This is a genomic window from Pseudoalteromonas sp. T1lg10, assembly GCF_002964545.1.
In the GTDB taxonomy this organism is placed as follows: Bacteria; Pseudomonadota; Gammaproteobacteria; order Enterobacterales; family Alteromonadaceae; genus Pseudoalteromonas.
In genome coordinates, this window is record NZ_PQBV01000051.1 from 305231 (window position 1) to 535916 (window position 230686).

Genomic DNA, 230686 nt, shown 5'->3' on the forward strand with positions numbered 1-230686 from the left:
TCTTTGTTACCGATGTTGATACCGCCAAAACCCTGCTCGGTATCCTCGCCGGCGGCCTGATCTCGCTCACCGTGTTTAGCTTTTCCATGGTTATGGTGGTGTTAAACAATGCCGCCGCTACCTTGTCGCCACGGGTGTTGCCTGGGCTTATCTCCATCAAGGCGCACCAGTATGTGCTCGGCATGTATCTGGGCAGCATAGTCTTTACCCTGCTTACCCTGATGAATATCCACACCGAGGGGGAGACCTTGCAAACTCCGGCTTTAGGCACTTTTTTCGCTTTGGCCATAGGTATTTACAATCTGGTGCTCTTTGTATTCTTTATCCATTCCATTTCACGCTCCATCCAGGTCGACAGCGTACTGAATACCCTGTTTGCGCAAACCAATAAGCAACTGCAAAACCTGATCGCCTACCAAGATCCGAGAATTGCCGCCGCGGTGCCGGATTATTGTGATTGGTATCGACTCAAAAGCCCTCGCGCCGGCTACTTTAAGGGTGTGCATACCCAGCAACTGAGTAAGTTGTTAGCACAACATGAGCTGCGTATGGTGACCGAGGTGGAGCCGGGGTTTTTCTGTGTTGAAGGCTTTCCCTATCTGGCGCTGGACAGAGATATTAGCGCCGATGAAGAGCTCTGCGAGCAAATTCATAAATGCAGCGTATTTTATATCGAGGAATACATAGGTGATCATTACAGTTATGGTCTGCGGCAAATTGCCGAAATTGCCATTAAGGCGCTCAGCCCGGGCATTAACGACCCAGGCACAGCGGTCAAAGCCATAGATATGCTTAGCATACTGACCATTGCCCGCCTGCATGTGGCGGATCATAACTACACCCTACTCAATACCGAACAGCAACAGTCGCCTTTGCTCTGGTTTTATGAGCCCAGTCTGGCCTCCCTGCTGGAAGAGAATTTCGACCCCATCCGCCACTATGGCTGTAATGACACCACGGTACTGGTCAACCTGATTGAGGCGTTAAAGAATATTCTGTTTGTTTGTGAGCACAACCGAGAATATACCCAGGCGCTGTATCGTTATGTGCAGGCCACGGTTTATGACGCCGAGCACTGTATTGACAACCCCTATGAGCGCGAGCGCATTAATCGCATGCTTACCCGTATGAATGAGGTCGCCAACAAGCGTGGCGACGATATTCATTTCAGCCTAAGCGACAAAGACGCCGAGCCCAGAGTTACCTTGCACAACTAAGCTTGGCCCTAGGCAAACTGCTGTTTCAGGGGAGGCGCATGGGCTGCTGCTCAGAGTTACGAGCGTGAGCGTTAGGAGTTGCGAGCGCACGTGCGATAACTGGAAAAAGAAAAGGCTGCCTTATTCATAATAGGAACAGGTAGCCTTCATTACTTAGCCTTTAACCAGTACTTAGCGTTTAACCAGCGTGCCTTTTAGGGAAACGCCCGCCATTAAGAAGCCGGCGCCACATTCGAACTCGGTTTCACTGACAAATTCACGCTTTTTATAATAAGACTGGATATTCACCACCGCATTCATACCCTCACGCTTGGCGCGCTCCTGCAAGGCCTTTAGGGCACTTAGCATCACCCATTGGCAGGCTTCCTTGTCGGACTTATTAAAAGCATTGGTCTTTTGGTTGGTGGTCACCTCGCCGTAGGTTTCCTGCACCTCGCCATAAGCCTGATTACCGAAATACAGCGGCACATCAAGCAGGGCATTTTTAGCCTTAGTAGTTTCCAGCAATTCGGCGATATTATATTGGCCTATATCGTCACGAGCCATGGCCGTATTTGCCGTTAGTGCCAGTCCCAGTGCTAAAAATACTGATTTTTTCATCGTTAATTTCCCTCTACGTTATAAAACTTCCATGCCAGGCCGATGCCAAAGGCAAGATTATGATGTCGCTCAACCAAGGGGCTATCGCGCCACACCGCATCCTTAATGCGGTAATACTTTACAAAACCACCAAGCCACCAGCGCTTGCTGTCGTAATTGACACCCACGGACAACTCGCTGCCGCTGTAACCGGATTGCGGCTTATATGCTTGGCGCTGCACCGTGCTTTGGTGCTCACCTACGCCGTAAAAATAATCAACATACTGGCTGCTGGCATAGTTAACTGCGCCGCGGGCGGTGATGCTCACCGTCTGCTCAGACTCTTGCCAAAGTAATTGCTGCCATTGCATATAAGGGCCCATTCGAAAGCCGATATCATCAATGGAGGTGAAATCAGTAGCCAGCGCCTTTCGCACAAACAAACCGCTTTTCAGGTAGTTATCACTACGTGGCTGTCCGGCAAAATAATAATCCAAGGCTGGACCTAATTCAAATACCCAATCCAAGTCGTCCATGCCCGAGCGGGCTTGATTGTCCTTGCTGTCCACCGCCAAACTGGCGGTCGCTGACACATCCAGGTGCCAGTTATCACTTTGCCACAAATAACCCACAGCGCTGTTGCGGTCGACACTCATGCGTTCACTGCGATAACGCACATAGGGCAAGGGCACGGTATACTTGTTATGCTCACTCGAGCCGAGATAATGAGGTAAGGAGGTGGTAAAAATTCCCACGCCCAATTCCAGCTCACGGCTGCTTTTAACTGCGTCTTTCCCTGCCTTGTCTTCGACGGTTTTAACACTGTCCTCATTAACCCCCTCGGCAAACGCGGGGGTCAATGAACATAGCAAAAGCAGCACATAGACCATCAATCCCTTGCGCATGGCTTAAACTCGCTTAAAGATCAAAGAGGTATTAATACCGCCGAAGGCAAAGTTATTACTCATCACGTAATCACAATCTAGTTCTGTGCCTTGTGTTAAGTAATCAAGCGGCGCGCATTGCTCGTCCACCGAGTCTAGGTTGATGGTGGGCGCAAACCAGCCATCACGCATCATCTCGATACTGGCCCAGGCTTCAATGGCGCCACAGGCTCCCAAGGTATGGCCGAGGTAGCTCTTTAACGAGCTGATGGGCTTGGCACCCAGGGCATTAAAGGTGGCATGAGATTCGGCGATATCACCGCGATCCGTGGAGGTGCCATGAGCGTTAACATAACCTATCTGATCGGCACTAAGCTCGGCGTCTTGCAGCGCCATTTCAATGGCCACCTGCATGGTCTCACTGGTGGGCTGGGTGACATGCTGACCGTCAGAATTACAGCCAAAGCCGACGATTTCCGCCAATATGGTGGCACCGCGCGCCTTGGCGTGCTCATATTCTTCTAAGATCAGAGTCCCGGCCCCCTCGCCTATGACCAAACCGTCCCGTTTGCTGTCGAAAGGACGCGGCGTTGCCTTAGGGTTATCGTTGTTGCAACTGGTGGCGTACAGGGTGTCGAACACCGCCGCCTCGGTAACGCACAGCTCTTCGGCACCCCCGGCCACCATCAGCTTTTGGCGGCCGTACTTAATGGCTTCATAGGCATAGCCTATGCCCTGAGAGCCCGAGGTACAAGCGGAGCTGGTGGTGATCACCCGGCCCTTAAGACCGAAAAATACACCGATATTCACCGGCGCCGTGTGCGCCATCATCTGAATATAGCTGGTGGCAGTCACGCCACTCATCTGCCCCGACTTCATCATATCGGCAAAGGCAATGAGCGGTGGTGTTGAGCCGGTAGATGAGCCATAGGCAATACCGGTATCACCATTGGTCAACGCCGGATGCCCCAGCAGCTCGGCCTGTTGCAAGGCACGTTCGGTGGCCACTGTGGCCATTAGGGCCACACGGCCCATGGAACGCACCATTTTGCGTTTATAATGGCTTGGGCGCTCAAAATGGGTGACAGGCGCCGCCAACTTGGTATTGAGATCGCTGATATCATCCCACTGCCCCATGGTTTGCACGGCATTTTCGCCACGCTCAAGGGCTGTACGGAAGCTCGACCAATCATCACCCAAGGCCGTAATACAGGACATGCCCGTAATCACCACACGTTTCATTATACTAATCCACCATTGACGGAAATAACCTGACGGGTAATGTAACCCGCCTGATCCGAGGCCAAGAAGGCCACGGTTGCAGCCACTTCATCGACACTGCCCATGCGTCGCATCGGCACATGTTCAAGCAGCATCTTGGTATCGAGCTCGGCGGTCATCTCGGTTTCAATCAAACCTGGCGCCACACAGTTTACCGTGATTTTACGCTTGGCCAGCTCCAGCGATAACGCCTTAGTAGCACCGATAATACCGGCCTTGGCGGCACTGTAGTTTACCTGACCACGGTTTCCGGCAATACCCGACACAGAAGCCAAGGTAATAATGCGCCCACCCTTGCGGGCACTGACCATGGGCATAACCACAGGGCGTACGACATTATAAAAACCATCAAGGCCTGTGCTTATCACAGTATCCCATTCTTCGTCTGTCATCGCCGGAAAGGCGGTGTCTCGGGTAACGCCAGCATTACAGACCACGCCATAATAGGCGCCGTTGGCAGCGATATCCGCTTCCAGCTCTTGCTTGGCCTGGGCTCGGTCGGTGACATCAAAAACAAGAATATTAACCGCTCGACCTAAGGCGCTAATTTGCTCGGCTACCTGCTCGGCCAAGGCCACCTGCGAGCGGCAATGCAGCGTAATATCAAAACCTTGCTCTGCCAATTGCAGCGCCACGGCCTTACCGATCCCACGGCTAGAGCCGGTCACTAAAATACGTCTGTTCATTGATTTTCCTTAATAAATTTCATTGGATCGGCGGGTTGGAAAACATTAATTTTGGCTTCGACCAAACAATCACCCTGATCTTCAATACGACAAGCAAATACACTTAAGCCGGACTCGTCCTGGATCACCTTTTCGACCAGAATATCCAACAAGATGCCCTTGTCAAAGCGCGGTTTATGACAGCGAATTTTACGACTGCCGAGAAGAAAACCAATTTTAATTTCCCGACTCTGATCCAGGTCATGGGCGCCGGCATAGGCGGCAATGGCCTGCGCCATATATTCGCTGCCGATATAACTTGGCACCGCACCCACCTGGGCATCATAAAAGGGGCTATTTTCACGGATGCGCACCTGACAATGGGCACTGTCGTCGTCAAACGCAACGAGAGAGTCGATCAACACCATGGGCGGGCGATGAGCGATAAGTTCCGTCATGCTTATCTCACGCATCGACTGCTCCGATAATTAAACTGGCATTATTGCCACCAAAGGCAAAAGAATTACTCATACAGATTGTTGGAATTTTCATTATTGGTTGTTGTAATACATGGATTGGTGCCAAGTCGGCATCCAGCGCATAACCACTGTGCCAAGGCAAAGGTGTTACCGATGGCGGTGCCTGCGCCCCTAAACGCTGTTGTTCGATAAGCAGCCAGCACAAGCCCGCTTCTATGGCGCCGGCAGCGCCCAAGGTGTGCCCGGTTAAGTGCTTGGTCGAGCTTACAGGCACAGCGTCGGCGAACAGCTCGGCGATGGCCTTGGCTTCCATTTCATCATTTTTCGGCGTCGCCGTGCCATGAGCATTAACATAATCTATCTCGGCTGGGCTTAACTTGGCTTGTGCCAAAGCCTGACGCATGGCCGCAAGAGCACCGCTGCCGCTGGGCTCTGGCGCCGACATATGGTGGGCATCAGAGCTGGCACCGCTACCTAATAGGACACAAGAACTCTCGCCCAAATCGCGCTCGCGACTCATCACAAAGAGCGCGGCTCCCTCACCTATATTAATGCCATCACGCTCAGCACCAAAGGGCTGACACAGGCCGCTGCTGGTCGACGCCAGGGCACTAAAGCCATTAATGGTAAGCTGACACAAGCTGTCGGCGCCACCGCAGATCACCGCATCGGCCAAATCGGCGGCCAATAAACCCTTGGCACTGCTCAACGCCTTGGCGCTGGAGCTGCAGGCGGTGGAAATACTGTAGGCAATGCCCTCTAAACCGAGCTTTTCCTTGATATAGGCGGCGGGTGCGTCAAGAGCCTGCTGATCATAATGGTAATCCTCGGGCCAGTTGCCGGTTTGTGCTTTATGCTTGCGGGCCAGCTCACCGTCGTAAATATCGGCGGTGCTGGTACCGACAACCACGGCAATGCGCGCCGGACTATAGCGCTCGCGCATGCGCGCCAGCGTCGGTGCCAATTGCTGCAACGCAAGGTCTATAAGGCGGTTATTGCGCTGCTTGGCAGTTAAAGGAATTGCCTGCACCAGGCCCACATAAGGGTCTTGCTGATCCGTTTGGTCACCGTAATGTAAACCACTGCCCTGTGTTAGCGGAGTGATAGCACCGCCGGCTAACTCCTGGTTGGATAGCGCCTGTAAATGCTGCGCCTTATCCGTGCCCAAGGCGCTTACTATGCCTAAATCATTTAACCATGCCCTCATGGCTTCACCTCTTCAAAGCGGATCTCGTAGTGATGAATTTTATTGTTCAATATGATCACCTCGCCGCCATAACGTATATCCAGCAAGCTGGTATCATTTTGGCGCAGCTCGCGGATAAGTTCGCCACCTTGGCGATATTCAATCAAGTGCGCCCCTTTTAAATGTTTATTTAATTGGGCCACAGGCCAATGTACCAGTTGAATATCGGCCAGGATATAACTTGGATCCAAATCCTCGGCGGCAATAAAGCGCTGGGCCGCCACGCCTTGCTCGGCGTTGTAGCTCAAGGTAAAAACGGGTAAACCGGCAGCGCTCATCAAGGCTAAACGCAGCTCGCCTTCGCCATTGATGGCCAATTGACTCAGCAGAGCCTGCTGAGTTTGTGCCTTGGTAACAAACATACGCTTTTGCCACTGACTGTTAAGCAGCTCAGAAGGCGGCGCGCTCAGTGCTAAGCCAACCTCGGCACTGAACATCACGGCTTTATCCTTTACCTCCGGCTCCACGGGGCTGTAACTGGCGCAACCGCTAAGCACTAAAAGTAGCAGCAGACATAAGCAGCGCATTAACAGGGCTCCATTTGGCACAATTGTGCCAACACATCTAATCGGCGCTCGCTTTGCACCACATAAGGGTTGTTCGCATCCCAGGCATAACCGGCGAGGATAGCGCTGATCATACGGCGCACTTCATCGCTTTGCTCGGGATAGAAAATCACGTCCTGAAAGCGGGTGTCATACCAGGCATTAACAAAGGTTTTGAAGCACTCAACTCCGCGTTTAAGCGGGGTAGAAAACTCGCCTTCAAAGTCCGCCTGCTCACCGCGCAAATGCGCATCGACCACCGGGGCCACCAAGGAGGCGGATTTTAGCGCTATAGTCACCCCAGATGAAAATACCGGGTCTAAAAACTCTCCGGCATTGCCCAGCAAGGCGTAGTGTTTGCCGTATAGGCTGGATACATCGGCGGAATAGCCGCCCAGGGTTTGCACCGGGTTAACGGCTTCGGCATCAGCCAGCAGGTCGGCCAGATTCGGCTCTGCCTTCACCTTAGCCCAGAGGTTCTCCTCATTGCTGATAGAGGTATCAAAATGATGAGGCTCACCCACCACCCCCAAACTTGCGGTGCCATCGGCAAAAGGGATCAACCAATACCAGATATCCCTGTGCTCGGGGTGCACGCTAATAAGGATTTTATTACGGTCAAAACGCGATGCCTTAATGCCGTCTTTAACATGACAAAAGTAGGCACTGCGCGGCGGTAAACTTGAGGGCTTATCTAAATCCAATAAGCGTGGCAATACCCGACCAAAACCACTGGCATCAAGGACAAAGCGACTATGCAGCTGGTATTGCTCCTCGCCCTGAGTTACCGTCAGTAGCATGCCATCATCTTGCTCTGTGATCGCCTGCACTCTATGGCCGTAACAGATATCCACGCCCTTGGCGGCGGCGGCATCGGCAAGCAGCTTATCGAAATTAGCGCGCTTTACCTGATAGGTGGTGCCGCGACCAGGGCTGAATTTATCGGTAAAGTCGATTTCGGTGTCGGTACCACGATAATGAAAGGCGGCGCCATTTTTATATTGAAATGCCTGAGTTTCGGCATGCTCGTCCACCACCTTGTCCATGCCGGCCTCGGCGAGAAAGTGCATACACTGAGGTAACAGGCTCTCACCTATGGAAAATCGCGGAAAATGCTGCCCTTCCAAGACCTTTACCTGCCAACCCAATTGCTGTAACAAGGCACTGGCCAGGGCGCCTGATGGGCCCGCACCTATCACTACTACATCCACTGTACAATCATTGTTTGTCATTATTATTCTCGATACTTAAAGGTGCCAAAAAGTAAACCACCAGCAGCCCCAGTAATACGGCACCACCAAATTGGCTTATCGCAGGCGTTTTGGAAAAAATCAGCATGGCAAAGACCGCCAGCGACGACAGTGCCGACAGGCTAATTGCCACCAGGGTATGGGCACTGTGGCCGCCCTGACGATAGAAAATAAAGTAATCCACTGCCAGTGCCAACACCAGAATAAGCCCCAGGGTATGAAACACGGATATGGCGCTGAACTGGGCAATCACACTGACGATCAGCGCCGTGGCCAAAGCCAGCCAAGCCGCCATTTTAAGGCCATGACGCCAGCCAAAGCTAAATACGAAAATCAATATAATGGCCACTGCCGCCAATAATAAGGCAAGGTGAATTCCACGATGAAAATGCGCCAACATGGCACTGAGCTGCCCCGGCACATCGACAATCGCCACATAATCGTAATGGGTACCTAGGATCTGTAATTGTGCTGCACTGACGGAGCTGACATTGAGCAGGGAATAGACAGCGCCATCAAGGTGCACCACATCGCTAAAGGCTTCATTCAGGGGGCCGCTGACAAAGGCATCATAATCCAATAGCGCTGCGCTCGTCGGTGCAATGGCTTGGCCGCTAAAGGCTTGCAATGGCGTAAATACGCCGCTTGCCACCGCCTTATTATAGGCCGCTGCATTCTCCTGCTGACGAGTCAGACTGGGCAAGGCACGGCTAAGGCCTTGTGCCCGAGCACCTTGCTCTTCCAACCAGGCGCTAACTTGCTCTTCGCGCCTCAGCAGCTGCTGCACATCCTCGCCCTTAAGGATTAAGCGCTGTATCGGCTCGGAGCCTTGTAAATACATCTGATGCTTAACTTGGGTGTCCATCAACTCGGCACTGCTGGCATTAAAGCTGGCGATGGAGTCATTACTGGCAGGCATACGCCACCAGCTCAGTAGCACGCACAGCAGCGCCAGGACCAGGTAAACCTTGCCACTGTGGCATCTAGCCTGGCTTTGCCACTTAAGGCCAAGCTCGGCACCCGATACTACAGAAGCACGAAAGCTCAAGGTCATGGCCACAGGAGCCAGACAGAAGCGGGTAAACACCCAGGCACCTACTAAGCCGGCGACCACAAAGATGGCTACATCTTGCAGCAAGACCAAGGGCGCGCTAAGAAAACACAAATAGCCGATGGCGGTTGAACACAGCGCCAACAGCAGGCCACGTTTAAGGGCACGGGAATATCGGCCTTGCTGCGCGGCTTTGTCCGCTAAGGCATGAAACGCATAGTCTATGGCGACCCCAATCAAGGTGGTGGCAAAGACCAGGGTCAGTAGATGGATCTCCTGGCGCAGTAATAACAGCGCCAAAAGACCACTGAGTATGGCGGTACTCACCGTCAGCATACTCACCCACAAGGGCCAGGCACCGCGCAAGGACAAGAATACAAAAAGAGACAACAAGACAACGCTGGCAATACCAAAGCGGTTCATTTCCCATTTTGCCTGAGTGGCATTTTCGGCATTATGAAACAGTAAACCGGAATGACGCACTTGCACCCGGGGATAGCTTAGTTGTAACTGGTCTAAAAGCTCATCTATGGCCGCGGCGGTACGCTCTGTGGCACTGATGCTGCTTACACTTTCATGCGTTTGCGCCAGCAAAATCCACACCGGCTCACCCTGCTCATCCCGACCTTGTAATTTACCATCCACCAGGGTCAGGGCTTGCTCGCCACTGAGGGCACTGACAAAGCTGTAGGTGGCCAAGGACGTATCCCGGCTCAGGCTCTGGCTTAACCAGGGCGAGGCAGTTTGCGCCAACTGGCGCTGAAAGTAGTGATTAAATTGCGCGGGGTCGGCAATGGCCTGAGCATATTCAGGGCTCATAAGAGCGCCGCGATAAGGCGCATAAAAGTCAATTATTTGCGTTAACTGCGGCTGCTGCTCTTGCACCTTAAGGCCAGCGTGCGCCAAACCCTGAGCCAACTCTAGATAAGCTTGCTCACTGTTTGCACCTTGCAGCGAAAAAACCAGACGCTGTTGCTGTTCACCAAGCAGCTGTTGCTGGGCTCGATAAAAGTCTTGAGCCTGCTTGCCTGGGCTTTGCTCATTTGAAACGGGTGTCAACAAGGCCAGCATATCGCTTTTAATGGCAATAGGTTTGAGCTGCCACAGCAAGGCGATGCCTGCTACCAGCAGCAGAGGCATAAAAGTCAGGACCAAGGCGCGGCTAACCCAATGTTTCATAGCTACTCTTGGCTTACACCGAGCTCAAAGTTAAGACTGATTTCAGTGACCGTGCCGCTGTGCTCATACAAGCCAATAAAACGCACCCGCTCTTGGCTATCCAGGCAACTGATAAAGTGGCTAAACAGACCTTTGAGCTCTTGTGTGATGGGCTCGAGTTGCTGACATGAATAGGCGCTCTCTAACAAAGATGCCGGTGGCTGGGCCTCGCTGCTGGTAAAGAACTGCGCCAACTGCGCCTGATCTTGGGCTAATAAGGCTTGCAACAAACTGCTGTAAGGTCCGCTCTGGCCTTGACGGCGAAATTGACCATCCGCTTGGCGCTCAAACACACCATCACCATCGATTTTCAGCAAGGAATCGATGGGCGTCAGGGTATGCCATAACAGCTGCTCACTGCTTAGGGTAAATTCACCCTTGCTGATAAAGGGCTGGTTAAAACCGGCAAAGGTTTTCGCCTGGCTAAAATTGCCGTGCTCACTTTGGACCTTAGGCTCATTTGCAGCTGCGCTTGGAGCACACATAAGCGTAAGCCATAGACTGACTAAAAGCTTTTTCATTACAGTACCTTGGCCAGTTTCTGCATTAAAATCGGCGGTGACACATATTGCATTTCACCGCTGTCTTGCTCAACAGCGACCTGCACCGTATAGGCCTTGGTCAGGCGCTTATTACTGGCGGCATCGAAGATCACATAGTCGATTTTTAAGCGTTGCTCATATTCTTTAAGGTAAGCCTCGACACGTATACGCTGGGTGAACAGCGCCGAGTCTATGTATTTTATGCGCATATCAACAATGGGCCAGGCATAGCCCGACTCAAGCATTTGCAAATAATCATAATCGAATTGGCGCAACAACTCACAACGCGCCACCTCAAGGTAGCGGGCATAGTTACCATGCCAAACGATATTCATGGGATCGCAATCGTGAAACGGGATCTCTATTTCAACTGAGCTAACCAGCAAGGCATTTTTATTATTCATATAGGTCCCAACGTTGCTGCACTATGTAATCCACCGTGGTGCGCAGGGTCTGCTCCAGTGGTCTGTCCTCAGTCAGGTTATCAAAATAGCGACAAACATCGCTATACATGGCACGAATATTTGTGCTCAAACCCTGCTCATCCACCTCACCACGAGCAATACGAATACGCAGTCCTTGTACTGCCGCCAACAGGGTACAGGCCAGCACCTGCTCGGTTAGTTGCAGCACCCGCATACAATCGCGAGCGGCTATGGTACCCATGCTTACCTTATCCTGGTTATGGCATTCGGTGGAGCGCGAAAATACGCTGGCGGGCATGGTCAGTTTCAAGGCTTCGGCGGTAAAGGAGGAAGCACCGATCTGCACCGCTTTAAAGCCGTGGTTGATGTACTTGCGCTCGTCATGGGCATCGCTCAAGTTGCTCGGCAGGCCATTGTTGTACTTGGTGTCCACCAAGGAGGCGATTTGTCTGTCGGCCAAGTCGGCCAGATTCGCCACCGCAGTTTTCATGCTGTCCATGGCCATGGCGATATGGCCGCCGTAGAAGTGACCACCATGCAACACATGCTCGCCCTGCCCATCGATAATGGGGTTGTCATTGGCGGAGTTCAGCTCGTTCTCGATAAACTGACGCAACCAGGGCAAGGAGTCCGCCAACACGCCAATGACATGGGGCGCGCAGCGAATCGAATAACGGTCCTGCAAACGCTCGGCATTGCGAGGATGACTATGATGATTCAGGTCATCGCGGATCCAGGCCGCGACCTGCTGCTGACCGCTGTGCGGTTTCACCGAGAATAAGATTTCATCGAAATGATGACTGTTGCCCTTGAGCGCCAAGGAGCTTAATGCGGTGATACGGGTTGCCAACTTATGCAGGTAATTGGCGCGGTCAAAGGCCAAACAGGCAATGGCGGTCATCACCGCGGTGCCATTCATAATCGCCAAGCCTTCTTTGGGGCGCAATGTGATGGGTTTCAGCCCCACCTTGGCAAAGGCGTCTTTGGCGGCCATCACCTCGCCTTGAAAATACACATCGCGCTCGCCTACTAATGCACCGGCCACATAAGAAAGCGGCGTGAGGTCGCCACTGGCGCCCACCGAGCCCTCTTGCGGGATCAAGGGCAGGATTTTATGGTTGAGCATATCGCGAAGCAAATGCAGCAGTTCCCAACTCACCCCGGAATAGCCCTGAGTCAGGGAGGTTAATCGGGTTGCCAAAATGGCGCGCGACTCGGCATGAGAAAAGTGAGCGCCCATGCCACAGCCGTGAAAACGGGTGAGATGCAAAGGCAGCTCTTGCACCAGCTCAAGGGGGATGCCTACGGTCACAGAGTCGCCGTAACCGGTAGTGACGCCGTAAATCACCCCTTCTTTTTCGAGCAGTTCATCTAAAAAGGCCACCGCCGAGTCTATTTTGCGCGCCAAGGCTTGGTCATTACTAATGTGTGCTAACGTATCAGTGCGGGCAAAAGCAACGATATCTTCTATACGCAGCGGCGCAGCGCCAAACTCGATGGATTGAATACTAGACACGAACTACTTCTCCTTGTGGCGCACGCTGTCTTCATCGCGTTGCCAAAAATCGTAAAAATTGAACCATTGATAAGGGCATTGCAGCGTCACGCGCTGCAACTCTTGAGCGTAATCATCTATTACCTGAGCCAGGGCCTGCTGCCGGGTTTTACGCGGCAAGGATAAGGCCTCGCTGTAATGACTGAAATGGACGTCAAAGCCATCACCACTTCGGGTACAGAATAGCCAGTATATTGGGCACTCCAGTAGCGCCGCAAGAATAAAGGGCCCCTGCGCAAAAGGCGCCGGCTCGCCAAGGAAGGACGCATAGTGCACCCGCCCAACCGCACTGGTGCTAGTGCGATCGCCGACAATCACTACAAACTCACCCTGCTCGACCTTGCTTTTAAGTAAAATCGCCAGATCCGGGCCCATATCGCTGACCTGAATAAGGTTGACGCTGACATTGGGGTTAATGCGCCCCAAGGTGCGATTAAATTCCACCGCGTGCTCGGTAAACACCAGTACATTGATCACACAGTTTTGATGACGCATGCCCAAGGCCCGGCATACTTCCAGGTTGCCCAAGTGCGAGCCGATAAAAATGGCGCCTTGGCGGCGGGCCACCAAGTCATCAAACAGATGTTGATTCTGATAACGCAATTGCGCCGGCGTAATACGCCCAAGCCAGGCATCAATCTTATCAAAGGCGCTGTCGGCAAAGGTACAAAAATGTTTTAACCCAGTGCCAAAACTAGGCTTAGGTTGACTGGGGTCAAACGTGTGGAGACGGCGCCAATAATCAAGGGACGCACGGCGTGCTTTTCTGCCGCTGACATAGAAATAAAACACCACCACAAACATAAACAGCCAGAGCACCCGGCGGCCAAAGAGCTTATACACGCCAAGTAAAAACTGCATGCCAAGATAGCTGCCACGCTCTTGGGTTTTTGACCAATGTTGTTCGCTCATATCGCGCCGCTTACCTTTGACCACTGAGCTTACGCCACAGCAATTTAGGCAGGCGTACCAACATGCCGAAAAACAAGCGGGTGTGCAGCCAGCTGATCTTAAGGTTATCGGCCAGCGGCTGAAAATGCGACACCCCGTCTTCTGGGTAAATCACTTGGGTGTCGACAAAACGCGAGGGCGTACCGCGCCAATACATGCGCACCATGATCTCAATATCGAAATCCATGCGTTTACCCAGCTCGCAGCGTGCAAATAGCGCCATACAAGGAGCCAGCGGATATACGCGAAAGCCGCACATGGAGTCTTTAATGGACAGACTCAGGGTTTCTACCCAGACCCAAAAATGGGTGATATAGCGACTTAAATATCTGTGTTTGGGGACCGAGTCGTCATACAGGGGGCGACCACTGATAATCGCCTCTGGATTTTCCCGGGAACATTCTACCAGTCGGTTCATATCCGCCAGGCAATGTTGGCCATCGGCGTCCACCTGCAGGGCATGGCTGTAACCGTTTTCATATGCCCAGCGCAGACCGGTTTGCACCGCTCCGCCCTTGCCCTGATTGATTTTATGGCGTAGCAGGGTCAAATCACTGTATTGCTGCGCCAGCTCGTCGAAGTATTTTTGCGCCTCGGCATGACTGCCATCATCGACCATGACTATCTTGTAACCGGCACCACTTAATTGCGCCAGCACCTGATCAATGGCATGGGTATGGTTGTAGTTAGGAATGACGATACACAAGTTCATGGCTTAGCTCGCAAAGACCAGGCGGCCACTGGCATGCTGACCCTTTTCAGAGTGATAACTAAAGAGTACCTTTTCGTTATTTTTCTTCGCCAATTGCAGCGTCACTTCCAATTCTGGGGTCATCACCACCTGAAACTTCAATACCTCAATATCGGCTATCTCCCCGCTCATGCCCAGATACTGACGAGCGTATTGCACCGCCCAATCCAGTTGCACGACACCGGCAAGGATAGGCGCACCCGGAAAGTGGCCACGAAAATAATCGAGCTCGGGTTGTAAATACAAGGTCAGCGCAACCTGGTCGTCCGTTTGTTCAATGGCGCGGATCTGCGGCTCGGTTATCACTAGATCAGACAAAATATTGCTCCAATTGCGAATAAATCAGCTTGCCCTGGCTGTTGTAGGGGAGCTGCTCAACATAACGCCACTTACGCGGTACACACACGGCTTCAAATTCCTGCCCCAGCCAGGCCTTTAACTGCACGGTTATTTCCCTGCTGGAAGCCTGCGATTCACCTGCATTGCCAAGTGCCACCAAGGCACCTAAACGCCCCGAAGAGAGTTGCAGCAGCGCACAGGCGCACACCAGAGGGTGCTGGCGCAAACGCGCTTCCATACCAACCAGGTCGACCCTTTTTTCCGCTACCTTCACGGTTCTATCGGCGCGCCCGAGTAACAAAAATCGACCATCACTCAATACCTGGCCCTTGTCATCCAACAGCCGGATTGGCTCGTCTATCAAGGGGGATTGCAGCGCCAAGCGGCCCTCGTCTGTGCTTAGACTGATGCCAGCAAAAGGCTGCCAGGGCGTTGCCGTCGTCGAAAGCACACTGCGATAGCCTATGCCGCCGGTTTCCGTGCTGCCATAAACCTGCACTACGCCTTGATGTAACTGCTCCGCCAAGGTAATGGCATCTGAGTCCGCCAAGGGTCCACCGGAGGAAAATATGCGCTCTATCTGTGCACGCTTCGGCACCAGAACATTGTCATCCACAAGCCTGGATAGCTGAGCTGGCGAGGCCACCACCTGCCAACGCCGATGATCGCCAAGTCGCTTGGCTAAATGCTCTGGGTATTGGTAACTGCTGGCTTCGAAGAAGTGCCCAAAACGCAGCGGCCACAGCAGTTTAAATAACAGCCCATAAATATGCTGGTGCGACACCATGGCCACAAAGGACAGATGTTCGGGCTTAGGCTCGGCGCAGATAAAGGTCTGCTCCAGGGTTTCTAGTTCACAGTTAATGGCATCCCAAGATTTATAAATGGCCTTGGCAGGACCGCTAGAGCCCGAAGTGAAAAACACCAGGCTGCCGGAGCCCTGAGCGCTGCCGGGCCAGTGTAAATCGCACGCCAATGAAGAATCTGGGGCAAAGGCGTCCACACAGGTAAAGCCAGGCGGGCTATCCGCCTCCAACTCACCGGCATAGAAACTGGTGATCTTTTGCAAATCACACAAGGTTTGTGGCTGAGCGTTAGGAGGTAAAACAATATCCAGCGGCAATTGCGCCAATGCCAGCAAACGCGCTGCAAACTCTATGCTATCGCTGTGATACAGCAACACCGAGGAGCCGGCTTCAAGAGACGCATAACGGCGATAAAAACTCTCGACTAAAGCAAGAAATTGTGCGCTGCTAAAAGCACAGCCGTCACGGCTGGCCATGTGCTCACCGAGGAGGTTTTTTAAGTTATACAAGCTTGCCCTGCCTTTTTAACCACAGCCTATAAGTCCACTCGCTGGCGGCCAAAAGGCCGATAAGCACATAGGCGATAAAGCCGTTATACCAGGTCCACAAAGCCACATCACCAAGCCAGACCGTGTAGGTGGCGGCGATACCATTGAGGACAAAAAAGGCACACCAGATCATGGTCACCTTACGGGTATAGCGTACGCCTTGCTCACTCAATTGTGGCTCCTGCAAGCGGGCAAAACGCTCCACCATGCTCTGCTTTTGCAGCAAACTTAGGGCAAAGGTGATGGCCATAATCAGGTTCACCATAATCGGGTAGAGTTGCAGCCACAGGGATGAGCCGCGCATTAGCGCCATCAACACCAGCAGCAAGCCAACGGCGGAGATAGGTAATAGCCAGTTGCCAATAGCCTTGTGGCGCAGCGCCAACAGCACGCGCCCTGTTAATAAGGCCGCCAACAGCCAGGCTACCTGTTGCTCATACCCCCGGCTTAAGCCCAGGTAAACCAAGACAGGATAAGCCAAAAGGCACAAGGAGATCAGTGCATTCACTATGCCTTTAAGCATGATTAATTAACGAGTTGTTCTACTTCTTTTACTACGTCCGCTACGGTACGCACCTGTTTAAAGGCTTCCGGCTCGATTTTCTTACCGGTGATTTCTCTTAGTTTCACAACCAAATCAACGGCGTCGATACTGTCTAAGTCCAGCTCTTCGTATAGGTTGGCATCCATACTGATGTCGTCGGCGTCGATTTCAAAGTCATTCTCTAAAATGCCACGTAATACGTCGTAAATTTCAGCAGCAGTTTTCATCTTCTATTCCACTATTAAGCGTTGTTGCGCGATTGTTCAATAAACTCAGCCAATGCATTGATAGATGCAAAGTGAGCCTTCGTTTGTTCTGAGTTAGCGTCGATTTTTACATCGAATGCCTTTTTAATGGCCAGACCCAATTCCAGCGCATCGATACTATCTAGGCCAAGGCCGTCAATGAACAAGGGCTCACTGTCGTCTATGTCTGCTACTTCGATGTCTTCCAGATCTAAGCTGGTAATAATTAGTTGTTTTAGTTCTAGTTTTAAATCACTCATAAATTCGCTACTTGATTATGAAAATAAGTTTCTAAGTGTTTGGTCAAGCCCCGCGATTGCATGCTCATGGGTTCATGCTCATGGCCCTGCCAGGGCTGCGGTTGCTCGGCGGCAATATGCATCGAAAAATGCGCTTTCTTCGGTGCCACCTTATACCAGGGCGTGCCCTTGGTCAGGGTGCTGGGCTTCATGGTGATCAGCACCGAGGTGATCACCGAGCCCGAAGGTAAACCACAGCGCAAAGCGATATTGGCAGCCCCGCGTTTAAATTTTTGCAGTGAGCCTTTGTCAGAGCGCGTTCCCTCGGGGAAAATAATCAAATTATTGCCCGCGGCTAACGAGCGACAACAATCCACCAGCAAGCCTTCGGGATCATCATTACTGATATAGCCGGTGCTTTGAATAACGCCGCGCATAAAGGGGTTTTTAAACAAATGCGCCTTAACCACGCAATCGGCCCTTGGCACAGAGGCAATCAGCACCACCACATCAATTAAACTTGGATGATTGGCAAGGATCAGCTGACCGCGTAAATTTTTAAAGGCATCGCGGTTGTGAACATGAAAACCTATCACCCCCAAGGTATCCATCACAGCCACAAAAAAGCGAAAAGTGTAATGCACCAGCTTTCGCGCCTTGCGCTGACGCACCTCGGTTTGCCGGTAAATTAACCGCTGCAAAGGCAGGATGGTCAGGCTTAAGATCATACCACCGAGACCAAAGAGAGCAAAACAAAAACCCGTGCCAAGCACGCGCCAACAGTAGTTGAGCTTGCTAATCATAGTGCAACCGCCATCCACTAAGCTCAATGCTTTTTTGCTCGTGCAGGGCCAGCGCTAAACTCAGCGCTGCAGCCACTGTAGGCTTGGTTGTTCCATCGCCTTGTTCAAGGCGTACAGCAGCACCATTATTTATGGCCTCAGAGTTTGTGCTCAGCACCAAGGCAAGGCAATGATCCACTTGCGGCTCATCGGCAAACTCCTGATACAGCTCGGGCAAGGTTTGATCGGCATGGATCACCATCACCCGCTCAACCTCTGGGTCTTGCAGCTGAATATAGGCCTCACACAGGGCGCTGTTAATGCTGTTGTTGCCGCCGGCCAAGGCGACAATGGGCGCCTTGTTATTGGTCAGAATCGATAAGAGTCCGGCTACGGCGTTATGTACCGACAAGCCAAACTGAGTAGGTGATAAGGGTTCATGCGCTTGAAGTTGTGCCAGCAAGTCCGACGTTTTATGCAGATCACCATGGCGGGATGAGAAAATAATCGGCAGCGGCTGAGCATCAGGGTTTACCTTATGGGCACAACTGAGGATCATCTTGGCAAAAGCGCTTAAACGGCGACGTTGAATGGGCTTGACCCAACTGACATCAAGCGCAATAAATTCTGACGCCAATGCATCTAAGAGTTTATTGAGCTCAATATTTTCTGTTAAGGCTGGCTGCGCCGCATATACGGCCAACTTTTCGACAGCACACTTCATCGCCAAAAGTCCGTTTATTCATAAGGCGCAAATAGTAATGGATTGTAAAAAAAATAGCAAAAAAGCCGGTACAATTAACCGGCTGTTAAGTCTTAAAATGTTACTGCTTGGCTAACTTAGTACAATTTAAACGCATTTTCAGCGATGATAGCCGCTGTTTGCTCACCAACCAGGTACTTTTCATCCAATTTGGACATAAGTTCAACACCCAGTTCTTGTTGTTTTTGTGTTAATGGCACATAGGGTAAACGCAGCACAGGTTTTACCGCGCCTGTCATCGCCAACGCCGTGTTAATGGCAATGGGGTTAGGTTCACAAAACAGCCAATTCATCAGCGGTGTAAGCTCGGCATTGAGCTCAGGTTGAGGTGATTTCAGCAAGTCACAAAACAGCTCGGGGATCAGGTTAGTGGCCACCGAAATCACACCATGGGCACCGTGCTGATGCACCGCATCATGAGCTTCATCATCATTACCTGACCAACAGGCGATGCCTTGGCTTTCATAGGCGGCAATGCGCTCGTTGCCCTGGCACTCTTTCATACCGATGAAGTTTTTGTGCTGGGCCAATGAGCCGATAAAGTCAGGGGTGAGATCCTGACCTGTGCGCCCCGGAACGTTATAGATAAAAGCAGGGCCGATATCGAGTACGGCATTAAAATGAGCTTGTAAGCCCAGCACAGAGGTACGGCCATAGTAAGGATTGATCTGCAAGGCGGCATGCATACCTGTGGCAAAACCGTATTTAGTGGCTTTAATAGCTTCACGGGTGTTGTTGCTGCCGGTGTTACCTATGATCAAGATACGTTCGGCAAAGGTAGCGACGCTGTGAGCAATCAGCATTAAATGCTCTTCCCAATTCATCAGTTGCCCTTCGCCGGTAGTACCGCCAACAACTATACCATCGACACCGGCGGCAATCTGGCGCTCCACCAAAGCATCAAAGGTTTCCAGGCAAATTTCGCCATCGTCGTTATACGGGGTCTTTATCGCAGTAATCACCCGTGCCTGTCTTAATTGCTCCATAGTTCCCATGCTATTGGCTTCTCTCACTAACTATTTTTACTAATTTAATCATATTCAAACGCCTATGCCGAGAGGAACGACACCTTTGCGTAATAATTTCTCCATTTTAAGGCTTGCAACTTAATCGGGTTTGAATCAAGATAACTGTATAAATATACAGTTATCGATTTACCTATGCATCTTTTGGATTATTTGGAACAATTTTTCTACCGGGAAGATCAGCTTTGCCAACACCTGGGTGTAGACCGTGAGCAACTTGAGCACTGGCAGCATCTGTGCATTTTTCCTCAGGCCAGCTATAGCCTGGAAAACACCATTCAATGCCACTCGGTACAGGGGATTTATGACTGTCAGGTATTTTGGCAGTACTACCCTATCGCTATGCAGGACTGGGGACGGCAAATTGCCAAGGCAAACATAGAGTCGGCCAGTGTAGCCTTTAACCTCTTTGCCCAGCGGGCGATGCAGGCGCTTTACTCTTTGCAAAACGAGGGGCTCTACCTGGTTGACGACTACCTGGAAGATATTGACGAGCGACTCACCCACCTGTGGCAGCAATTTTTAAGCGGCCAATTCGGTACCCAAACCCGACAAGGGCAGATTGAAGAAATTATCCATATGGATGCATTACGCTACAGCATAGACACCCTTACCGAAGGGATGACGGTCACCGCCTTAAGTGCCGAGCAAAGGCAGCAATTACACCCAATTATGAAACAATTTTCCAAAGCGATTATTGAACCGCCTGGCCATGAATACAAGCATTCGCTGCGCGCCAAATACCTGGATGCCCTGGTGCTCAAGTATGATTTATCGTTAAAACGCTAAACTAAAGCGGAAATTGTCGACCCTTCCTTTACTGATGCACGCACGCCACATACACTAGGGTCTATATCAGTTATATGTTGAAATAATGACGATTTTCCGCTTTTTACTCGTTTCGTTCACCCTCAGCTTGCTGCTTATCAGTGCAGGCGCTCAAGCCGATCCCGATGCCCAGCCGCTTAAGGTACGCTTTGTGAACCCCGGTCACCAGTTCGATAATTCGACCGGCCTGTTTTGGCGTAACGTGGCCCTGGCGATGGAAGCTGTGGCCGAGGATCTCGATATTAAATTGTCGGTCACCTATGCCAATCGCAATCATATTTTAATGAAGTCGCAACTGAACGACGCGCTCAGAAGCAATGCCGACTATGTCATAGTGGTTGACGAGAAAAAAGCCATAACCAAACTGATCAAGGCCGATGCTGAATTAGATAAGCCACTGTTATTTATTTATAATGCTCCGCAGGAGCACATTCTCACCACTAAACCAGATTGGCTGCTCGGCTATATTCTTCCCAATCATTTCGAGGCCGGTTATAAGCTGGCCCGCGGTCTGTTTGAGCGCGCCATTGAGCGTTTTGGTGAAGATGCCAAACTCAATATGCTGGCACTGTATGGCGATCACACTACCGATTCGGCACTCAGCCGCCAGCGTGGCCTGGAATTGTTTTTACGCCAGCACCCGGAAGTAAACCTGGTATACCATGAAGTGGCAAATTGGTCCGCAGAGCAAGGCTATCGCAAAAGTATTCGCGTGCTTAGTCATATCAAGAATATCAATATGATTTGGGCAGCCAACGACCCCATTGCAGGGGGCGCTCTTAGAGCTGCTGCGAGTGTAAACTCGGCGCAGCTACCGGTCGTCGGCGGTATCAATTGGGATAAGATGGACACCGATGAACACCTTGATGTTTCCGTCGGTGGCCATGTGTTATTGGGGGCTGCGGCCTTGATCATGTTGCACGATGCCCATCATCAGGGCGATACCTTTATCTCTAGCAGTAACTTCGCCATATTTGAGCCCGATTCCGAGCAATATCAAATACTGATCAAGGCCATACAAGAACGCACCCTGGGCAATATTAACTTTAAGCGCTTTAGCAGCTTACACCAAGAGCCCTGGCCCTTTACCTTGCAAAACCTAGCTCTGTGTATACAAAAAGGCTGTTAGCCAAAAAACAACTTGCTTCCAAGGGCAACCCGTAGTTAGCTGAATAATAAAAAGAATAACCCATGGGCAGGGACAGCAAATGTTAATGACATCCATCACGGCGCTGATCGTTTTAGGTCTGAGCGTCTATTTATACCAGCGCCGCAAAAAGCAAGCACAGCGAGTGTATATAGAGCGATATCAGTTTGCCCCGGCGATAGCCGCCAAAGTAAAGCACGCTTACCCCCATCTCAAAGACAAGGACGTAGAGCTGGTATTGCAAGGGCTAAGGGATTACTTTTATATCTGTCATCAAGCTGGCAATAAAATGGTAGCCATGCCCTCGCAGGTGGTCGACGTGGCCTGGCATGAATTTATCCTCTTTACCCGCAACTATCAGCAGTTTTGTAAAAAGGCACTCGGGCGCTTTTTGCACCATACCCCAAGCGAGGCCATGAGAACCAAGGTGGTCGCCCAGGATGGTATCAGGCGCGCTGGCGTTTAGCCTGTGCCAAAAGCAACTTACCCGCTGCGGCACCCACGCAGTTGCCCCTACTGTTCGCTCTCGATAGCCAGCTTGAAATTAAAGATGGCTTTGTCTACGCCTTAGATTGCAAGAATAAAAAGTCGCCCCTGTATGGCGATGGCTATTGTGCCGCCCATATAGGTTGTTCATCGGGATGTGCAGGTGACAGCGGTTCAACGTCGAGCTCGAGCGATAGTGTCGGCGGTGACTCAAGCTGCGGTGGAGGCTGTGGCGGCGGCGATTAACACCGCAACCAGTGAGAAACTAATACCAAATCTGTTAAGTATGTGATCAGATATAGCGCTGGATAAATTCCAACGCGGTGAGCACGACATTTAGCCCGCTAGGGTGATTAGCTATTTAAGTGAATTGGTATAAATATTATTGACCAAACAATAATTGCCACAAGCCCGGTGGCTCATGAAGCTCGTGGTATTCCTTGCGCAGTGAGTCAATGCTTTTTAGGGCCACGCTCGCTTGCGCCAATTCGTTGTTCTGCGTCAAGGTACGAGCCAGTGCAATCTGCTCCAACACCTTGTCCAACCCCAACTGAGACTTTTCCGGCTCTTTGTTAAAGCGAGTCTGCTTGGCTTGCTCTACCAAGGTCTCTAGCTCGTCCAAGGCCATAAGCATTTGCCCTTGATCTTCGGCTTTAACCGCTTGTTTAAAGCTGTGGCCCATTTTCTTCATCACGGCTTCGAGATCAACGCTCTGCTGAGCCGTTGTCTGCATTGACGCAAGACCAATAAAAACACCAAGAAACAGGGATAAGACTAAACGCATTGGAAAAACCTCTTAATTCAACTTGCCGACATTGTACCTCAGCACAGTCTCGACACAAGGGCGCTGTCAATCCCCTTTACACTAGTCATCCAGGGCGCTTGGCCACACATGGGGCTGTGCGTAACTGAGGCGGCCAAGGCGACTGCCAACATGGTACCCGTCTAATCCCGTTATCGCCACCGTATCTATACTGTGAAGGTCGATATGGCCGTCGCTGCACAAAGCGTTGTCACTGACTTCCCCCTGTTCGATTGCGCCAATCAAGATCAGGGTGCCATTTTGTTCTATGACCTGCTCGGCAACCAATTTCACCGAATATTTCAACAGGCTTTGGCTGACGAAAGGAGCGGGACACTCACCGATAAATTGAGGCTCTAAACCCACCGCATCAAATTCACTTTCATGCACAGCGTACTTGGCCGATGTCTGATGCGCGGCCTGCCAAAAACCAGTGTTCACCTGGTTGATGGTATACCAACCCGTGGCCCTTATATTACTCAGGGTATGGCGCTCCACCACATCCGGGCGCATGATCATGGCAACCAAAGGAGGATGCGCCCCCAGGTGCACCACCGAGCTGACAATGGCTAAGTTATGGTTTCCCCGACCATCTGTGGTGCCCACCAGATTTGCACTTTTATACCCCGACAGGCTGTTTACGAAGTGCGCTCTATAGCGCGAGGGCATGGCGTCGAGATCGTCTTTACTAAATTGCATACATTAGATTCTCTATAAACTTTAAAACTCAATAGCTTGCCTATTCCAATCATAAAAGCCGCAGGGCGGAAGAAAGGCGTAATCGTTACTCAATTCTCGTAATCGCTGGGCGACAAAATGAGGGCTGAACAACTTGCCCGCAGGCACATTTTTTTGAAACGGCTTAGACAGCGCACTGTCCGTGGTACCGGGATGAAACAGCAAAAATTTGCTTTGCTTGTGCGTGCGCCGGATTTCAATAGCAGCGGTTTTAGTAAGCATATTTAAGGCCGCCTTTGAGGCGCGGTAGCTATACCAGCCCCCCAGACGGTTATCTGTGATGCTGCCCACGCGGGCACTCAAAATGGTGACCACGCATTGCGCTTCGGGCGCCAAAATCTTGCTTAGGTTCGACAGCCACCACATAGGGACTACTGTGTTGCACTGCATCACCTCGAAAAAGGCCGACTGCGAAAAAGCAGTTAGGGATTTTTCGGGCTGCACCTCCACTGCGTGCAGCATGCCGTTGCAAATATAAATGTGCTCAAAGGCCAATCCCTGTCGTTGGGCATCAAGACACCAGTTGGCAATCGCCTGCTCACTGTAAGCCAAACAGCTGTGGCGCTCACGCGCGAGCCTGGCTCTGCTCACGCTGTGCACCTGCGTCCCGTGTGACTCCAACTCTTCGATAAGGGCTCGGGCTATGGCACTCGAAGCTCCTATGACCAAAGCCCTACTCATGGCGCTTACCCACTGCGCACTGCTCTTTGCAAGCTCGAGTCGATAGCCAGAGCGATATTCTGTGGCGATTGTTAGCAAAAATTCGATAACAGTAGTCTGCGACAATACGGATCAGCGGCCAGCGCAACACCCTTAACCAAGGGTACTTGCCAACCGCCCGCCACACGGCGACATTGGCATCCAACCCCAGTAAAATCTGCCCTTTGTCATCAAGGGCATGCAAGGTATTTAAGGCGGCGTGATAATCAATCATGGGGAAAGATGAAAGGTCTTCATCGTTATTAATATCGATAAGTACAAGGGCACCCTTATGAGCGTACCCTTTTAATTTTCTGATCTCGGCGGCACACAGCGGACAATGGCCGTCATAAAATAAAGTGAGCATACATTCCCTCCGTCTGGCATTACGAACAGAGGCCGCCTTAAGATCACCCAATAAAAAAGCCCTTACGCAGAGGTAAGGGCTTGGTGGTAATGCAAATGTGACAGGGAATAATCAGCTGGCGCTGCGTAGACTCATGTCTTGGCCGTCGGCACGAGTGCCGTCCGGGCGCAGCAGGTTCATATCGAAATCGAACTCATCAACGCGAATAGCCAGCTCACGCTTGCGGTTATAATCAACCAAAGACGCATACTCGTTGGCATCGATCACACTGGCTGCCAGGGCATTATCCAGCGTCTCGGCAAAACGCACACCAGAGCGAATCTGCTTCGACTTAATGGCCTTGCGTACCTTGGCCAGGCTCTCAAGGTTTGCCAGCTTGGCTTTATAGGCCTGCTCATTGATATCGTGACCATCGCCCGGCGTTGGCTTCACCAGATGCGTCAACTGGGCTTTAATGGCCGTATCCAGTTGCGCCTGATGGGCCAGTTCGCGAACCAAGTTGTCGCCAATGGCTGGCATCTTGTAGCCGTACTGCCAGGTTAGGAAACGCATAAACTTACGCGTGCCCGATGCCGGGAAGTTATCCAAGAAGGCATGCAGTGCCTGCTCTGCCTGTTGCAGTGCCCAGCGGGTCGCATAGTGGAAGTATGGCGCCGCTTGCTCGCGATCTGCGCTGCTGACCTTTTGCTCATAGTATTTAATCGAAGCCATGGCCGCATACATATAGCTCATCACATCGCCTAGGCGCGCCGACAGCATTTCCGCCTGCTTTAACTTTCCGCCCAAAACCAATAAGGAGAAATCCGCATACACGGCTAAGCGTGACGACAACTTGTGAACCGCCTTTTCATACTGGCGTACTTCAGGCAAAGACGATGCGCTTGGCGCGGTAAAAGGCAGTAAACCATGTTTGAAAGCACGCAGCGCATTGGCGGTGCTGTAGCCCACGGTTTTACGAAGAATTCGATTAAAGGTGGCATCGGCATCTTTTTCTTGCGAGTGAATGGACTCCACCATGCTCTGCAAGTAAGGGTGACAGCGCATCACGCCTTGACCAAAGATCATCAGGTTACGCGTCAGGATATTCGCCCCTTCTACCGTAATGGCGATGGGCTGAGCGACAAAGCCGCTGGCCAGGGTGTTTTGCGGGCCGCGCTGAATGGCTTTACCGGCTTGAATATCCATGGCCGAGTTCAGCACGTCGCGGCCGATTTCGGTCATATGGTACTTAGCAATGGCGGTTACTACCGAAGGTTTTAGACCCATGCCCAGACCTTCTGTGGTGAGCACACGCATGGCTTCTTGTAAGTAGGTTTTACCGGCAATATCGGCCAGCTTTTCCTGAATACCTTCGAATTGACCTATGGCCAGACCAAACTGTTCACGCACCGCGGCATACTCGGCGGCGCCCTTAAAGGAAACCTGAGATACCGACACACCTAAAGCTGGCAGTGAAATACCACGGCCGGCACCCAAACAGCTCACCAGCATCTGCCAACCGCGACCGATGTTCTTTTGTCCGCCGATAATAAAGTCCATAGGAATAAAGACTTTTTCACCGCGCGTCGTACCATTATAAAAACGCACGCCCATAGGGTCGTGGCGATTACCCAGCTCCACACCCGGGTGGGTATTTGGAATAAGCGCACAGGTAATGCCGAGGTCTTCCTTATCACCCAGCAGGTGATCCGGATCCTGCACCTTAAAGGCTAAACCCAATACGGTGGCGATAGGTGCCAGGGTGATATAACGCTTGTCCCAGGTTACTTCCAGGCCAAGTACCTTCTCGCCCTGGTATTCACCTTCTTTAACCACGCCGATATCCGGAATACCACCGGCATCCGAACCCGCTTCCGGGCTGGTCAGGGCGAAACAAGGAATATCGCGACCATTGGCAAGGCGCGGCAGATAATGATTTTGTTGCTCTTCGGTACCATAGTGCAGCAATAGCTCACCCGGGCCCAAGGAGTTTGGCACCATCACGGTCACGGCAACCGCCGATGACTTAGTTGAAATGGTGGCCACTATGGTCGAGTTGGCATAGGGGCTAAATTCAAGACCACCGAACTTCTTCGGAATGATCAGCGAGAAGAAACGTTCTTTTTTCAAGAACTCTAGAATATGCTCAGGCAGATGCGTGCCCGATTGAATCTCGGACTCATCGATCATTTCCAACAGCTGGGCCACGGGGCCATCTAGGAAAGCTTGCTCTTCTTGGCTCAAGGTTGCCGCTGGCACATCGCGCAGCGCCGCGAAATCCGGTTTACCACGGTAGATAGAACCTTCTAACCATACATCACCGGCGTCCAGCGCCTCTTGCTCTGTGATGGAAATACTAGGAAGGATTTTTTTTAATTTTGTACGTAAGCTCATAACCAACTCATCTGACCAGTTAATTTCCATTATTACGTCATAAAAATCTGAATAGATCAATTGGTCCAACCAGTTTTTTTAACACAAATTTCAAACTTTATTTGCCTTATTCGCCCCAAGCGCCTGAATTACCGCGCTTTGAGCGTACAGGTGTACGCAAAAATAATTTTGCTCAGTACGTGACTCAAGGAGGGGGTTCGAGTGCTCCGCTAGTGAAAAAGCATGAAACAAATACGCAGGGAGAAGATTGTTTGGGGAAAAATGAGCGCCGCAGCAAGCGCCCAACAACACAGAGCGCGCTCGATAGAGAGCGCAATAAAGGCACTAGGGCTAAAACTCACCGCTACGGGCATTTAGAAGGGTAATTAAATCCTTTGGTGCCAAGGCCAGCTCAACACCGCGCTTGCCGGCACTGACATAAATTGTTTCCTGCGCCAGGGCGCTTTGATGCACATACACGGGCAGTCGTTTCTTTTGCGCAAAGGGGCTCACGCCGCCGAGCACATAGCCGGTTACCCGCTCCACATCGGCCCCCGCGGCCATGGCCGCTTTTTTACAGCCCGCCAGTTTGGCCAGAGATTTGGTATTCACCTGTTGGTTCACCGGGGTAATGGCGACCACAAACCCTTGCTCTGCGGTTTCCAGCACCAAGGTTTTGAATACGCAGGCCCCGTCCAGTGCCAATTTATCTATGACTTCCTGACCATAATTATCAACCTGGGCGTCATGCTCAAAACTGATGAGCTCAAACTTCACCTTATGCTTGGTTAAAAAGGTTACCGCTGGGGTCATGTCCAATCCCTTGTTCTAAGTAGATATACCAATTCACTTAAATAGCTAATCATTCTAGCAGGCTAAATATCATGCTTACAGCGTTGGAATTTTTCCATGTAGAATAACTACATAAGAAAAATACCGCCTTGTTATCATATCATTTATCCAGCGCTATATCTGATCACATATCTAACAGAATTGGTATTACCATCAAGCAGCATACTGTTTACTTAGGGCATTTGTCTATGCTCCATCGGGTCTATGAGACCCAGCTTTTGCTGATGTGCTGTTTGGCACAAAAAGTAACGGAACACGACACTTTAATGTATTGATTTAAACGAGTTGTGCGGATATGATAATAACTATCATTTACAATTAGCCTTGGATCCCCACGCTATGAATTCATTGTATAAATCAGTCAAAACCTTGGGCGTGAGCCTGTTATTCGCCTCTGCATTTAGCTTTCAGCCGGCCTTTGCCAACGGTCCTATCGGCGAACACGTTAATCACCTACAAGAAAACCTAAAAGATTATTCCGAAGAAGTACAATGGATGATTGGCAAGGTTGATGCCATGGTCAGCGATTACGAGGCCAAGGGCAACAAGGCGGTAAACAGCGATGACCTCGTTGAATACTGGGAATCGGTTAAATTTCACAGCGCCATCGAAACTAACTATGTGCCCGTTTATGCTTCTATCTGGCAAGGGCTTTACGGCATCAAGATGGCCATAGACAATAAAGCGCCAGCGGCCGAAGCACGCAAACAGCAAGAAGCGCTCAATGCGGCCTTATGGCAAGGCTTGGGGGCAGTTAAACTGGCGGCGCAATTCCAGCAAAAAGGCCTGCTTCAGAGCGTGAAGGCTACGGCTACAGAGACCATGACACAAAGCGCCACCATGGACGAGATCAAGCACAAGCTCGACCGTGTCGTTGCCAAATATGCAGAACGCCTTGGCGATGAAGCCACGCAGATCGTTCATGACACCTACCTGCACCTGTTTGAAGGCGTTGAAGGCACCTTAATTGAGCAAGATGCCAACCTGGTTGAAGAGCTAGAAAAAGACTTCAATGTAACTCTGCCAAAGGCGATCGCCGATAACAAGAGCGTCGATGACGTGCGTGCTGTGGTCGTTGCCATGCAGGGCAAACTAGATCGTGCTAAAAAGCTCATTGAAAAGGCCGAAAAAGCCCGTAAGGACGTGTTCTAAGTGAAACGCAGAACCTTTATTCAGGGTCTGGCCGCCTTTGGGGTAGCCAGCACCTTGCCGCTCCCCCTAGCGCGGGCATTCGCGGCCACCGCTGCCAACCCGGTATCGGTGGACAGTCTGCCCGCCCTCGAAGGCAAGCTAACCTTATACCTTGGCCGTGGCGAAGGCGGTCTGTATGAAAATGTCCTGCAAGCCATTCAAGATAAAAACCCGAATTTAGAGCTGGGTATTCGCCGCGGCCCCACTGCTGCCCTGGCCAACACCATAGTCGCGGAAGCGAAAATGGGCGTACGCCGCGCCGATTTATTCTGGGCGGTGGACTCCGGTGCCATAGGCTTGGTAACCGATGCCGGGCTGGCACAGCCGCTGCCTGCTGACTTATCGGCACAACTGCAACCTCAGTTTCGCTACGAGGGCTGGGCGCCAGTGACCGGCCGCATACGCACCCTGCCCTACAACACAGAGCGTTTGACCAAGGAGCAGATCCCCGAGAGCATTATGGCCATTGCCGACAGCGACCTGAGTATTGGCTGGGCCCCGGCCTATGCCTCATTCCAGTCCTTTATCACAGCGATGCGTTTGCTTGAAGGTGATGATAAAACCGCCAAGTGGCTGAAAAAGGTGAAAAAGAAAGCCAAATCCTATGCCGGTGAACTGGGCGTAGTGATGGCTGTGGAGCGCGGTGAAGTAGACATAGGTTTTGCCAATCACTACTACAGTCTGCGCCTTAAAGCGGGTAAACCCGAAGCCAAGTTAGATCTTGCCTTTACCCAAAATGATGCAGGCTGTTTGGTTAATGCCTCAGGCATTCTCGCGCTGAATAAAGACCCGCTGGCGACCAACTTTATGCGTTACCTATTAAGCGCTGAGGTACAGGGTTATCTGGCCCGTGAGGCCCATGAAATCCCGCTTATCGAAGGCATTAAACCGCCCGAAGGATTGCCCTCACTGGCCAGCATTTCACCGCCTAAAATAGACTTAACGCAACTGGCGGACCTGCGCCCGACCCTGGATTTAATGCGTAACAACGGTGTGCTCTAATGCGTCTACCCGCTTCCTACCCCATGGCGCTGCTTGCAGCGCTCGTGGCCTTAACCCCTGTGTATGTGCTGCTCACGCTCGCCAGTGACGCAAGTAATGTATTCGACAGCCATAACCTCACCATACTCGGCAATACCCTGTCGCTGATGGTACTGACTGTGTTGGGCTCGATCATTATCGGCGTGCCCCTGGCCTTTATCAGCGCCTATGTGCATCTACCTCTGAAGAAGATGTGGCTAGTGGTGTTTGCCGCGCCCTTAGCCATCCCCAGCTATATCGGCGCTTTTACCCTGTATGCGGCCTTTGGCCCGGGGGGAGAAATCAACCAGCTGTTTGGCATAGCCACGCCGCCCATGTATGACCTCAGCGGCGCCGCCATTGTTATGACCCTGTACACCTTTCCCTTTGTCATGCTGACCACCCGCTCTTCACTGCTGAGTATCGATGCCAGCATGGTCAATGCCGCAAGAACCCTGGGCATGTCGATGGCCATGAGCATATTTAAGGTAATTTTGCCCCGGGTGGTAAACGGTATTGCCGCCGGCGCCTTGTTGGTGGCCCTGTATACCTTGTCTGATTTCGGTACCCCGGCGATGATGCGCCTCGATACCTTCACCCGGGTGATCTATGTTGAGTACAATGCCTTTGGTTTAAGCCGCGCCGCCATGCTGTCGTTGCAGTTGATGTGTATTGTCGGCTTTTTGCTGTTTTTAGAGTCGCAAATTAAAACCGCCACCGAGCGCCATGGCCGCCCACTGATGCTCTTTCCTAAGCCGTGGCAACTCGGTGCCATGTTCGTTACCTTCGTGCCAGTGCTATTACTAGCGATTGGCCTGCCCCTGGGGGTTTTCTCGCTGTGGCTGGTCCGCGAAGGCCTGGCCGAGTTCGATTTCACCATTGCCTGGCATTCGGCCTACGCCTCGGGCATAGCGGCACTGGTGGCGGTGATCGTTGCTATCCCTGTGGCCCATGCAGCGCTCAGCGGTAAGGCCGGTCGTGTTATGGAGCGTATCACCTATTTCGGCTTTGGCATTCCCGGCATCGTCATGGGCACCGCACTGGTTTACGCCGGCCTGCAACTACCCATGCTTTATCAAACTCTGGCCCTGCTGGTTATCGCGTATGTGCTGCGGTTTTTACCCTTGGCGGTGGGCTCGGTGCGCACCAGCACCGAGCATATGGACGCCAGTTTAGTTAAATCGGCGCGCGTTCTTGGGGCCAGCCCACGAGAGGCCTTTACCCGCATCACCTTGCCGCTGACCGCGCGCGGTATAGTCGCAGGTGCTGCCCTGGTATTTTTAGAATCAATGCGAGAATTAGAGGCCACACTCTTGCTCGGCCCGACTGGATTCGAGACATTGTCGACGTACCTATGGCGCGTTTACGAAGCGGGCTACTTTGGCCGCGCCGCCATCCCCGGGCTCTTGCTTGTAGTGATCTCCGCCTGTGGTTTAGCTATTATGCTTTCCGGTGAAAAACGCAGTAATTAAGGATCAAGAATACATGTTATCTGTTAGTAAGTTGGCTATCGATTATGGCAGTAATCGGGTCGTAAGCGACTTAGATCTCTCATTGGGTGAGAGCGAGATCCTGATGCTGGTTGGTCCTACCGGCTGCGGTAAAAGCACCATTTTACAGGCCCTCGCCGGGCTTATTCCAATCAGCGCCGGAGAAATCAATCTTGGCACCTGGCGCGCCACCCCAAAGTTACATGTGCCCCCGGAAAAACGCCGTGTCGGCATGGTGTTTCAGGACTTTGCCCTGTTCCCCCATCTCACCGTACAGCAAAATATCTGCTTTCGCTTAAAGGACACCTCCTTAGCGGAGCACTGGATTGAACTGCTTGGTCTTGGTGCCTTTGTCGATAAAAAGCCCGCCACACTGTCAGGCGGCCAAAAGCAACGGGTGGCATTAGCGAGAACGCTCGCTCACCAGCCAGACTTTGTGCTTTTAGACGAGCCTTTGTCGAATCTGGATGCGGCGCTTAAAGACACCTTGCGCTGGGATATTCGCAATGCCTTAAAAGACGCGGGCGTCCCGGCGATTTGGGTGACCCACGACCAAGAAGAAGCCCTGTCGGTAGGCGACCGAGTCGGGGTGCTCAAAGACGGACGTATTCAACAAATCGATTCTCCTGAGCACTGCTTTAGCCTGCCGAGCAATCGCTTTGTAGCGCGCTTTTTAGGCGAAGCCAGCTTTATTGCCGGCGACTATCAACACGGCCAAGCCAGCACCGCTATAGGCATAGCACCGGCGCAAGGCATAGATTGTGATGCAGGCGCCGTGGATGTGCTGCTGCGCCCCGATGACGTACTGTTGGCGCAAAATGGCGATAACAGTAACGGTACCGTAACCTGGGTGCGCTTTGAAGGCGGCAGCCGCCTGTGTGCGGTTGAGCTGACCTGCAATACCCTAGTCACCAGCCGAGTAAGCCACGAGGTGATGGTACGTCCCGGAGATAAGGTGCATATCTCGCTCAGTACCTCTCACCCGCTGGCGGTGTATCAGCAACGTCAATAAAAAAACCTTACTAGGAGCCCGTGATGCTGGGCTCCCGCTCCCCACTCTAACCTGACCAGTTTTTTACCGCCTAAATTTAGGTAACTCATTGCCTTTACTAAATAAAGCCTAGTTTTTAGAATTCAAAAGGTGCTAAGGTAAGCATCATATTTTCTCGCTCTACAGCCTTAGCCATCCAAGGAAGACGGCATGATAGTCCCCAAGTATTGGTCCGAATCGCAAGCAAAAACCCGTGCCAACAACCGACAATACACAATCAAGCGCTTTGGCTGGTCAGATATCAGTGAAGAAGATGCAAAGCAACACGCGGGTCAGCGTCTTGATGACGCACTCAAGACCCTGAGCGAGCAAGGCGATGTGCGACGCATTGATCATAAAATTTCCTATAACGGTGCTGAGGGTATTCCAATCCGCGAAGAGGTCGTCTCTAAGCATCAAGACGTGGTTATTTCCAGAAACTCCTATGGCGCCCTGTGCCTAAACACCCCGGATGTGATGTTTGCAGACATAGATCTCGATAGTGCGCCCTCGACGAGACTCGTTACCTGGGTGTTTATTGGCCTGGCACTGATTGGCGCCGCGGCCGCCTTGATCGCCGGCTCCTGGTGGGTGTTATTTGCCGCCTTGCTGGTGTCGCTGCTATTCGCCTCCACCTTGGCAGGCTTTATCAACAACCGACTTATTAACCGCAGAGGGGGTTTGGAACAAGAGGCCATCACGCGTTTTAAACAGGTCTGCGCCGATAACCCCGCTCTGCATCTGCGTATTTACCAGACCTCCATGGGCTTTCGGATACTTTTTATGGAGCAAACCTATGAGCCCACCAGTGAGCGCTCGGCGGCGCTGTTAAAAAGTCTTGGCTCGGACAGGGTCTACATGCAAATGTGTCGCAATCAGCGCTGTTTTAGGGCCAGGGTCAGCCCCAAACCCTGGCGAGTGGGCATAGAAAGGCTTCGTCCTCGCCCTGGGGTCTGGCCTATTAAGGCGGAGCGCCTTAAAGAGCGGCAGGACTGGATAAACGCCTATGAGCGCAAGGCCAATGATTATGCCTCGTGCAAATTTATGATGAAACTCGGCTCCGATATCACCGACCCAAAGACAATTCATGTGATGGCGCTGCACGACGACTTGTGTAAGGCTAATCGCGAATACAGCCTTGCCTAACGGCCCAAAGAAGATGAAAAAATCCAATAAAATAATCATCTTGGCGCTATTTTCTTACATCCTTGCGGCCTTTATAGACAGCTATTTTCTGTATGCCCACGACAAGGAAAGCATTACCTTTTTGCCTCATACCCTGTTTATTTCCTTTTGCTGTTTTGCCTGGTGTAAATACCACGGCGCAGAGAACTCAATAACCCATCTTGGTTATTTTCCCTTGTTTTGCGCCCTAATCGGTTTTATCGGCATTCCCGCCTATGGCTACAGTAAATTCGGTTTTAAACGAGGCAGTAAGATATTCGCCGGATTTTTAGCCTGCCTATTTGCCACTATCCTGTTGCTCGGTGCTGTCGATTTTGGGGTTAAAGCCGCTTACACATAAGTGGCTTATGCCTTGTTTATCTTAAATATTTTTAACTTGTAATATTTACCGCTAGAATGGCGCCGAACCCAAGCCCCATGCCTTGGGGCCAAGAGATTTAATCGAGAAGGGAATTTTATGTTTTCATGGATTTTTAAGAAAAAACCCAAAATGGCAAAAGAGCTAAACCACACTATTTTAGGCACGCTAAAATACGATAGCGAGAGTAATAAATGGGTGGGCAACTATAATAACAAGGCCATCACCCTGGAGCACGAACAGGGCGCCTTAGAGCCAAACCCGCAGCTAATTTCTTACGCTGTACAAATAGTCAGGGACTCGGCCTGGGTAGAAACGAATTTAGAAAAACAAAAATCCACATTTGCCCAGCAGCAGAGCTCGCTCTCACCGACGCAAAAAAAGGATCTTGCCTCCCTCTATATTCAAAGCATGCACTTTTATCTGATAAAGGATAAAGGCTATACCTATTTTATGTTGGGCCCGGATGATTGCGAAGACGTCTGGCAATTGGAGTTGCTCAACGAGAAAACCTTTGAACTTGCGGTTAACTAGCCTCATATAGGCACAACCACGGCCTTAGTTATAAGTTGTGCCTTCAACACTTCCACTAGTCTACAATACCGCCCTTACCTATCCAATTAACAAAAATACGCCCTAGTTCAGTGGCTTAAATAGCAATTTTCACACCTAAATAGCAGGCTTAAAATTAGGCACTATACTAATCTATCTAACGGGTTTGGTTTCAAATTGGTTGTTCCGATAGAGGTGTTACATACCTGCTGGGGGAAGCCGATAGGCAAGGAACAAAGCAGTTAAAGAGGTTTGCAGCCAAACGATTATTCACCTAAAGGACGCTCAACAATAAAGCGTTCGGGTTGAACAGAGGGAACTATGAAGGTGCCTCTAGGTTTGGGATTTCTTTTAACTTACCTTGTTTATCAGGCAGGGCAGACCCCCTTTTATGTGGGCGCCTGGCAACTCGATGAGGCCAAAACCCTTGCCAGTCTGCTTTCGCAGGATGAAATCCCCGCAGAAGAGCGACTTATGCTTAGGGATAATATCAACTCAGGTATTGTCCATGTCTTGCATGAGCATGCCTTTACCACCTACCCCGCCAACCGCATGCCCGAGCAGCTCAAGTTTACTCCCCATAAGGTGGAAATCCTTGGTGACACTACGATTAGAACCACCTATTTTAGCCGCCCCCAAAGAGCGGATATCATTCAGATCCTCACCTTTGAAAGCAATTGCTACTATATACGTGCCAGTAAATGGCAATTTAAACAGTATTATTGCCGGGTGGAGTAAGGGTGCAAACAAGCAACAGGCCGCGCCAATAAAATGTTCATATAACGCTTTTAGCTTCTCTATAACCAGGCTGTCTAATAACCGAGTTCAAAACCAAGCACATCTGCTTGTTGCCCCCTAGGTATACTGCTAACTTATTGCTCTAAATGAAAAAAGTTCACTTTATCAATAAGGGGTTAGATATGAATAACGAACAACGCCGCGAAATAATCAAAACAAGCTGGGAAATACACAACTTAGTTGAAAGTAGTTATTTAGCCCTTACAACGGCTAAAGGAGAACCGCAATGGCTGGAGAAACAGCGGGTTTTGCTTGCTGACATGGCAATTCATCTAATGCAAACGTCACTCAACCCCGGTGAACTCGACTTAGAAAAGCTTAAAAATAACCTGCATGCAATTTTGACCATCTCAGATCAATTTTTACCGCATGCCGAGCTAAAAAAGGTCACCGAAAAAATCTATAAATAACGCCCAAGTGTAACAATCCCGCCTCTCGAACCTACTGACACAGAGCCAGCCAACCAGGTAGTCACTGCACGCTTCTACGCCCTTCTTTTAACACTCGACACCTCACTAAATAAAATCTGCTTAGGTAGGCTCATTGTTTTTACACTAGAGTTAAAGTATCGGACTTTAGTGAGCGGAGGCGATTATGCTTTTAAAACGACTAAGGGTGTTCACCCTGATTCTGGTCTGCCTGCTGCTGACCTGGTTGGTACAAGCCGAATACAGTTACTGGCAACAACAGCGCCAATGCGTGATGCGCTGCGAACAACTAACCCCGGTGAAGGCTGCTGCCATCAATGATATTCGTTACAGCGACAGCGCCGAACTGTGCCAGTGCAGTACGGACGGCGAACAGGCCATTTTGCTAAATTGAGCCTGAGTAAAAGGCCATAAAAAAAGCGCCTTACGGCGCTTTTTCACTATTTTCTGCTTATACCAAATCTGTTAAGTATGTGAGCAGAGATAGCGCTGGATAAATGATGTGCTCACTAGGCGGAATTTTTCTTATGTAGTTATTCTACATAGAAAAATTTCAACACAGTGAGCACGATATTTAGCCCGCTAGAATGATTAGCTATTTAAGTGAATTGGTATTACTTCGTCAGGTCGTCAAAGAACTTTTTCACGCCATCGAAGAAACCTTTCTCCTTAGGACGGTACTTTGAGCTGTCTTTGCCCATGCTCTTTTCCAACTGCTCCAGCAGTTCACGTTGTTCGCTGTTCAAGTTAACCGGGGTTTCGATCACTACTTTACAGATCAGATCACCCACTGAGCCTGAACGAACCGATTTCACACCTTTACCACGCATACGGAACATTTTACCCGTTTGCGACTCGGCCGGTATTTTCAGTTTGGCGCGACCGTCTAAAGTCGGCACTTCAATCTCGCCACCTAAGGCAGCCGTGGTGAAGCCAATCGGAACTTCACAATACAGATTGTTGCCATCACGAACAAAAATCGGGTGCTCGCGCACGCTCACCTGCACATACAAGTCACCCGCTGGTGCGCCATGGGCCCCCGCTTCCCCTTCGCCGGCTAGGCGAATACGGTCGCCGGTATCAACACCCGCCGGGATCTTCACCGACAAGGTCTTGGTCTTTTCTACACGGCCCTGGCCATGACAACTGTTACAAGGGTCCGAGATAACCTGACCTGTGCCCTGACAGGTTGGACAGGTTTGCTGAACCGCAAAGAAACCTTGGCGCATCTGTACCTGACCTGCACCGTGACAGGTGTGACAGGTTTTCGGCGTTGAGCCGGCTTTAGCACCCGAGCCATCACAGGGCTCACAGCTCACCCAGGTTGGAACCTTGATTTCGACGTCTTTACCACGAACCGCCTCTTCCAGGCTCAGTTCCATGTTGTAACGTAAATCGGCGCCGCGTTGTTGACGAGACTGGCGACGGCCACCGCCGAAGATATCGCCGAATACGTCACCAAAAATATCACCGAAATCACCGCCGCCACCAAAGCCGCCGTGACCACCGCCACCGCCTTGTTCAAATGCAGCATGACCAAACTGATCATAGGTTTGTCGTTTCTGCGCGTCGTTAAGAATTTCGTAGGCTTCTTTCACCTCTTTGAACTTGCTCTCAAGTTCCTTGTCGCCGGCAGTACGATCCGGGTGATATTTCATCGCCAGGCGCTTATAAGCCTTTTTAATGTCGCGGTCACTGGCGTCTTTGGCTACACCCAGTACCTCGTAATAATCGCGTTTTGACATATCTACCACTATTTTTAAAAATCTACATACACTAAGGGCGCGTCAAGCGATTTCCGCCAGCGCGCCCCGTGTGCAACAAGTATATTACTTGTCGTCTTTCACTTCTTCAAACTCAGCATCAACAACGTCGTCGTCTTGCTTTGCTTGCTGCTGGCTACCTGCATCGGCGCCACCTTGCTGCTGGGCTTTCGCTTGCGCGATTTCCATTAGCTTTTGTGACTTCTCGATAAGCGCTTGAGTTTTCGCATCGATTTCTTCTTTGCTTTCACCCTTGATAGCCGTTTCTAGCTCGGCTACCGCCGCTTCGATAGCTTCTTTATCTTCTGCAGGTAATGCATCACCGGCTTCTTCGATTTGCTTACGGGTACCGTGAACCATGGCATCGGCTTGGTTACGGGCAGTTACAAGCTCTTCGAACTTTTTATCCGCTTCGGCGTTGGCTTCAGCATCACGTACCATTTTTTCTACTTCTTCATCGCTTAGACCTGAAGAAGCCTGGATGGTGATCTTCTGCTCTTTACCTGTGTCTTTATCTTTTGCAGACACGTGTAGGATACCGTCGGCGTCAACATCGAAAGTTACTTCGATTTGTGGCTCACCACGGCGTGCCGCACGAATACCTTCTAGGTTGAACTGACCCAGCGACTTGTTGTCAGCCGAGCGCTTACGCTCACCTTGTAACACATGAATGGTTACTGCACTCTGGTTGTCATCAGCAGTCGAGAAGGTTTGCGACTTCTTCGTTGGAATCGTCGTGTTTTTCTCGATCAGCGTAGTCATAACCTGACCCATGGTCTCGATACCTAGAGACAGTGGGATAACGTCCAGTAATAGTACGTCTTTTACTTCACCGGCTAGTACACCACCTTGAACCGCAGCACCTACGGCTACCGCTTCATCTGGGTTCACGTCTTTACGTGGCTCTTTACCGAAGAACTCAGCAACTGTCTTCTGTACCAGAGGCATACGTGTTTGACCACCAACTAGGATGATGTCGTTGATATCGCCTACAGACAGATCTGCATCAGCAAGGGCTTTCTTAAGTGGTTCGATAGACTTGGTTACCAGGTCTTCAACCAGTGACTCAAGCTTCGCACGAGTCAACTTCACGTTCATGTGCTTAGGACCAGTTGCGTCTGCAGTAACGTACGGCAGGTTCACTTCGGTTTGCTGTGCACTTGAAAGCTCGATTTTCGCTTTTTCAGCCGCTTCCTTAACACGCTGCATGGCTAGCGGGTCGTTACGCAGGTCGATGCCTTGCTCTTTTTTGAACTCGTCAACCAGGTAGTTGATTACACGGTTATCGAAGTCTTCACCACCTAAGTGCGTGTCACCGTTGGTCGCTAGTACTTCAAAAGTGTGCTCGCCTTCAACTTCGTCAATCTCGATGATTGAGATATCGAAGGTACCACCACCTAAGTCATATACTGCAACTACGTTGTCGCCTTGTTTGCGGTCCATACCGTAAGCAAGTGCTGCAGCGGTTGGCTCGTTGATAATACGTTTAACATCAAGACCCGCGATACGACCGGCATCTTTAGTTGCCTGACGCTGTGAGTCATTGAAGTAGGCAGGAACTGTGATTACCGCGCCTGTTACTTCTTCACCAAGGTAGTCCTCGGCGGTCTTTTTCATCTTTTTCAGTACTTCGGCTGAAATCTGAGGTGCAGCGCGTTTTTCGCCCTTCACTTCTACCCAGGCGTCGCCATTGTCTGCTTTAACAATTTTGAACGGCATGATGCCGATATCGCGCTGTACTTCTTCGTCTTCAAAACGACGACCGATAAGACGCTTGATTGCAAATACTGTGTTTGTAGGGTTAGTTACCGCCTGACGCTTCGCCGGCTGACCTACTAGCGTTTCACCGTCTTCGGTAAACGCAATGATAGAAGGGGTAGTGCGATCGCCCTCGGCGTTTTCAATTACGCGCGGCTTGTCGCCATCTAGTACTGCAACACACGAGTTAGTAGTACCTAAGTCGATTCCAATAATCTTACCCATGAATCTTCTCCAACTTCAAAAATCTGTTTAACTGTTTGATGCTTTACTAAATAGGGGTCAGTTTTGCTAATTCAAGCGCGATAGCTAAAAAAAATTCGTTTTTTTGAAATTTTTTTCAAATTGACCACTCTACAAACAAGGTTTACGCGTTAAACTGGTCGGACAAGAACAAATAGGAATCAGATTATGACTTTTGATCAGCTTATGGCCTTGGTCAGTGAAAAAGACACCCAAACCCTGCAGTTCCCCGAGACATGGACTCAGGGGCGCACCGCTTTTGGCGGGCTCTCCTGCGCCTTTGCTTTGCAATCCATGTTGCTGCATTGCCATGACGAGCGCACCCTACGCTCCTTTAGCGCCCAATTTGTCGGCCCCATCGCCCCGGATGAGCCTTTTACCTTGTCTTTTAACTTGCTGCGTGAAGGTAAGAATTCAAGCCAATATGCGGCCACCATTACCCAACATAATCAGGTCTGTTTAACTGTGCAGGGCTTGTTTGCCAAAGACCGCGCGTCCATTGTTGAAGTACCCTACGCCCAATTGCAGGGGAAACAGGCGCCTAACGCCGATAACTGCTTGCCCTTTGTGCAGGGGGTGATGCCCAATTTCTTTCAGTATGTGGATTTAAATTTAGTGGCAGGTGGCATGCCCTACAGCTCCAGCCAAGCCACTGACTTAAGTGGCTGGATGCGCTTTAAAGAGCAAACGCAAGATTATGACTGGACTCATCTTATCGCCCTGATTGACAGCTGGCCGCCGTCGCAGCTTCAGGTTTTCCCAAGCCCGGCGCCGGCCAGTAGCATGAGCTGGCATGTGGAATGCCTGCATCTGCCAAAGCTTAGCGCTGGCGACTGGGTGGGGGTGGATATCACCACCACGGCTGCCCACAACGGCTATGCCTATGAAGATGCCACCTTATATACCGAGAGCGGCGATGTGATAGCCCAAAGTAAGCAAACCGTCGCCTTATTTGCCTAGGCAGGTTTTAGCTAAATTGTGGTCGGTGTCCAGGCACCGGCCATGGTCCAGGTTGCCAATGTTCCCGCCATTGGGTTGTCACAGGCACTTAGCCGCTTTTAAATTTCCCCTGCCCTAACCACATTTTTATCTTACTCAGTCACCACTTAGCTGCATTTATGTAACAATAAGTTACTAGGATTAAGCGGCTAAAACGGCTATTCTTACCAGATACGCGGTAATTTATTATTTTTGGGAAGCCATGCGTCTAGCCTGCTCACATTGTGATTTCATTGTTGAAGTTCCAGACTTAGCAGCCGGGCAAGTCGCCAAGTGTCCTCATTGTCGCAGCCAAATTAATCTTCGTACCGAAAATAATGATGCCCAGGTTGTCGCCCTAAGCCTGAGCGCCATCATACTTTTGCTCAGCTCGGTGTTTTACCCCTTTATTTCTTTTTCCAGCAACGGCCTGACCCAGACCATCACCCTGCCCGATGCCGGGCGCATGCTATTTAACTACGACAGCACCTTGCTTGGGGTGTTTATCGATATCAGCATTATTATCTTGCCGCTGCTAATGCTGATCTTGCTGGTGCCCTTGCACATGGGTTTACTGCGCAGCCTGCCCAAACAATGGGGAAGGCGCGTTCTAAAGTTCACCCTGGCGCTGGAGCTCTGGGTGATGTCGGAGATTTTCCTGGTCGGCGTGTTGATCAGCATGGTTAAGATCATGAGCCTGGCCGATGTGTCCTTTGGGCAGAGCTTTTGGGCCTATGCCGGTTTTGTGATCTGTTATATCGCCACCATGAGCCGGGTTAACAATGAGCGTTTATGGCAGCAGATCAGTCCCTATCAGGATGTGCCGGTCAGCAGTGGTATTCGCGCCATAGATGCGCAATTACGCGCCTGTCATACCTGCCATCAGTTAACCACAGAAAAACGATGCCCCAGGTGTCACACCGCCACCCATTTTCGCAATATGAAAGGGCTGCAAAAAGCGGCAGCCTGGCTGATCACCTCTGTGCTGCTTTATATACCTGCCAATGTATTGCCTATCATGTATACCACCAGCCTGGGCTCTAGGGAGCCATCGACACTGATCGGCGGTGTTATTTTATTATGGGAAGTGGGCTCTTACCCCATAGCGACCATTATATTTTTAGCCAGTGTGGTGGTGCCTTTCGCTAAGGCCATGGTGCTGGCAACCCTGTGCGTACTGGTCTATCGTCAGGTTGGCAGCCGATCAGGCACCTATACGCGCCTGTATCAGGTGACCGAATTTATCGGCAAGTGGTCGATGATCGACGTTTTTGTGGTCGCCCTGTTAGTGGCCTTAGTGCAGCTGGGCAATCTTATGTCTGTGGAGCCGGGATTCGGCGCCATGTGTTTCGGAGCTATGGTGATCTGTCAAATGCTCGCCGCTCATTCATTCGACCCAAGATTGATTTGGGATCCCCCCGAACAGGTAAAGGGAGTGGTAAATGACTAAACCTGCATACATACAAGCCGCGGCAAGAATTTCACCGATTTGGTTGATCCCCTTGCTGGCGCTGTTTGTCGGTGCATGGATGTTGCTTGAATATCAATTAGATAAAGGGCAAACCATCTATATAAAAATGGCTCAGGCCGAGGGCATAGTCGCCGGTAAAACGGAGATCAAGGTGCGCAGCGTAAAAATAGGCACGGTTGATGCCATTCGCCTGGCCAATTCACGCGATCATGTCATAGTACGAGCCCAAATCGATAAACATTACGACTCCTTACTGAGCGAAGACGCTAAGATGTGGGTGGTAAAACCACGCATCGATGAAACCGGCGTTAGCGGTTTTAGTACTCTGCTTTCGGGCGTGTATATCGAATTTGCCCCTGGCGAAAGCGACGAGCTGGTTAACCGATTTGAATTACTAGAAGAGCCGGCCCTGATTGGCAACGATGTAAAAGGCGCCCGCTATAAGCTCTCCAGCCGTAATGCCGAAGTACTTGAAGTTGGTACAGGCGTCTACTTTAAAGGTTATCTTATCGGCCAAATCGAAACCGCCCACTTCGACTGGGATCAACAGGTGATGCGCTATGGCCTGTTTATCAATGCACCATACGAAAATCTGGTTACACTCAACACAGTGTTTTGGGTGCAATCCGGCCTTGAGGTGAACCTGGATGCGGATGGCATCAGTATCAAAACCGGCTCACTGTCTAAACTGCTTAAGGGCGGCATTTCGCTAGGAATTCCCGAGGACAATTCACCGGGTCCCGTGGTTAAAGAAGGCCATACCTTTAGTCTCAGTGAAAGTTACAGCAAGGCACTAGAACAACGCTTTTATGATTTCGACCATTACCTGGTGCAGTTTGAACAGTCGATCCGTGGCCTGCGCGAGGGCGCACCGGTGGAATACCGTGGCATGCGCATAGGAACGGTAGAGCAGGTACCCGCCGAGGTGATCATAGATGGCGCTCCGGCCCACTTTGGCGATACCAGCAGTGCAGTGCCCGTGTTGGTGCGCATCGAATACGGTCGTCTCTATCGCGATACCCAACAAGCAAGGGAGTATTGGCAATCCCGCGTTGAAGGTTGGTTGGCCGAGGGCTTAAGAGCCTCGCTTAAACCCGGCAACCTGCTTACCGGCGCCGTGTATGTGGATTTAGACATGTATCCGGATGCCGAGCCGGCGGTGCTGACCAAACGCGGTGAATATACTGTATTCCCAAGTACATCGAGCGGTATCTCGGCGTTAGCGAACCAGCTCAACGATGTGCTTAACAAGGTGAAAAACCTCAAGGTCGAACAAAGCCTGTCCCAATTTGAGCAGACCATGGCCAATTATGAAGCTTTGGCCGCGGATATGCGCACCTTTATTAATGAGCCTGCGACACGCGCCCTGCCCGGTGATATCAGCAAGGACATGGCCGATATCAGCCAAAGCATGCGTCAGTTCGAGCAAAGTATGGAGCAATTTGAGCTGACCATGGCCAGCTTCCAAAACGGCTCCGGCATGTATCAGGAGCTGCAAAGCACATTACAGCAAGTACAGCGCCTGATGGACGAATTACAGCCGCTGTCCCGAGGCCTGAACGAGCAACCGAATATGCTGATTTTCGACAAGGAGCTGCCCGTCGACCCTACCCCAAGGAGTAAAGATTAATGTCGCGATTACTTACATTACTGATGGCCTGCGCCCTGCTCGGCGCCTGCTCAAGCAGCAGCACGAGTTTGCATCATTATCAGTTGCAAGGCACAAATCAAAACGAGGAGCAGGGTTTCCTGTTTAGCCGCGATCATCTGCAAAGCGAACATCTGCTGCGCCTAAGCCCTATTGCTGTGCGCGGTACACTGAATAACCGCGCCATGGTGATCAAACGCTCCGAGCATCAGGTGTACAGCGCCAACTATCATTTTTGGGCCGATGCACCGGCGCATTTACTGGCCACCATGGCGCAGTCGCAGTTGATGCAAGAACTCGATAAGGTGATGGTGGTCAAGGGTGCAGATGTCTATGCCGAGCAGTTGCAAGCCTCATTTTTTCAGCTCGATGTCAGCATAGAGCAGTTTAATGGTGGTTTGGACAACAATGCGGAAATAGCAGGCACCTGGCGACTGTCTAAGGTGGATGCCAAGGGCAAGCTGCATGTGTTGAAAATTGCCCGCTTTTATCACAGCCAAGCCCTGGCAGAAGATGGCTACGAAGCCCTGGCTAAGGCCTTAAGCCAAGCCTGGCAACAAGCCTTGAGCGAAATGAGCGCTGAGATTAATAATTTAATTTCAAATACCTAATTCAGCAATTGCATTGTAAGTTGGGGTTTGCCGCCATGGTTGTAGGTCGGGGTTCACCCCGACAAAGTGTATATGCTGTATATTTTGTCGGCCTAAAGGCCGACCTACAGACTTAAAAAGGCTCCCGAGGGAGCCTTTTCTCTTTGCTTATTGCCAGCTTACGACGCGGTGGAAATCAGCCACCGACTCTATTTTCGTTTGCTTGGGCAAATCTGCGAACGGCTTGTCGGCAAACTTGGTGCCGCGCAGCTGCACGTTTAGACGTGCCGCCTCCGGGTTCATCATGGTCTGCTGATAGAAGTCCTGCATATCTTTAAGAGTCAGCGCTTCAACGGCGGCCAGTAACTTGGCACGACTGTCGAACTCAAAACGCTCCCGATACCAATCCGGCATCAAACGACTAAGCTCGTCGGTCAGGTTCTTCGGCTGCTCTTTTAACGCCACAAGAGAGGCATTCTTTAACTGAGCAAAGGTGGCTTCGTCCAGCTCGGCTAACACCTTGGCGTATTGCACCTTAAACTCATCGAAACGCGCCTGCATCGCCTTGGCATCCTTCACCGGGGTTTGGATATACAAGCCAATACCGGCGTAATCTTCCAATGGACGCGCGGTGGCGCCAACGGCGTAGGCCAGTTGCTCTTCGGTACGCAGCTTATCGAATGCCACGGTACGGAAGTGACCCTGTAACACGGCGGCTGCGGCTTTTTGCGCATAGCCAGATTGTGGGTGATAAGCCATATCGATAATGGCCACATCGGCAACTTCTATGTCTTTTTGTACCACATAGGTTTCACCGGCTTTAGGCTTCCAGGTTTTCGAGCGGGTATAGTCGCTGTCTATTTGTTGCTCGGGCAGGGCCTTGGCAATGCTTTGGGCGATGGCGGCAACGCTGGCATCGTCATAGTTACCAAAGGCGAATACGCGCACATTATTGCGGCTTAGTACGTCATCCATCAAGGCATTAAGATCCGCAACAGTAACACTGTTAGCAGTGGCGATCAGCTGCTCGCTGTCATGGCTGCCAGAGCGCACCAGATCCGAGTACAAACCAAAGGCCTGATAGAAGGGGAACTGCTTCTTGGCATTTTGCAGACCACGGGTATAGCGGTCTACTGCCTGAGCAAAGGCTTGCGGCTCAACATCTAGCTTCAGGTTGCCCAGCGCTTCACTCAGTAACACAGGCTGTTTATCGGTAAAGCCACCGACGCTTAGGCTAAAGCCATTGCCCGGATCCATATTGACCGCCATGCCGGCGATCGCCGCCTCGGTCGATAATGCCGCTTGCGACAGGCTGTAAAGATCGGCCCACAGGCTTAGCAGCACACCAGCCTTGATATCCTGCTGCGCTTTCGGACTGTTCACATATACCTCAACCTCACCCTTAGGCTGCTCGGCAAAGTACTGACTCGGCTGCAACCACACCTTAACGCCATTTTTATCATAGCTGATGCTAGGCTTTTGCTCTGTATTAGCGGCGGCGGTTTTGATATCAAAATGCTCTGGCAATAAGCGGTTTACGCTAGGCAGAGCCAGGGCAAACTGGCTCGGCTGCTGCCAGCTGGCTTGCTCTTCGGCGCTGATGTCTTCGATGCGGTATTCACCATCATAGAAGTGCAGCTTGCTGTCGGTTTGCTCGCCCTTAGACACATACCAAACGCGCAGGGTATCGGCATTTAGCTGATCTAACACCTCATTAATAGCGCGCTCGTTAAACTCGGCGTAATAATAAGGAGCGTTAATGGCATTATTAAGCGGGTAATCCTGCATGCTTTGCGTCAGGGCCGACACATAACCAAATTCGTCGCTCTTTTCCAGGAACTGGAACTGGTTATTAAGTGAGGTACGAATTTCACTGAAGTACTTGGCGTCAACGCCATTAGCCTTAATCAATTCGATATAACGCATAATGGTGGCGAGGATCTCTTCGCGATTTTGCATGCCGACATCGGTCAGCTCGACATTCACATTCAATTCGCCATAGTTACCATACTTGTTGTATGAATCCGAAACGCTTAGCTGTGATACCCAACCTTTATCACGCAAGATTTGCGCCGGGCTGCCCGGCATTTCATTGCTTAGCAGGTAAGAAACGAAACGGTTAGGCTTGTAAGCAAAATCGTCACGGTTGTTTTCAATAATAAAATCAAGCTTAAGTTGTTTTACGTCTTCGTTTGGCTTGTAGTGTACACGCTTGCCGCCAACGTTTTCGTAGTTGAGTGCATGAGTCACGCCTGGCTTGTCGATGCCCTTATTCTTAATATCGGCAAAGTACTGTTTCGCTAGTTGGCGCATTTCATTTAGGGGACGATTTGAAATCATCGCCACCTTCATAATGTTTGACGAATAATAGGTATTGTAGAAGTCTACGGTTTCCTGATGCAGCGAGCTGCCCTCTTTATCGCCCAGGGTTTCCAAGTTACCGATAAGGAAGCGGTTGGCCGGGTGCTCACCCATCATTTTACGAGCCAGTTTAAACTGACCGAAAAAGTCCATTTCGCGGCGCATCGACCACTCAGCGTTTACCGCGTTTTTCTCTTTGTCTGTATATTGCGGGTACAGCTTGGGTGATTTAAAAAAGTCGCTAAAACGGTCCAAAGCTTCGCCGTAGGCATCGTTATTCACCTTGAACATATAGTTGGTGATATCCAGCCAGGTATAAGCATTATGGGCGCCGCCGTTTTTGGTCATAAAGTCGCTGTAACCCTGGGTATCAGGATAACGCTCGGTGCCAAGAAACAGCATATGCTCCAAATAGTGCGCCATGCCCTGCTGCGTCATGGGGTCATTTAACAAGCCCACACCCACACTTAAGGCCGCCGCCGATTTTTCCGCACTCGGATCAGACACCAGGATCACCTCGATTTCGTTATCGAGTTTTAGCGTTTCATAAGCACGCTTATCGTTAGGGCTTACTACCAATGTGTCTGGAACAAGTTTCACTGCGGTGTTAGTGGGTGTCGAGGTTGCGCTGCAACCAGCCAACACGGCCAGCGCTAGCGCGCTAAGGACGATTGTTTTCTTCATTATGCTGAATCTTATTGATGAATATTGCCCTTCATAATCAAAAATCACCGTTTAAAATGCAATAAAAAAACACCTAAGTTTGTAACAGATTATGAAAATCTTGTTTGCTTATTCGCCATAGAATTGTAATAACTATGCTAACCACATGGTATTTTTGCGAATTTAATACCAATACAGTTATATATGTGAGCAGAGATAGCGCTGGATAAATGATGTGATTACAAGTCGGAATTTTTCTTGTGTAGTTATTCTACACATAAAAATTCCAACGCCGTGAGCATGATAATTTAGCCCGCTAGAATGATGAGCTACGTAAGTAATTGATAGCAGACCTAAGGAGTCTTAACGTGACCAGCCAGCTTATACTTGCCCTGTTTTCCCAGGTGCTACTGACCTTGATAGTGATGGTAATAATGGGGCGCCGCCGCTTTGGGGCAGCGAAAAAGAAACAAATACAGATGCGTCAGTTTGCCACCATGGAGCTCGGCTCAGCGCCAGAGTCGGTGCAGGTCGCAGGACGAAATTTTATCAATCAATTTGAAATCCCTGTGCTGTTTTATGTGGCTGTGCTCTGTGCCCTTGCCACCAACAATTCGGGTTATGCGTTTGTTGCCCTGGCCTGGTTGTTTGTCTTAACCAGAGTCATTCACAGCGTCATCCACCTAAGCACAAACCACCTGCGCAGCCGCTATTTTACCTTTTTAGCGGGTTGCGTGGTGGTTCTGGCCATGTGGCTGACGCTGGTTTGGCGATTTATCTAACTATTTATTAGCGCGTTCTTAGCGTACAGTGCGGCGACGTAATGCCACTAACAAAGCCAGCGGCGCAAACCACCAGGCGGCGCCGGAGTCAGAGTCCGACTGGGGCTCAACCTCATCGATCAGGGTATTTTCAACCGGGGTCAGATCGATTGCCGAATTCGGGTCGTTATCAATAACAACAATATCGTTGATCATCACTAGGTTGGCACGCACCGCATCTTCGCCTTGGCTACATTGCTCTGCACTGTAATCCAGCATGGGGATCTCGCCACAGGTTTGCAGTGCATTAATGGCATTGACCACCTTCATGCCCTCGCCGATAACCTGACCAAATACGGTGAAACCGCCGTTTTGCAGATCCAAATTGGCACTGTTGTCAGCGATATTAAAAAACCACTGGCTGGTCGCACTGTTTACCTTGCCGCCAACCTTAGCCATGGCTATGGTGCCAGCCACATTGGAAAACACCGGCTCATTGATAATGGGTGCCTGCGTTTCAATGGCTTCGGCCTGACCGTCAAAGCTGTATGCACCGCCTTGAATAATAAAGTCCTCAACCGAACGGTGAACATAAGTCGATTGATAGTCGCCACGCTCTACATAACCAAGAAAGTTAGCTACCGTGGTTGGCGTTTTTTGGTCGAAAAGATTGACCTGGAAACTGCCTTGTGAGGTTTGGAACTCAACTATGGTGGCATGGGCCTGTGTGGCCAGGGTTGCAGCAGCGATTGTCAGGCCGGTGACCACACTGGTTGCTAGAGGTGTTGCAGCGCGAGAAGCTTTCATAAAAATTCCTTGATTATCTTTTTCGCCTACCTTAGCGCCCACCGCCCCCTTTCTCCACGACTAACTGAGCGCAAAAACAAATTGATACCTAAATGTAAACGGCGGTTACATTTACCCTAAACTTTTATAATAAAAAGTTATAGACCTTTAAATTTATAAAACAAATTGAGCTTATCAAACCCGCTACAATTGCCTACTATGGTGTGCATGATTTCAGCAACTTTTCGACAGTGACCATGAACAAGAATAATAATGTCATTTGCGACTTTGGTGTACATAAGGGCGAATCTTATAAACAACTCCCTGCTTGCTTCCTCAATTGGATGATAGGTGTAAATCACCAACAGGCGGGTATCGCTAAGGCCGAACTAGCGCGCCGCGAGCAGGCGGTACGAAAAAGTGTTAATACCATAAATCACTGAAGAAAAAGACAATAGCCGCATACCATCAGAGTAAAAAGCTAGAGTAAATAACCTAATTAGCCTTTGATGCTAATGAAATCTTCATAAAACTACATTAAGATCGGCGTACTTATTCGTTCAAGGGAATCGTATCGTGCGCCTTTTGTTTTTAGTTTCAGCCGTTTTTCTCGGCGCCTGCACACAATCAAGTAACATGGATGTCGCGCCAGACGCGCCTGCCCAAACCCAATACCTCACAGTTTTGCATACCAATGATCATCATGGCCGTTTTTGGCCCAATGCTCAGGGTGAATATGGTATGGCCGCCCGCGCCACGCTGCTGACACAATTACGCGCCCAGGCACAAGAACGCAATGACGCGGTGATCTTGCTTTCCGGCGGCGATATCAACACCGGCATTCCCGAGTCCGACTTACAACAAGCAGAACCGGATTTTAAAGCCATGAGCATGCTCGGCTATGACGCTATGGCCATAGGCAACCATGAGTTCGATAATCCATTATCTGTGTTGGCTAAACAACAAAAATGGGCGAATTTCCCGCTCTTAAGCGCCAATATTTTAAATAAAGACGATGGCAAGCATGCCTATCAGCCTTATGTAATGCTCAATAAACAAGGGCTTAAAATTGCCGTGTTAGGCCTTACCACCACGGATACGGCAAAAATCGCCAACCCGGATTTTATCGGTGCCTTCGACTTTATCGACCCCACCAAGGCGACCAATGCCATTTTGGCGGATTTACAGCGCCAGCAAGCGGATGTGATTATCGCCGTAACCCATATGGGCCATTACACTAATGCCGGTCATGGCATTAATGCCCCGGGCGACGTGACCCTGGCACGACAGCTGGCCCCTGGCGCCATAGACATGATAGTCGGCGGCCACTCGCAAGAGCCCGTGTGTATGCAAGACACCAATGTTGCGGTTGCAGATTATCGCCCGGGCATGGCTTGCCAGCCGGATAAGCAAAACGGCATCTGGATTATGCAGGCCCATGAGTGGGGCAAGTATGTCGGTGAGGCGCGCTTTGCCATCGAAGGTGAGCAAGTAACCCTGCTTAACTATCAACTTCATCCGGTAAATCTAAAAGATAAGCAAGACCAATGGGTTGGCAACTATATTGAGCCCGACCAAAACATGGTGAACTTCCTTGCCCCTTATCAAGCCAAGGGTCAGAGCAAGCTAAGCGTTACCCTGGGAAGTACCCAGGTGCGTCTTGAGGGCGATCGCAACAAGGTGCGCTTTATGCCTACCAACCTGGCACAGGTGATCACCGAAGCCCAAAAGCAGCATGTAAAGGCCGATTTTGCGGTGATCAGTGGCGGCGGAATTCGCGACTCCATCGTCGCCGGTGAAATTAACTATAAGGATATCCTGCGCGTTCATCCGTTTAAAAATCGCATCGGTTATATCGACTTTAGCGGCCAAGATGCGCTGGCCTATATTCGCAAAATAGCGGCCTACCCGGCGGACTCTGGCGCCTATGCTCATTTCAACAATGTTACTGCCATCTGCGACGGCGCTACATTAAAGTCGGTACGTATTAACGGTGAGCCGATCAAGGCAGACAAGACCTACCGCATGAGCATTAACAGCTACAATGCCGCCGGTGGAGATGGCTATCCAAGGCTTAATAATGATCCGCGATTTGTCGATAGCGGCGATGCCGATGCCAGCGTTTTAAGCGCTTATGTGCAACAGCACAGCCCGCTCGACACCATTGAGGTGCCCGCAGCCTTTACTTGCCGATAACCTCAAACGCCGAGGTATCCGTGATGCTAAGCCCATAGTGATGGACCCGCGAGCGTGACCCTTCACCATGGGCTTTAGGCGGGAAGTAAGGGTCTTTTTGCTCCCCGTCCTCGGTGAAGGCTTCGTCTAACGCAGCGCGGATCTCGCTCAGGGTTTTCTCCAGGCTATTGCTGAAGTTCGGACGCTTACGAATGGTGTGGCCTAATTCAATCAGGCGTGAGAAATACTTGTGCGCCAAATCCAATAGCTCAGCCGGCACATCTTTATTTTGATTCAGGGTCACAGTAGGGTGCTCTATGGCAAACTCTAACAATGCTAAATAAAAGCACAGCGGCTTGTTGGCCAGGGTCACACGCATCCCATGTTCGCCATAACGTATACTTTTATCGGCCAAGTCTAATAACAGGCTCTTTTTCTCCACCCTAATTTCTGGCTTCTCGGCCAACACCTGCAACTTAACCTCCATGGCCTTAAACCAGGGCCAAATAAATAAGGCCGCCAAGATACTCAACAACAGGGGTAAAACGCTAAGCCCATGATGCAACGGCATGGGCATCAATGAATATCCTATACTCAGCTCACCTGCTCCGGGGCGCTGCAACAATAAGTGCTTTGGCGCCACCGCAGAGTTGATGGTCGTTGTGCCTATTTGTTGTAATTGCAGCGGGTAATCCTGAGCCTGCAAATGCGTGTTCAGTTTCTCTATGTAGGCTTGGGTAAGCTCAACATCGGCGGGCACTTCTAATAAAGGGTACGCCAAGCCAATATGGCTGCTATCTAAAGCGATACGTGTTTTCAACTGCGCCAATGCCTGTGCCTGGCCTTGCTGCCAGCTGCCCAAAGCGCCCAGGTAATAGGCCAGCATACTGATAAATAAGGTTCCGAGCGCAAACAAGGTGATCGCCTTTTGCGCGTTAAAACTGCGATTGGCAAAACGTCGGCGCAACAGCGACACCACTAAGCGTCTGGTACTCATTGCCCCGCTCCTAAATATTGACCACCGCCTTGTTGGCACAGCCAATAGGGTTTGGCGCCATTAAAATAACTGGACTCACGCCCTTGTGCCAGGGTCATCAACCTGGTTTGAATGGCACAGGCAAGATCAGGATTATCCGCAGCCCGTTTAAGATACCAGTGACTACCGCTGATATTGCTGCCAATGGCGGTGATATAGTTCTCGGAAAAACGCTGATGGTCCGATTGCTGCCAGTAAGAAGAGATAATATCCAATTCGCCCTGCGCTAGCTTGTCACGCAGCGCATCATGGGAGTTCACAAAAGTGATATCCAGGCTATCAAGGTTAAGATCCAAATCCTTAAATACCTGTTTGGGGATAATATGCCCCGAGCGACTGGTGGGATAGTCAATTAGACCGATACGCTTATCGAGAAAATACGCTTTCTCTAATTTTGGCTTTTCATGACTGGCAATAAAGTAAGCTGTGTAACTGGGGTAACCAATCAGCGGCGTATAGCCATAGGTATTGCGGGCATCAAAGGCGTGGATCATATTGTCCTTGGCCAAAATCAGGTGCGCCAGGCCCTTACCAAGAAAATGCACCTCGTATTGAGACGAGCCGCTCCAATAAGCAAAGACCTCACCGTATTGTTTTGATACCACCTCATCGACACAAAGTTGCTGTGCCAGTTCACTGGCTAGGGATTGACTGGGCGCAAACAGAGTCAGTCTGGTTTTATTCCCGACACTCAAGGTGTTACAGCTATATGAGGTGGAAAGCACGGATTCGAGCTGAGGCAAGTGGGCATTCAGACGATACTGACCGACAAGATAACTAATTAAACCAACAATGGTAATAGTTGTTAATATCAGCGCGCTGTCACGCCAGCGTTTGATCGATTGCAACGGACTTTATAGCTTATTGAAATTGCGTTGCCGACATTTCACCAGTTATTATTACTTATTGCAACAGGTAATTTTATTCATAGATTGTAACCTATTGTTTTAATAGGTTTATTAACAAGTAATTATGAATCCCCTTAAGTCCTTTTCTTTCACTGTAAAAACTCGGAAAATTTAACTCACAGGGCAACTATGCAACGTGAAAACAACAATGGATTTACAGCTGATTCGCCGCTCATTTAAAGCCGCTCTAATAGCAGTTTTGATGATGGGCACAACTTTTGGGATAAGTTTTAGCAACCAGGCATGGGCCTGGGGCGCAAATGGTCACCGTATTATTGGTGCCATCGCCGAGCAACATTTAAGCGCCGAAGCAAAAGCCGAGGTCATGGCTATTTTAGAAGGACAGAGTTTGGCAAGAGCCAGCACCTGGGCCGATGAAATGCGCTCTGCTCCCGGTCAATTTTGGCAACGTCAGTCATCACGCTGGCACTTTATTAATATCGACTCGCAGCAAGCATTTTTAAATACAGAGCATCAAGCCCATAGCGACAAGGCCGATATAAAAGATGCCTACAGCGCTATTCTCACCGCCATATCGGCGCTAAGCAAAGCGGATACCAGTGCCGCCGACAAACAATTTTATTTACGTTTTTTAATTCACCTTATTGGCGATATTCATCAGCCCCTTCATGTAGGCCGCAGCGCCGACCGTGGCGGCAATCGCATTAATGTCGAATTTTTCTCGCAAGTGACCAATTTACATCGCCTTTGGGACACACAACTAATCGCGCATCAACAATTGTCATATTCTGAATACAAAGATTTTATATGCTGTACCCAAAGTCAAGTCACGCAAAATAAAAACGTTGACGTAAAAGCCTGGCTACTGGAGTCGCATCAACTGGCAACTAGCATCTATGCCCAGGGCAATGAGCAGTTAGGATACGAGTATGTCTATCAATACCAGGCAGTAGTAGAACAACAACTGCGTCGCGGCGGCTTACGTCTGGCGGCGCTGTTAAACCAGTTATACCAAGGAACCGCGGCCTAGCCGCACAAAAATAACTTTCGGCCCAAGCTTTACGGCCGATGATAATGAATTGTTTAACTAGATAAACTTAACACGGGAAACAACAACATGAAAATGCAACTTAGGAAAACGGCCATCTCTGCTGCTATTGCAGCAACCATGGGTGTATCCACTGGTGCTTTTGCAAACGAAACGTCATCATCAATTAAAGGTCAGATCACTGGCCCTGCCGGCAACCCTGCTGCTGGCACTGTGGTGACCATTATCCACCTACCAACGGGCTCATCTAAAACCGCCGTTGTTAACGACGCTGGCTACTTCAGTGCCAAGGGTCTGCGCGTAGGTGGTCCTTACAACGTAATCATCGACTCTGATAAGTTCGAAGATCAGTTGATCGAAAACGTACAGCTGTCTCTGGGTAAAGAATACCCGGTAACCGTACAGCTACAAGCAAAAACCGATATGGAACAGATCGTAGTAACCGGTCGTCCTATTAGTTCATTTTCTGGCGGTACCGGCCCAACCGCTACCTTCACTCAAGAAGACCTGGAAACGGCACCGGCCATCAACCGTGACATTAAAGATATCGTTCGTATCGACCCGCGCGTATACGTAGACGAAAGCCGTGATGCTATCCACTGTGGTGGTGCTAACCCACGCTACAACAGCTTAACCCTTGACGGCGTGCGCATGAACGACAACTTCGGTTTAAGTTCAAACGGTTACCCAACGGTACGCCCGCCTTTCTCATTCGATCAATCGAGCAGGTTGCCGTTGAGATGGCGCCTTTCGATGTTCAATACGGTGGCTTTACCGCTTGTAACATCAACGCGGTAACCAAGTCTGGTACTAACGAAATCCACGGCGGCGTATTCTTCGACTACACCAATGATTCAATGAAGGGTGACGAAGTCGATGGTAAAGAATACGACAATGGTGACTACAACGAGAAGCGCTACGGCTTCAACGTAGGTCTGCCGCTATTAGAAGACAAGCTCTTCCTATTCACTTCTTACGAGAAGCTTGAAGGTGTTGCCCAGTTTAACTATGGCGCCCTGGACACAGGCAGTGTAAGCGCTGCTGACGTGGCACGTATCCAAGAAATCAGCCAACGCGTGTACAACTATGACGCCGGTACTACACCTGCGAGTGCGCCGGTAGATGATGAAAAAATCTTGGTTAAACTAGATTGGAACATCAATGATGATCACCGTGCCAGCTTGGTATACAACTATAACGACGGTTTTACCCTGTCACAATCAGATACTGGCAGCACGCGTTTATCGCTAAACAGCCACTACTATGAGCAAGGTGCCGAGTTCACCTCTATCATAGGTTCATTATACTCGGACTGGAACGACAGCTTCTCAACCGAAGTACGTATCGGTAAGTCTGAGCTGGACGCGCGCGTAGAATCTCTTGACGCAGCCTCTGGTTTTGGTGAATTCCAAATCAATACTGCCGATGGTGGTACGGTTTACATTGGTCCGGATGACTCACGTCATTCAAATGACCTTAACTACGAAACCACTACCTTCAAGCTAGCGGGTACTTATTACCTTGACCAGCACACCCTAACAGGTGGTTATGAGTACGAAGAAATCGACGTATTCAACATGTTTATGCAGCATACTCAGGGTGAGTTCCGTTTCAGCTCAATCGATGACTTTGAAGCGGGTCTAGCTAATCGCATTGAGTACAATAACTCGGCCGGTACCAACAACCCAGCGGACGCAGCAGCGAAATTCTCATTCGCTCAGCACACCTTCTACATTCAGGACGAGTATGCATTTAGCGACCTGGATGCAACCTTGACCTTTGGTGTTCGTTACGACAAATACACCAGTGACGATAACCCGAACTACAATGCTAACTTCGAGAATCGTTACGGTTTCTCTAACCAGCAAAACCTAGATGGTATTGACCTGATTCAGCCACGCGTTGGCTTTAACTGGTTTGTAGATGAAGCCCTTGAAGTGCGTGCCGGTGTAGGTCTGTTCTCTGGTGGTAACCCGAACGTATGGGTATCGAATGCCTACTCAAACGACGGTGTAACCAATATCTACACCCGTTTAAGCAATGTTGACCTGTTCAACACAGCAATGACCAACTTCGATGGCGGCACACCGGGTTACGATATCCCTCAAGCCCAGTATGATCAGGTTGCCAATACGCCTATCGGTCAGGGCGATGGCACAGTTAACGTGATCGACCCTAACTTCGAAGTACCTTCTGAGTGGAAATACTCAATCGGTGCAACATACACGTTCGAAAGCGATTACGTGCTAAGCGTAGATCTATTACATTCACGTAAGCAAGACTCTGCGATTCTTACGGACCTGGCACTAAAAGACAGTGGTGACACTACCTTTGACGGTCGTCCTATCTATGAATCACTTGAAGGCCGTGATGGCGAATACATGCTTACCAACGTAGGCAGTGATGATGGTGAAGCCACTGTACTTTCTGCTGCCATCAGCAAGAAGTATGACAATGGTATCGACTTCAGCTTCGCGTATTCTTACACCGACTCTGAAGACGTAAACCCAATGACCAGCTCGGTAGCCGGCTCTAACTATGGCAACCTGGCAACAACCAACCCTGGCAACCCGGGTTCACATACTTCGGACTACAATGTGCCGCACCGCTTCACTTTAAACCTTGGCTATACCCATGAGTTTATCGATGGTTATGCGACGCGCTTTAGCCTATTCGGTCAAGCAAGTGAAGGCCTGCCTTACAGCTACACCTTCGCGGGTAGCGATAGAGGCACGGGTGCCCAAGGCGATGCCTTGTGGGGTGACGAAAACGCCAATGGCGGCCGTCAGTTACTTTACATTCCACTTGAGAACGATCCTAACGTAGTTTACGGCGAGAACTTCGATCTGGCAGCATTCAATGCCTTTATCGAAGAAGAAAATCTGAAGCGCGGCTCTATCACAGGCCGTAACTCAGAAAACGCCGATTGGTTTGTTAAGTTCGACTTAAAAGTAAGCCAAGAGCTTCCTGGCTTTATGGACGGTCATAAGGGCGAAGCCTTCTTCGTTATCGATAACCTGACTAACCTGCTTAACGACGACTGGGGTACATACGAAAAAGGTTCATTCGTAGGTAACCGTCTAGTAGGTGCCAGCATCAACGAAAATGGCCAGTACGTTTATCATAACTTCAACGCCAACAACGTAAATACCGCAGTTCAACGCGATGCGTCACTGTGGGAAATGCGTATCGGTGTTCGTTACACCTTCTAATAACCTTTAACGCAAATTTGCGCCTGGCGCAAAGTTAAGCCAAGGCCCATCCCTACTGATGGGCCTTTTTTATATCTGCGGCGCGCAGCTCCAGGCGGCGCAATAAATCCACCAGCAGTGCCTTTTCCTGCTCAGAAAATCCCGCCAGCAGTTCCTGCTGCCAGAGCAAAGCCTCTGGGATCAAGGCATTAAATTGCTGTCTGCCCTGCTCACTTAAACGCACCTGTTTGGCCCGTTTATCCTTGGCACAGGCACTCACTGTTAGCCAATCAAGCTGCTCTAATTCATTAATCGCCCGCGAGGCCGTTGATTTATCCAACATGGCCGTATCGCATAACTGCCTTGATGTTAGGCCCTCTTCGGTCTGAGCCAGATGGCAAACGATGCGCCATTGCGGGTTGGTCAATTGCCCCCCATAGACCTGGGCAAAGGCCTCGCTCACCTTGGCGCCACTTAAAGTCATCAAATAAGGAATAAAGGTGTCCAGCTTAAAAGCCATAGTCTGCTTACCTTAAGTTAACGTAAATAATTTCTTACACCCGAATTAGAGATGGGATTTGAAATTAGTCTCACATGAGAGTATCTTCAAACACAATACAACAGGAGTGACACCATGACAAATAACAGCCTTGAATATATGACAGGTTTTGGTAACGAATTTGAAACCGAAGCCCTTGAGAATGCCCTGCCTATCGGCCAGTTCAGCCCACAAAAAGTAAACTACGGCCTGTACGCGGAGCAATTTTCCAGCACCGCCTTTACCGCGCCTCGTGGCGAAAACCGCCGTACCTGGCTATACCGCATTCGCCCTTCAGTAATTCAAGGCGATTACGAGTTAATGGACAATGGCCTGCTGCGCTCAGCCCCTATTACCGAAGTGCCAACGCCGCCAACCATGTTGCGTTGGAATCCGGTTGCTATCCCCGAGCAGGCAACCGACTTTATCGACGGTCTGGTGACCATGGCCGCCAATGGCAGTGTGAATGGTCAAGCCGGTATTGGTATTCATATTTATGTGGCTAACCAGTCTATGGAAGGTCGTTACTTCTACAATGCCGACGGTGAAATGCTGTTTGTGCCACAACAAGGACTTCTGCGCCTGAAAACCGAGTGCGGTATTTTAGAGATCGGCGCCGGTGAAATTGCGGTGATCCCGCGCGGTATGAAGTTCTCTGTAGAACTACCGGATGGCCCGGTACGTGGTTATATCTGTGAAAACTACGGCAACCCATATATTTTGCCTGAGCGTGGTCCAGTGGGCGCCAATGGTTACGCCAACGACCGTGACTTCCAATACCCGGTTGCCGCATTTGAAGACATCGAAGGCGACTTCGAGATCGTGGCTAAATTCAGCGGTCAGCTTTATCGCGCCGATATCAAGCACTCACCACTAGACGTTGTCGCCTGGACAGGTAACAGTGCCCCGTACAAGTACGACCTGGCGCGCTTCAATGTGATGAACACGGTGAGCTATGATCACCCGGATCCATCAATTTTCACCGTATTGACCTCACCGTCGGGCACCCCAGGCGTGGCCAACGTTGATTTCGTGATCTTCCCTGAGCGCTGGATGGTTGCCGAGCACACCTTCCGCCCACCTTATTACCATCGCAACATCATGAGCGAGTTTATGGGTCTGATCAAAGGTGTGTACGATGCCAAAGAAGCGGGCTTTGTGCCTGGCGGTTCAAGCCTGCACAACTGTATGTCGCCTCATGGTCCAGAAGCTGAAGTATTTGAAAAGGCTAGCAATGCTGAGCTTGAGCCGGTACGCTACGAAGACACACTTGCCTTTATGTTTGAGTCTCGCTACATCATAGCGCCGACCAAATACGCACTCGAGGGTCAGGAGCGTCAAGGCGACTACCTGGATTGCTGGAAAGGCATCAAAAAGCACTTTAACGGAGCTAAGTAATGAAATTATATAGCTATTTTCGCTCTTCGGCGGCTTATCGGGTGCGTATCGCCCTGAATCTGAAAAACGTCGATCACGAATTAGTACCGGTTAACCTGCTTAAGTCTGAGCAAGAAGGCGAAGCGTATCTCGGCAAAAACCCGCAAGGCTTATTGCCGGCGGTAGAGACGGAGCAAGGCGTGCTGGCACAATCTCTGGCCATTCTTGAGTGGCTGGATGAAACCACAGAGCAGGCCCCTCTGCTCAGTGGCGATGCCTGGCAGCGCGCACAAATTCGCAACCTGGCCTATGCCATTGCCGTGGACATTCATCCGCTTAATAACCTGCGCGTTTTGAAATACCTGAGTAATGAGCTGGGTGTGAGCGATGAGCAAAAAACAAAGTGGTATCAAGACTGGATCATCACCGGCTTCGACAAGGTTGAACAACTGCTTGGCGACACACAGTTTTGCTGTGGCGAGCAGCCGAGCCTGGCCGATGTATGTTTAGTACCTCAGGTATTTAACGCCCTGCGCTTTAAGGTACCCATGGATAACTACCCGAAGATCATGGCAGTTTACCAGCATTGTAATACCCTTAAAGCATTCGCAGACGCAGCCCCAGAGCAGCAAATCGACGCACAATAAGGGCCTAAATGCGGCTTTTAATAGCAAAGTGATACTCATACTGTGCTTGCCGGCTTCGGCAAGCACCTTGGCACTGTTGCCGCATCAAGCAAAGCATGGGCGCGAGCCCATCTATCCGCGCACAAATCTAATGCCCGCTTTAAGCCAGGGCTTCATCTATAACTTACCTAAGGCTTACTCGGTACCATCACTTTTAATGATGCCGGTTGCACCCTAATTTCCAATGACTCTGCCTGACGGGTTTCACCGTCGATAACATAGTCTATGCCCTCAGCACAACTCACCGCTACCCGCCTGGCGTGAGTGTGGTGTGCATGTCGGTCGAGCTGGGTCTGCGCCACACTGTTAAATGCCAGCTCGGCGATACTGAGCACATTCACATTGGAATTTTTAGTCGGCTCCAGCCAGTTTACATCGAGCAGGCCATCGTCATGCTCCGGTTGACCCTGCCCTTGCGCCAATAAAGTAAAGACAGGCGCCGCATTGGCAATGATCATGCTATTGGTGTGAATTTCCTGTGCCGGCATATCATCCAGAGTAAGCGTGTAGTCCTTGGCCTTATGTTCGCTGAGCGCCTGCCAAAAGCCCTGCAAATAGGCAAACTGACCACTGTTGTTCTTAGCTTCACGGTGCGCCGACTCTATCATCTTGTGCTCAAAACCTATGCCCACCAAAAGCAGTACCAGCTCGTCATTACAAGTGGCTGTGTCCATGGCCTTTACATCGCCGCTGATCAATACGTCCAGCGCCTTTTGCACGCCAAAGGCCTTGCTTTCAATGCCCATCAGCACATGGGCTAAGGCATTAGCCGTGCCTAAGGGAATAATCCCCAGCGCCACATCGGTATTAACCGTAACCGAAGCCACCTCGGCTATGGTGCCATCGCCGCCACAGGCGATGATCATATCGGGATGCTCAGCCATGGCCTCACGCGCTAAGTCCGTGCCATTTTTAGTTTCCGTGGTGGTTTTTATCGACATATCAAAATAGCTGTTGAGGCTGGACATGATGTCGTGCTTTTTATCTGCCCACAGCTTGCGCCCGGATACCGGATTGGCAATAAGGCAAACGCGGTTGCGCACCACCAACTCGCCGCGCTGGTGCATTTTCTTCAGCGCTTTACGCTGGAAGCGGTTTAAATTGGCGGTTTCCCGGGTTTCCTGAATGCGCTCTAACACCTCATCGACATCCGCATCAGGCTCCTTGGCCAGCAAGTAGGCGGCCATCACCAGCACAGAGCGGCCACGGCCTAAAGCACAGTGTACTACGACGTTACGTTTGCGCTTACGGTGATGATGGATCCAGTTAATGGCCTGGCGCAACTGCGCCCTGTTTGGCGCGGCATGATCCAAAACCGGAATATTTAAATAACTGATATGCTCGCCCATTACCGTCCAGTCCAGGCCATCAAATTCACAGGTGGCATCTAAAATGGCGGTGACGTTTTCATGTTTTAGGGTATCAACATCGGGCGGGAAAAGTCGGCAGGCGAGGAATAAACCGGGCTCGACTTCCTGAATGGGCGGCACCTTATCATTGCGTCGCTGCCAGGCGTTATAAAGTTGCGCCCCCAGCAAAAAGGGGATAAAGGCCCAGCGGATATACCAGGGAATAGTGCCGTTTTGACGCTTACGGAAAACCTTCCCGGCGTTGGCAATATAAGCCAGAGACACCAAAAATAAGGACAACGCACTCCAATAAAAAAAGATTGCGATATAGGGAAGCCTTATCATCCAAGCCGTGGTGCATAAGATCACGGCCAACACCAAGTATGCAATTGCTGCAAACATCAACCACTCCTGGTAAGCGTTTATATTGTAAAAGTATCACGCTACCAAGTAGACGCAAGCCCGTCATCAATAATTAGCTGATAAAACACTAATTCCGTGGTGCAAATTCGATAATAAGCCCTTCGATGGCACAGGCGTTGGCACGAATATCGGTATTCAGCATACGGGTTTGCTGATCGCTGCGCAGGGTAAAATCCCAATACTGACCGCGAGTATATTGCGTGGCCAAGGCCATCTTGCTGTTTGATAAACACATGGCCTGAGTCAGGCTGCGCAACTTGCCATCATAGAGGATATCGCCAAAGCGCATTTGTGGCAGTGCCTGAGCGTCTGGGCCCTTGACCTCTATGGCCTTTGTATCGGTGGCTAAGCGCCATTGCTGCTGCTCTAACGTCAAACGCACGCCACTCGGATAATAGCTGTAACGAAAGCTGCGTGTGTCCAGGGGCTGGATCTTAACAACCCCCGCCTCACCAAGCACGGTTCCTATATTGTCCTGACCGGATGTAATAACCACCAAGGCGCTGCCGGCATCTATGCCGTAACCGGCCAGTTGCCCGGCCCCATATAACAGGCTATGCAAGCGCAGGCTGCGGTTGTCATCGCTAAATTGCGTATCCAGCACCCCGTAGTTAAAGGTTCCCAGGCCCCCTTCGGGCTCATAGCTGATGGCTGCATAGCCAGAAGGCAAACTGGTTGGCTTGGTCGCAAGTTCTACCTTGTTTTCAAGGGCAGCAAAGGCATCGCCGCCGGTGATCATGGCCACGGCCCCCTTGGCGTTACTACCGCCACTTTGTATTGCACTGCCAGTGCCATTAGCAAGAATAACCGGGCGGGTGCGCAAGGCTTCAGTCCAAGGATATTCCTTGCCCTGCTCGTCATACAGCACCGCGCTGGCAAGCGCTTGATCGCCGTCATTAAAAAATACCGCACTTGCTGCCTCTATCTGGGCTGTCAGAGCCTCGACTCCTTGGCTGCACAGTGCCTGCTCCTCGGCGATACGCTCAGGGTACACCCGCGCTCTGTCAAAGATCAGTGCTTGTTGGCGAAATTCGTTGAGCTTATCGCAGCGCCCCTGGCTAAGCGCCTTGGCCAGCGCAGGTGTTAAAGGCAACCATTGACCGTCTATGCTCTTTGATGCCAGTAATTGCTGGTAGTAATCGGCACTGGCATAGGGGTCGCGACTGGCGCTAGTTAGCATCAGCACCTGAGGTGGCTGCGCCTGTTGCCCCGCAGCAACGCTAATTGAGCTCTGCATAAAGGCAAGTATATCCCCAGTAGCCTCATGGCTATTTACGTGGGTATCGAGGCGCACTTTCTGAGAAGGCTCAGCCAACTCCAGGGTATCGAGTACATAATAATAAAGGGGACGAGCCAAAAGCTGAGCCTGAGGGTCTTGTTGATACCAAAGCGCTAGTAATTGCTCCTGCGTCATCGCTTGCTCGCTAACAAGTGCTTTAAGCGCCTCTACCGTTTTTTCTTTTTGCGCCTGATACTGAGATGGCCAGTGTGTCTCCAGACGAGTCAGGGCCTTATCGTCCACTAGATAGCGAGTGTGAGTTTTACCGCCTTCACGACTTTGTTGACAATGGTCGGGCGTCATAGATGAGCATACCTGTAGACCGCCGCCGACCAAGACCTGAGTTTGCGCCCATGCCTGGTAAGGCATAAAGGACATAATCAAAGCACTGGCGCTCAGTAACAAGGCTCGGGGAGTCAGGCTGTAAAGGTGAAAGAAGGGGTAGATCATAGAAACACTCGCAAAATTTTATGCTGACACTTGTTTATATTGCCACAAAGCGGCCACAAAAAAGAGCGCTAATGCGCTCTTTTTATTGCTGATTTCTCAGGAAAATCAAGCTTATTTATTCATTTGTTCAAGCAAGAATGCCGAGATTTTTGCACCTTCACGCAACGTTGTTTCCGAGCTCGACTTACCCTCTAACGAGCTGTCGGTGAAAGGAGCAATCTCCATCATATCGGCGCCGGTAATGGGGAACTCGGCGGCCAGTGCGCCAAGAATATCCAATGCCTGTTGTGGATTAAGACCGTCTTTTTCCGGTGTGCCGGTGGCCGAGGCAAATTCCGAGTCCAGGGCATCAATATCAAAACTGACATAAAGCTCATCAACGCCATCAGCACGTAGCTGAGCCAATACTTCGGCGACTACCGCATCTGTGCCGCGCTCATTGATTTCGTGAGCCCAGTGTTGCTTCACGCCAAAAGTGCCTTCCCAATGGGATTTAGGCTTGCCACTTGAACGGATCCCGAATTGGATCAAATGCGCCGGGCTTGGCAAGTACTCAAGGATATGGGTGCACCAAGAGCCGAAGCACAAATCGATACCCAATCGCTCTACCAAAAGATCTGTGTGGGCATCGAAGTGAATGATGGCTACCTTCTTGCCCTGCTCGCGCTTGGCTTTTAGGTACGCCTTGGTCAAAGGATAGCTGATTGAGTGGTCGCCACCGATACCGAAGATCCCCTTTTCTGGGAAGTTAGCATAAAAGTCGGTGCACACGTCCTCGGTGATGGATAATGGGCTTACATGGTACTCACTGTCGGTATCCGCATAGAGGGCCTTTTGACAGTTGCTGATGGTGCCTTCGTTCAAATATTTGTCGTGCAACAGATGCGGAATGACACGCACATCGCCCAAATCAAAGGCTTTCGCCTGAGGCTGTTGTTCAATCAGGGTGTTGCGTAAAAATAGCGGACCCCAGTTGGCGCCACGCAAAATACCGCCGCCACAGTCTGAGCTGATCCCCAGCATCACCGCCTTGTGCTCGGTCGTTTGCAGACCATCGAGAGACGCTTGCCACAGAGCTTCAATATTGTCGGTTTGACCATAAAGCTTCTGTTGCAATGCCGCCTTGCGCTCCTGCGCCGTGTTTACCGTAAATACACCATTACCCGGTGGACACAAGCACTGTGCTACCTTAGTTCGAAAGTCTTGCCACTTAGCGGTCATGCTATCTCCTCAATATTTATGCAGTTTTTCGATTTACCGCCGGTGTCGATGAAAATGACTCCAGAGCGCCTCAAGGATTTTCCTTAGCACGCTCAGGAAAATAAAAACCAACACATAAGACATTGATTTTTATTTATTTATCAATTTCACATCGGCGTTAAATCGGCACCAATACAGGATCAATATACAAGCCGAGCGCAGAAGTCAAACCCAAGCGAACAGGCGTAACTGGGGAAGGTGACTGGCTATGCATAAATGCTGCATAAGCCAGCCGATAAGCGAATTCGTCTACTCGTAACTACGGGGGCGCTTGGTTTTAATGGTAGCGATGTAACCGTGCCAACTGGCATAACTCAGCCAGGGCATAATTACGATAAAGCCGGCGGCGCCGGTCAGAAAGCCAAGTAAAATTAAACAGACAATACAGATACACCAAACCACCATGGCGGCAATATTATTGCGTACTGCATGCATGGAACTGACCACGGCGGTCATCAAATCCACCCGGCGCTCCATCATGATCTGTGGGGTAAAGGCGGAAATGGCAAACACGGTTACCAGCAAGACCCCACCTATAATACTGCCTAAGGTTAAAAACGCGCTTAACTCTTCAAAGCTGGGGTTCACAGTATTCGGATACAGGGCATGCGCCAACGCCGCTAAACGCATCCAGACTATCATGATCACCATCAGCAGCACCGCAAAGCCCCACTCTCCGGCTGGGTTACGAAACATGGACTTAAGGCTGTGCCATAAGGTGGGGGTATGACCCTTTTCCAGCTCCCAGGCAACATCATAAAGACCGGCGGCAAAGGCCGGGCCCACAAGGGCAAAGGCCACGGTTGCCGGCAAGATCACCAAATGAGTTTGACTGGAATAAATAAAGAATAAAATGGTGGCGGGGATCAGGGTAAAAACCAGACCATAAATCAGGCTTAAAATCGGCGCCCGCGCCATATCGTTAAAGGCCAGGGCTAACCAATGCAGTGGCGCCAAGGGGCTAATTCGATTACATTCAAAACAACGAGCGAACTCGCCATGACTGGTGGCATTTGACGATACGGCCATACGCTAACTCCTCTGATGATGTTATTTAACATCTAGTTGAGATTTACGGCGCTGGCAAGCGGGCACAGGAGCAAATTCGGACATATGTCCTTATAAAAAACGCCCCGGCGCGCCAGCATAGGCTTACTTGCTCGCTTAACACGCATAGGGATCAGAGAGTTAATATGAAAACAATGTTTCACCTTGGCATTTCAAAAGATCAATTAAACGGCGCCACCCTGGCTATTATTCCCGGCGCTCCTGAGCGGGCCGCAGTAATAGCGCAGCAACTGGATAATCATCAATGTCTGGCGCAGCATCGCGAATTCCATGTTTATCTTGGCGAATTAAACGGCCGCAGTGTGGTGGTCTGCTCCACAGGTATCGGCGGCCCGTCAACTTCCATTGCCGTTGAAGAGCTGGCGCAACTGGGGGTCGATACCTTTTTACGCGTCGGCACCACGGGCGCCATTCAGCCCCATATTAAGGTCGGCGAGTTGCTTATTACCCATGCCTCGGTACGCCTCGATGGTGCCTCGCACCACTTTGCTCCCCCCAGCTACCCCGCGGTTGCCGACTTTAGAGCCACCGCCGCCTTAGTCGCTGCCTGCGAGCAAAGCAAGGAAGCACACCATATCGGCATTACCGCCTCAAGCGATACCTTCTACCCGGGTCAGGAGCGCTACGACACCCACAGCGGCTATGTGCCTCAGCACCTGCAAGGCAGCATGGCACAGTGGCAAGCCCTTAAAGTAATGAACTATGAAATGGAATCGGCCACCCTGCTGACCATGTGCAGCGCCTTAGGGCTGCGCGCCGGTTGTATCGCCGGGGTGCTGGTGAATCGTTGCGATCAGGAGATCCCGGCAGTGGATATTGCCGCGATAGAGCAGCGCGCCATCACTCAGGTACTGGCTGCGGCGGCGCTACTATTGGCACAGTGATACTGAAACCTGGCCTGCGGCGCTAAGCGTCGCACCATAGCCTCGGTGCTGTCCCGATGCGACTTTAGGCTATCCAGCTCACAGAGGGACACCCTGTCTATGGCCTTAAAATCAATGCCCTGCCCCAAGAGCGCCACCTGACTAAAGGCCGCCAGCAAGGGATGGAAGCTGGGATTAAAGGCGGCATTTTCAATATAACGGCCATAAAAATGCTGCTCGCCCATGCTTAACATCAAGGCCGCCTGGCCACCACTGTAGGGCGCATAACTGAGCTGCAGATGCCGATGCAATTGCTGCTGCAGTTGCTCGACATCATCACATTTACCAAGACCGCAACAATTGCCTTTTTGCTCAGCCAAGATACGTTCACTTACTCCTAGATCGTTTGGCCCAAACGCCAGAGGTAATAACTCGCTCAGCGTCGCCTCAACCTCACCAATACTGATTGCAAGTCCAGTATCGGCACAAAACTCCTTGATAAACTGGCGACAATAGCCACAAGGCGTGGCACTGACGTACAAGTGCAGAAGCTCACAGGCGTCATTGAGCCAGGCATTATGCAGCGCGGTTTGCTCCGCATGCACGGCGCTCTCTAACCCGCAATGGGGCAACTCAACATTGACTCCGGCGGCGTAGAACTCTTCACCCTGATGATTGCGGGCATGCACCAAAGCCGCCACCTGAAACTGGGAAACGGGCGCGACTGCCCAGGGCTGTATCTGGGTTAACAGCCACTGTGCGGTGTCTTTGTGATTATTTCCCAGCAGCTGGCTGAGATTTTCAAATTGCTGTGCGCTAATAATGCCGCGCTGTTGCTTGATACTTTCAAGCATGGGGGTTGGACACACAAGCTGTCCTTTTGTTTAGCAGTTTATGGCGATAGTAACCTAGTGGCGCTAACGCGGCAACCTGGCCCGCATTAGCGCTACTTTACACTAACTTAGCCGGTATTACGCATCCCGGCGGCGATACCGGCCATGGTGATCATCAAAGCATTATCCAAAGCCACCGAGCCACCGGCGCGCACCCGCTTTAATAGCTCAACCTGAAGCACATTCAAGGGATCGGTATAGGGATTGCGCAGGGCAATGGACTCGCGGATCCAGGGCTGATGACCGAGCAAGGTATGCTCAGGGCTCAACTCCTTGATAAGCGCCGTGGCCTGTGCCAGCTCACTGCGCAGTTGCTCACCTAGGGGTTGCAGATGCGACGCCACCAGGCGTTGGTCATAATAGGCGCTAAGCCAGCTGTCGGCTTTACAAAACACCATTTCCAGCATTTCCAAACGGGTGCGGAAAAAGGGCCATTGCTGGCTCATCAATGCCAGGTGTTGCTCACCAAATTCCTCTATGGCTGCCGCCAATCCCTGATAAGCGCCCAACCAGGCGGGCAGCATTAACCGGTTTTGCGACCAGGCGAATATCCAGGGGATCGCTCTTAGGCTTTCTACGCCACCGTCCGGATTACGTTTTGCAGGTCGTGAGCCAAGGGGCAGTTTACCCAGCTCCTGCTCAGGTGTAGCGCTGCGGAAATAAGGAACGAAATCCTTATTGCCACGCACTATGGCGCGATAATGTTCGCAGGACTTCTCGCTTATTACCGCCATGACCTCGCGCCACTGCGGCTCGGGTTGCGGCGGAGGCAATAGATTGCCCTCAAGCACGGCGCCCACATACAGGTGCAGGCTTTGCTTGGCGACACTGGCAAGACCGTATTTAAAACGGATCATTTCTCCCTGCTCGGTCACCCGCAGGCCATTTTTCAAACTGCCCGGCGGTTGCGAGCGCAGGGCTTGAGCCGCCGGTGCGCCGCCACGGCCCACCGTGCCGCCACGGCCATGAAAGAGTACCAGCTCAATATCACAGTCATCGCTTAGGGTAACCAGGGATTCCATGGCGCTGTACTGGGCCCAGCCTGCCGCCATCATGCCGGCGTCCTTGGCCGAGTCGGAGTAGCCTATCATCACATATTGCTGCTCACCCATCACGGCGCGGTAAACCTCATTATCATAGAGAGTGCGCATCACCTCGGGGGCGCGATTAAGGTCGTCCAAAGTTTCAAACAGAGGCGCCACCGGCATATTGAACGCACAGCCAGCCTCTTTTAACAGCAACTTCACCGCCAGCACATCGGAAGCCTGACGGGCCATGGAAATAATATAGATGCCAAAGTTATCGGCGTGGTTGTCGGCAATCACCTTGAAGGTATCGAGCACTTCTTGGGTTTGCTCAGACGGCTGCCAATGGCGGGGCAACAAAGGTCGCGGATTGGCCAACTCTTTGGCTAAAAACGCCAGCTTGGTCTGCTCATCCCAGGCACAGTAATCGCCCAACTCCAGATATTGGCTGATCTCCGCCAGTACCTGGGCATGTTTGTCACTGTCTTGGCGAATATCGAGCTGACTCAGCTGCAGGCCAAAGCAGCGACAGCGCACTATAGTGTCTTGCAGCAGACCATCGGCTATGACCGCCATCTTATTGCTGCATAAAGAGCGATAACACATTTGCAGCACATTGATGATTTGCTTGATGTCGGTAATACGGTTTTCACCCCGGCTTGGCTGACCGGTAATTTTTGCTTCCAGATATTTATGGGTCTGCTGTAAGTCACTGCGCAGCGCTTTGAGCACCTGACGATAAGGCTCATGGCTTGGGCCACTGAGCGCCAATAGCTCTTCGCTGGCCGAATGCATGGAAAGCTCATTGATAAGCTGATTCAAATCGCGAATATACAAGTCCAGGGCCATCCAACGACCATGTTCGAGCACGCTTTGGGTAACCTCGGCGGTAACATAAGGGTTGCCGTCCCGGTCGCCGCCCATCCAGGAAGTAAAACGCACCGGTCGGGCACTGGGTGCCAGGCTCATATTTAACTCCTGCTGCAACAGGGTATCGAGCTCACGCACATATTCGGGCACCGCTTGCCACAGGCTGTTTTCTATCACAGCAAAGCCCCATTTGGCCTCATCCAGCGGCGTTGGCCGGCTGTGCCGTATTTCGTCCGTATGCCAGGCCTGGGCGATAAGCTGGCGCATACGCGCAAGCAACTGGGTGCGTTCGGTCGGCAAGAGTTTGTCGAGTTCAAGCTTATCGAGGCAATCACTTAGTTGCACATGCTTGTTGATTAATGTGCGTCGAGTCACCTCGGTGGGGTGCGCCGTCAATACCAGGTTAATATCGAGTTTGGCCAGCGCCTGCGCTATTTGCTCGCTGCCGATACTACTCTGTTTCAGGCGTTTTAGGGTCTGTTTGAGAGGGTCGAGCTGGCAAAAACCTGTATCCGCATGACGCGAAACCGTGTGGTACTGCTCCGCCACATTGGCCAGATTTAAAAACTGGTTAAAGGCACGCACCACCAGCAGGAGCTCATCGTCGCTAAGGCGATGCAACTCGTTCAGCAGCTGCTCCCGGGCTTGCTCGTCACCAGTACGTGAACTCTTGGCCAGTTGACGAATGGCTTCAACCTTTTCTAAAGCTGGCGCACCTAAGGCCTGCTCTATGGTGTGTCCCAGTATTTGCCCTAACAAACTCACATTGCTGCGCAGTGCGCTGTATTGGTCGCTCATTCCTCTCTCCATATCCGGTGTGCAGAATTTAACTTGTTGTAGCATGGAATTGGGTCAAAATTAAAGGCTTGCGTCTTAGGCCGAGGGGATGAATAGACCGAAGCTTCGCCTTGAGCATAAAGCGGACATATAGCCTGCAATCAAAAGTAACAATTTTGTATCCTACTGCTAGGTCTTAGATATAACTAAAAAACTTCTAACTCTCTTTGGTTATTTCTCGATAGACTTTGGATAATAATGGATAACAAGGCTAGAATCAGATAGATAGCAGCCATTCTCGGAGACACACTATGTTGCGATTTACCTTATACACTGTGAGTCTGTGCACTGCACTCGTGCTCACCCCTCCTGCCCAAGCTGGTTTAGAAGAAGGAATTGCTGCCGCCAATGTGGGTGATTTTGAAACCGCCATCAGCGAATTTCAATATCTTGCCGACAAGGGCTTTGCGCCAGGGATTTATGAACTTGCCCAGCTGTATGAAAATGGTTATGGCGTCGCCAAAAATCAATACAAAGCAGCGCAACTCTACCAACAAGCTGTAGACAAAGAATACGCCGATGCCATGTTTTCACTCGCCGTGATGTATCAAGAAGGCCGAGGCGTGAAAGTGGACTCACAACGTGCAGTACAACTTTTTATCGGTGCCGCAAAAAAGGGTGTAGCCGCCGCCCAGTTTAACCTCGGCGTTATGTACACCAATGGCGAAGGTGTGCTCAAAGACTACCCTACAGCGGTAGACTGGTATCAACAAGCCGCAGCGCAGAATTACACTTTAGCCCAATTTAACTTGGCGCTGATGTATTACGAAGGCCTAGGCGTACCAAAAAGCATCGAAAAATCATACATCTGGAACAGTATTGCCGAGTTCAACGGCAATATGGATGCCAGCACCAGCCGCAAGCTCGATGAGCGTAGACTACAACCGGATGCCATAGAGCGCGCGAAAAGAACCGCCAATGATATGTATGAAAGGATCCTCGCCGGACGTTACGTAGGTGAAGGCCGACGCCTTTAAAGACAAGCTAAACGGGCTTTGTTTTTCAACAGCAAAGCCCGGCTAGCGGCGGCATTCCCTGGAGTATCCAGCTAATATTGAGCCCATAAGGATTTATATACGAGGCAAGGTGTGAGTTACCACCTACTGTGTTTTCATTGACTAACCCAAGGGAATAAACAAGATTAATGGACGCTCGCTCTTATATTTTTCTCCGCTGTGCTCGGTATATGGCGAAGATGCTCACAATACCACCTCAGTGGACAAGGGCATGCAACTGAACAGCTTTGCACAAAGCCATCGCGGCGTTATTCGCAGCAAAAATGAAGACGCCTTATTGGCACTTCCCGAGCAAGGAGTCTGGGTGGTTGCCGATGGCATGGGTGCGCACAGCGGGGGCGAATACGCCAGTGCGCAGGTGATTGAAGTCGTCAAACAGCAGCTGCTTAAGCGCCCTCACAACATTCCACTCTACCTCACCCTGGTCAGCGCTTTTGAAGACGCCAATAGACAAGTTTTCGACTACTCACAGCTGTATATGCAGGGAAAAACCATGGGTTCAACGGCGGTCGCCCTGGTCCTGGATGGCCCTGATTTCTATTTTATCTGGGTCGGCGACAGCCGAGGTTACCTATTTAGAAACAATCAACTGGAGCAACAGACCCGGGATCATAGCCGGATCAACCTGTTGCTTGATACCGGAGTGATCACCTCGGCGCAAGCGGCCAGCCACCCGCTGCAACATGAGGTAGTGCGGGCCCTAGGCGTCAAACGCCAAGTTCAGGTAGAAGTGATGCATGGTAAAAGGCACAAGCAGGATATCTTTTTATTATGCAGTGACGGCTTAACGGACAAACTATCCGACTTTGAAATAGAAGTGTCACTAAACGCCACTAATATACACAGTGCCGGCAAGGCCTTGATGCACTCGGCGCTCTCTCACGGCGCCGGCGACAACGTCACCTGTATACTCGTTAAGCAGGGCGAGTAAAACCTGCCAACCTTTTTCCTTACCAGCGACGGCGATTTTTGCCCCAGCCCTTGCGCTAGATCAAAGTTCGGTACAACTGCACCATCAATAGCCATGCCATACTGATTTAGATCAATAAGTTGCGCTCATTATCCTTGTTAAAATTTAACCAATCCAAATTATCACGTAAACAAGGATAGATCATGGCGCACTCTGACTTACATCCTCATATGGAGGCGGCTATGCAGCCCAATGTCACTCACATTAACAAATCCTCCGGGGAGCCCTCGGTGCAAGAGCAGGTGCACCTGTATAAACAATTGTTGCTAGAAAAAGAGCGACAGATAAGACACTTGCAAGAAGCGCAAGCACCGCTACTGGCACAAATCAATCAGGCAGACGAGCTCAATAAAAAAGCCTTGGCCCATATGGATAAAATGGCCGAACAGATGCAGCAGGTGCAGATCCAGGCCAAACGCGATGTGCAGATAGAGCTGGCCGATCTGGAGCAAAAGTTAGAAGAAGCCAATACCAGCGGGCATGTAATGAAGCATCATTGCCGCGATCTTCAGGAGCGCAACAAGGAGCTGCATGAACTGCTTAAATCATCAACACAACAGGTAGAAGAGCTGCAACGACGTTTGCAAGGGCAGAGCCAGGATATCAACAGCATTCGCGAAGAAAAGGTAAAACTGAGCATGCAGGTGATCACCCAGGGCGAACAGCTCAAGCGCTGCGAAAAGCAACTTAGCGATGCTCTGCACGGCTATTACAGTGGCGTTATGAATAAAAACAAAAAAGTGAGCAAAAACCTGCCACGCTAATTTTCACTCTGATGCGCCAAAACACAGCGGGCTAAATAGCCCGCTTTTTTGTGTTATTCAAGTTAGTTAAGAAGCCGGTAGCGATTTTAGCTCGCGACGCGCCATCACGTGTTTATAAATACCGATAAGAGAGGCAGCTATCCAGAATATCTCGATAACAAAACTGGCAAGGTTGAAGTTGTAACAGAGGCTGATCAGCAACAAGATGGCACCGCTTAGGTTCATCAGGTTATAGCCCAGACCCGAGGCAGGTAACTTCTCTAGCTGTAATAAGAAAAACGCGCCCACCACTAAAAAGGTGCCGCTCATGCCAATAACATCAAATAATAGGTCCATTACCTAGCTCCACAAAACAAACCTCTTCAGCCTACCAAGGCCAGGCTGGACACCTAAGGACAAATGCCCTGCTGATACCAACTCACTTAAATAGCTAATCATTCTAGCGGGCTAAATATCATGCTAACCGCGTTGGAATTTTTTTATGTAGAATAACTACATAAGAAAAATTCCGTCTTGTTATCACATCATTTATCCAGCGCTATCTCTGCTCACATACTTAACAGAATTGGTATTATTTCATATACACCTTTTGGCCGATCATTTTTAATGCCGGCGTGCCGCGGATCAGGGTTTGTCGGGCAAACACCTGCTGACACCCCGGGCAGGTTGCCACCTCTTCGGTGTAGTCCTCGCTGATACGCTCAATAAAACACTTTACCAACGCCCCCTTGCCACCTTTTCGATACTTATACAGTTGGGTGCGACATTTACTGCAAAAGATATCCACGGTGCGAACCGGTCCCTTTTTATTCGGCTTGGCCATGCTTCCCCCATTATTGATGAGCAGTTAGCTTAACATTTTAACGGCGCGATGAGCCATTGGCGCGCCATCAAACGATCGGGAGCAATGAAGCCCTTACCATAAAGCATAATGATCTTCAATTAAGCCAAGGACATTATCGAGGCGATGCAGCTGACTTTTGGCATCTTCAATCTGGCCATTGAAATGACCGATATACTGGCGGAAGTTACTCTTTAACAGCCCCAGGTTCAGGCGCTCCTGACGCTTGTTTAAGGGGCTGAAGGTCAGCGAGACCTTGCCATCTTGAGAGCTTATCTGCCAGTCCGGCTCACAGGCGCTGCGAGTAAAATCAAAATGCACCGGGCCAAGCAGATGGCTCTCACCATCGCGCCAAAACACATTTTCGTTATAACCTGTCTCATTGACTCCGGCGGCCAGGTTGAGGCCGAACAATGACCCACCAATACGGCCATTGATACTGGCCCAGCGCCAACTGGTTTCCCGGCGCATAAAGCCGGCGGAAAAATCATACCCCGCTAGGGCATGCTCCAAATCTTGAGCTTCTTGATTGATCACCAGCGAGCCCTGCACCCCCAAGGCGTTGTGTTTCTGGGTGTAGGTCCAGCCGCTGTAGCCGGTGGGATTGCACAGGGCCATGGGCAGGCTCGCCGTTGGCGGGATCAGGGTAAAATCGGCGCTAATCTGCTTGGTAGCAATACGCAACTGCCACACGCCGGCGTTGATCTCCATGCTTATCTTGCCTCCCGCACCACCCAAGCTGGAGCATCCCTCCCAAGGCGAAGGAGCCATGGTGCAGCCCAATGACAGGGGCTTAAGCCAGCTCGTTTCCACCAGCTTATTGGCTTCAATATCATAGAGATAGCAAAAGCCTGAGGCGGCATAACGAATATCGGCAATGGCCACGCCAATTAAAAATCTGGGAGTGATCACAGAGACAAACTGAAACTGCTTAAAGTGAAAATGCTTTGCCAATCGCCCGGCGGGCTTATCCATGGCATTGGTGTAGTTAAAGTGCTCGAGTCCAAAGGATTGAATCGGGCCATTGAGGTGACCAAAGTGCACTTTGCCCGACTCGCTCACCAGGGTATCAAGGCCTGTTTCAGTGCCTAGGGCTATGGGGAGAATATCCATCTTCATCCTTTATTTTTCTTATTTTTGCACCGCCTTGGCTGAATCCTGTGGGGGCGGCACTGGAGTATTAACTCTAACCCCTTGAGAGCCAAGTTAAAACCTCAATATGCTCGGGCACAATCTGCAGCGCCCGATCAGGCTAGTGCCATAACCCGAGGATCAGGCCAATCAAGGTAAATTGCAGAGTATGATAACCGCCGTTGACCAAAAACAGTTTAAGCGGCCTTTGCTCGAATAAATAACTAATGCCAAAAGAGGTTGCCACCCAGCATAAACCTGCGGCAAAACCGGCACCAACGGCAAAGCCGAGATCGGGTTTGGGGCCTAGAAATAACGCAAACACAAAGGCCGCGACCAAGGAGAGGATAAAAGCCAGGGAGAACACCTTGCCCATGGAAGCCTGAGCCAAGTCCACATCGGTTAGGCCACAACCATCGAGCCAGGCGGATTTAAACATGAGCGGCGAGTACCATAGCCCGCCAAGGATAAAGGTGGCTAAGGCCGCCAACAGCACCGCAAAAAAGTTAAACTCTGCAAAATTCATAATCAAGCTCACGACAGTGTTTGCTTAAGCGTAGCCTGCGATCCCCATAGCGGCAAAATTGTGCTCCAGAGCGGGACTGCGAGATTATCTTGCCGAATCGAAATTAAGCAAGAGCCATTATTCTAGCTCACTGAAATTGTTTAATAAATTCACAAAACTAATAACCAAGGCGCTTTCCCGAGAGCAAGTAGTTACCCCGAATTTGCAGACTTTAGTAAAAGAAAATAACCAAACCCAATACGTTGAAAGCTCGGGCCATTATTCCATGGTGAAGGCCTCGCAGGGGGTACTTTGGTGATAAACCACCCGCCAGTGTTGCTCCGCATCCAAACGCCACAAGGACATACGCGAAGAAAAATGCCACTGGCCGCCTCGAATACGCCGCAAGGCACTGCGATAATAAAGCTGCACCACGGTATCGCTGAGCATACGACCGACAAAATCCTGATTATGAAAAAGCGGCTTGCGGCTTTTCGACTGCTCTTTAGGCAGACGTTCCAGCACATTGGTCTTATTAAAACGTTTTCCGTCCGAGGACACCTCAATAAAGTCATCGTCAATCAAGGCATTGAGACGCGCCGCATCGGCACGCACATCGTCACGCATCAAGGAGCGTTCAAGCTCGATCAGTTGCTCAAATAACTGCGCTTTAATCTTGTTCATAATGGCGTATAAATTTTCCTGCGTGCATCATCAAACGAACCGGCGTTAACTGGCCGAAATTAACTGATCGGTATCGTTCAGCTACGATTTATCTAAAGCGATTACATCAGCGTAGTAGCCAAGCGGCCAATTTGCCAACTTCATGTACCATATTCAATACCTTAGGTGCTATTAGGTGCTATAAAAAGACTGACTGATTTACTTCATCACTGGCTTGCACTTTCAGTAACTGTCATACGCAGCATACAGAGAACAAAGCATACTTCTGTGCAACACATAGGTAAGGCTCGACCAAGCCGGTTCATTTTGGTATAAAGCAGCAACATACTAAAGACGTCGGGCCAGTTGAATTAGGCGGTCGCCGATGCAATGACACAGGATTTTATATGCATTATGCAGAGATCACCGGCTGGGGCAAGTGTGTTCCACCGGCGCGAATTAGCAATCAGGATATAGCCACAGTCGTAGATACATCCGACGAGTGGATCAGCTCACGCACTGGCATTAAAGCCCGTCATGTTAGCCATGTCAGCACCGCCGAGCTGGCCACAGTTGCGGCGCAGCGCGCCCTAGATTGTGCCGGCCTAGATGCCAAGGATTTAGACCTGGTATTGGTCGCCACCTGTACACCCAGCACTGTGGTCGCCAACACCGCCTCCGAGGTACAACAACGCCTCGGTGCCACAGGTGCAGCCGCGTGTGACAGTAATGCCGCGTGCTCTGGCTTTTTATACGCACTGCAAATGGCCACTGCACAAATTCAGGCGGGAATGATCAAGCGCGCCGTGGTTGTCGCTGCAGAACGTATGAGCTGGTATATCAACTGGGCCCGCCGCGACAGCGCCGTGCTATTTGGTGATGGTGCTGGTGCCGTAGTACTTGAAGCAAGCGAGCAAGCCCTGGGGTTATTGGCCAGCAAATCTGGCTGCGACAGCTCGGATCGCAGCATCCTGCACATTGAAAATTTTGGTTCCAACATCAATAAGTACGAAGCCATCGGTGGCTCGGAGCTGCATTTTGTCGGCCCGGAAATCTTTAAGCGTGCGGTTAAAGGCATGAGCGGCGCCTGTGATGACGTACTGAACCAGGCACAATTAAGCCTGGATGATATCGATGTACTGGTACCCCATCAGGCGAACCTGCGCATTATCCAGGCCATTCAGCAACGCCTTAAGGTCGAAGACGACAAGGTGATGGTCAATATCGATGAGTATGGCAACACCTCGGCAGCCACCATAGCCATCGCCCTGTGTGAAGCGGTAGAGCGCGGCATGATAAAACCGGGTGCCAATATTATGTCGGCGGCCTTTGGAGCAGGTTTAACCTGGGCCGCAAGTTATATAAAGTGGGGTCAAAGAGTAACTCCTGTGCGTGAAAGCAGCGCCGAGTTACCACCTTGCCCGCAAACCGGCCTGGAGCTTATCGCCGACGCCGTTGCTGCGTGTCAGAAATAAAAAACGGTAAACTTCCTTTCAATTCAAGGCCGCCTATGCGGCCTTGTTTCTTTTTGCAGTTTTATTGCGCTACATCATCGGCGTTCTCGCCACCCTTTTGCTATGTTAAATAAACACCTAAACACACCATAAGGGCCAGCAAATGAAACGTCATGGTTTACATATAGGTATAGAGCGCACCAAAGCGCGTTTTTACATTTCCATGGTGATAGTCGGCAAGTTAGATCATCACGACTATGAAGTGATCACTCCTATGTTTGATGACGCCCTAAAGGGGTTGGATGAGCGTATCGTCGATGTGTTTATCGATGCCAGCGAGCTGGAAGGATTCAGCGCCCGCGCTCTGTGGGATGACTTTAAGCTCGGCATTGCCCACCGCCACCAATTTCGCCGCATCGCCTTTTACGGCCGCCACGACTGGCAGGATTATGCGGCACGCATCGCCAATTGGTTTACCAGCGGCGAGGTCAAGTATTTTGCCGATGCTGATGCCGCCAGGGCCTGGCTCAATGAGTCTGATACCAAGTCCGACGGCGAGTAAAAAACGAGCCGCAATTGCGGCTCGTGATTTATATCATGGAGTGAAAACGAATTAACGCCCGTATTTGTCTGCCAGCATGGTGTATACGGCGCGAATACCGAAGGCTTCACCGCCTACCGGGCGACCAGGTAGCGCACGCAGGTTCCAGGCCATTACATCAAAGTGGATCCAAGGGGTTTTGGCGTCGATAAATTCCTGCAGATACAGGGCTGCGGTAATAGCACCCGCAAAAGGACCCGGTGCACAGTTGGTTAAATCCGCCACATCGCTTTTCATCATATTCTTGTACTGGGCGAATAATGGCATACGCCATACGGGATCTTGGCTGTGTTCGCCGGCTTGAGTCAGGGCCTCGGCCAGCTTGTCATCATTACTGAAAAAGCCCGGCAGCTCGGTACCCAAGGCAATGCGCATGGCGCCGGTCAGGGTAGCGAAGTCGATGATCATCTCTGGGTTTTCCTGCTGCGCTTCATCTAAGGCATCACACAAGACTAAACGGCCTTCGGCATCCGTGTTATCGATTTCCACGGTCAGACCCTTGCGAGTTTTTACCACATCGCCTGGGCGAAATGCATTGCGTGATACGGCGTTTTCCACCGCAGGTACCAAGACCCGCAGTTGAATATTCAGCTCCATGGCCATGATCAGGTTCGCCAGGCCAATTACATGAGCGGCGCCGCCCATATCCTTTTTCATCAAACGCATACCGGCGGCAGGTTTTAAGTCCAGACCACCGGAGTCAAAACACACACCCTTACCAACCAGGGTTACTTTAGGCGCATCTGATTTGCCCCAGCGCAAATCAAGCAGTCGCGGCTTGTTTTCACTGGCACGGCCAACAAGATGAATGGTGGGGTAATTTTGCTCTAGCAGCTCATCACCCACCCACTCGCTAAACTCACCGCCAAAGCGCTGAGCCATATCGTTCATCACTTCACTTAAGTGCTGCGGCATCATATCCGCGGCTGGGGCGTTAACTAGGTCACGCACCACCTGGGTCGACTCCATTAATGCCACTAATTCCTGGTATAAGGCGGCATCTTCAATAAGCAAACGCGCCTGAGGCAACTGAATTTGCTTGTAGCCGCTAAACTGATAACCACCAAGCACAAAGCCCAGGGCAATATCGCGCTCATTAGCGGCATTTTGTAATTGATAATCCCCCTTGGGCAATTTACCGATAATATCACCGGCCGCCCACATATCAGCGACATCTGAAGTCACCAAAATAGCGCTTTGCGGCTCGCCAGTTTCCGGATTCGGCAGCACACATAAGCCGGGTTGCTGTTGCAGTGAGCGGGCTACCCAGGTACGGGTAAAATCATCTTGCTCTGCACACCAAGCCTCACAACCTTGTTGGTCAAAAATGAAAAGGGAAATTAAGGCGGTATCGAGACGAGGTTTATTGATGAGTAAATTCATTGCGGACTCACTTTTTATTACTGATAATAAGCAGGATATCAAGTTAAAAAAGTAAATGATATAGCCAAACCATGGGACCTTGCGAGCAAGCACGTCGACTGTTTTTTGCCTTGGGGCTGAGCGCCGAGCAGAAGCAACATATCAAGCAGTGGTTAAGCCGCCATGCCACCTTAAGCAAGGCGCCAACCCAATGCCGTAACTGGCATTTAACCCTGATGTTTCTCGGCCAGGTTGAACAAGAGCAGGCGCAGCAGCTCATTAATGACGCCCGTAAACTGGTGGTGCCGCGCTTTTCTCTGACCTTGGATGAGCATGATTATTGGCCGCACAATGGCTTATTCCATCTGCGCCCAAGCGCTCCCGAACCACACTTGCTGACCTTAGCCGCAGAGCTACGAGCCTTGGCCGGGCAACATCAAATTCACGACCAACATAGCCGTTATCACCCTCATGTTACTCTGGCACGTAACCTTAAAACGCCCCCTAAGGTGGAGCGCCCCATGCCACCATTGCAGATGGATATTGATCATTTCACCCTGTATCACTCGACTCGGGACGATCAGGGGCTGGTGTATAAACCGATTGCCGAATTCGCCTGTAGCTAACTCAAAACGAGCCCAGATTTAATCCTCTTTTGGCTTATCCACCACTTTGGTTTTAGGTGGTTTGGGGTTACTAAAGGAGCTGGGCAGGATATCGACCCCCACCATATGAGCAATTTTGACCACCAAAGGAATGGTAATGGGCGCAAACGGCAGCACGGCAAATACCCCAAGGCCGAGGCCTTTGAGGATATCAATAAACTGTTTATTGGCTACCTGTAAGTCTTGTTTAGACGCCTGTCCCTTGGTGTAGCGCTTATATATATCGAGCATTTCCCTTGTTTCTTGCCGCTCTTGGGCAAGCGCCCACTTAAGCGTGACCATGGCGCGGCGGAGTTTTAGTTTTTGTCGGCGCCGTGAAATCATAAGCACCCGTAATGGAGCGCGATGGAACGAACGATAGATTCGCATACTGTCTTGAATTAGGGATCTGATTGCGCATTGTCACATACTTAGACGCATTTCACTAGCGCCCGACTTCTGCACCAGCGAGATAAGGACGGCTTATATCGGCCAAAGCAGACGCCAAAACATGCTCACCTTAACCACGCCATAACAGCTGGATCTTTTATGCTTGCGCTCGCAAGCATCGGACGTTATGTTGAAGTTAGTCTTATCGCCTTGCAAAAAAACATGAATGTACTCGCGCGCGCCAACAAATTGCTTAGCGAAAACAAATTAAAACAAGCGGAGTTTCATTTTAAGTCGCTATTAGAAGCCAACCCCAATCAGGGAGAAGCCTTGTTTGGTTTAGGTCGTATCGCCATGCGCTTAGAAAAATACCCCGAGGCGGTGTACCTGCTGCAAAAAGCCTGTCAACGTCTGCCCAAGGTGCTTGATCCCCTGTTTGCCCTGGCCGATGCTTTTGACGCCCTACAAAAACCACACTATGCCCAGGATATCCTCGAACACTGTTGTCAGATTGCCCCGCACAATGGCGAGGTCTTTTATCGATTGGCCCAGCATCAATTAGTGTATGGCTTCATCGAGCAAGCGAAGCAAAGCCTAGTGCGCGGCTTGGCATGTCCTGATCATAATGTCAGCCTGTACCTTTATTACGAGCTTGCTTATCTTGGCCCCAAAACCATCGACAGTGCGCAAATCGCCCACCTGCACACCTTGCTCAGAGGCACGCAAAATAAGCACGCCAAGGTGGTCGCCCACTATGCCCTTGGTAAAAGCTACCATGGATTGGGCGATAAAAATCAGGCTTTCGCCCATTATCGCCTCGCCAACAAGTTACAGGCCAAGCTTTGCCCAGCCTTTAGCGCTACGGCTTTTAATACCCATATTGATAAGATTAAGACCTTGTTTAACGCCAAGTTTATTGCTTCTCTGCACGATGGGCTTAAGGCCAGCTTTACCCCTGTGTTTATCGTCGGCATGCCCAGATGCGGCTCTACCCTGTTAGAACAAATGCTGTGCCAGCATCCCAAGGTGGCAAGCTTGGGTGACAGCGATATTTTTAATGCCAAGCTGATGACTCATTTAAGCAAGGTTACAGGGCAAACCTTCCCCGACTGTATGGCCGATATAAATGGCGAGATGCGCTCAAAACTCAGGCAAATGTATGCCGACGAAGTCGCCAAGCAGCAGCTGGGACATCAATATATAATTAATAGACTAGCGGCTAACTTTGAGGCCATAGGTGCTATTAAAGCACTGTTTCCTAATGCCTTATTTATTGATATGCGACGCAGTTTTTATCCCATGGCTTGGTCGGTATTTACTCACTACTTAGATACCAATAAGGCTTTTTGCTGCGATATGGATATGCTGCAAGACTATTACCAAGGCTATGACAGCTTGATGCAGCATTGGCACCAAAACGCTGACAATAGTATTTATACCCAGCATTATGAGCAGTTGACCGACAAGCCGGAGCAAGCACTGCGTAAGCTTTGTAACTGGCTGGATATTGTCTACACCGAGCAGAGCCTCGACTATCATAAAAGTAACAAGGCGGTCACAGGTTTAAGTCGGGCTCAGGTGCGACAACCGCTTCATCTGGGCGCCAACCTTGCCTATAAGCATTATGAACTGGCGTTTCTAGGCTGTTTTAAGCGTGGCGAGCAAACCAGGCCTGCACATCCTGAAACTGATCCCGCACAGCCTGCGGGTGAGTAAGCATATCGATATGACCATAATCATGGTGATGACCATGGCTGCGACCATAGATTTTTAGCTCCTGCAGCCCAACCCCTGACTCCTGCATAAACTTCTTGATATCTATGGGCTGAGCCAGGGATTTATCCTTGACCCCGGCAATATGCAAAATCGGCGGTAAACTTTTATGGCGCAGCGCTGCACCATAATCAAAGCCATCATCACTGTCGACCCAAGGCAACACCTTGGCCCACTGCATACTCTGATAGTGCGACTTGATGGTTTCGTTATCACTGCCCCACTTTAGCTGACGCGCCGGCAAATAACCGTGCTTTTGCGCATACTTAGGCGCCAGCCAATACCAGATTAAATTACCCTTGATAAACTTCCCCAGATGACGATTGTAGAGCGAGCGCTTTGAGCCAAAATAAGCACAAGCGCTCACCTTGTCTATATATTCAGGGAAACGGGCAAAGGCACTGTTAAAAAGCACCCCGCCCCAGGAATGCGCAACCCAAAAGCGAGGAAACTCGCCGCTATGGGCGATAATCTTTTCAATAAAAGCGGGGATCTCAGCACAGATGGCCTCGGTTTGACCATAGGCGGCACCTCGGGCTATGGCCGGTTTACTCTCACCTCTTCCAGCCAAATCGGCCACATAGCAACGATAACCTAAACGCGCTAAAAAAGGCGCCAGCCCCTTATTACTGTGGGTATAAAAAATCTTACCGTTTTCAACGGCGCCATGCATAAAAAACACCGCCGGCCCCGTGGCATCGGCCTTGGCGATATAACGAAGATGCAATTGCTGCGCGGCATTAAGGTCAACAAGAAGCGACTGCTGCTGAAGATCGGTCATAATTCGGCCCGTTGAGTTACTTTATCTCATCGTACCAGAAGAATAACCAGGACACCCACTCTAAAATAACCTTTAAGGTGGGTGTCCTGCTAATGGTTTTAAGGTGGGTGTCTTACTAATGGTTTTAAGATGGGTGTCTTGCTAATGGTTTTGCTGGGATATTGAATGCTTCTAAGAAATGGACAATGCCAATCCAGAACTGGAATATGACATTCTCTCAACTGGCGATTCACTTCGATGGGCGCTTGGGTGATGTCTTAGATCTCTAGCCAAAGTTAGCTGACACAGAATTCTGAACGCCCTCTACATTTTAGCCTTCAGTATTTGCACACGGTACTGAAGGCTAGCTTGCCGGCAATATCTAGCACTTTCCCCTCCATTACAACTGACGTATATCTTCCTCTACCATTTCAAGAACGTTGCTGTACTCTTTTAGTGCTTGCTCTTTATTCTCTAAGTCTGCTCGAAGTTGTTCAATGCTACTTTCCAAATCCCCAATCAGTGTAGGAAGAAATTCTTGCTCTTCTCTGGAGATTTTACCAAGCATATCTGAACCACATTTACTCACTTCTTGAGTGATTTCCGTTAGCAAAATACCTACTATTCTAGCCTGCTCAGCTCTTAGTTGTTGGATCTCATCACCCTCGACTTCGGTTACAGAAAACTGTTGTCTAATGGAGTTAATATGATGGTCTAGGTCTAAGCTAATCGTTGGAATTGTAATTCGGTCAACAGAGTTACTTAACGGTAGCAATATCATTTCAGGATCGAAATCTGGGTCTGAAAAGTCAAATAAGCCTCTAACTGCCTGTTTGATATCTTCACGGAACTGGTTGATATTGATGGCTTGAGAACTTGACTGATAAAGTCTGTCACTTGTTTCAATCACAAAATCTTCTAGCTTTTGTACCGCATCTTGAACATTAGCATAGGTGTAGTTAACTGTACGGTAGTTTGTAGATGACACATTCCTAGTTCTACCCCAACTAAATGGATTATACCAACTAGAGTCACTTACCTCAGAGTAAGTCGTATACGATTCTTCACGACTACCTGTTTGAGAGTTAATGCGTTTAACTGAAAGAGAATTCTGTTTGATGCTTTGCTCTGCCTTATGAAGCTCCTTTTCGATCTGCACTCGATATTTATCGAAAACCATACTCACTTTTGATTTGCCCGCATTAATGCGCTCTGCCAACTCTTTCTGTTTCTTTTCTGCTTCAGCTAAATCGCCTTGCTGGAGATTATTTCGCTTAAGAGTAATATCATCAGAAATAGCCGTTAGCTTTTGTAGTAAATCACGCTCCGCCCCTTTTAGAAGATTATCAAGACGCTCCGCCATGATTTTATCTTTATTTTCTCGAACTGACTCCAGCTTAGAGTGCACTTTTTTGAAGTTAGCTACTGCTTCCAAAATTTGTGGCGTAAAGGTAAAGCCATCAAACATTTGGTTCAGGCGGTTAAGTGTGTGTTGCTCTTCTTCACTTAGATCGTCCCCTTTCTTCGCTAAATCGTAACATCGAGAGGATACAAAAATAGGAGGTAAAGCGTTTTGTAAGGTTTGCATCAGATGTGACTGACCACCATGGTTCAACTCATCCTGACGACAAACAGCATTCACTTCTGACTGAGCTTGATCATTTAAACTAGTGGTAAGAGAAGGCAAAGCTTGTTGAATAGAATCGTAGTTACTGTATTCATCTAACAACGCACTATCGAATAAGGAGCCAACTAAAATGATCTCTTCGATACCCTTATTCGGGATATTTTGTGCTAGCAGCGCCATATCTTGGCTATCCAAGAACTGACCGCAATAGCTTAGTAGGAAGATAACGTCACATTGCCCTAAAAACTCCTGCGTTCGTCTACCTCTTGATACAATTGGGTCATTCATCCCTGGTGTATCAACAACCTCGATATCTTTAAGCCCAGGAAGATTTAAGGCTAATGATGAGCTTTTAACAATTGGAGTAAACTCGCCATCTGCACCAACGAACGGTGTCAGGTCAGAGATTAGAGTCTCATTAGAACCAGTCCCTTCAATCACATGTTCTTTATCAAGGTACTCATCAACGTTCAACCCTGAACGTTGCACCATCTGGTACAGTTCGAAACACGCCTTAGATTCTTCAGGATAAATTGGTTTTTGAGGTGGTCTAACGCCTCTTTCTCGTCTTAATCCTGACGTTTTTGATGCTTGAAACTCATTGAGCTGTGCTTGATAGAGTATTTCTTCTTGCTCCACTTTACGAGCTTGTTCAAGTACTTTATTCCACTCTTTCTTACTATAAAACTCTACCGTTGCTGACGGCTGTTCAGAGTAGCTAATCTTGGTAAGGGCTGCTGTCATTGGTGTCGCGGCTTTAGGGAGAACCGATTTACCATCGAAAAGTAAACTGTTTAGAAACGATGATTTACCACGTTTGATTTGACCAACAATACCGATGCGTAAGACTCGGTTTTCCTGCTTCGCATTCTCAATGTCAGTCTCAAATGTATCCCTAAGAAGACTAATATCGCCTAAGATTTTCTCATCAATCACTCCAGTATGAGGCTCATACTTGGAGTAAATTTCGTTTATTTTATTTTTATTCATACAAACTACTTATAAAATTTTACTAGCGCTTCCAGCGCTAGATTTACCAGTCAAAGAGTGGTGTAGTTGTAACTCTTTAACTCTAGCTAACTGGTTAAAATTGGTTTTAGTGTTGGATATAATATATTTATCACCCATTATATTGTTATAGCCCCGCCCTTTCTTTTAAGACCATAACGTACCATTTATATCTATTAGACAGCCTTCCTCAAAATTTGAACATAAGTCCAAAACTCGATTGTTTTTACCTAGCTTTGAGATGATAATTTTTTGAGTACCGCCATCAAGCTTATAACGGTCACTATCTGTCAAGCCAATACTATTTATGAAATATTTAACGATTGGGTTTTGTTTTATTAAAAGTGAGGAGTCAATATGAAGGGTCTCACTTAACTTATCAAAGTTAATATTGATCGTACTTAGTTTAAATTCATCTAAATCGGGAAGTATGAAAGTTCCATCTCTTACACTTGCTTCTTTTTTATCTATCTTCGCTTGTAAAAAAGGAAGAATAACCTCATTACTTATTCCATCATCTAGTTTATTTTTAATACTAACTAGGATTTTTATCTTAGAGGCTTGCTTGCTTCTGATATTTCATCTAGAGAAAGATCGTAGAATTTAAATATATGACCAAAATAATCAGGATTTAAAAGGTGAATGGAGAAGTATAATGCAGCATCTTGCCAGTTTCTATTTTTGATATAGCAAAAGAGGTCAAAGATATCATGATAGATACCTTTAGCGACTTCAAATTGAAAAGCAAGCTCGTCAATTACTTCTTTTTCTTGCTCTGATATATCACCGTCACGATAACTCATCATCAAAGCATCAAACAATAATAGCTGAGCGATAGGTTTACGCTTGAAGCACTTTAAAACACTTTGAATGGTGCTTTTATCTGGCTGGTTAGCAAAATCAATACAGCTTTCTAGGAGCGATTCATCTAAGTCAAAAGACTTGATAAGGATGAGAAGGTAGTCCTTCTCTTCTCTATGTATTTCACCATCAGCATTCATAACTAAGGCTAAACCTTGAAGGTAAAGTAGCTTATCTTCAAGTGGTAAGTCTTTCGCAGCGTGGTTTTCAAATGCATTGCTTTCTTTTGCCGCTTCTTTTATTGAATTAAGAATATTCATAATTAGTTTGGAATTATTTAAAATATGACATTAATATCTTTGCGAACTGTATCGAAAGATCACAAAGGTATAATTTTAGTTATAAATATATTTTTCTTAAATAACCTCGATTGTCACAATCATCAATATTATAATCCAATCTTATTTCATCAAGACCTTCGCAATTATTGAAGTTATCATTTAGGCTATATAAACATTCAGATTCATGAAATCCATAGCGGCCTTCATTGCAGATCCATAACTTACCATCAAATACTACAAATTCTTCATTGTTTATTGGTCTACTCAACTCTAAAACTCTTGAGTCTTCCATATTTACTTCACCGAATGAAACCTTATCTAATACATTGGAAAATAATCTTTTATAGTCCTCATTTTTATTTATATCCAACAATTCCAAAAACTTGGAATTTAATATTGACGCTGTAATTAAAGTACTAACAGAAGAATGAAAAAATTTACCCTCAAGATCATATTTTATACCTTCACCTTCAAGCTTTAATGAGCTTCCATCAGAAAATAACACCGTATCATTTGATACTCTAAGCTCTCCCCTATCTAACATTTGTTGTAGCATCGGGATTATTATATCGGTTTTAAGTTCAATTTTTATAGTATCAGAAAAAACAAAATTCAACCTGTCAGTAACTATTCTAATTAACTTATCTTTTCTAATTTCATTCGTTCTAATCATCAAATCATCAAAGTCGACTTCATAGTAATCAAGCAGGTGTTTGAATGATTTGGATTTAAAAGATGACTTGAGAAAAATACCGAACTTTCATCCCAATCTTTATTTTTTAAATGACAAAATAATTCAAATATATCTTGATATGTACCCTTGAGGACCTCTAATTGTTCAGCAATCTTATCAACTACCGACTTTTCACGCTCATCAACAGAATCATCTCTGCGAGTCATCATCAGTGCGTCAAACAGGAATAATTGAGCAATCGGTCTACGCCTAAAGGTACGGAAGAAGGCTTGAACTGTATCTTTGTCTGGACGTTGCGCAAACTCAACAAAGCTCTCTAAGATTGATTCGTCCATTTCAAAAGATTTGATCAAGATACGAATGTACTCTTTCTCTTCTGCATGGATCTCACCATCGGCATTCATTACAAGCGCTAAGCCTTGTAGATATAGCAGCCGTTCTTCCAGCGTCAGATCCTTTGCTGCATGATTTTCAAAAGAGTTAGCTTCTTTTGTTGCTTCATTAATTACGTCTAAAATATCTAGCATAACTGATTCCTAGTTAATCGTTGTCAATACGTTGCTTTAAAGTAGACATTACAGCTAGCGCCTGCGTTAGCTGTTTCTTCATCTCTTCGAATGTGTCTGATTGTTCTTTATGTTGCTTTTGTAATTCAACAAGCTGTTCGTTGTGTGCTTGCTTCTTTTGCTCAAGAGTAATGTTAAGTTGCTGGCTGAAGTTTCTAACAACACGAGCTAGATGGTCAGCTACGGTATCCATAATTTGACTTGTCGCTTCAGGAATGACTTGACCACGAATTTGCTGCTCAATCTGAAAGTCTCGCTCTGCTTCATTGTCTTTTTTCTTACCCAGCAGACCACCTAGAATACCAACGACAATGCCTGCAACTGTACCTAGCACCACTAAGCTAATCGCACCTGCAATTGTTCCTGAGCTTAATGAAAACTTTTCTTTTTCTTGAGGTGGGATTTCGAGGTGAACACTGATTCCACCGACAGAAACACTGTCATGGTTTTCCAACTTACGCTCAAAACGTGCTAGCTCTTTTTGAATAAGGTCATCTAATTCTAACTGCACCACAGGGCGCACAATAGTCGCCATCGAGTCTGACAAGGTATTACTTTTCGCAGCACTCACTAGGCGCTGGATACTATTTGATAATACTGAACTAACTTTAGCGGTAAGTTGCTCTCTGCCGACACTACAAAGGTTATACTCAAGCTCCGTTAGCACCTGTTCAAGGTGTTGCTTCTCCTGATTGAATCTTTGCTCCAGTCCATCGATCTTATTTTCAATTTCAACGGCAGTGTTAGATGTATATGAATTTTTCGCTTTTAAAGCTACTTCAATGCTCGTAATCAAAGCTGATAGTGTTGGTTGATAGCGATGCTTTAACAAACCATCAAACTGACTTGCAGCATTATCAATCATCACTTCGAAGCCTTTGATTGTATATAGCTGTTTGTCCTGTGTTTCGATACTCGTTACTTCAAAGTGGTCTTGCATTCTTTCATTCAGCGTTTGCTTAACTTGCTCAATGCTTTTTGCCAATTCAACTTCAGACTTACGGGCTGATTTCGAAATTAAGCAGCCAATATCTTTACTGTGATCGTAGTAAATCTCTTCAAGGCGTTCTACTACCGTATTATCGAACGGAATATCCGCTGGAAATAAAGTAACAAAGTAATCTCCACGCTCTAGGTATGTGGCAATGGCTTTTTGGTGAGCTTTATTACGAGCATCAAATCCAGGCATATCGACTAGAACTACGTCTCTTCTATTCTTTAAGCGTTGGTTATTAAGCTCTACGGTAAGGTAAGCTACTTGTTCATTAGGTTGAAAGTCTTGTAAGGCATTCAATGAGTAAATTACTGGTTCAGTATCATCAACATAATGAACCGTAAACTGTTCCACCTCACCGTAAGTCAGTTCGGTTGCGACTGCGGTTTCTGGCGCAATATTTACCTTTAAGTAACCTTTACCTAAGTAGCTATTAAGTAATGAACTCTTACCTGCTGAGAACTTACCGATGATCGGAATAACCACTTTATAGTTGTTAACCCGAGAGGTAATAAACTCTAACTGCTCTTTTATGCTTTCATCGTTCAGGTGCTGGCTATTAATTTCGTTAAACTCAGCGATCACTGATAACCATTGTGATTGGACCTGAGAAGCTGCCGAACCACTTGTTAGTAACGGAGTCTCCTCAGATGTTAGGTTGAGTGTAACTGGTCTGCGATCATTCTGACGCATTGCGTGAAGAAGCTCTAAACCTAGCTCTTTAGCAGGGCGTGGTGTAAATAAATTCAAACCAAGATCGGACTCTAGCTCACTAATGATATCTCGTTCACTCGATACCTCTGTTGCCATTTGAATGCCTTTCAATAGAGGAAAGTCATTCTCCTTTTGGCTCGCTATAGGCAAAATGTACTGAGCATCAATACGGTCTACGAACTTACCTCCATTGGACTCCCAGATAAGAGAAGCTGGCACTAACTCTTCTTTATCAATTTCCAAAAATTTCAATGCATTTACATAACGAGCTAACTCATTATTTCCCCATGTTCTACCTGAAGTTAGGTAAAAACTGCTCGTGAGATCAAGTAAAGACTGATAGGCATTTGTAGCGAAGCCATTAGCAATAGCGTCATGGAACCAGTTATTAATAATTTGGTTTCTTTCTAAAGCATCAACTCTTTGTGAAACATGCGATATTTGTTGAGAAAGCTCCGCTTCCAAAACTTCAAAACCGTTTTTCATAAGCGCCAACGAGCGATTCAGTCGATGCTCTGTCATCTTAATGCTGCCATGTAACACATTGACATGATTCATTAGGTAATTGGTTTTGTTCGATAGCGAGGCAACAACTTCTAGTGTTAACTTATTTTTCTGATTAAGTTTTTGAATCAATCGTTGGTTAGCATAGATAGCTCTGTTTAATCCATGATTAACTTCTGCTTGTCGTTCATTATTACTACCTGTCAGATTACCAATAACACGTCCGAATCTGCTCTGCTCTAACTGTGCATTGATCGCCCCTTCAGTTGAAGCAAGTGTCGTAATGGCTGAAAAAGCCTCATTGAGTAACTCAGTAGAGTTATCTTTCATCTCTGCTATTAATGTATCGATGCTGCTATCAATACATGCTTGTTCTTGAGCATCAATTTCCATCGCAACTTGTTGAGTTACTTTTTGAAGGCTCTCGTAACTTTCAAACTGACCGTTTCTTATTTGCTGGTTTAGATTGACGCTATGATCGAAATTTTTTTCATCATCAGCGAGCTTATCGACAATAGCAACAAACTGCTCTTCAGTATCTTGGAAGTCTTTAAACTGCTCTAAGATGCGCTTCACATCTTCATAACCTTCATCTATCAACTTACCTGCATTTTCAGGTGTAAAGTTGAGAGGCGCAATTAATCCATCAAATTCTCTTGTTGGTACAATGTTCCAAAAACGAACATTAGGGTATTGTTTTACTGTTTGAGATAACTGCGGATCTCTCTCCAAATATAGGTTGATGATGTGTGTACAGTGATGCTGCTCAATCAACACTTTGTAAGGGGTATTATCACTATACTCACCAGGTAAAACCCCACCATCAAAATATGTCGTCCCATCAATTTCAATGCCATCAAATACAATAGGAATGGCTGCTGATGCCAGCAGCCACTGAGCTATACTTGTTGGTGTTTTATCTGTTAGGTCTGGGTATTCAAGCTTTCGAGTACTAGAGTTCAATGCGCAAACGTGGAACGGGATCTGACTTTGGCTAACATCATCACAAGCACCACTTTTTTCAATTAAGTATTTTAAACCGCTTTGATTAAACAAGCCCTGTGATTGGCTCAACCCTGTGGTAGCTAAAACCGCTCTAGCCGCCAATGATGGTGTAAACAGGGTACTCGCATAAGTTGCAGCCTTTCTCGCAAGGTTATCTTTGTTTAAAGACATTATTTGGTCTTTAGAGATACCACGCCATAGTTTCTCTGCCGCTTCCACATCGCCTTGTACGAATAGAGCGCCATTCAAACCACCCACCGAAGTACCAGCCACGGCTTCAACGTTTTTATCTAGACCAAACTCGTGAAGTGCTTTCCAAGCACCAACTTCATAAGCGCCTTTACCGCCTCCACCAGAGAAGACAATACCTAATTTACTCATTATTTAACCTATTAATCGAAAGTGACTGATACTGATGCTTTTTTGTTACTAATGATCTGCACTTTCACTTCTTGCGAGACATAAAATTGATCAAACTTAAGTGATGGTGCTGTTTTCGTGATCACATTTTTCATGATCATAATTTCTAGATTTGGTGCTTTATCGAGTTTGATAGATAAACCTAAGGCACTTATCTTCGTGACCTGCCCTTCTAAGCTATCAAGATTTGCTAGATGCGATAATGCGCTTTGATCACCTTGTAGAAGTGCGTCGAACTTGAATGCTGCGCTCTGTGCTGAGTCAGATTTCTTTCTCATCGCGTTAAGCTGGACAAGACTTGGGATATCGGACAGCTTAATTTTTTTCGATTCACAAACATCCTTCAGCAAGTCTTCTATCTGAGCATGAATTTTTTCAGAATCTCGTTTATGACGCTGCAAGGTATCTAACTGAGCTTTAACTTTCTTATGGAAATCAGTCAGGTGCTTCTTCTTATCACCCGTCAATTTTTCATCAAAGATCAGCTCGTTTAATGTACCGACGGTTAGCTTGAGTGTTTGCTGGGTTGCCAAATATTCTCGGTGATACTCATCAAAGATTTTTGAAAGTTGCCACTTTAATGTTGAACCATCACTACCACGATTTACTTGAGTTAAAAACTTTTTAAGGCGTCCACCATGTTTTGAAATTTCTGAATCTTCAACCGCTGAGTAGCCAATGACATCAAGGTAACCAATTTCTGCATTTTCGAGATCAGCTTTTGCTACCTTGATAATGCTCTTCACTTCGGACTCAAGTTTTTTATCGGCTTTGCTCATCACAACTAACACAGGCTGGTCTAGCTCTAAGCTTTGAAGAAAGTCTATATCTTGTTGAGGTACAGTTCCGTTTTGGCTGTCAACAAGCCAGATAAGATAATCCGCTACTCTTAAATGTTGGCGAGCGATATTTTCATCAATTTTCTGTTGATTATCTGATTTGCTGTATCCTGGCGTATCCAAGAAGATAAGGTTGGCGTAATTAAAACTTTCTCGTTCAACCGCAATCATTTGCAGAATATGGCTGAAGGTCACTTGATACTTTTTATTGAAAGCATGACAGATCGCTTTGATCGCATCTTCATTTATTTCAGTTTTCTTACCGTAAAAGTTCAAAGCATCAATTCGATTTGAAACGCCTTTAAATAAAAAAGTAGGGATGGATGTTGTTGGAGTGGTGTCGACAGGTAGAAGTGATGGGCAACCTAAAACTGTATTAAGAAATCGTGTTTTACCCGCACTAAAAGAACCACCGACAGCAACAGTATGACTCTGTTGCAACTGAGGGAAAGATACTGCTTCTTTGAGCAAATCAAACCACTCAAGAAGTCGGGCATAAGCGCTTGCACCGCTAGTATTTTCACCCTGTTCTGTGTGCGATAGAAACTTCTGATTAATTAACTTATCTATATCTTCTAAAATTTGATCACTCGGTGTTCTTAAATCTGGTTTTGCAACTAATCTGGCACATAGCTCCAACCCTGAATCTGCATCTTCAAGGTAACGATTAGATTTACCTGATGATAACAAAGGTGTTGTGTCTTTCTTTTCTTCTGATGATGCTAAATGACCATTCATTAAGTTTTCTATATTGTCTATATCCATTAAGTAGTTATTCCAAAAATAAATAATAAGCCGATCATAATTTGCTATTGTTGCTTTTGTGATAGAAGGATAATCAATAAGGTTAACTGTATAGAATTTATGAACTTAAACATGAATACTCCTTTTAGTTTACATATTTATAGAGCTACTCTCGAAAGGTAGTTATTAAGCTCTTCAAGTAAATCATGTTTAATTCCATCTGGTGAAATCACTTCAATTTCAGGTATCCAGTATCTAATAAGCGGCAGTATTTGTTTGTCAGTTGCGACTCTAGAAGAAACAAGTAACTCTCCGGTTTCTAGTTCTTCAATAATTCGTTGGTTGGGGAAAAGGCTGCGCCTTAGAAAGTATTCGGCAATGTCTTTCGATACTTTTACAACAACTTCAAACTTCTTTGCATTGAAAAAAATACCATCTTCTTCTTCAATTTCAGTAAGCACCACTTCGTTTGGTTCAAACGTTTCTTCTTGCTCAAATATATGCTTCATATCGAGCAAGTGAAAAGCTTTAAGTGTGTCTTTATCTACAGCCGCTAAGTACCATATACCTTTGCTATTAACTAATCGATATGGCTTAACATGCCTGTATTGCTTATCTTTATAGGTGAAATGAACAGTCTTGTAAGTCCGAATGATAGCCTCAAGCTTTTCCAGGTTGGGCCTTACAAGGTCGGTTGCCTCATAGTGATAACCTTTTACTGTAAACGGATTGTCATAAACTTGGGACAGTAACTTAGTTACAAATTTAGTGTCTAGGTTTGGAAAAAGTTTACCAACACCAGTTAATTCAGAGAAGTTACGAATATCTACAGGAGATAACCTGCCAAGGGCTGATGGCTCTAGTCGGAAATAACTATTGTTATGAATAAGTGGCAAAAATGCGAGCTTTTCATTAACGTCTCGCTGTATAGTGCGCAAGTCGACATTAAATTCTTCAGCTAACTCCTTTTTTGATAAAGCTTCCCCATCATTTAGCCGTGTAATTATTATCACAAGCCTTTCTGCTGGAGATGTTCCTTTCGATCCCATGCTACTTCCTTGTCTTTGGCAATCTTAATATATTGAAAAAATTGCATTAAATCCAGCCCGCTCGTTGAGTTACATCAATTCGCTTAAAAACTTGTTTACAAAACGTTCAGCGGGGGATGTATCCGAATTTTGACTTAATAAGTCATCCATAGTTTCATCAATAAAGACGATATCGATTTGACTATTATCAAATTTCACGTTCTCCCAATTGTTAAGTTCATCACGGTCTTGAAAAGTCAGCTGTAAAGGCTGTTTACAACTTATCATTAAGTTATGAACTGACTCGATTGCACCAAAAGGTCTGAACTGATTTACATATTGACTATCATCCAAGTCGGAATGACTTTTCGAGAATGAATATTCCAACTCACCCCGAAGATAAAGCGTTGTTGATTTTGATTTTCCAATAAATTTGAAACCAGCCAAAAGTGCTTTCTTAGGGATCTTAAACTCGTCACCATCTAAAATTATAGTAGCAAATGCATGATCTTTAAGCGCTTGTTTGAATTCTTCTTGATTTGTAACTGTGATTTGAGACATAACGTCACTTCTTTTGTTAACTTGCTAATCACTTTAAACAAAGGGGGTGACAGGTGATGTCATGTAAATTTGTTTTATTCGATAATAGGTGATTCGTATTTATGTTTTGGTGTCGCAGAGGAACAAAGCTCATACCGTCACAGTGCTTGATGGGCGGCTAGTTTGAGCATGCCGTCACCAACACAAATGATACAAATAAAAACACTACTCTTAACATAAACCCATCAGCTCAAAATAACCAAGACACCCACTCTAAAACAACCTTTAAGGTGGGTGTCTTGCTAATGGTTTTTTTAAGATGGGTGTCTTGCTAATGCTTTTAAGATGGGTGTCTTGCTAATGCTTTTAAGGTGGGTGTCCTGCTAATGCTTTTAAGGTGGGTGTCCTGCTAATGGTTTTAAGATGGGTGTCTTGCCAATGTTGATTTTAACCTCAGTTGACCATGCCCGCATACTTTACAAGTCCAACTCGGTAAAGCAGGTGGTTGAATCTCAATATTGGCTGGTCGCTGCGCTTCTGGCGTGATTGACCGTACTATGTGCTGCGCTCGTTTGTAGCTCGCGTTGGCTAAAAAACCGTAGTACCTTATTCGCATAAAGCCTTTTGGCAGAACATGTAATAAATACCGCCGAATAAACTCTTCTCGACTTAATTGCATAACTTTCTGCTTATGCTCCTTAAGAATAACCAAGACACCCACTCTTTAAGGTGGGTGTCTTGCTAATGTTGAGTTACTTCATCTCATCGTACCAGTGATAATAATCGGCAACAAGCTGTTAAAATATATCCGAATTTCTTGTTCAGTTTCAGTTTAGGCTAGTGTGATAGCCTTTACAGGAAATTAACAACTCAAGAGTAAAAATTATGAACTCATTACGTCCACTAAGTGTTGCTTTAATGCTAGCTGTTTCTCTAGGTGTAAGCGTTGAAGCCAGTGCTCAAGAAAAAGAAGTAAAAGAGCAAAAAGCACAAGTTAAAGAAATGAATGAGCACGCTGAACTTAAGCACCTAAATGCTCAAGAGCACGCCCAAGAGAAGCGTGAAATGGCCAAAGAAAAAGCCGAAGCCAAAAAAGAAATCGTTGAAGCTAAAAAAGAAGTAGCTGAAGAAAAGCACGAAGCGGCCGAGGGCAAAGCCCACGAGCACAAAAAAGATGCGAAAGAAAAAATGAAAGCCAAGGAAAAGAAAGCCAAAGAAAAGGCTAAAGAGAACAACTAAGAAAGACTTAAATAGTGCGACGAGACGAACGTCGCAAAGGCGAGTGTAACTAATCTCCCTTTTAGCCTTCAGTATTGCACACGGTACTGAAGGCTAGCTTCATCCCAGAGTTAAGCTCTTAGTATAAAGCTAGACTCTCGGCATTATGGCCCTAAAAACAAGCAGCCATAATCACCTAAATCTGTTAAATCAATCCTGTAGACCGAGTTTTGCGCGCTTTAGCGTCAGCCTGATCACGGTGATAAACTGCCAGGCCATAATCGCACCACCTACGCCTATTAGGGCATAGCTGTTTTCAATTTCATTTAGAAACGAGATAAATGCATCGCCATTGACGGCGAAGACGCCATACAAACCTAAACCAAATAAAATCGAGCCCGGCGCGCCGATTAGCTGTGCCTGAAGCATTTTTTTATTGATTTCACTGCGTTGTGCTTCCCTATTATCAGTCATAATTTTCCCTAATACTGGTATTGTTAATGGCTGCAAGCATTTAGCTTGTTGGCTTAATGCTTTATGCAACTTAAGAATATTTACCCGCCCCCACAATGGCAGGTTAACTACTTAATAACCCACATATTTACACTTATTTTCTAAGCTGTAAATAAGGTCTGCACGCGGCCCAAATGGCTTGGCCGGCTTAGGTCTTAACTCGGCGCTACATTCCAGCCGGCCGATCCCTTATACTATGCCCATATTCACGTGATAGAGATCCCGCCCTTGCATCCACAAAACCACCATCGAAACGGCTATGACTTCGACGCCCTGTGCAGCAGCTTACCGAGCCTACAAGCCTATGTGATTAAGCGCCCCGACGGGCAAGCCAGTATCGACTTTAGCGATGCCAAGGCATTGAAAACGCTCAATCAGGCCTTGCTGAAACATCACTACGATGTGGCCATTTGGGATTTGCCCGAGGGTTTTTTATGCCCCCCTGTGCCCGGGCGCGCCGACTACTTGCACCATCTTTATGATTTGATAAGCCAGGATACTGAGCACAGCCTAAAACAGCCTAAGGTGCGGGTGATGGATGTCGGCACAGGTGCCTCGCTTATCTACCCCATCCTAGGTAACAAGCTGTTTAATTGGCAGTTTTTAGCGAGTGATATAGATGTGCATTCGGTTAAGTTAGCAAAACAGCTGGCACAGTTAAATGCGTTGCCAATCAAGGTGGTGCAGCAAAAGCAGCCGACTCAGTATTTCGCCGACATTATCAAGGCGCAAGACACAATAGTGGCAACCCTGTGCAACCCGCCATTTCATGACAGTGAACAAAGTGCCCAGGCCGGTTCCCAGCGTAAATGGCGAAATTTAAAGGGACAACAGAGTAATACCCTGAACTTTGGTGGCCGCGCCAATGAGCTTTGGTGCCAAGGTGGTGAGCTGGCCTTTGTGCGTAATATGGCGTTGGAGAGCCAACACTTTGCCGAGCAGGTGATCTGGTTTACCAGCCTGGTATCGAAAAAGGAAAATGAGCGCCCATTGAAGAGCACCTTACGCAAACTGGGTGCCGTGCAAATTGAAGTGGTGGCCATGGCACAAGGGCAAAAAAGCAGCCGCTTTATTGCCTGGACCTTTATGGAGGCTGACGAGCGCCGAGCGCAACTGGCTCGGCTATTAGGCTAAGCCTTAGGCTTCATCTTGGTTGAGCGCTTCTTTATAGTGTTTACGGCACACGGACACATAGCGCTCATTACCGCCTATCTGTACCTGATCGCCGCTGGCGACCACATCGCCATGGTGATCATAACGCAACACATGATTGGCCTTACGACCACAGTGGCACACGGTTTTTAGCTCCACCAGCTTATCGGCCCAAGCCAGTAAATACTGAGAGCCGACAAACAACTCGCCTAAAAAGTCACTGCGCAAACCATAACACAAGACGGGAATATTAAGCTGATCGACCACCTCGGTCAGTTGCCATACCTGCGCCTTGGACAAAAACTGGCTCTCATCCACCAGCACACAATGCAGGGCCTCTTCCTGGTGTTGCGAGGCAATTAGATCATACACATTGCTGTTGCCATCAAAGACAAAGGCATCGGCCTGCAAACCGATGCGCGAGGCCACCTTGCCAACCCCGGCACGGTCATCGATGGCCGCGGTCATGATCATGGGACGCATGCCGCGCTCGCGGTAGTTAAATGCCGATTGTAATAAGGTGGTGGACTTGCCGGCATTCATTGCCGAATAGTAAAAATACAGTTGAGCCATGGTAATTCTTCTAAAAACTTCGCGCGCCAAGCTTACACTAAGGCCCCTATCAAGGCCAAGGCAAACTCATCCCAGGCCATTACTTGCTAATGTGGCCTTGCTCGAAGGCCAGTAGCCAGCGCTTGCGTTCCAGCCCACCAGCATAGCCGGTCAAAGTACCGTTAGCCCCTATCACCCGGTGACAAGGCACAATAATGCTGATGGGGTTACGACCATTGGCCGCACCCACGGCGCGCACCGCCTTGGGATTATCCACCAAACGGGCAATATCACTATAACTGCCGGTTTCACCATAGGTTATGCTGCCTAAGGCTTGCCAGATCTTGCGCTGAAACTCGGTACCCTTGGTATCCAGGGGGAGATCAAACTGGGAGCGAACTCCCTGGAAATATTCTGCTAACTGGCTTTTTGCCTGCGCCGTGATGGCATTGGCACTTGCAGCCGCATCTACCTTGCGTTCAAGGTCAAAACCCACATAACACAGGCCTGTGTCACTGGCTTGGATCACCAGCTCGCCCAGGGGCGTGTCGATACATTCTTGATATAAGGTCATAATTGTTGCCATAGTTGAAAAGTCAGGTATGAGCGAAACGGTGCGGCGCGCTTAATATCAATGCCGCTGAACCCGGCCAGCGCTTTTTGTACACCCAAGTCGCCGCCGAGATAAATATCCGGGTCGCTGCTGCCGCGCATTTTAGCGTAATTGACCGTCCAGGGGCCTATGCCCTTAATAGCCAACCAGGCATCCAAATCGGCACTGCCATGCTCGGCTACATAGGCGCTTAAATCACGCAACGCTTCTCTACGCCGCTCCGGCATCTTAAAGAAGGCCAACTCGCTTGCCGCCATTTGCTTGGCGGTGGGAAAATAACGCCCCTGCTCGCCCAGCTCCTTCACTAAAGTAGTGGTAAGCGTGCGCGCCGCGCCAACGCTCACTTGTTGCCCCAGCACAGCACGAATACCGGCCTCAAAAGGATCCCACATACCCGGCAGGCGCAGCCCTGGAGTCAGTGCGAACTGCTCACCCACCGCGCTTTGCAGCTGGCCATTGATCACCTGAGTATCGGCATCCAGGTCCAGCACTCTGCGAATATTAGCCACTACTCCTTGCAGGCAGTGCCAGTTATCCAGGCTGATCTCGACCCTAAAGCCCTGCTTCTTGTCCTGATAATGAGCGGTAAATTCGCCCTTTGCGCCCTGATAGGTGAAAGCGCGGCCATAACTTTCGGCAGTTATCCATTCCATAGGCGCGACTAGCCGTTTATTAAAAAACGCCTGCATGGCCTGCCAGTCATAAGGGGGGCGAAAACTTAGAAACAGGCTGATAGAGCCAGCATCGAATTGTGCCTTGGTGCGAATGGCACTCGGCGTCAGCTGCATCAGCTTCTTAAAGGCATCGTTAAAACGGCGCACGCTATTAAAGCCGGCGGCAAATGCAATCTCAGTGATCGGCAACTGGGTTTGCTGCAACAGCTGTTTAGCAAACTGACATTGGCTAAACAGCGCATATTGCCCCGGAGCGATGCCATAATGCTTTTTGAACAATTGATTTAGGTAGCTGGATGACACGCCAAGGCGAGCACTCAGTGCCTCGGCTCCGCCATTTGACCAATGACCCTGATCGATTAAGCGTTTTGCCCTGAGCGCAGTGGTTTGCGCCCCCAGCCAGGGATAGCTGCCCGGGCTGGCATCGGGGCGGCACCGTAAACAAGGGCGAAATCCCGCCTGCGCCGCTAAATGCGCATGCTCAAAATACTCGACATTCTGCTCTTTGGCGGCTGGCGCCGGACAGATAGGCCGACAATAAATACCCGTGCTGCGCACCGCCACATAAAACAAGCCGTCAAAGCGCTTATCACGGCTTAAGCGGGCTTTTTGGCAGACATCGGCGGTGAACATAACAAGGTTCCAGTAAGGGTGATTTATATGCTTAGCTTACCCCATTGGCGGTGCGGCACTAGCCGGATTTTGCACTCAATGGTAAAAATGCGTGCCGCGCTCGCAATTAGAAGGGTTATTGCTCAGCAAATTGCAGCAGCTTGTCGCCGCTAAGCCGGTAGATTTGCCACTGCGCTTGCGCCTCGGCACCTATGCTGTGATAGAAATCGATGGCCGGCTGATTCCAGTCCAATACCACCCACTCAAAGCGACCACAATTTTTGCTGATGGCACGCTGCGCCAGGTACTTCATCAGTGCCTTGCCGGCACCGCGGCCACGTTTGTCTTCGCTGACAAACAAGTCCTCAAGATACAAGCCATTGCGGCCAAGCCAGGTTGAATAATTATAAAAATACACCGCAAAGCCTATGGCTTCGGCGTCGGGGGCATCGCTTTCAAAGCAGATAACGCTGTGCGCGGTCGCCCCCTCGTCAAACAAGGTGCGCTCTATATCTAGCTCGGTGGCGGCAACGGCGTCGGGCTCTCGCTCGTACACCGCCAATGCCTTAATAAACTGATAGATCAAAGGCACATCATTGATCACCGCATCGCGAATATATACCTGGCTCATGGTGGTTCCTGTTTACAAACTAAACCACCATCATACTAATGCTAAGCCACCTTGCAAGTTGTAGACCTGATGATAGCCCAAAGACTGCAAGTTCTTGATCGCCTGCCCCGAGCGGTTACCAGTACGACAGACCAGGATATAACGCGTATCCGGCTTCAACTGCTGGGCAAATAAGGCATTGGCCATGCGACTTAGCGGCACATTGAGCAGTTGATCGTCATGCACACTAAATAGCGAGCGTATGTCTTTGGCACCATGCTCATAAGGTTCGCGAACATCCCAAAGCACGGTTTCAAACTCCTCACTGGCAAGCATCTGCTGTACTTCGGCACTGCTCAGTTGCTGGGCGTTGGCATGCTTAGGCTGATGGCTAAAACCACAAAGGGCACCGCTTTCTGTGCTCAACTCCTGATCCAAAGCGCATTTTTGCTCGGCGAATTGCGCCTTGTTTATCTGCTCTTGCAAGACCTGTTGTAACAAAGGCGTGGCCTGAACCTGCGCCTGCCAACTCAAGGCAAAACACTGCTCGTAGTCATGAGCCGGACACAGCACGGTATCCGCAGCCAACTTAGTCGCCAGGGTGTGGATAGAGTCCAGCATTTGTTCTGTGTCGGCATCGGCAAATTGAGTGCTGCCCAAGCCGCTAAAAATATAGAGGTCGCCGCAGAAGCAGGCAGTAACCTTATCTCCTTGATAGAGCAAATAGCTGTGACTGTCGGCGCTGTGGCCAGGAGTAGACACACGAGTCAGGCGCTGCTCGCCAAGGCTGATGGCGTCGCCTTCGGGCCAGCCCAGGGGATCTTGCACCGGCGCCAGACCAAGACGCTCTGACAACAGAGTGCGCGCCGAGTCTTTATCCTGATGTTTATGGGTTTCCAGTACGGCTTTTACATGCAGCTGCTGCTGAGTAACCAGGCGGGCGATACGCGGTACCAGCTCGACAACCGGGTCGATGATCACGGCCTCGTTATTAATGCCCACATACAACCAACAACAACTGCCTTGGTGGCGCAGCTGAGTAAGGCCCAGGGCACATACTTCATGCTCGGGCTGAGTGGCATCTGAGACGATTAAACAGTTATTCGCCAACACGGGTTTCAAGGCGCAAATGCGTTCACACGCCAGGGCAATTTCCTGCTCTGTGGCGGCCGGGCCAAAAGACATACGAATGGCATTTTCACTTTGCCAGTCATTGGCCCCCATGGCATCTAAAACAAAGCTGCGCGAGGCACCCGAGCTACAGGCAGAGCCACCGCTGACACGAATACCGGCAGCATCAAACAGGTCCATGACTTCTTTTGAGGTCAGGCTGTTTACGCAGAAGTTCAAAGTTGTCGGCACTGTGCCTTCAAGGGGAGCATTAAAGCTGATATCACCAAAAGTTTGCTCCAGAGCATGGATCAATTGCTGGCGGTACAAGTGCAAAGTCGCAACCGGCTTGAATACGTCTTGTGATTTATCGAGCAACATATCGAACAGCTCATACAGGCCGGCAATACCGGGCAGGTTTTCCGTACCCGAGCGCATGCCACTTTCCTGACCGCCACCGGCGATAAAAGGAGTGTATGGACTATTTTCACGAATATATAAGAAGCCTATGCCCTTAGGGGCGTAGAGCTTGTGACCAGAGAAAGGTGCATAGTCTATGCTGGTATCGCTGAGCGCTAGGTCTTGCTTACCCAAAGCCTGCACACAGTCCACCATCCAGCTAACATGGTCGTTATTAGCGCGGATCACCTGCTCCAACTTGGCTAAATCCTGGTACACGCCGGTTTCATTATTCACCGCCATGGTGCAGATCATCAGCGCCTTACCCACATGTTGGGCGATAAAGTCCAAGTCCAGCAAGCCCGCTTCATCCACAGGAATGGCCATTACCTTGGCCCCCAAGCCCAGCACCTGGTTCCAGTGTTTAAGAGTGTTAGGCACCGCCTTGTGCTCGGTGGCACCGTAGAGCAATACGCTGTGCTCGGTGGCCTTATGTCGATTGGCTAAAAGTGTAGAAACTACGGCGGTTTGGATACCTTCGGTGGCGCCCGAGGTAAAGAGAATGTCGCCCTGCTCGGCGCCTATAACCTGACGCGCCTTGGCACGCGTTTGTTCCAACAGATACTTGGCCTGTACCCCGGTGATATGCGAACTAGACGGATTACCAAAACACACCTGCATGGTGTGAGAGACAACATCGGCAATGCGCGGCAACACAGGAGTGGTCGCATTGGCATCGAGATAAACGAGATCTTGGCTAGTCTGGGTGAAAAAACGCTGGGTCATGGGCACCATATTCCAATTAGCTATAAGTTATAACCATTGTACACAAGTGCCCCAGCGCTATTAATACCAATTTGTTTGCATGGCGCTAACTTTTATCAGCTTTTCATCTAACCAGCCGAATAAAGTGGGCACTACTCCTGGGCCTGTTTGGCACTGGCGTTGGCGTCTTCCAAGGTCGATGACCAGGCATTCGCCAAGGCACGCACTAAAGAAGCCAAGGGTATAGCAAAGAATACGCCCCAAAAGCCCCATAAGCCACCAAAGAACAGCACCGCCATAATGATAAACACCGGATTTAAATCCACCGCTTCAGAAAACAGCAGCGGCACCAAGACGTTACCGTCGAGCGCCTGAATAATGCCGTAGGCTACTAGCACAGACCAAAACTCACTGCTGACACCGAACTGGAACAAAGCCACGGCGGCAACGGGTATAGTCACCAGGGCAGCGCCGATAAAAGGGATCAACACGGACAGTCCAACCAACACCCCTAATAAGGCGGCATAACGTAAATCAAATATGGTAAAGACCACAAAGGAAACACCGCCGACGATCAGGATTTCAAACACCTTGCCACGAATATAGTTCATGATCTGCTGATTCATTTCCAGCCACACCTGCTGGATCAAACGGCGCTGCGCCGGTAACAAGGCACTGACACTGTGCAGCAGCTGGGTTTTATCTTTGAGCATAAAGAACACCAACAGCGGCACCAACACCAGATAAATCAACCAGGCCACCACATCTTTAAGGGAGGTAAGAGACACAGATACCAAGACCTGACCGAATTCCACCGCCTTGCTTTCGACGCTGGCAACCAGAGTGCGCACCTGCTCCGGGGTGATCAAGGTAGGATAGTCGACAGGTAAATGCATAAGATAATGTTTTCCCTGCTCCAACATGGTGGGCGCTTCTTGCAGTAAATTACTGGTTTGTTGCCACAAAATTGGGCCAAAACCGAACAAGGTGCCTATCACCAAGGAGCAGAATAAGCTGACCACAAGTATGGTGGCCAAAGTCCGCGACAGACCTAAGCGCTGCAAGCGCACCACGGGCCAATCCAATAAATAGGCGATCACCACGGCGACCAGCACAGGCATTAATAGCGCGCCGAAGAAATAGAGCACGGCAAAAGTGCAGAGCAAGAGTAAAAGCAGGGTCACCGAGTGAGGATCGGAAAATTTTCTTTGGTACCACGAGCGCACAAATTCAAACACGAGTTTCTCTCTCCACGGTTATTATTAATTGTTCTGCCGTTGATGTGACAGTGAATGCTAGCTTTTGTTTGGTTAAATAACGCTTAATATCACTGATACCTTGTAGATCGTCACCCTTAAGCATAAAGGCGATATCCTGCTGCTCGGCCTGCGCCGCCATTAACGCCAGTTTAAAACGAACAAACAGCTCAGGACAGTGATAACAGCGTAGATCCGAATTTTTCATAGCTTCTGGCGGTAATCCCATTAAACCACATACTTTTTAAATATTCTTTGCATCTAGCGGGCCTTGTATAAGACGTTTGCTTATGTGCAAGCCTTAGCTAGGGCCTTGGCGCGTAAGGCATAATACCGTAAAAACACTTAAAAGCATCGCCACATTCGTTTATCCTAAGATTAGTATGGTCAAATACACAAAGGCGAATAGGCGTGGCTCATTCATCTTCTATGTACTTAGGAAAGTGCATACTAGCGGGACTTTATTGCCCTTGAAAGTGAACGTTCGTCGCATGCGCAGGGTCTGAAGCACTAAACAACAATGGCTAGACCAATTAATTATACGCCACTTATAAGCTTCAGATTGCTTATACCAATTCTGTTAAGTATGTGATCAGATATAGCACTGGATAAATGATGTGAAAACAAGGCGGAACTTTTCTTATGTAGTTATTCTACATAGGCGAGCAAGGCCGAAGCAATGCTTCGCAGCTTAGCGAGGTGAGCGCATAGATGTGCGATGTAACCAAGCTTCATGGATGTATTTAACCGCAAAGATAAACAGATCCTAGCTATTTAAATGGGTATTAAACGCCTGTTGTAAAATAAAGACAAAGACCGCAAGGAATAATATGTTATTTAGACGTCTGCTGTTATGCGCTTTGGTATTGGCTACCAGTGTGACCGGGGCCCGCGCGCAAAACTCTTTTGAGCTGCCCGACTTAGGCACCTCTGCATTACAGGCTATGCCGATAGAAAAGGAACGCATCATAGGCGATGTAATGATGATGCAAATTCGTGGCAGCTCGCCGGTGATCAACGATCCCGTGCTTGATGAATACCTGCGCGGCTTGGGCAACCAGCTGGTCTCCCACGCCGACGATATCCGCTTTCCTTTTTCTTTCTTCTGGATCAATAACAAGGAAATCAATGCATTCGCCTTCTATGGCGGCCATGTTGGCGTACATACCGGGCTTATCGCTCAGGCCGATAACGAAAGTCAGCTAGCCTCTGTACTAGGACACGAAATCGCCCACGTGACTCAGCGCCACCTGGCGCGCCGACTGCAACAACAGCAGGACAACTCAGGCCTGACCATAGCCGGCCTTATCGCTGGTGTGTTGGCAACCATGGTCTCTCCCGATGCCGGTCTGGCCATTATTACAGGCACGCAAACGCAAAGTGCGCTAAGTCAGCTCACCCATAGCCGCGGCGCCGAGCAAGAGGCGGACCGCATAGGTATGCGGACCTTGTACGAAGCCGGTTTTGACCCTAAGGCCTCGGGAGAGTTTTTAACCAAATTATCGGCACAAATTCGCTATAAGCAAAAACCGCCTATCTTCTTGCTGACCCACCCACTGCCGCAAAGCCGGGTGAGTGACGTGCGTCTGCGGGCACAGCAATATCAAGACAGACCCTATGCAGATAACCTGCTATTTCACCTTGCCAAAAGCCGGGTCATTGCCCGCTTTAATGGCGACAGTGAAAATGCCGAAGCCCAGTTTCGCAAGCTGCTCAAAGAGCACAGTTTTGGTGATACCTCGGCGTTACGTTATGGTTTAGCCTTAACCCTGATCGACCAAAAGAAATTCGCTGAAGCAAAATCTTTGCTTGATGCACTCCTGCAAAAAGCCCCGGACAACCTTTTCTATCTAGACTCACTGACCGATTACTATGTGGGTAAAGGCGAGCCGGAAAAGGCCGTAGAGCATCTTCGCCCTTTCCATCAACTACGCCCGAATAACCAGGTGATCACCCTGAACTACGCCCACGCCGCCATTGAGGCTAAACAGTACGAGCTGGCCGAAGACCTGCTACGCAGCTTTGCCCTGGAAAAACCCGAGCATATCCTTGCCAAGCAATTGCTGACCGACACCTACAAACATCAGGAAAACAGAGCCGCCTACCATGAAGCCAATGCCGACTTACTGGCCCAATATGGTGCCTATATGAAGGCCGCCGACGAGGTGCAAAAAGCGCTTAACCATATCGAGCCAAACGAGGCCCTTAAGCAAAAACGCTTAAAAGCCCTGCTTAGCCAATACCGGGCCATGCAAAAAGAGCTTTCAAGGCTATAAGTACACCCAGCCAACCTGGAAATTCTGCTAGGTTGGCTAATACCACTTCTCTTAAATAGCTAGTCATTCTAGTGAAGCTAAATATCATGCCCACATACTTGACAGAATTGGTATAAAAAACACCCCTCAGGTGGCGCGCCCCTACCCTTAACGGCCAGTATCTTTTACACTATCGCCATTATCTGTATTTAAGGAATTATTATGTCTGTCGTTATTTATCATAATCCGCGCTGTTCAAAGTCGCGCCAAACCCTGGCTTTAATTGAAGAGCAAGGCACGCCGGTCACTATCGTTAAATACCTGGAAGAAACGCCAAGCGTTGCAACTTTAAGCGAGCTAGTTGCCAAGCTGGGTTTTGGCTCGGCGCGCGAACTAATGCGTACCAAAGAAGACCTGTACAAAGAGCTGGAATTACAAAACGAGCAGGACGAGCAGGCATTGCTTAATGCCATGCACGCCCATCCTAAGCTGATCGAGCGACCTATCGTAGTAAACGGTGACAAAGCAGTACTTGGCCGACCGCCTGAAAATGCCCTGGAGATCATTTAATGGCACCGATTTTGGTGCTTTACCACTCTCGTAGTGGCAGTGTGCAGGCGCTGGCGGAAGAAATCGCCGACAGCATAGAAGCACAAGGCTGCGATGTCTGGTTACGTTGTATCTGTGACGATGGCGCTCACCCTCAGGTGAATAAGCAGGAGCTTATCGACTGCGCCGCCCTGGCCTTTGGCACGCCGACCCGCTTTGGCATGATGGCATCCCAGGCTAAATCGTTTTGGGAGCAAAGCAGCGATATCTGGCTTAAGGGTCAGTTGATCGACAAGCCCGCTTGCGTCTTTACCTCGTCAAGCAGTATGCACGGCGGTAATGAGACCACCTTGTTGCACCTAAGCATCCCCTTATTGCATCACGGCATGCTGTTGGTGGGTGTACCCTATGACGTGCCTGCTCTCAATGCCACTACCACAGGCGGTGCCCCTTATGGTGCCAGCCATGTTTCTGGTCTGGATAATAATTCCCAGCTCAGCAATGATGAAAAACAGATTTGCCAAGCCCTTGGTCGGCGTTTGGCTAATTTAGCGAGAAAACTCAATGACTAATATCGCCAAAAAGCCGCTGACTCAACGTTATCAGCGCCTGGCGCTGGTCGGTTATATCGGCCTGTTGCTGTTAATGCCCCTGTGGCTGTTTGTCTTTTCGCCGCGCAGCGATTACAGCTTCGCCTTTACCTTTGGCCTGTATATAGTGCCCCTGCTCTTGCCCCTTAAAGGCATTATTCAGGACAAGCCCTATACCTATGCCTGGGCCAACTTTATCGTCATGATCTACTTTATTCATGGCTTTACCCTGCTGTGGGTCAGCCCGGACGAGCGCCTTTGGGTGATACTGGAGCTGGTCTTTTCCAGCTGTATGTTTATCGGCTGCACCTACTATGCCCGTTATCGCGGTCAGGAGTTAGGCTTAAAAGTGGGTAAATTAAAAGACGATTTAGCCAATGAAAAGGCGGCGCAGGAATATCACCGCCAGAATCAGGATAAGCAATAACAAAAACGCCGGGCTACTCGCTCGGCGTTTTTAGTTTGGAATTATGATTTAGCCAATCAGAGCTTAGCCACCCAGCTGACTTAAGAATGCCAGCCCTACCACGCTCAGCAATGCCAATTGCGCCAACAAGGACAGCACAGAGCCCACCCTTAATAAGCCAAGCCCAAATGGATGACGCAACTGCGGATACAAGGCGCAGCGCTTTAGGCTAATAGCAAAGAATATCGCCACCACGGAGAGCATGGTAAAGACCATGGTCAGCTCGCTTTTATAGTCGATACCGTCATCAAAAAAGAAAAACAGTTGCAGCGGTAGGAGCAACATTACCAAGGCATGCAGGGCATGCACCTTGGCAATACGCATATACTGACCCTGAGGTGATAATTCCTTGATGCCAAACTCGCGCTCCATAAGACGCACTAAGGCCTTACGGTTTTGCTCCACCGCATAGCGATAGCAGCTCAGTCCGGCATTGTTTTTAGCATGGAAATTCGCACCGGCGCGCAGCAGCACGGTTAAACAATTGCCGTTGTCGGCGCCAACCGCATAGTGCAAGGCGTTGTTACCCTGATGGTCCTTGGCATCGAGCGATGCGTGGTTAAGCAAGGCTTCAATCACACTGACAAAGCCTTTCTCGGCGGCCAACATAAGTGCCGTTTGCCCTTGCTCGTTTTGTTCACTGCCCCGTGCGCCCTGTTCAATAAAGCGCATCGCCAGGCTTTGTTTGGCATGCTCACTGTGTAAATGAGCCAGTAAGGCCTGCTCTAACAGCTGTTGCAGATTCTCCTCATTAGAGAGGCACTGCAACAGGGTGAAAAAGTCATGGCCCTGGATAAGTTCGGTCTTCGCCGCTTCCAGTAAATCAGGCAAGTCTGCCGCACAATCCGGCAGATAAGGCTCCAGTTTAGGGCGAAAATCCACTTCCTGCCAAAGCAGCAAGATATCGGCGCTGCTCAGCTTTACATCGCGCTCCAACAGCTCCGCCAACAAAGAAAAATAGCGCTGCTCAAACAACAGCTTGGCAAGCGAAAGCGGTGATTCAACCTGAATTTGCGCATTAATATCGGCGTACTGAGCCAGGCGTGCAAGCAGCATTTCGCTGATTTGCTCGGCGGTGTAGTCATTGCTCAGGAAATATTCTTTAGCCGCCTGAATATAACGCAGAGCCTGCTCGTCAACGTCGCTGATATGCTGGAAAGTGCACTCTTCAAAAGGGTCACGCGGCTGCAGCCAAATTAGATAATACAGAGGTGGCAGCGTGGTGGTGCTGACCTCTTCCTCGATTTTTGTACTACAAGCTGGCCATGCTTCCAAAGCATCGAGTATAAAGGCGCCGTTTTGCTCAATAAGTCCTTTGAGTAATAACGGATATTGTTCCGGCCAAATTAGTACCTTTTCCATAGCCTATGAAGACTCCACTAAATCGTTCTAGATGTTGCATCGCAACTAGGTTGTCAGTTATAAAGGGCACTCCCTTACCCTGCACTTAATATAGCGGACACTGCAATGCAAACCTGGCATGTAATCCTGATCATCGTCTTGGTATTGGCGGTGATCTGGAGCAATATCGCACTGTTAAAATATTCTGCGAAAATGGACCTTAAAAAGTTCAATCAGGACCCTATCGAAAAGGCCAAACGCAGCCTTGCCGAAAAGGCCAAGCAACAGGACTCAAAGAGCGACGATAAAGAGTCCTAAAGCCTTGGTGTATGTGCCTAGGAAAACCCTAGGCTACCAGCCATTTTGCCATCAGGGTGATCACTGGCAAGGTGATCAGGGTACGCAAAATAAAAATTACAAAGAGTTCAAAAATATTCACTGGGATCTTACTGCCCAGCAAGAGCGCGCCCACTTCCGACATATAAATCAACTGGGTCACACTCATGGCCGCGATAATAAAGCGCGTTACTTCACTGTCGATATTCGACGCCGCCAAAATCGACGGGATAAACATATCGGCAAAACCCACCACTATGGTTTCTGAAGCCTTCACCGCCTCGGGAATACCCAAAAGTTCAAGATAAGGAATAAAGGGTTTACCCAGCCATTGGAATACCGGTGTATATTCAGAAACGATAAGCGCAAAGGTACCCACGGCCATTACCACAGGTAATACAGCAAACACCATATCCAGTGCATTGTGCAGGCCTTCTTCTACCGTGCCTTTGACTCCTTTGGCATGGCGCGCCTTATCAAGAGCCATATCCACTGACTGACGCCACAGGCTTTTATTCTCTGGCACCGCCTCGTTGTCGTCGCATTGGCTGGTGCCATCGACATAAATATTTTTCTTCAGGCTAAGAGGAGGAATACGCGGCAAAATCAGCGCACACACCACACCGGCCAAACACACGGTTAAATAGAAGGGCGCAAATAGATGCTCAAGGCGAACCTGACCTATAACCACAAAACAGAAAGTAATAGACACGGCCGAGAAGGTGGTACCGATAATGGCCGCTTCTTTTTGCGTATAATGCTTTTCTTCATATTGTCTGGCGGTCATCAAAATACCGACACTGCCATCGCCAAGCCAAGAAGCAGCGCAGTTTACGGCGCTACGGCCGGGCACACCAAACAAGGGTTTCATAATCTTGGTAAACAGGGTACCAACCAGCTCAAGCAAGCCGAAATTCAAAAGCAGTGGCAATAAGAAGCCAGCCAGAATAAACACGGTAAGCAGTAACGGCAGCAACTCAGTCAACACAAAGGCGCCAGTAGCGTCTGAGTAGATAGCCTTGGGGCCAAGCTGGAAATAGGTCATAACCACAAACACCATGCCCACAAGGCGCACAACCAGCCAGGTCGGGGTTACCAGGAAGAGATGGCGAATCATGGGCTTTTCAAACAGGGAGCGCGGTTGTATCAGGGTCATCAACAAGGATAACAGGCCGGTCATACAAATAATCACCAACAGCAAGGTGCTGGCGATGGGCGCTAGGGCTTGACGTAACATATCCGCCAAAATCGCCACGCTAATTTTTATCTGACCATCCCAGGGGATAGGCACCATAAAGAGAAAGACGCCGATCAGCGAGGGAATTAAAAACGTCAGTAAAGTGTTGGTCATTGACCGTGGCTGGCTTGTTGTCATAATCGTTACTTATTTTCTTTGTTATCTTTGGGCTGCCCTGCCTCTTTTAGCTCCAAATAAAAAAGGAAAGGTGACTCAACCCCTTTCCTTTTTTACAGCAAAATCAGATGATTACAGTTGAATCCCGCGAGCACGCAGGGCCGTTACTAGGGCTTGCTGTAAATCATTCATGGTGCCGGGCTCAAGCACCTCACCGTCTTTATCCATCCAGGTAATGCTGGTACCGCCAGCTTTGGCGTTATCCAATAGAATCTGATATTGGCCGTCTTCTAAAGGCAATTGCATTGCCTCTTCACCCCAAATCGAATCCCATACACTAGATTCAGGCTGGGTGTAGTCGGCAATAATACGGCCTTTTTCGGCATCCACTTCAATAATAGTAAATTGTAGACGCTCTAAGAAGGCACTGAAGCGCTCTGACACCAGGTTTTTGTCCTGCTCGGTGATCAGCGCCGCATTGCCTTGATTATCAAAGCCTAAAGCCAGAGAGATAATGCCTTGGCGCTGGCGCAGTTCGACCTGTAACTGACGGTAGCGATAATCGAATTCGGCAATCGCGCCATTAAGGGCACGGGTTTCCAAACGTTGTTGTAATAGAGGCGTTAGCGGCACTTGCTGCGAGCGATAATCAATCATCTCGGCACGCAAAGACGCGGTGCGCTGGTGATCTTTTTCTTCAACGGTAAACTTGTAGCGCTGTTCGGCAACGATTTCATCGTCCCATAACCAACCTTCTTCAACTTTTACGATAGAAAACCAATCACTTTCGATGCTGGTTTGTGACCTATTGGTCACAGGTGTGTTGTAGTTTTCCAGAACGCCTTCTACGGCCGCCAAAATAAACTGGTCAAGATCTTCAATACCATCGTTTTTATCGAAGTAAACCCTGGCTACCTTGTCACCTTCTTCAATCCAGCTGCCCTGGGCAATAGGCATAATCTGCATTGGCGGCTTAACTGTCTTGGCGTCTTCGCTGTTATCGTAGCTCGCCACGTCCACCTTATAGGTAGGGTCCTGGCGCGGTGCATCGAGTCCCTGAGGGGTCACTAATGGCTGATTCGCCTGATAGTTACGCTTGTGGTGTGCCTCGTTGGTAAAAATGCCACAGCCACTCAAAGTGACTAAAGCACTCAAGATCAATACTTTAGGGATCCAATACTGCACTTTGTTGTTCTCCTTTACTCACCATTATTATTGTACGGACTTTGAGTCAGTGAGTGGTAATTGGTTCAGTGTCAGATTCAACTTAACAACGGCTTAGTTGTCTTGCCTATCATACCAAGGCGTTCAACCCGAGTATCGACACCCACACCAGTGTTGTGCTGGCGCACAGCAATGGCTTATAAAAATTTTCACTATGGTACTTTTACACGAGGTTAAAAACAAGAATGTCGCCATCGAAAAGGTAATAAAGCAAGGTACGGCTAAAAGTTGCCCTTTAAAACCCCGTTTATGCTACACTGCGCCGCCAAAAGATTGTTTTCATTTAGCAAGGGCAAATCAATGGGCGAATTGGCCAAACAACAGTTAGTGATCACCGCAATTGGCGAAGACCAAGCCGGGGTGGTTAGCGCCTTAACGCAATTGGTCAGCGATTGTCACTGCAATATCACCGACAGCCGCATTGCCATTTTAGGCAATGAACTCACCTTTATTATGCTGCTGTGCGGCGATATGGCTGCCATTAGCCGAGTCGAGCACCTGCTGCCAAATAAAGGCATGGAGCTGGGGCTGTTGACCATGATGAAACGCACCTCCAGCCACACCGAAGAGCTTTTTAGTGGCGGTTATACCTTGGAATACATGGGTATAGACACGCCGGGCACCCTGAGTAAGATCACCGGTTATTTTGCCGAACACAATATCAGCATCTGCTCTTTAAAATCGGACACCTACGCGCAAGGCGACGACATTCAAATGCGCTGTGAACTCGAGTTTAATGTGCCACAAGAGCTTGATATTGATGCCTTTAAGGTGGCCTTTGAGGCGTTATCTCAACGCCTGAACATAGATTATACTTTTAAGCGGATCAGATAAGGACGCAGCATTATGAACACCTTGCAAGCGGGCGATAAAGCGCCACTTTTCACCCTTGAGGATCAAAACGGCGAAGCGGTTAGCCTAGAAGCGCTATTAAAGGACCATGAAGTTTTAGTGTACTTCTACCCCAAGGCCATGACTCCAGGCTGCATAGTACAAGCAGAGCAACTGCGCGATCATAAGGCCGAGTTGGCCAAGTTCAATACAGTGGCTGTGGGTATCAGCCCGGATCCGGTGAAGAAACTGAAGAACTTTGAAACCAAGAAAGAACTTAACTTCCAGCTGTTAAGCGACGAAGACCACAAGGTGGCTGACGATTTCGGCGTATGGGGTTTGAAGAAGTTTATGGGTAAAGAGTACGATGGCATTCACCGCATCAGCTTTTTAGTCGGCCAAGACGGCAATATTAAACATGTCTTCAATAAGTTTAAAACCAAGGATCATCACCAGGTGGTGATCGACTATTTGGCTGATAATGCTTAATTAGAAAGACAAAAAACGCGGCTTAAGCCGCGTTTTTTTATGTTTAATGAGCCAAGCCTAGTTAATCCCCAGATACTTATGCACCTGTACAGATAATCGCCAGTTTTTCTTGATGCAGGTATCTATGGCCAGTTTTGTTGCCTTGGCCTTTTGACTGATGGGCTGCAGATAGACCAGTCGCGGGTGCACACCGGTCGCTTTAAACAGCTCTTCTAGCTCGTCCACATGCTTTTGCATCGCCACCGGATGTTTAATTTCATTGGCGCGCTTCATGGCGCTAGCCAGCACCTCATAACCACCGCGCATATTGATTTTCGGCGATACCGTCACCCAGGTTTGCGCCGGCACTTTGATCTCAAAGGTGCCGCTGGTTTCGACTTGGGTGCTGTAGCCATGCTGATGCAGAAGTTCACACAGCGGATTGAGGTCAAACAAACAAGGTTCACCGCCTGTGATCACCACGTGCTTGGCGCGATAGCCACGGCTTTGGAACAGCGCCAAAATATCTTCGGCATCGGCCTTGGCCCAATGTTCGGAGTCGGACTTTTTTTCCACCGTTTGTTCCAAGGACACCACATAACTGTCTTTGGCATCCCAGGTTTGTTTGGTATCACACCAGGAGCAGCCCACAGGACAGCCCTGTAAACGCACAAAAATTGAGGGCGTACCGGTAAAACTGGCTTCCCCTTGGATGGTTTCAAAAATCTCGTTTATTTGGTACAAAAATCTAACCTGCTGCTAAAACTTAACAATCGCTCTTCACAAATACCCGACCTAAAGCAAATGCCAACGGCGAATAATTGTGATCTAAGCTCAAACCCTGTAGTATACCGCGCCCTAACGTAAACCTCTATGATTAAAAGGCTCGCAGGCAAATGGCAGAAAAAGTCGTTGTAATATATTCCGGTGGCATGGACTCCTTTACCGTGCTCAATAAGGCACTTCGTCAAGGTCACGAGGTCTATGCCCTTTCCTTTAACTACGGCCAGCGCCATGTCAAAGAGCTGGAAGTAGCCAAGCAGGTGTGCGAGCAACTCGGCGTTAATCATAAGATAGTCGATATTTCCGCAATTAATCAGTTAATTGGCGGCTCATCACTGACCGACGATATCGACGTGCCGGAAGGGCATTACGAAGAAGAAAGCATGAAGAGCACCATAGTGCCTAACCGCAATATGATCTTATTGTCTTTGGCGGTGGGCTACGCGGTGTCACTGAAGGCCAGCAAGGTATTTTACGGTGCGCACTCGGGTGATCACGCCATCTATCCGGATTGCCGCCCTGAGTTTGTGAAGAAAATGGACGATGTGTGCCGTATCGCCAACTATGACGAAGTTGAAATCGTTTGTCCTTATTTTGATAACAGCAAGATCGACATTCTCACCGACGGTCTGAAAATGGGCCTGGACTACAGCCAGACCTGGACCTGCTACAATGGCCGCGAGCAAGCCTGTGGAAAGTGCGGTGCCTGTCAGGAGCGTTTAGAAGCATTTGCCCTTAATAACGCCGTCGATCCCCTGCCGTACGAAGCTTAAGCCCCCTCTTTCTACCTAAGCCACTGATAATTTTGCCCCATCAGTGGCCTTGTGGCATTTTGCAGTTATACTGAGATTATTCTCGCTAGCAAGATATAGCCATGCTTATATACATGATATTACTGCTGATTATCGCAGCCTTAGCATTTAGCTTCGGCCTGCGCACGCAGCGCCGACAAGGCCAGCAACTCTCCAAGCTACAAGATCAATACCAGGCGGCAAGCCAGCAAACAGACACAATGTCAGCGCAAATCAGCCAGCTTAAAGAGCGGATACAGGTGCTCGAAGCCATAGTCACGGAGAAAGGATTTAGTGTCGAACAAGAGATAAATAACCTCTGAATTTAAGCCGTACAGTGCACCTAATATGACAAGACGCTCCATACTCCTGCTTATCTTGCTCAGCACCCTTTATTTGGGGGCCAGTGCCTTCGTGATCGAGTATTTTGCTCACCTCTATCAACAACAAGAGTACGTGGAAGAGCAACTCTACCTGCGTAAACAATCGGCCTTGCTGCGAGCCAAACTTGAAACCACCTTGAATCAAGAGATCTTTGCCGCCGAAAGTCTGGTGGTTATTGCCAATATCAATCGCGAATTTACCGCCCAGCACTGGCAGCATATCGCCGCCCAATTGGTGGCGCGCTCGCAACTGGTGCGCAGCATCACCCTGGCTCCAAACAACATAGTCGAATATGTCTATCCCTTAGAAGGCAATCAAAGAGCCCTAGGGTTTGACTATCGCACCGATGAAAAACAATTTGCCGCCATAGAGCAGGCGCAACAAACTCAATCCGTGGTGCTCGCCGGACCATTCACTCTGGTACAAGGCGGTGAGGCCCTGTTGGCTCAGTTTCCGCTGTTTGCCACCCCCGCCGATAAGAGCAGTTACTGGGGCACCCTAAGCCTGGTATTGGACATTACTACCCTTTATCATTTGCTGGAGCTGGACTCTCAGGAGCAGGTGCAATACGCATTAAAAAACACCGCCGAGGGCTCCTTGGTGTTTTATGGTGATGCCGACACCTTTACGCATGCCGATGTGATCTTGCCCTTACATCTTCCCAATGGTCGCTGGGCACTGGCGGCAAAGTTTAATGCCGAGCCCCAGCGTCATGCCACCCTTATTCGTGCCCTTGGGGCGCTCTTGTGCCTGGTGTTATTTGTATCTGTCGCCATCTTGGTGCGCGCCTACTTTTTAGTCAAGGCCACCTCCTTGCAAGACGACCTCACCCTGCTCGCCAACCGCCGTGCCATTATGCTGCATCTGGACGACCTCACCCGAGGCTCGGATGTACACAAGTACTTTGCCATTATCAATATCGATGTAAATGACTTTAAAGCGGTAAATGACAGCTACGGCCATGATTGTGGGGACGCACTGCTGGTGCATATAGCGAAGGAATTACAGCGCACCTTGCGCGACTCGGACATTATCGCCCGCCTCGGCGGCGATGAGTTTTTAGTGCTCTTACATCGTATCAACAGCGACGAACAAATTGCCGCTATAGTCGAAAAGCTGCGCCTGCATATTGAGAGCTCACCGCTAAACTATAAGGGCCATATCATATATCCATCGATCAGCTGCGGCTTTAGTTGCCACACCGAGTGCACCCTGGATATCGCCGCCCTGCTGGCACAGGCCGATAAACGCATGTACGAAGACAAACAGAGCAATAAATTAAGCGGCAAAAAAACTGTAATTGCTTAAGTTAACGCTGGAGTGGCTCCAGCGTTAACTCTTGATCAGTTGCTGTTGCAATAGATGCACCTGGTCACGCACCTGCGCCGCCTTTTCAAACTCCAGGGCTCGGGCAAATTCATGCATCTGCGCTTCCAAGCGGGTGATCTCCTTGGCGATTTGCGTCGCATCCATCACCACCTCAGTATCACCGCCCTTACGTCCCTTGCCTGCCTTACGGGCACCGCTTGGCTGCTGCTTGGGCGTCTCTCCTGTATCCATCACATCGGTAATGCGCTTATTCAGTGCCTGCGGCGTAATGCCGTGCGCTTCATTGTGGGCAATTTGTTTTTCACGACGACGGTCGGTTTCGTCCATGGCCTGGCGCATGGACTTGGTGATCACATCGCCGTACAGAATTGCCTTACCGTTAATATGACGGGCGGCACGACCTATGGTTTGAATCAAGGAGCGAGCAGAGCGTAAAAAACCTTCTTTATCGGCATCGAGAATGGCTACCAGAGACACTTCGGGCATATCCAAGCCTTCACGAAGCAAGTTGATACCCACAAGCACATCAAAGACCCCGGCGCGCAGGTCACGAATAATTTCCATGCGCTCCACAGTGTCTATATCACTGTGCAGATAACGCACCTTAACATCGTGGTCGCTTAAGTAGTCGGTTAAATCCTCTGCCATGCGTTTCGTTAAGGTGGTCACCAAGACGCGCTCGTTTATTTCCACGCGCTGGTAAATTTCCGAGAGCAGATCGTCCACCTGGGTACTGACCGGGCGCACCTCTAGCTGAGGGTCGAGTAAACCGGTGGGACGAATGACCTGCCCGGCCACCTCGCCGGCTGATTTATTCAACTCATAATCGCCGGGGGTCGCCGATACATAGATGGTTTGCGGCACAATCGCCTCAAACTCTTCAAACTTAAGGGGCCGGTTATCTATGGCCGAAGGCAAACGGAAGCCGTATTCCACCAGGTTTTCTTTGCGCGAGCGGTCGCCGCGGTACATAGCGCCTATCTGCGACACGGTAACATGGGACTCGTCGATGATCATCAGGGAGTCATCGGGCAGATAATCCAATAGGGTTGGCGGCGGCTCGCCGGGGGCGCGCCCAGACAAATAACGGCTGTAGTTTTCAATGCCGGAGCAATAACCGAGCTCCTGCATCATTTCGATATCGTACTGGGTGCGCTGTGACACCCTTTGCTCTTCGACCAGACGATTGTCGTCGAGCAACTGCTGGCGACGTTCTTTAAGCTCGACCTTGATCTTGTCGATAGCGCCTAAAATCTTCTCTCGCGGCGTCACATAGTGGGTTTTTGGATAAATGGTGGCACGTACCAGGTTCTTTTGCACCTGCCCGGTCAGGGGGTCGAACAGGCTAAGACGCTCGATTTCATCATCGAACATTTCCACCCGCACGCCAATATCGTCCGATTCGGCAGGGAAGATATCAATCACCTCACCGCGCACTCTATAAGTGCCGCGACTGAAGTCCATATCGTTGCGGGTGTACTGGAGCTCGGCCAAACGACGCAACATCTGCCTTTGGTCAAGGGTATCGCCAACCTTAAGCAAGAGCATCATTTTCATATAAGAGTCGGGATCGCCCAGACCATAGATGGCCGACACAGAGGCAACGATAATAACATCACGGCGCTCCAACAGGGCCTTGGTGGCCGACAAGCGCATCTGCTCTATATGCTCGTTAATCGATGCGTCTTTTTCGATAAAGGTGTCGCTGGCAACCACATAGGCTTCGGGCTGATAATAATCGTAATAGGAAACGAAATATTCCACCGCATTGTTAGGGAAAAACTCTTTCATTTCCCCATAGAGCTGCGCCGCCAGCGTTTTGTTGTGTGCCATAATAATGGTAGGGCGATTCAAGGTGGCGATAATATTGGCCATGGTAAAGGTTTTACCCGTGCCCGTGGCACCTAATAGGGTCTGATGCGCCAGGCCCGATTCCAGGCCCTCTACCAATTGAGCAATGGCGGTGGGTTGGTCGCCACCGGGCGAATAACTCGAATGTAGCTCAAAAACATCTTTCACTATAACACCCCTTGGTTAAACGGTTTGGCGTTCAAGCTCGCGGCTGAACCACAAATAAGCAACGATGGCCGTTAATAAATTACCCACTGCGGCACCGATAAACAAGCCTGTTAAATCGCCAATCAGGCTGCCCAGGTAGGCTATCGGTACGTAAAACACAAACAAACGCACAACACTCAATACCAAAGCATGCATGGGCTTGTGCAGGGCATTAAACGACGAGTTGGTGAGGATTATCACTCCCTGCAAACCGTAAGTCAGGGGCAGAATATAGATAAACAACTTAATCAACTCACGCACCTGAGCCTCAGTGGCAAACGCACCGGCAATCCAAGGAGCCACCACTATAAGCAGCAAATAAATGGCAAATTGCCAAAACATCACAAACTTCAGGGTTTGCTTATAGGCCTGCTCCACCCTGTCCTTATTGCCGGCGCCAAAGTTTTGGCTGATAAAGGGAGGCAATGTCATAGATAAGGCCAGCACCACTAAAGAGGCAATGGACTCAATCCGACTGCCGACGCCGAAGGCGGCCACCGCGGGGGCACCAAAGTGGGCGACAATGGCGGTCATCACCGCCATGGCTAAGGGGGTAAGCATATTCGCCCCGGCCGCTGGCAAGCCTATTTTAAGGATTTTTCGCGTCGCCACGACGAATGACTGGGTGCGACAACGAATACCAATTAACTGACGATGGACAATAAGAATATATAAAATCGCGGCAACACCGATTAACCAAGAAATGGCACTGGCGATGGCCGCCCCGCGTACGCCCATGGCCTCTATGGGACCAAAACCAAAAATCAAAATAGGGTCGAGCACCGCATTAACCAGCCCAGATGCTCCCATAATCAGACTCGGCGTCTTGGTATCGCCATTAGCACGGAGCACGGCATTACCTATCCTGGGCGTTACCAACAACACACTGGCTAAAAACCACACCTGCATATATTCATCTATCAATGGCAGTAACTGCGGCTCGGCGCCCAGTAATAGAAAGATAGGATCACTGCAAAAATAACCCACTAGGGCCAGTATTGTGACTAAGAAGGCCGAAACCATCAGGGCCACCGCACCATCGAAACGGGCTTGCGATTGCTGCCCAGACCCCAAGGCGGTAGCGATAACCGCAGAAGTGCCTATACCTAAACCTATGGCCAGACTGATCAAAGTAAAGGTAACGGGAAAAGTAAAACTAATGGCAGCCAAGGGCTCGGTGCCCAACATACTGATAAGAAGGTATCAACAAGATTGAAAAGCATTAAAAAGATCATCCCGAAGATCATCGGAATGGTCATTTTGCGTAAGGTTGGCACAATGGGCGCACTGAGGATCATTGCAGGTTCGGCTTTAGCCATAACAACGCTTATTGCTGCTGATACAAGCGCTCTATTCTAAAGCATCGAAGCCTCCCCTTCCATGCTTAATTAGCGCATAAAAAATGTTCATTTTTCGTTGTTCAGCGATATATACAAATGAAACCCGTCAAAAAACAATTAATTTACACCTTTTAAACATCTGCACAAATTAACGCTGTATTTTTGCACAGCAGCGGCATTATCCCCTCAGTTCTAATTATAAGAATGTCACTTTTTGTAACTTTTAAGTATATATAAATAACCCATTGATAAATATAAGAAATGTTTTTTGCATTTTACCTATTGCTTTCTTCTCAAGTGCTCCTTGTCGCCTATCAATGCTGCATTCCCCCCATTAATAAACAGACTTATCCACAGATTTCGTGGATAAGTTAATCGAAGCCTTTAAATATAAGGGTTTGATCGCTATAGGCAAAAAAGCATTCTTACACTGATAAACCCAGGTTCCATTTTCATTCATTTTTTGGCCTCGCAGAATTTAACTAAGCCTTTGATTGTCCTTTGACGAGCCGAATTATCTATGAAATTACCAGAGGGACAATGCAGGGAAACCCAAACAGGGGTCATTTTTGCCTGCTTAGCAGGCAATTTGAGTGAAAAAACGGCGAACGAGTCGTTTTTTTTATTTTTGCCGATTTTATTAGTTGACACTAGCAGGTGGGGTCATTAATATTTCGCCCCGTTGAGAGACAGGCGCTTCCCCCTTAGCTCAGTTGGTTAGAGCGACGGACTGTTAATCCGCAGGTCCCCCGTTCGAGTCGGGGAGGGGGAGCCAATATCTTTCAACACTAGGTTGTTCCCCCTTAGCTCAGTTGGTTAGAGCGACGGACTGTTAATCCGCAGGTCCCCCGTTCGAGTCGGGGAGGGGGAGCCACATCCTAGTATTATTTTGTTCCCCCTTAGCTCAGTTGGTTAGAGCGACGGACTGTTAATCCGCAGGTCCCCCGTTCGAGTCGGGGAGGGGGAGCCAAAATAACTCCTAAAACCACCCTGATGTTCCCATTTTAAAAACACCCTTCTCTAGACAAGATTTTCCCCATAGACTAATCTCTATTCATAATTATTTTTATTATTCAATACACTAGTAAATATAAATAAACGCCCTGCACTACTACAATCATGTCTCTGTACATTGCCATTCTCATGCTGCTGCATAATAATATGGCCGCAAAAATACAAAGCTAACTTATTGTGGTGCCTAGTAAATAAACATGGATGTAAGTGCACAAAACGATCGCAGCACCAAACTGTTGGCGATCGCCTTGTTGTAGCACTGGTGTAATACCAACTCTGTTAAGTATGTGTTCAGAGGTAGCGCTGGATAAATGATGTGATAACAAGACGGAATTTTTCTTATGTAGTTATTCTACCTAGAAAAATTACAACCCTGTGAGCATGATATTTAACCCGCTAGAATGATTAGCTATTTAAGTGACTGGTATAAAGACACTTGGACCACATGCTTCAACTAAATAAAAATAAGGGAAAGGATAAACTACCGTGAAACGATTCACACTACTGCAGTTTACGTTATGGCTGCTGGCTCTAGGCGCCGCTGTAATAGTCAACACAATGATCTTTCATTCCTATGGCATGCATAAGCAGGAAGCGATGCAGGCACAACTACAACGCTTTTTAGATCTCCAGCCGAGCATGAATGCCGAGCAGGTCAAAGAACAGGCTCCGCTTATGGCTGAGCAGCTTGTCGCCTTGATGCCGGTGCAAAAACTGTGGCTACGCGATAGCAATGGCGAAGTGCTCAGCAGCAAAACTCAGCGCACCGAAGAGAGCTTTATTGCGCAAATGGCCCAGTTCCAGTTTGGCACCCTGCGCAGTCAATTTGCCACAGATCAGAACGCCGAGTTACGGGTAGAGTTTGTCGCCGATATCAAGGACATGGCCCACGCCTTTGAGCAAGGCTTGATCTATTTCGCCCTGCTGATCACCTTTCTCTGCTTTATTCCCATAGCCAGCCTGAAAACCGCATATCGTGGTTATCGCCGTCGTATCGCCGATATCGTCAGTGACATTATCGACCAGTTCATTACCAGCAATAATATGCCAGAGCCGATCAACCGTGCTTTTGCCGATGATAGCTTAAAGCTCAAACTTGCGAATCAAATCTCCCCCGCCCTTAATCGTTTACAGTCCCATCTAGGCCTGCAAATAGAGAATATTGCCAGCTCGGCGCTGGAAATTAAAAAAGAAGCCTATAAGGATGTGATCACCGAGCTGGGTAACCGCAATATGTTTGTGGAGTATTACGAGCGTCATATTGAACATGTCAGCGGTGATTGTTTTGGCTGTATTGCCCTGGTGCGCGGTACCGAATTGCAGCACATTAATCAGAGCAAGGGCTACCAGGAAGGGGATGAGTATATTCGCAGTATTGCCGACATTTTAACGACCGGTATTCGAAATTACGGTTCCGCCACTGTGTTCCGCCTTAATAGCTCGGACTTTGCCGTGGTGTTGCCTAACACGCCTCCCAAAGAAGCGGAGCGCTTTGCAACGCAAATACAGCTCAAATTCAATCAGTATCAAAAAGTGTATAATTTGGCATCGGTCGCCTATACCGGCATAGTGTCTTTTGAACAACATAAGCCACTGGGTGAGTTGCTCGCCAATGTCGATATCGCTATGAGCATAGCGCAAAGCAATCACGCCAACGCCTGGCACATGTTACGCTTGGAAGATATCAGTGACAGTGCTATCCAAGGGACACAAAACTGGCGTAAGATGATCAATGAGCTGCTTGAAAAACAGTCTGTTAAACTGGCCATTCAACCCATTATCCCTCTTGGTAAAAGCAGCGTGGCCTACTCTGAAATTCAGGCTCGTTTTCGCGATGAGGAAGATCATATCCTACCGACCTCCTCCTTTATGGCCATGGCCGATCAACTGGGTAAGTCGGTCGAGCTTGACCAGATGATTATCGACCACGCATTGAATGCAATAAAGAATCAAAACCTCACCGCCCAATATTTTGGTATTAACGTCTCTGCTGCAAGTGCTCATGACGATAAGTTTATGATCTGGTTAGAGCGCCGCCTTATTAAAGAAGGCGATTTCGCCCAGCGCCTGGTGTTTGAAATATCGGAATTAGGTTTACAGCAGGATATCACCGCCAGTAAGCGTTTTATCAGCATGCTGCATCGTTGTGGTTCCCGCCTGACGGTAGAGAGATTCGGTGTTGGCCTGACCTCGTTTAAGTTTTTCCGCGAGATCAAACCCGACTATATCAAGATGGACGCCAGCTATACCCGCGGCCTGGAAGACGACAAGAACAACCAGTACTTTATGCGTCTTATGGTCGACCTGGCACACCGTATCGGCGTACGCGTCTTTGCCGAAGGGGTCGAAAGCCTGGAAGAAAAGCAGATTATCGAACAACTTTGTCTCGATGGTGCCCAAGGCTACTTTATCGAAAAGCCGAAAGAGCTGTTATAACACAGTGACGAGTTCCCGGGTCAGCCCCCGGGGACTTCCTTTGTCGGCTTACCTACACATATCACCCAACGCCCTAACATAATCACTGCCATCGTGCGCACTTGCAGCCGCACTTGCAGCCGCACTTACACAGCTCCCGATCAGGATGACTCCTGAGCACTAATAGTTTCTATTGAAACAACGCACCTGTTAACAACAAAAGCAACCCGAACATTGTTATTGAGATTTATTTTCATTATCATTTACGCAATCATTTAATAATAAAGGTAATCTCCGTGCGTTTTTCACTTTCTCTTTTGACCATAGCCCTTAGCGCTCCCCTGTATGCCGAGCAAACAACTCAAGACCTAGAACATATCATAGTCACTGGCAGCCGTGTGGTGGAGAATATTGACGAAGTGCCCGCGTCGGTGACTGTGATCACCCGTGAACAAATACAGGCCCAGCTCAAGGTCAGTCCCGAGTTACAAAACCTGCTCGAAGTACTGGTGCCAGGCATGGCGCCAAGCACCAATAGCTCAAGTAATACCGGACAGACCCTGCGCGGTCGTGCGCCGTTAATCATGATTGATGGCGTGCCGCAATCAACACCACTGCGTAATGGCTCTTTGGGAATTCGCAGCCTGGACCCAAGCGTGCTGGAGCGTATTGAGGTGATCAAAGGCGCGACTTCGGTCTATGGTAATGGCGCCGCCGGTGGAGTGATTAACTACATCACCAAAAAACCAAGCAACAGCAATGACTTTTCCGCCACGGTTGATGCCTCTACCCGTTTTAGTGCCGTTAAAAGCGACGAAACGCTGGGTGCACGAGTGGAAGGCTCAATCAATGGCCGCATGGATAAGTTCTCATATCTGGCCACCCTGAGCTATGAGGAAAATGGCGTAAAGCGTGACGCCGAGGGCGACATTCTTGGTCTGCAATACGGACTGAGCGATGTAGAAACCGCAAACTACTTCACCAAATTAGGCTATGATCTCGACGCCGAAAAGTCCCTGTCATTAACCTATAACTATTACAAATCCCAACAAAAAACCGATCTTGGCGATGTCTTTGGCAATATCAATCAAGGCGATAAGTCCTACGCCATTCACGTACCCGCAGAGCAACAAAAACAAGGTCGCCCGCAAGGACCAAGCGGCAATACCAATATAATGCTCAAATATACGGATAGCGAGGTGTTTGCTTATACCGCACTGACCGTCGACTTATACGCCCAAGACATTGAAAATGTCTTCTTCTATTCACCCAATCTAGCCAATCCAAGCGCCGGATATGATGGCGGTCAGTCAATTATCGCCTCGGAAAAAGAAGGGTTGCGGGCCACCTTTAACAGCCAGTTCGACCTGCAAGGCACCGAAGCCACCTTTATTTATGGAGTTGACTTACTTCATGACGTTACCTCACAGCCCTTGGTCGATGGCCGGGTTTGGGTGCCGGAAATGGACATGAGTAACCTTGCCGGCTTTATCCAAAGCAAATGGGTTATTGATGACCATTATGTGATTAAAGCCGGTGTGCGTCATGAAGATATCGACCTGGAGGTGGACGATTATCGCACGTTAGAGCTGTGTCGCAGCGAAACTCAGTGCTCGGTGCCCATCGATGTCAAAGGAGATACCCTGAATTACACCGCCACCACCTACAATGTCGGCGTTAAGTACAATGCCTATGAAGCCTTTAGCCCCTTTATCAGCTATTCACAAGGCGCCGATATCTCGGATATTGGCCTTTTACTGCGCACTGCCACGGTTGACGATATCGCGCTTATTCGCACCGAGGCATCAGTGATCGATAACTATGAGCTTGGTTTCACCTCGGTGCTTGATGGGCTGCGCCTAGAAGGCTCCTTGTATCGCAGTACTTCGGAGTTAGGTACCACCAACAGCTTCGACGAAACCACCGGTGTCTATATGCCGGTACGTGCACCACAAAAGATTTGGGGCTATGAGCTACTGGCGGACTACCGCTTTAGCCCGGCCTGGCGCACCACGTTGACCTACGCCTATGTGGAGGGTAAGAACACCGAGGACGATATTTACCTTGGCGCCAAACAGATCAGCCCACCAAAAACCACCGCGAACCTGCAGTGGCAACCAAGTCGCGAGACAGGTTTAAGCCTGACCTTGCTGTATGTGGGCAACCGCAAGCGTTTTGAACCCAATGCCGATGGCAACTATGTGGGCGATCAGGGCCCGGTGAACGATTACCTGGTCGTCAATCTCAGTGGTCAGCATCAGTTTACCGAGCAGCTCAATGGGTACTTTGGCGTTGAAAACCTCTTTAATCACGACTACTACCCTGCCCGCGCCCAGGCCTATACCTATGGTGGCTATAACATTAAAGGCTTAGGCACCAGCATAACCGCCGGTGTGAAGTATCAGTTCTAAGCCCGATTAGACCCCACTTTGTTGGTCAACAAACTGAGCAACAAGGTGGGCTTTCATAGCGAAATTATGGCGGCGTTTATGCATAAACCCTAACGGCAAATATAAATTGGAATGCGAATAAGTTACAATTGTAACCACCTGATTTATAATGAAAATATTTGATTTATTGGCAAGATAGACTACACTTGTTCCATCAATGCACAACGAGGCCGTGGCAAATGCAAGGTAAACAAAGAGTTATCGATAGCTTCAATAAACTGCTGGCAAATGAGCTCGCCGCAATCGATCAATATTTCATCCATTCACGCATGTATGAAGACTGGGGTTTGAATAAACTTTATGAACGTCTTGAGCATGAGCGTGAAGAAGAAACCCAACACGCCGACTGGCTGATCAAACGCATTCTGTTCTTAGAAGGCGTGCCCGATATGACCAAGCGTCGCGATCTGCTCGTAGGTACCAATGTTAAAGACATGATGGCCAATGATCTCAAGCTTGAGCTTGAAGTAGTGCAATGCGTCAAAGAAACCATCAAAATTTGCGAAGAAGAGCAGGATTATCAGTCTCGTGAAGTACTGGAAAAACTCTTGTTCGACACCGAAGAAGACCATGTTTACTGGCTTGAACAACAACTGGGTCTTATCGATAAAATTGGTCTGCAAAACTATCAACAATCGCAAATGGGCGATGCCGAGGTATCATAATGAAAGGTGATATGGACGTAATACGCGCGCTAAATAAGGTATTGGCCAATGAGCTGGTTGGCATAAACCAATATTTTCTACACGCCCGCATGTTTAAAGACTTCGGCTTTAGCAAGCTAGATAAGGCTGATTACAAGGTTTCAATTCAAAAAATGAAAAACGCCGACAGATTGATTGAGCGTATTTTATTTTTAGAAGGCCTGCCTAATTTACAAGACTTGGGCCGCCTGCGTATCGGTGAGGATGCCGAGGAGATGATTGCCGCCAATATGCACTTTGAAACAGAGTCGTTAAAAGACCTGCAAGCAGCAATTAAACTGGCGGAAGAGCGCCTTGACTATATCAGCCGTGAAGCTCTTGATGCCATACAGCATGAGCAGGAAGAGCAGATTGATTGGCTGGAAACTCAGCAGCACCTGATCAAGGTCACCGGAATAGAAAACTACCTGCAATCGCAGATGTAATTCACCTAAAAAAGCCGCTGTTACAGCGGCTTTTTTGTGTCCATATTTACTAGCTACAGCAAAAGCTTTGCTAGAGCACGCCCTCAATGGGCAATAAGGACATCAGCCACACGCTAAAGCGCTGCCAACGGCTGGTATCCGGCTCATGATGGTAAATCTTATCGCTGTCTACTCCCTGCCATTGCAACTCACCTTCTTCATCCAAGCTTAATCGCCAGGCAAATTTCGGCATATCGTTTTCCACCCAACGACGCAGTAAGCGATTAAACCGAGGCGATGTGATCACCAACCCCTGCTCGGTATTAAGATTGAAAGAACGGGGATCCAAATTCAAAGAGCCAATAAAAACCTGCTCGTGGTCAAAGGCCATGGTTTTGGCGTGTAAGCTGGCGGCGGAAGAGCCGGTAAAGCTTTTTATCTTAATTTTCTTCGGGGTTACCTCGAAGTTACGTTTCAGCTCCCAGAGGTTGACGCCCATGGCCAATAACTCCTTGCGATAACCGGCATACCCGGCATGCACCACGGGCACATCGGTGGCGGACAGGGAGTTGGTTAGAATGGTGATCTTCACCCCCTGCTCGGCCCAGCGCCGCAATAGGGCCATGCCCGGCTCTCGCGGTACAAAATACGGGGAGATAATAATCGCTTGCTGTTTGGGTACGCCCAAGGCACGGATCATTTTAGGAGCCATATGGGTGCTGGTATTGCTACTGTCGGTTAGCAGTTTGTTGGGATCATCGACATATAAATAGCCCAGTGCCCAATCGAGGTTCAACTTACCGCGGCGCAACGACTGCACCAGATCCGACTCTTTTACCCGCTGTACATAGGGGCTGCTGTCGCTGTACTCACGGCTGACAAAATAAGCCAGCTTGCCCTTGAGGGTATCCAAGTGGCTGTCGTCGACCTCGGTAAATAGCTTGTCGATATCCTCAGCTAAGGGGTGGTTCCAATACAAATCAAACGCCTGGGTGGCCTTTTCGACCACAGGGCCAATGCTGAGCACATCCAAATCAACAAACTGGGAATTATCCTCTCCCGAGAAGTATGCATTGCCGATATTGCGACCACCGGTAATAAACACCTGGCTGTCGACGATAAAGCTCTTGTTGTGCATACGTCGCGACACCCGCGAATAATCGGTAATAAAACTAAGAAAACGCAGCTTACGGTGATTAAGGGGATTAAACAGGCGGACTTCTATATTGTCGTGGCGTGCCAGGGCGGCCAAGTCGCGTTCCGATTCGGCCTGTGACATATCGTCGAGCAGGATACGCACCCTGACTCCGCGCTCCGCCGCCTTTAACAGGTAGGCACTGAGCACCTTGCCGGTTTCCTGGCGGTGATACAAATAATATTGAACATCGATGGAGGTTTGTGCCACTTCGGCTAAGGCGATACGGGCTGCGAAGGCATCCAGGCCATCGATCAAGGGATAAAAGCCAGATAAGTCGGCATTGGGTTGTTGTTCAAAAAACGTATTTAGCAAGTCAGCATCCTCACTGGGTAATGCATAACTGGCTGGACGTTCGGGCATAGATTCGAAGTCTGACACCGAGCTACAGCCAATCAAATACCATGTGCATAGCGAGATAAGCAGGATTCGGAGATGAGTTTTTGCGTGCATGAGCCCTGGCCGTTCGCCATCATCATGCTACTCAATATAACAAAAACAGGGAGATATAACAGAAATTAGCTAAATTTGCTGGTGATTAGGCCACTTCGTCGGTGACATCGACGATATCGATAAGCTTTTGATTAAGGATCTTTTTGGCACAGTTACAACATTTGCCGCACTGAGAGCCGACCTTAAGCTCGGAGCTAAGATCACGCATAGAACGAGCACCTTGATCGATTGCTTGTTCAATTTTCTTATCGGACACACCATGACAAAGACAGATATACACGAATAAAAACCACTCTCAGTTAGATTATGCCGCCAATTTTAATCTAAACGAAAATAGTTATCAATAAAAATATTGATTGATTGTCATCCAGCTGTTTTGCTTAACATTTGATCAAACCAGTCATTCCATTAAGCGGGCTGACGTTTCATTTTATCAAGGCCAATATGTCGCGAAACTGCGGGTGGCGACAACTATTCATCCAGGCGAAGATGGCGGTTTCCGAAGAGCAAATTTGCGCCCCGTTGTGGCGCAGTTGCGCCAAGGCCAGCGCCTTATTTTCCGGGTCGCGCGAACACACAGCATCGGCCAACACAGTTACCTGATAGCCTCTGGCGAGCAGTTCATTGGCGCTATGGTACACGCATACATGACTTTCCATGCCGCATAAATACAGGTGCGATTCGCCCAAGGGCTCGAGGGCGGCAATAAAGGCTTCACTTTGCACCGCACTAAAGGTGTCCTTGGCCACCACCTTGGCGCTGGGAGTAACCAGGCAAGGATCTGTAGCCCCCAATCCTTGTGGGTTTTGCTCGGTAATTATATGCGCCAATTCAAGTTTAGTGGCCACCTGGCTCAGCAAGTCGACACGGGCGCACACCTGCTGATAGTCGGCCATCGCTGGGGCTAAGCGAAGCTGCATATCGATAACAATAAGTGCGGGTGCAGAATCTGGGTTGGGCGAGAGCTGGGGCATGTGGTCTTCCTTGAGCTAATAAGTTGCTTCAATGTTAACCATAGATTCGGGTTTTTTAGAAGCGAAATTATAAAGATATGGTGACCACGGACACTTCTATGCTAGATTTACAAATTATTATGTTAATTCCCTGTTGATGGCCTAGTTCAGTTTTGGGGATGCCGCCTACTAGGTGGGTTTCAGCGCCTTATTGGAGTCAAGAATTGCGTCGCTATATCAGTTTGTTGCTCAACGCATTACTTAGCTTTTTAGTCTTCCTTTGCAGCGCCAATGTCGTTTTCGCCACCCCGGTCAACTATGGCTATCAGTTACAACGTCTTTCAACCGAAGAAGGGTTAAGCCAAGGCACGGTCAATGCCATAGCTCAAGACGAGTTTGGCTACCTTTGGTTTGCCACCGACCGCGGCCTGAACCGCTACGACGGCTATCAACTGAACCTCTTTAAAAGTGGCGATCCCGCCCTGGCCAGCGATGCTATTTTAACAATTGCGCCCTTGAAAAACGGCAACTTCCTCGTCTCCGCTCAGCTCAATGGCCTGTTTTTAGTCAACCCGGCCACCCTAAACTCACAACAATTGATCAATAATCCGCTGTCCGAAGTCGATGCAAAATACGCCACTGTGTGGGCTATCAGCCAGGATAATAGTAACCAGGATATTGTCTGGTTGGGTATTAACCATCAGGTCTACAAATACAGTCTGAATCGGCGGACCCTGGAGCTGGTGTTTACTCTGGACAACCGCACCCATATGATACGCGCCCTGCTGCCTCATGATGACGCCTTGTATATTGGCACCTCTGACGGCCTGTTTCGTTATCACAATGGCACCAGCTCGGCATTGACTCATTTACCCAAAGAGCAAGTAAGCAACGATCAGCGAAATATCAAATTCTTGCAGTGGGATAACGAATTTGGCCTCTTAGTCGGCACGGTAGAAGGCCTGTACCGGCACAATCTCGACACTGAGAAGCCAGTTATAGAAACCCTGATCGAGCATCATAATATTTGGTCGATGCAGCGCTACGGCGCAGTGGATTTTGTCGCCACCGGAGACGGTCTGCTGCAATTTGATCGGCAAACTCGGCAGACGCTCAATTTAATTCGTTTCAGCGACTCTCGCTATGCGGTCAACGACAACACCATAATGACTATGTTTCGCGATAAAAGCGGCATGCTCTGGCTCGGCTCGCAAGCTCAGGGAGTGTTTTCCTGGTCGCCTTTGGCCATGCGCTTTAAGCAAAAGGCTCTGCCCACCGGCCAATACCAGCACGGTCATGCCGCCTGGGCCATTTACGAGCAGGACAATGGCACCTTGTGGGTTGGTAGCGGTAATGGCCTAAATAAAATCCCTAAGGATGGGCCAAGCAGTACCTTTTTAAGTGTCGATGATAAAAAAATGGCCCAGGGCCAACAAACCGTCTATCAATTACTGCCGGCCACTCATATTGACAACAGCCTGTGGGTCGAGGCCATCCAGGGCATAGCCCTGCTTGATATGAATACCGACCGCCTGAGTTATCCCCTGGTAAATGCCGCTCATCCGTTAGAGTTTGATGCCAATAACGTTCACTGGGGACTGTATCAACTTGCCAACGGCACCGCCTATTTTATTGCCGAGTCGGGATTCTATCGTTTCGACCCGAGCAGCAATACCATAGAGGCACTGCCGTCAATCGAACAAACGCTGCAGCCCGAGCACGCCTCGCATTTTCTGGCGCCACTGCCTACCCATAAAGATGATCCGCTGCTGAGTTATGGCGGTGGTTTATATCGTTATGACGTCGACAACGACAGCCTGCAGCCCATTTACCAGCCACAACACCCAAGCGCTCAGTCAAACAATTTAGTCGATTCCTGGACCTTGGATCAGAATAACAGTTTGTGGCTCAGCGTAGATGGTGAGGGCGTGGTCGCCCTGGACTTGGAAACCCTGGAAGAGCGTGACCGCATAGGTCCGGCGCAAGGCCTGCAAAGTCTGAGCGTGTTTACCCCGGTGCTGGATAACTTCGGTTTCCTGTGGTTTGGCTCTAATAATGGCTTATATCGCTATAACATCAACAGCGGTCACCTGCGCCACTTTAGCGTCAAAGACGGCCTCTCAGCGGCAGAATTCAACGGCTACTCCGCAGCCAAGCTGGCCAGCGGCGAGCTCGCCTTTGGCACGGTTAAAGGCCTGCTTATTGTCGACCCCGCCGACTTTATTAACAGCAATAATCATTATATTGCCCCGGCGCCGCAAATTACCGACATTAACCTGCTCTCGCGGCCTCTGGGCTATACGCCGAGCAAATATGCCAACAGCCCGTTAAAGTTACAACATGACGATCTTGGCCTGACCATTTCTTTTTCCAGCTTCGATTATATTCATCGCGATCAGGTGCGCTATAAAATCAGTCTCAGCGGCGCCAGCGAATTTAAGTACCCCAACTACGCCAGTAACAATTTACAGTTCGCCACCCTGAATCCCGGCGCGCATCAGCTCAGTATTAGCGCCTTCGACCCTGTGTCGGGTAAATGGTCCCGCACCCTGCATATGGGCATTGAAGTGGCTTATGCCCCCTGGCGCTCACCGCTGGCGCTCACCCTCTATATCGTTATCAGCGTTCTGCTCCTTGGCAGTTGGATGCTCTGGCTAAGACGCCAGCAACGCCGCCTGCACCATGCCCATGGCAAGTTGCTGGCTTCACAGCAACAAACGGACTTGGCACTGCAAAGCTCCAACAGCGGCATCTGGCACTACCGGGTTAAGCAACGACGCTTTATGCAGCGTCGCTTAGCAGCGGAGTTAGGTTATAGAAGTACTTATAATCAGTGCTCTTTTGAGCAATATATGGACTTGATCCATCCTCAGGATGTCGACCGTTATCGCCTGAACTGGAAGCGCTTTTTAAACCAGGGCGAGCAGGCCACCTGGGATTTCACCTACCGCTTATGCCATAAACAAGGCACCTGGCACTGGTATCACGAGGTGGGACGCATTACCGAATACGATGCCAATGGCCAACCCAAGGAAGTATCGGGGATCTACACCAATATCACAGATGCCAAAGCGTCGGCGCAACAAGCCACTGTGCTCGGTGAAGCCATAGGACAGATCAGCGATTGGTTGTTAATTTTAGACGAGCACCTGCAACCGTTTTCTGCCAATGACAGTTTTTTACGGGCATTTTCCGACCCCGACAGCCCGGGACTCAGCATACAGCCTTTTGTTCGTGCCCTTGGCAAACAAAAGTTCCAACGCTATATGGAGCTGATCGGCCAATTGGCAGCAGGCGATAACTGGCGTATCGAGGAGAAGATCCGCACCAAGCACGATATTCGTCACCCGGTACAGATAAGCGTGACCGCCGTGTGTCGCGACAAGCAAGAAGAGAGCGACGAGATCAGCTACTATGTGGTGGTGATCACCGACTTGACCGAGCAAAAGCGCGCCGAAGACGAGTTGCGCTACCTGGCCAATTACGATCCCCTTACCGGCTTGCCGAATCGCACCATGATGCGCGGCAAAATCGCCCAGGCCATAGACTACGCCAAAGAAAACTCATCCCTGTTGGCCCTGCTGTTTATCGACCTGGATAAATTTAAGCCGGTGAATGATTCCTTCGGTCATGCGGTGGGCGATCAGGTACTTTGTTGCATCTGCGAGCGCATCAGTGAGCAACTGGATGATAACTCGCTACTGGCGCGCCAAAGCGGCGACGAATTCCTACTCCTGATTGAGCAGGTGCAATCGCCGCAGGTGCTCAGTGAGCTATCCGAGCTCCTGGCGAAAACCTTGGAAAAGCCGATTAAAATCGGCAATATCACCATCAATATTTCCGTCAGTATAGGTATCGCCCTGTCGCCTTTTGATGCCGATAACGCCGAAGACCTGATCCGTAACGCCGATATGGCGATGATCTACGCCAAAAATGCCGGCCGCAACGGCTATAAGTTCTTCACCGAGCAGATGAACAATCGCATCACCCATAAACTGATGTTGGAAAATGCCCTGCAGGATGCCTATCGCGACGAACTGCTGACAAACCATTATCAGCCCATAGTGCATATTCATCAAAAGCGTATTGTTGGCGTGGAGTTGTTGCTGCGGTGGCAAAGTGAAGGCCAGTTTATATCGCCCACCGAGTTTATTCCTGTGGCCGAGGAAATCGGCCTGATCGATGCCATTACCGAGCAGGCCCTGCACCGCGCCCTGCGCGAGCTGAAACAATGGTTTAGCACCTATGACGATTTCTATCTGTCGGTGAACCTCTCACCCATACATATTTTGAAATCCAACCTCACCGAGCGATTGGTGGATATTCTCGCCATGCATGATGTCAGCCCGGGGCAATTGCGCCTGGAGATCACCGAAAGCACGCTATTGGACGATAAGGCCAAGGCCGCGGCTCAGCTTAATAAATTACGCGCCGCCGGCTTAAAACTCTTCTTAGATGACTTCGGCACCGGCTACTCATCGCTGACCTATCTCAATCAGTTCCCTATTGATGTGATCAAGATAGACCAAAGCTTTGTGCGCCAAATTGGTATTAACCCCACTAACGAGGCCATTATTCGCACCATACATAATCTCGCCGGCAGCCTGGGTCTGTATTGTATTGCCGAAGGGGTGGAAACGCGGGAGCAGATCTTCTTCTTAAATAAGCTGGGCTGTCATCACTTACAGGGCTTCTTCTTCGCCAAGCCGTGCGATGCGACCACCTTGGCAGCCAAGTATTACCTGGAAAAAACCCTGAAAAAGATGAACAGCCTTTAGGTCGGGATTTGCCGCCATGTCTGAGTCGGGATTCTATACCAACAAAAGGGCATTGATCTCCCATTGTCGGCGCCAGGCGTCTAACTCGCCCCGCTGACCCCACAGGGCTGATGATTACCGTCAATGGCACTGGCTTCAATCTGCAACACGCTATGGGCTATGCTGAACTTGCTCTGCAGCATCTGCTCCGCAGCGGCGCGACATTTGGCATCATGGGCGGCCAAGGTACAGTGATGTTTCAACACAATGTGCGCACCCACAGCAGGGGCATTATCCACCATGGACACGGTAACATTGTGAACGCTGGCGACATGGTCAAGCTGAGCCAGCGCCTTTTCCACCCGAGCCGCTTTGGGTAAGGCAGGGGCAGCGCCACGCAAACGCTGCAAACATTGGTAAATCAGACGCAAGCCAGTCACCAGCACAAATACCGCTATCAACATGCTAAAGAGCACATCCACCTGCTGCCAGCCAGTCAAGACAATAATCACGCTCGCCACCAAGGTAGTGACCGTGGAAAGCAAATCGAAAAAGGTATGTAAAAACACCGCATACACGTTAATGCTTTCTTTGCGGCCCTTATAGAGCACCCAGGCCGCAGTGCCATGAAATACAAAACCCAGCATGGACACCAGCGCCATAATTTGCGGATTCACATCACCGCGCTCATGGCCGTGGTGCAAATCAACAAAGCGATCCGTACCCAAGGTTAAAATGGTCAAACTGATGGCCAGATATAAACTGCCGTTGATAAGCCCGCCAACCAGCTCTGCCTTGTTAAAGCCATCGTTAAAGTTGCGCGCCAGATGAATGGCGATGGACGAAGCCAGAATAGCGATAAACAAGGTGCTGTTATGCACGAACAAGTGTCCGGCATCGGCGAACACCGCCAGGGAATTAGCAAAATACGCCGCCACCAGCTGAATAACCATAAAACTACACGTGATGCTCAAAGCGATAAGCAAGCGTTTACGTGAAGCCTGATGGGTGGTGATGTCGGTCATGGGCGCAAGGTCACTAAAGAGGAGAAATGATATATAGTAGCAATTGTAATTGTTTTGCGACAACATTACACCCGTTTTCCACACTTCACCGCTGCGTATGCTGTAAAATCAGCCATGGTGACATGAGAGGCGCGCAACAGCTCCCCAGCCCTAACAAAGTAAAGCGCCGGCACTGGTCCCATTTTCTGGCTCCCCTGACCGTTAGGTGGTAGGCTGAATTTAAAGATAAACTCCCCAATAAACAAAGTGTTGGTTTTTAACATGGCAACTTCTTCTCTTAAGCATGCCCTGGTCGTAGAAGGCGGCGCAATGCGCGGCATCTTTGCCACTGGCGTACTCGATGCCTGGCTAGCGGCCAATTATCAACCCTTTGATATGTACTTTGGTGTGTCGGCGGGCGCCACTAACATCGCCGCTTTTTTGTGCGCCCAGCAGGGGCGTAACTACAAGGTGATCACCGACTACTCCTGTCGCCCCGAATTTATCAGCTATGGGCGCTTTATCCGCGGTGGCCACCTGTTTGATTTGGACTGGTTGTGGCATAAAACCATCAGTGAAATTCGCTTAGACCTGGCGACCTTTGCCAGCCAAAGTGCCCCATTTTATGTGGTTGCGACCAATGTGCACAACGCCCAAGCCGAGTATATTCAAGGCACGGCTGAAAACCTGGAGCAGGTGCTAAAGGCCTCCTGCGCCTTGCCATTGGCGTACAGAGATTACCCCGAATATCAGGGCCAATGCTATACCGATGGCGGCATAGGCGACTCCATCCCCGTGCGCCAGGCCTACGCCATGGGCGCGCGTAAGCTCACAGTGATCCTCTCTCAGCCTCTGGGCTATCGTAAAAAACCGGCGAAATTCAACTGGCTCACCCAACGCCTGTTAAAAAACACGCCAGCACTGGCCAAAAGCATGACTAACCGCTGGGCTGACTACAATGCCAGCCTGGATTTTATTATGCAGCCGCCGGGCGACTGTGAGATAGATATTATCGCTCCACCGACTGAGTTTGACATCTCCCGCACCACCCGGGATATAGCTAAACTCGATGCCGGTTATGCCATGGGGCAAAAAGCCGCACAGGCGTTTATCAGTGCGCCTTAAGCGCCTTCTCTTCCTATTTTCCAGCCTTAATGGCCAATACGACAGGATGTCAGATATGAATAACGCAGTAACTAAACCCACCACCGCATCGACTTATTCTCGAGGGACGTCTCCCTGGCAGGGGCCAGAGCAACACACCCTCAGCCTGGCAGAAGCTGTGGCCGACGAATTTGACTTCCCACGGCCCTCCTCTGCCTATCGCACCCTGGACAAGGTGTTCTTTATACTTGCCCTGCTTGCGGTCCCCGTACTGCTTATTGGCATAGGAGTTAGCGTCGGCCTGGCTCTTAGTCATGGCCTGTTTTGGCAAAACATCATAGCCGACAGCCATGCCTGGCAATTTGCCGGTTATTGGTTTGCGGTCGCAATCGTGGCGGCAGTGCCTTGGCTGCTTTCTCACCTCTACCTGCGTTGGCGGTATCAAGAATATCTGGATGCCGGCGGGGATATGCTCTCTCCCGAGGAGCACGTTAATATGCATAGGCTCGACTACAGCACGCTGATCAATTTGCAGCCGCTGCATATCCTATCTTTGCTAGACATGAAGCCGTCACAACGGCTGGATAAAGCCCATTTTATTGCCAAGTACCGTTATTACTGGAGCGATACATCCCTGACTTTATATAGCTGGCAACGCTCCTTACTTGGCAAGTTGCTGTGGGGGCTAAATGCCCTGAACTTCTTGATGATATTTTTAGGCTGGCCTTTTATGCTCATCCAGGTGTTGTTAGAGCCGGTCAATACTCCCGCCTATATCGCGCTCTTTCTATTTTCCGCCGCCCTGCCCTTTATCTATAAAAAAACCAAAATGCGGGTAACGCGCTTTTATCCCTATTTGGTTTTTTATCGCCTTAGCGGCATGGTCGAGCATTACCATAATGAGGTGCTACAGTGGCGCTGCCACTTTTCCGAGCTGAACGCCTACGCGAATTTTAGCCCGGGCAATCAAACCCAGCCGCCAAGCACCACCTTGGAAATTTACCCGCGCTACCCACAAAAAACGCCTAGACGACGCGTGCCCTTAAGCACCTGGTGCGCCATTAACGTCAGCGCCGCCACCGAGCTATGGGGCGTTTTACAAGCCTTTATGAATATCAATTGCCCCCTGCCCTTGGTGTTGCCGCTTATGGATAAACGCGACAAGGACGGCGCCAGTCGCGCTCACGCACAGGCATTTACAGAGCTCGCAACTAATGCAACGGGTCCAGACTCCTTTGAGATGACCCCCACGGACGATGGTGCCTATCGGGTCTGGGTTAAAAAACGCCTGACCCAGGAAATAGGCACCTTTTATTGGCATGTTGGCGAGTTAGATGTGCAAGAGGAAGAGCAGGAAATGGCCGCTCACGAAGCTCGCTCAGCTAAAACAAAAAAAGCCGCTCAATTGAGCGGCTAGGACACTGCACCACTGGAGATTTCAGGGTGTAAGTGCAGTAGCTGGTATACCAATTCACTTAAATAGCTAATCATTCTAGCGGGCTAAATATCGTACTAACTGTGTTGAAATTTTGCTATGTAGGATAACTACATAAGAAAAATTCCGCCTTGTTATCACATCATTTATCCAGCGCTATCTCTGATCATACTTAACAGAATTGGTATTACTCCTGGCCATGACGGATCAGGTAGTCAAAGGCGCCTAGGCTGGCGGTGGCGCCTGAGCCCATGGCAATAATAATTTGCTTAAAGGCGGAGTTGGTAGCATCGCCCGCCGCATACACGCCCTCTACATTGGTGGCACCGCGATTATCCACTTCGATTTCGCCAAATTTTGACAAGGTCACACCGCTTTCTTTCAACCATTCGGTGTTGGGTACCAAACCGATTTGTACAAATACCCCGGCAATACTGAGCTGATGCTGCTCGCCCGTGTTGCGATCCGTATAGGCCAGCGCCGTTACCTTATTGCCATCGCCCAGCACCTGTGTAGTTTGCGCGCTTTTGATGATGGTGATATTGGCCATGCTCTGCGCCTTGCGCACCAAAACCTCATCGGCACGCAGGGTATCGGCAAATTCAAGTACGGTTACCTGCTCTACGATATTGGCCAGATCAATGGCCGCCTCAATGCCCGAGTTACCACCGCCAATTACCGCCACGGGCTTGCCTTTAAACAAGGGACCGTCACAGTGCGGGCAGTAGGCTACACCGCGGCCGCGATATTCGCGCTCACCGGGCACGTTCATTTCACGCCAACGGGCACCGGTGGCCAGGATCACGGCCTTGGCCGTTAAGGTGGCGCCGTTTTCAAGCTCAATGTGGTTGCCATTGTCACTGTAAAGTCGCGATGCTCGCTGGTTATCAATCACGTCCACATCATAGTCTTTAACATGCTCCTCAAGCTGGGCCACCAGCTTAAGGCCTTCGGTGGCCTTGACCGAGATAAAGTTCTCAATCGCTAGGGTATCGGCAACCTGGCCGCCAAAGCGCTCCGCCACCACGCCGGTGCGCAACCCTTTACGAGCCGCATAAATGGCCGCGGATGCACCGGCCGGACCGCCACCAACAACCAGTACGTCATAGGGATCTTTTTCATTTAACAGTTCGGCCTGACGGGCACTGGCGCCTGCGTCCACCTTGGTGAGGATATCGTTTAGGCTAATGGCGCCCTGGCTGAAGACTTCACCGTTTAGGTATACCGTGGGCACCGCCATAATATTGCGGGCCTCTACTTCGTCCTGGAATAAGGCGCCATCGACCATGGTAGTGGTGATCTGTGTGTTCAGTGCCGCCATGGTATTAAGGGCCTGCACCACGCCCGGACAGGTCTGACAGCTTAAGGAGATATAAATCTCAAAATTCAGTTCCTTATCCAGTGCTTTAATTTGCTCAACCTGAGCCGCATCGGCCTTGGTGGCAATCCCGCCACTGTGCAGTATGGCCAGTACCAAAGAGGTAAATTCATGGCCCATGGGCACCCCGGCAAAGGCAATGGCGGAGCCCTGCTCACCCTTAACCGTCATCGATGGGCGGCGGGCCTGGTCATCATTATTTGTACTGATGCGAATGCGCTCGCTTAGCGATGCAAGATCATTGGCCAGCGCCTGTAATTCGTTACTTTTGTTCGTGTCGTCGAGGGCAAGAACCAGCTCTATGTCACCCGTCAACGTACTAAAATGGCTTGATAATTGATTTTTAATTGCAGTGTCTAACATGGTTTGCCTCAACAATTTAGAAGAAAAAGGCGGTGTCTCCACCGCCACAGTCTGACTTATTTAACCCGGCCGAATTAGATTTTGCCGATTAAGTCCAGTGAAGGCGCAAGCGTCTCTTCACCTGGCTGCCATGATGCCGGGCATACTTCACCATCGTGAGTGGCGATGTACTGAGCGGCTTGAACCTTACGCAGTAGCTCTGACGCGCTGCGGCCAATGCCCAGGTCATGCGTTTCAACGACCTTGATTTCACCCTCAGGGTTAATCACGAAGGTACCGCGCAGTGCCAGACCTTCTTCTTCAATCATTACCCCGAAGTTGCGGGTAATTTGACCTGTTGGGTCACCAATCATAGGGAATTGGATTTTCTTAATAGTGTCTGATGCGTCGTGCCATGCCTTGTGCGTGAAGTGGGTGTCGGTTGATACCGAGTACACCTCTACGCCCATTTCCTGCAGCTTGGCATAGTGGTCAGCCAAATCGCCCAGCTCGGTAGGACATACAAAGGTAAAGTCCGCCGGGTAGAAGAACACGATTGACCATTTGCCCAGTAAATCCTGCTCGCTCACCTGAGTGAAATCGCCGTTGTGGAAGGCAGTGGCTGTGAATGGTTTGATTTTAGTGTTGATTAAAGAGTTGCTCATTTTATCCTCTCATTTATCTCAATGATTTAAGTGAATTAGTGCGGGAAGTACCTTGCCCCGCTGGCTTGATTACTAAGATAACGATGAGGGGTTGATAAATAAAATTGATTGTTTAGATTACTTCAATCGTATTTTATGATTGATTTAGTGCCGCACCGGAAATACTCACTTTTTGCGGTAATCACAGTCGCGCCATAAACAGTGCCAAGAGGAGTAACAAGAATTGCATCGTAAGTAATCGAACTCAATTGAGCCCTAGGTAAACTCGTCTAAGCTCACTGGGTACAGTCGATGTTTTATGTTAGATTGGCGAGATACCTAGTTTAGAAACAAGCCGCAAGATTTAACTTATGATGAAAAAGACCCTTATTGTCGCCTTAAGCATTGCCCTGGCAGCCTGTCAGGACGAACCGCTAGCAACCAAACAAGATAAGACCGATCCACAGGCACAGGAAAACGCGACTTCGACCGCGCCAACAACTACACAAACAGCAACTTTCAGCCCTGCAGGTAATTATGTCAGCGCCGAATACCACAAACGCGACCAAGGTTATGACTGGATGGCGGTACAGGTGAGCCAAAGCGGCCCCGAGCAAATAGATGTATCAATACGCTCTCGTATCGATAGAAAGCGCCCGACCTGTACCTACACGGGCACGGCACAGCGATTAAGCGACACCCGCTATAAGGCCGAAACCCAGGGCACCGCCATACTCTTTGACTTCACCGCGCAAGGCATTGAGATAGGCACAGAACAGCCAGAAGCCGAAGGCATGCTTAATTTCTTCTGCTCCGGCGGCGCCTCAATTAAGGGCGGCTACAGCAAACTGAGTGAGCCTTTGGACAACAGCCAGCTGGACCAAAGCATATTCAATAAAACTCTGGTGTTACAAGGCATTGGCTTTAATGTCACCTCCTTTAAGGGCGAAGGTGAAAACCGGCTAACCATAGCGCCCTTTGGCTTATCCATCAGTAATGAGGCGGTCAGCCATGGGATTAATGGTCGTGTTGTGGGGGCCGAGATTGAAGACTTAAACTCCGATGGCTCTCCCGAGCTCTTGGTTTATACCCAATCCGATGGCAGCGGCAGTTATGGTGAGGTGATCGGCTATTCGGTGAATAACAAAAAGTCCATAAGCCAGATTTATTTTCAACCCGTTTCCGAGCAGCCTAAGATCAGCGTCGGCTACATGGGCCATGATGAGTTCGCCATCGTAGAAACCTCTCTGGTGCAGCGTTTCCCTGTTTATGGCGAAAACGACACCAATGCCAGACCGACCCAAAAAATGCGTCAGGTGCAGTACAAGCTGGTCGATGGCGAGGCTATGCGCCGCTTTGTTATCGATAAGGTGGTGGAGCTGGATTTACCTCAGTAATGGCTTTACTAAGACCGCCTTTGGGTGTGGGCGAGGCCTTTGCCGATAGATCTTGTCGCGTTGGGCGACGAGCGACCAAAGCAAGGCTTCGCAGCGCAAATTCAAAAGGGAGGAACCTGATAGTCTGCGTTTTTTAGTGAATGGGTATGGCTAAAAACTGATATCAACGCCGTTGAAAGGGCATACAAGCCAACGGCTTGGCTGTACCGCGCAGGCCCGAAGGGCTGGAGAAAACTTGACAACCTTGCTAGGCATTTCTTTCCAAATCATCCGTATACTTTTTAAGCCCTTCAGCGTACCACTTTAGAACGAGTATTTCCCTTTTTGAAGGCTTTTTCATCCATGAGAAAGGCTTTCTATGGTTAGGGAACATGAACTTAAGGGGCATAACCAACAAGGTAATAACACCAAAGCCAGAGACAAGTGCACCCAATCCAAAAAACAGAATTAGAACCCACAACTTTGGTGATAAAGCTGTGTATGGGCCAATCAATATTTCTGGGCCAAATAACTTAACTGCAACAGCTTCACCACCGTATATTCCAGCTACACCTGCGGATAATGTAATCCCAATTGTAACCACAAATAATAGAACTCTTTGAATCAACATTTCAGATGCCTAATAGGTTATTAGTAATTCCTTACAAGAAAGCTTACCTTGCAAGCTTGATACCTTCCACGGTACACGGTTCACTTTAACTGGACTATATTAAGGTGCATGGTGGCGCGCTAAAAACTGCACGTCAAAGTTCGTTAGGGTGCGAATTTCACCAGAGTGTGGTTTTCACCGGCAAGCTCGGTTTCAATAATTTGCGAAATGACATTCCAGTCACCGCCCGCCAGCCCAGCGCCAATTAGAGGGTAACCAAAGCGAGAGCCACTGAACTCTTTTTTAAGCCGCGAAAAAACACTTTGGATTGCTTCGTAGTCTGCTTTTACACCGCGGCCATGCCCATTAAACTGGGTGTAAGCATTGATAATAGTTATGGCCTTCCCGTTTCTTTCTACACTGGCTTGAGAATAAGTACCCAGTTTTTGTTTTGAACCTTTTTCAGTATCAAGGTCTGCTTTGAATGCTTCAGGAAATTCAGCTTTTATTGCTTTTGCAATACCTGCCCCCATGGTGCAAAAACAATTGCACCCATGAATGATGACATCAAATTCACCAGCCAGGGCGAGCTTAATTAAATCACCTTCTACGATTTTCATTATTACTCCCTGGCATCAGAGGCTTGTTTCACAGTTCCACCTTAACACCTTATTATGCTGAGCTTTGTCTATGCCATTAACTTGAGTGCGATATAGGGTGTAAGGTTTAAAAGCAATATACCGAGTTTATAATTACCCATGAAATTAAAGTATATACGTGGTAATTCGGAAGGCGCGACGCCTGCAATTTTACTGTGAAGATTAATAGTAAAATCTTTAAATACCAAAATAAAAAATGCGGACAGCAAATAAAAAGCCAGATTTATTACAGTACACCAACCGAAAAAAGCAGTAAGTTCATTTACACCGAGCATAATTTATATCTCCGTTGTTTGGGTTCACCCTAACGCGCCGCTAAGGGGCTGCACTTTAGCGCGTACCGCATCGACCTTGAGGGCGAAGTCCGACATGACCTCAGCACCTTGTTAAGTGATAAATTCATGATTTTCCTTAATGTAATTTGCCAGGTCCCAAACCTTGGACCTTAAAAAACAAAACCTTTCATCTTTTTCTTTGCTTGATTGGATCCAAACATCATTAAATGAACCCAGCCCGCCATAGCCAGCCAACAAATGCTCTATCCCTGAAAAGTCAGACTTTTTTAATCGGGTTTCAGCAAGGAGCAAAAATTTAACCCAATGCTCTTGGTCATCTTCTGATGTTAACTGTCGAAGCTCGGTTAAAACCTCAATTAATTGATTCGTTTTTTCACCCATACATATCACGCCGTGTTAGCTATCTTGTTCCAGCTCTGCTCTAAGGCTAGCTATGGTATATTGACTGAATACGCGAATACCCTCACGTTCTAGTAATGCGGCCGTTACTCCCAAACCATCTACTTTAGTGCCGCTAAATGTACCATCGTAGATTTTTGCATTACCGCAGGAGGGGCTGCCCTCAGCGAGCACCGCGTACTTTATTTGTTGTTCTTGGCATAGCTTCAACGCATTTTTGGCGCCAACAATAAACTGATGAGTGACATCAATACCATCATTGCCCACAACACTGCAGCACCTTGCAGGACGTCAACTCCTTGACCTGCGATTATTTCAGCCGGGGCTCTGGGAATGGGTAAACCTGCCGAAACTTCGGGACAACAAACTACAAGTTCAACACCTGTTTGCAGCCAATTTAAATCAGACTCTGGCACAGATAAGCAACTCGCATTGTAGCGAACCTTGTTTCCAAGCAAGCACGCACTGACTAACACCTTTTCCAAGTGTAGCTCCTTAAATTTAAAAAATAGCTAACGCGGCGGATCGCCTTGTTATAAATTATTTTGGTACTTTGTCGCCCCAACCAAAACACCCCCATCAAAGTCTTCAATGCAAGCAAACACGTTATCATCTCCCTGATACGAAACGCGCGCTAGCGGTTTGCATGGGCAAAGAGGCAATTAAACTTTCTAACCGGGCCGATAAAAAGGGCCGCCACCAGGGTAACAACGACAAACTGGCCAATAAAGAGCAGCGCGAGCTTAGGCCAAAAACTCACTTCTTCTGTGAATAAGGGGTGCCACACATGGATCAGAGTCAAATTTCCGGGAAACAGCAACACCTGAATTCCAGGCATGGGGCCGCCCCAGTAATCCCACAGATTCCAACTAAGGGTGAAGGCGATCGCGCCAACTACAAGGGCAACAATGCCGGCAGAGATGGCGAGGGTAAGAGTGTTAACTTGAGTCATTGTGCTAGCGATCTATCGGCCGTGATACTCAAAGAGGTTATTTTCTAGGCCATACAGCTCCTTGGTGCCTGTTAAATTAAAGCCGATACTTTCCAATAAGTGCATGGATCTTAGGTTATTGGGAGCTGTAACGGCTAAAATGGTGTGCATGCTATGCTCAGCCACAGCTTGTTTTAACACGGCTTCGGCCGCCTCCCGGGCGTAGCCCTTGCCACAAAATTCGGGGAAAAACGCGTAGCCCAAATCCGGATGCTCCAACTCTTCTCTTTTTAATAACCCGCACATGCCTATGGGTGTTGATTCACCTTTTAACTGCACCAGGTTCAGGCCAAAGCCATTGGTCTTGTAACTGGCCATGGGGCCATTTGTCAGATGGTTAATGGCATCTTCCCGGGTACGAACCTTCTTATCGCCAATATAACGTATAAAGGACTCGTCATTGAGTAAGCGCAGGATAAAGTCGGCATCACCCAAATCCAGTTGCCTGATGATTAATCTCTCGGTTTCACAGAGCACGGTCATTGGTAAATTCCTCACACATCCAGCATAGAAAAATGATGACTGGCAATATTAAAGCCTTCACGCAGATAAAAACGGTGGGCGGGGAAGCGCTGGACACCCGAGTCGAGGTGGATTTGCGTGCATTGATGGGCCTTAGCGTAGTTCTTAAACCAGCTTATCAGGAAATGTCCGACGCCCTGGCTGCGACAGGCGCTATTGGTTACCAGGTCGTCGATATAAATGCATTTGCCCCAGGCGAGTTTCTCTGTGACCACAAAGCCGGCCACCGCCAAAATCCCGCTATCGGCTTGCACATACACCAGCTGGTAACCCTGGGCCTGTTGTTTTTTCACCTGCGCCGCCAAGGTTTCCAGTGTATATTGGCTACGCAACTGCAATAAGACTTCAAGTACCTCAGAGTGCTCTCCTGGGTAATCCTGATCTTGGGTTAAAAAATGAACCTGCATATCCCTATCCCCTTCTTATTAATTTGCTCAACCCTTAAGCTAACAGCACCTTGCAGCGCTGGCAATTGCCCAATAAAAGCAGGTAGAAAGATTATTGAACTTAGTGCCCGCTGGCACGTACAATTGGTAGGTTGCTAATTTGCGGAGTTATTTGTGGCTATTGAGCGCTATGTAAATCATATTCAACTGGGTTATTTGGGTTTGTTGCCCTTTTTGGCCATGCAGGGCTGGACCTTATTATCCGGTCAGGGCGAGTCGGTTGCCCCCTTATTTATCTATTACAGTATCGCCATTGTCAGCTTTTTAGCCGGTCAGCTGTGGTGCCCGGGCAACCAGCCCCACGGCCGCGCCATTGCCGCCATAGTGCCAATTTTACCCATTCCGCTGTTGGCGTTAGGCAACAGCATTTTCACCCTGGCCTGGCTCAGTGCCAGCTATTGGCTGGTGTTACTGTTTGAGGTCAAGGCGCCCGCCTGGCAAGAACACCATAAGGACTATCGCAAGATGCGCTTTGTGCTGACTTCCGTGGTGTTTGTAACCCACCTGCTGATGATCGCCAGCCTTCTCGACTGAACCCTTAGACAGGCCGGCGCCTATGCATTACACTGCGCCGGCCTAACAGAATACGAGCAAAATTATGATAGATGCCCTGCGCCGCGCCCTGGATGAGATCGGTGAAATTTACGTTGAAAAAAATGCCGCCTTTAAGGTGAAAGTAATCCCGTTTTTCTGCGCGGTAAACATTAAAAAAGACCACAAGCGTGAAGGCAAACTCACTTTCTACAGCAATCAACTGCTGGAAATTGCCATGGTTTTGCTGTTTATCATGTTTGGCGCCACCATTTATAACCCGGAGCTGGGCTTCACTCATGGTCCGGTGCATTTTGCCATTGCTGCCCTGATTGCCTTGCATGTGCTTATTCGCCAAATCGCCATCGAATCACTAAAGGCGCGTTTATATGCAGCCGGGGCTCTGCGCCGCGACGAGCCGCAGCCACAAGGTGAATAAGTAATCATGTATTTGCAGCGCAACTGGCGGGTGTTAACCGTAGGCGATGGCGATCTCACCTTCACCAAGGCTTTATTGGATTTCTACCCGGCGTCGCAGTTACACGGCAGTGTGTACGACAGCGAAACAACGCTGCGCGATAAATACCAGCACCACGGCATAGATGCGCTGCGCGCCGCAAAGGTCAGTCTTGATTTTGAATTTGACGTCACCTCAGTAGAGAGCTGGCAGCGCCTGGGTGAAAAGCGCTTCGATCTGGTTATTTTCCAATTTCCGCTGTTAAGCCAGCTCGGCTCAGAGCAGGCCTTTGCGGCGGCAAAACAAAACGGCGGCTTGAATATTCTCAATCGCGCCCTGTTGCACCAGTATCTGCTCAACAGCGCCCGTTATGCCCTCGCCCCTCAAGGCGCGGGCCTGTGTTATATCACCTCCAAAGACGTTAAACCTTATAGTCATTGGGGCTTAGACCATGCCTTAACATCGCATACGCCGATGCACTTCTTAGGTGAGCAGCAATTTGATTTACGCCGTTTCCCAGGCTACAAGGTGCGTAATGTCGACCGCGACAAGCATGTTAAAGATACACTAGGTATTACCTACACCTACGCCCTTAATGCCGAGAGTGAGATGAGCGCGCATTGCCACCGCCGCCATCATCTTGATGACCCCCAATGCTGCCTGCTGTGCCGCGCCGGCCCATTTCAAAGCGAGCGAGACCGCGAGGGCCATCTTAACTCCAAACAACATCGCCATATGCAGGGCTATGACAGCCAATGGCAACGCTGGCTGGCGGACTTTCATAAAAACACCGACTAAGCGCTAACGTTTGCCAGCATGGTGTTAACGCTTGCTCGCATGGTGTTAACGCTTGCTCGCATGGTGCCAACGCTTGCTTGCACAGTTTGAACACTTGCTTACATATTGACCCTTGCACTCGAGTGCCGCTGTTGGCACTGTAGTAGAAATAATGCGAACTATTAGAGTTGATCATGAAGGGATTTCTACACACAGCACTGTTGGCCAGCCTACCATTGGCTTTTATGGCAACGCCCGTGGCGGCCGCATCCGTTCAGGGGGAGCCATTCCAAGCTCTGAGCATAGATCTTGATTTTAATATCAGTCGTACACCGCTGAGCGCCGATCTCACGCCTCATCCAGGCAAGGAAATCGTGGTCTTTGGTCGCAATGAAGCCAAGGCCCATCAGGTGGCGGTGCTGGCTGTGGTCGATGGCAGGCTACAACAGGTGGACCGCTTTGCCATCGGCGAAGAGTATTTCGCTTACGATATCAGTGAGCAGGAAAAGAGCGAGCACACGCTATACTTTTTAGCCCATGATCATGTCGGTCGCTATCAGTATCCACAGCAACAAGGCGAACCACGCCTGTTTGCCTTTGCCGATGTGTCTTCTATTTATCGTATTGAGCGCAGTAACTTTATGCGCCAAATCGACTTTATCCATGACTTTAATAACGATGGCGACAGCGACATCATGCTCGCGGATTTCACCGACTTGCATGTATGGCTTTCACAACACGAAGGTGGCCATAAAAAGGTGAGCCTGGATATTGGCAGCCACAGCGTACTCAATGGCGTCGAACTTAACGCCTCACCGGCGCAGGTATTTACCTTAGATCTTAACCAAGACGGTCGCCTTGATATCGCCAATTTGCACGAGGGCAAGCTGCACCTTTACTACGCCCACGGCCGCCATTTTGAACATCAGCAACTGGCGATCCGTGGTGGCATCTACAGCATAGATTGGTGGGATCAGCTCGATGATGATGGCCAGCCCCTTGACCAAAGCGACCTCAGGTACCGCAAATTAGAGCGTTTTGAAGATATCAATGGCGATGCCATTCCTGATTTAGTGGTGCGCTACACCAAGAGCTCCGGGGTGTTCGATAGAAGCAATGATTACGAAATTTATTACGGCAGTTTGGATAAACAACGCCAACTAAGCTACGCCAATAAAGCAGATACCACGGTCAGCGCCGAGGGCACCTTAACCGATCTGCAACTGCAGGATATCGACGGCGATGGCCGCCTGGAAGTGATGGTCGCCAGCTTTGAGCTCGGGGTATCGCAAGTGATATCAGCCTTGCTCGCCAGCAGCATAGATCAGGATATTCTGCTGTATTGGCAAAACACCCAGGGCCAGTTCCCGAAAAAGCCGTCATTGGACTATGAAACGGAAATGAACTTCAGCATCAGCAAGGGCCGCGCCAGTCAACCCTTGGTCATGCTCGCCGATATCAATGGCGATGGCCGCAAAGACCTGCTGTTCTCCGAAGATAACGACACCCTGGTCTATCGCCTTAACCAAGGCCAGCAGGCCTTTGCCCGCAGCCAAAAGCAAAAACTCGCCCTGCCCCAATCCGGCAGCCATATTAGCAGCACGGATATCAACGACGACGGTAAAAGTGACCTGCTGCTCTATTACGGCCAGCTCGATAAGCCCGAACTCAAGCGCCGCTTAAGCCTGTTGTTTGCCCGCTAACTCAGATGTTTTGGCTCTCACTCAGGGCCCGTCAGGCAGCGCTGTTAATTTAAAAACAGCGCTTGTTCATCCTCGCTACTCTTTAATAACTCACTGAACTTGGGTAAATTACCCCTAATTTATGCCGTTTTGACGGCACTGGATACCACTTAAAGTCGGTATTTCAATAATAACTACAACGGGATTTCACTATGGGTTTAGTCCGAACCGGATTAATGATAATAATGCTGGCACTGCTCAGCGGCTGCTCCAGCATATCGCAGCAGCAGTGCGAACGGGGGGACTGGTTCGATATCGGCTTCAGTCATGGTCAGCAGGGTCGCTCCTTGGCCAATGGTAAAAACATTATTTACGACTGCCTGGAATACGGTGTGCGCCCAACCCTGGAAGATTATAAGCGCGGGCACCAGGAAGGCCTGAAAGATTACTGTGAGCCGGAAAACGCCTTTACCCAAGGCCTTAATGGCAGAGACTATAACCCCATTTGTCGCAGCGAAGAATTTCGCCTCGCCTGGCAACAAGGCCATGACAGATACGTGGTGAACCGCCATCGCCATGAAATATCCTCGCGCCTCAACCAGATTGACGACGAACTGAAACACATTCACTGGCAGTTGCACTCTGAGGAGCTCACCCGCGAGCAGCGCCGCGAACTTAAACACCGCCGCCATCGCCTGGAGCATGAACAGGACGACTTACGTCGCGAGCGCGCCCTGCTACCCATACTGGATAATAAGCTAGAGCTGCATATCCACTGATGCTGCCATCTCCACCCGCGTAATGTGCTCCAAATGGCTATAAATGCACTCGAACAGCAGCCGGTGTCCGGCGCTGTTAGGGTGCACGCCATCGGCGGTCAAGAGCCCAAACCCGCCCCGACTATTGGAAAACAAGGCCGCAACATCGATAAGCGGCACCGAGGTATCCTCGGCCAACTGCGCCAAGGCCTGATTATAACTGGCTATATCCGTATTCAGGCGGCGCTTACCTAGGCTATTGGGAACACCATCCAAGTATTGGGCAACGGGCAGAATATTGATCAATATCGGCTGTACGCCCAACTCCTGGGCATGTTCGATACAGATGCGCAAATTGCTTATAAAACGCGCTAGGGGTACGCTGTGCTGCTGCGCCGTAATCGCCACATCATTAGCGCCATAAGCCAGGGTAACAAAGGTGCGCTGCGGCGCAGCCATATGTGGCGCAGCCATATGCGGCGCAGCCATACGCGGCGCGAGCTCATTCGCAAAGCGCTGCACCAGACCATCGCTGGTCTCTGCGCCTATGCCCATATTGAACACACAGGTTTCGGCCCGTGAGCCGGTCACAAAGCGACAAATTTCTCTCGCTTTTAACCTGTCAACCCAGCCGCCTGCCGCCGCGTCGTTTTCGCCCCGGGTAATACTATCGCCAAAACAAATGATATGAGTCACGATATTGCCTCCAAAAATTAAGCCAGCCGTTAGGCACCGTTAAAATGCCAAGGTCTGACCGTCATCGGGGATCAGCACGCGCTCGCCCAGATCGGCATCCAGCATCGCCTCACCCAGTTGTAAACGGGTTACCGGGCAGTGATCCAGCGCTTCCAGGTGGTTGGCTATCACCTGACCACGAGCGATGGATGCCAGCTCCAACACATCCTCGGCACCCATAATGATTTCGCCACCAAAATCAAAACGGGCACCACCTGCCGGAGCAATGATCACATCGGGCTGTCGGGATTGCACAAAGTCGATAATGGTCTCTGTCAGCAGGGTATCGCCGGTGATATAGACGCTGGGCTCCCCCGGCATTTCAATGTAATAACCAACGCCATGGGCCATCAGCTTCCCCACTAAGCCATGACCATGAACACAGGGCACCAACTCTATAAGCCCGCCGGCAAAGGCATTAGCTGAGCGCGATGACAAGGGCATCACATGCAAACCCCGCTTTTTTAAAAACGCCTCATCGGCGTTAGAGGCCAGCACCGGAAGTTGCTTTTGCCTTAACCAGCGCACCGCGGCACGGTCCAGATGATCAAAATGCCCTTTTTGACAATGGGTGATCAAGCAGTGAGTGACCTTGACCAGTAACTCCTCGCTGTTATCCGGCAACTCCACCAGTGGGTTTTTGCGCCGCTTTACTCCCAGGTATTTAAGCGCCGGCGCCTTGCCCTGTGGCGCCAGCATGGGGTCCACCAATAAGGTCACTTGTTTATATTCAATGATCACTGTGGCATTGCGTAACTGGGTAATTTTCATTGAGGTGCTCGAAAAAGTAACAATGACCTTATTGTATTTCGCCATCGCGGCACCTAATATGGCTAATTAAGTCACAATTAATACAATTATTGCCAATTATGCGTATAGGTCTTGTTGTTTACCCCGGCTGTATCCCCTCGGGCCTGATGGCCTTTGCCGAAATACTCACTGCGTGCAATCAAAGAACACAACAGCGCACCTTCGAATGTGTCTTTACCAGCGTCGACGGCGCTGCCGTTACCCTGACCTTAGCCTCTCAGGGCCCGAGCATCACTATTGAGTCCCAAACCAGCCTTGCCGAAGGCCAGTTTGATGCCCTTTTATTGCCCGGCTTTTGGGCCAGCTCGGAGCAGGATTGCACAAAAGCGCTGGCGGTAAATCGCGAGCTGATCGACACGCTCAGTCGGCTGCCGTCAACGACCCAGCTGTGGGGCTATTGCTCCGCGGTGTGTCTGCTGGCCGCCAGCAAACAATTGGAGGGCCGCCGCGCCACCGCTACCTGGTGGTTAGCCCAATACCTTAGCACCGCTTTTACAGGCGTTAACTGGCAATTTAATGACACCCTGGTTCAGGACAAGCAGTTATCCACCAGCAGTGGCGTACAGGGCTATTTGGCCATTGCCAACACGCTGATCCAAAGTCATTGCGGCGCCGCTATTCTCGCCGATATCACTAAGCTGATGGTGATTGCCAGACCTCAAAAAGCCGCCTTGCCCTGGCAACGTATCGAAATGATCAAATCGAAATCTCCGGAAGTGGCGCGAGCCTATCGCTGGGTTGAACAAACGCCGGTGCAGGATTTAACCCTGAGCAATTTTGCTTCAGCCATGAATATGTCGACCCGAACCCTGGCGCGGCGTCTCGCCAGCAGCACGGAGTTGTCGGCGGCGCAGTTTATGCGTTTGGTAAAAATTCAGCAGGCGTGCGATCTCATCACCTACCAGGGGTTGTCGGTGAAGGAAGTGGTGGATCGATTGGGCTATGGCGATGAAACCTCGTTTCGGCGCACCTTTAAGCAAGTTACCACCCTAACCCCGGCGCAATATCGCCAGCTGATCGCCTAAAACAACGTCCTAAAATCAAGCAATAAAAAAGGCCGCTAGGCGGCCCTTGGTTAGGAAAGATTTTTCTCTAAAGTCTGTTAACCATAGAATTTAAAAGCCCAGCACTAAGGGGGCCAGGGTTAAGGTCACCAGGGTGATAAGACCAATTGCTATTAGGTTCAGCGCAAAACCGGCGCGTATCATGTCTTTGATCTTGAGCTCGCCTGAGCCAAAGACGATGGCATTAGGTGGCGTGGCCACCGGCATCATAAAGGCACAACTGGCAGCGATGGCTGCGGGGATCACCCCACCAAAGGCGTGCCGGTAATGGACTCGGCCACCGGGCCAAGCAATGGCAAGAAACCGGCGGCGGTCGCCGTATTACTGGTGATCTCGGTTAAGAAGGTGATAAGCGCGGTAACGATTAAAATCCCCAATGCCAGTTCCATGGCCCCGGCGCCACTGAGCATATTGGCAATGTAGTCGGCCAGGCCCGATGACTTAATCTTGGCCGCCAGGGTTAAGCCCCCGCCGAACAACAATAAGATCCCCCAAGGCACCTTGGCGGCGCTGTCCCAGTCAAGAATACGCTCCTCACTGTCTTTTTTGGCGGGCAAAATAAACAGCAACAGCGCTGCGGCAATGGCAATACCGGTGTCGGAAATAGCCAGCCCGGTGGCCTTGGCCAGCAAGGGGCGCAATACCCAGCTGACGGCGGCAAGTGCAAACACGGCTAATACGCCTTTCTCCGCCCGTGACATGCTACCCAGTGCTGCAAGCTGTTGCTTAAACATGCCTCGGGTTTCAACCTGGGCCGCAGTTTTATCCACCTTGTACATCACCTTGGTGAGCCACAGCCAGGTCAAGGCCAGCATCACCACAGACAGCGGCACACCAATCAACATCCAGGTGGCAAAACCAATTTCTATGTTATAGCTGTCGGCCAAATAAGCGGCCATCAGCGCATTAGGCGGGGTGCCGATCAGCGTGGCAATACCGCCGATACTGGCTCCATAGGCGATAGATAAGAGCAGCGCCTTGCCAAAGTTATCGCACTCGCTGCCGTTATCGCGCAGTAAATGAACGACAGAAAGCGCTATGGGCAACATCATCACCGCAGTGGCGGTATTCGACATCCACATGGATAAGAATGCAGTAACCAGCATCATGGCCATGATCTGGGTGCTGGGTTTGCTGCCCGCCAACAACAAAGTAGTTAGAGCAATACGCTTATGCAGGCCCCAGCGCTCCATCGCGATGGAAAGCAAGAAGCCACCTAAAAACAGATAGATAAGCGGATGCGCATAGGGCGCGGCTACGGCCTTAATGGAGGCAATATCGGCCAGAGGTACCACCACCAAAGGCAACAGGGAGGTCGCCGGAATGGGCACCACCTCGGTGACCCACCAAGAGGCCAGCCACACGGTTAAACCTGCTGTGCGCCAGGCCGCCACCGACATGCCGCTCGGCGGGTCGATTAAACAGGTCAGCAGCATCACCAGAGGCCCTAGCCATAAGAAGACCAGGCGATTGATTTTATTTGGTTTGTTTTCGGTCATTTGTCGCTCCCCTTAGAACATGTACTTTAGACCCAAAGCGGTGCTGGTGTCATCGCTGGTATCGAGTTCCAATTGGCTGGCAAGGAGATAAAAGGTGGTTTGCTTGTCGACCACGTAGTCGACGCCCACCGTAAACTGCTCGGCATCGCCCTCATGGCGCAGGCCGCTGTCATCGCGGCTGTATTGCAACTTGGGCTGCCAGGCGTCGCTGAGCCAGTAGCGCGCGCTCAGTACCAGGCCATCGCCCTCTTTATCGCCGGCCAGGTTTTCACTGCGCTGGACGATGGCGCCCAGTTGCAGCTGCTGCCAGCGATAGGCGGCCGTTACCCGAGTGGCCTGTAAATCACCCAAAGCATCGGAGTAGCTCAAGGCAACAAAATAAGGGGTGCTCTTAAGCGCACGGTCGCCATAGCTTAATAGCGCCGCAACACCATTGTCTTCGCTGTTGCTGTCATCTTTAGGAACCCAGGTTACCGCCGCCGCCCAAAGCCCAAACTTCGGCGTGCTGTAGGTGATGCTGTCGCCAACCCGAGATTGCCCGGCCAATACCTGAGCGATATCGCCCTGGGTTTCGTTAAACTGATCAACCTTGCCCTCGGAGTATTTAAAGCGGGTGTCGTTGCGTCCCACCAGCACTGTGCCATATTGAGATTGCACGCCGACATAGGTGTTACGGGCGGAAAATGGATCATTGGTTGAGTCGCCATCAAACCCCTTCACCTGTACCTCGTATTTAAAAACTAATTGGGTGGTGTCGTTGAGGGCATGCTGACCCTTGACGCCGATGCGCGAAAAAGGTGCATCTATCTGGGTGCCTTCCTCGGTATAGCGCATCACCCCTTTGTCGGTGTGGGCAATCTGCACCTCGGCCTTGCCATAGATATCATAGTCGGCCGCGTGGGCCGTGGTGGCTCCGGCCATAAGCATGGCGGCGCTGGTAAATGTAAGTTGTTTTATCATTGCTGTATCCTACTTGTTGTTAACAAAGACACATACAAAAACCTAACCAACTTTTTAAAACGCTATTTTACAATGACTTACCAATAAACCAGCGAAAAAGACCAAGATAAATGTGCGGATTTCCGCACACAGAACTACGTATTTATCACCAAACCCACACACAGCTTAGGTGTACATGGTGCGCTGTAGTGCATACTTGGCCATCTTGTCGTACAAGGTTTTACGCGGTATCTGCAACAAGGCCATCGCCTCTTTAATACTGCCTTGACTTTGCGCCAGGGCATCCTCGATCAGTGACTGCTCGTAATAGGCCACCTTTTGCGCCAGACTTAACACTTCCTGCTCCTGGGTGCCAACGGATTGCTGCGCCAACTGCTCTCCCAGCAGCAAGGTGCGCTCGGCATGATTACGCAGCTCGCGCACATTGCCCGGCCAGTCATACTGCATTAACCGACCACGCAACTCCTCACTGAGCGGCTGGGTAGGCTTATGAAAGCGGGTCGCAGCAATGGATAAAAAGTGCTGATACAAAAGCGGAATATCCGCCTTACGCTGACGCAGCGCCGGGATCGGCACCTTCACCAGATTCAAGCGAAAATAGAGATCGGCGCGGAACTGCCCGGCATCGACCAGGGTTTGTAAATCCACCTTGGTGGCGGCCACCACGCGAATATCCAGCTCAATGCCCTGATTGCTGCCCACCGGCGTCACCTGGCGCTCTTCCAGCACCCGTAGCAGTTTCACCTGCAAGCTTGGCGACATGGCCTCGATTTCATCTAAAAAAACCGTGCCGCCATTGGCATAGGTAAACTTACCCTCGCGGGCCTGATTGGCGCCGGTGTAAGCACCACTGGCGGCGCCAAACAACTCGCTTTCGATCAATTGCTCGGGAATGGCACCACAGTTAATGGCGACAAAGTGATGTTTGGCACGCTGACTTTGCTCATGCAGATAACGGGCGACCAGCTCCTTGCCGGTGCCGGTTTCCCCTTCAATAAGGACATCCGCCGGGGTGTCTATTACCGCATCGAGTAACTGCATCATCTGCTGCATTTGCTGGGTCTCGCCCAAGATTCTCACCCCGGGTGCCGATTGTTTTTGCACCTGGCGTTTTAATTCGCGGTTTTCCAACACCAGGGTGCGCTTGTCCAAGGCGCGCGCCAGGCAATCGAGCAGCTGCTCGGTAATGGGCTTTTCAAAGAGATCATAGGCCCCCAATTGCATGGCCTTCACCGCGATACTGACATCGGCATAGCCAGTAAGAAAGATCACCGGCAGCTCGGAGTCGAATTGCTGCACCTGCTGCAAAAAACTGATGCCATCCATATTCGGCATGCTGATATCGCTAAGCACCACCCCGGCGAAACTGCGATTAAGGCTGTGCAAGGCCTTGGCGGCATCGTCAAAACATTGCACCCGATAGCCTTCGAGTTCGAGCAATTGTTGCAGCGAATGACGAATGCTGGCTTCGTCATCAATAACGTAAATGGTTTTTTCTCGGCTCATAGCTGTGGCTCTTGTTGGTGCAGGCTAAGCAAAAACTCGGCGCCACCATCGTGGTGATTATGAGCGCTGAGATTACCCTGAAAAGATTCGATAATTTGTTTTGAAATTGACAACCCCAAGCCTAAACCATGTTCCGACTTGGTGGTATAGAAGGGTTCGAAAATGGTGCTTAAGGCATGTTGGTCGATGCCAGGGCCATTATCGATAATGGACAAGTACACCTTGCCCTCCTTGCTGCTCGCCTCCAGGCGCAGCCATTTATCCTGAGCGTGCTCCATGGCCTGACAGGCATTGGAGAGCAGATTTACCAACACCTGCTCAAACTGATAAGGGTCGACCCACACGGGTACCTCAAGTCCGGACTCCTGCACGCTGACATGGTGTTTTTTAAGCTCGGGGCCGACCACCAAGAGGGCGTTTTGTACGCTTTGTTGTAGCGAGATACGTTGCATCTTCACCGGACGCTTTTGACTGAAGGATTTAAGTTGGGCAGCAATGGCGTGCACGCGGCGGATCAATTGCTCAATCAATTGCAGGTTTTCCATCGCCTTATCCGGCTCGGCGCGCATCAACAGGCGCTTACAGGCGGCCACATAAGCACTCATGGCACTAAGCGGCTGATTGATTTCATGATTCACACTGGCGCTCAACTGACCTATGGTCGCCAGCTTGGTGGCGCGAATAAGCGCGTCCTGCGCCTGCTCCAACTCCTGGGTACGCTCCTGCACCTGCTCTTCCAGGGAGCGTTGGCTAAACAAGAGTTGCCGGTAGCCAGCGACCTTGACCGAGAGATATTCGATCAACACTATCAAGAGTAAGAGCAGCAACATGGCTAGTCCAAGGCGCGCCGCATGCACCTCATTAAACGGCACGATGGGACTGAGCATCAAGAGTCGGTAGGAGGTATCCGCCAGAGTCGAGCTACTGACCAGATACCTGCGCTGCTTGGTGATCAACTGGCCACTTGGCTGGGAGTCAAACTGAGGTTGGTCCGACAACCAGCGCCAATCAAGGGGATTAATGGCTTGCCCTAAAAACTGCTGTGACTGTGCGACTTGCTGCTGCTTCTTGGCGCTAAGCGCTTTGCTGGCGCGCAATTGCCAGTCGGGATTATCGGAGAGCAATACCACCTCATTGACATCGAGCAGCGCGAAATGGCTTTTTTCCCCCGTATCCAAACGGGCCTTATCGGTTTCAAATTTACTGGCGTTGACCTTAAGCGCAATTACGCCTCGACCGCCACCAACAAAATCCACCGCCTTGGAAAAATAAAAACCGCGGCGCATGGAGCGTTGCCCGAGGGCAAAATCAATCACGGTTTCCCCGGCCATGGCCCGGTCAAAATAAGGACGAAAGGCAAAGTTATTGCCCTTATAACTGTGCGGCAGATGTGAGTTACTGCTGGCTACCACTGTCCCTTCGGCATTGAGTAGGTAGATATCGGAGGCGCCGCTGGCCTGTTGCACATCGCTTAGATAGCGGTCGGCAACGTTGCCCTCTTGAGCACTTTTAAGGGCCTGTTGCACTAAGGTGCTCTCACTTAAAAACGCAACGATAGTGCTATAGCGGCCAAATTCGCTTTGGATATAATCCTTCAAAGCCGAAGCATGACGGGCGGTACGCTCCTTATTTTGCTCCAGTAACTGCTCCTGCGTCAGGGTATGGGTCAGCCCAAGGCCGAGCACAAACAAGAGCCCATAAGCAGCAAACTTTATTAACTGATGCGACACCCAATTCTCCTGCGGCGAAAACCAATAACGAATCCCGCAGTGTAACAATGCAGCCGCCGCAAGGGTAGTCCAAGGCCCTGTTCGACCCAGCATCATCCCAGAGTAAGACCAAAACCAATAAAAACACGACCAGTGGCGCTTTGCAGTATTTACCCAAACAAGGTGCTTAGCTACACTAGCGCCACTTCATTAAACACGGGTTTTCAACATGTTTTTTGCTCACCACCGTGTGCTACTGACCGCCATCGGCTGTGTTTTACTGGCCATGGTTACCATACAGTCCGGCGCTTCCATCGCTAAGCAACTGTTTCCCTTGATCGGTCCCGAGGGCACCACGGCGCTGCGCCTGGGGTTTTCGGCCCTGGTTTTGTGTCTTGTCTTTCGACCTTGGAAAGCCCTGCCCCAGGGTCAGCAATGGCGTAGCATTATCGTTTACGGCCTGTGTTTAGGCGGCATGAACATCGCCTTCTATTACGCCATCGAACGTATTCCTTTGGGCATAGGCGTGGCATTGGAATTCACTGGGCCACTGGCGGTGGCCCTGCTGAGCTCAAAACGTAAACGGGACCTGCTGTGGGTCGCCTTTGCCATTGCCGGTATCATTCTGTTATTGCCGGAAATCGACGCCGAGACCGGCCTAGACCCTGTGGGTGTTGCCCTAGCGCTTGTCGCCGGTGCCTGTTGGGCTGGTTATATTTTATTTGGAAAACGCACAGGTAACCAAAGCTCCGGGGGACGCACAGTGGCCTTGGGCATGACGGTAGCAGCCTTTGTGTTGGTGCCTTACGGTGCCGCCCATCAAGGCATGGCGCTACTGAGCTGGGAAGTTATCCCGCTGGGCTTTTTAGTGGCGATTATGTCCAGCGCCCTGCCTTATACGCTGGAAATGGTGGCGCTGCGCAATATGCCGGCACAGGGCTTTAGCGTGATGATGAGCATGGAGCCCGCCATTGCCGCGCTGGCCGGTTTTATGATCCTCAGCGAATTACTAACGCCACTGCAATGGCTGGCCATCGCCCTGGTGATCATCGCCTCCATCGGCAGCTCGATGCAGCCAGAGAGCAAGAGCGATAAGGAAGCAGAAGCATCACACACCTAGGGCTTAGCCCAAGGGCTTAACCCTAAGGCACTAAGTTTTGTTGGCTAAACGCTGACAGAGCGCATCAAGCTCGGCCGCACTTGTTTTCAGTAGCCTGGCGGCCTCGGATTTTAAATTGGCGATGTTACCCCGGGTGACATCGTCCATATCATCAGAAGCAATGTCCAAAGTGGTTTGCAAGCGATAGTAGTTTTCCCCGAGCAGCTTATCCATTTGATAGTCGGCGGCATCCGCCACCCCATCAAAAATACAACTAAGCAAAGGAGCCACCCAACCTGCCTTGCCCCAATCCTTGGCATCGCGCAGCTCTATGGGACGATTAAGCTCGCCAGTGCCGATAGAGACAAGCAGAAACTCCTTTTCTTCGGGGAAAATGCGCTGCGCCTCGGCATAGGCCGACACCGAGGGCGAGTTTATAAACACGCCGCCATCGACCAGGGCGCGCTTGGCACCATCAACTGGGATATGAGCGGGTTCAAAATAAGTGGGAGCAGCGGAGGTAGCCCGCGCCGCATGGCGCATCAGTACGGTACGATGCTCTTGACGCCAACTCTTTAAAAACAAAGGCTTGCGGTTATGAATGTCATAGCTGGTAAGCAGTAATCGGGTCAGCGACGCCCCCAGGGGCTCATCGTCAAAGTAATGCTTAAGCAGGCGCTCTAGGCCAGTATGGCTATAGGTTTCATCGAGCAGTCCACCGACCGAGGAAACACCTCGCCACAAAGAGCGTGAAAATATTTCCTTACCGTGCTGTTCATACATATCCGCAAGCGCCTGGGCACTGTATTGCGGTATCCCCTCACCGTTATCCTTACCTAGGCCCAAAGCGAGAATTCCCCCGGTCGACGTGCCGGCGATCAGATCAAAGCACTGGGCAATGGGACGACCAAGCCGGGTTTCGATTTGCGCCAACACTAGGGCGGGAAGCAATCCCCGAATACCACCACCATCAATGCTGAGTATCGCCTTCATGCTTCCTCCTTGATTTGTTTACGCCTGGGCCTAAATAGGCTTATTTTTGAACTGCAGTGGCTACTTGATAAAGTAACCCACCGGGCGCCAATGCTCCTGAGTTTTACTCAAAGTCAGGGTTTCCACGGCACCGGCTTTATTGGCAAACTCGGTGTTAAATTGCAGCACCAGGTATTCGCCTTCAGGGGCGCCTGGCAAAGAGGTAAATTTTTGACGGCCCAATTCGGTGCGGCTGATAACCTTACCCAAGGGCGCGCGTACCGCCTTGATAATATCCCGCCACTGCTCCTTGGTAACCTGCTCCTGAAACAGGGCACCCGCCTCATCCCAGCTTTGCCCATATTGACCTGCATCTATACCGCCTAACCAGGATTTAGCCACTTCGACGCTCGGCGTTTGCCCGGCCCAACTTAGACTGGTCACCATCAGGCTTAAAATTAGGAATAGTTTTTTCATCATAAGTCCTTTTTCTTTAAGGTTAATTTTCCTTATTAACCTTAGCTTATTTTACCGCCTTGTAGTGGCGCGCCGTCATTATTCTTTGTAGGTCAGGCGCTGCCCGGGCAGTCTGAGCGATCCGGAACTGGTCGCCAGCGCACATAAGTACAGGGCCAAAACAAGATCCACCATGCCACAAAATTGTGGCCACCAGATGGGCGTGCCGGCATTACTAAAGAGGGTATCGTGAAAGAAGTCATAGCCAGCGTGCAATAGCATGCCTATCCCCGCCAGCCACCAACGGGCCGGATTACGACTTTTAATGGCCCACCCGGCGAGCAGAAAAAAGACCACGGCGGTGGCCGCTTCATAGAGCAACGCCTGAAAGTCCATGGCCCAGAGAGCAAAAAGCCAGTAATAAAGGGGGAAGCTGGCAAGCAACAGGGGATAACCCTTGCTGCTGGCCCAAAGCCCACGCCGTGCGAAGGTAATCATGATGATAAGGGCCACAGCCAAACCAATTAATAGCCAGACGCTGTTCATAAGCGAGTGCTCATTCAATGCAACTGGTTAAAAACATATCATATTTTTCATTTAGTTAAATGACAGATTCAGGCTTTTCGGTTTGTAGGGTCTGGCGACCTTTGATGCTGTCTATTCTCTCATCCACTCTTTTACCAATTTCACAGTAATATCACCGGCCACTTGTTAAAAAAATATAACCACTTGATAACTAATAGTTTAAATGATTTAATTCGGTCGCGCTTTCATTCGGCAAGGTACCTGCCACATAATCAAATAAACTTAAAATGGAAATATCATATTAGCTCTTGCGCTAGTCGCAACCTCAACAGCCACCTACGCTAGTTGTCGCTATGCAGGATACGTTTGCTCTGACAATTACTGTGTAGGTGTTTGGGTTTGTGAAGAAAAATAAAAGCTTCTTTTAGAGGTTTTTGGCGGCATGCTAATAATTGACATGCCGCCTATTATTGTATTGCATTTAGCAGTCACTTATCGAGAAATGCATGGAACAGCATCTAGAAGAAAAGCAAAATAGACCCACGACTTATTTATTCTTAATTGCAGTCGCTCTTGGCCTCATAGTACTTGTTGTAAAACTTACCTGGTTTGCTACTAAAAAGGTGCCCGGTGAATTTTCACTGATCCATCAAGTAAAACAAGGCATAAAAAGTGAGACGATCAACGGCTTAGGTGCTATTACAGTAAGAGAAACCAGCTTAATTGATGCCCAGGATCCGGGGCGAATAACGCAATTATCCGTGCGTTTAGGACAAGCCGTTGAGCAAGGGCAAGCGCTCGCTAAAATCCAAAATCACGAATTAGAGCAAGAATATAAATTAGAGAAAGCGCAATTAATCACGCTTAAATCTGATGTTGCTATGCGCAAAAGTGAGCTATTAACCGAAAAATACCGTCTGGAGTCACAACTTGCAAAAGCAATCGCCGCAAAACAAAACCAGGCATTAGAGCTCGAAGCCTATGAAATACTGGTAAAACAAGGCGTTGTTTCGCAAATCAGGTATAAGCAAGCCAAAATACAATTACAACAACAACGAATTGAAGTGAGTTTGCTAGAGCAGCAACAAGAAGAATTTTCGCGAACGTATCAAGTGCATGAAGCTGCATTAGATGCAAAGTACGAAGCCAAACAAGAGCAGATCCGCTATCTAGAAAGCCGACTCGACGCGCTCACTATCACAGCTCAATCAGACGGCATAATCAGCGATATTAGTATTGAGCTTGGCCAACAAGTATTACAGGGTGATCCTCTTTTTAAGATCATCGAACCGCAGCATTTTATTGCTCAGGTCGCCATAGCCCAGTATTCATCGGAACAATTAAGCACGGGATTGCCAGCCACCATCAAAACCCCCAATGGCGAACTAGCGGGCAAGATAGAGCATATTGATACCGTTGTCAGACAGGGAAGTGTCAATATATATATCGCCTTCGATCAGACCCCGCCCAGCTGGCTGCGCAGTAAACAGAGTATTGAAGCGAGTATCGCCCTCAGCAAACGCACCAACTACATGTTTATCGACCAGCCGAACAACTTTACAACATATAAAAGGTGGCAGGTTTATAAGTTGAACCCGGGTGCCAATACGGCCGACAAACTAGAAGCTGACTTTAAGCTTAGCAACCAACAACTTATTCTCACTTCAAATGCGTTTGAAGCAGGAGATAAGTTACTGTTGATCCCACAAGCGGTGGTCACTGACGAACGATTGACGCTATAACGCAGATGATGAAACCACATTTAATCGAATTGAAAAATGTTTGCTTTAGCTACACGAAGTCAAAGCAAAAAGCCTTAGAAAACATCAATATCACTATTCAATCTGGCGAATACGTGGCAATTGTCGGTAAATCAGGCAGTGGCAAAAGTACACTCATGTCTATTTTGGGGCTTTTGCAGTAACCCACTAGCGGTAAATATTTGTTATTGGGAAGGGATACGACAAATTTAACCAATAAGTCGTTATCGAAAGTTAAAAATAGAGAAATAGGCTTTATTTTTCAGAACTTTAATTTGTTAAATAGACTTAATGTTTTTGACAATGTGGCACTGCCGCTAAACTACAACGACGAGATTAAACGCGCTGACTACCGTCAGTATGTGATGGAAGCGCTTAACTTTGTGGGGATTGCAGAGCTACATAATCGTTTGCCCAGTGAATTGTCGGGCGGTCAGCAACAAAGGGTCGCAATCGCAAGAGCCCTTATCAACCAGCCTTCCATCATATTAGCGGATGAACCAACTGGAAATCTTGATTCATATAACAGTGAGTTGGTTTTTAACATTTTGCAGAAGCTCAACGAGCAAGGGCGTACCATCTGTGTAATAACGCACGACCAACAGCACGCGGCACTGGCGCACAGGCAGATCCCCATTAAAGATGGTCAAATCGGTTTATGACGAAATCACTGCTCATCGATTTACTCATTAATTGGAGTAAGCAAACTTACCAAAGCAAGAAGCTACTTCTCGCTATTGTGTTAGTGGCGCTCCCCCTGAGTATTTTGGTTAGTTTTTCGAGCATAAAGGCCACTTATCTAAGCCCCACTTTTGCTGGGCTCGAAGCGAATACGCCGATTCACCACATAGTGCTTAAAGAAGCCGAATCACAAAGCCCCTTAGAGCCCTATCTAGCAGAAGAAATAGCGCAAACGCTGGCGCACCCCATTCTCTATGAAAGAACGGTGCCACTGTCGCTGAACTATTTAGGGCGGCAATATCAAACCAACATTAGTTTCTTTTCCGGTGCTTACAAAAGCCTTAATTTAACGGCTTTAAAGGGCTCGCTCAGCAGCTTGGACTTTCCAAAAACAGGCGCTGAAGCCAGCGCTGCAATAGGCTATCACTTTTGGCAAGAGCAACTCTCCGGCGAAGAGGTTATTGGCAAGTATATCGCTGTTAACGGCAAGGCCGTCAAGATTGTTGCCATCTTGCCGCCTGAAATGGAGTCTTTGCGTAAAGGGGTGCCATTGGACCTGCTAATGGCTTTTAATCAACAAAGCTTTATCCTTGATACGGAAAACATCCAACTTACCCCGGACACCTATAGCTATATTATTACCGAGCCGACGCGCTCTAACGAAGAGCTAGCCCAATCTCTGAGCGCTCACCTTATAGAGCAAGGCTTGCTGCTGGAAGAGGATAAAATCAGCATTACCGCCGTATTCGGGATCCATCCCCAACAGTTTGAGATGATAGTCACCCGAGTGAACATACTTATGGCGGCATTCTCACTGCTGTTACTGTTTTGCTTTATCGCATTTTTGACCGTTTTTAATGCCCAGTGCCACTACAAGCAAGAAGAGTTAATCGTCAGGCAATTATGTGGTGCATCGTACAAACAGATCACCTGGCAAGGTTATCTGGAGTCTACCGCGACGGCCTTATTGATTGTGCTAATCGCGTTTTTGCTCACCCCTGTGAGCAACGCCCTCGCAGACATGCTGTTACCCAGTTTAAAAACGGGGTTATCTGCTACGGACAAGCTCACTTTCAGCCGGTTAGGTGTGGGTATGTTGATACTTGTCATACTGATCATGAATGTGTTTTATACAATTCAAAGCAAATGGATTAAAACACCCATTGGACGGGGTGCAAGCGCAAGTAAAAGCCAGATATTACAAAGTCACACCTTGTTAGCCCTGATGCTCAGCCTGTCGTTTGTTACGCTTTACTCGGCTACTTTGCTGTTACACAGCCAATATAATATTTACCACACCGATTTAGGCTTTGACACCACACAAAGATACTATGTGAGTTTTGAATTTCCCGAGCAGCATGACATAAGAATGTACTCGCAGTTTTCACTGGCACAGTTAGAGCAGATGTTAATGGCTAAAGAGGAAATTAACCAGGCCGGGGCAGCAATCACCTTGCCACTGACTAATCGCCATTACTTTTCAAACTGGTTTTTAGCATCAGGCGAAAAAATTGGCAGCGGCCAATTCAGTAACACCCATAGCAACCTGGTTTCTCCCAACTATTTTGAAACGCTCAACATCCCTTTTATCTATGGCAACAACTTCTCTTTTAACCATACCAACGCCGTGATTATTAATCGCAGTTTATGGCAACGTTATTTTCAAAACAGCTCGTTAGCACAAGCCAAGCTTCTGAAATACGACCCTTACAGTGAAAAATACACAGAATACAGCGTGATTGGCGTAGTCGACAATGTTCATTATCAAAGTGCAGATTCAGCACCAGTGCCCAGGGTTTATGAGCTGCAAACTACGTTCAACAGCATCATTAATTTAGTCATTTCCTCCGGTGCTAATATGGCAGATTTAAAATATATTTTATCCGACGCTATTGGCCGCTATGACACAAGCATAAATGAATTTAGCTTGGACAGCCTAGAGCGCATCGTTGCTCAAGAGAATCAAACTCGCTTATCTATTACGCTGACTATGCTGGTGATCACCATCATCATCTTATTAGCGACAATCTCCTTCTGTATAACCAGTTTGGCTCAACTCTGCCGCAAAGACGCCCAAGAGCTGGCGCTACGTTTTAGCGTCGGGGCTCCAACTCATCGTCAGTTAGGCAATCAGATAAAACGTTTTATGCTTGTTGCAATACCGATATTCGCGGCGATTTTTATACTTTTCGCGAATTTTATACACCTTTTGCAAGAGCTTTTAGTTGATCTTGCTACCTATGTACCGCTGTACTTTCTTTTCAGCGGCGGGATATGCGCCCTTATATTCAGCGCGACAATTTTATACCAGTTTCACAACACCATACGCCAATCATGGCATCATTTAAGTTAATAAAGTAAAAGGGAAATTCGCATGAAAAAACTAATATTCATGGCACTTGTTTTGGTTAGCACATCTTCGTTTGCAAAAGAGTTTACAATTAATGCCGTAGAGATGTATGAAGCGGGCTTGATGCCGGGTGGACCACAAGTACTTATCTTTAATCAACAAGGTAAGCTGGTACACCACAGCACTGAGCTTAATAAGCAGATAGTCACTGAATTCAAGCAGCAATCAGACTTTGCAGACACGCAGAATATCGTAGAAAAACTAGAGAAAATATTAGGGGAGCCGCTCGTTTCTGGTGCACAAGATTACACCGTCTACTCCATTAATATGGAAGCCGCAAATCCTTGCCCTCCATGCGCAAAGCAAAACAAATTCCTAAATGCTGCGTTAAAGAAGTATGCCGATAAAAAAATAACGCACAACAAGGTTCACCTAAGTTTGTAAGCACCGCCCCATTACTACCAGCATTTTTCATTTTTTTAAATGACGTAGTGGGGTCATTCGGTTTCTAACAGGCCGATAAACTGATCGAGCTGCTGGGCCATCTGGGTTAGCGCCTGCTGCTGGCAGGCCAGGCCTTCACTGAGTGTTTCCCGCCATTTTTTAACCTTAGGTGCCAGGGCTATGCCCTGCTCCGTCAAGGCAATCTGCAATTGCCGCTCGTCCTGTTCACTGCGCACTCTGCTGAGCAAGCCAAGCTGCTGCATGCGCTTTAATAAAGGCGTTAGAGTGCCCGAGTCGAGATGCAAACGTGAACCCAGGGCCTTTAAGCTTAAAGGCAACTGTCCCTGCTCGTTAGCCTGCCACAATACCAGCAATACTAGGTATTGGGGGTAGGTGATCCCTAAGTCTTTCAGCATCGGCTGGTAACCGCGGATCACCAGCCGAGAAGCGGTATAGAGCTTAAAACACAGCTGGTTTTGCAAATAGAGATCCTGATCCATGCTCATGTTTAGCTCGCTAGCAGGGCTTCGATGTCGGCGCGGATCGCTTCGGGCTTGGTCAGTGGTGCATAACGCTTTAACACCTTGCCGTTTTGGTCGACCAGAAACTTGGTAAAGTTCCATTTGATCTTCTTGGTGCCCAACAGGCCCGGGGCCTGAGCCTTGAGGTAGTCAAACAAGGGATGAGCACCCGCGCCATTAACGTCTATCTTGCTCATAATGGGGAAAGACACACCATAGTTCAGCTCGCAAAACTCGCTGATCTCGCTATCGCTGCCCGGCTCTTGCTCGCCAAACTGGTTGCAAGGGAAACCTAGCACCACCAGCCCCTTGGCTTGCAGGTCTTTATATAGATCATTTAAGCCCTGGTATTGAGGCGTAAAACCGCACTTGCTCGCGGTATTGGCGATCAACATCACCTTACCCTTAAAGCTGGATAAGGCCACCTCTTCGCCTTTGTTATTGGTCGCAGAAAATTCGTAGATAGACATAAGAAACCCCATTTAGATTGTGCACAATATAATTGATCAGAATTTAGTTTACCGCAAGAAGAGTCTCAGCTAGCCCGCTAGAATGATTAGCTATTTAATTGAATAGGTATGATATATGCTCGGTTTCTTATGTTTCTCAATAAATTAGGTTGATTCATGAAGTTAGTCACCCCTAGCCTGGAGTTTGCACAAAGCTACCGCGACTATATCGCCGAGTTGGGCGATGAAGAGCGCTATCCTTTTCCACTGGATTTTGAGCATCAGGATTTCCCCGCGCTACTGGCACGGCTAGATGAATTTGCCAAAGGCATAAACCTGCCTGAAGGCTTTGTGCCCAGCTCAACCCTGTGGTTGGTCGATAAGGGTGAAATCATCGGGGTCACCAATATTCGCCATACCCTCAATGAAGCCATTGCTCATTGCGGTGGCCATATCGGCTTAAGCATTCGCCCCAGTCAACGCGGGCTTGGTTTGGGCAAGGTGCTGATGGCCAAGTCCATTGCGTTTTTGCAGCAGCGCCAGGTCAATGAGGTGCATATCCATTGCTACAAGGATAATCAGGTATCTGGCCAAACCATCATCGCCTGCGGCGGCCGGCTCGACTCAGAAATAGAGGTCGGCGATAAATGCGTGCAACGCTATCTGGTTAGGCTCTAACTCATTTCGGCGCAGACCTGCCACCCTAAGTGACCTCCTGGCTTCTGCTCTGGTGTTTAGTACCTAAATTTGCTTTTATTAAGAACAGGCTTTTATTCAACAAGTTAGAACAGAGGAAACATGGCTGTTAAACACCTTTTCTATCGGACCTATCACCTGGGTTTACGCCTGGCGGCCATGCTCTTGCCCATTCCCGAGCCCCATGTGTTTTATGGTGATAAGGCCATTGAGCAATGGCTGGCTCACTTGTGTGCGCAAAAGTGTAAACGCATCCTGCTGATAAGCGACCCGGGTGTTATCGCCCTTAATTTACATGCCTCTTTGCAGGAGCAACTAATTTCCAATAACATTGAGGTGACTATTTTTAGCGACCTTGGCGCCAACCCCAGTATCGAACAGATAGAGCAAGGCGTGCGCTGCTACCAGGCAAACCAATGCGACACCCTGTTGGCCATTGGGGGCGGCTCGGCCATGGATTGCGCCAAGCTTATCGCCGCACGTATTGCTCGCCCCAAAAAGTCGTTACGACAAATGCACGGGCTGTTTAAGGTGTTGCGCACCTTGCCCCCTGTGTATGTTGTCCCCACCACCGCAGGCACCGGCTCCGAGGTGACGGTAGCCGCCGTGGTCAGCGATACCGAACGCAAGCTTAAGTTTTCCATCAATGACCTTTGCCTGGTGCCCAAGGGCGTGTTGTTTTTGCCCGAGCTCACCGCAGGCTTACCGCCGGGGCTAACGGCCAGCACAGGCATAGATGCGCTTACCCATGCTCTTGAAGCCTATATTGGCATCAATGCCAGCGCCTATACGCGTGGTAAAAGTGAAAAAGCCGTGGCGCTTATTCTCGGCGCGCTGCCCAAGGCTTACAACCAGCCTCACGACCTGGGCGCCCGCACCGACATGCTCTGGGCCGCCATGTACGCGGGTCAGGCCTTTACCCGTACCTCGGTGGGCTATGTGCATGCCATCGCCCATCAGCTAGGGGCTTTTTACGGCCTAGGTCATGGCCTAGCCAATGCTCTGGTGCTCAGACCCATTTTGGATTTTTATGGCAATAGAGTCGATGCTAGTCTGGAGCAATTAGCAAAGCAGACTCTAGGCGAGCAAAGCAGTGCCGCCCAGTTGCGCGATAGAATTTATGCGCTGCTGGATGAGTTGGGTATTCCACCCTTCATTGCCGATTTAAAAGCCGAGGATATCCCACTAATTGCCAAGCAAGCACTGGCGGAAGCGCACCCGGATTACCCTGTACCCTGCTTTATAACACAACAGGAGATGGAAAACCTGCTGCATTCGCTGCTGCCGCATGCTTAGCTAGCCTAGCCCTCACTTAAATAGTCCTCCAGCTGCTCGGCCAGCCACTGGGTGAGCCCACCAAGCTGACTATAGCGATTTTGGATCATGCCATAGGCCTGGCGCTGCATCGCTTGATCATAGTTGAGCACCTTCACACTGCCATCGCGCAGATAGGGGTTGATCAGCACCGAGGGCACATTGGAAAAACCCGTGCCATCGAGCACCGCATTGCGCAGATGCTCATAAAACGGCAGGGCAATATAATTGCTTGAGGCTGGTGACACGGCGCGTAACCCCTCATCGTCTATGGTCGCCAAGGCAAATTCGGTATAGCGAGCCAAGTCAGAGCGAACAACCTGAGAGAGCTTACATAGGGGGTGATCGCTTTTGGCCACCGTCATCATGCGAATTTCCCCCAACTTAACATGATGAGTGTTCGGCAAACGGTTGCTATGAGGTAATAAGCAATAGGCGATATCAACCATATTCTGCTCCACCATATCGTTAAGCTCCGGCGGCGGCGCCATATACACAGACACGCTGGTGCCGGGAAACTGCACACTCATATCATGAATAAGCTGGCGCCAATAAGACTCGGGTAAGGCATCGTCCCGAGCGATACGCAGCACAGACTCAACCCCCTGCAAATGTTGCTGACAGCGACCGGAAATATCATTGGCTATCATCACCATACGCTCACAATCGTTCTTGATCACCTGGCCGATATTGGTAAGCATCACCTGATTACCACTGCGCTCTAAGAGTTCAACGCCAAGCTCATCCTCCAGCGCACTTAATGACGAACTCAAGGTGGTGCGGCTTTTCCCCAGCCGCCGCGCGGCCTCAGCAATAGAACCCGACTCGCTGATGGCGAGAAACATTTCCAACTGGCTTATTTTCATCAATTACACCCGCACAAATCCATTGAAATCTAACTAGTTTGCAGCCAAGGCAAAAAGAGCAAAATAAAGCCATGGCAACCAGCGCCGATAATATCGTCGCTCAGCGATTATGGGAATAGCCAAACCCACTATAAAATCTACGCCAACAAGTAAAACGCCAGCGATAGCTGACGAAAAATTGCCAAAATAGAGGTGGGTATGTCGTGCAGTATTTCTTTAGAGAAAAAATTATTAACCTTCTCTACCGCGTCGGCCTTAGTGTTTGCCCTTATGGGCATAGGCCTGGGAGTCTGGATGGGCTCACTGGTGATCCTCTTCGATGGCGCCTACTCGCTGGTTAGCCTGTTTCTAACTCTTATTTCCCTGGCTGCCGCCTGGTATATCCGCTCCCCCAAGGCAGGTCAGCATAATGTGAATATCAACTTGATTGAGCCGGCGGTGATCGCCTTTAAGGGCTTTGCCATTACCCTGATGTGCGGCGCCTCTTTTGTCTCGGCGGTTTTGGCCATTTTAGCGGGAGGCCGCGAGGTAGATACCGGACTGGCATTAGTATTCGCCGTGATCAACCTTGTCGGCTGCCTGGGCACCTATTGGCTGCTTGCCAAACGTGGCAACCAATCTAAGTCGGCACTGATTGAGGCGGAGTCGAAACAATGGTTGATGGACTCGGTGATCAGCGGCGCGGTGATGGCGGGATTTATTGTCGCCTCCGCACTGAGCTATGCGGGACTGGTAGAATACGCCGTGTTTGCCGATCCTGTGATGGTGATTATCGCCTCGGTCTATTTTACCCTGGTGCCGCTGAAGATGATGCAAGGTGCCCTGCGCCAGCTAATCACTGTGTACCAGCAAGACGACGAGGCTATTTTTGACCGACGCATGCAAAAGGCGGGGTAAAATAACCCCGCCTTGTTGGTATAACTTTTAACCTAGAAGCTAAAACTAACGCTTAGTTACAGGCTGCACCCACGCATTGAACATCGCCATCGTAATACACAGACGTCAGCTTAGTATTTGCCGTTAAGTCCAACGATGACAAGGGGTTATTGTTTAGATACAGGGTATCAAGCTCTGGGTTATTGGCCAGATCAATGCTGGTCAGTTGGTTATCGTTGAGGGTCAACGAGGTAAGCGCTGGGTTATTGGTCACATCGATACTAGTCAATTTATTGTTCTCGATATTAAGATCGTAAAGCTTCTGGTTTGCAGCCAGGTCTATCTGAGTAAACAATTGATAACCCAACCACAGGCGCTCTAAGTTTTTGTTTTGACTTAAATCCAACTCCGACATAACACCGGGGCGCGTCTCGTTCATATCAATAAAAAGACTGGTTAGCTGAGGTAATACGGAGACATCGATTTGCATCAGTTGCACATTGCCACTCAAAGAAACGGTTTCAAGCAGCGGATTGTTTGAAAAGTCTAGGCTGCCCAATTGATTGCCTTCAGCATACAGCGTTATCAGATTTGGGTTATGAGCAAGGATAAGATCAGTGAGCAGCATGGCACCGACATTCAGTGAAGTAAGGGATTCGTTCTGCGATACGTCAATCTCTGCAATGGCATTGGCGCCAACACTTAAGTAGCTTAACTGGGTATTTTGGCTGACATCGATCGTCGTCAGGTTATTCCCATACACACTGAGGTTGTCTAGTATGGGGTTATGGCTGATATCAAGGTGAGTCAACTCATTATAATCGGCGTCTATCCAGGTTAAATATGGATTATTGGTCGTGTCCAACTCGGTGAGTTTGTTTTGATCAACTAACAGATTACCTAATCTGGCATTTGCCGAGATATTTAAACTACTCACCCCTGAACGGGTTAGATTAAGAGTTTCCAAATTCACTAGATACTCAAGCCCTTGTGTTGAGCTCACCGCTTGATCCTTGCAATTAAGAATATAGACCTCATCGGCATAGTGATTACCTTCAACATTGTCGTCGTTCTTGCCTTGCGCGCAAGCCAGTAAGGTTTCATCGGCTATAGCTGTACTTAGTTCAATGCGCTGGGCAAATGTGACTGTTACTTCACAGTTAGAAGTCATGGCCTGTGAATAGGCAGTGACGCTGTCCGTGCTGTTCTTTTGTTCAATGCTAAGTTCAACACCACACCCGGTGAAGCTTTCCAGCAAATAACCTTCATCTGGGGTCACGGTAAATACGGCCACCTGTTCGTTAGAATAGCTGCTGTCATCCGTGGTAACCGAGCCGTTGCCATTGATATTAATGCTAACCGTATAAGACTGTACAACGGGTTGAGGTTCAGGATCACTTGAGCCACCGCCGCCGCACCCCACTAACGCCAAACTCAAGATCCCAGGTGCGAAAAGCGTTGTTTTTGTTTTTTTAATCATAATGCCGTTAATTGTTAATCATTTGTATGGTGCAATTTAAATAATTGTACCCGACAAATCAACGAGCAAGGCATAAATAAGCTAAGAAGAGAAAGCTTTTTTGGATAGGTACTAATATTGATTAAAAGTTAAAGCCTTTGCATAAACTCACTGCTCAAGACTTCTGTTCTAATGATATCCAACTTGCAACTTACTTCTGCTGGCGAGCTAAATACCAATTAGCCAGCGCCACTCCTAACACAAAGCAAAGCATAAAACTCAAGCCCAAACCTACGATTAAGTTTTCATCTCTATCGAAAGCCTTCAACATTAAACCAATTGAAATTAAGGGAATAAAGATCACTTCCTTGATGCGTAATTTCCTGGCCGATAGCCACCGAAATAGAATTGCGCCGACACTTCCATATAAAAAGAAAACAGCCGGTAGCGCACCAGGGTAGAATACCAGCTCCCCACTAAAATAACTGATACAGACATAACCGACTAAAAATATGATCAGATATATAATTGATTTCATCGCAACTTCCAGGTGTTCATATACTGCCAATGCAACTATCTTGGATTGGTAAAAGAGTGAGGGCATTCAGCCTCCTTGTCAGTAAGTTTAGAAAAACAAAAAAGTTCATTACCCTAACCGTCACTCTATTATCTCAGCTTAGCGCCAACAGCGTTTTTTCAGCCCCCTAAAATAAACTGCTGCGGCGCCTGGGTCAGGCAATCATAACCATTTGCCGTCACTACTATGTCTTCTTCTAGACGCACGCCACCAAGGCCCGGGATATAAATGCCCGGCTCTATGGTGATCACATTACCGGCTTGCAAGCGGTAATGCTCGCCTGGCTTCAAAAATGGAATTTCGTGCAAGAATAAACCCAGGCCATGGCCTAGCCCTTCCCCGGCATATTGGCCAAACGGACTGGCTTGCAGCACCTCATGGGCTTTGGCACTAAGCTCATGGGCGCTTATTCCCGGACGCACCGCATCAAGGGCGGTGCGCTGGGCGTTTTGTACCGTATCGAAAATCGCCTGCTGCTCTGCGCTAGGCTGCCCCCATACATAGCTGCGGGTCATATCCGAGCGGTAGCCCTTCACCACGGCGCCAAAGTCGATGAGAATAAAGTCGCCCTCAGCCAGCTGCTTCTCCCCGGGATTACCATGAGGCAAGGCGCTGCGCTCACCAAACAGCATGATGGTGTTGAATGAGGTGCCGTTAGAGCCGCGCAATTGCATCTGATAATCCAGCTCAATGGCCAGCTCACGCTCTGTGATACCAATTTTAATTTGCGTTAACGTATGTGCCAAAGCACTGTCGGCGATGCCCGCAGCCTGACGTATGCAATCAATTTCATCCTCGTCTTTTATCCGCCGCAAGGACTCAACCATATCGGTTCTTGGTGTGAGCGCGGCGGCGTTCAATTCACTAGCTATGCCCTGCCACTGCGCCACGCTAAAGTGCGCCGCTTCAAAGCCAATGCGCAGATTTTTGCCGCTTAGTCGCGCAATACAGGCGCCCAAGCTTTCATTATCACGGTCCCGCTGCACCACCTCGATATTCCGGGTTTCACTCAGGGCGCGCTGGTAATAGCGATAGTCGGTGATCATCATCACCTTTTGCGGCATCACCAACAGGGTCGCGGCATTGCCGGAAAAGCCACTAAGGTAAGCGATATTCTCAAACCCCTGTACGATTAGCAGTTCATCGCCCTGCGAGAGCATAAGATGTTGTAGTCGTGCCAAACGCGTTAAAAAAACCTGACTCATAGTTAAATATAAACCCTTGTAAGAAGACCCTAAAAATGAAGTAAAACGGCTGTTACGGCTAATACTTTTCTCAATTAAGGCGCTGACAGCGCCAAGCGCGCCTTTACGCTATCAATATCTCAGCAAACCCAATTTAAACAAAGCATCATCGCTTCTTTTTAATTTCGCTGCGGCAGGTAAAGGTGATGGCTCACGCCTTTAGTTTTCTATAACGTCTGCGATATACAGGAGTGTTCCTCTATTGAGTTGCAGACAATATCCAAAGGCTTGAATGATGTCATTTCCTAAAACGACACACAACCTCTTCGTTATCGCAGCGGATATGCAACCTGGCTCAAATGTTAAGTGACTGATACTAATAAAATAATAGAGTTTATATTCTAACAACAGTAAAAAGTATTAAATGCCAACGCCTGATACAGAACAGTACAAATTAACACCATTTAGCACATGTGTTTCGATGTCAATTTAACACCCTGTTAACACTGATTTTTTAATTCCACCGCGCTTTCTCCCGCCCCATTTCCAATACTTTGCGCAAAGAGCGGGCGTTGTAATCAGATGGCGAATGCTCTACTAATTTTTGTAGGCAGTAAATCGCTGCTTGTCGGTAAAGCGCCTGAATGGCCTTTTGCACAACAAGCGGCATCACATATAAAAACAAAAATCTTAAATTTTTGGGGAAGGTCCAATGAAATCAACATATCTAGGATTACTCATACTTGGGGCAATGACCACGTTAAGCGGTTGCGCCAAGCTCGATGGCCGTGTGGCGGTCGGCGGCACCTTGCACTCGCAAGGCGGTGACGGCAAGGCGGTCTTTACCGCCCATGCGGCACGCTGTGATGGCGACATTAACGGCCGCGTAAATTACCAGGATAAAACCGCCATCGATTGGCAACAAGTCGGCGGCGTAGCATTTAGAGCCAGTGTCTCTGGCGCCGGCTTATGCAGTGTTGACCCTGTCGACCCAGATGGTCTTGAGGATGAAACTCAACATTGCAAACAAGATATCTGTACCGAAGGCATGTTCCAGGTTGAGTTTAATTATGACTCTACCAACCCAGGTGCGCCCGGCGAAGGAACAGGCTTTGCCTGCATGATGGATATCGGCGAGGGGATCAACTCGGGCTTTGGTGCCAATGGCATCTTAAATGTGATGTTACTCGAGTCTGGCCCGTATGAGGGTTATCACAATGCCGGAACCATGAGCGGTAACGTTCAAGTACAAGATTGTCCATCAAGCGATGACGACGCCTAAACGCAAGGAGCCAAAAATGAAAGCACTAAAAAATAAAACCCTACTTGCGGCGAGTATCGCCACCCTACTGAGTCTACCCGCTGCGGCCGCCGAGCCACTGCGCATGGTCCTAGAGGTCAACGCCAACGACTTTGATAGCGTTAAATCACAGCTTGTTGCGCAAGGCATTCAAATAAATCGCGAACTATCAGATTTGGATAGTCTGGCGATCACCCTAGATAAAAGCCAGCTTGGCAATGTTTCCGCATTAAAGGGCATTCAAGCATTCTATCCGGACATGCCGCGAAAGCTTATGTCTGAGGGCAGCACCCAATTTATTCCCTATGGCCTGCCCATGGTGCAAGGTGATCAAGTAAGCTACCAAGGCGGCCAGAAGGTGTGCGTAATAGACAGTGGTTATGGCTTAAGCCACCCAGATCTGCCTAACGCGGCTGTAACAGGTGCCGAAGACGGAGGCGCTGGCGTTTGGTATGAAGACCCATTTGGTCATGGCACCCATGTTGCCGGCACCATAGCGGCCGTGAACAACGACATCGGCACCGTGGGCTTGGTCTCTGATCACTCCCTTGATATGCATATCGTCCGCGTATTTGCAGGCAATGGTGCCTGGGCTTATGCCTCGGATCTGGCTCACGCCATCAATGAATGTGAGCAAGCGGGCGCCAATATCATTTCTATGAGTTTAGGCGGCACCTTCTCTAGCCCTCTTGAGGAACGTGCCATCGCCAAGACCGCGCGTAACAATGTGCTGATGATTGCCGCCGCAGGTAACTCGGGCCAGCCGAGCCACAGCTACCCAGCTTCATACGACAGTGTGGTTTCCGTAGCCGCTATCGATAGCTCTAAAGGTCATGCGTCTTTCTCCCAGCGCACGAGTCAGGTTGAGCTCAGCGCCCCTGGCGTGGATGTTTTCTCGACCGTTCCTCAGGGACGAGGTGCTCGCTTTAATAAGTTTAATGTGGTGCAAGATGGCCTAAACGTGCTGCACTACTCAATGGAAAACTCGGGTATAGGCAGTGTCACCGGCGAACTAGTGGATTGTGGTCTGGGTACCGAAAGCTGTGGCGATGTCACAGGCAAAATTTGCCTAATGGAACGGGGACAAATCCCTTTCTTTCAAAAAGTGGACCAATGTGAAGCCGACGGTGGTGTAGGTGTTATCGTGCGCAATAACATGCCAGGTAAATTGATCCCCATGATCAATCCAACCGACATGATTGCCGGAGCCGTCACCTACCAAGAAGGTCAGTTGTTGATGGATAATCTTGGTAAAGAGACCACAATTTCATCGGCAAACTTCCCGGATCACGATCTAATGTCCGGCACATCCATGGCAACCCCTCATGTATCCGGCGTCGCTGCTCTGGTATGGAGTAATTTCCCCGAATGCTCTGCAAATGGTATTCGCATGGCGCTTCGTGCCTCGGCGCAGGATCTGGGTGAGTCAGGCTATGACTATGCTTATGGCTGGGGTCTAGTACAGGCCAAGGATGCAGTCGACTATCTCAAGGCCAATGGCTGCCAGGTACCGAAGGGCAACCTAAAAGGCGGTCAAGGCTAAAGGGGTTCGTTTCATTCCTTTATAATCGTTACTTTAAGCGCTCCTAGTGAGCGCTTTTTTGTTTTTAGGTAATTTAATCTGAGTTTCGCTTCTTGTATCTCAATGGATATACCCTCACTGGATTGGCATTTATTTCATGAGCAAAAGCTGGCCCTTGGGCCTAGGCTGAGCGCCAATATTAACTTTACGCTTTTATTACTCAGGTAGGCGATGCCGTATCACCAAAAGCGCTGAGCAGTCATCTTTTTGATACATTAGCTCAGGCGGGCGCAGAGTATGTGGCCCTACGTGTTGAGGCTATAGATCCTTATCAAAGGTTTTGCCAGTTATTTAGCGCAGACCACACACACTTATCGCAAACCGGTTGTGTGTATCGCTGCATACAGTAAAGTGCTGTGCCAGCGGCTTGGTTACACGCAGCACTGAGGACTGACTCAAGTGGCAACAAGGAGCAAGCTGATAACAGCAAGTATTAACGAACAACCCACTGCGATGAATCTCGATGCATTTTGCATCTCGCGGTTTCAATAAGTAAGGAGCTAGGCGCAATGAAAGGCATTGGCTATCAAACTCAAGAACAAGCACTGGCGCAGCTAAGCGACATGACCACGGATATTAAGCCCATTGAAGAGGCGGAATACCGCACCCGCATCGCCAAAGCCCAGGCCTATATGCAAGCCAACAACATAGACGCCGTCTACCTTAATGCCGGCACCAATATGACCTATTTCACCGGCTTAAAATGGTACGCGAGTGAGCGTTTGGTGGGTGCCCTTCTTCCTGCCCAAGGTGATATTGCTTTTATCGCCCCGTTTTTTGAAATTGGTTCGCTGCGCGACTACCAGGTGATTGATGCCCCCATTCATGCATGGCAAGAAGAAGAAAATCCCTATGAACTGGTGCGCGAGGTGATGACGCAACTGGGTTATGGCGACACAGCTACTTTGGCCATAGATGAAAGCGCGCAATTTTTTATTGCCGATGGCATCAAAAAAGCCGCGCCCAATTACACCCTGATTAATGGTGGCGAGGTGACCAAGCATTGCCGTATGCAAAAATCAGCCAATGAACTAGCGCTGATCCAACGTGCCATGGACATGACATTGGAAGTACACAAGGCCGCGGCATCCATTCTTTATGAAGGGATCAGCACCCGCGAGGTGGAAGCCTTTATTAATACGGCGCACAAAAAAGTAGGCGCCGTTGCCGGTAACTATTTCTGTATCGTACTGTTTGGCCAGGCCACCAGCTTTCCCCATGGCGTAAAGGACGCACAAACCTTAAAACAAGGTGACATGGTGCTGATTGACACAGGCTGTCAGCTTAAAGGTTATTTAAGCGATATCACCCGCACCTATGTGTTTGGCGAGGCCACCGAGCGCCAGCGCATGTTCTGGGAAATTGAAAAGAATGCCCAGCTTAAAGCCTTTGCCGCAGCGCAGGTAGGCAACACCTGTGGTGACGTCGATTTGGCCGCACGCAGCTACCTTGCCGAGCAAAACCTTGGCCCGGATTATCACCTACCAGGCTGCCCGCACCGTACCGGCCATGGCATAGGCTTAGATATTCATGAATGGCCCTATCTGGTTAAAAACAACCCGCAGGTGCTGGCGCCGGGCATGTGTTTCTCCAATGAACCCATGCTGGTGCTCCCGGGCGAGTTTGGCGTGCGTTTGGAAGATCACTTCTATACCACGGAAAAAGGCCCGGTGTGGTTTACCGAGCCGGCACACAGTATCGATAACCCGTTTGGGCTTTAAATATAAAACCAAACACCTATGCAGCACTTTTCTGGTGCTGCATTTTCACCACTAACTCCTTACCTTGTAGATATAAATCCGGGAGTTTATAGACCTACTTTGGTTTGCTTTCTCACCGCTATCAAGGTCTGAAGAATTAGCTGGAACACAGCAGTTCGCCTGCATAAATCTCACCCCTCCATAACAAGAACACGCAGGGCCAAAAAAACTTCACCTATACTAAGAATCAAGGGTTAAGCTTTATATTAGTTACGAGCTGAGTTGGTCGATGAATGAAAAGCAATATCATAAATTTCTTAGCTTCAAATACTTTGAATACATTATCGGACTGTGTTTAACCTTATTTATAGCCGCATTAGTGTTTGTGGTGCTAGCCTTTGTCAGTAAGAGTGAGCAACAAAAAGGCTTGGAGCAAAACTTTAACCTAGTACGACTCTCTCAAGAACTGCGCTTGAGTTCAGATCAACTCACCATGATGGCAAGAGCCTACGCTGCTACAACGAACCCCAAGTTTAAAGAGTTTTTTGAACAAATCCTGAGTATTCGCTCCGGCGAGAGCCCCAGGCCTAAACACCTCAACAGGGTGTACTGGGACATGCTTATGGTGGCCGATGGGTCACCCCCCTTCCTCAGTGACGAACCTAAATCACTGCTCGACTTACTCAAAGAAAATGGCGCGTCCGAGCAAGAGTTAACAGCCCTGACGCATGCCTATGACCAAAGTGAATCTTTGGTGCTATTAGAAAACCAAGCCTTTGATTTAGTGCGCCAAGGTAAAAATCAAGAAGCGTTAGCAATCTTATATAGCGAAGCCTACCTGCAAAGTAAGGTACGCATAATGAGACACATCAACGAATTTTTATCTATTCGAGAACAAAAGTTGGGCGAATTTATCGCTTACTCTACGATGAAACTCAACGTTTATTATTTCGCTGCGGTGGTTTGCTTTTTATCCCTACTTTGCGTCCTCATTTTCTTCTACAACGCCCGTTCACGCATACGCAAAAACATTATTTCCTTTTTGAATTCTGAAGTAAAAAATCAAACCAACGAGCTCGTATCAAAAAATAACGCGCTCTGTGCCGCAGTATCCGATCTTGAGCAGGTGCAAGCCAGGTTGGTTAACGCCGAGAAGTCGGCAACCTTGATGCGCCTTATTCCAGGGCTAGCGCATGAGATAAACACGCCGGTTGGCATTGCCGTGACCGCATCAAGTAGTCAGCTTCTTGCCCTTGAAGAGGTCAAAGCCTGTGTTAACGAGAATAAATTAGCCAAAAAATCCTTACTTGAATCAATTGAAAGCATAGAAAATTGTGCGAATTTAGTCGGTAACAGCGCCAGTCGCATCAGCAATATAATGAATAAGCTAAAAGTAATTACTCAGTATGGATTTGACGAAAAAGCACAAATGCTCGTGCTTGCAGATGAAATACGCGCCTGTGTTGAAGACGCGGATAACAAAGGGATGCATGTAGAGTTAGACATCGAAGTCGATGAACACATTCAAATTGAAGCACCTCGATTTTTACTGCATCTGCCTCTGGCTATCTTGATAGAAAATTCTTTCAATCATGCCTTTGAGCATCCATCCACCCAATATAAATTACACATTCAAGCCAGTTTAACTAATCAAGAGCTAACCATAAGGGTTTGCGACAACGGCTGTGGTATTCCTGATGCTATAAAAGGCAACTTGTTCGATACCCTTGTTGTCGGTAACCGCGATGCAACGGTTACGGAACTGGGCTTGTGTTTAGCGCATGAAATTATTAGTCAATATTTTTGCGGAACGCTGGAATATAAGTCGCACTGTGAAGGAGGCGCATGCTTTGCTATCACCATGCCACTTGATGGCTTCAGGCAATCTACAGCCAAGGAAAATGGCGAGTAACAAGCGAGGAAGGTTCAGTGAAAGGATATCGAATCAGTACAAACCATGAAGACCTGGATTTCGAGGTTATTTATCAATTCATTTCGCAAAGTTATTGGGCCATGGGCATTCCAAGAGCAACCTTGCGCAAGGCAATTGATAATTCTTTTTGCTTTGGCGTGTTTGAAAATGGCGGCAAACAAGTGGGCTTCGCCCGTTTAATCACGGACAGAGCGACATTTGCTTACCTGGCCGATGTATTTGTAGTCGAAGCGCATCGCGGTAAGGGGCTGAGCAAATGGCTTGTGGAATCGATTGTTTCTCACCCAGATGTGCAGGGATTAAGGCGTATGGTGCTGGCCACAAGAGATGCCCATGGTTTATATGCTCAATATGGTTTCAAAGGGATAGAGAACCCGGAAATACTAATGCAAATTTGGCAACCCGATATCTACAGCGCGCAAAACGCTTAGCCTCCCCCATAAAAAACCCACGCTTAGGCGTGGGTTTTGCTTTTTAAAACGCAATTTACTCGGCGTTAGTGTTAGTGTCGCTGAGCAAGTACTTATCCAGCCACTGCTCTTGCTCCCACAAAACATGCAGCAAGCTCTTGCGGGCGCGATAGCCGTGTGCTTCGTAGGGCAGCATCACCAGACGAGCGTCTTTACCCAGGCCTTTCATTGCCGCATACATGCGTTCACTTTGCATCGGGAAGGTGCCGCTGTTGGGGTCTTCCTTACCATGGATCATCAGCATGGGTTCGTTAATCTTTTCTGCATGGAAAAACGGTGACATATTGGCGTACACCGCCTGGCCTTCCCAGAAGTTACGCTCTTCGCCCTGGAAACCAAATGGCGTTAACGTGCGGTTATAGGCGCCGCTGCGGGCAATACCGGCTTTAAACAGGTCGCTGTGGGCCAGCAGGTTAGCCACCATAAAGGCACCATAGGAGTGCCCGGCAATGGCTATCTTGTCCTTATCCGCCACGCCTTTTTCAACCAAGACATCCACCGCCGCCTGGGCGCTGGCTACCAGTTGCTTGCGGAAAGTGTCGTTCGGCTCCTTGCCATCTACCCCAACTATGGGCATTTTCGGGTCGTCGAACACGGCAATGCCCTTGGCCAAATAAGGCATGGGGCCCCAATAACCTATGTAGGTAAATTCATAAGGCGATTCACGCACCTGCGAGGCCACCGTTTTATCCTTGTACTCCAGTGGGTAGGCCCACATCAACACGGGGATAGGACCTTGCGACGGCTCATAACCGGCTGGCAAATACAGGGTACCGGACAACTCAACACCATCGTCACGTTTATAGCGTAACTGCTCTTTTTGAATGCCCTTAAAGGCCGGATAAGGATGAGGGAACTGAGTCAGTTGCGTCAGGGAATCGTCATCCAAATCGCGCACGAACAAATTAGGTTGTTCGGTTTTAGACTCACGCACGGTAATAAAGCGCTCACCCTCTTCGTCTAGCAAGTCAACAACGCGCTCATAGTAAGGCGCTTCGCTGCGCCACAGGCGCTCTGTGCTGTTGGTTTTAACATCGTAACGGTCTAAAAACGGGATATTACCCTGCTCCGAGGCACCATCGCCGCGCAGGTAAATATAGCGGTCACCCACGACCTGCATTACCCGCGCACCCAAATCATTGTGGGTGTAAATGGGGTCGCCCGGATCTTTATAGGCATCGTTATAACTGCGCTCGGAGAAGAGCACAGGTGAAGCACTGGCATCGTTAGGCGCGATAATCCAGCTGCGCACCTGACGGTCGCTAAAGCGCCACTCGGAAAGCATCGCCAGATTCTCATTGCCCCAGGTCACCCCGGCAAAACGACGCTCTGTTTTTGCAAATAACTTAGGCTTACGTTTAAACGGCGCGCTCAGGGTGTAAATATGGTCGTGATGCGGCACATCTTTTTTCATATCGCCGCCATCTTGGGCTTCGGCCCAGATCAGCGTTGCACCTTTATCGCTGCGCCACTCAAAGTCGCGAGGGCCGGTGCGCACACTATCAAAACCCTGGGGAATGTTGTCGGCCAACGGCTGTTTAACCAGCTCTGTTAGCTCGTAGCCACTCATTCCCCACACAGACCAGGTAGTGGCAAAACGGAAATACGGCACCTGATAAGAGAAGGGCTGATCCAAGGTCGCCACAAGAATATTGTTGCTATCGGGTGAGATACTGAAATTACTAAACAGCTTGGCCTTGCCGATGGCTTTGGCCTGGCCATCCAAACTCACACGCATCAACTGACCCTGACCATAGAAGGAAAACAGCGCTTCGTCGTAGGGACTGGTCAATAGATTCTGATAGGTACGGGCCGGCGCCTTTTCACCCGTGGTTTGTTGGATCACAGGCACAACCGTGCTGGCATCGTCTTGTGGCTGGGCCTTACCCAGGTTCACCGCATGGTTAATGATTAACCCACTGGCATCGGGCATCCATTGATACGGGGTGGCGGTAACCACAGAGTTGAGCGCGTATTCACTCAGCTGTTTCAGGGCGCGAGTATTGATATCGTACACCCACAGGGTGGCCGCCGCCGGCGTTTCATAGACAAAGCTCAGATAGCGGCTGTCACTGGACCACTGTGGCGAGCGCATAATGCCCTCATCCAAACCGCTTACGTCCAGGCTAATATCACCCTCGAGGGATTTAAACGTCAGCGCCGTGTACTTGTTACGCACTCGTGAGCGAGAAAAATTGTCTGGATTGAGCTTAATACCGGCCAGTTTCAGCTCTGGCTTGGCCAGCTCCTGTAAGCTCTCAACGCGGCGGCGTTCAAGTAACGCCAGCCATTGGCCGTCCGGTGATAGCATGGAACGCGGTGCCAACTTGGCATCGACGACCTGCGCCAGCTCTTTCGATGGCACTTGATAGCCAGCGTCATTTTGTGCCCCGGCCGGCGCCTCTTGCTGAGCAAGCGCGGTGGGCGCCGAACTCAAGCCCAATGCTCCGAGGAGCACGGAGGCGATGAGGTGTTGTTTCATAGAAAACCCTTTTGTTGTGATTATTATCCTCTTGGGCCTATTTATCTAAATAAACAGACTCTTGGGTACAGTCTACCTGGGGAGATAAACTAAACAACTCATTGCGATTAACTGGTTAGTTTGGCGCAGAATCTGCTACCATATAACGCTTAATCAGCCCCCGATAGCAACATGACCAGCACAGCACCTCATCCTAAAATCACCATCATTGATGTTGCCCACCAGGCCGGAGTGTCTAAATCCACCGTATCTTTGGTGATCACCCAACCGGATAAGGTCAGCGATAAAACCAAGGAAAAGGTGCGCCAGGCAATGGCTGAGCTGGGCTATGTGTATAACCGGGATGCGGCGGCGCTGCGCTCAAAACGCTCGACCTTGGTGGCCATTATGCTGCCGACCTTGACCGATCCCAGATTCAATGAGCTGGCAATCACTTTGCAGCAAGGGGTACTTGAGCTGGGTTTTGTGCCCATGTTGCTGTGCAGCAATGATGAGCTTGAGACCCAACAACAACTGATGGAACGCCTGCGGGAGTCTAATGTTACCGCGGTGATCTTGTGTCCGGCCACAGGCACGGATGTCACCTGGCAAAATGCGCTTAGCGAAAGCGGCTTGCAGATCATTAATGTGCTCCGTGAAGTGCCTTTTAGCGAAGCTCCTTGTGTACTTGCCGATACCCAGCGCGGTGCTTTTTTGGCGACTCAGGCATTAATAGCCGAGGGCTGTAAATCCCTGACCCTACTGGGCGCTCCTTCAATCAGCGAGTACAGCCAGCTGGTGGAAGGATTTGAGCAGGCGCTGCATTTGCATCAAGAGCCTCTGACGCGCCAATTGATTGCCTGTGACAATACCCGCCTAGCTGGCCAGCAAGCCCTAAGTAACTCGGCGCTGGCAGACGTGCTCGATGAGGCAGACTCTACGGAGCTGGCATCGCCCCTGGGCATATTATGCGCCGGCGATCCAATCGCTTATGGTGTGCTCGATTCCCTGCCAAGTCTTGGCCTAAGTGCTGGCAATAAGGTGAAGCTTGTGGGCGTTGGCGACCTGCCGGACTCCGCCATCTTGCCTTGCCCGCTTAGCTCTGTGGCTTATCGCAGTACCGACCTTGCCGAGCACAGCTTGAGCATCTTAACCGCCTTACTCAATGGCCAAAGCGTACCCCGTCGCACCCTTATCGATGTAACCCTTATCAAACGAGCGTCTTGTTTATGACCCAAGTATTAGTGATTGGCTATGTGTGGCCAGAGCCAAATTCCTCGGCGGCCGGCAGCCATATGATGTCGCTATTAAAACTGTTTCGCACACAAGGCTGGCAGGTGGAATTTGCCTCACCGGCACAGCGCACCGAGCATATGGAAGACCTGGCGCAATATGGCATCAGCAGCGCGGATATTGCCCTCAATTGCAGCAGTTTCGATGCTTATCTTGGCGAACTAAAGCCGGATATTGTGATGTTCGACCGTTTTATGATGGAAGAACAATTCGGCTGGCGGGTCGATAAATATGCGCCTAACGCATTAAAAATCCTCGATACCGAAGATCTACAATGTTTACGTGGCGCCCGCCATGAAGCCCATAAAGCGGATAAGGAATTCGATACCGCCGACCTGCACACGGATTTGGCCAAGCGTGAAATCCCGCTATTTTGCGCAGCGATCTCAGCCTGATCATCTCCAGCTACGAGATGCAGCTGCTCAACCAGGTATTTAAAATCGACTCTCAGCTCTTACATCACCTGCCCTTTATGGTCGACTTAAGCGCCCTGCCCAAGCACACACCGAGCTTTGCCGAACGTCAACATTTTATGACCATAGGCAACTTCAGACATGCGCCCAACTGGGATGCGGTGCTCTATTTACAACAGATCTGGCCGCTTATCCGCAAGCAACTGCCCAAGGCGGAACTGCATATTTACGGCTCCTACCCGCCGCCAAAAGCCACCGCCTTGCATAACCCCAAGACCGGCTTTTTGATCAAGGGCTGGGCCGATGATGCCCTTAAGGTTATGAGCGCGGCGCGGGTGTGTTTGGCACCGCTGCGTTTTGGTGCCGGTATTAAGGGCAAGCTGCTGGAAGCCATGATCACCGCAACGCCGTCGGTAACCACCTCTATTGGCGCCGAGGGCATGCATTTGGATTTACCTTGGAATGGTGCGCTGCACAACGACCCGCAAGCGTTTGCCGATGCCGCGGTGCAATTGCATGAAAATGAGGCCGAGTTTACTACCGCTCAGGAGCATGGCCGAGCAATACTGAACCAGGTTTACGACAGCAACACCCTGGCGTCCGCCTTATTGGCGCGCATCAATGACATGCAACAAAACCTGGCACTGCACCGCCGAGATAACTTCACCGGGCAAATGCTCAAACACCACACCATGCGCAGTACCCAATACATGGCACAGTGGATTGAGGCAAAAAATTCAATAAAATCTTGATAGAAATCAGTAGACAGGTAACCTTAGATTAATAAAATGCGCACGCTCTGTGCATTTTGAACAACAACCGAGGACCCCGCGTGGAAGACGCTCTCTTTAAAGAAAAACGTAAATTTATCGTTAAGCTCGGTAAAATGCTGCATAAATACGGCACCCCGGCCTATCGACTCGAGGCGCACCTGATGGAGGTCGCGACCTATTTGGAGCTGAAATCTTCCTTTGTTATGTCACCCACCTCGGTGACCTTTGTGATCTGGACCGAAGGTCATGAGAACGAGTACACCCATGTCGCCCGCGTTGATCCGGGCGATCATGATCTCGGCTCGCTAGCCAACACCGACGAAGTGGTAAATTCCCTTATCCAGGGCGAATTAACCATTAACGAGGCGGATAAGCGCCTCGATGAAATCGCCGTGATGCCCGCCCCCTACAACCGTTTGGTAACTGCCGGTGCCTTTGCCATGTCTGGTGGCGCCTTTGCCATGCTGATGGGCACCAGCTGGACCGATGTTTTTTATTCCAGCCTACTCACCCTGGTGGTGTATTTATTCGTGCTCTGGTCAAGCTATTCGCGCCGTGTAGGACACATGCTTGAACCCTTGGTGGCCGTGGTTTCTGCCATTTTAGCCTGTGCCGTTAGCGTGTATTTAGACGCGCAAATCAATATACGTTTAGTAGTGCTCTCCAGTATTATCGTCTTTATCCCCGGCCTCGCCTTGGCGCTGGGTCTGGCCGAACTGGCGGCGCGGCATCTGGTGTCTGGTACGGCGCGAGTAATGGACTCCTTTATGCTGCTGTTTAAGCTTTATTTCGGTGCCTTTATCGGCATCGGCATCGGCTTTGCACTCTTTGGGCAGGCAGAATTTGTAACGCCTGAGCCCTTACCCAAATGGACTGCCTGGCTCGCTATCCTCCTGCTTTGTTCGGCGCTAGTGGTTATTTTTAGAACCAAAGCCAAACATGCACTGTGGTCGCTGGCCTCCGGCTTTATCGCCTATGGTGCCAGTATCGGCTCTGCAGCTTACTTGGATTACACCTTGGGTACCTTTGTTGGCGCCCTGGCGGTGGGGATTTTTAGTAACCTCTTTAACCGTATCGCCAATGCCCCGGCCTCCATCGTTGCCATGCAGGGCTTGATCGTTCTAGTGCCAGGGTCAAAAACCTATATAGGGCTTAATTCACTGATTGAAGGGCAGGATTTTGTCTATGCCGACCATATCGGCCAGCAAACCTTTTTGATCTTTATGTCCCTTGTAGCCGGGCTTATTTTTGCGAACGTGGTATTGCCACCAAAGAAAAGTCTCTAAGCAAAAAAAAGGTGAACTTATTGATAGGAGGCCACAGGGAAAAGGCCATAAGTTCACCTGAAAATGTTGTCACAACAATAACAACAACGTACTAGCAAATTGTACTCACCGTATTCCAGCAGAAAAAAAAAGGGGGAACTCCTAGGGAGGGAGCCTCATGGGTTAAGGCTACAAGTTCACCCCAAAACACTGCAGGAACAGAACTCTGCATTAGCCCTTGGCTAACAACTCTTGATTCACCTGGTCGATACCCACCTCAGAGATACGGGCAATAATTTCTTTTTGCTTGGCATCGAGTAGTGAAATACCCTCGGCGACCAGGTCATAGACGCGCCAGCTTCCGGCCTTGTCCTGACGCAGTTTAAAGACGATATCTATGGTCGGTTTGCCCGCTTCGACAATCTCGGTTTTCACCGCCGTATAACCATTGCTTGGCGCCGCATTAGGCTTAATAAAGTGCACTTCCTGGCCCTTGTAGTTCATCAAAGCATTGGCATAGGTATGAGCCAAATACGACTCAACGGCATCAATAAAGGCGACTGCCTGCTGCTTATTGATTTCGCGTACATGCTTACCAAGGAGTTTAAAGGACACGAATTTGGTGTCGATATGCGGGATCAACTGCGTCTTAACTAGGGTGCGTAGCTCGGCCTTTTTCTGCTGCTCATCGGCCTCTATATTGCCGATATCTACAAATAGCTGCTCGCCAACTTGCTTAAGCATAGTATAAGGCTCTTCAGCATTGGCAGCCTGCACCTTGGCGGCCGACAAGCTCAGCATGGCGGTGGTAATAAACAGTAAAAACAGCTTGGGTGCGCGCATTGGCTACTCTCCTCACATCGAATTGGCAGCCATGGTAGCGGATCGTATTTTGAAATATAAGCAACAAATACGCACATTATTGATTCCATTTATGCACATATAAATTTATTCTTAGTATTCATATAGTTAGATTATTGGTGCCAAGTTCGCACCACCACTGTGCATTTTCCTCCATTGATCCCGAGCCCATCACAATGAATAGTACGCGCCCTTTTTGTTGTGAGGTTAAGCGTATGAAATCACTAATGTTAGCCACCTTGGCAGGAGCCTTAAGCCTGGCTCCCCTAGCTGCCAGCCAAGCACAGGAAACGCCGCGACATGGCTACACCCTGCATTACATTCAGGGTGAAGGGGATGTGCAAGGGATCAAATTAGGTTATCAGTATTATCTCAGCGAATACCTGCCGGAGCGCTTCAATAATTTTGAGGTGTTTTTTGAAAGCAGTGTGAACTTCTGGCGCTATGGCGACAACAATGACTATGATCGCAACTTTGTTGTGGCACTAACCCCGGTATTTCAATACCCCATCACCCAATATCGGGGCCACCCGGTGCTGTTTGAATTTGGCATAGGGTTGTCGCTCTTAGATGACACCCAGTTCGCAGGCAAAGACGTAAGCACCCACTACCAGTTTGAAGACAGAATAGGCGTAGTCTACAAACTGGATAATGCCGAGTTTGGAGTGCGCTACCTGCATTATTCCAATGCCGGTTTTGAAAGCCCTAACCCGGGGCTGGACTTTATTTCCTTGTCCTACTCACGTTCATTTTAGTGTGCCCAGATAAGGGCTAATTTTATTCATGCGGTAAGCCTCAGCGTGGCTTAACCGCTACCACGGGGCGCACGGCGGTACTTTGTTGATAGAGTTGACGCAGCGCTTCACCCACCAATTCGGTATCAAAAGGCAAAATACGATGGCCGGGTGCCTGAATCTTACCCGAACCCACATCCTGCAATAGCTGTTGCCCCATAAAGCTTAATTTTTGCTGCGCACACAAGCTATTAGCCAGCCAGGCACCGCCTAAAGACACGGCGGCGATAATGGGCGCGCGGCTAAATAACAGCTCTTGAGGAATTTCGGCAAAGCCATTTAGGCAGGCAATACGGCCGCCAAAGCGCAGATGCGCCAAATCGGTAACAAAGGTGTCACCACCACAACTATTGAGTATAGTGTCAAAACCATCGGGCCCGAGTTCATGCTTAATATCCCGCGCCAGTTGCTCTTCAGTGCTGGCAAAGACTACATCGGCGCCCAAGCCCTTAATGCGCTCGTGCTCACGCTCAGGAGCACTGACAAATACCTTGGCACCGCGCTGACGCGCATATTGAATGGCAAAGTGAGCCACCGCCCCACAGCCGGAATTAATATAAATACTCTCGCCGGCCTGCAGCTGAATTTTGTCCAGCGCCGCCAGCGCCGTCATCCCGGCATTGGGCAAGGTGGCGGCCACAGCACTGGGGATGGACTCGGGCACTTCAGCAACCGCATAATTGGCCACCTTGGTATAGCGCTTAAGTACCCCTTGATCCGCCAAACTGGTAGTAAAGATCACCCGGGTGCCACGCTTAGGAAACACGCCGACCGGCGCCTCAACAACAGTGCCTACCGCATCAATGCCAAGCACATGAGGATATTGCCAACGACAAAAGCCCTCCGCACCAAGGCGCGCATCTATATGGTTCAGACCCACATATTCGACTTCCACCAGCACCTCGCTGGCACCAATGGACGGCACCGGCAATTCTTGCAACTGCAGCGCCAGACTTGGCGAAGCTTCATGTAGTACAAGAGCCTGCATGGTGGGGTTGGGGCCGGACATAGCTATTTCCTATGATTAAAAAGTGGTTTCAACGCCTGATGGCGAATATCATTATCGCGGTTGACGCCGCTGCAATACTCATACTGAGCAAATAGGCGCCAAGATTCAACCTTACCATGGTAAATAACCACCACGTCATCAGATACACTGGTTTTATAAAAACATTAATGCCAGAATGGCATCAATAAATTCTTGCCCCACCGAGACGCCAGCTATGGATACCACCAGCCGACTTATTATGCTACTTGAGGTAGTGGAACAGGGTTCTTTTTCCAAGGCCGCGGCCATGCGTAATATAGACAGGTCGGTGATATCTAAACAAATCAGTAAACTGGAAGACGAGCTCGGCGTACGCTTACTTAATCGCACCACCCGCTCCTTTTCATTGACCGCCGCCGGAGCCGAAATGGTCAAAAAGGCCCGAGACTTACGCATGCTGCTGGCCGACACAGTGCAACTGGCGGAAAACTACCATCAGGAACCGCGCGGTCTGTTGCGCATCGCCACCTCTCACACCCTGGGGCGACGCTATATTCAGCCGGTGATTAACGACTTCCAAAAACGCTTTCCTCAGGTCAATGTGGATATGCGTCTGGACGACCGCCCGGTGGATATGATCTCCGAAGGCTTTGATCTGGCGTTTCGCATCGGCGAGCCCAGAGATTCGTCATTGATTGCCCGTAAAATTGCCCGCAACCGCATGCTCTTGTTGGCCAGCCCGGAATTTATCGCCACCTATGGCGAGCCTAGGACCATGGAGGAGCTAGGCGCATTGCCCGCGGCCACCTATACCAGCTCCCATAAGCGCTTAGACTCGATAAGCTATATCAATGCCGAAGGTGAGCATTGCGAGCAGGTGATCAACGCCGTCTATACCTCCAATGATGGCGAGGTGCTGATAGACAAGGTGCTTTCCGGCACCGCCTATTGCCTGGTGCCGGCGCTGCTGATCCAGGATGAGATCACCTCTGGCCAATTGCAGCCGCTGCTGAGCGAGATAAACCTGCCGGACTACAGCGCCATGTACGCCCTCTACCCCCATCGCGATCTACCTGTGCGCACCCGCTTATTGTTGGATGCGGTGCGTCATTATATCGGCGAGACCGTGCCCCGCTGGGAGTTGAATATCCCCGATCTGGACTCCCTGTATCGCCCTAAATAAGCGCCTTATGTTGATGCACAGCGCTCGGGTTTCTGCGGCGCTACATATGTAATTATCCGGCGTAAAATCGCACACTTTTTAACACTTGTGTAAACATCTGTTAAGCGGAGTAATACTATGTAATACATGGGATTTTTTTGTTTTTTATGGGTCATACTGAGCATCTAGTTCACGATGGAATCAAGTATGAAACACAACAATAATAAAGGTCTTAAGCCAACCCTGGCGGCACTTGCTGGCACCGCCTTAGTCAGCCTCAGCGGTTGCGGCGGCAGCTCCGACGGCAACAGCGACTCCGGCAGCATTCAGCTATACAACGGCACCATCAATGGCCCGACCATGACCCTGAGCATCGCCGATGTAGCGCGCACCACGGCGGAGCTTGGCAATGTCACGTCAACGCACAGCTACGCCACGGATGACTATGATTTTGCCATTCAATACCGTAACGATCAGGGTAATCTGGTCGATATCATCAGCGATAACTTAAGTATTCGCAACGACACTAAGACCTTACTCATGATGTATGGCAATATCGAAGAGCAGAAGCTGCTAAGTGTCGACTTGCCCTACCGTGAAACCAGCGATATGTTCTCACTGCAAATGCTCAATGTGACCAATGCAGAACGTAATTTCGATCTTTATATGGCCGCGGATGATGGTGTATTCGAGCAATCAGAGCTGGTTGGCTCGGCCATGTTTGAAACCCTGAGTGCAAGCACAGAGCATAAGATAGATGATTATACCTTCTACCTGACCGAGGCCGGCAGCACAACGCCGATTTGGCAATCCGATGAAACCCGTATCAATGTCGATGATGCCCTGGTGATGGCCATTCGCCCCAGTTATGACAATAACAGCGACTATCTAACGGTGGACATTATCACCAATGGCAATACTCCCTATAGCCTGAAAAACAAGGATGCCCAGGCTCAGGTGCAGTTTTACAACAGCATGGACGAGTATCCAAGCGCTCAATTTACCGCCAGTAAGGGGGATTTCCAGCTAAGCACCGCAAACACCCAGGCTGATACATTGTCGCAGACACTGCAACTGGCACCGAACAGCTATTCCATTTCCATGCTTGATGAACAAGGCAATACCCTGGTAGATAATTACCTGCTAACCCTGGAGCAGGAGCAAAGCGCTCTGGGCGTTTTTTATAAGGATGCCGAACACGGCCCAAGACTGATGAGTGTGGCGCAAAACCTGGTGCCTAACAGCGTCAGCCATCAGGTGACTGTGGTGAATCTGGTCGATGAGTACGCCGGTTTGCCGGTTAATAAACTGGACATTTATTTTACCCTAGATGGTCAGCCCATTTCGCAAACCGAACATCATCTCGACAGCCTAAACAGCTATGGCGCCAAGTCTTTAACCCTACTCGATAAGACGTACGGATTTTACGCCATTTTAGAGGATAATGGTCAGGAGATAGTGCTGCATCAACAAGGTGCGGTAGATGTGACCGCCGATGGTAACTATATAATGATCTTAGAGGCCGATGCCAGCACAACTTCCGGTTACAAGCTTACTAGCCTGCATACGGTGGCGGCGCAAGGCGAAGAGCTGGCTCAGTGACGGACAGGATAAGCTCCTAGCGCCTGAGATCCTTACCCAGATCCCAACCCTGTTGGTGGGTAGCTGCTCCCCAGTTCCCACCGACATCTTACTGCTACCCGTTGTTTAACCCACCGATTACGAGCTTAATCGCAAACACTGGCTTTCGCAGTGCGCTTTTGTAGAATAGCGACCACGAATACCAATTCACTTAAATAGCTAATCATTCTAGCGGGCTAAATATCGTGCTAACGGTGTTGGAATTTTAATATGTAGAATAACTACATAGGAAAAATTCCGCCTTGTTATCACATCATTTATCCAGCGCTATATCTGATCACATACTTAACAGAATTGGCATAACAACAAGCGAAGGACAGAGATGAAATTATTGAAATCGACGCTAGCCCTGGCCATGGCCGTGGGTGTAAGCGCTCCAGCATTTGCCAATGACACCATCACGGTTGAAGACATTCCAAAAATAAAAAGCGTTTTACAAACCGCTATCAGCCCGGATGGCGAGCAGGTTGCTTTTACCCGCTCCCTGCCACGTGAGCTCTACAAGGACGAAAACGGTCTTAACTACAGCGAATTGTATGTTATTGATGACGAAGGCGTTGAACGTCCGTTTATAACCGGCAAGGTCAATATTAAGAGCATCAGCTGGTCTGCCGATGCCAAGCATGTTTATTTCCTGGCCAAGCTTGGCGACGATAAATTCACTGCCCTGTACCAGATCCCTGTCGATGGTGGTCAGGCACAAAAAGTCATGGCCCTTAAAGGCCGCGCCATTGCCAGCTATCAGCTAAGCCCCAATGGTGAACAGGTAGCGCTACTGGCCATGCCAGCCAAAGACAAGTCTGAAAAAGAGCTTAAAAAGCTTGGCTTTATGGCCGAAGTGTATGAGCTAGGTCTGGATAACAAACAGCTGCACCTGGTTGACCTTGCCGCCTCTGATAAGCCTCTTGACCCAGAAGCCATCAGCATCGACGGCTATGTCAGCGATATGAACTACTCTGCCGATGGCAAAAAGCTATTGGTTAAGACCCAGCCAACGGCGCTGATTGACGACAAGTACATGAAGTCTCAATGGCACCTGTTCGATCTGGCCTCCAAGCAAGTAACCCTGTCGTTTAAAACCGAAGGCAAGCTAGGCGCCGCCGAGCTGTCGCACGATGGTCGCTACGTGGCGATTCTCGGTGCCGATGACAAGCACGACCCGGCAACGGGCCGCTTATACCTTGCGGACACCGAAACCGGTGAGATCAACGAATGGCTGCCTGACTTTATGGGCCATATCAGCGATTTTGAATGGTCAAACAAGCGCAACACCCTGAACTTTGTGGCCCAGGTCAGCCCTGAGAGCTTTATCGGTCAGATCAAGGTTGGCTCAAACACATACAAGAAGCTGGTTAAAGAAGGTAAGTTTATCGCCGGCTCATTGAGTATTTCCGACTCAGACAAAACCCTGGCCCTGAGCGCCAACAGCGCCAAGCACCCGAACGAGGTGTATATGGTGCGCGGCTCTAAGGCGACCCGTTTAAGCGATTCAAACCCTTGGTTAAACGACAAGCGCTTCGCCAAACAAGAAGCCCTGACCTTCAAGGCCCGCGATGGCGTTGAGATCGGTGGTGTGCTGGTTTACCCGCTCGATTATGAAGAAGGTAAAACCTACCCACTGATCATGGCGGTACACGGCGGTCCTGAAAGCCACGATAAAAACGGCTGGGTAACAAGTTACTCAGATCCAGGCCAAATGGGTGCAGCACGCGGCTATGCGGTTTTCTATCCTAACTACCGTGGTTCAACGGGTAAAGGCGTTGAGTACTCTAAGCTGGGTCAAAACGACTATGCAGGTAAAGAGTTCGACGACCTAGTCGATATGAAGCAATACCTAGTAGATATGGGTTTGGTTGACAGCAAGCGCGTGGGTATTACCGGTGGTTCATACGGTGGTTATGCCTCGGCCTGGGGTGCAACTAAACTGACCGAGCACTTTGCCGCCAGCGTGATGTTTGTGGGTGTAACCAACCAGCTTTCCAAGTTTGGTACCACGGATATTTCCAACGAAATGCACCTGGTACACGCCCGCTCTTACCCTTGGGATAAGTGGCAGTGGTACCTGGAGCGCAGCCCAATCTACTGGGCCGGCCAGTCAAAAACACCTTTGCTTATTATGCATGGTAAAGACGACCCGCGCGTTCACCCAGCACAATCCATGGAGCTATATCGCTATATGAAGGTGCAAGGTAAAGACGTACGCCTGGTGTACTACCCGGGTGAGGGCCATGGTAACCGTAAGGTTGCAGCGCAATACGACTACAGCCTGCGTTTAATGCGCTGGATGGACAACTACTTGATGGCTGGCAACAAAGAGATGCCTGAATTTGAGATTGACCATGCCGCCAAACTAAAAGCGGTAAAAGACGCACAAAAAGAAGATTAAGGCTTTGTTACATTAAGCCACCTTTACCACAAGGTGGCTTTTTTATTTACCTCTTCCCTGACCAGAAAAGCGATCAATAATTAGCCTCAAATTCTCACGCTGCGAAGAGTGTTGCTTGCATGCTATCTAATAGATAACAACTCAAAAGCAGGCTTTACACCGTGCATTAGTTTTTAAGGCTTTCAAAACATAAACTTTGTTTTAACTGAGTCTCAGCATAACAAAACATCTCTTGAAAAAGTTGATGCCTCTTTGTTTGCCAATAATTTCCCTAACGATAGGCATAAAAAAGCCCCAATAAGTGGGGCTTATTTCAACTATCTTTTTAGGATCAATTGAATAAAGATCTTAGCTCACAGGTTCATATTTTAGAACTTGTAAGATACGTTTACATATCCAAATCGACCGATGTTGTCATAAGATGCTGAACCAGAACCTGTACCACTTGTACCAATTGGTAAGCGACGGTTAAAGATGTTGTCTACACCCACTTTAACACCCAAACCAGATTCAAAGTTATAACCTACTGTCATATCAGAGATGAAGTAAGAACCGAACTTGGTTAAGCTATTAGGGTTTGGATTGTCAGCAAGTGACTGAGGAGTATATAAGCTGACTTCGTCTAAATAGCGAGTGCTCCACGTAGTGAAGAAACCATCTCGGCTATAGTCAATGCTCATATTAGCTTGCCATTCTGCTTCACCGGTAGTGCCTGCGTACTCTGTAACGTCGTCAGGGTTGTCCTGGAACGGGAACTCATTACGCTCAATTAGGTATGTACCGATTAACTTAGTTTTGAATGAACCATCTAGTGCATCGAAATCGTATCCGAACTCAAAGTCAATACCTGAAGCTTCTTGACCAGCAACGTTTAGTACTGAGTTTTGAATCAAAGTGATTTCTGACGAGCCAGCGTCACGTGAAATCAAAGCACAGTATTGGTTGTTGATACCGGACTCACTATCAACACAGCGATCTAGGATATCTTGAGCACCAATCGCCGAGATTGCATCTTCAAGATCAATCTCCCAATAGTCCACAGTAACAACGAAGTTTTCAATGAAGTCAGGTTGATATACCAGACCTACAGTTGTACTTGTCGACTCTTCAGCATCGACATTTTCGTTACCACTGATTAAACCTTCAATTGACGCTGAGTCATACTCTGAATTGAAGTCTGCAGGAACACCAAGAGCGCTACAGTTTGCGCGACGCGTGTCACTATTTGCAAGATCATTTAAGTTTTCTGCGCGGCACGGATCGTCAACATTATAGAAGGTTTGACTTGCAGCACCGAAGATTTCACCGATGTTTGGAGCACGAATAGCTTCTGACTGTGTTGCACGGAAACGTAACTGATCATTTACCGTCCAGTCTAGGCCTAACTTCCAGCTCGTTGTGTTGCCGATTGTACTGTAGTCTGAGAAACGAATTGCACCATCTAGTACTAGATCTTGGATACCTGTCACATCAGAAACTAACGGTACTGAAACCTCGGTGTAAAATTCAGTTACGTCAAAGTCACCTTTGTCTTCACCAAGAACGTTAAAGAAAGTACCAACTGCGTTGTCTGGCTCTTTGGTTTCACTTTCTTCTTTACGGTATTCAGCACCAGCAGCAAAACCAATCATACCAGCAGGAAGCTCATAAATAGCACCGTTCGCAATTGAAGCAGAAACAACGGTTTGCTTAATTTCGCTGGTACCTTTAGATACTGTATTAATATAATCAATTGCTTCTTGGGTAGGCGCACCGAAGCCCATAATGTTTACCGGTACACAACCTTCCGCACGGGCTTCTTCACTACGACAAACGATATTTCCGCTATTATCACGAACTGCATCTAACGCATTAAAGTAGTTTGCCATGATCATGTTATTGCCGTTGACACGCTCAAGATCAGTTACACCGTGAACAAGTGAAAAGTCGTAATCCCAAACATCTGCGATTACACCTTCTAGTCCAGCAACGAAGCGAGTAGTTTCACGGGTATTATCTTCAATACGACGACCTAAGTCAGTCATCATTCGGTTAACAAAAATCTCAGAAGCACCAACGTCGTCCATCATGCCTGCAACGTCACTGCTTAGGTATGGGTTATCACGTTGAATAACGTTATTGAAGTTGTAGAAGAAGAATGCCGGTTGACCGATGTTTTGGCCTTCACTCTTAACGTACTTAGCTTCAAAGTAACCATTCATGTTATCGGTAAAATCGTAACTGGTTTTGAAGTTTATGTTAAAACGCTCAAATTCAGGCTGAATTTCGTTGAATTGATTAAGGTTGAAGAAATCACAGTCAGCACAACCAATACCGTCTACCTTATCACCGATATAGATATCGCGGTTAGAGCCATCAGGGTTGAACGTGTTGTTTAGAGAGAAATCATAGAAATCCCAAACACCGGCATTGTTGATTGCGTAGTAACCTGCATTTGGAGTGTAAATAAAATCAGGAACATTCGGATCGTCTTTGTTTGCTTCTGTCTGATTTGGGTTTCTCAAACTACGATAAGACGTAGATGTCCAAGGGTGGTCCAAAGCATTAAGAGAGTCTTGTGCTGAGTACTCTGCGGCAAAGGCAATATTACCTCTGTCATCGTCAAAGTTCATACCATACGAAAGACTTACCTTTTCATTGTTATAATCGCTTAAATCAGAAAAACCACGGGTTCCATTGATCGAAAACCCTTCGATTTTATCTTTAAGAATAAAGTTTACAACACCAGTTACAGCGTCAGCACCGTATACAGCTGAGGCACCACCTGTGATGATTTCTACACGCTCTACCCAAGCACTAGGAATAGTATTCGTATCAACAGAGGCACTACCGGCAGAGCTCGAAACATGTCGTTTACCGTTTACAAGTACAAGCGTACGATCAGTACCCATATTACGCAGGTCGAGTATGTTCAAACCAGCGGTACCAATGAAGCGACCCGAGTTTGCCAATGAGAACGTTGGTGCAAGAGACGGAAGCTCGTTCAACGCTTCACCGATGTTGATAGCACCAGAATTTTGTAGTGCGTCACCGGTAATTACTGTGACAGGAGATGGTGCGATAGCGCCTTCACGTAAAATACGAGAACCTGTTACTTCAATGCGTTCGACGTCTTCTGCGCCTTCATTTTCTTCCGCATATACGTTGTTAGAAACTGTAGCACTAAGGCCTAATAGCAAAGAGTATTGAATCGCTCTGCCGATTTTAGATTTGTTAAACATTTTTATTCCCTAACATTATTATTATGAACTGCCCAAAGTACCTTAAAAATTGAGCTGAATAGCTTTGTTGAGATTGGGCCCTGTTTTGTTTTACCTACTCTACTAACTTTTTACAACAAAAATAGACAAAAAAATACACACTTTCTCATTAGGGTGAAGTATTTAATTTACCTTAAAGAAACAATCAAGCTTATACCGCCTTAAACCGTACAAAATAATACAATTTAACACCCTTTAATTCATTTTTTCACTTGACAAAAAAGAGTAGAAATGAAAATAAAAAACAGTTTGGTTTGAAAATAGCAACAACGTGAATTTAAATAAAGCAGTTTAAATTCATATAGTTATAATTTATTTCCTTTGCTAAATGTCCTAACAAGGTTTTATTTGGCTGCTACTTTTTTTCCATTACCCCAACGAATAAACGATGCCATAAGTTTGCTTTCAAAGGCTTTCCTTGTGAACAAATTGCTATTTCTTCAGGTGTGTTAGCAGCTGCATGGTAATGGGACATAAATCTCATCCCCAAATATTCAGCACTTAACTTAAATGGCGCGGCAAATGCGTCTAGGCCTAGTTCTACATTGCTGGTAGACAGCAGCGACATTTGCTTTTTACGCAATAGTCTCAATTGCGGACGCAACTCGTGTTCAGTCATATATTCGGTGAGGCGATCAAAGAAGTTCTTTAGCTGAGGTGTGGTGTTATACCAGTACATTGGTGAGGCAAAAACCCAATGCTCAAACGTTAGTAATTTAGCCATTAGTGCTTGGAAATCATCCTCGCCATCATTGTTATACTTATTTATTTCATAGCAATAAGGTTTTATTCTAAAATCGTCTAAAAACAAGATGTAGGTATTTAATCGCCGCGCCAGCGTTTGTGCCGCTTTATAAGTGTTACCGTGGCGTCTGGCACTGCTGAAAATAATAATGTGTTGAGTCATAACTAATTGCCTTATTTGAAGTTTAGCAATAGGCTAAAAGCTCAACTTAAGTTTAGGTCAAGAAACATGACACTAGAAGCGAACTTGTCCGTGGGACTGGTGGCCAACCGCGCCGGCGTGAGCATTTCAGCATTACACTTTTACGAAAAAAAAGGGCTTATTCGCAGCTGGCGCAACCAGGGTAACCAGCGCCGTTATAAACGTGATGTGCTCAGGCGCATTGCGGTGATCAAAGCTGCGCAGAAAATGGGCATCACCCTTGAAGAAATAAAAGAAACACTCAGTACCCTACCGGACAAGCGCACCCCAACAAAAGCCGACTGGCAACAGTTGGCGCAGCATTGGCAGCGGCAATTGGATGAGAAAATTGCCTATATGCAAAGGCTTAGAGACAGGGTCGACGGCTGCATTGGGTGCGGCTGCCTGTCCATGGAAAATTGTCCCATTTACAATTCCGACGACTACCTGGGCGAGCAAGACAGTGGCGCCGTGTTACTCGAACATCCAGAACTAGAACGAAGTGGAGATTAGACCCGCTTTTCTATATCTTATTAACTGCGAAAAAAAATAATAAATAGCGCCCAGTTAAATTGGCGCAAAAATGACAGGGTTAACAATATGAAGAAGTTCGGTCCCGGCCTGCTCGTTGCCGCCGCTTTTATCGGTCCAGGCACCATTACCACCGCATCGGTAGCCGGTGCCAATTTCGGATTTACCCTGCTATGGGCGCTGTTATTTTCGGTCGTTGCCACCATTTTATTGCAGACTATGGCCGCCCGCCTAGCCCTGGTAAGCGGGCAAGGTCTAGCACCGGCCCTGCGCGCCAATATTAATCAACCCTTATTAAAGTATCTGGCGATCTTTTTAGTGATCAGCGCCATAGGTATCGGCAGCGCCGCTTACGAGGCAGGTAACCTCAGCGGCGCCAGTCTCGGCTTACAAGGTCTGTTCGGCCAGCACACCGGAAGCATCTGGACACCCGTCATAGCCCTGGTCAGCGCCCTGCTTCTTTATAGCGGCAAATACAAGCTGATTGAGCGCACCTTGATACTTCTGGTTGGTGTTATGAGTGTGGTGTTTGTCGCTACCATGGTGCTTGCCCAACCATCCCTTAGCGATCTCTTTGCCGGTTTTAAGCCCAGCCTGCCAACTGACTCATTAACCACAGTGCTGGCGCTGATAGGCACCACCATAGTGCCTTATAACTTGTTTTTACACTCGGGAGTCATTGCCAGGGAAGATACCCGGCAACAGGAGGTAGACCAGGCCATTCGTGTTCATAATTGGGATACCGGACTGTCGGTTGGTCTTGGCGGCCTGATCACCCTGGCCATAGTCGCCACCGCCAGTGTTGCCTTCTTTGGCCAACAAACGGGTACTCTCAATGCCGCCACCATGGCTAAACAGCTTGAGCCCCTGCTCGGCACCTATGCTCAGTACTTCTTTGCCATCGGCTTGTTTGCCGCCGGCCTCACCAGTGCCATTACCGCTCCATTAGCCGGTGCCTATGCCGTTTGTGGCATGCTCGGCGGTAAAGACAAGGTAGAAGACACCCGCTTTAAACTGGTGGCCATTGCCATCTTGGTATTTGGCGCTGTGGTAGCGAGCCTCGGACTCGACCCCGTCGCCGTGATCATCTTTGCCCAGGCCAGCAATGCCTTGCTGCTGCCCATAGTTTGTATCTATTTATTGTGGCTTCTCAATAACAAAGCCGTTATGGGTCAGTATAAAAATGGCTGGCTCGTGAACCTCTTGAGCCTGCCTGTCATTATTACCGTGGTAGGTTTAAGTGCTTATAAGCTAGTTTCACTGCTCTAATGCCTGAAGCTCCTTTATTGTCCGCAAAGGGCCTAGGGTGTACATACTAATTTGCTGTATTCATTGCTTCTTTCTTGATCCATCAGCAAATTTCGCTCACTCTTAGTGCAACAAAACATTCACAATTAGAGATACCGATGAAATACCTGATCAGCACCCTCTTGCTCCTTTGTACCCATCTAGCAAATGCCAACGGCAAACTTGCCAGCGAACTGCAAGTGTTCGAACCTTACCTGGGTACCTGGGAGTCAACCTTCAGCATGGGCCCCGAACAACCTGATGTCACCGATGTGGGCAAGTGGGAACGAGCACTTAACGGTACTGCGATACGCACTATGCACAGTATTAATGACGGTGCCTATGGCGGAGAATCTCTGATTTTTTGGGATAAAGGTAAAGAATCCCTGGTGTTCTACTACTTCACCACCGCCGACTTTTATACTCAGGGTACATTAGAAGTCACTGACGACGGCTCTTTTGTTGCTTATGAAGATGTGAGCGGCAGCAGTGAAGGGATCACTCGGGTGAAATCCACCAGCTCATACGTAGACGGGCAGTTTGTGGTCACAACACAATATTTAAAAAATGGTGAATGGACCCCGGAACAAAAGCGTCACTACAGCCGCTCGCAAAAAGAAGTGGTGTTTAAATAGCCTGTAGGTCGGTGCTTCGCGCCGACAAAAAGAGAATAGTATGCATCGTTGTCGGGGCTATCGGCAATTGCTCTTGCATTGTTGCCTACACGAGAATAGCTGCGATTATCCGTGGGCGAGGCTTTAGCTTGGCTAATGTGCTCTATTGTCGGGGTTTTCGACAATGTGCTCCTGCATTGTTCTACTACCGCCATCCATGGCGGTAAACTCCGACCTACAGTATAAATTTCAAACTAAGTCATAAAACCGTCATATTTATAGCGCATAATTGTCCGCAAATCGGCAATAATTGACAGGATATGACCCAGTTTCGCTCTCCGTTGGCAGTGTTTTCACTGCGTAACGACAATGCTTTAGCAGACTTTGATAGTTTAACGCAGCAGCCCGTGCTTTTAGGCGCGCCCGAACAGTTGCCGCAACTGCTTTGCCGTCTGCCGAACAATGCCCAACCCGGGGACTGTCTTCATGCTAGCGTGAGCTTTGCCGAACAGCGCCATGCCTTGTTGCAGGCGCGCCATAGCGTCCATGAGCGCGATCTTCTAAGCACCATGGTGGTGCTGACCCTAAGCCCAGGCGCTGAGTCGATGCAACAGCAAGTTCAGGGACAAGGCCTGTTACAGCTGAGCCTTCATGGTCGCCATGAGATCATCAAAGAAAGCGCTCAGTTCAGCGTTCATTTGCACCCGCAAAGCCTGTACGAAAGCCTAACCCCTGGCCTGCAAAGTAAATCCAAAGCCCGCCGTTTGGTTGACTACTGCCAACGTATTTGGGGTGATACCAATTCATTTAAATAGCTAATCATTCTAGCGGGCTAAATAGCGTGCTAACTGCGTTGGAACTTTCCTTATGTAGAATAACTACATAAGAAAAATTCCGCCTTGTTATCACATCATTTATCCAGCGCTATATCTGCTCACATACTTAACAGAATTGGTATTAATCAGGAAAGCTGACTTTCCCCATGGTAACGCCCGGCATGCCCGGGTGACCAGCCTCACTGGTTGCGCTGCCCGCCAAGGTGTCATTGGCCAGCAGGGCAAACAATACGGCTTCCTTAGCATCCGGATTGATGCCCAGTTGCTGCAATGAATTTAGCTCTATACCTGCACTGCAATGCGCCCTAATGCGGGCCATCAGTAAGGGGTTATGAATACCACCACCACTGGCATACACCTTAATGTCACCGAGTTTTTCCGCCAAGCTATTCAGCTGCCTGGCAATTTCCAGCGCCGCAAACTCGCACAAGGTCGCCAGCACATCGTAATGGCCCAACTCCTGAGTGTGACTCTGCGTTTGGCATTGTGCCAAATAGGTGAGGTTAAACACTTCCGGTCCCGTGGTCTTGGGCATCGCCTTGGCAAGAAAGGGGTGGGCCGTGAGCGCTTGCAGCAATGCCGGTGCAACCTTGCCCTGCTTTGCCAAAGCACTCTCTTTATCATATTCAAGAGGAGCAAAGTAGCGCTGCACATAGGCATCTAGCATGGTATTGCCTGGGCCAATATCGGCGCATAAAGTCTGCTCTAACGGCGCATCTTTCGCCAGCACAGTCAGATTGGCAATACCGCCCATATTCAACAGCACCCTATGCTCATCACCGCTGGCGAAATACCAATAATCACCATAGGCGGCCAAGGGCGCCCCTTCACCTCCTGCGGCTATGTGTTTTTGGCGAAAATCACTCAGGGTAATAATTCCAGTTTCTCGCGCCAGGTGACAGCCATCGCCAAGTTGCAGCGTGGCATTACCATAATCGCTAAGCCCATGCTGACTTTGCGGGCAATGATAAACGGTTTGCCCGTGACTGGCGATGATATCAACACTCTGTGGGTCTATATGCCAACTTGCCAGACACGCATTGACCAATTGCCCGTGCAACTGTCCTATCCAGGGATTGAGCAAGGTGAGGTGCTGCAGATCTATATCGCGCCTGGCAAAAATCTGGCGCACCCGCTGCTGATAGCTTTCGGGGTAGGGGCAAGTGGTAAATTGCAGCACATCCACCTGAGTATTCGAGCCGGCGCCGCGAATACGACACAGAGCCACATCAAGGCCATCCATGGACGTGCCACTCATTAATCCGATAATAAGTCGCTCCGACTTGGCGGCGATATCATAAAGGCGTTCAATATGTGCATGCATAGGGGGGAACCTAAAATTTAATTACCGCCAATCTAAGCGAATGACCGGCAGAACTCAAATCCCGTCCGCATCTTATTCCCGTAGAGATGGATATTTGTGCGCATTTTTGCGCTATTCAATACGCAACAACGCCTTAAAGCAAAAATTCTAGATCATGCTTTTGCAACTTGGTCGTTATATATGCTGCGCCACCTCCCTGTTATCAGGAGGCGGGTAAATTTCTGCGTGCCTCTTTTTAGCGCCCGCGGTATTGCGTATTATTGCGTTTTCGCTAGGTAGTAAATGGGGTGCTATGAATATCCAACAGGTAATTGACGACATTAGCGCGGACGTTCGGGCCCGTTTGCCTGAGATGGCAGGCGAGGTAGCCAGTTATATTCCGGCGCTCGCCGAGGTAAAAGGTGAGCAGTTTGCCATGGCGGTGCATACAGTTGATGGACAGAGCTATTTCAGCGGCGACAGCGAACAGTGCTTTAGCATTCAGTCAGTTTCCAAGGTTTTGACCCTCACCCTGGCGCTGCAGCGCTATGGCGATACCCTGTGGCAACGGGTAGGCAAGGAGCCCTCGGGCACGGCCTTTAACTCCCTGACCCAGCTCGAATTTGAGCAGGGTATTCCCCGCAATCCCTTTATCAACGCCGGCGCTATAGTCACCTGCGATGCGCTTTATTCGCGTCTCAGTGCGCCCACCCATCATATGCTGGCAACCGTGCGTCAGCTCAGCGGCAACCCGCGTATCAATATCAATCAGCGGGTATCGCGATCCGAGTATCAGCACCGTCACCGCAACGCGGCCATGGCCTATTTGATGGCGTCCTTTAATAACTTTGAAAACGAAGTGGAAGAAGTGTTGAAGGTGTATTTCGGCTTTTGTGCCATCGAGATGAATTGTGCCGAATTGGCGCGCACCTTTTCCTATCTGGCAAACAGGGGCGTTGATGTGGCCTCAAAGCGGCGCATTCTTGCCGCCAAGCAAAACTCCCAGCTCAATTCCCTGCTCTTTACCAGTGGTTTGTATGATGCTGCAGGGGATTTTGCCTACCGGGTCGGTATGCCGGGTAAATCCGGGGTGGGCGGCGCCATTATTGCCGTGGTGCCGGGGAAGTTTACGGTCGCGGTCTGGTCGCCTAAGCTCAACGAATACGGCAACTCCAGCGCCGGTATTTATGCGCTGGAGCAGTTTGCCGACAGGCTTAAACTACAGCTCTTCTAGCACTTCCTGAGCGGCTTGTGCAGTCGCTTTTTTCGACTCTGCTTTTGACGCCGACTGCGGCTTATCAAAAATACCCAGGCGAATGCGAATAAAGTGGAAGATCTCTCGCGCCACATCTATGGCAGTGGCCTGCTCCAGGCCTTCAAAACCCGGGCTGGAGTTGGCTTCACAAATTTTAAAGTGCTGCTCATCGAACAGTAAATCGATACCAGCCACATCCAAGTCCAGGGCATTGGCGGTTTGCGTTGCCAACCATTCGATTTCCGGGGTAATGGCATACAAGGAGCCTGTGCCGCCGGCGCTGACATTGGCCTTAAAGTTATCGCCACCACTGTTGCGCTCCATGCAGGCAACCGCTCTGCCACCTATGGTCAGAACCCTTAAATCACGACCATGGCTGCTTTTAACAAACTGCTGCAAAATAATATTGGCCTGAGGGCTGGTCGCCTCAATAAGCTGCATCAAATCGTCAAATTCATTGCGGGTTTTGCTCAGGAATACACCGCTGCCCTGCGAGCCGGAAAGGGTTTTCACCACCACGGGAAAACCAATTTGCTGTTCAACCAGGGCGATATTTACCGGGAACTTAACCAACATGGTGGTCGGTGTCGGCAGATTTTGCTTGGCTAAGATTTGCTGGGCATAAAGCTTGTCTTTGACCGTTTCAATGGCGTGGGCACCATTAACGCAGTACACCCCAAGGCGCTCCAAATGGCGGATAATGGCAAGGGCAAAATAGGTGGTGCCGGCACCCATGCACGGCATAACAAAGTCCGGTAAGGGCACGGGCTTGCCGTCGATCAGGATACTTTTATCGTCTTCACGGGTCACCAGCAGATCGAATTGATCCGGGGCATAGACCTCCAGCTCGATATTTTCTTCTTTGGCAACGGCCACTAACCGTTCAATTTCATACCGCTCTGGTTTTAATAGATTGGCGCCATCAGTGTAGATAATCCAGCCGCGCATAGTGCCCTCTCGACAAGCAAAAGGCGGCATTATGCGTTGAGCGTCAACATGGGTAAAACAAGAATATTTTATCGTGGCGATAAAATATCACACTTAAAACTTACTATTTCCCCATATTAATTTGCATCCCTGGTGGCAAATTCAGACCTACAAGGTGTCGGCAAAAGAGTCGGCTTGCTCTAGCAAGGCCAGTGCCTGGGGCAGGCTGACCGGCTTGGAATAATAATAGCCCTGGCTGAAATGGCAGCCATAATCATGCAGCTGTTGGTGCTGATCAGCGCAGTCGACGCCCTCGGCGATCACTTCCATATCCAGCTCTGAGGCTATGTTGATCAGGCTGGCGATCACCACCTGATGCTTATGTTCACTCAGCAGTTTATGAGTAAAAGATTTATCAATTTTCAGGTAATCAGCACGCAAATCAATAAGATGACTAAGTGAAGAATAGCCGGTACAGAAATCGTCCAGGGCTACCTTAACGCCCTGCTCGCGCAAAATATTGAGTTGATCCTGCACCTGTTGCACGCCTATGGCCACAGACTCGGTCACCTCTATGGTGAGCTGATGGGTGGCGATCTGATGTTCGTGCAACGCCGCTAAAATGGCTTCGACCGGCTGCAATAACTGATTGAATTCTGATACCGAACGATTGACCGACAGACAGATATGAGGATAACCGCGTTTGTGCAGAGTGGATAAGTCTGCCAAGGCCCGCTGCAGCACAAATTGCCCGAGCTGGGAAATCAGCCCAAACTCCTCAGCAATGACAATAAATTCTTCGGGATCGATGGTGCCAAGCTCGGCATCATGCCAACGGGCCAGGGCCTCAAACTTGATGATTTTACCACTGCGAAAATTGACAATGGGCTGATAGGCGACGGTCAATTCATTGGCTTTGAGGGCCTTAGCGAGTTTATCGCGCAATTGAATTTTACGTAGGTACTGACCTTCAATTTCGTCGCTGTAGATGGCAATGCTTTGCGACTGAGTTCGTTTAGCGCTGAGCATGGCATGATTGGCATTGCGTACAAACACAGTAGCGCTATCTATCTGCTCGTCGATATGGGCGATACCCAGGCTACAGCTGAGCTCGATATTCAGCTCGCCCAGGCGAACGGGCTGACATACATGGGTTAAAATACGCTGCGCACAGGCATAGGCCTGCTGCTTTGTGCTGTTGGCCAGCAGCAGGGTAAATTCATCGCCACCGTAACGGCTAAGCACATCCGAGCTGACAACGCAGTGCTGCAGTCGTAAGGCCACCGCCACCAACACCTTATCTCCAACCTCCGGGCCATAGAGGTCGTTAATATCTTTAAAACGGTCGAGATTTAAAAACAACAAAGAGCTGGGGGTGTTTTGATCATGATGCAGGCTAATATGCTGCTCGACCCGCTCTAAAAAGCTGCGCCTGTTGTGTAACCCGGTGAGCGGCTCCTGAGAGGCATAAAAACGCAGTTGTCGCTCGCTTTCTTTCCAATCGCTGATATCGCGAAACAGACCGATATAATGAGAGATCTCGCCCTGCTCATCGCGGTTGACTGTGATCGATAATTCCTCCGGATACACCTCACCGGTTTTGCGGCGATTATAAACCTCACCACGCCAGTGCCCATGGGTGTGCAACTGCTGCCACATATTGGCGTAAAACTGCTGATCATGACGACCTGAGGCCAAGAGCCCGGGAGAGCGCCCTAACAATTCGCTTTCATGATAACCCGTGTAGAATTCAAAGGCCGGATTCACGCGCAGGATTTTATTCTCAGCGTCGGTGATCATAATGGCTTCTTTGCTTTGCTCAAATACTATATTTCGCAGCGACAGCTCCGCCAGCATGGCATTTTTTCTTTCTATGTCTATCTCGTGGCGGGCTTGCGCGGCGACAATAAAGGCCAGGTCTTGAAACCACTGCAGGCTTTGCGCGCTGAAGTTTTGCGGCTGCTCAAACATGGCCACCAGAATACCTATGGGCCGACGGGACACATCGCGCATCGTCATGCCTAAGTAGGCCTTAATACCCAGCTCATTGAGCATGGCATCGTGAGGAAATAAGGCCGCGACTTGATCCTGATAAATACAGACATCGACGCTGCAGATAGCATCGGCACAGGGAGTCGATTCAAGCTCATATTCTATGTTGTCCAGCACCTGACCTTGAGAGTGAAAGGCCAAGGTGCGCACCTGTAAGCCATCGTCACTTAGGCGACCAACAAAACAGTATTTAGCGGCAAACACTTGGTCAATCATTGACAAGGCCAGCTCATAAGCTTGCTCACTGCTGCTTGTTTGGTACAGTGCGTTGAAGGACTGGGTCATGAAATAGTGTTAATCTTTTTGTATTATTTTCTTGTAGCTTAGCACAATATCGACGCTGAACCTGAGTGTATTGCGATATATGAAAGCGATATAAAACAATGACTTCAAGATGACAGCTTTATCACTGTGACAAAAAGTCAGCCTTTCCAGTTGTACCACTTACAAATACAAAGAGCAATCATACCAAATTCTGTTAATTAGGTGATCAGAGATAACGCAGGAGCTTGTCCTAAAGCTCTGCAACTTCGGTGCGATTACGGCCATTGTTTTTTGCCTTGTACAGCGCATTGTCAGCGGCTTTTAATGCCGCCTTTAGTTCTACACCGCCCTGCCACAGACTCACACCCACAGACACTGTAACCTGCGTCACTGGCTTAAAACTATGCTCGGCAACCTGCTGGCGCAAGCGATCGGCCAGTTCTTGTGCCCTGTCGATATCAAGCCCAGGCAACAACAGCATAAACTCCTCACCACCACTGCGACAGACATAGTCATACTCGCGACATCCCAGCTTAAGCAATCGGGCCAGGGTTTTGATCACCTGATCACCAACATCATGACCAAAGCGATCATTGATACACTTAAAATGATCGATATCCAGGGCCAGTACGGCAAACGTTTGTCCCTGCTCTCGCATCGAGTCCAGACAGGTTTGCAGGTAGCGACGATTGCCTATGCCGGTCAGGGGATCGGTATTACTCGCCAGATTAAGGGCACTGATACGTTGCAACTGTTCATGGCTATAGGCTGCAATGGCCCGCTTCAGGGTTTTCGCTTCGGCATACCAGGCGGGAATATCGTTAAAGGTTTTGTCGTTATCGCGCACCCGTTGGGCCAGGATTTGCAATGGCGCACTGATGGTGCCGGCAAGCAACCAAATGGCCAAAAGCGTGATTAAGGTCACCGGTGCACCTTTTTCCATCAGGTTGCCTATGGTATTGCCAACACTGTTGACCACCTGCTGCTGTGCACTCGAAACCAACACCACCCAGCGCATGTCCTTAACCGGTGCATAACCTATTAACTGGGCGCTGCCCTGCGTGCTGACCATGGCACCGCTTTGCCCGGCTTGCGCTTGCATAAACGCGTCCCACAACGGGTGCATTTCACCCACTGTCATACCAATCTGCCGGCTCTGACTGTCGTAAACCACGGCGCCATTCTCACTGAGCACCATAATACGCGCTTCCGCACCATGAAAATGGGTGCCCAGCAGGCGCGACAAGATATTATTGCCATGCAAATAAATATTGCCGGAAATATAGCCCAGATAACGCTGGGGCTCTGTGTCTGACATGATCGGATGCGAGGGGCTGACCACCAGGTTACCCAAGGGCGATACATAGGGCTGCGGCATCATGGCCTGCGGCACCATTAATGACTGCTTGGTGGCAGAGGCGTGCAAAATAATACCCACGGCACCCAATTGCTCAGGTGCGGCACTGATCACCTCGCCGCGGCGGTCGACAATCACCACCGAATTAAAAGACTGGGTTTGTGATAGTAAACGCTGTACTTCTTGCTCACGGCGGGCGGCGTTATCCAGATCACCGCTCAGCGACTTGGCGCTATAAGACAGTTGCATTTGCAATGATTGAATAAACTGGCTGGTAATATCGGCCAGTTTACCGGCATAGGCACGGTTTGCCTCAAGGCTTTGCGTCATGGCCTGTTGGGTATAAACCCGGTCGCTAATCACAAACTGGTTAGCCAGGGTAATAAGCACCAAGAGCAGAGTAAAACCTAAAATTACTTGGCGCAGATCGAGTATAAACAATCGCGGAAGACGCATTAACCATTCACCACTAATACTTATTCATTAAGCGAGAGTAACAAAAAGTCATGCTAATAATTTGTTATTAGTCATTGTAATCGCACAAAATAAGCACCATTACCTTACTCTCTAAAGCACTAATATCTCACAGAACAGGCAATTAACCTATTGAATTTTAAAATGACTCTATAAGGGTATGGCATAATTTATGGATTAGCTGTTAGACTAGGGATAGATAACAGAAATTTTACTTATGTTTCGGAAATGAGATTAGCTTTTCTACTACTTTTCACCCTAGCCCTGTTGCAAGCTAGCGAGACCGAGGCGCGAGAATATAACCGCGCTATGTGTATTTTATTAAAACAGCAAATGGCGCAGTTTGATCATGCGCGTACGCACCCCAGTTACCGTAAGGCGCGACGGGATTACGACAGCAACAACTGCCAGCAAATTGATAAGGCACAAGCACAGCAACAGACAAGAACTCAGGTTACCTCAACCGCGCCCGAGCGCACGGCCTTGGTAAAACCAGAGCCTTTTACAGAGCAGGTTAAAAGCACCAGCGGTGCCGACCTAGCGCTGGCCTCGGCACAGGTGCAAAGCGATCTGAGCGAAGGTATCGCTAGCGAAAACACCAAGCTCGAAACCAGCGATCTCCTGACTGAGCCACAACAAGCCACTGGCGACCTAGTAACCGAAACCAAAAGCGCTGTTGCGGCGCAGGCCAGTGAGTTAACCACACCAGCAGATAGCACGCAGATCGAAACTAAGCTGGCAGCTAAGGGCACTCCAACTGAAACTGCCAAAACTCAGCTTGCAGCGGCCAAGGTAAGCCCGAAACCACAGCCAGTTGCACAAACCGAAACATCTGGCCTGATGGACGTGATGCTCCCAGCGCTAATTGGTTTACTCGTGCTCATAGTCGGCATTGCCGCACTCATCATGGTGCGTAAAAAACGCCAGAGCTCAATTAAAGTCGCCAAACCGAAACTCTCTTCCGAAGGCAAACCGCAAGTCATGAGTAAGCCTTCAGAGTTTAAAAAGGCGCTGAAGAAGTTGCTTGGCAATCAAAAAGCCACCCTGGATCCGCAGCTCTACAGCAAGTTTACCAATGTGCCCATCGCCACGGGTGAGGAAGGAAAAAGCACTAACATAGAGCATCTTTTGCTAAGCCCCTTTGGTGTCTTTATGGTCGCCCATATCGATGCAATCGGTGATATTTATGGCGGCGAAAAGGCCCAGGACTGGACCAACCGCCACCATGGCGAAGACGACAAGTTTGCTAACCCTCTTACCGCATTGCGTGAACAAGCGCAGCCATTGGCTGAGCTACTGGCTCTGCCAATGGAAGAGATCCACTGTCTTATCGTGTTTAACAACGAGGCGGTATTTAAGTCTCCAATGCCGAGTTTCGTTATTCATGAGAAAGAGTTTGTTGACCATGTGCTGAGCATTAGTACATCTGACTATGGCGAAAAGCAAAGCTCCATCCATAAAGACATGATTAAACATCTGCAGACCTATGGTGCCCACGCAGCGCTCAGCCCCGAACTGACCAGAACACTGTTGAACGAAAAAGCAGATGCCTTATTGGGAACACCGTCAGCTGAAGCTTCAGCCGAGTCCTCGACCGAGTCCCCAACCGAGCAAGCACCGCAAGCCGATGGCAACGACGAGCCACAGCCGCAGAATGTTGCGCCGCTGCGCCGTACTGCGGCTACCAGCAAAGCCGCCAGCCATAGCGAGCCCCAGCATTGCGCCGAAATCCACCCCTTTGTGCGTAAAAAAGCGCAAGCCGATGCTGAGCAGCCGAGCCCGACACCTGCAACCGAGCCCACTGCTACCCCAGAAGCCGAGACAAACGCACAGTCGCAAGAAGATACGCGTGCAGCCACATCGCAACCGACCAGTAAAGATTGGTCGAGCATGTCAGATGAAGAATTTCAGGCCTATTTAAACCAGGCAAGCGGCTCAAACACCACGCAAACGACTGACAGCACGCCAGCTGAGCAAGAGCCCCAAAGTCACCAAGGTGAACCAAACAGCGAAGAGTCACAGCTTCCTGCTGAGGACGAGCCCAGCATGGAAAATCCGACTCACGCTGAGGAGATCGAGCAAACGCCCGAACCACAGCAAGATCTCGAAGAAGCCGTTAATGAGCAGGTTCTAGATCAACCGAGTGCGGTCCAACCTATTGAGGCCCAACCTACTGAAGCTCAGACTGAGATAGTTGAGCCTCTCGCCACGCCGATGCTTGAAGACGAGCAAGGCGAAGTGGAACAAGCCGAAGCGCGACACCTCAACACCCAGGCCATTACTGACGAGCCAAGCGAAATCGAGCCTGAGCCAGAGCTCAATCTGGAACTCAACGAGCCCGAAACACAATCACTGGACGACGCCCTGATGGAATTGGAGTCGGCCCTGGCACAACAAACGCCTGTTCAAGAGCAAGAACTGGCTCCAGAAACCGAGGTTGAAGAAGACAAAGAGCAGAACAAAAAAGCCAAGGCCAACCCCTTCGCCAACCTGTCGCTCGATCCCGACTTCACTCCTCAGGAAGAAAAGATAGATATAGGCGCCGGCCCGTTGGAAAGCGAAAAGTCCTAATGAGAAATGGCGCCCGATGGGCGCCATTTTATTGTGTTAATAAGTGCAATATAGTTGTGAGTTTGTTAAGAAGCACATAAAGTTAGGAGTTTCAATTAACTGTTCGAAAGTGGGAGCAATGCTTGATGGTAAATCTCTTTGGGCTGAGAAGAGCTCACCCCAGGTCTGCACCTAAAGCCACCATAAATTCCCAAGCATGCTTTCTGAATAAAGTGAGCTCCTCAATGAAGAGACCTGATCATTCATCCCGCTTTACGTTGCGTGTCTGCTATCTCTGTGACTGCTGTTAGAGTAGTTACCATACTATCTGCAATTACATGAATAACATTCATGCATACAGAATTTCCAAACTGCTTATATATTTGTCCCTGAGATACTGCATCGACATTAAACTCTCTGGGAAATCCTTGTAGGTTCGCACATTCTCGCGGAGTCAGTTTACGTGGATTTTTCCCTAAGAAGCTCTGATCTATCAGAATTTCTGAGCCATCTTTGTAATAACGTGCGCTGATGGTATTGGTGTATTCACTGTCTGCATTAAAAAGTGAGTACCCGAAGCCGTTACCTTTGGTTTTGTGCTCAGCTTTTCGCTTCTGATGTCCTTCCCAAAGTTTATCCGAGATAGTAAACCTGTCTTTTCCGTATGTATTTTCATCTGCATCCAGTTCTTCTTGTGACTGAAGAATGCTGCCGACACGCGTCTTCGTTCTCGGGGGCTCTGGCCAAGAAAAAGCTTTGTCAAAGTCAACTCCGGGGAACTGGTTTTTGTCAAAGCCAATTATGAATATACGCTCACGATTTTGCGGGGCGCCAAAGTCTGCGGCTCGCAATACTCGTACGTCAACCCAGTAGTTAAGCTTATCCGCCAGAGCGTGGCGAGCTTCCTCACTAATCTGAATGTCATCCGGAATTTCCTGCTCATGTTTACCCCGCAGGATATCCAGAATGGTTTTGAGAGTGCGCCCTTTATCGTGACTACGAAGCTGTTTCACATTTTCCAACAGAAACGCTTTCGGCTTTTTTTCGATCAGAATTCGCTGTATTTCAAAGAACATTGTTCCGCGCGTATCATTGAACCCTTTTCTCAACCCTGCTTGAGAAAAAGCCTGACACGGAAATCCACCCAATAAAATGTCATGATTGGGAATCTCCTTAGCTGAAATTTGGGTAATATCGCCGTTCGGCATTTCCCCATAGTTTTCTAAGTAAGTTTTTTGGGCAAACTTATCCCACTCGGAGGTGAAAACACAATGTCCGCCAAGCCTTTGAAAAGGATAACGAATACCACCAATACCAGCAAACAAATCTATGAATGTAAACTTAGATTTTTCAATTGGTTGTTGTTTTAACGGTGCATTATCGTAGTAATGTTTCATTTCATCTTTTAGCTCTAAAATACGGCTCCATTTCAGAGGTGAGGGTTTATGCTCTCCCGCTTCCCAACCTCGGACTGTCCGCTCACCGTCTTTTCCTAAACCGAGCAAATTTGCAAATTCACGTTGTCCCAAACCAAGATTATCTCTTAACTGTTTGATATAGTGAGAGGTGTTAGATATTTCCGCCATTTGTTTATTAAGTATCCGGTTTTTTACCTGGCAATGCTAAAAAATGTACATATAAACATGAATAATTGCAAGAAATATCCGGTTTTTAACCCTGCTAATAGAGAATTGTGATGGAGTATCTGGTAAATAATGGTGTTATTGAGTACGACAATCAGCCAATTGCATCCAATCACCTGTATAGACAAGGTAAAATAGGTGTAGTGCTCGACGGAGAACATCTCACTCTAATCGCTTCAAAACGTCCTGCTGAACTGCACTTCCAATTCAGTATTGACCCTAAGCCTCATTTCTCTTTGAGTTTTAAAGGTAAACTGTTAAATGAGCAACAATGCCACTCGTTAAAATTCCATGGCTACTTTATTGCCAACACTAACCGGATCCATTTTGTCACCGAAGGCGTACGGGAATACATTGGCTCGGCATTAGGCGAGCTCCACCTGTCTGCACTGATAAAGCTTCTTAGGACTTTGTATCAGGAAGGTCTATGTGATCAAATACCATCCGGTTTCTTAGAAACCCTAAGAGTTAAAAAAAACAGTACAGCTCATCATGAAAACCTGTTTAAAAGAGAGCTTTACCCATATCAGAAAAAAGGGGTAGACTGGCTTAGTTTCTGTGTGGGTAATGGTGTTGGAACCATTCTTGCTGACGATATGGGGCTCGGCAAAACCGCTCAGATAATAGCCTTATGTTGTGACACTCTGGAAAAGAACCCTGCTGCAAAGATACTGGTTGTGGTACCTAACCCCCTGCTGGATAATTGGATGCGTGAATTCTTTTTCTTTGCTCCGAGCATTCAACCTTATCTCCATTATGGAAGTAGCCGCCGTGGGATCAGCTCTCCTTTGTCAGAACACAGTGTCATCATAACCTCATACCCAACGATGGCTTCCGATATTGCGATGCTGGAAGAGTTGTCTTTTGATCTTGCCGTATTCGATGAAGCAAGTGTGTTAAAAAACCCAAATTCAGGCAGATCTGTTGCCGCACGACGCTTGGATATTGACGTTGCGATTGCAATGTCCGGAACACCGGTGGAGAACAGCTTAATGGATGCTTGGTCTCTAAGTGACTTAGTGTTCCCCGGTTTTTTGGGATCACAAGAGGACTTTAAGTCACGTTATGTTCACCGTGATTTGTCTGAAACCCTGAACTCAAACTTGGAAGAGCTGGAATCGCACTTCGCCAAATAACACTAAGGCGTATGAAGAAAGATGTGCTTGAACAGCTTCCTGAAAAATTGGATATACATATACCTGTATCTTTGGGAGAAACTGAAAAGTCAGCTTACGACAATATCATTGAAGAAATGCAGAATGATGCTTCCAATGGATGCCCCAGCATACTGCCACTAATCAATAAGCTGCAACAGTATACAGCACACCCCGCCTTGGTTCACACCATGATACCTTCAGATATTCACTCCCTGTCAAAGCACAGCGCCAAATTCGAACTGATGATGATAAAACTGGATGCAATAGCGAAGGTTGGAGAAAAAGTAATTATTTTTGCGACTTTTCAGAAAGTTATTGACCTAGTGAAAGGAGCACTAAAAGAGAAATATGGTATTGTAGCGGGGGTCATTGACGGCAGGACACCAAATGGGGAGCGCCAACCTATGATTGATGATTTTTCTTCTTCTTGCGGTTTTGATGTTCTTATCCTGCACCCGAAAACAGCTGGCATGGGGCTAAATATTACAGCTGCCACTAATGTGATTCACTACTGCAGACAGTGGAATCCGGCCTTAGAGGAACAAGCCACGGCCAGAGCATGGAGGAACGGCCAAAAGTCAGTTGTCAGTGTTTACTACTTGTTTTATGCCAATACAATAGAAGAAACCATTGATGAACGTATACGCCTGAAGCAAAAGCTTAGTGAACGGGTGGTCTCAGTTGCCGAGAATAAAGAAACAGACAAGCAAATAATGCTTGCATATTTGGAAACGCTAGGTTGATGAATCAAATAATAGGATTACAAGAAAATGACTTTCGCCCATCAGCAGCCCGTTTGGTAGAAAGCCTGCGGGATACAGGTTACAGTCGTGAGGCTGCATTCGCTGACATCATCGACAACTCCATCGCCGCAAACGCAACTAAGATTGCGATTGAACTCCAGTACATATTTGGAGAATTCAGAGTCATCATCACAGATAATGGTGACGGTATGACCGAAGATGAACTGAAAAACGCGATGCGCTACGGTTCCGAAAAACGTGTCGACCCAAAATCTCTAGGTAAATTCGGGATGGGCTTGAAGACTGCATCCACTGCGTTCTGCCGCCGTCTTGTGGTACTAACTCAAAAAGATGGTCATCAAACTGGCCGCGCTTGGGATATAGATCGCATCATCAGCACAGATCGTTGGGAGCTAGAAACACCAGATGCCGACAGTTATTGCGACGACTATGATGAGTTGAGTGATTTTTCTGCTAACGGCGGAACAATGATCATTTGGGAAAATACTGATCGCCTGATTAAACAAGGCAGTGAACGCCAAGTCCGTGAGCAAATTAAAAATCTTGGTAAAGAGCTCACGACTGAGCTGAGTGCTGTCTACTTTAAATATCTAGCATCCGGCAACGTAATTATCACCATGAAAGTCGGTGATGCACCTGCAACTGAACTGAAAGGCTGGGATCCACTGTGTGCTGACTTGGTTACGACTGACAATGTCCGCTCCCGCGTACTGAAAGAAAAAATAATACCTGTAGAAATCGGTGGCAAAACTGCCTCATTCTCTATTAGAGGTAGTGTTATTCCTTCCCAGAACGAGCTTAACTCTGAAGAAAGGGAGTTTGTCCGTTACAGCCTCGACAACCAAGGTTTCTACATTTACCGAGAAAGACGGCTTATCTGGCATGATGGCTGGCCACACCGGATGTACAAGAAGGAAGGCAAGATTACCCGTCTGAGGGTGGAGTTACACTTTGATCACAAACTGGACGATGTTTTCAGTATTGATTTTCGTAAGAGTCGCGTGATTATTCCTGCTGAGATCCGTGAAGAATTAAAGCGACTAGTCGCTCCGTGGAGACAAGAGCTCCTGAAAGGTCAAGCCCGTCGGATCTCCGCGAATACCGTACGTGCCCACGGCCCTGCAGATAAAGCGATAGACAAGCATAAAAAATACACCAAAAACTCTGAAATAACGGTTAGCGGTGACACAGTGAGCATCCGCAACCAAAATCAGCCTCAACCTACAGTCATGGAAGAGATCAGGGTTTATGATGACAAGACCGTAAGGGTTCATGAAGAAGAATCACTGCTTGGAGATGATCTGTGGGAACCTTCCTGTGATCATGAAGGTAACACCTGCGTCACACTCGGAAAGTCGCACCCCTATTTCCACAAAATGTACAACGTCTGTAAAGATAATGTCGAGGCGATTAAAGCCCTTGATATGCTTCTTTGGAGCCTTGCCAATGCAGAACATGGTGAGTACTCTGAGGCCAATTGTCATACGCTAAAAGGGTACAGGCAGAAGGTCAGTCAGACGCTTCGTTACCTAAGTATCGAACTACCAGATGCGGAGGAGGATGAATGAGTTATCAATATGACCTTGCGGATTTCAAACGTTATCTTAATGACAAAAATCAAAAATATAGAGTCGATGGACTTTCTTCTGGCAGAACCGCATACCTCTGCCAATCGATCTGTTTAACCAAATTTTCAATGAATCAGATCAAATCGTTTCAGATTATGTCTACCAGATTACTGCGAGTGCAGTGGTGTTTAGTAACAAAGAATCATTTGAAAGGAGAATGTCGGTTCAAGTAACTGATTTGCCCAAAGGAGACCTAAAAGAACAATCGACAGAACTGACTATGTGGCTCTCTGAAAATTTGCGGGATAAATCTGCTGTGGTTCGGAAAGCATATGAAGTTGCAGATATTCTGGGGTTGGATGGCTTCTCATTGTCCGTTGACAAAGTTGCTGAGGCGCTACAACACCAAGGCAAAAAGTATACAAGGATTTTTATGCCAGTGGAGGTCAGGAAATCGCTCAGTATGCTTCCTCACTGCGATGTTGTGGGCTCAGATAACACCGATATGTTCGGCAACATCATAGCGGATCGCTACAATATTTATCGCTCCGGATTCAGTGATGCTCTAGCCATTATTTTCAATGCACTTCTTGATTTCAGAATCCTCTGCTCTGGCCGTGGTGAACACCTTCAGCGGTTGCGTATCACTGCGCCTTTAATAGAAGATGTGGATGTCCGGTTGGATAAAACATCTGACGGATCTTTATGGGAACCTGGTTATGAAGATGATCACTACATTACGCTGAATAGTGAACACCCTCTGATACGTCACCTGTCAGAGGACCAGTCAAAGCCTCTGGCTGAGTTCCTGTTTTTTTTAGGCGAGTTTGAGAACAGTCAGTTCTCCGACGAAAGAAAAAAGCTGATAGAGAATATGCGCCAGACAGTCTCCCGTAGCCTCTGGATTAAGAACGACAAATAGCAAACCAGAATAGATACAAGGACAAAGTGAACTATGCTTTCAGAACTCAGCACAGTAGGTCAGTGGTTTCAGAATGAGGCGATAGAAGGCTGGCATTTTGACGAGATACAGTTTGATGAAGAAGCTCGGCAGGCTTTGAAAAGGCTACGCCTTAATGTCACAGTCTATGAACATTCAGCTCGTATAGACATCAACTCAAATCATACATATGTTCCAGGACACTACTTTTTATATGCGCTTAAAGTGCAACCTTTGGTCATTTTACTTCACAAATATATGGAAGTTTTCACTCAGCTAAAAGCTGAATTAGCCGCTCCCGAAGACTTGGCAGCACTGATTCACAGCTCATCTCCATCTCACCCTGTGACTGACGCTTTAGACGCCGTCAGTAAGAGCAACTTTTATCAGGTATTCAGTGACAAAAATAAGAGACTGAAAGGAAAAGATATAATTAATGGTACGGGGCCTAACACATCGCTTCGCTCAGGGGATGACTTTATATGTTCGGTGATCCTTAAAGCTATACCTGTACCAGACGCCAGTTCTGATATGCTAGGGAAAATTATTTACAAATTTTACCAGTGCCAAGAAGCTCTGCAAGTACTTGAGAATAAATATTACTTCGCGATTCCTTACTTATTCAAATGCCAATCAGGCGATGAACTGATGTTCCGGATATTATCCGTTTTGGGATGGAAAGGTAAACTAGAGGCGCTGTTTGAGTCAGCTACATCCAGTACCGATAGTGTTGACTGGAATGGTATTACTGGTGCATTTAAGTTAAGTAGTACAAAAATTCCAGGGAATTTATTGTACTTTGATGAGCCAGTCCATTATTCACCCGCTCAAAGTAAATACGTTCATATTCGTAAGGGCTTACTGGATGACAGTTCAACGTTAGATCAGGTTACTGATTATATGAATACATTGTGGCCAGAGTTATCTATTGCTAAAGAAGGTAAAGAATTTCTGTTTAGGCCGGCAACGAGAAAAACACATGCAGGTCCTAGAAAGGAAGGTGGCAGTAACCGTATTATCTACGGAGCTCCCGGGACCGGTAAAAGTTACGAAATTGAGCAAAAGGCTAACAAGAAACACATGGTGCGCACTGTTTTTCACCCAGAAACTCAGTACAGTGACTTTGTCGGTTGCCTCAAGCCTGTTATGGAAAATGCCAGAGTTGGTTATAGATTTAGACCTGGAGCCTTTACAGAAGCTCTTGTCAAAGCAGTTATGGATCCTGATAACGTATACTCTCTAGTGATTGAAGAAATCAATCGAGCTCAAGCTGCGGCTGTTTTCGGTGAGATTTTTCAGCTGCTTGACCGTGAACCAAATGGCGGTAGCTCCTATTCGATCGATATATCGGATCCAGACTTACTCCTATACCTTAACTCGAAAACCCTAGATTACTTCTCTGGCGGAAAGTTATCACTACCATCAAATCTGTCACTTTTGGCAACAATGAACAGTAGCGATCAAGCAGTTATGCCGCTTGACACGGCGTTTAAACGCCGCTGGTCCTTTGAGTATGTCGAGCTAAGTTTTAATAATGCACCTATTCAAAATCTGGAATTGCAAACAGCCGAAGGGCCCTACCGTATTTCTTGGGCTAATTTTGCGGACAAAGTTCTGAATAAAATGCTTAAAGAATTCAGGGTGCCAGAAGATCGGATGATAGGCCCATTCTTCCTTAATAAAACAGAACTTAAAGATTGGCGTTCTGCGCTACGCGGTAAGTTATTTGTGTACCTTTGGGATGATGTTCTCAGACACAAAACGCAAGACCGAAGCCGACTATTTTCTGAGGGAATTACAACATTCGGTGAACTGTACAACCGCTTCCCTGATACTAAGGTATTTTCTAATGAAGTTGATGAACTTATCATAAAATTGGGCACTGCAATTGCGGATCAGAATGACTGACATGATGTACTACCGTGATCGAGACTCGATCACTTCTCTCCCAAATAAACTGGCAGACTTAATGAGGCGTCGAGGTTTAATTGCGCCCGACCAGCCTTGGGTTCATTATTGTGGTTTTGTTTCTTGGCATGAAGGAATCGCTGTCTTTATGCCGAGAAACAGCAGCATAGAGGCAAATACGACTGAAAATGCCTCTATGTTACTTCAGGCATTGGGCCGTTATTACTCGCATAAAAGCTCCGGGGCCTCTGAAGGGCGAGATAATGAGCTAATAGGCAAAACTTCTCTGTCTCTGGCCTCTTCTCTCATGGAGGATTATCGTGCAAACGGACTTTATGTTAGAAGAAAGAAGCACCATACTCTAAATCAGGGTCGCGCTGACTGGAAAAAAACTATATTTCGTCTAACCCCTTACCCCTCTAATGATACACCTATCTACTTGGATACTGTGACAAGCAGCACCCGTTACGTTTCAGACTGTGAAACCGCTAGAATACATTCACACGTTTTAAAAGATATCCAACAAAAATACGGCGCTCTTCTTTCCGCTCAGGTGGATTGTACTAATGACAGACTTGAGCGAATGCCTGAACCGATACCTAGCCTTGAAGGGCAGCTCGCAGCTTTGGATAAGGAATTGTCCGCGAGCTATTCAGAGCGAGACATTCAGTTAATAGGAATGCTTCAAAACTATATTGAGGATAAAATAGCCACTGAAGGAGCAGAACTTTTAGTCGGCACCCGAAAGTTTCACAATGTCTGGGAAGGTATGCTCGATAAATGCTTGCCTGGGAAAAAAGAGATAAACAGCCAACTCCCTGTACCTTACTACCAGCAGGGAGAATATTTCATTGAAGTCCCTAGAAAAGGTCAGAAAACAGACACCGTGATAGAGAATGAAGATAAGTCACGCTGGGCTGTCATTGATGCAAAATACTATGATGCTTCGTCACCAATATCAGCCCCCGGCTGGCATGATTTAGTTAAACAATATTTCTATAAAACCGCCGCAGAAAAAGTCTGCGAGAACAGCGTATCTATCTCTTTGCATTTCATATTCCCGGGGACAAAGCATCACCTAAATAACGCTAAAGTCGGAGAGCGGGGGCAGAAAAAGGTTTCTTTCCCAAAATTCAAAGAAGTTGAAGGCTATGGTGAAATACTCTGCCACTACTGCGATCCAATCGTTTTGATTCGTAAGTATACCAACTCCCTGAAGCTTAATATTACAGATGATAATGATATTATAGGTAAACTATTCCCGCCCGTCGAAAACTCGGAGACCGTCTGAAGTGATTTCCGCATACTGTTCTACACTTTGGAACCATACTGTAATTAGCATGAGTAATGTGTGCTCTGTTAACTTCTTTTTACCTGAAACAGCGCATTCCCATATAATTAATACTCTCACCTTTTGACTGAGGAGAACTTTAATATTGCGCTCATCCCTCTCTTTATTTTTCAGCAGCTTGCGTTTCCAAAAATCAGTATTTGTTTTCGGCCATCTAAATTTTTCACATTCATGTGCATGCCAAAAACAACCATTAATGAAGATGGCCGTCTTTCTCTTTTTCAACCATATATCAGGCTTTCCCTCAATATACGTGGGAGCAACTCTGTAGCGGTACCCATTGTTATATAGAAGTCTCCGTACAATCAGTTCCGGTGCGGTATCATGAGAAGCGATTGCTTTCATGTTTTTGCTTCTGACAGATTTTGAATGGACATCCGACATACTTAGTCTTTGTTGGTAGTTATCTATCAAAGTATAGTTATGCGTATTCTTTTTTGAACGAGCAAATAAGTCATTTCAAGCCAAATCTTGAAGTTTACCTAAAGCAAAAACAATATTTGAAAATTATCTGACGCCAACCCTTTTGCAGTAACATAATCACCCAGCGTTATTTTCACCCTGTTGTACTCGCATTAATACGCTACCAACCAAAAAAGTTGCAGGTCTATTTGAGCTCCTAGGTAGAACAATATATTAGCTCTACAAAACATTTAAAGTAAGGCAAAAGCTACGGCAACTCATATAACGGAAAATCCAAAAATCTGTGTACAGTATTGAGGTTCATTTCAAAGAGTGGATGGGCGGAAGTTTCTGAGGTCTTTACCCCGAAAGTTATAAGTAAGATATTTGACGAAGTGAAACAATAGCAACAGCGCCAGCTCGATTATGTTTCCCGTGTTACATTCGATTACTGGGTCGCGCGTAGTCGAAGTTCAGGCGCGGTGCTAAATAAGCCTTTGTATTCATCCCCTTTATCGGACATCGCAGAAATAAACAATGTCCATTACGGACAGGTAAACGGCCATTAGCCTGTTTATTAGCTTTTAAGGTGAGTACGTAAATAGCCATTGCGGCGTGAACACCATAAAAATGATGAGAACTCCTCCTATAATACAACTGTACAATACTAACAGGAGGGTCAGTTACCACTCCTGCAATTGCTGCAATTCACGTAAACGCCCGCGCTGTAATACCAAAGCGGCAAACAAGTCGTCTATCGAACGATTGCCCACTCCTAAGCCAGGTAGCGCCAGATTGGCCTCGGCGAAAAAGCGCTGCGAAAGCATGCTTTCTTTTTCCGTTTCCCAGGCTTGTTGCCACCAGTGGCGTATATGTTCCCCTGCATGAAGTAAACGGGTATTGCTAGGCAATCGGTCACGCTTTTCATTGTTCGCTTTGGGTGTACTCGGTAATAAATTCCATAAATCGTTATTTGGCCAGCGTGAAAAAGGCATGCAATGATCAACATCAAAACCTTGCTGCAGCGAACGTTGCGTCCAGACACAATGAATCGCATCACCCTCTTCAGCCATATCGGTCACTCGCTGGCGCACTTCTGTGGTCGTGCGCTTAGGGTCAAGCCAGTTTAATGCCTGAGAAAAGATATATGGCTGCTGGTTTAAGTGAATCGCATTACCGCGATAACTGGCCATGGTTTTTGCCCATTCGCTGACTAAAACGGGTTCAATCCAACAGGCATAACGATTCAGAGCTGTCCAAACATGCTCGGGCAGGGAAAACTCGCCCCATTGGCACAGCCCCTCAAAATCCACAAACAGGGTGTCCTTGGCACGAACGACTTGGCTCGCAAGCTCGAATACACAACGTTCGGTGTTGGGAAAGGTAATATATTTGCAGGGCATATTGCGGATATTCTGCACTGCGTGGGAGAGAGTTCGATGCAAGGCTCGCGCATCCTCACCCACAAATCGGTTGCCGACGCGAAAATCTGTTGAGTTCAGGTGCCTTAATTTATGCCAGCCATCGTCTTTCATAAACCCCATGTTTGGACTGGCGTTGGGCGTTTGATACAGATCGTAGTGGTCGATCAAATCCTTATACTGATGACACCAATACAAGGCGACCAAACCCGCGGGCAAAATGACGCGATTGTCCTCCCTGCGTATCACGGCTCCTGGGTGACCATCGGCAATGCGCAACAGCACCCGCATCAGTGCCAATTTATGAGTCGCAGATTTACCATCATTGAGGGCTACATGACGAATTAAACTAAAAGAGCCACTCCCATCATCCGGCAAGCGCAGTACCACTGTTTGCCAATGTACATCTGCACGATTGAGCTCGTCAGTTTGGAGCTCGGTACACAAAATACACTGCAAACCAACTTGCGTTGCTAATTGCTTTAACGTATCGGCGCATACCTGATACATACCACGCTCTTTGCGTTCCACCTCTCCTTGCCCATGGCGCAGGGAGATAACCAGTTGGCCGCCGGGTTTCAGTAAGTTTGCCAGCTTGCGGATCGCTCGCGGACGTTGCCCTTCGGGAATATGCATCCAAACGGCACTGAGCAAAATAAGGTCAAAACTGATTTCTTTGCTGGTAATACTTTCTAATTCCGGCAAGGAATCTTCCAGCCAATGAACCGCATAGTCTTTGGTATGTCTGGCGCCTAGCTCGGCAAGCATTTTAGCCGGTTCCACCGCATATACCTCAACATCTTGTCCGTGCTGAGCCAGATATAAGGCATCCCGACCGGCTCCCGCACCAATGTCCAGCATGCGACATTGTGGTCTATTTTGTAGCGGTTTAAGCAGATGCAACCAGGACGCATGTACCTTTTCAAAATCGGTGCTTAGGTATTGCTCGGCCAATTGCGAAGCATGCTGGTTATAAAACTGAGCGCTCAAGAAGAATCCTTTCTACTACTTATAGTTATGAAGGAAAAGTAACACACCAAATAGCAATAACAAAGGCCGGCACGCTTTTCCTGGCACAAAAAAACGCCCCTTGCGGGGCGTTCTGGTGCGTATATGAATTAATGGCGACGGCTGAGGATTTCGACTATCTCCAGGCTGTTTTCCAGTACCCGGAAAATGTCGCCGTGCATATCAACAATCACATGACCGTGGCGGTCGCGGCGCAGTATTCTGCCGTGACGGTATAGGTCGTAATCAATATGGTGACCTACACGCCAGTAGCGGTCATGGCGGCGGTGGCTGTAATGGTCGCAGTAGTAGTGACGATTACGTTTATGCTTTTTATGATGGCCATAGTAGCGGCGATCATGGTGACCGTCATAGTGGCGGTCCCTTTTATGCTTACTATGATGTTTATCATGGCGTTTTCTGTCCCGCTCGTGGCGGTCATACCGCTTTCTGTCACCTTCATGGCGATATTTGTGATCACGGTCGTCGTGATTCACCAGTTTTTTCTCTTGGCCCGGCGGTACGAAGTGTTCGGGTTTCGCCAGAGCTGCATCCAGGGGTGCCAAACAAAATAGTGCCGCACCGATAACAAATGTAGTGAGTCGCATAAGGACCTCCTTTTTCGGTCTGTTGACCTCTTTGTAATATCTTTACTCTAGTGGCAATTCCATGAACCCCAGATAAACCAACGTATCCTTTACATTTATTTACACACGCCAAAAATTCCTTAATGAAAACTGAACAAAGTTACGCAGATATCAATCCCTACACTATACTTTTTTCTTACTACCGCGAGCTCTACTACCAACAACTAACACTAAAGAATCCGGCTCGATAACTCTTAGCTAAACAGTTGTAGGAACCAATTTGAGCAACAATGAAAACACCATCATCTTGCTTTTCGATTGTGGCGGGCTTTGCAATGCTGTCTTCCCTCGTCATTTGCAGCGCTACCTGGGCCTGCATATAGACGAGTTTGCGTTTCGTACCAGTGTCGAAAATCTGAACTTTAGCGCCCTGCTTGTAGATGAGCATTATTGGGTGAAGACCGAATGCGAGAACGGTGAGTATCAAGGTGACTTGCATGTGTGCAGCGGTGAGCAGGCGTATATTATGGTTTCCCTGCAAAGACGCCTGTCCGGCTACCACCAACTCAGTAATGCCGAACGTCTGCAAAACATTATCAACAGCACCCGAGCCGGGACCTGGGAGTGGAACTATCAAACCGGGGAAGTGATCTTAAACGAGCGCTGGGCGCAAATTCTCGGCTATACCCTGGAAGAACTCTCCCCCATCTCCATAGATACTTGGCTGGAATTTGCCCACCCAGATGATATTAAGCGTTCCAACAGTGCCCTGGAGCGCCACTTTTGCGGTGACGACGAGGTTTACCTGTGCGAGGTGCGCTTAAAACACAAGGATGGCCACTGGGTTTGGGTTCGGGACTGCGGCCGGGTAGCCACCCGTACAGCCAATAATCAGCCGGAGTGGATCACCGGCACCCATATAGATATCAGCAACCGCATCAACACCATTAACGAGCTGCAGCAGGTACGTAACGAGCTTAACTCCATTATCGACAGCCTGCCGGCAGCGGTGTTTAAAAGCCCGCTCAATCGACTTGGCTACTTTACCTATATGTCGGTCGAAGTAGAGCGCATCACCGGCTATAAGGTCGCCGACATACAACGCAACAGTCATTGGTGGCTGGCGCAAATACATCCGGAAGACAGAGAAGCGCTGCAGGCGGAGTATAACCACTGGCTTGCCCAGGGAGCGCAAGGCGTGTGTAAATGCGATTACCGCTTTCGCCATAGTCAGGGCCATTATGTGTGGCTGTGCGAACATAGCCAACGCATTAAAGCACCAAAAGGCAATAATGGCGCTGAGGATGCCTTGGTTGGCTCACTGTTCGATAAAACCGAGAACATGAGCCTGCATACGCGCATGGATGCCCTGGCACAGATCATCCCGGGTATGATCTATCAATTTGTGCTGACGGCCTCGCGCTCCTGGCACTTTCTTTATGCCAGTGAGGGAGTAAAACGTATTTTCGAGGTGACACCCGAGCAGGCGCTGCAAAACCCGGCACGCATGTTGAGCAAGGTGGCCCACAGCGACAGAGAGAATATGCTTGAGGAAATCGTCCACTCGGCGGCCAAGCTGGAAGACTTCGAATGTGAATTTAAAGTCACCCTGAGCGTTGGCTACAAGTGGCTGTTTGCCCACGCTATTCCGCAGCGCCAAAGCGACGGCGGCATTATGTGGACCGGCATGGTGATAGATATAACCGAGCGCAAGCTGCTGGAACTGAGGTTGCGTAAAGAGTCGACCACAGATCCCCTAACCGGGCTTTATAATCGCCGCTTTTTCTTCGCGCAATTGCAACTGCGCCTCGACCAGGCGGTGCGAGAAGAGCAGCCATTGGCGTTGATCATTCTTGATCTTGACCTGTTTAAACAAATTAACGACAACTTCGGTCATCATGGCGGCGATTTGGTGCTGCAAACCGTGGCCCAGCTGCTCAATACCGTGATCCGTAAATACGATATCGTGGCCCGCATTGGCGGCGAAGAGTTTGCCATTATTCTGCCCAATACCACACAGGAGCAAGGGGTGAGTGTGGCGGAAAAAATCCGCGAGAAAATTGCTCAGGCCAGCATTTGCATTAATCAGGAGATGGTCGAGATCACTGCCACCTTAGGGGTAGCCAGCACCGAGTATACCAAGTCTCAGGTTAATGCCTTGTTTAAACAGGCGGACTTGTGTTTGTATCAGGGCAAACGCTTGCGGCGCAACTGCGTCATTAGTAGTTCGCTGTAACGCCGCCGCTCCCTATTACAGCAAGTTGCCGTCGTCAGCATAGGCCTTTAAGCGCAAACCATCGGCGTCTTGTTCATTCTCGCTCGGCACCCATTTGTTCATGCAGCTGGGTGTTTGTGTGCAGGGATCGGTTAAGGTTGCCAAGAATGCCAATAAATCTTCGATTTGCTGTGGCTCATAACTCTGTGGCTGCAACTGTGACTTACCCTCACTTTGCAGTCGGTCCAGTTGCGCCAAGGCCAGCTCGGTGTTGTCTCGCCAATGCGCTATTTGTATTCCCGGCTGATTGTCATCGGGCACATAATCGCTAATGCTTTGATAAGGTTGTAGGTGATGGGCAAGCATGTCGCTGAGCTCGGTAAAGGCGCCGCTGTGTCCCCAGGGTCCGGTTTGCGTCACATTCAACAAGGTCGGGGTTCTAAATGCATACTTATCATCCGCCGCCTTGGTTTCCCGGTAACGGCCAAAATCATCGTCTCCCCACTCGCCATCACCTTTGCCACGACCTATTTGCGGCACCGCCAGCACATGGAAAGACTCGTCGGTGAAAAAGCCACCCTGATGGCAACTGGCACAAGCAAAGCCGCCCTGCTCGCTTGTTTTGTAAAATAGCAGCGCCCCACGCTTGGCTTGCTCGCTGATGGCATTTTGCTCGCCGTTTAGATAGGCCGCCCAGGGGTTATCGATTAGCACCTGGGAGTTTTCATATGCGGCAATGGCCAGGGTGATGTTATCAAAGGTCAGCAATGAAGCAGCGCTACCTTCGGGTTGCTCCAGGCCTTGACGAAAGGCTTCCAGCCAGTTGTTGATGGCCAGCTCGTCGGTGTTGCCCTGAAAACGCTCTTGCAGAGCGGCACGTAAATCGTCGTTATTACCATCAATAACAAAGTCAAAACCACGCATCTCCTCTTTTGAGGTCACCGGGAATCGCGCTTGCGCCTGAGCCAGAGAAACGCCGGCCTTATCATCACGCTCGCCGAAAGCGGAGTCTGGAGTGCGCATTTCACCTTGTTCATCTAGCACTTCGATACGCCCATCATGGAACAAGGTACGTTGATAGAATGCCAGGTTAAAGGTGCTGGGGGAGTTACGGGGAACGGTGGGCCCGCCATCATGGTGATAACCGTTGGCATCATGAAGACGACCCGGCCCAAGCAGGTCGGGCTCCAGCGCTTCCACGCCCACCGGCAAGGTTAAGGCATCGCCACCGCCTAAATTGGGGTGATGGCAGCTGGCACAGGCGGTGTCTAAATTGCCACTGAGCGCCTTGGTAAAAAATAGCTGCTTGCCCAGTTGTGCCAACGGGCTGTCAATGGCGACGGCCTCTTGCGGTGGTGCTAAAGGGGCAATCTTGTCTGTGGCGATCAGGCTTTGCAGCTCGACTTCTACCGCAGAGACTTCAACGGCGGGTGGCTCCTGGGTTTGAGTATCGCTGGAATCACAGGCACTCAGCATAAAGCACACGGCCAGAGGCAGCGCTATTTTTGTTGTCATTGCGTTATTCTCATTAATTGGATTTATTATTGCTTTGCTACGCCAGGCTACATATCAGGAAGGCTGCAAGCTAGATAGCAGGCGTTCAGAATGCGGGCATGGTATCCCAAGCGCGCCTTTATTAACATTATTTAACATTAAATAAAGCGCTTTATTGCATTTGAAGGAGGATTCAGACCTATATCTAGTTAGAACATAACTAGGCTATGCATTAATTAAGGTAAATAACGGAATAAATGACTAGAATTCGTCCCTTAAAAAATGACATAATTACATGATTATTACAAATAAATAACAACAATAAGGGAATTATCCATGAAGAAGCTCACCTTAGCTGCCCTGATCTCTGCCACGCTCGTGGGTTGTGGGGGCTCGGACAATAATGACGATTCGACCCCGACTCCGATAAACACAAACACTTCCCCGACCCTTAGCGGCACCCTCACTTACGATGTAAAAGCCGCCGCCGAATACCAAGCGGTATTAAATCTAGCCGAT

General features: G+C 49.1%; 203 protein-coding genes, 3 tRNA genes and 8 pseudogenes (2 of these 214 cut by a window edge). 98 read left to right on the plus strand and 116 right to left on the minus strand.

Going from position 1 to position 230686, the window contains the following annotated elements:
• Positions 1 to 1217 carry the 3' portion of a DUF2254 domain-containing protein gene (locus C2M17_RS14610; RefSeq protein ID WP_105201454.1) on the plus strand. 163 nt of this gene lie to the left of the window's left edge, so 1217 of the gene's 1380 nt are visible here — the last part of the coding sequence; its start codon lies beyond the left edge, outside the window; it ends in the stop codon at positions 1215 to 1217.
• Between the two features lie 171 nt (positions 1218 to 1388).
• Here the strand turns inward: C2M17_RS14610 and C2M17_RS14615 are convergent, their stop codons facing one another.
• The 22 genes from C2M17_RS14615 to dapA form a co-directional block, all read right to left on the minus strand.
• Positions 1389 to 1817, minus strand: coding sequence for an excinuclease ABC subunit A (locus C2M17_RS14615; RefSeq protein WP_105201455.1), 429 nt, complete (start codon positions 1815 to 1817; stop codon positions 1389 to 1391).
• A gap of 2 nt (positions 1818 to 1819) precedes the next feature.
• Entirely contained in the window at positions 1820 to 2701 is an 882-nt protein-coding gene (locus tag C2M17_RS14620) for a MipA/OmpV family protein (protein ID WP_233998010.1), read from the minus strand.
• Positions 2702 to 2704: 3 nt separating this feature from the next.
• Positions 2705 to 3922, minus strand: coding sequence for a beta-ketoacyl-ACP synthase (locus C2M17_RS14625; RefSeq protein ID WP_105201457.1), 1218 nt, complete (start codon positions 3920 to 3922; stop codon positions 2705 to 2707).
• Positions 3922 to 4647 (minus strand): 3-oxoacyl-ACP reductase FabG, encoded by a 726-nt coding sequence (gene fabG, locus C2M17_RS14630; protein WP_105201458.1) that lies wholly within the window; start codon positions 4645 to 4647, stop codon positions 3922 to 3924. The genes C2M17_RS14625 and fabG overlap by 1 nt, the downstream gene beginning before the upstream one ends.
• Complete coding sequence (locus C2M17_RS14635) at positions 4644 to 5099, minus strand: ApeP family dehydratase (protein WP_105201459.1); 456 nt, start codon at positions 5097 to 5099, stop codon at positions 4644 to 4646. The genes fabG and C2M17_RS14635 overlap by 4 nt, the downstream gene beginning before the upstream one ends.
• On the minus strand, positions 5092 to 6312 hold the full coding sequence (locus tag C2M17_RS14640) for a beta-ketoacyl-ACP synthase (RefSeq protein WP_105201460.1): 1221 nt from the start codon (positions 6310 to 6312) through the stop codon (positions 5092 to 5094). The genes C2M17_RS14635 and C2M17_RS14640 overlap by 8 nt, the downstream gene beginning before the upstream one ends.
• The gene (locus C2M17_RS14645) at positions 6309 to 6878 is read right to left on the minus strand and encodes a DUF3261 domain-containing protein (protein WP_105201461.1); all 570 of its coding nucleotides are present in this window, start codon (positions 6876 to 6878) and stop codon (positions 6309 to 6311) included. Before C2M17_RS14645 ends, C2M17_RS14640 begins: the two co-directional genes overlap by 4 nt.
• The gene (locus C2M17_RS14650) at positions 6878 to 8128 is read right to left on the minus strand and encodes an NAD(P)/FAD-dependent oxidoreductase (RefSeq protein ID WP_105201462.1); all 1251 of its coding nucleotides are present in this window, start codon (positions 8126 to 8128) and stop codon (positions 6878 to 6880) included. The genes C2M17_RS14645 and C2M17_RS14650 overlap by 1 nt, the downstream gene beginning before the upstream one ends.
• Positions 8115 to 10376, minus strand: coding sequence for a hypothetical protein (locus C2M17_RS14655; RefSeq protein ID WP_105201463.1), 2262 nt, complete (start codon positions 10374 to 10376; stop codon positions 8115 to 8117). The genes C2M17_RS14650 and C2M17_RS14655 overlap by 14 nt, the downstream gene beginning before the upstream one ends.
• Positions 10377 to 10378: 2 nt before the next feature.
• Positions 10379 to 10936 (minus strand): LolA family protein, encoded by a 558-nt coding sequence (locus C2M17_RS14660; RefSeq protein WP_105201464.1) that lies wholly within the window; start codon positions 10934 to 10936, stop codon positions 10379 to 10381.
• Complete coding sequence (locus tag C2M17_RS14665) at positions 10936 to 11361, minus strand: acyl-CoA thioesterase (RefSeq protein ID WP_105201465.1); 426 nt, start codon at positions 11359 to 11361, stop codon at positions 10936 to 10938. Before C2M17_RS14665 ends, C2M17_RS14660 begins: the two co-directional genes overlap by 1 nt.
• Entirely contained in the window at positions 11354 to 12898 is a 1545-nt protein-coding gene (locus C2M17_RS14670; protein WP_105201466.1) for an HAL/PAL/TAL family ammonia-lyase, read from the minus strand. The genes C2M17_RS14665 and C2M17_RS14670 overlap by 8 nt, the downstream gene beginning before the upstream one ends.
• Positions 12899 to 12901: 3 nt before the next feature.
• On the minus strand, positions 12902 to 13849 hold the full coding sequence (locus C2M17_RS14675; protein WP_105201467.1) for an LpxL/LpxP family acyltransferase: 948 nt from the start codon (positions 13847 to 13849) through the stop codon (positions 12902 to 12904).
• Between the two features lie 10 nt (positions 13850 to 13859).
• Positions 13860 to 14600 carry a glycosyltransferase family 2 protein gene (locus C2M17_RS14680; protein ID WP_105201468.1) on the minus strand — a complete coding sequence of 247 codons (741 nt, stop codon included), beginning with the start codon at positions 14598 to 14600 and terminating at the stop codon, positions 13860 to 13862.
• A gap of 3 nt (positions 14601 to 14603) precedes the next feature.
• Positions 14604 to 14957 (minus strand): ApeI family dehydratase, encoded by a 354-nt coding sequence (locus C2M17_RS14685; RefSeq protein ID WP_105201469.1) that lies wholly within the window; start codon positions 14955 to 14957, stop codon positions 14604 to 14606.
• Complete coding sequence (locus C2M17_RS14690) at positions 14950 to 16293, minus strand: AMP-binding protein (protein ID WP_105201470.1); 1344 nt, start codon at positions 16291 to 16293, stop codon at positions 14950 to 14952. The genes C2M17_RS14685 and C2M17_RS14690 overlap by 8 nt, the downstream gene beginning before the upstream one ends.
• Complete coding sequence (locus C2M17_RS14695) at positions 16286 to 16855, minus strand: hypothetical protein (RefSeq protein ID WP_105201471.1); 570 nt, start codon at positions 16853 to 16855, stop codon at positions 16286 to 16288. Before C2M17_RS14695 ends, C2M17_RS14690 begins: the two co-directional genes overlap by 8 nt.
• Before the next feature lie 2 nt (positions 16856 to 16857).
• The gene (locus C2M17_RS14700) at positions 16858 to 17103 is read right to left on the minus strand and encodes an acyl carrier protein (RefSeq protein WP_105201472.1); all 246 of its coding nucleotides are present in this window, start codon (positions 17101 to 17103) and stop codon (positions 16858 to 16860) included.
• A 14-nt stretch (positions 17104 to 17117) separates the two neighbouring features.
• Positions 17118 to 17381 (minus strand): phosphopantetheine-binding protein, encoded by a 264-nt coding sequence (locus C2M17_RS14705; protein WP_105189045.1) that lies wholly within the window; start codon positions 17379 to 17381, stop codon positions 17118 to 17120.
• The gene (locus C2M17_RS14710; RefSeq protein ID WP_199774383.1) at positions 17378 to 18163 is read right to left on the minus strand and encodes a lysophospholipid acyltransferase family protein; all 786 of its coding nucleotides are present in this window, start codon (positions 18161 to 18163) and stop codon (positions 17378 to 17380) included. The genes C2M17_RS14705 and C2M17_RS14710 overlap by 4 nt, the downstream gene beginning before the upstream one ends.
• The gene (locus tag C2M17_RS14715; protein WP_105201473.1) at positions 18156 to 18866 is read right to left on the minus strand and encodes a beta-ketoacyl synthase chain length factor; all 711 of its coding nucleotides are present in this window, start codon (positions 18864 to 18866) and stop codon (positions 18156 to 18158) included. The genes C2M17_RS14710 and C2M17_RS14715 overlap by 8 nt, the downstream gene beginning before the upstream one ends.
• A gap of 116 nt (positions 18867 to 18982) precedes the next feature.
• A complete protein-coding gene (gene dapA / locus C2M17_RS14720) occupies positions 18983 to 19900 on the minus strand; it encodes a 4-hydroxy-tetrahydrodipicolinate synthase (protein WP_105201474.1) in 918 nt (305 codons plus the stop codon).
• A gap of 165 nt (positions 19901 to 20065) precedes the next feature.
• Between dapA and C2M17_RS14725 the strand changes: the two genes are divergently transcribed.
• From C2M17_RS14725 to C2M17_RS15960, 4 genes are all read left to right on the plus strand, one after another.
• The gene (locus C2M17_RS14725) at positions 20066 to 20719 is read left to right on the plus strand and encodes a DUF6058 family natural product biosynthesis protein (protein WP_105201475.1); all 654 of its coding nucleotides are present in this window, start codon (positions 20066 to 20068) and stop codon (positions 20717 to 20719) included.
• An 85-nt stretch (positions 20720 to 20804) separates the two neighbouring features.
• The gene (locus tag C2M17_RS14730; RefSeq protein ID WP_105201476.1) at positions 20805 to 21887 is read left to right on the plus strand and encodes a substrate-binding domain-containing protein; all 1083 of its coding nucleotides are present in this window, start codon (positions 20805 to 20807) and stop codon (positions 21885 to 21887) included.
• A gap of 79 nt (positions 21888 to 21966) precedes the next feature.
• Positions 21967 to 22371, plus strand: coding sequence for a glycine-rich domain-containing protein (locus C2M17_RS15955; RefSeq protein ID WP_199776037.1), 405 nt, complete (start codon positions 21967 to 21969; stop codon positions 22369 to 22371).
• A 41-nt stretch (positions 22372 to 22412) separates the two neighbouring features.
• On the plus strand, positions 22413 to 22637 hold the full coding sequence (locus tag C2M17_RS15960) for a hypothetical protein (protein ID WP_199776038.1): 225 nt from the start codon (positions 22413 to 22415) through the stop codon (positions 22635 to 22637).
• A 136-nt stretch (positions 22638 to 22773) separates the two neighbouring features.
• Here the strand turns inward: C2M17_RS15960 and C2M17_RS14740 are convergent, their stop codons facing one another.
• The 6 genes from C2M17_RS14740 to ybaK all read right to left on the minus strand — a co-directional run bounded on the left by C2M17_RS14740 (position 22774) and on the right by ybaK (position 28162).
• Complete coding sequence (locus tag C2M17_RS14740; RefSeq protein WP_105201477.1) at positions 22774 to 23175, minus strand: cytochrome b562; 402 nt, start codon at positions 23173 to 23175, stop codon at positions 22774 to 22776.
• Between the two features lie 81 nt (positions 23176 to 23256).
• A complete protein-coding gene (locus C2M17_RS14745) occupies positions 23257 to 23892 on the minus strand; it encodes a flavin reductase family protein (RefSeq protein WP_105201478.1) in 636 nt (211 codons plus the stop codon).
• 21 nt (positions 23893 to 23913) lie between these two features.
• Positions 23914 to 24612: an SDR family NAD(P)-dependent oxidoreductase gene (locus C2M17_RS14750; protein WP_105201479.1), complete on the minus strand. Its 699-nt coding sequence runs from the start codon at positions 24610 to 24612 to the stop codon at positions 23914 to 23916.
• Entirely contained in the window at positions 24605 to 24997 is a 393-nt protein-coding gene (locus tag C2M17_RS14755) for a thiol-disulfide oxidoreductase DCC family protein (RefSeq protein ID WP_105201480.1), read from the minus strand. The genes C2M17_RS14750 and C2M17_RS14755 overlap by 8 nt, the downstream gene beginning before the upstream one ends.
• A gap of 111 nt (positions 24998 to 25108) precedes the next feature.
• Entirely contained in the window at positions 25109 to 27370 is a 2262-nt protein-coding gene (locus C2M17_RS14760) for an acyl-CoA dehydrogenase (RefSeq protein ID WP_105201687.1), read from the minus strand.
• A gap of 330 nt (positions 27371 to 27700) precedes the next feature.
• Positions 27701 to 28162, minus strand: a complete 462-nt coding sequence (gene ybaK, locus C2M17_RS14765; RefSeq protein ID WP_105201481.1) for a Cys-tRNA(Pro) deacylase — start codon at positions 28160 to 28162, stop codon at positions 27701 to 27703.
• Between the two features lie 378 nt (positions 28163 to 28540).
• On the opposite strand from ybaK, the gene C2M17_RS14770 reads away from it, so the two are divergent.
• From C2M17_RS14770 to C2M17_RS14815, 10 genes are all read left to right on the plus strand, one after another.
• Positions 28541 to 29353, plus strand: a complete 813-nt coding sequence (locus C2M17_RS14770) for a hypothetical protein (protein WP_105201482.1) — start codon at positions 28541 to 28543, stop codon at positions 29351 to 29353.
• Positions 29354 to 30394 (plus strand): substrate-binding domain-containing protein, encoded by a 1041-nt coding sequence (locus C2M17_RS14775; protein WP_105201483.1) that lies wholly within the window; start codon positions 29354 to 29356, stop codon positions 30392 to 30394. It abuts the gene before it with no gap.
• A complete protein-coding gene (locus C2M17_RS14780) occupies positions 30394 to 31884 on the plus strand; it encodes an ABC transporter permease (RefSeq protein ID WP_105201484.1) in 1491 nt (496 codons plus the stop codon). Before C2M17_RS14775 ends, C2M17_RS14780 begins: the two co-directional genes overlap by 1 nt.
• 13 nt (positions 31885 to 31897) lie before the next feature.
• Positions 31898 to 32914: an ABC transporter ATP-binding protein gene (locus tag C2M17_RS14785; protein ID WP_105201485.1), complete on the plus strand. Its 1017-nt coding sequence runs from the start codon at positions 31898 to 31900 to the stop codon at positions 32912 to 32914.
• 189 nt (positions 32915 to 33103) lie between these two features.
• A complete protein-coding gene (locus C2M17_RS14790; protein ID WP_105201486.1) occupies positions 33104 to 34078 on the plus strand; it encodes a hypothetical protein in 975 nt (324 codons plus the stop codon).
• Positions 34079 to 34091: 13 nt separating this feature from the next.
• On the plus strand, positions 34092 to 34457 hold the full coding sequence (locus C2M17_RS14795) for a hypothetical protein (RefSeq protein ID WP_105201487.1): 366 nt from the start codon (positions 34092 to 34094) through the stop codon (positions 34455 to 34457).
• A gap of 117 nt (positions 34458 to 34574) precedes the next feature.
• Complete coding sequence (locus C2M17_RS14800; protein WP_105201488.1) at positions 34575 to 35009, plus strand: hypothetical protein; 435 nt, start codon at positions 34575 to 34577, stop codon at positions 35007 to 35009.
• A 357-nt stretch (positions 35010 to 35366) separates the two neighbouring features.
• Positions 35367 to 35765, plus strand: coding sequence for a hypothetical protein (locus tag C2M17_RS14805; protein ID WP_158684043.1), 399 nt, complete (start codon positions 35367 to 35369; stop codon positions 35763 to 35765).
• A 182-nt stretch (positions 35766 to 35947) separates the two neighbouring features.
• A complete protein-coding gene (locus C2M17_RS14810) occupies positions 35948 to 36235 on the plus strand; it encodes a hypothetical protein (protein ID WP_105201688.1) in 288 nt (95 codons plus the stop codon).
• Positions 36236 to 36419: 184 nt separating this feature from the next.
• Positions 36420 to 36647, plus strand: coding sequence for a hypothetical protein (locus C2M17_RS14815; RefSeq protein WP_158677907.1), 228 nt, complete (start codon positions 36420 to 36422; stop codon positions 36645 to 36647).
• Between the two features lie 220 nt (positions 36648 to 36867).
• On the opposite strand, the gene dnaJ is transcribed toward C2M17_RS14815, so the two are convergent.
• Positions 36868 to 37998 carry a molecular chaperone DnaJ gene (gene dnaJ, locus C2M17_RS14820; protein ID WP_105201491.1) on the minus strand — a complete coding sequence of 377 codons (1131 nt, stop codon included), beginning with the start codon at positions 37996 to 37998 and terminating at the stop codon, positions 36868 to 36870.
• 84 nt (positions 37999 to 38082) lie between these two features.
• On the minus strand, positions 38083 to 39999 hold the full coding sequence (gene dnaK, locus C2M17_RS14825; protein WP_105201492.1) for a molecular chaperone DnaK: 1917 nt from the start codon (positions 39997 to 39999) through the stop codon (positions 38083 to 38085).
• Between the two features lie 186 nt (positions 40000 to 40185).
• Between dnaK and C2M17_RS14830 the strand changes: the two genes are divergently transcribed.
• From C2M17_RS14830 to C2M17_RS14845, 4 genes are all read left to right on the plus strand, one after another.
• Entirely contained in the window at positions 40186 to 40977 is a 792-nt protein-coding gene (locus C2M17_RS14830; protein ID WP_105201493.1) for an acyl-CoA thioesterase, read from the plus strand.
• A gap of 241 nt (positions 40978 to 41218) precedes the next feature.
• Positions 41219 to 42445, plus strand: a complete 1227-nt coding sequence (locus C2M17_RS14835; protein WP_105201494.1) for a paraquat-inducible protein A — start codon at positions 41219 to 41221, stop codon at positions 42443 to 42445.
• Entirely contained in the window at positions 42438 to 44096 is a 1659-nt protein-coding gene (gene pqiB, locus C2M17_RS14840; RefSeq protein ID WP_105201495.1) for an intermembrane transport protein PqiB, read from the plus strand. Before C2M17_RS14835 ends, pqiB begins: the two co-directional genes overlap by 8 nt.
• Positions 44096 to 44725: a PqiC family protein gene (locus C2M17_RS14845; RefSeq protein ID WP_105201496.1), complete on the plus strand. Its 630-nt coding sequence runs from the start codon at positions 44096 to 44098 to the stop codon at positions 44723 to 44725. The genes pqiB and C2M17_RS14845 overlap by 1 nt, the downstream gene beginning before the upstream one ends.
• 147 nt (positions 44726 to 44872) lie before the next feature.
• On the opposite strand, the gene C2M17_RS14850 is transcribed toward C2M17_RS14845, so the two are convergent.
• Entirely contained in the window at positions 44873 to 47749 is a 2877-nt protein-coding gene (locus C2M17_RS14850) for an insulinase family protein (protein ID WP_105201497.1), read from the minus strand.
• 347 nt (positions 47750 to 48096) lie between these two features.
• On the opposite strand from C2M17_RS14850, the gene C2M17_RS14855 reads away from it, so the two are divergent.
• The gene (locus C2M17_RS14855; RefSeq protein WP_105201498.1) at positions 48097 to 48510 is read left to right on the plus strand and encodes an MAPEG family protein; all 414 of its coding nucleotides are present in this window, start codon (positions 48097 to 48099) and stop codon (positions 48508 to 48510) included.
• An 18-nt stretch (positions 48511 to 48528) separates the two neighbouring features.
• Here the strand turns inward: C2M17_RS14855 and C2M17_RS14860 are convergent, their stop codons facing one another.
• Positions 48529 to 49296: a peptidylprolyl isomerase gene (locus tag C2M17_RS14860; RefSeq protein WP_105201689.1), complete on the minus strand. Its 768-nt coding sequence runs from the start codon at positions 49294 to 49296 to the stop codon at positions 48529 to 48531.
• Between the two features lie 236 nt (positions 49297 to 49532).
• On the opposite strand from C2M17_RS14860, the gene C2M17_RS14865 reads away from it, so the two are divergent.
• Together C2M17_RS14865 and ushA are read left to right on the plus strand one after the other, a co-directional pair.
• Positions 49533 to 49718: a hypothetical protein gene (locus C2M17_RS14865; protein ID WP_105201499.1), complete on the plus strand. Its 186-nt coding sequence runs from the start codon at positions 49533 to 49535 to the stop codon at positions 49716 to 49718.
• A 133-nt stretch (positions 49719 to 49851) separates the two neighbouring features.
• Positions 49852 to 51471: a bifunctional UDP-sugar hydrolase/5'-nucleotidase UshA gene (ushA, locus tag C2M17_RS14870; RefSeq protein ID WP_105201500.1), complete on the plus strand. Its 1620-nt coding sequence runs from the start codon at positions 49852 to 49854 to the stop codon at positions 51469 to 51471.
• Here ushA and C2M17_RS14875 read toward each other — a convergent pair.
• Together C2M17_RS14875 and C2M17_RS14880 are read right to left on the minus strand one after the other, a co-directional pair.
• A complete protein-coding gene (locus C2M17_RS14875; protein ID WP_105201501.1) occupies positions 51458 to 52447 on the minus strand; it encodes a hypothetical protein in 990 nt (329 codons plus the stop codon). The genes ushA and C2M17_RS14875 overlap by 14 nt on opposite strands.
• Positions 52444 to 53334, minus strand: coding sequence for a PhnD/SsuA/transferrin family substrate-binding protein (locus tag C2M17_RS14880; RefSeq protein ID WP_105201502.1), 891 nt, complete (start codon positions 53332 to 53334; stop codon positions 52444 to 52446). Before C2M17_RS14880 ends, C2M17_RS14875 begins: the two co-directional genes overlap by 4 nt.
• A 262-nt stretch (positions 53335 to 53596) precedes the next feature.
• On the opposite strand from C2M17_RS14880, the gene C2M17_RS14885 reads away from it, so the two are divergent.
• Together C2M17_RS14885 and C2M17_RS14890 are read left to right on the plus strand one after the other, a co-directional pair.
• On the plus strand, positions 53597 to 54385 hold the full coding sequence (locus tag C2M17_RS14885; protein WP_158677908.1) for a S1/P1 nuclease: 789 nt from the start codon (positions 53597 to 53599) through the stop codon (positions 54383 to 54385).
• 87 nt (positions 54386 to 54472) lie between these two features.
• Positions 54473 to 57615, plus strand: a pseudogene (locus C2M17_RS14890) (TonB-dependent receptor).
• 52 nt (positions 57616 to 57667) lie between these two features.
• On the opposite strand, the gene C2M17_RS14895 reads toward C2M17_RS14890, so the two are convergent.
• Positions 57668 to 58114: a MarR family winged helix-turn-helix transcriptional regulator gene (locus tag C2M17_RS14895; RefSeq protein ID WP_105201504.1), complete on the minus strand. Its 447-nt coding sequence runs from the start codon at positions 58112 to 58114 to the stop codon at positions 57668 to 57670.
• A gap of 114 nt (positions 58115 to 58228) precedes the next feature.
• On the opposite strand from C2M17_RS14895, the gene hmgA reads away from it, so the two are divergent.
• Entirely contained in the window at positions 58229 to 59530 is a 1302-nt protein-coding gene (hmgA, locus tag C2M17_RS14900) for a homogentisate 1,2-dioxygenase (RefSeq protein ID WP_105201505.1), read from the plus strand.
• Positions 59530 to 60156, plus strand: a complete 627-nt coding sequence (gene maiA / locus C2M17_RS14905; protein WP_105201506.1) for a maleylacetoacetate isomerase — start codon at positions 59530 to 59532, stop codon at positions 60154 to 60156. The genes hmgA and maiA overlap by 1 nt, the downstream gene beginning before the upstream one ends.
• 167 nt (positions 60157 to 60323) lie before the next feature.
• Here the strand turns inward: maiA and C2M17_RS14910 are convergent, their stop codons facing one another.
• From C2M17_RS14910 to C2M17_RS14925, 4 genes are all read right to left on the minus strand, one after another.
• A complete protein-coding gene (locus tag C2M17_RS14910; protein WP_105201507.1) occupies positions 60324 to 61946 on the minus strand; it encodes a diacylglycerol kinase family protein in 1623 nt (540 codons plus the stop codon).
• Between the two features lie 88 nt (positions 61947 to 62034).
• Entirely contained in the window at positions 62035 to 63696 is a 1662-nt protein-coding gene (locus C2M17_RS14915; RefSeq protein ID WP_105201508.1) for a hypothetical protein, read from the minus strand.
• A gap of 111 nt (positions 63697 to 63807) precedes the next feature.
• Positions 63808 to 64917, minus strand: a complete 1110-nt coding sequence (locus tag C2M17_RS14920) for an arginase family protein (protein ID WP_105201509.1) — start codon at positions 64915 to 64917, stop codon at positions 63808 to 63810.
• Between the two features lie 288 nt (positions 64918 to 65205).
• Positions 65206 to 65985: a DUF2189 domain-containing protein gene (locus C2M17_RS14925; RefSeq protein ID WP_105201510.1), complete on the minus strand. Its 780-nt coding sequence runs from the start codon at positions 65983 to 65985 to the stop codon at positions 65206 to 65208.
• Positions 65986 to 66149: 164 nt separating this feature from the next.
• Between C2M17_RS14925 and udp the strand changes: the two genes are divergently transcribed.
• Positions 66150 to 66908 carry a uridine phosphorylase gene (udp, locus tag C2M17_RS14930; RefSeq protein WP_105201511.1) on the plus strand — a complete coding sequence of 253 codons (759 nt, stop codon included), beginning with the start codon at positions 66150 to 66152 and terminating at the stop codon, positions 66906 to 66908.
• Here the strand turns inward: udp and cdd are convergent.
• Complete coding sequence (gene cdd, locus C2M17_RS14935) at positions 66869 to 67756, minus strand: cytidine deaminase (protein WP_158684044.1); 888 nt, start codon at positions 67754 to 67756, stop codon at positions 66869 to 66871. The genes udp and cdd overlap by 40 nt on opposite strands.
• Positions 67757 to 67848: 92 nt before the next feature.
• Positions 67849 to 70473 (minus strand): phosphoenolpyruvate carboxylase, encoded by a 2625-nt coding sequence (gene ppc, locus C2M17_RS14940; protein WP_105201513.1) that lies wholly within the window; start codon positions 70471 to 70473, stop codon positions 67849 to 67851.
• Between the two features lie 290 nt (positions 70474 to 70763).
• Here ppc and C2M17_RS14945 point away from each other — a divergent pair, with 290 nt between their 5' ends.
• The 3 genes from C2M17_RS14945 to C2M17_RS14955 all read left to right on the plus strand — a co-directional run bounded on the left by C2M17_RS14945 (position 70764) and on the right by C2M17_RS14955 (position 73262).
• The gene (locus C2M17_RS14945) at positions 70764 to 71489 is read left to right on the plus strand and encodes a tetratricopeptide repeat protein (RefSeq protein WP_105201514.1); all 726 of its coding nucleotides are present in this window, start codon (positions 70764 to 70766) and stop codon (positions 71487 to 71489) included.
• 250 nt (positions 71490 to 71739) lie between these two features.
• Complete coding sequence (locus C2M17_RS14950; RefSeq protein WP_105201515.1) at positions 71740 to 72459, plus strand: PP2C family protein-serine/threonine phosphatase; 720 nt, start codon at positions 71740 to 71742, stop codon at positions 72457 to 72459.
• Between the two features lie 182 nt (positions 72460 to 72641).
• Positions 72642 to 73262, plus strand: coding sequence for a hypothetical protein (locus C2M17_RS14955; RefSeq protein ID WP_105201516.1), 621 nt, complete (start codon positions 72642 to 72644; stop codon positions 73260 to 73262).
• Positions 73263 to 73328: 66 nt separating this feature from the next.
• Here C2M17_RS14955 and C2M17_RS14960 read toward each other — a convergent pair whose 3' ends face one another.
• The 5 genes from C2M17_RS14960 to C2M17_RS14980 form a co-directional block, all read right to left on the minus strand.
• Positions 73329 to 73598, minus strand: a complete 270-nt coding sequence (locus tag C2M17_RS14960) for a CBU_0592 family membrane protein (protein ID WP_105201517.1) — start codon at positions 73596 to 73598, stop codon at positions 73329 to 73331.
• Positions 73599 to 73833: 235 nt separating this feature from the next.
• On the minus strand, positions 73834 to 74085 hold the full coding sequence (locus C2M17_RS14965; protein WP_105201518.1) for a hypothetical protein: 252 nt from the start codon (positions 74083 to 74085) through the stop codon (positions 73834 to 73836).
• Positions 74086 to 74178: 93 nt separating this feature from the next.
• The gene (locus C2M17_RS14970) at positions 74179 to 75222 is read right to left on the minus strand and encodes a DUF2804 domain-containing protein (protein WP_105201519.1); all 1044 of its coding nucleotides are present in this window, start codon (positions 75220 to 75222) and stop codon (positions 74179 to 74181) included.
• Positions 75223 to 75355: 133 nt separating this feature from the next.
• Positions 75356 to 75760, minus strand: a complete 405-nt coding sequence (locus C2M17_RS14975) for a DUF1761 domain-containing protein (RefSeq protein ID WP_105201690.1) — start codon at positions 75758 to 75760, stop codon at positions 75356 to 75358.
• Positions 75761 to 76018: 258 nt separating this feature from the next.
• On the minus strand, positions 76019 to 76423 hold the full coding sequence (locus tag C2M17_RS14980) for a nuclear transport factor 2 family protein (protein ID WP_105258767.1): 405 nt from the start codon (positions 76421 to 76423) through the stop codon (positions 76019 to 76021).
• Positions 76424 to 76809: 386 nt separating this feature from the next.
• Here C2M17_RS14980 and C2M17_RS14985 point away from each other — a divergent pair, with 386 nt between their 5' ends.
• A complete protein-coding gene (locus tag C2M17_RS14985) occupies positions 76810 to 77877 on the plus strand; it encodes a ketoacyl-ACP synthase III (RefSeq protein ID WP_105201521.1) in 1068 nt (355 codons plus the stop codon).
• A gap of 142 nt (positions 77878 to 78019) precedes the next feature.
• Positions 78020 to 78418 carry an STAS/SEC14 domain-containing protein gene (locus C2M17_RS14990; protein WP_105201522.1) on the plus strand — a complete coding sequence of 133 codons (399 nt, stop codon included), beginning with the start codon at positions 78020 to 78022 and terminating at the stop codon, positions 78416 to 78418.
• Between the two features lie 51 nt (positions 78419 to 78469).
• Here C2M17_RS14990 and C2M17_RS14995 read toward each other — a convergent pair whose 3' ends face one another.
• A complete protein-coding gene (locus tag C2M17_RS14995; RefSeq protein WP_105201523.1) occupies positions 78470 to 79840 on the minus strand; it encodes a leucyl aminopeptidase family protein in 1371 nt (456 codons plus the stop codon).
• Between the two features lie 71 nt (positions 79841 to 79911).
• Between C2M17_RS14995 and thpR the strand changes: the two genes are divergently transcribed.
• Positions 79912 to 80445, plus strand: coding sequence for an RNA 2',3'-cyclic phosphodiesterase (gene thpR, locus C2M17_RS15000; protein ID WP_105201524.1), 534 nt, complete (start codon positions 79912 to 79914; stop codon positions 80443 to 80445).
• Positions 80446 to 80463: 18 nt separating this feature from the next.
• Here the strand turns inward: thpR and C2M17_RS15005 are convergent, their stop codons facing one another.
• The gene (locus C2M17_RS15005; protein WP_105201525.1) at positions 80464 to 80853 is read right to left on the minus strand and encodes a hypothetical protein; all 390 of its coding nucleotides are present in this window, start codon (positions 80851 to 80853) and stop codon (positions 80464 to 80466) included.
• Positions 80854 to 81075: 222 nt separating this feature from the next.
• On the opposite strand from C2M17_RS15005, the gene C2M17_RS15010 reads away from it, so the two are divergent.
• Complete coding sequence (locus tag C2M17_RS15010; RefSeq protein ID WP_158684045.1) at positions 81076 to 82569, plus strand: tetratricopeptide repeat-containing sulfotransferase family protein; 1494 nt, start codon at positions 81076 to 81078, stop codon at positions 82567 to 82569.
• On the opposite strand, the gene C2M17_RS15015 is transcribed toward C2M17_RS15010, so the two are convergent.
• Positions 82502 to 83407 carry an alpha/beta fold hydrolase gene (locus tag C2M17_RS15015; protein ID WP_105201527.1) on the minus strand — a complete coding sequence of 302 codons (906 nt, stop codon included), beginning with the start codon at positions 83405 to 83407 and terminating at the stop codon, positions 82502 to 82504. The two genes, C2M17_RS15010 and C2M17_RS15015, sit on opposite strands and share 68 nt — an antisense overlap.
• 149 nt (positions 83408 to 83556) lie before the next feature.
• Here C2M17_RS15015 and C2M17_RS15020 point away from each other — a divergent pair.
• Positions 83557 to 83676: pseudogene (locus C2M17_RS15020) on the plus strand (IS256 family transposase); the annotation flags it as partial.
• Between the two features lie 110 nt (positions 83677 to 83786).
• Here C2M17_RS15020 and C2M17_RS15025 read toward each other — a convergent pair.
• The 9 genes and pseudogenes from C2M17_RS15025 to C2M17_RS15065 form a co-directional block, all read right to left on the minus strand.
• On the minus strand, positions 83787 to 86003 hold the full coding sequence (locus tag C2M17_RS15025) for a dynamin family protein (RefSeq protein WP_105201528.1): 2217 nt from the start codon (positions 86001 to 86003) through the stop codon (positions 83787 to 83789).
• Positions 86004 to 86569: 566 nt separating this feature from the next.
• Positions 86570 to 87142 carry a TerB family tellurite resistance protein gene (locus C2M17_RS15030; RefSeq protein WP_105201529.1) on the minus strand — a complete coding sequence of 191 codons (573 nt, stop codon included), beginning with the start codon at positions 87140 to 87142 and terminating at the stop codon, positions 86570 to 86572.
• Positions 87143 to 87221: 79 nt separating this feature from the next.
• Positions 87222 to 87836, minus strand: a complete 615-nt coding sequence (locus C2M17_RS15035; RefSeq protein WP_105201530.1) for a hypothetical protein — start codon at positions 87834 to 87836, stop codon at positions 87222 to 87224.
• Complete coding sequence (locus C2M17_RS15040) at positions 87836 to 88384, minus strand: tellurite resistance TerB family protein (RefSeq protein ID WP_105201531.1); 549 nt, start codon at positions 88382 to 88384, stop codon at positions 87836 to 87838. The genes C2M17_RS15035 and C2M17_RS15040 overlap by 1 nt, the downstream gene beginning before the upstream one ends.
• A 13-nt stretch (positions 88385 to 88397) precedes the next feature.
• The gene (locus C2M17_RS15045) at positions 88398 to 92021 is read right to left on the minus strand and encodes a patatin-like phospholipase family protein (protein WP_105201532.1); all 3624 of its coding nucleotides are present in this window, start codon (positions 92019 to 92021) and stop codon (positions 88398 to 88400) included.
• Positions 92022 to 92032: 11 nt separating this feature from the next.
• Positions 92033 to 93664 (minus strand): dynamin family protein, encoded by a 1632-nt coding sequence (locus C2M17_RS15050; protein ID WP_105201533.1) that lies wholly within the window; start codon positions 93662 to 93664, stop codon positions 92033 to 92035.
• Positions 93665 to 93801: 137 nt separating this feature from the next.
• Complete coding sequence (locus tag C2M17_RS15055; RefSeq protein WP_105201534.1) at positions 93802 to 94692, minus strand: helix-turn-helix transcriptional regulator; 891 nt, start codon at positions 94690 to 94692, stop codon at positions 93802 to 93804.
• Positions 94693 to 94761: 69 nt separating this feature from the next.
• Positions 94762 to 95232 (minus strand): hypothetical protein, encoded by a 471-nt coding sequence (locus C2M17_RS15060; RefSeq protein ID WP_105201535.1) that lies wholly within the window; start codon positions 95230 to 95232, stop codon positions 94762 to 94764.
• Between the two features lie 555 nt (positions 95233 to 95787).
• Positions 95788 to 95908: pseudogene (locus C2M17_RS15065) on the minus strand (transposase); the annotation flags it as partial.
• A 188-nt stretch (positions 95909 to 96096) separates the two neighbouring features.
• Between C2M17_RS15065 and C2M17_RS15885 the strand changes: the two are divergent.
• Positions 96097 to 96450, plus strand: coding sequence for a hypothetical protein (locus tag C2M17_RS15885; protein WP_158684046.1), 354 nt, complete (start codon positions 96097 to 96099; stop codon positions 96448 to 96450).
• A 189-nt stretch (positions 96451 to 96639) separates the two neighbouring features.
• Here the strand turns inward: C2M17_RS15885 and C2M17_RS15075 are convergent, their stop codons facing one another.
• The gene (locus tag C2M17_RS15075; RefSeq protein WP_105201536.1) at positions 96640 to 96903 is read right to left on the minus strand and encodes a hypothetical protein; all 264 of its coding nucleotides are present in this window, start codon (positions 96901 to 96903) and stop codon (positions 96640 to 96642) included.
• Positions 96904 to 97152: 249 nt separating this feature from the next.
• On the opposite strand from C2M17_RS15075, the gene rlmF reads away from it, so the two are divergent.
• Positions 97153 to 98076, plus strand: coding sequence for a 23S rRNA (adenine(1618)-N(6))-methyltransferase RlmF (rlmF, locus tag C2M17_RS15080; protein ID WP_233998012.1), 924 nt, complete (start codon positions 97153 to 97155; stop codon positions 98074 to 98076).
• 3 nt (positions 98077 to 98079) lie between these two features.
• On the opposite strand, the gene C2M17_RS15085 is transcribed toward rlmF, so the two are convergent.
• The 7 genes from C2M17_RS15085 to C2M17_RS15115 all read right to left on the minus strand — a co-directional run bounded on the left by C2M17_RS15085 (position 98080) and on the right by C2M17_RS15115 (position 104893).
• Positions 98080 to 98667 (minus strand): thymidine kinase, encoded by a 588-nt coding sequence (locus C2M17_RS15085; protein ID WP_105201538.1) that lies wholly within the window; start codon positions 98665 to 98667, stop codon positions 98080 to 98082.
• Between the two features lie 79 nt (positions 98668 to 98746).
• Complete coding sequence (locus C2M17_RS15090) at positions 98747 to 99220, minus strand: methylated-DNA--[protein]-cysteine S-methyltransferase (protein WP_105201539.1); 474 nt, start codon at positions 99218 to 99220, stop codon at positions 98747 to 98749.
• Entirely contained in the window at positions 99217 to 100566 is a 1350-nt protein-coding gene (locus C2M17_RS15095; RefSeq protein ID WP_105201540.1) for a DNA-3-methyladenine glycosylase 2 family protein, read from the minus strand. The genes C2M17_RS15090 and C2M17_RS15095 overlap by 4 nt, the downstream gene beginning before the upstream one ends.
• A 115-nt stretch (positions 100567 to 100681) precedes the next feature.
• Entirely contained in the window at positions 100682 to 101176 is a 495-nt protein-coding gene (locus C2M17_RS15100; RefSeq protein WP_105201541.1) for a GNAT family N-acetyltransferase, read from the minus strand.
• Between the two features lie 30 nt (positions 101177 to 101206).
• A complete protein-coding gene (locus tag C2M17_RS15105) occupies positions 101207 to 103450 on the minus strand; it encodes an aminotransferase class V-fold PLP-dependent enzyme (protein ID WP_105201542.1) in 2244 nt (747 codons plus the stop codon).
• Positions 103451 to 103581: 131 nt separating this feature from the next.
• Positions 103582 to 104667 carry an AI-2E family transporter gene (locus C2M17_RS15110; protein ID WP_105201543.1) on the minus strand — a complete coding sequence of 362 codons (1086 nt, stop codon included), beginning with the start codon at positions 104665 to 104667 and terminating at the stop codon, positions 103582 to 103584.
• The gene (locus C2M17_RS15115) at positions 104660 to 104893 is read right to left on the minus strand and encodes a hypothetical protein (RefSeq protein ID WP_105201544.1); all 234 of its coding nucleotides are present in this window, start codon (positions 104891 to 104893) and stop codon (positions 104660 to 104662) included. Before C2M17_RS15115 ends, C2M17_RS15110 begins: the two co-directional genes overlap by 8 nt.
• A 622-nt stretch (positions 104894 to 105515) precedes the next feature.
• Here C2M17_RS15115 and C2M17_RS15120 point away from each other — a divergent pair.
• From C2M17_RS15120 to C2M17_RS15135, 4 genes are all read left to right on the plus strand, one after another.
• Positions 105516 to 106961, plus strand: coding sequence for a M48 family metalloprotease (locus C2M17_RS15120; RefSeq protein ID WP_105201545.1), 1446 nt, complete (start codon positions 105516 to 105518; stop codon positions 106959 to 106961).
• A 201-nt stretch (positions 106962 to 107162) separates the two neighbouring features.
• Complete coding sequence (arsC, locus tag C2M17_RS15125) at positions 107163 to 107510, plus strand: arsenate reductase (glutaredoxin) (RefSeq protein WP_105201546.1); 348 nt, start codon at positions 107163 to 107165, stop codon at positions 107508 to 107510.
• Positions 107510 to 108061: an NAD(P)H:quinone oxidoreductase gene (wrbA, locus tag C2M17_RS15130; RefSeq protein WP_105201547.1), complete on the plus strand. Its 552-nt coding sequence runs from the start codon at positions 107510 to 107512 to the stop codon at positions 108059 to 108061. Before arsC ends, wrbA begins: the two co-directional genes overlap by 1 nt.
• Positions 108054 to 108506, plus strand: a complete 453-nt coding sequence (locus C2M17_RS15135) for a DUF2069 domain-containing protein (protein WP_105201548.1) — start codon at positions 108054 to 108056, stop codon at positions 108504 to 108506. The genes wrbA and C2M17_RS15135 overlap by 8 nt, the downstream gene beginning before the upstream one ends.
• A 63-nt stretch (positions 108507 to 108569) precedes the next feature.
• Here C2M17_RS15135 and C2M17_RS15140 read toward each other — a convergent pair whose 3' ends face one another.
• Positions 108570 to 109907: an ankyrin repeat domain-containing protein gene (locus C2M17_RS15140; protein WP_105201549.1), complete on the minus strand. Its 1338-nt coding sequence runs from the start codon at positions 109905 to 109907 to the stop codon at positions 108570 to 108572.
• A gap of 105 nt (positions 109908 to 110012) precedes the next feature.
• Between C2M17_RS15140 and C2M17_RS15145 the strand changes: the two genes are divergently transcribed.
• Positions 110013 to 110204 carry a DUF2897 family protein gene (locus C2M17_RS15145; protein WP_105201550.1) on the plus strand — a complete coding sequence of 64 codons (192 nt, stop codon included), beginning with the start codon at positions 110013 to 110015 and terminating at the stop codon, positions 110202 to 110204.
• Between the two features lie 28 nt (positions 110205 to 110232).
• Here the strand turns inward: C2M17_RS15145 and C2M17_RS15150 are convergent, their stop codons facing one another.
• The gene (locus C2M17_RS15150) at positions 110233 to 111573 is read right to left on the minus strand and encodes a YjiH family protein (protein WP_442792508.1); all 1341 of its coding nucleotides are present in this window, start codon (positions 111571 to 111573) and stop codon (positions 110233 to 110235) included.
• Between the two features lie 135 nt (positions 111574 to 111708).
• Positions 111709 to 112761: an outer membrane protein assembly factor BamC gene (gene bamC, locus C2M17_RS15155; protein ID WP_105201552.1), complete on the minus strand. Its 1053-nt coding sequence runs from the start codon at positions 112759 to 112761 to the stop codon at positions 111709 to 111711.
• 339 nt (positions 112762 to 113100) lie between these two features.
• Here bamC and C2M17_RS15160 point away from each other — a divergent pair, with 339 nt between their 5' ends.
• Positions 113101 to 113634: a glycine cleavage system protein R gene (locus tag C2M17_RS15160; protein ID WP_105214323.1), complete on the plus strand. Its 534-nt coding sequence runs from the start codon at positions 113101 to 113103 to the stop codon at positions 113632 to 113634.
• Between the two features lie 12 nt (positions 113635 to 113646).
• The gene (bcp, locus tag C2M17_RS15165) at positions 113647 to 114120 is read left to right on the plus strand and encodes a thioredoxin-dependent thiol peroxidase (RefSeq protein WP_105201554.1); all 474 of its coding nucleotides are present in this window, start codon (positions 113647 to 113649) and stop codon (positions 114118 to 114120) included.
• 57 nt (positions 114121 to 114177) lie between these two features.
• Here bcp and queE read toward each other — a convergent pair whose 3' ends face one another.
• Entirely contained in the window at positions 114178 to 114843 is a 666-nt protein-coding gene (queE, locus tag C2M17_RS15170; RefSeq protein ID WP_105201555.1) for a 7-carboxy-7-deazaguanine synthase QueE, read from the minus strand.
• A 152-nt stretch (positions 114844 to 114995) separates the two neighbouring features.
• Between queE and queC the strand changes: the two genes are divergently transcribed.
• The 3 genes from queC (at position 114996) to C2M17_RS15185 (ending at position 117365) form a co-directional block, all read left to right on the plus strand.
• Positions 114996 to 115655 (plus strand): 7-cyano-7-deazaguanine synthase QueC, encoded by a 660-nt coding sequence (queC, locus tag C2M17_RS15175; RefSeq protein ID WP_105201556.1) that lies wholly within the window; start codon positions 114996 to 114998, stop codon positions 115653 to 115655.
• 101 nt (positions 115656 to 115756) lie between these two features.
• Positions 115757 to 115996, plus strand: coding sequence for a hypothetical protein (locus tag C2M17_RS15180; protein ID WP_105201557.1), 240 nt, complete (start codon positions 115757 to 115759; stop codon positions 115994 to 115996).
• A 25-nt stretch (positions 115997 to 116021) separates the two neighbouring features.
• Entirely contained in the window at positions 116022 to 117365 is a 1344-nt protein-coding gene (locus tag C2M17_RS15185; RefSeq protein ID WP_105201558.1) for a diguanylate cyclase, read from the plus strand.
• Positions 117366 to 117389: 24 nt separating this feature from the next.
• On the opposite strand, the gene uvrB is transcribed toward C2M17_RS15185, so the two are convergent.
• The gene (gene uvrB / locus C2M17_RS15190) at positions 117390 to 119405 is read right to left on the minus strand and encodes an excinuclease ABC subunit UvrB (RefSeq protein ID WP_105201559.1); all 2016 of its coding nucleotides are present in this window, start codon (positions 119403 to 119405) and stop codon (positions 117390 to 117392) included.
• A gap of 15 nt (positions 119406 to 119420) precedes the next feature.
• Positions 119421 to 120763 (minus strand): annotated as a pseudogene (locus C2M17_RS15195) (MATE family efflux transporter).
• 719 nt (positions 120764 to 121482) lie between these two features.
• On the opposite strand from C2M17_RS15195, the gene C2M17_RS15200 reads away from it, so the two are divergent.
• From C2M17_RS15200 to bfr (C2M17_RS15230), 7 genes are all read left to right on the plus strand, one after another.
• Positions 121483 to 121559, plus strand: a tRNA-Asn gene (locus tag C2M17_RS15200).
• Positions 121560 to 121581: 22 nt separating this feature from the next.
• A tRNA-Asn gene (locus C2M17_RS15205) sits at positions 121582 to 121658 on the plus strand.
• Between the two features lie 19 nt (positions 121659 to 121677).
• Positions 121678 to 121754, plus strand: a tRNA-Asn gene (locus C2M17_RS15210).
• Positions 121755 to 122284: 530 nt separating this feature from the next.
• Positions 122285 to 124234 carry an EAL domain-containing protein gene (locus C2M17_RS15215; protein WP_233998013.1) on the plus strand — a complete coding sequence of 650 codons (1950 nt, stop codon included), beginning with the start codon at positions 122285 to 122287 and terminating at the stop codon, positions 124232 to 124234.
• 275 nt (positions 124235 to 124509) lie between these two features.
• Positions 124510 to 126624, plus strand: coding sequence for a TonB-dependent receptor (locus C2M17_RS15220; RefSeq protein ID WP_105201561.1), 2115 nt, complete (start codon positions 124510 to 124512; stop codon positions 126622 to 126624).
• Between the two features lie 218 nt (positions 126625 to 126842).
• On the plus strand, positions 126843 to 127328 hold the full coding sequence (gene bfr / locus C2M17_RS15225) for a bacterioferritin (RefSeq protein ID WP_105201562.1): 486 nt from the start codon (positions 126843 to 126845) through the stop codon (positions 127326 to 127328).
• On the plus strand, positions 127328 to 127792 hold the full coding sequence (bfr, locus tag C2M17_RS15230) for a bacterioferritin (RefSeq protein ID WP_105201563.1): 465 nt from the start codon (positions 127328 to 127330) through the stop codon (positions 127790 to 127792). The genes bfr (C2M17_RS15225) and bfr (C2M17_RS15230) overlap by 1 nt, the downstream gene beginning before the upstream one ends.
• Before the next feature lie 70 nt (positions 127793 to 127862).
• On the opposite strand, the gene C2M17_RS15235 is transcribed toward bfr (C2M17_RS15230), so the two are convergent.
• The 3 genes from C2M17_RS15235 to C2M17_RS15245 form a co-directional block, all read right to left on the minus strand.
• Entirely contained in the window at positions 127863 to 129329 is a 1467-nt protein-coding gene (locus C2M17_RS15235) for a phospholipase D family protein (RefSeq protein ID WP_158684047.1), read from the minus strand.
• 175 nt (positions 129330 to 129504) lie between these two features.
• On the minus strand, positions 129505 to 129699 hold the full coding sequence (locus C2M17_RS15240; protein ID WP_105189134.1) for a (2Fe-2S)-binding protein: 195 nt from the start codon (positions 129697 to 129699) through the stop codon (positions 129505 to 129507).
• Positions 129700 to 129844: 145 nt separating this feature from the next.
• Positions 129845 to 130393 carry an isochorismatase family protein gene (locus C2M17_RS15245; RefSeq protein WP_105201565.1) on the minus strand — a complete coding sequence of 183 codons (549 nt, stop codon included), beginning with the start codon at positions 130391 to 130393 and terminating at the stop codon, positions 129845 to 129847.
• Between the two features lie 203 nt (positions 130394 to 130596).
• Between C2M17_RS15245 and C2M17_RS15250 the strand changes: the two genes are divergently transcribed.
• A complete protein-coding gene (locus C2M17_RS15250; protein WP_158684048.1) occupies positions 130597 to 135150 on the plus strand; it encodes an EAL domain-containing protein in 4554 nt (1517 codons plus the stop codon).
• 80 nt (positions 135151 to 135230) lie between these two features.
• Here C2M17_RS15250 and C2M17_RS15255 read toward each other — a convergent pair whose 3' ends face one another.
• The gene (locus C2M17_RS15255; protein ID WP_105201691.1) at positions 135231 to 136154 is read right to left on the minus strand and encodes a cation diffusion facilitator family transporter; all 924 of its coding nucleotides are present in this window, start codon (positions 136152 to 136154) and stop codon (positions 135231 to 135233) included.
• Between the two features lie 65 nt (positions 136155 to 136219).
• Positions 136220 to 136417, minus strand: a complete 198-nt coding sequence (locus tag C2M17_RS15260; protein WP_105201567.1) for a hypothetical protein — start codon at positions 136415 to 136417, stop codon at positions 136220 to 136222.
• Between C2M17_RS15260 and C2M17_RS15265 the strand changes: the two genes are divergently transcribed.
• Both C2M17_RS15265 and C2M17_RS15270 read left to right on the plus strand, forming a co-directional pair.
• Positions 136416 to 137258 carry a patatin-like phospholipase family protein gene (locus C2M17_RS15265; protein ID WP_105201568.1) on the plus strand — a complete coding sequence of 281 codons (843 nt, stop codon included), beginning with the start codon at positions 136416 to 136418 and terminating at the stop codon, positions 137256 to 137258. The genes C2M17_RS15260 and C2M17_RS15265 overlap by 2 nt on opposite strands.
• A 55-nt stretch (positions 137259 to 137313) precedes the next feature.
• Positions 137314 to 138654 carry a hypothetical protein gene (locus tag C2M17_RS15270; protein ID WP_105201569.1) on the plus strand — a complete coding sequence of 447 codons (1341 nt, stop codon included), beginning with the start codon at positions 137314 to 137316 and terminating at the stop codon, positions 138652 to 138654.
• A 205-nt stretch (positions 138655 to 138859) separates the two neighbouring features.
• Here the strand turns inward: C2M17_RS15270 and ahpF are convergent, their stop codons facing one another.
• Together ahpF and ahpC are read right to left on the minus strand one after the other, a co-directional pair.
• A complete protein-coding gene (ahpF, locus tag C2M17_RS15275; RefSeq protein ID WP_105201570.1) occupies positions 138860 to 140413 on the minus strand; it encodes an alkyl hydroperoxide reductase subunit F in 1554 nt (517 codons plus the stop codon).
• 74 nt (positions 140414 to 140487) lie between these two features.
• Complete coding sequence (gene ahpC, locus C2M17_RS15280; protein ID WP_105201571.1) at positions 140488 to 141057, minus strand: alkyl hydroperoxide reductase subunit C; 570 nt, start codon at positions 141055 to 141057, stop codon at positions 140488 to 140490.
• Between the two features lie 350 nt (positions 141058 to 141407).
• On the opposite strand from ahpC, the gene C2M17_RS15285 reads away from it, so the two are divergent.
• Positions 141408 to 142433, plus strand: coding sequence for a PliI family lysozyme inhibitor of I-type lysozyme (locus tag C2M17_RS15285; RefSeq protein ID WP_105201572.1), 1026 nt, complete (start codon positions 141408 to 141410; stop codon positions 142431 to 142433).
• Positions 142434 to 142680: 247 nt separating this feature from the next.
• Here C2M17_RS15285 and C2M17_RS15290 read toward each other — a convergent pair whose 3' ends face one another.
• From C2M17_RS15290 to C2M17_RS15325, 8 genes and pseudogenes are all read right to left on the minus strand, one after another.
• On the minus strand, positions 142681 to 143043 hold the full coding sequence (locus C2M17_RS15290; protein WP_105201573.1) for a hypothetical protein: 363 nt from the start codon (positions 143041 to 143043) through the stop codon (positions 142681 to 142683).
• A gap of 143 nt (positions 143044 to 143186) precedes the next feature.
• A complete protein-coding gene (locus C2M17_RS15295; protein ID WP_105201574.1) occupies positions 143187 to 143642 on the minus strand; it encodes a macro domain-containing protein in 456 nt (151 codons plus the stop codon).
• A 68-nt stretch (positions 143643 to 143710) separates the two neighbouring features.
• Positions 143711 to 143956 carry a DUF6868 family protein gene (locus C2M17_RS16180; RefSeq protein WP_105201575.1) on the minus strand — a complete coding sequence of 82 codons (246 nt, stop codon included), beginning with the start codon at positions 143954 to 143956 and terminating at the stop codon, positions 143711 to 143713.
• A gap of 111 nt (positions 143957 to 144067) precedes the next feature.
• Positions 144068 to 144358, minus strand: coding sequence for a DUF6966 domain-containing protein (locus tag C2M17_RS15305; protein WP_105201576.1), 291 nt, complete (start codon positions 144356 to 144358; stop codon positions 144068 to 144070).
• 15 nt (positions 144359 to 144373) lie between these two features.
• Positions 144374 to 144861 (minus strand): annotated as a pseudogene (locus C2M17_RS16225) (DUF523 domain-containing protein).
• 149 nt (positions 144862 to 145010) lie between these two features.
• Positions 145011 to 145328: a hypothetical protein gene (locus C2M17_RS15315; RefSeq protein WP_105201577.1), complete on the minus strand. Its 318-nt coding sequence runs from the start codon at positions 145326 to 145328 to the stop codon at positions 145011 to 145013.
• Between the two features lie 12 nt (positions 145329 to 145340).
• Entirely contained in the window at positions 145341 to 145850 is a 510-nt protein-coding gene (locus C2M17_RS15320) for a GNAT family N-acetyltransferase (protein WP_105201578.1), read from the minus strand.
• An 11-nt stretch (positions 145851 to 145861) separates the two neighbouring features.
• Positions 145862 to 146296: a GNAT family N-acetyltransferase gene (locus C2M17_RS15325; protein ID WP_105201579.1), complete on the minus strand. Its 435-nt coding sequence runs from the start codon at positions 146294 to 146296 to the stop codon at positions 145862 to 145864.
• A 159-nt stretch (positions 146297 to 146455) separates the two neighbouring features.
• Between C2M17_RS15325 and C2M17_RS15330 the strand changes: the two genes are divergently transcribed.
• The 5 genes from C2M17_RS15330 to C2M17_RS15350 all read left to right on the plus strand — a co-directional run bounded on the left by C2M17_RS15330 (position 146456) and on the right by C2M17_RS15350 (position 150561).
• Positions 146456 to 146869 carry a DUF3429 domain-containing protein gene (locus tag C2M17_RS15330; protein ID WP_105201692.1) on the plus strand — a complete coding sequence of 138 codons (414 nt, stop codon included), beginning with the start codon at positions 146456 to 146458 and terminating at the stop codon, positions 146867 to 146869.
• Positions 146870 to 146933: 64 nt separating this feature from the next.
• Positions 146934 to 147305 carry a hypothetical protein gene (locus C2M17_RS15335; protein ID WP_105201580.1) on the plus strand — a complete coding sequence of 124 codons (372 nt, stop codon included), beginning with the start codon at positions 146934 to 146936 and terminating at the stop codon, positions 147303 to 147305.
• A gap of 6 nt (positions 147306 to 147311) precedes the next feature.
• The gene (locus tag C2M17_RS15340; protein WP_105201581.1) at positions 147312 to 148121 is read left to right on the plus strand and encodes a Rossmann-like fold-containing protein; all 810 of its coding nucleotides are present in this window, start codon (positions 147312 to 147314) and stop codon (positions 148119 to 148121) included.
• A gap of 173 nt (positions 148122 to 148294) precedes the next feature.
• Positions 148295 to 149803 (plus strand): FG-GAP repeat domain-containing protein, encoded by a 1509-nt coding sequence (locus C2M17_RS15345; protein ID WP_105201582.1) that lies wholly within the window; start codon positions 148295 to 148297, stop codon positions 149801 to 149803.
• Between the two features lie 191 nt (positions 149804 to 149994).
• A complete protein-coding gene (locus C2M17_RS15350; protein WP_105201583.1) occupies positions 149995 to 150561 on the plus strand; it encodes a DUF2799 domain-containing protein in 567 nt (188 codons plus the stop codon).
• Here C2M17_RS15350 and C2M17_RS15355 read toward each other — a convergent pair.
• A complete protein-coding gene (locus C2M17_RS15355) occupies positions 150541 to 151236 on the minus strand; it encodes an SGNH/GDSL hydrolase family protein (protein ID WP_158684049.1) in 696 nt (231 codons plus the stop codon). The genes C2M17_RS15350 and C2M17_RS15355 overlap by 21 nt on opposite strands.
• Positions 151237 to 151275: 39 nt before the next feature.
• Positions 151276 to 152091 carry an MBL fold metallo-hydrolase gene (locus C2M17_RS15360; RefSeq protein ID WP_199776039.1) on the minus strand — a complete coding sequence of 272 codons (816 nt, stop codon included), beginning with the start codon at positions 152089 to 152091 and terminating at the stop codon, positions 151276 to 151278.
• A gap of 53 nt (positions 152092 to 152144) precedes the next feature.
• On the opposite strand from C2M17_RS15360, the gene C2M17_RS15365 reads away from it, so the two are divergent.
• Positions 152145 to 153110, plus strand: coding sequence for a GlxA family transcriptional regulator (locus tag C2M17_RS15365; RefSeq protein WP_105201585.1), 966 nt, complete (start codon positions 152145 to 152147; stop codon positions 153108 to 153110).
• 90 nt (positions 153111 to 153200) lie between these two features.
• Here C2M17_RS15365 and C2M17_RS15370 read toward each other — a convergent pair.
• The 4 genes and pseudogenes from C2M17_RS15370 to C2M17_RS15385 form a co-directional block, all read right to left on the minus strand.
• Positions 153201 to 154648, minus strand: a pseudogene (locus C2M17_RS15370) (SLC13 family permease).
• 12 nt (positions 154649 to 154660) lie between these two features.
• The gene (locus C2M17_RS15375; RefSeq protein ID WP_105201586.1) at positions 154661 to 155608 is read right to left on the minus strand and encodes a porin; all 948 of its coding nucleotides are present in this window, start codon (positions 155606 to 155608) and stop codon (positions 154661 to 154663) included.
• Between the two features lie 165 nt (positions 155609 to 155773).
• The gene (locus C2M17_RS15380) at positions 155774 to 157114 is read right to left on the minus strand and encodes a sigma-54-dependent transcriptional regulator (protein ID WP_105201587.1); all 1341 of its coding nucleotides are present in this window, start codon (positions 157112 to 157114) and stop codon (positions 155774 to 155776) included.
• On the minus strand, positions 157111 to 158844 hold the full coding sequence (locus tag C2M17_RS15385) for a sensor histidine kinase (protein WP_158684050.1): 1734 nt from the start codon (positions 158842 to 158844) through the stop codon (positions 157111 to 157113). The genes C2M17_RS15380 and C2M17_RS15385 overlap by 4 nt, the downstream gene beginning before the upstream one ends.
• A gap of 208 nt (positions 158845 to 159052) precedes the next feature.
• Here C2M17_RS15385 and C2M17_RS15390 point away from each other — a divergent pair, with 208 nt between their 5' ends.
• Complete coding sequence (locus C2M17_RS15390) at positions 159053 to 159943, plus strand: EamA family transporter (protein WP_105201589.1); 891 nt, start codon at positions 159053 to 159055, stop codon at positions 159941 to 159943.
• A 30-nt stretch (positions 159944 to 159973) separates the two neighbouring features.
• On the opposite strand, the gene C2M17_RS15395 is transcribed toward C2M17_RS15390, so the two are convergent.
• The 3 genes from C2M17_RS15395 to C2M17_RS15405 form a co-directional block, all read right to left on the minus strand.
• Positions 159974 to 160915, minus strand: a complete 942-nt coding sequence (locus tag C2M17_RS15395; protein ID WP_105201590.1) for a patatin-like phospholipase family protein — start codon at positions 160913 to 160915, stop codon at positions 159974 to 159976.
• A 60-nt stretch (positions 160916 to 160975) separates the two neighbouring features.
• On the minus strand, positions 160976 to 161374 hold the full coding sequence (locus C2M17_RS15400; RefSeq protein ID WP_233998014.1) for a DUF4019 domain-containing protein: 399 nt from the start codon (positions 161372 to 161374) through the stop codon (positions 160976 to 160978).
• Positions 161375 to 161449: 75 nt separating this feature from the next.
• Complete coding sequence (locus C2M17_RS15405; protein WP_105201592.1) at positions 161450 to 161896, minus strand: hypothetical protein; 447 nt, start codon at positions 161894 to 161896, stop codon at positions 161450 to 161452.
• A 485-nt stretch (positions 161897 to 162381) separates the two neighbouring features.
• Between C2M17_RS15405 and C2M17_RS15410 the strand changes: the two genes are divergently transcribed.
• From C2M17_RS15410 to C2M17_RS15425, 4 genes and pseudogenes are all read left to right on the plus strand, one after another.
• Complete coding sequence (locus C2M17_RS15410; protein ID WP_105201593.1) at positions 162382 to 163617, plus strand: HlyD family secretion protein; 1236 nt, start codon at positions 162382 to 162384, stop codon at positions 163615 to 163617.
• Between the two features lie 8 nt (positions 163618 to 163625).
• A pseudogene (locus C2M17_RS15415) lies at positions 163626 to 164297 on the plus strand (ABC transporter ATP-binding protein).
• Positions 164294 to 166669, plus strand: coding sequence for an ABC transporter permease (locus tag C2M17_RS15420; protein ID WP_105201594.1), 2376 nt, complete (start codon positions 164294 to 164296; stop codon positions 166667 to 166669). Before C2M17_RS15415 ends, C2M17_RS15420 begins: the two are co-directional and overlap by 4 nt.
• 21 nt (positions 166670 to 166690) lie before the next feature.
• Positions 166691 to 167110 carry a hypothetical protein gene (locus C2M17_RS15425; protein WP_105189169.1) on the plus strand — a complete coding sequence of 140 codons (420 nt, stop codon included), beginning with the start codon at positions 166691 to 166693 and terminating at the stop codon, positions 167108 to 167110.
• Positions 167111 to 167163: 53 nt separating this feature from the next.
• Here C2M17_RS15425 and C2M17_RS16195 read toward each other — a convergent pair whose 3' ends face one another.
• Positions 167164 to 167616 carry a MarR family winged helix-turn-helix transcriptional regulator gene (locus C2M17_RS16195; RefSeq protein ID WP_105189170.1) on the minus strand — a complete coding sequence of 151 codons (453 nt, stop codon included), beginning with the start codon at positions 167614 to 167616 and terminating at the stop codon, positions 167164 to 167166.
• 2 nt (positions 167617 to 167618) lie between these two features.
• Positions 167619 to 168101 (minus strand): glutathione peroxidase, encoded by a 483-nt coding sequence (locus tag C2M17_RS15435; RefSeq protein ID WP_105201595.1) that lies wholly within the window; start codon positions 168099 to 168101, stop codon positions 167619 to 167621.
• Between the two features lie 156 nt (positions 168102 to 168257).
• Between C2M17_RS15435 and C2M17_RS15440 the strand changes: the two genes are divergently transcribed.
• Together C2M17_RS15440 and C2M17_RS15445 are read left to right on the plus strand one after the other, a co-directional pair.
• Positions 168258 to 168758, plus strand: a complete 501-nt coding sequence (locus tag C2M17_RS15440) for a GNAT family N-acetyltransferase (RefSeq protein ID WP_105201596.1) — start codon at positions 168258 to 168260, stop codon at positions 168756 to 168758.
• A 120-nt stretch (positions 168759 to 168878) separates the two neighbouring features.
• Entirely contained in the window at positions 168879 to 170072 is a 1194-nt protein-coding gene (locus tag C2M17_RS15445; RefSeq protein WP_105201597.1) for an iron-containing alcohol dehydrogenase, read from the plus strand.
• A gap of 5 nt (positions 170073 to 170077) precedes the next feature.
• Here C2M17_RS15445 and C2M17_RS15450 read toward each other — a convergent pair whose 3' ends face one another.
• Positions 170078 to 170956 (minus strand): LysR family transcriptional regulator, encoded by an 879-nt coding sequence (locus C2M17_RS15450; protein WP_105201598.1) that lies wholly within the window; start codon positions 170954 to 170956, stop codon positions 170078 to 170080.
• Positions 170957 to 171154: 198 nt separating this feature from the next.
• On the opposite strand from C2M17_RS15450, the gene C2M17_RS15455 reads away from it, so the two are divergent.
• Positions 171155 to 171853, plus strand: coding sequence for a cation transporter (locus C2M17_RS15455; protein WP_105201599.1), 699 nt, complete (start codon positions 171155 to 171157; stop codon positions 171851 to 171853).
• Between the two features lie 52 nt (positions 171854 to 171905).
• On the opposite strand, the gene C2M17_RS15460 is transcribed toward C2M17_RS15455, so the two are convergent.
• The 3 genes from C2M17_RS15460 to C2M17_RS15470 all read right to left on the minus strand — a co-directional run bounded on the left by C2M17_RS15460 (position 171906) and on the right by C2M17_RS15470 (position 175073).
• The gene (locus C2M17_RS15460; RefSeq protein WP_105201600.1) at positions 171906 to 173312 is read right to left on the minus strand and encodes an InlB B-repeat-containing protein; all 1407 of its coding nucleotides are present in this window, start codon (positions 173310 to 173312) and stop codon (positions 171906 to 171908) included.
• Positions 173313 to 173502: 190 nt separating this feature from the next.
• Positions 173503 to 173895, minus strand: coding sequence for a hypothetical protein (locus C2M17_RS15465; protein WP_105201601.1), 393 nt, complete (start codon positions 173893 to 173895; stop codon positions 173503 to 173505).
• A 92-nt stretch (positions 173896 to 173987) separates the two neighbouring features.
• The gene (locus tag C2M17_RS15470) at positions 173988 to 175073 is read right to left on the minus strand and encodes a M24 family metallopeptidase (protein ID WP_105201602.1); all 1086 of its coding nucleotides are present in this window, start codon (positions 175071 to 175073) and stop codon (positions 173988 to 173990) included.
• Positions 175074 to 175764: 691 nt separating this feature from the next.
• On the opposite strand from C2M17_RS15470, the gene C2M17_RS15475 reads away from it, so the two are divergent.
• From C2M17_RS15475 to C2M17_RS15495, 5 genes are all read left to right on the plus strand, one after another.
• Positions 175765 to 176334: a hypothetical protein gene (locus C2M17_RS15475; protein WP_158677874.1), complete on the plus strand. Its 570-nt coding sequence runs from the start codon at positions 175765 to 175767 to the stop codon at positions 176332 to 176334.
• A gap of 16 nt (positions 176335 to 176350) precedes the next feature.
• On the plus strand, positions 176351 to 177895 hold the full coding sequence (locus C2M17_RS15480; RefSeq protein ID WP_158684051.1) for a S8 family serine peptidase: 1545 nt from the start codon (positions 176351 to 176353) through the stop codon (positions 177893 to 177895).
• A 548-nt stretch (positions 177896 to 178443) separates the two neighbouring features.
• A complete protein-coding gene (locus C2M17_RS15485; RefSeq protein ID WP_105201605.1) occupies positions 178444 to 179655 on the plus strand; it encodes a M24 family metallopeptidase in 1212 nt (403 codons plus the stop codon).
• A gap of 268 nt (positions 179656 to 179923) precedes the next feature.
• A complete protein-coding gene (locus C2M17_RS15490; protein ID WP_105201606.1) occupies positions 179924 to 181546 on the plus strand; it encodes a sensor histidine kinase in 1623 nt (540 codons plus the stop codon).
• Positions 181547 to 181563: 17 nt separating this feature from the next.
• On the plus strand, positions 181564 to 181998 hold the full coding sequence (locus C2M17_RS15495; protein WP_105201607.1) for a GNAT family N-acetyltransferase: 435 nt from the start codon (positions 181564 to 181566) through the stop codon (positions 181996 to 181998).
• Between the two features lie 55 nt (positions 181999 to 182053).
• On the opposite strand, the gene C2M17_RS15500 is transcribed toward C2M17_RS15495, so the two are convergent.
• Positions 182054 to 184519 (minus strand): S9 family peptidase, encoded by a 2466-nt coding sequence (locus tag C2M17_RS15500; protein ID WP_105201608.1) that lies wholly within the window; start codon positions 184517 to 184519, stop codon positions 182054 to 182056.
• Between the two features lie 171 nt (positions 184520 to 184690).
• On the opposite strand from C2M17_RS15500, the gene C2M17_RS15505 reads away from it, so the two are divergent.
• From C2M17_RS15505 to C2M17_RS15515, 3 genes and pseudogenes are all read left to right on the plus strand, one after another.
• Positions 184691 to 185731: a LacI family DNA-binding transcriptional regulator gene (locus tag C2M17_RS15505; RefSeq protein WP_105201609.1), complete on the plus strand. Its 1041-nt coding sequence runs from the start codon at positions 184691 to 184693 to the stop codon at positions 185729 to 185731.
• Positions 185728 to 186956 (plus strand): annotated as a pseudogene (locus C2M17_RS15510) (glycosyltransferase). Before C2M17_RS15505 ends, C2M17_RS15510 begins: the two are co-directional and overlap by 4 nt.
• Positions 186957 to 187036: 80 nt before the next feature.
• A complete protein-coding gene (locus C2M17_RS15515; RefSeq protein WP_105201610.1) occupies positions 187037 to 188263 on the plus strand; it encodes a threonine/serine ThrE exporter family protein in 1227 nt (408 codons plus the stop codon).
• Between the two features lie 210 nt (positions 188264 to 188473).
• On the opposite strand, the gene C2M17_RS15520 is transcribed toward C2M17_RS15515, so the two are convergent.
• Entirely contained in the window at positions 188474 to 189085 is a 612-nt protein-coding gene (locus tag C2M17_RS15520; protein WP_233998015.1) for an MlaC/ttg2D family ABC transporter substrate-binding protein, read from the minus strand.
• A gap of 233 nt (positions 189086 to 189318) precedes the next feature.
• On the opposite strand from C2M17_RS15520, the gene C2M17_RS15525 reads away from it, so the two are divergent.
• A complete protein-coding gene (locus tag C2M17_RS15525; protein WP_105201611.1) occupies positions 189319 to 189858 on the plus strand; it encodes an acyloxyacyl hydrolase in 540 nt (179 codons plus the stop codon).
• Between the two features lie 40 nt (positions 189859 to 189898).
• Here the strand turns inward: C2M17_RS15525 and C2M17_RS15530 are convergent, their stop codons facing one another.
• A complete protein-coding gene (locus C2M17_RS15530) occupies positions 189899 to 190906 on the minus strand; it encodes a zinc-binding dehydrogenase (protein WP_105201612.1) in 1008 nt (335 codons plus the stop codon).
• A 214-nt stretch (positions 190907 to 191120) separates the two neighbouring features.
• Between C2M17_RS15530 and C2M17_RS15535 the strand changes: the two genes are divergently transcribed.
• The 3 genes from C2M17_RS15535 (at position 191121) to C2M17_RS15545 (ending at position 196074) form a co-directional block, all read left to right on the plus strand.
• Positions 191121 to 192068 (plus strand): LysR family transcriptional regulator, encoded by a 948-nt coding sequence (locus tag C2M17_RS15535; RefSeq protein ID WP_105201613.1) that lies wholly within the window; start codon positions 191121 to 191123, stop codon positions 192066 to 192068.
• A gap of 186 nt (positions 192069 to 192254) precedes the next feature.
• The gene (locus C2M17_RS15540; RefSeq protein WP_105201614.1) at positions 192255 to 193649 is read left to right on the plus strand and encodes a hypothetical protein; all 1395 of its coding nucleotides are present in this window, start codon (positions 192255 to 192257) and stop codon (positions 193647 to 193649) included.
• Positions 193650 to 194010: 361 nt separating this feature from the next.
• Entirely contained in the window at positions 194011 to 196074 is a 2064-nt protein-coding gene (locus C2M17_RS15545) for a S9 family peptidase (protein WP_105201615.1), read from the plus strand.
• Between the two features lie 368 nt (positions 196075 to 196442).
• On the opposite strand, the gene C2M17_RS15550 is transcribed toward C2M17_RS15545, so the two are convergent.
• Together C2M17_RS15550 and C2M17_RS15555 are read right to left on the minus strand one after the other, a co-directional pair.
• Positions 196443 to 199295, minus strand: coding sequence for a TonB-dependent receptor domain-containing protein (locus C2M17_RS15550; RefSeq protein WP_105201616.1), 2853 nt, complete (start codon positions 199293 to 199295; stop codon positions 196443 to 196445).
• A 394-nt stretch (positions 199296 to 199689) separates the two neighbouring features.
• Positions 199690 to 200241: a flavodoxin family protein gene (locus tag C2M17_RS15555; protein ID WP_105201617.1), complete on the minus strand. Its 552-nt coding sequence runs from the start codon at positions 200239 to 200241 to the stop codon at positions 199690 to 199692.
• Positions 200242 to 200307: 66 nt separating this feature from the next.
• Between C2M17_RS15555 and soxR the strand changes: the two genes are divergently transcribed.
• The 4 genes from soxR to C2M17_RS15575 all read left to right on the plus strand — a co-directional run bounded on the left by soxR (position 200308) and on the right by C2M17_RS15575 (position 203506).
• The gene (soxR, locus tag C2M17_RS15560) at positions 200308 to 200772 is read left to right on the plus strand and encodes a redox-sensitive transcriptional activator SoxR (RefSeq protein WP_105201618.1); all 465 of its coding nucleotides are present in this window, start codon (positions 200308 to 200310) and stop codon (positions 200770 to 200772) included.
• Between the two features lie 87 nt (positions 200773 to 200859).
• On the plus strand, positions 200860 to 202059 hold the full coding sequence (locus C2M17_RS15565) for an Nramp family divalent metal transporter (RefSeq protein ID WP_105201619.1): 1200 nt from the start codon (positions 200860 to 200862) through the stop codon (positions 202057 to 202059).
• A gap of 137 nt (positions 202060 to 202196) precedes the next feature.
• Positions 202197 to 202712 (plus strand): hypothetical protein, encoded by a 516-nt coding sequence (locus tag C2M17_RS15570; RefSeq protein ID WP_105201620.1) that lies wholly within the window; start codon positions 202197 to 202199, stop codon positions 202710 to 202712.
• A 299-nt stretch (positions 202713 to 203011) separates the two neighbouring features.
• Entirely contained in the window at positions 203012 to 203506 is a 495-nt protein-coding gene (locus C2M17_RS15575; protein WP_105201621.1) for a hypothetical protein, read from the plus strand.
• A gap of 142 nt (positions 203507 to 203648) precedes the next feature.
• Here C2M17_RS15575 and C2M17_RS15580 read toward each other — a convergent pair whose 3' ends face one another.
• Positions 203649 to 204851, minus strand: coding sequence for an anhydro-N-acetylmuramic acid kinase (locus C2M17_RS15580; protein ID WP_105201622.1), 1203 nt, complete (start codon positions 204849 to 204851; stop codon positions 203649 to 203651).
• A 292-nt stretch (positions 204852 to 205143) separates the two neighbouring features.
• Here C2M17_RS15580 and glsB point away from each other — a divergent pair, with 292 nt between their 5' ends.
• Entirely contained in the window at positions 205144 to 206064 is a 921-nt protein-coding gene (glsB, locus tag C2M17_RS15585) for a glutaminase B (protein ID WP_105201623.1), read from the plus strand.
• Here the strand turns inward: glsB and C2M17_RS15590 are convergent.
• The 3 genes from C2M17_RS15590 to C2M17_RS15600 form a co-directional block, all read right to left on the minus strand.
• A complete protein-coding gene (locus C2M17_RS15590; protein ID WP_105201624.1) occupies positions 206050 to 207033 on the minus strand; it encodes an ATP-grasp domain-containing protein in 984 nt (327 codons plus the stop codon). The genes glsB and C2M17_RS15590 overlap by 15 nt on opposite strands.
• A gap of 147 nt (positions 207034 to 207180) precedes the next feature.
• Positions 207181 to 209349 (minus strand): bifunctional diguanylate cyclase/phosphodiesterase, encoded by a 2169-nt coding sequence (locus C2M17_RS15595; protein ID WP_105201625.1) that lies wholly within the window; start codon positions 209347 to 209349, stop codon positions 207181 to 207183.
• Positions 209350 to 209578: 229 nt separating this feature from the next.
• Entirely contained in the window at positions 209579 to 211141 is a 1563-nt protein-coding gene (locus C2M17_RS15600; protein WP_105201626.1) for a sensor domain-containing diguanylate cyclase, read from the minus strand.
• Between the two features lie 246 nt (positions 211142 to 211387).
• Between C2M17_RS15600 and C2M17_RS15605 the strand changes: the two genes are divergently transcribed.
• Positions 211388 to 213730: a nuclease-related domain-containing protein gene (locus tag C2M17_RS15605; protein WP_105201627.1), complete on the plus strand. Its 2343-nt coding sequence runs from the start codon at positions 211388 to 211390 to the stop codon at positions 213728 to 213730.
• Positions 213731 to 213972: 242 nt separating this feature from the next.
• Here C2M17_RS15605 and dcm read toward each other — a convergent pair whose 3' ends face one another.
• Positions 213973 to 215295 (minus strand): DNA (cytosine-5-)-methyltransferase, encoded by a 1323-nt coding sequence (gene dcm, locus C2M17_RS15610; RefSeq protein ID WP_105201628.1) that lies wholly within the window; start codon positions 215293 to 215295, stop codon positions 213973 to 213975.
• Between the two features lie 110 nt (positions 215296 to 215405).
• Here dcm and C2M17_RS15965 point away from each other — a divergent pair, with 110 nt between their 5' ends.
• The 6 genes from C2M17_RS15965 to C2M17_RS15635 all read left to right on the plus strand — a co-directional run bounded on the left by C2M17_RS15965 (position 215406) and on the right by C2M17_RS15635 (position 222980).
• Entirely contained in the window at positions 215406 to 216488 is a 1083-nt protein-coding gene (locus C2M17_RS15965; RefSeq protein WP_199776040.1) for an SNF2-related protein, read from the plus strand.
• A gap of 11 nt (positions 216489 to 216499) precedes the next feature.
• Entirely contained in the window at positions 216500 to 217252 is a 753-nt protein-coding gene (locus tag C2M17_RS15970; RefSeq protein ID WP_199776041.1) for a DEAD/DEAH box helicase, read from the plus strand.
• Positions 217252 to 218841: an ATP-binding protein gene (locus C2M17_RS15620; protein ID WP_105201629.1), complete on the plus strand. Its 1590-nt coding sequence runs from the start codon at positions 217252 to 217254 to the stop codon at positions 218839 to 218841. Before C2M17_RS15970 ends, C2M17_RS15620 begins: the two co-directional genes overlap by 1 nt.
• Before the next feature lie 217 nt (positions 218842 to 219058).
• Positions 219059 to 219763, plus strand: coding sequence for a hypothetical protein (locus C2M17_RS15625; RefSeq protein ID WP_105201630.1), 705 nt, complete (start codon positions 219059 to 219061; stop codon positions 219761 to 219763).
• A 33-nt stretch (positions 219764 to 219796) separates the two neighbouring features.
• Positions 219797 to 221689: an AAA family ATPase gene (locus C2M17_RS15630; protein ID WP_199776042.1), complete on the plus strand. Its 1893-nt coding sequence runs from the start codon at positions 219797 to 219799 to the stop codon at positions 221687 to 221689.
• Entirely contained in the window at positions 221682 to 222980 is a 1299-nt protein-coding gene (locus C2M17_RS15635; protein WP_105201631.1) for an LlaJI family restriction endonuclease, read from the plus strand. The genes C2M17_RS15630 and C2M17_RS15635 overlap by 8 nt, the downstream gene beginning before the upstream one ends.
• On the opposite strand, the gene C2M17_RS15640 is transcribed toward C2M17_RS15635, so the two are convergent.
• From C2M17_RS15640 to C2M17_RS15890, 3 genes are all read right to left on the minus strand, one after another.
• Positions 222945 to 223424: a very short patch repair endonuclease gene (locus C2M17_RS15640; protein WP_105201632.1), complete on the minus strand. Its 480-nt coding sequence runs from the start codon at positions 223422 to 223424 to the stop codon at positions 222945 to 222947. The two genes, C2M17_RS15635 and C2M17_RS15640, sit on opposite strands and share 36 nt — an antisense overlap.
• 701 nt (positions 223425 to 224125) lie before the next feature.
• A complete protein-coding gene (locus tag C2M17_RS15645) occupies positions 224126 to 225853 on the minus strand; it encodes a class I SAM-dependent methyltransferase (protein WP_105201633.1) in 1728 nt (575 codons plus the stop codon).
• A 128-nt stretch (positions 225854 to 225981) separates the two neighbouring features.
• Positions 225982 to 226479, minus strand: coding sequence for a hypothetical protein (locus C2M17_RS15890; RefSeq protein ID WP_158684053.1), 498 nt, complete (start codon positions 226477 to 226479; stop codon positions 225982 to 225984).
• Between the two features lie 259 nt (positions 226480 to 226738).
• Between C2M17_RS15890 and C2M17_RS15655 the strand changes: the two genes are divergently transcribed.
• Positions 226739 to 228694: a GGDEF domain-containing protein gene (locus C2M17_RS15655; RefSeq protein WP_105201635.1), complete on the plus strand. Its 1956-nt coding sequence runs from the start codon at positions 226739 to 226741 to the stop codon at positions 228692 to 228694.
• A gap of 15 nt (positions 228695 to 228709) precedes the next feature.
• On the opposite strand, the gene C2M17_RS15660 is transcribed toward C2M17_RS15655, so the two are convergent.
• Positions 228710 to 230188 (minus strand): cytochrome-c peroxidase, encoded by a 1479-nt coding sequence (locus C2M17_RS15660; RefSeq protein ID WP_105201636.1) that lies wholly within the window; start codon positions 230186 to 230188, stop codon positions 228710 to 228712.
• A gap of 315 nt (positions 230189 to 230503) precedes the next feature.
• On the opposite strand from C2M17_RS15660, the gene C2M17_RS15665 reads away from it, so the two are divergent.
• Positions 230504 to 230686: the start of a hypothetical protein gene (locus C2M17_RS15665; protein ID WP_105201637.1), read on the plus strand. The gene runs 1698 nt beyond the window's last position; the window shows 183 of its 1881 coding nt (coding positions 1-183); it begins with the start codon at positions 230504 to 230506; the stop codon falls past the right edge of the window.

Coding starts and splice junctions, on each gene's coding strand:
- C2M17_RS14885 (WP_158677908.1), top strand. CDS start 53,597: ATGATGGGCACAACTTTTGGGATAAGTTTTAGCAACCAGGCATGGGCC.
- C2M17_RS15115 (WP_105201544.1), bottom strand. CDS start 104,893: ATGAAAAATTCGGATCTACGCTGTTATCACTGTCCTGAGCTGTTTGTT.
- C2M17_RS15540 (WP_105201614.1), top strand. CDS start 192,255: ATGAAACACAACAATAATAAAGGTCTTAAGCCAACCCTGGCGGCACTT.
- C2M17_RS15595 (WP_105201625.1), bottom strand. CDS start 209,349: ATGACCCAGTCCTTCAACGCACTGTACCAAACAAGCAGCAGTGAGCAA.
- C2M17_RS14815 (WP_158677907.1), top strand. CDS start 36,420: ATGCTTTTAAAACGACTAAGGGTGTTCACCCTGATTCTGGTCTGCCTG.
- C2M17_RS15490 (WP_105201606.1), top strand. CDS start 179,924: ATGAATGAAAAGCAATATCATAAATTTCTTAGCTTCAAATACTTTGAA.
- C2M17_RS15535 (WP_105201613.1), top strand. CDS start 191,121: ATGGATACCACCAGCCGACTTATTATGCTACTTGAGGTAGTGGAACAG.
- C2M17_RS14960 (WP_105201517.1), bottom strand. CDS start 73,598: ATGGACCTATTATTTGATGTTATTGGCATGAGCGGCACCTTTTTAGTG.
- bfr (WP_105201563.1), top strand. CDS start 127,328: ATGAAAGGTGATATGGACGTAATACGCGCGCTAAATAAGGTATTGGCC.
- C2M17_RS14860 (WP_105201689.1), bottom strand. CDS start 49,296: ATGAAAGCTTCTCGCGCTGCAACACCTCTAGCAACCAGTGTGGTCACC.
- C2M17_RS15030 (WP_105201529.1), bottom strand. CDS start 87,142: ATGAATATTCTTAATTCAATAAAAGAAGCGGCAAAAGAAAGCAATGCA.
- C2M17_RS14715 (WP_105201473.1), bottom strand. CDS start 18,866: ATGAAGTGTGCTGTCGAAAAGTTGGCCGTATATGCGGCGCAGCCAGCC.
- C2M17_RS15580 (WP_105201622.1), bottom strand. CDS start 204,851: ATGCATGCACATATTGAACGCCTTTATGATATCGCCGCCAAGTCGGAG.
- C2M17_RS15400 (WP_233998014.1), bottom strand. CDS start 161,374: ATGATGAAAAAACTATTCCTAATTTTAAGCCTGATGGTGACCAGTCTA.
- C2M17_RS15255 (WP_105201691.1), bottom strand. CDS start 136,154: ATGACCGACATCACCACCCATCAGGCTTCACGTAAACGCTTGCTTATC.
- dcm (WP_105201628.1), bottom strand. CDS start 215,295: ATGGCGGAAATATCTAACACCTCTCACTATATCAAACAGTTAAGAGAT.
- C2M17_RS15440 (WP_105201596.1), top strand. CDS start 168,258: ATGAAGTTAGTCACCCCTAGCCTGGAGTTTGCACAAAGCTACCGCGAC.
- C2M17_RS14790 (WP_105201486.1), top strand. CDS start 33,104: ATGATAGTCCCCAAGTATTGGTCCGAATCGCAAGCAAAAACCCGTGCC.
- C2M17_RS15295 (WP_105201574.1), bottom strand. CDS start 143,642: ATGAAAATCGTAGAAGGTGATTTAATTAAGCTCGCCCTGGCTGGTGAA.
- C2M17_RS14660 (WP_105201464.1), bottom strand. CDS start 10,936: ATGAAAAAGCTTTTAGTCAGTCTATGGCTTACGCTTATGTGTGCTCCA.
- C2M17_RS14875 (WP_105201501.1), bottom strand. CDS start 52,447: ATGAGTACCAGACGCTTAGTGGTGTCGCTGTTGCGCCGACGTTTTGCC.
- C2M17_RS15410 (WP_105201593.1), top strand. CDS start 162,382: ATGGAACAGCATCTAGAAGAAAAGCAAAATAGACCCACGACTTATTTA.
- C2M17_RS15660 (WP_105201636.1), bottom strand. CDS start 230,188: ATGACAACAAAAATAGCGCTGCCTCTGGCCGTGTGCTTTATGCTGAGT.
- thpR (WP_105201524.1), top strand. CDS start 79,912: ATGGGACCTTGCGAGCAAGCACGTCGACTGTTTTTTGCCTTGGGGCTG.
- C2M17_RS15005 (WP_105201525.1), bottom strand. CDS start 80,853: ATGCGAATCTATCGTTCGTTCCATCGCGCTCCATTACGGGTGCTTATG.
- C2M17_RS15445 (WP_105201597.1), top strand. CDS start 168,879: ATGGCTGTTAAACACCTTTTCTATCGGACCTATCACCTGGGTTTACGC.
- C2M17_RS15265 (WP_105201568.1), top strand. CDS start 136,416: ATGGCAACTTCTTCTCTTAAGCATGCCCTGGTCGTAGAAGGCGGCGCA.
- C2M17_RS15340 (WP_105201581.1), top strand. CDS start 147,312: ATGTATTTGCAGCGCAACTGGCGGGTGTTAACCGTAGGCGATGGCGAT.
- C2M17_RS15485 (WP_105201605.1), top strand. CDS start 178,444: ATGAAAGGCATTGGCTATCAAACTCAAGAACAAGCACTGGCGCAGCTA.
- C2M17_RS14625 (WP_105201457.1), bottom strand. CDS start 3,922: ATGAAACGTGTGGTGATTACGGGCATGTCCTGTATTACGGCCTTGGGT.
- C2M17_RS15040 (WP_105201531.1), bottom strand. CDS start 88,384: ATGCTAGATATTTTAGACGTAATTAATGAAGCAACAAAAGAAGCTAAC.
- C2M17_RS15520 (WP_233998015.1), bottom strand. CDS start 189,085: ATGCGCGCACCCAAGCTGTTTTTACTGTTTATTACCACCGCCATGCTG.
- arsC (WP_105201546.1), top strand. CDS start 107,163: ATGTCTGTCGTTATTTATCATAATCCGCGCTGTTCAAAGTCGCGCCAA.
- udp (WP_105201511.1), top strand. CDS start 66,150: ATGAAAACAATGTTTCACCTTGGCATTTCAAAAGATCAATTAAACGGC.
- C2M17_RS15075 (WP_105201536.1), bottom strand. CDS start 96,903: ATGACTGATAATAGGGAAGCACAACGCAGTGAAATCAATAAAAAAATG.
- ahpC (WP_105201571.1), bottom strand. CDS start 141,057: ATGAGCAACTCTTTAATCAACACTAAAATCAAACCATTCACAGCCACT.
- C2M17_RS14795 (WP_105201487.1), top strand. CDS start 34,092: ATGAAAAAATCCAATAAAATAATCATCTTGGCGCTATTTTCTTACATC.
- C2M17_RS15315 (WP_105201577.1), bottom strand. CDS start 145,328: ATGACTCAAGTTAACACTCTTACCCTCGCCATCTCTGCCGGCATTGTT.
- C2M17_RS15360 (WP_199776039.1), bottom strand. CDS start 152,091: ATGGCGAAATACAATAAGGTCATTGTTACTTTTTCGAGCACCTCAATG.
- C2M17_RS15505 (WP_105201609.1), top strand. CDS start 184,691: ATGACCAGCACAGCACCTCATCCTAAAATCACCATCATTGATGTTGCC.
- C2M17_RS15100 (WP_105201541.1), bottom strand. CDS start 101,176: ATGAGCCAGGTATATATTCGCGATGCGGTGATCAATGATGTGCCTTTG.
- ahpF (WP_105201570.1), bottom strand. CDS start 140,413: ATGTTAGACACTGCAATTAAAAATCAATTATCAAGCCATTTTAGTACG.
- C2M17_RS15605 (WP_105201627.1), top strand. CDS start 211,388: ATGAGATTAGCTTTTCTACTACTTTTCACCCTAGCCCTGTTGCAAGCT.
- hmgA (WP_105201505.1), top strand. CDS start 58,229: ATGACAAATAACAGCCTTGAATATATGACAGGTTTTGGTAACGAATTT.
- C2M17_RS15140 (WP_105201549.1), bottom strand. CDS start 109,907: ATGGAAAAGGTACTAATTTGGCCGGAACAATATCCGTTATTACTCAAA.
- C2M17_RS14980 (WP_105258767.1), bottom strand. CDS start 76,423: ATGAACAAGATTAAAGCGCAGTTATTTGAGCAACTGATCGAGCTTGAA.
- C2M17_RS14810 (WP_105201688.1), top strand. CDS start 35,948: ATGAATAACGAACAACGCCGCGAAATAATCAAAACAAGCTGGGAAATA.
- C2M17_RS15015 (WP_105201527.1), bottom strand. CDS start 83,407: ATGACCGATCTTCAGCAGCAGTCGCTTCTTGTTGACCTTAATGCCGCG.
- wrbA (WP_105201547.1), top strand. CDS start 107,510: ATGGCACCGATTTTGGTGCTTTACCACTCTCGTAGTGGCAGTGTGCAG.
- C2M17_RS15470 (WP_105201602.1), bottom strand. CDS start 175,073: ATGAGTCAGGTTTTTTTAACGCGTTTGGCACGACTACAACATCTTATG.
- C2M17_RS14985 (WP_105201521.1), top strand. CDS start 76,810: ATGCATTATGCAGAGATCACCGGCTGGGGCAAGTGTGTTCCACCGGCG.
- C2M17_RS15620 (WP_105201629.1), top strand. CDS start 217,252: ATGAATCAAATAATAGGATTACAAGAAAATGACTTTCGCCCATCAGCA.
- C2M17_RS15395 (WP_105201590.1), bottom strand. CDS start 160,915: ATGAAGGCGATACTCAGCATTGATGGTGGTGGTATTCGGGGATTGCTT.
- C2M17_RS14835 (WP_105201494.1), top strand. CDS start 41,219: ATGCGTCTAGCCTGCTCACATTGTGATTTCATTGTTGAAGTTCCAGAC.
- C2M17_RS14640 (WP_105201460.1), bottom strand. CDS start 6,312: ATGAGGGCATGGTTAAATGATTTAGGCATAGTAAGCGCCTTGGGCACG.
- C2M17_RS15545 (WP_105201615.1), top strand. CDS start 194,011: ATGAAATTATTGAAATCGACGCTAGCCCTGGCCATGGCCGTGGGTGTA.
- C2M17_RS15630 (WP_199776042.1), top strand. CDS start 219,797: ATGCTTTCAGAACTCAGCACAGTAGGTCAGTGGTTTCAGAATGAGGCG.
- C2M17_RS14760 (WP_105201687.1), bottom strand. CDS start 27,370: ATGAGCTTACGTACAAAATTAAAAAAAATCCTTCCTAGTATTTCCATC.
- dapA (WP_105201474.1), bottom strand. CDS start 19,900: ATGGGAACTATGGAGCAATTAAGACAGGCACGGGTGATTACTGCGATA.
- C2M17_RS15375 (WP_105201586.1), bottom strand. CDS start 155,608: ATGATAAAACAACTTACATTTACCAGCGCCGCCATGCTTATGGCCGGA.
- C2M17_RS15045 (WP_105201532.1), bottom strand. CDS start 92,021: ATGAGTAAATTAGGTATTGTCTTCTCTGGTGGAGGCGGTAAAGGCGCT.
- C2M17_RS15260 (WP_105201567.1), bottom strand. CDS start 136,417: ATGTTAAAAACCAACACTTTGTTTATTGGGGAGTTTATCTTTAAATTC.
- C2M17_RS15885 (WP_158684046.1), top strand. CDS start 96,097: ATGAACTCATTACGTCCACTAAGTGTTGCTTTAATGCTAGCTGTTTCT.
- C2M17_RS15135 (WP_105201548.1), top strand. CDS start 108,054: ATGACTAATATCGCCAAAAAGCCGCTGACTCAACGTTATCAGCGCCTG.
- C2M17_RS15090 (WP_105201539.1), bottom strand. CDS start 99,220: ATGACCTTATATCAAGAATGTATCGACACGCCCCTGGGCGAGCTGGTG.
- C2M17_RS15455 (WP_105201599.1), top strand. CDS start 171,155: ATGTCGTGCAGTATTTCTTTAGAGAAAAAATTATTAACCTTCTCTACC.
- C2M17_RS15245 (WP_105201565.1), bottom strand. CDS start 130,393: ATGCCCCAGCTCTCGCCCAACCCAGATTCTGCACCCGCACTTATTGTT.
- C2M17_RS14800 (WP_105201488.1), top strand. CDS start 34,575: ATGTTTTCATGGATTTTTAAGAAAAAACCCAAAATGGCAAAAGAGCTA.
- C2M17_RS14895 (WP_105201504.1), bottom strand. CDS start 58,114: ATGGCTTTTAAGCTGGACACCTTTATTCCTTATTTGATGACTTTAAGT.
- C2M17_RS14845 (WP_105201496.1), top strand. CDS start 44,096: ATGTCGCGATTACTTACATTACTGATGGCCTGCGCCCTGCTCGGCGCC.
- C2M17_RS15435 (WP_105201595.1), bottom strand. CDS start 168,101: ATGTCTATCTACGAATTTTCTGCGACCAATAACAAAGGCGAAGAGGTG.
- C2M17_RS14700 (WP_105201472.1), bottom strand. CDS start 17,103: ATGAAAACTGCTGCTGAAATTTACGACGTATTACGTGGCATTTTAGAG.
- C2M17_RS14865 (WP_105201499.1), top strand. CDS start 49,533: ATGAACAAGAATAATAATGTCATTTGCGACTTTGGTGTACATAAGGGC.
- C2M17_RS15150 (WP_442792508.1), bottom strand. CDS start 111,573: ATGACCAACACTTTACTGACGTTTTTAATTCCCTCGCTGATCGGCGTC.
- C2M17_RS15525 (WP_105201611.1), top strand. CDS start 189,319: ATGAAATCACTAATGTTAGCCACCTTGGCAGGAGCCTTAAGCCTGGCT.
- C2M17_RS14705 (WP_105189045.1), bottom strand. CDS start 17,381: ATGAGTGATTTAAAACTAGAACTAAAACAACTAATTATTACCAGCTTA.
- C2M17_RS15035 (WP_105201530.1), bottom strand. CDS start 87,836: ATGATTAGAACGAATGAAATTAGAAAAGATAAGTTAATTAGAATAGTT.
- pqiB (WP_105201495.1), top strand. CDS start 42,438: ATGACTAAACCTGCATACATACAAGCCGCGGCAAGAATTTCACCGATT.
- C2M17_RS14925 (WP_105201510.1), bottom strand. CDS start 65,985: ATGGCCGTATCGTCAAATGCCACCAGTCATGGCGAGTTCGCTCGTTGT.
- C2M17_RS14950 (WP_105201515.1), top strand. CDS start 71,740: ATGCAACTGAACAGCTTTGCACAAAGCCATCGCGGCGTTATTCGCAGC.
- C2M17_RS14710 (WP_199774383.1), bottom strand. CDS start 18,163: ATGATTAGCAAGCTCAACTACTGTTGGCGCGTGCTTGGCACGGGTTTT.
- C2M17_RS15955 (WP_199776037.1), top strand. CDS start 21,967: ATGTTAATGACATCCATCACGGCGCTGATCGTTTTAGGTCTGAGCGTC.
- C2M17_RS15010 (WP_158684045.1), top strand. CDS start 81,076: ATGAATGTACTCGCGCGCGCCAACAAATTGCTTAGCGAAAACAAATTA.
- C2M17_RS15890 (WP_158684053.1), bottom strand. CDS start 226,479: ATGCGACTCACTACATTTGTTATCGGTGCGGCACTATTTTGTTTGGCA.
- C2M17_RS15290 (WP_105201573.1), bottom strand. CDS start 143,043: ATGTTGATTCAAAGAGTTCTATTATTTGTGGTTACAATTGGGATTACA.
- C2M17_RS14615 (WP_105201455.1), bottom strand. CDS start 1,817: ATGAAAAAATCAGTATTTTTAGCACTGGGACTGGCACTAACGGCAAAT.
- fabG (WP_105201458.1), bottom strand. CDS start 4,647: ATGAACAGACGTATTTTAGTGACCGGCTCTAGCCGTGGGATCGGTAAG.
- C2M17_RS15965 (WP_199776040.1), top strand. CDS start 215,406: ATGGAGTATCTGGTAAATAATGGTGTTATTGAGTACGACAATCAGCCA.
- C2M17_RS14680 (WP_105201468.1), bottom strand. CDS start 14,600: ATGAACTTGTGTATCGTCATTCCTAACTACAACCATACCCATGCCATT.
- C2M17_RS14850 (WP_105201497.1), bottom strand. CDS start 47,749: ATGAAGAAAACAATCGTCCTTAGCGCGCTAGCGCTGGCCGTGTTGGCT.
- C2M17_RS14745 (WP_105201478.1), bottom strand. CDS start 23,892: ATGCAATTTAGTAAAGACGATCTCGACGCCATGCCCTCGCGCTATAGA.
- C2M17_RS14945 (WP_105201514.1), top strand. CDS start 70,764: ATGTTGCGATTTACCTTATACACTGTGAGTCTGTGCACTGCACTCGTG.
- C2M17_RS15305 (WP_105201576.1), bottom strand. CDS start 144,358: ATGGGTGAAAAAACGAATCAATTAATTGAGGTTTTAACCGAGCTTCGA.
- C2M17_RS14920 (WP_105201509.1), bottom strand. CDS start 64,917: ATGACCGCTAAGTGGCAAGACTTTCGAACTAAGGTAGCACAGTGCTTG.
- C2M17_RS15575 (WP_105201621.1), top strand. CDS start 203,012: ATGACCCAGTTTCGCTCTCCGTTGGCAGTGTTTTCACTGCGTAACGAC.
- C2M17_RS14620 (WP_233998010.1), bottom strand. CDS start 2,701: ATGCGCAAGGGATTGATGGTCTATGTGCTGCTTTTGCTATGTTCATTG.
- C2M17_RS15465 (WP_105201601.1), bottom strand. CDS start 173,895: ATGCCCTCACTCTTTTACCAATCCAAGATAGTTGCATTGGCAGTATAT.
- C2M17_RS14725 (WP_105201475.1), top strand. CDS start 20,066: ATGCATCTTTTGGATTATTTGGAACAATTTTTCTACCGGGAAGATCAG.
- C2M17_RS15590 (WP_105201624.1), bottom strand. CDS start 207,033: ATGCGCGGCTGGATTATCTACACTGATGGCGCCAATCTATTAAAACCA.
- C2M17_RS14740 (WP_105201477.1), bottom strand. CDS start 23,175: ATGCGTTTAGTCTTATCCCTGTTTCTTGGTGTTTTTATTGGTCTTGCG.
- C2M17_RS14635 (WP_105201459.1), bottom strand. CDS start 5,099: ATGCGTGAGATAAGCATGACGGAACTTATCGCTCATCGCCCGCCCATG.
- C2M17_RS15055 (WP_105201534.1), bottom strand. CDS start 94,692: ATGGGATCGAAAGGAACATCTCCAGCAGAAAGGCTTGTGATAATAATT.
- C2M17_RS15320 (WP_105201578.1), bottom strand. CDS start 145,850: ATGACCGTGCTCTGTGAAACCGAGAGATTAATCATCAGGCAACTGGAT.
- maiA (WP_105201506.1), top strand. CDS start 59,530: ATGAAATTATATAGCTATTTTCGCTCTTCGGCGGCTTATCGGGTGCGT.
- C2M17_RS15105 (WP_105201542.1), bottom strand. CDS start 103,450: ATGACCCAGCGTTTTTTCACCCAGACTAGCCAAGATCTCGTTTATCTC.
- C2M17_RS14990 (WP_105201522.1), top strand. CDS start 78,020: ATGAAACGTCATGGTTTACATATAGGTATAGAGCGCACCAAAGCGCGT.
- C2M17_RS14780 (WP_105201484.1), top strand. CDS start 30,394: ATGCGTCTACCCGCTTCCTACCCCATGGCGCTGCTTGCAGCGCTCGTG.
- C2M17_RS16180 (WP_105201575.1), bottom strand. CDS start 143,956: ATGCTCGGTGTAAATGAACTTACTGCTTTTTTCGGTTGGTGTACTGTA.
- C2M17_RS15180 (WP_105201557.1), top strand. CDS start 115,757: ATGCTTATATACATGATATTACTGCTGATTATCGCAGCCTTAGCATTT.
- C2M17_RS15380 (WP_105201587.1), bottom strand. CDS start 157,114: ATGAGCCGAGAAAAAACCATTTACGTTATTGATGACGAAGCCAGCATT.
- C2M17_RS15145 (WP_105201550.1), top strand. CDS start 110,013: ATGCAAACCTGGCATGTAATCCTGATCATCGTCTTGGTATTGGCGGTG.
- C2M17_RS15025 (WP_105201528.1), bottom strand. CDS start 86,003: ATGAATAAAAATAAAATAAACGAAATTTACTCCAAGTATGAGCCTCAT.
- C2M17_RS15635 (WP_105201631.1), top strand. CDS start 221,682: ATGACTGACATGATGTACTACCGTGATCGAGACTCGATCACTTCTCTC.
- C2M17_RS15420 (WP_105201594.1), top strand. CDS start 164,294: ATGACGAAATCACTGCTCATCGATTTACTCATTAATTGGAGTAAGCAA.
- glsB (WP_105201623.1), top strand. CDS start 205,144: ATGAATATCCAACAGGTAATTGACGACATTAGCGCGGACGTTCGGGCC.
- dnaK (WP_105201492.1), bottom strand. CDS start 39,999: ATGGGTAAGATTATTGGAATCGACTTAGGTACTACTAACTCGTGTGTT.
- C2M17_RS15120 (WP_105201545.1), top strand. CDS start 105,516: ATGTTATTTAGACGTCTGCTGTTATGCGCTTTGGTATTGGCTACCAGT.
- C2M17_RS14755 (WP_105201480.1), bottom strand. CDS start 24,997: ATGCTCACTTTATTTTATGACGGCCATTGTCCGCTGTGTGCCGCCGAG.
- C2M17_RS14645 (WP_105201461.1), bottom strand. CDS start 6,878: ATGCGCTGCTTATGTCTGCTGCTACTTTTAGTGCTTAGCGGTTGCGCC.
- bfr (WP_105201562.1), top strand. CDS start 126,843: ATGCAAGGTAAACAAAGAGTTATCGATAGCTTCAATAAACTGCTGGCA.
- C2M17_RS14975 (WP_105201690.1), bottom strand. CDS start 75,760: ATGAATTTTGCAGAGTTTAACTTTTTTGCGGTGCTGTTGGCGGCCTTA.
- C2M17_RS15285 (WP_105201572.1), top strand. CDS start 141,408: ATGATGAAAAAGACCCTTATTGTCGCCTTAAGCATTGCCCTGGCAGCC.
- C2M17_RS15325 (WP_105201579.1), bottom strand. CDS start 146,296: ATGCAGGTTCATTTTTTAACCCAAGATCAGGATTACCCAGGAGAGCAC.
- C2M17_RS14770 (WP_105201482.1), top strand. CDS start 28,541: ATGAATTCATTGTATAAATCAGTCAAAACCTTGGGCGTGAGCCTGTTA.
- C2M17_RS15600 (WP_105201626.1), bottom strand. CDS start 211,141: ATGCGTCTTCCGCGATTGTTTATACTCGATCTGCGCCAAGTAATTTTA.
- C2M17_RS14785 (WP_105201485.1), top strand. CDS start 31,898: ATGTTATCTGTTAGTAAGTTGGCTATCGATTATGGCAGTAATCGGGTC.
- C2M17_RS14915 (WP_105201508.1), bottom strand. CDS start 63,696: ATGATCTACCCCTTCTTTCACCTTTACAGCCTGACTCCCCGAGCCTTG.
- C2M17_RS15085 (WP_105201538.1), bottom strand. CDS start 98,667: ATGGCTCAACTGTATTTTTACTATTCGGCAATGAATGCCGGCAAGTCC.
- C2M17_RS15235 (WP_158684047.1), bottom strand. CDS start 129,329: ATGCCCGAACGTCCAGCCAGTTATGCATTACCCAGTGAGGATGCTGAC.
- C2M17_RS14695 (WP_105201471.1), bottom strand. CDS start 16,855: ATGCTTAAAGGCATAGTGAATGCACTGATCTCCTTGTGCCTTTTGGCT.
- C2M17_RS14655 (WP_105201463.1), bottom strand. CDS start 10,376: ATGAAACATTGGGTTAGCCGCGCCTTGGTCCTGACTTTTATGCCTCTG.
- C2M17_RS15555 (WP_105201617.1), bottom strand. CDS start 200,241: ATGACTCAACACATTATTATTTTCAGCAGTGCCAGACGCCACGGTAAC.
- C2M17_RS14830 (WP_105201493.1), top strand. CDS start 40,186: ATGACTTTTGATCAGCTTATGGCCTTGGTCAGTGAAAAAGACACCCAA.
- C2M17_RS15060 (WP_105201535.1), bottom strand. CDS start 95,232: ATGTCTCAAATCACAGTTACAAATCAAGAAGAATTCAAACAAGCGCTT.
- C2M17_RS15530 (WP_105201612.1), bottom strand. CDS start 190,906: ATGTCCGGCCCCAACCCCACCATGCAGGCTCTTGTACTACATGAAGCT.
- C2M17_RS15565 (WP_105201619.1), top strand. CDS start 200,860: ATGAAGAAGTTCGGTCCCGGCCTGCTCGTTGCCGCCGCTTTTATCGGT.
- C2M17_RS14965 (WP_105201518.1), bottom strand. CDS start 74,085: ATGGCCAAGCCGAATAAAAAGGGACCGGTTCGCACCGTGGATATCTTT.
- dnaJ (WP_105201491.1), bottom strand. CDS start 37,998: ATGTCAAAACGCGATTATTACGAGGTACTGGGTGTAGCCAAAGACGCC.
- C2M17_RS15390 (WP_105201589.1), top strand. CDS start 159,053: ATGTTTTTTGCTCACCACCGTGTGCTACTGACCGCCATCGGCTGTGTT.
- C2M17_RS14970 (WP_105201519.1), bottom strand. CDS start 75,222: ATGAAGATGGATATTCTCCCCATAGCCCTAGGCACTGAAACAGGCCTT.
- C2M17_RS14650 (WP_105201462.1), bottom strand. CDS start 8,128: ATGACAAACAATGATTGTACAGTGGATGTAGTAGTGATAGGTGCGGGC.
- C2M17_RS15335 (WP_105201580.1), top strand. CDS start 146,934: ATGATAGATGCCCTGCGCCGCGCCCTGGATGAGATCGGTGAAATTTAC.
- C2M17_RS15500 (WP_105201608.1), bottom strand. CDS start 184,519: ATGAAACAACACCTCATCGCCTCCGTGCTCCTCGGAGCATTGGGCTTG.
- C2M17_RS15050 (WP_105201533.1), bottom strand. CDS start 93,664: ATGGATATAGACAATATAGAAAACTTAATGAATGGTCATTTAGCATCA.
- C2M17_RS14730 (WP_105201476.1), top strand. CDS start 20,805: ATGACGATTTTCCGCTTTTTACTCGTTTCGTTCACCCTCAGCTTGCTG.
- C2M17_RS15475 (WP_158677874.1), top strand. CDS start 175,765: ATGAAATCAACATATCTAGGATTACTCATACTTGGGGCAATGACCACG.
- C2M17_RS16195 (WP_105189170.1), bottom strand. CDS start 167,616: ATGAGCATGGATCAGGATCTCTATTTGCAAAACCAGCTGTGTTTTAAG.
- C2M17_RS15480 (WP_158684051.1), top strand. CDS start 176,351: ATGAAAGCACTAAAAAATAAAACCCTACTTGCGGCGAGTATCGCCACC.
- bcp (WP_105201554.1), top strand. CDS start 113,647: ATGAACACCTTGCAAGCGGGCGATAAAGCGCCACTTTTCACCCTTGAG.
- C2M17_RS15160 (WP_105214323.1), top strand. CDS start 113,101: ATGGGCGAATTGGCCAAACAACAGTTAGTGATCACCGCAATTGGCGAA.
- C2M17_RS15185 (WP_105201558.1), top strand. CDS start 116,022: ATGACAAGACGCTCCATACTCCTGCTTATCTTGCTCAGCACCCTTTAT.
- C2M17_RS15365 (WP_105201585.1), top strand. CDS start 152,145: ATGCGTATAGGTCTTGTTGTTTACCCCGGCTGTATCCCCTCGGGCCTG.
- C2M17_RS14750 (WP_105201479.1), bottom strand. CDS start 24,612: ATGAGTAGGGCTTTGGTCATAGGAGCTTCGAGTGCCATAGCCCGAGCC.
- C2M17_RS15570 (WP_105201620.1), top strand. CDS start 202,197: ATGAAATACCTGATCAGCACCCTCTTGCTCCTTTGTACCCATCTAGCA.
- ybaK (WP_105201481.1), bottom strand. CDS start 28,162: ATGACCCCAGCGGTAACCTTTTTAACCAAGCATAAGGTGAAGTTTGAG.
- C2M17_RS15405 (WP_105201592.1), bottom strand. CDS start 161,896: ATGAACAGCGTCTGGCTATTAATTGGTTTGGCTGTGGCCCTTATCATC.
- ppc (WP_105201513.1), bottom strand. CDS start 70,473: ATGAGCGACCAATACAGCGCACTGCGCAGCAATGTGAGTTTGTTAGGG.
- C2M17_RS14955 (WP_105201516.1), top strand. CDS start 72,642: ATGGCGCACTCTGACTTACATCCTCATATGGAGGCGGCTATGCAGCCC.
- C2M17_RS15550 (WP_105201616.1), bottom strand. CDS start 199,295: ATGTTTAACAAATCTAAAATCGGCAGAGCGATTCAATACTCTTTGCTA.
- C2M17_RS15460 (WP_105201600.1), bottom strand. CDS start 173,312: ATGATTAAAAAAACAAAAACAACGCTTTTCGCACCTGGGATCTTGAGT.
- C2M17_RS15625 (WP_105201630.1), top strand. CDS start 219,059: ATGTCGGTTCAAGTAACTGATTTGCCCAAAGGAGACCTAAAAGAACAA.
- C2M17_RS15350 (WP_105201583.1), top strand. CDS start 149,995: ATGGGTTTAGTCCGAACCGGATTAATGATAATAATGCTGGCACTGCTC.
- C2M17_RS15270 (WP_105201569.1), top strand. CDS start 137,314: ATGAATAACGCAGTAACTAAACCCACCACCGCATCGACTTATTCTCGA.
- C2M17_RS15095 (WP_105201540.1), bottom strand. CDS start 100,566: ATGTTCACCGCCGATGTCTGCCAAAAAGCCCGCTTAAGCCGTGATAAG.
- C2M17_RS14675 (WP_105201467.1), bottom strand. CDS start 13,849: ATGAGCGAACAACATTGGTCAAAAACCCAAGAGCGTGGCAGCTATCTT.
- C2M17_RS15425 (WP_105189169.1), top strand. CDS start 166,691: ATGAAAAAACTAATATTCATGGCACTTGTTTTGGTTAGCACATCTTCG.
- C2M17_RS15640 (WP_105201632.1), bottom strand. CDS start 223,424: ATGTCGGATGTCCATTCAAAATCTGTCAGAAGCAAAAACATGAAAGCA.
- soxR (WP_105201618.1), top strand. CDS start 200,308: ATGACACTAGAAGCGAACTTGTCCGTGGGACTGGTGGCCAACCGCGCC.
- C2M17_RS14665 (WP_105201465.1), bottom strand. CDS start 11,361: ATGAATAATAAAAATGCCTTGCTGGTTAGCTCAGTTGAAATAGAGATC.
- C2M17_RS14910 (WP_105201507.1), bottom strand. CDS start 61,946: ATGTTTGCAGCAATTGCATACTTGGTGTTGGCCGTGATCTTATGCACC.
- C2M17_RS15345 (WP_105201582.1), top strand. CDS start 148,295: ATGAAGGGATTTCTACACACAGCACTGTTGGCCAGCCTACCATTGGCT.
- C2M17_RS15450 (WP_105201598.1), bottom strand. CDS start 170,956: ATGAAAATAAGCCAGTTGGAAATGTTTCTCGCCATCAGCGAGTCGGGT.
- C2M17_RS14995 (WP_105201523.1), bottom strand. CDS start 79,840: ATGAATTTACTCATCAATAAACCTCGTCTCGATACCGCCTTAATTTCC.
- queC (WP_105201556.1), top strand. CDS start 114,996: ATGGCAGAAAAAGTCGTTGTAATATATTCCGGTGGCATGGACTCCTTT.
- C2M17_RS15970 (WP_199776041.1), top strand. CDS start 216,500: ATGAAGAAAGATGTGCTTGAACAGCTTCCTGAAAAATTGGATATACAT.